Origin of the sequence: Brevundimonas goettingensis (assembly GCF_017487405.1) — a bacterium.
GTDB lineage: Bacteria > Pseudomonadota > Alphaproteobacteria > Caulobacterales > Caulobacteraceae > Brevundimonas > Brevundimonas goettingensis.
This window is the reverse complement of sequence record NZ_CP062222.1, coordinates 224,075-438,880: the sequence shown is the minus strand read 5'-3', so window position 1 is coordinate 438,880 and position 214,806 is coordinate 224,075. Positions and strand designations below refer to the sequence as shown.

The 214,806-nt window shown below is 68.1% G+C and carries 238 protein-coding genes and 2 tRNA genes (2 of these 240 only partly in view); 106 read left to right on the top strand and 134 right to left on the bottom strand.

What is annotated here, in order from left to right; all coding sequences use genetic code 11:
- Positions 1 to 604 carry the 5' portion of a LysR family transcriptional regulator gene (locus IFJ75_RS02290; protein ID WP_225896946.1) on the bottom strand. Its footprint begins 302 nt before the window's first position, so 604 of the gene's 906 nt are visible here — the first part of the coding sequence; its start codon is at positions 602 to 604; the stop codon falls past the left edge of the window.
- Between the two features lie 86 nt (positions 605 to 690).
- On the opposite strand from IFJ75_RS02290, the gene IFJ75_RS02285 reads away from it, so the two are divergent.
- The gene (locus tag IFJ75_RS02285; RefSeq protein WP_207870957.1) at positions 691 to 1,725 is read left to right on the top strand and encodes an aldo/keto reductase; all 1,035 of its coding nucleotides are present in this window, start codon (positions 691 to 693) and stop codon (positions 1,723 to 1,725) included.
- A gap of 12 nt (positions 1,726 to 1,737) precedes the next feature.
- Positions 1,738 to 2,901: an MFS transporter gene (locus tag IFJ75_RS02280; protein WP_207870956.1), complete on the top strand. Its 1,164-nt coding sequence runs from the start codon at positions 1,738 to 1,740 to the stop codon at positions 2,899 to 2,901.
- Here IFJ75_RS02280 and IFJ75_RS02275 read toward each other — a convergent pair.
- Positions 2,898 to 3,416, bottom strand: a complete 519-nt coding sequence (locus tag IFJ75_RS02275) for a TetR/AcrR family transcriptional regulator (RefSeq protein ID WP_207870955.1) — start codon at positions 3,414 to 3,416, stop codon at positions 2,898 to 2,900. The two genes, IFJ75_RS02280 and IFJ75_RS02275, sit on opposite strands and share 4 nt — an antisense overlap.
- 152 nt (positions 3,417 to 3,568) lie before the next feature.
- Here IFJ75_RS02275 and IFJ75_RS02270 point away from each other — a divergent pair, with 152 nt between their 5' ends.
- The 5 genes from IFJ75_RS02270 to rpmG all read left to right on the top strand — a co-directional run bounded on the left by IFJ75_RS02270 (position 3,569) and on the right by rpmG (position 5,976).
- Positions 3,569 to 4,222, top strand: a complete 654-nt coding sequence (locus IFJ75_RS02270) for a hypothetical protein (protein ID WP_207870954.1) — start codon at positions 3,569 to 3,571, stop codon at positions 4,220 to 4,222.
- Positions 4,219 to 4,575, top strand: a complete 357-nt coding sequence (locus IFJ75_RS02265; protein ID WP_207870953.1) for a VOC family protein — start codon at positions 4,219 to 4,221, stop codon at positions 4,573 to 4,575. The genes IFJ75_RS02270 and IFJ75_RS02265 overlap by 4 nt, the downstream gene beginning before the upstream one ends.
- Before the next feature lie 38 nt (positions 4,576 to 4,613).
- A complete protein-coding gene (locus tag IFJ75_RS02260; protein ID WP_225896945.1) occupies positions 4,614 to 5,318 on the top strand; it encodes an NUDIX hydrolase in 705 nt (234 codons plus the stop codon).
- 5 nt (positions 5,319 to 5,323) lie between these two features.
- Positions 5,324 to 5,725, top strand: coding sequence for a DUF5990 family protein (locus tag IFJ75_RS02255; RefSeq protein ID WP_207870952.1), 402 nt, complete (start codon positions 5,324 to 5,326; stop codon positions 5,723 to 5,725).
- An 83-nt stretch (positions 5,726 to 5,808) separates the two neighbouring features.
- Complete coding sequence (gene rpmG / locus IFJ75_RS02250) at positions 5,809 to 5,976, top strand: 50S ribosomal protein L33 (protein ID WP_207870951.1); 168 nt, start codon at positions 5,809 to 5,811, stop codon at positions 5,974 to 5,976.
- A 90-nt stretch (positions 5,977 to 6,066) separates the two neighbouring features.
- Here rpmG and IFJ75_RS02245 read toward each other — a convergent pair whose 3' ends face one another.
- Positions 6,067 to 7,431: a PleD family two-component system response regulator gene (locus tag IFJ75_RS02245; protein ID WP_207870950.1), complete on the bottom strand. Its 1,365-nt coding sequence runs from the start codon at positions 7,429 to 7,431 to the stop codon at positions 6,067 to 6,069.
- Positions 7,428 to 7,817, bottom strand: coding sequence for a response regulator (locus IFJ75_RS02240; RefSeq protein ID WP_207932429.1), 390 nt, complete (start codon positions 7,815 to 7,817; stop codon positions 7,428 to 7,430). The genes IFJ75_RS02245 and IFJ75_RS02240 overlap by 4 nt, the downstream gene beginning before the upstream one ends.
- Before the next feature lie 128 nt (positions 7,818 to 7,945).
- On the opposite strand from IFJ75_RS02240, the gene IFJ75_RS02235 reads away from it, so the two are divergent.
- Positions 7,946 to 9,208, top strand: coding sequence for a DNA polymerase IV (locus IFJ75_RS02235; RefSeq protein WP_207870949.1), 1,263 nt, complete (start codon positions 7,946 to 7,948; stop codon positions 9,206 to 9,208).
- Positions 9,209 to 9,340: 132 nt separating this feature from the next.
- Here IFJ75_RS02235 and IFJ75_RS02230 read toward each other — a convergent pair whose 3' ends face one another.
- Positions 9,341 to 10,177: a c-type cytochrome gene (locus tag IFJ75_RS02230; protein WP_207870948.1), complete on the bottom strand. Its 837-nt coding sequence runs from the start codon at positions 10,175 to 10,177 to the stop codon at positions 9,341 to 9,343.
- A 109-nt stretch (positions 10,178 to 10,286) separates the two neighbouring features.
- Between IFJ75_RS02230 and IFJ75_RS02225 the strand changes: the two genes are divergently transcribed.
- Positions 10,287 to 11,027, top strand: coding sequence for a polysaccharide deacetylase family protein (locus tag IFJ75_RS02225; RefSeq protein WP_207870947.1), 741 nt, complete (start codon positions 10,287 to 10,289; stop codon positions 11,025 to 11,027).
- 168 nt (positions 11,028 to 11,195) lie between these two features.
- Here the strand turns inward: IFJ75_RS02225 and IFJ75_RS02220 are convergent, their stop codons facing one another.
- Positions 11,196 to 12,128 carry a hypothetical protein gene (locus IFJ75_RS02220; protein ID WP_207870946.1) on the bottom strand — a complete coding sequence of 311 codons (933 nt, stop codon included), beginning with the start codon at positions 12,126 to 12,128 and terminating at the stop codon, positions 11,196 to 11,198.
- Between the two features lie 107 nt (positions 12,129 to 12,235).
- Between IFJ75_RS02220 and IFJ75_RS02215 the strand changes: the two genes are divergently transcribed.
- Together IFJ75_RS02215 and IFJ75_RS02210 are read left to right on the top strand one after the other, a co-directional pair.
- Positions 12,236 to 12,694: a RidA family protein gene (locus IFJ75_RS02215; RefSeq protein ID WP_207870945.1), complete on the top strand. Its 459-nt coding sequence runs from the start codon at positions 12,236 to 12,238 to the stop codon at positions 12,692 to 12,694.
- Positions 12,695 to 12,696: 2 nt separating this feature from the next.
- Positions 12,697 to 13,848, top strand: coding sequence for a GNAT family N-acetyltransferase (locus IFJ75_RS02210; RefSeq protein ID WP_207932428.1), 1,152 nt, complete (start codon positions 12,697 to 12,699; stop codon positions 13,846 to 13,848).
- Here IFJ75_RS02210 and IFJ75_RS02205 read toward each other — a convergent pair.
- The 5 genes from IFJ75_RS02205 to crcB are packed head-to-tail and all read right to left on the bottom strand — an operon-like array spanning position 13,845 to position 18,268.
- A complete protein-coding gene (locus IFJ75_RS02205) occupies positions 13,845 to 14,609 on the bottom strand; it encodes an ATP12 family chaperone protein (RefSeq protein ID WP_207870944.1) in 765 nt (254 codons plus the stop codon). The genes IFJ75_RS02210 and IFJ75_RS02205 overlap by 4 nt on opposite strands.
- Positions 14,606 to 15,319, bottom strand: coding sequence for an HAD-IA family hydrolase (locus tag IFJ75_RS02200; protein WP_207870943.1), 714 nt, complete (start codon positions 15,317 to 15,319; stop codon positions 14,606 to 14,608). The genes IFJ75_RS02205 and IFJ75_RS02200 overlap by 4 nt, the downstream gene beginning before the upstream one ends.
- The gene (locus IFJ75_RS02195) at positions 15,316 to 16,827 is read right to left on the bottom strand and encodes a 2OG-Fe(II) oxygenase family protein (RefSeq protein ID WP_207870942.1); all 1,512 of its coding nucleotides are present in this window, start codon (positions 16,825 to 16,827) and stop codon (positions 15,316 to 15,318) included. Before IFJ75_RS02195 ends, IFJ75_RS02200 begins: the two co-directional genes overlap by 4 nt.
- Positions 16,824 to 17,876, bottom strand: a complete 1,053-nt coding sequence (locus IFJ75_RS02190; protein WP_207870941.1) for an RluA family pseudouridine synthase — start codon at positions 17,874 to 17,876, stop codon at positions 16,824 to 16,826. The genes IFJ75_RS02195 and IFJ75_RS02190 overlap by 4 nt, the downstream gene beginning before the upstream one ends.
- Complete coding sequence (gene crcB / locus IFJ75_RS02185; protein WP_207870940.1) at positions 17,873 to 18,268, bottom strand: fluoride efflux transporter CrcB; 396 nt, start codon at positions 18,266 to 18,268, stop codon at positions 17,873 to 17,875. Before crcB ends, IFJ75_RS02190 begins: the two co-directional genes overlap by 4 nt.
- A gap of 207 nt (positions 18,269 to 18,475) precedes the next feature.
- On the opposite strand from crcB, the gene IFJ75_RS02180 reads away from it, so the two are divergent.
- Together IFJ75_RS02180 and IFJ75_RS02175 are read left to right on the top strand one after the other, a co-directional pair.
- Complete coding sequence (locus IFJ75_RS02180; RefSeq protein ID WP_207870939.1) at positions 18,476 to 19,726, top strand: hypothetical protein; 1,251 nt, start codon at positions 18,476 to 18,478, stop codon at positions 19,724 to 19,726.
- On the top strand, positions 19,727 to 19,933 hold the full coding sequence (locus tag IFJ75_RS02175; RefSeq protein ID WP_207870938.1) for a hypothetical protein: 207 nt from the start codon (positions 19,727 to 19,729) through the stop codon (positions 19,931 to 19,933).
- Positions 19,934 to 19,937: 4 nt separating this feature from the next.
- On the opposite strand, the gene IFJ75_RS02170 is transcribed toward IFJ75_RS02175, so the two are convergent.
- From IFJ75_RS02170 to IFJ75_RS02155, 4 genes are all read right to left on the bottom strand, one after another.
- On the bottom strand, positions 19,938 to 20,429 hold the full coding sequence (locus IFJ75_RS02170) for a CC0125/CC1285 family lipoprotein (RefSeq protein WP_207870937.1): 492 nt from the start codon (positions 20,427 to 20,429) through the stop codon (positions 19,938 to 19,940).
- A 58-nt stretch (positions 20,430 to 20,487) separates the two neighbouring features.
- The gene (locus tag IFJ75_RS02165) at positions 20,488 to 21,231 is read right to left on the bottom strand and encodes an RluA family pseudouridine synthase (RefSeq protein WP_207870936.1); all 744 of its coding nucleotides are present in this window, start codon (positions 21,229 to 21,231) and stop codon (positions 20,488 to 20,490) included.
- A gap of 231 nt (positions 21,232 to 21,462) precedes the next feature.
- Positions 21,463 to 21,897, bottom strand: a complete 435-nt coding sequence (locus IFJ75_RS02160; RefSeq protein WP_207870935.1) for a hypothetical protein — start codon at positions 21,895 to 21,897, stop codon at positions 21,463 to 21,465.
- 269 nt (positions 21,898 to 22,166) lie between these two features.
- Positions 22,167 to 22,544, bottom strand: coding sequence for a VOC family protein (locus IFJ75_RS02155; RefSeq protein ID WP_207870934.1), 378 nt, complete (start codon positions 22,542 to 22,544; stop codon positions 22,167 to 22,169).
- Between the two features lie 192 nt (positions 22,545 to 22,736).
- On the opposite strand from IFJ75_RS02155, the gene IFJ75_RS02150 reads away from it, so the two are divergent.
- The gene (locus IFJ75_RS02150) at positions 22,737 to 23,399 is read left to right on the top strand and encodes a hypothetical protein (protein WP_207870933.1); all 663 of its coding nucleotides are present in this window, start codon (positions 22,737 to 22,739) and stop codon (positions 23,397 to 23,399) included.
- A 401-nt stretch (positions 23,400 to 23,800) separates the two neighbouring features.
- Here the strand turns inward: IFJ75_RS02150 and IFJ75_RS02145 are convergent, their stop codons facing one another.
- The gene (locus IFJ75_RS02145) at positions 23,801 to 25,117 is read right to left on the bottom strand and encodes a replication-associated recombination protein A (protein ID WP_207870932.1); all 1,317 of its coding nucleotides are present in this window, start codon (positions 25,115 to 25,117) and stop codon (positions 23,801 to 23,803) included.
- Positions 25,118 to 25,187: 70 nt separating this feature from the next.
- Between IFJ75_RS02145 and IFJ75_RS02140 the strand changes: the two genes are divergently transcribed.
- Entirely contained in the window at positions 25,188 to 25,604 is a 417-nt protein-coding gene (locus IFJ75_RS02140) for a VOC family protein (protein ID WP_207870931.1), read from the top strand.
- 1 nt (position 25,605) lies between these two features.
- Here IFJ75_RS02140 and bla read toward each other — a convergent pair whose 3' ends face one another.
- From bla to IFJ75_RS02115, 6 genes are all read right to left on the bottom strand, one after another.
- Positions 25,606 to 26,370, bottom strand: coding sequence for a subclass B3 metallo-beta-lactamase (bla, locus tag IFJ75_RS02135; RefSeq protein ID WP_207870930.1), 765 nt, complete (start codon positions 26,368 to 26,370; stop codon positions 25,606 to 25,608).
- Between the two features lie 47 nt (positions 26,371 to 26,417).
- Positions 26,418 to 26,552: a hypothetical protein gene (locus tag IFJ75_RS19890; protein ID WP_263973009.1), complete on the bottom strand. Its 135-nt coding sequence runs from the start codon at positions 26,550 to 26,552 to the stop codon at positions 26,418 to 26,420.
- Entirely contained in the window at positions 26,549 to 27,922 is a 1,374-nt protein-coding gene (locus IFJ75_RS02130) for a trypsin-like peptidase domain-containing protein (protein WP_207870929.1), read from the bottom strand. The genes IFJ75_RS19890 and IFJ75_RS02130 overlap by 4 nt, the downstream gene beginning before the upstream one ends.
- Positions 27,923 to 28,009: 87 nt before the next feature.
- On the bottom strand, positions 28,010 to 29,236 hold the full coding sequence (locus IFJ75_RS02125; protein ID WP_207870928.1) for a TCR/Tet family MFS transporter: 1,227 nt from the start codon (positions 29,234 to 29,236) through the stop codon (positions 28,010 to 28,012).
- A 34-nt stretch (positions 29,237 to 29,270) separates the two neighbouring features.
- On the bottom strand, positions 29,271 to 30,158 hold the full coding sequence (locus IFJ75_RS02120; RefSeq protein ID WP_207870927.1) for a CPBP family intramembrane glutamic endopeptidase: 888 nt from the start codon (positions 30,156 to 30,158) through the stop codon (positions 29,271 to 29,273).
- A 62-nt stretch (positions 30,159 to 30,220) separates the two neighbouring features.
- Positions 30,221 to 31,435 (bottom strand): alkaline phosphatase family protein, encoded by a 1,215-nt coding sequence (locus IFJ75_RS02115; RefSeq protein WP_207870926.1) that lies wholly within the window; start codon positions 31,433 to 31,435, stop codon positions 30,221 to 30,223.
- Positions 31,436 to 31,541: 106 nt separating this feature from the next.
- Between IFJ75_RS02115 and IFJ75_RS02110 the strand changes: the two genes are divergently transcribed.
- Positions 31,542 to 32,450 (top strand): ABC transporter ATP-binding protein, encoded by a 909-nt coding sequence (locus IFJ75_RS02110; RefSeq protein ID WP_207870925.1) that lies wholly within the window; start codon positions 31,542 to 31,544, stop codon positions 32,448 to 32,450.
- 2 nt (positions 32,451 to 32,452) lie between these two features.
- Positions 32,453 to 33,319 (top strand): hypothetical protein, encoded by an 867-nt coding sequence (locus tag IFJ75_RS02105; RefSeq protein WP_207870924.1) that lies wholly within the window; start codon positions 32,453 to 32,455, stop codon positions 33,317 to 33,319.
- 3 nt (positions 33,320 to 33,322) lie between these two features.
- On the opposite strand, the gene IFJ75_RS02100 is transcribed toward IFJ75_RS02105, so the two are convergent.
- The 33 genes from IFJ75_RS02100 to IFJ75_RS01940 all read right to left on the bottom strand — a co-directional run bounded on the left by IFJ75_RS02100 (position 33,323) and on the right by IFJ75_RS01940 (position 55,817).
- Positions 33,323 to 34,249 (bottom strand): LysR substrate-binding domain-containing protein, encoded by a 927-nt coding sequence (locus tag IFJ75_RS02100; protein ID WP_207870923.1) that lies wholly within the window; start codon positions 34,247 to 34,249, stop codon positions 33,323 to 33,325.
- A 340-nt stretch (positions 34,250 to 34,589) separates the two neighbouring features.
- Positions 34,590 to 35,006 (bottom strand): 50S ribosomal protein L17, encoded by a 417-nt coding sequence (gene rplQ / locus IFJ75_RS02095; RefSeq protein WP_207870922.1) that lies wholly within the window; start codon positions 35,004 to 35,006, stop codon positions 34,590 to 34,592.
- Between the two features lie 107 nt (positions 35,007 to 35,113).
- Entirely contained in the window at positions 35,114 to 36,133 is a 1,020-nt protein-coding gene (locus IFJ75_RS02090) for a DNA-directed RNA polymerase subunit alpha (protein ID WP_207870921.1), read from the bottom strand.
- Positions 36,134 to 36,222: 89 nt separating this feature from the next.
- Positions 36,223 to 36,612, bottom strand: a complete 390-nt coding sequence (gene rpsK, locus IFJ75_RS02085) for a 30S ribosomal protein S11 (RefSeq protein ID WP_013268944.1) — start codon at positions 36,610 to 36,612, stop codon at positions 36,223 to 36,225.
- A 10-nt stretch (positions 36,613 to 36,622) separates the two neighbouring features.
- Positions 36,623 to 36,991 (bottom strand): 30S ribosomal protein S13, encoded by a 369-nt coding sequence (gene rpsM, locus IFJ75_RS02080; RefSeq protein ID WP_207870920.1) that lies wholly within the window; start codon positions 36,989 to 36,991, stop codon positions 36,623 to 36,625.
- Positions 36,992 to 37,118: 127 nt separating this feature from the next.
- Positions 37,119 to 39,596: a zinc-dependent metalloprotease gene (locus tag IFJ75_RS02075; protein WP_225896944.1), complete on the bottom strand. Its 2,478-nt coding sequence runs from the start codon at positions 39,594 to 39,596 to the stop codon at positions 37,119 to 37,121.
- 84 nt (positions 39,597 to 39,680) lie between these two features.
- Positions 39,681 to 40,412 (bottom strand): energy transducer TonB, encoded by a 732-nt coding sequence (locus tag IFJ75_RS02070; protein WP_207870919.1) that lies wholly within the window; start codon positions 40,410 to 40,412, stop codon positions 39,681 to 39,683.
- 81 nt (positions 40,413 to 40,493) lie between these two features.
- Positions 40,494 to 41,057, bottom strand: coding sequence for an adenylate kinase (locus IFJ75_RS02065; RefSeq protein WP_207870918.1), 564 nt, complete (start codon positions 41,055 to 41,057; stop codon positions 40,494 to 40,496).
- A 28-nt stretch (positions 41,058 to 41,085) separates the two neighbouring features.
- Positions 41,086 to 42,465: a preprotein translocase subunit SecY gene (gene secY, locus IFJ75_RS02060; RefSeq protein ID WP_207870917.1), complete on the bottom strand. Its 1,380-nt coding sequence runs from the start codon at positions 42,463 to 42,465 to the stop codon at positions 41,086 to 41,088.
- Between the two features lie 118 nt (positions 42,466 to 42,583).
- The gene (gene rplO / locus IFJ75_RS02055) at positions 42,584 to 43,177 is read right to left on the bottom strand and encodes a 50S ribosomal protein L15 (RefSeq protein ID WP_207870916.1); all 594 of its coding nucleotides are present in this window, start codon (positions 43,175 to 43,177) and stop codon (positions 42,584 to 42,586) included.
- Positions 43,178 to 43,342: 165 nt separating this feature from the next.
- Positions 43,343 to 43,531: a 50S ribosomal protein L30 gene (rpmD, locus tag IFJ75_RS02050; RefSeq protein ID WP_207870915.1), complete on the bottom strand. Its 189-nt coding sequence runs from the start codon at positions 43,529 to 43,531 to the stop codon at positions 43,343 to 43,345.
- Positions 43,532 to 43,534: 3 nt separating this feature from the next.
- Positions 43,535 to 44,158, bottom strand: a complete 624-nt coding sequence (gene rpsE / locus IFJ75_RS02045; RefSeq protein WP_207870914.1) for a 30S ribosomal protein S5 — start codon at positions 44,156 to 44,158, stop codon at positions 43,535 to 43,537.
- Between the two features lie 12 nt (positions 44,159 to 44,170).
- Positions 44,171 to 44,527 carry a 50S ribosomal protein L18 gene (rplR, locus tag IFJ75_RS02040; RefSeq protein ID WP_207870913.1) on the bottom strand — a complete coding sequence of 119 codons (357 nt, stop codon included), beginning with the start codon at positions 44,525 to 44,527 and terminating at the stop codon, positions 44,171 to 44,173.
- A 3-nt stretch (positions 44,528 to 44,530) separates the two neighbouring features.
- On the bottom strand, positions 44,531 to 45,064 hold the full coding sequence (rplF, locus tag IFJ75_RS02035) for a 50S ribosomal protein L6 (protein WP_207870912.1): 534 nt from the start codon (positions 45,062 to 45,064) through the stop codon (positions 44,531 to 44,533).
- Position 45,065: 1 nt separating this feature from the next.
- Positions 45,066 to 45,464: a 30S ribosomal protein S8 gene (gene rpsH, locus IFJ75_RS02030; protein WP_207870911.1), complete on the bottom strand. Its 399-nt coding sequence runs from the start codon at positions 45,462 to 45,464 to the stop codon at positions 45,066 to 45,068.
- 14 nt (positions 45,465 to 45,478) lie between these two features.
- Positions 45,479 to 45,784 carry a 30S ribosomal protein S14 gene (gene rpsN, locus IFJ75_RS02025; protein ID WP_183213197.1) on the bottom strand — a complete coding sequence of 102 codons (306 nt, stop codon included), beginning with the start codon at positions 45,782 to 45,784 and terminating at the stop codon, positions 45,479 to 45,481.
- A gap of 19 nt (positions 45,785 to 45,803) precedes the next feature.
- Entirely contained in the window at positions 45,804 to 46,364 is a 561-nt protein-coding gene (gene rplE, locus IFJ75_RS02020; RefSeq protein WP_207870910.1) for a 50S ribosomal protein L5, read from the bottom strand.
- Positions 46,364 to 46,672 carry a 50S ribosomal protein L24 gene (gene rplX, locus IFJ75_RS02015; RefSeq protein WP_207870909.1) on the bottom strand — a complete coding sequence of 103 codons (309 nt, stop codon included), beginning with the start codon at positions 46,670 to 46,672 and terminating at the stop codon, positions 46,364 to 46,366. Before rplX ends, rplE begins: the two co-directional genes overlap by 1 nt.
- A gap of 2 nt (positions 46,673 to 46,674) precedes the next feature.
- Positions 46,675 to 47,043 carry a 50S ribosomal protein L14 gene (gene rplN, locus IFJ75_RS02010; RefSeq protein ID WP_077354965.1) on the bottom strand — a complete coding sequence of 123 codons (369 nt, stop codon included), beginning with the start codon at positions 47,041 to 47,043 and terminating at the stop codon, positions 46,675 to 46,677.
- Positions 47,044 to 47,061: 18 nt separating this feature from the next.
- Entirely contained in the window at positions 47,062 to 47,313 is a 252-nt protein-coding gene (gene rpsQ / locus IFJ75_RS02005) for a 30S ribosomal protein S17 (protein WP_207870908.1), read from the bottom strand.
- 9 nt (positions 47,314 to 47,322) lie between these two features.
- The gene (gene rpmC / locus IFJ75_RS02000) at positions 47,323 to 47,520 is read right to left on the bottom strand and encodes a 50S ribosomal protein L29 (protein WP_207870907.1); all 198 of its coding nucleotides are present in this window, start codon (positions 47,518 to 47,520) and stop codon (positions 47,323 to 47,325) included.
- Positions 47,520 to 47,960, bottom strand: coding sequence for a 50S ribosomal protein L16 (gene rplP / locus IFJ75_RS01995; protein ID WP_207870906.1), 441 nt, complete (start codon positions 47,958 to 47,960; stop codon positions 47,520 to 47,522). The genes rpmC and rplP overlap by 1 nt, the downstream gene beginning before the upstream one ends.
- Positions 47,961 to 47,965: 5 nt before the next feature.
- Positions 47,966 to 48,715, bottom strand: coding sequence for a 30S ribosomal protein S3 (gene rpsC, locus IFJ75_RS01990; protein ID WP_207870905.1), 750 nt, complete (start codon positions 48,713 to 48,715; stop codon positions 47,966 to 47,968).
- Positions 48,715 to 49,095, bottom strand: coding sequence for a 50S ribosomal protein L22 (rplV, locus tag IFJ75_RS01985; RefSeq protein WP_207870904.1), 381 nt, complete (start codon positions 49,093 to 49,095; stop codon positions 48,715 to 48,717). The genes rpsC and rplV overlap by 1 nt, the downstream gene beginning before the upstream one ends.
- A 1-nt stretch (position 49,096) precedes the next feature.
- Positions 49,097 to 49,375, bottom strand: coding sequence for a 30S ribosomal protein S19 (gene rpsS / locus IFJ75_RS01980; protein WP_013268924.1), 279 nt, complete (start codon positions 49,373 to 49,375; stop codon positions 49,097 to 49,099).
- A 2-nt stretch (positions 49,376 to 49,377) separates the two neighbouring features.
- Positions 49,378 to 50,211, bottom strand: coding sequence for a 50S ribosomal protein L2 (gene rplB, locus IFJ75_RS01975; RefSeq protein WP_207870903.1), 834 nt, complete (start codon positions 50,209 to 50,211; stop codon positions 49,378 to 49,380).
- A 4-nt stretch (positions 50,212 to 50,215) separates the two neighbouring features.
- Complete coding sequence (locus tag IFJ75_RS01970) at positions 50,216 to 50,518, bottom strand: 50S ribosomal protein L23 (RefSeq protein WP_207870902.1); 303 nt, start codon at positions 50,516 to 50,518, stop codon at positions 50,216 to 50,218.
- Positions 50,518 to 51,186, bottom strand: coding sequence for a 50S ribosomal protein L4 (gene rplD, locus IFJ75_RS01965; protein WP_207870901.1), 669 nt, complete (start codon positions 51,184 to 51,186; stop codon positions 50,518 to 50,520). Before rplD ends, IFJ75_RS01970 begins: the two co-directional genes overlap by 1 nt.
- Complete coding sequence (gene rplC, locus IFJ75_RS01960; RefSeq protein WP_207870900.1) at positions 51,186 to 51,938, bottom strand: 50S ribosomal protein L3; 753 nt, start codon at positions 51,936 to 51,938, stop codon at positions 51,186 to 51,188. Before rplC ends, rplD begins: the two co-directional genes overlap by 1 nt.
- A 20-nt stretch (positions 51,939 to 51,958) precedes the next feature.
- The gene (rpsJ, locus tag IFJ75_RS01955) at positions 51,959 to 52,264 is read right to left on the bottom strand and encodes a 30S ribosomal protein S10 (RefSeq protein ID WP_003164367.1); all 306 of its coding nucleotides are present in this window, start codon (positions 52,262 to 52,264) and stop codon (positions 51,959 to 51,961) included.
- 437 nt (positions 52,265 to 52,701) lie between these two features.
- Positions 52,702 to 53,643 (bottom strand): GIN domain-containing protein, encoded by a 942-nt coding sequence (locus IFJ75_RS01950; RefSeq protein ID WP_207870899.1) that lies wholly within the window; start codon positions 53,641 to 53,643, stop codon positions 52,702 to 52,704.
- Positions 53,644 to 53,730: 87 nt separating this feature from the next.
- Positions 53,731 to 54,636 (bottom strand): cupin-like domain-containing protein, encoded by a 906-nt coding sequence (locus tag IFJ75_RS01945; protein WP_225896943.1) that lies wholly within the window; start codon positions 54,634 to 54,636, stop codon positions 53,731 to 53,733.
- Positions 54,637 to 54,644: 8 nt separating this feature from the next.
- On the bottom strand, positions 54,645 to 55,817 hold the full coding sequence (locus IFJ75_RS01940; protein ID WP_207870897.1) for a GNAT family N-acetyltransferase: 1,173 nt from the start codon (positions 55,815 to 55,817) through the stop codon (positions 54,645 to 54,647).
- A gap of 323 nt (positions 55,818 to 56,140) precedes the next feature.
- Here IFJ75_RS01940 and IFJ75_RS01935 point away from each other — a divergent pair, with 323 nt between their 5' ends.
- Positions 56,141 to 56,947, top strand: coding sequence for an SGNH/GDSL hydrolase family protein (locus tag IFJ75_RS01935; RefSeq protein WP_207870896.1), 807 nt, complete (start codon positions 56,141 to 56,143; stop codon positions 56,945 to 56,947).
- 55 nt (positions 56,948 to 57,002) lie between these two features.
- Positions 57,003 to 58,076, top strand: a complete 1,074-nt coding sequence (locus IFJ75_RS01930) for a L,D-transpeptidase family protein (RefSeq protein WP_207870895.1) — start codon at positions 57,003 to 57,005, stop codon at positions 58,074 to 58,076.
- Positions 58,077 to 58,080: 4 nt separating this feature from the next.
- Here the strand turns inward: IFJ75_RS01930 and IFJ75_RS01925 are convergent, their stop codons facing one another.
- The 4 genes from IFJ75_RS01925 to IFJ75_RS01910 all read right to left on the bottom strand — a co-directional run bounded on the left by IFJ75_RS01925 (position 58,081) and on the right by IFJ75_RS01910 (position 61,485).
- The gene (locus IFJ75_RS01925) at positions 58,081 to 59,712 is read right to left on the bottom strand and encodes a carboxylesterase/lipase family protein (protein WP_207870894.1); all 1,632 of its coding nucleotides are present in this window, start codon (positions 59,710 to 59,712) and stop codon (positions 58,081 to 58,083) included.
- A gap of 282 nt (positions 59,713 to 59,994) precedes the next feature.
- Complete coding sequence (tuf, locus tag IFJ75_RS01920) at positions 59,995 to 61,185, bottom strand: elongation factor Tu (RefSeq protein ID WP_207870893.1); 1,191 nt, start codon at positions 61,183 to 61,185, stop codon at positions 59,995 to 59,997.
- A 52-nt stretch (positions 61,186 to 61,237) separates the two neighbouring features.
- Positions 61,238 to 61,311: transfer RNA gene (locus tag IFJ75_RS01915), tRNA-Gly, on the bottom strand.
- 90 nt (positions 61,312 to 61,401) lie between these two features.
- Positions 61,402 to 61,485: transfer RNA gene (locus IFJ75_RS01910), tRNA-Tyr, on the bottom strand.
- 147 nt (positions 61,486 to 61,632) lie between these two features.
- Here IFJ75_RS01910 and rlmB point away from each other — a divergent pair.
- Positions 61,633 to 62,529, top strand: coding sequence for a 23S rRNA (guanosine(2251)-2'-O)-methyltransferase RlmB (rlmB, locus tag IFJ75_RS01905; protein WP_207870892.1), 897 nt, complete (start codon positions 61,633 to 61,635; stop codon positions 62,527 to 62,529).
- A gap of 123 nt (positions 62,530 to 62,652) precedes the next feature.
- Positions 62,653 to 63,453 (top strand): TerC family protein, encoded by an 801-nt coding sequence (locus IFJ75_RS01900; RefSeq protein ID WP_207870891.1) that lies wholly within the window; start codon positions 62,653 to 62,655, stop codon positions 63,451 to 63,453.
- Here IFJ75_RS01900 and metG read toward each other — a convergent pair.
- Positions 63,450 to 65,153, bottom strand: a complete 1,704-nt coding sequence (gene metG, locus IFJ75_RS01895; RefSeq protein WP_207870890.1) for a methionine--tRNA ligase — start codon at positions 65,151 to 65,153, stop codon at positions 63,450 to 63,452. The two genes, IFJ75_RS01900 and metG, sit on opposite strands and share 4 nt — an antisense overlap.
- Before the next feature lie 115 nt (positions 65,154 to 65,268).
- Here metG and IFJ75_RS01890 point away from each other — a divergent pair, with 115 nt between their 5' ends.
- On the top strand, positions 65,269 to 65,604 hold the full coding sequence (locus tag IFJ75_RS01890) for a VOC family protein (protein WP_207870889.1): 336 nt from the start codon (positions 65,269 to 65,271) through the stop codon (positions 65,602 to 65,604).
- Here the strand turns inward: IFJ75_RS01890 and IFJ75_RS01885 are convergent.
- Positions 65,601 to 66,947 (bottom strand): MATE family efflux transporter, encoded by a 1,347-nt coding sequence (locus IFJ75_RS01885; protein ID WP_225896940.1) that lies wholly within the window; start codon positions 66,945 to 66,947, stop codon positions 65,601 to 65,603. The genes IFJ75_RS01890 and IFJ75_RS01885 overlap by 4 nt on opposite strands.
- Before the next feature lie 76 nt (positions 66,948 to 67,023).
- Between IFJ75_RS01885 and IFJ75_RS01880 the strand changes: the two genes are divergently transcribed.
- Positions 67,024 to 67,635 (top strand): TIGR02466 family protein, encoded by a 612-nt coding sequence (locus tag IFJ75_RS01880; protein ID WP_207870888.1) that lies wholly within the window; start codon positions 67,024 to 67,026, stop codon positions 67,633 to 67,635.
- Positions 67,636 to 67,639: 4 nt separating this feature from the next.
- On the opposite strand, the gene IFJ75_RS01875 is transcribed toward IFJ75_RS01880, so the two are convergent.
- Positions 67,640 to 68,491: a hypothetical protein gene (locus IFJ75_RS01875; RefSeq protein ID WP_207870887.1), complete on the bottom strand. Its 852-nt coding sequence runs from the start codon at positions 68,489 to 68,491 to the stop codon at positions 67,640 to 67,642.
- A gap of 250 nt (positions 68,492 to 68,741) precedes the next feature.
- Here IFJ75_RS01875 and IFJ75_RS01870 point away from each other — a divergent pair, with 250 nt between their 5' ends.
- On the top strand, positions 68,742 to 69,266 hold the full coding sequence (locus tag IFJ75_RS01870; RefSeq protein WP_263973008.1) for a sigma-70 family RNA polymerase sigma factor: 525 nt from the start codon (positions 68,742 to 68,744) through the stop codon (positions 69,264 to 69,266).
- Positions 69,256 to 69,891, top strand: a complete 636-nt coding sequence (locus IFJ75_RS01865) for an NrsF family protein (protein ID WP_207870886.1) — start codon at positions 69,256 to 69,258, stop codon at positions 69,889 to 69,891. Before IFJ75_RS01870 ends, IFJ75_RS01865 begins: the two co-directional genes overlap by 11 nt.
- Positions 69,892 to 69,910: 19 nt before the next feature.
- Here IFJ75_RS01865 and IFJ75_RS01860 read toward each other — a convergent pair whose 3' ends face one another.
- The gene (locus tag IFJ75_RS01860) at positions 69,911 to 70,453 is read right to left on the bottom strand and encodes a TetR/AcrR family transcriptional regulator (protein ID WP_207870885.1); all 543 of its coding nucleotides are present in this window, start codon (positions 70,451 to 70,453) and stop codon (positions 69,911 to 69,913) included.
- A 199-nt stretch (positions 70,454 to 70,652) separates the two neighbouring features.
- Here IFJ75_RS01860 and IFJ75_RS01855 point away from each other — a divergent pair, with 199 nt between their 5' ends.
- The 5 genes from IFJ75_RS01855 to IFJ75_RS01835 all read left to right on the top strand — a co-directional run bounded on the left by IFJ75_RS01855 (position 70,653) and on the right by IFJ75_RS01835 (position 78,803).
- Complete coding sequence (locus IFJ75_RS01855) at positions 70,653 to 71,405, top strand: 3-oxoacyl-ACP reductase family protein (RefSeq protein WP_207870884.1); 753 nt, start codon at positions 70,653 to 70,655, stop codon at positions 71,403 to 71,405.
- A 127-nt stretch (positions 71,406 to 71,532) separates the two neighbouring features.
- Complete coding sequence (locus tag IFJ75_RS01850) at positions 71,533 to 73,293, top strand: cellulase family glycosylhydrolase (protein WP_207870883.1); 1,761 nt, start codon at positions 71,533 to 71,535, stop codon at positions 73,291 to 73,293.
- A gap of 120 nt (positions 73,294 to 73,413) precedes the next feature.
- Positions 73,414 to 75,081: an energy-dependent translational throttle protein EttA gene (ettA, locus tag IFJ75_RS01845; protein ID WP_207870882.1), complete on the top strand. Its 1,668-nt coding sequence runs from the start codon at positions 73,414 to 73,416 to the stop codon at positions 75,079 to 75,081.
- Between the two features lie 66 nt (positions 75,082 to 75,147).
- Positions 75,148 to 77,808 (top strand): DUF4214 domain-containing protein, encoded by a 2,661-nt coding sequence (locus IFJ75_RS01840; RefSeq protein ID WP_207870881.1) that lies wholly within the window; start codon positions 75,148 to 75,150, stop codon positions 77,806 to 77,808.
- A gap of 65 nt (positions 77,809 to 77,873) precedes the next feature.
- Positions 77,874 to 78,803 carry a 2-hydroxyacid dehydrogenase gene (locus IFJ75_RS01835; protein ID WP_207870880.1) on the top strand — a complete coding sequence of 310 codons (930 nt, stop codon included), beginning with the start codon at positions 77,874 to 77,876 and terminating at the stop codon, positions 78,801 to 78,803.
- A gap of 18 nt (positions 78,804 to 78,821) precedes the next feature.
- On the opposite strand, the gene IFJ75_RS19620 is transcribed toward IFJ75_RS01835, so the two are convergent.
- The gene (locus tag IFJ75_RS19620; RefSeq protein ID WP_225896939.1) at positions 78,822 to 79,310 is read right to left on the bottom strand and encodes an EF-hand domain-containing protein; all 489 of its coding nucleotides are present in this window, start codon (positions 79,308 to 79,310) and stop codon (positions 78,822 to 78,824) included.
- Positions 79,311 to 79,450: 140 nt separating this feature from the next.
- Between IFJ75_RS19620 and IFJ75_RS01825 the strand changes: the two genes are divergently transcribed.
- The 6 genes from IFJ75_RS01825 (at position 79,451) to metH (ending at position 87,371) form a co-directional block, all read left to right on the top strand.
- A complete protein-coding gene (locus tag IFJ75_RS01825) occupies positions 79,451 to 80,416 on the top strand; it encodes an ArsR/SmtB family transcription factor (RefSeq protein WP_207870879.1) in 966 nt (321 codons plus the stop codon).
- Position 80,417: 1 nt separating this feature from the next.
- Positions 80,418 to 81,401, top strand: coding sequence for a methylenetetrahydrofolate reductase [NAD(P)H] (gene metF, locus IFJ75_RS01820; RefSeq protein ID WP_207870878.1), 984 nt, complete (start codon positions 80,418 to 80,420; stop codon positions 81,399 to 81,401).
- Entirely contained in the window at positions 81,401 to 82,489 is a 1,089-nt protein-coding gene (locus IFJ75_RS01815; RefSeq protein WP_207870877.1) for a homocysteine S-methyltransferase family protein, read from the top strand. Before metF ends, IFJ75_RS01815 begins: the two co-directional genes overlap by 1 nt.
- 80 nt (positions 82,490 to 82,569) lie before the next feature.
- Positions 82,570 to 84,141: a flavin monoamine oxidase family protein gene (locus IFJ75_RS01810; RefSeq protein ID WP_318781051.1), complete on the top strand. Its 1,572-nt coding sequence runs from the start codon at positions 82,570 to 82,572 to the stop codon at positions 84,139 to 84,141.
- Positions 84,142 to 84,155: 14 nt separating this feature from the next.
- Complete coding sequence (locus IFJ75_RS01805; protein WP_207870876.1) at positions 84,156 to 84,692, top strand: RidA family protein; 537 nt, start codon at positions 84,156 to 84,158, stop codon at positions 84,690 to 84,692.
- 12 nt (positions 84,693 to 84,704) lie between these two features.
- On the top strand, positions 84,705 to 87,371 hold the full coding sequence (gene metH, locus IFJ75_RS01800; RefSeq protein ID WP_207870875.1) for a methionine synthase: 2,667 nt from the start codon (positions 84,705 to 84,707) through the stop codon (positions 87,369 to 87,371).
- 170 nt (positions 87,372 to 87,541) lie between these two features.
- On the opposite strand, the gene IFJ75_RS01795 is transcribed toward metH, so the two are convergent.
- Together IFJ75_RS01795 and IFJ75_RS01790 are read right to left on the bottom strand one after the other, a co-directional pair.
- Complete coding sequence (locus IFJ75_RS01795; protein ID WP_207870874.1) at positions 87,542 to 88,135, bottom strand: hypothetical protein; 594 nt, start codon at positions 88,133 to 88,135, stop codon at positions 87,542 to 87,544.
- A gap of 211 nt (positions 88,136 to 88,346) precedes the next feature.
- Positions 88,347 to 91,298 carry a TonB-dependent receptor plug domain-containing protein gene (locus IFJ75_RS01790; protein WP_207870873.1) on the bottom strand — a complete coding sequence of 984 codons (2,952 nt, stop codon included), beginning with the start codon at positions 91,296 to 91,298 and terminating at the stop codon, positions 88,347 to 88,349.
- Between the two features lie 329 nt (positions 91,299 to 91,627).
- Between IFJ75_RS01790 and IFJ75_RS01785 the strand changes: the two genes are divergently transcribed.
- A complete protein-coding gene (locus tag IFJ75_RS01785) occupies positions 91,628 to 92,134 on the top strand; it encodes a hypothetical protein (RefSeq protein ID WP_207870872.1) in 507 nt (168 codons plus the stop codon).
- Between the two features lie 9 nt (positions 92,135 to 92,143).
- Positions 92,144 to 92,548, top strand: a complete 405-nt coding sequence (locus tag IFJ75_RS01780; protein WP_207870871.1) for a TIGR01244 family sulfur transferase — start codon at positions 92,144 to 92,146, stop codon at positions 92,546 to 92,548.
- Between the two features lie 15 nt (positions 92,549 to 92,563).
- Here the strand turns inward: IFJ75_RS01780 and IFJ75_RS01775 are convergent, their stop codons facing one another.
- The gene (locus IFJ75_RS01775) at positions 92,564 to 92,710 is read right to left on the bottom strand and encodes a hypothetical protein (protein ID WP_207870870.1); all 147 of its coding nucleotides are present in this window, start codon (positions 92,708 to 92,710) and stop codon (positions 92,564 to 92,566) included.
- 143 nt (positions 92,711 to 92,853) lie between these two features.
- Here IFJ75_RS01775 and IFJ75_RS01770 point away from each other — a divergent pair, with 143 nt between their 5' ends.
- Complete coding sequence (locus IFJ75_RS01770; RefSeq protein ID WP_207870869.1) at positions 92,854 to 93,756, top strand: MBL fold metallo-hydrolase; 903 nt, start codon at positions 92,854 to 92,856, stop codon at positions 93,754 to 93,756.
- Here the strand turns inward: IFJ75_RS01770 and IFJ75_RS01765 are convergent.
- The 3 genes from IFJ75_RS01765 to IFJ75_RS01755 all read right to left on the bottom strand — a co-directional run bounded on the left by IFJ75_RS01765 (position 93,753) and on the right by IFJ75_RS01755 (position 96,347).
- Positions 93,753 to 94,466: a hypothetical protein gene (locus tag IFJ75_RS01765; protein WP_207870868.1), complete on the bottom strand. Its 714-nt coding sequence runs from the start codon at positions 94,464 to 94,466 to the stop codon at positions 93,753 to 93,755. The genes IFJ75_RS01770 and IFJ75_RS01765 overlap by 4 nt on opposite strands.
- A gap of 63 nt (positions 94,467 to 94,529) precedes the next feature.
- Positions 94,530 to 95,618: a chorismate synthase gene (aroC, locus tag IFJ75_RS01760; protein WP_207870867.1), complete on the bottom strand. Its 1,089-nt coding sequence runs from the start codon at positions 95,616 to 95,618 to the stop codon at positions 94,530 to 94,532.
- 9 nt (positions 95,619 to 95,627) lie between these two features.
- Positions 95,628 to 96,347, bottom strand: coding sequence for a DnaJ C-terminal domain-containing protein (locus IFJ75_RS01755; RefSeq protein ID WP_207870866.1), 720 nt, complete (start codon positions 96,345 to 96,347; stop codon positions 95,628 to 95,630).
- Positions 96,348 to 96,456: 109 nt separating this feature from the next.
- Between IFJ75_RS01755 and pdxH the strand changes: the two genes are divergently transcribed.
- Together pdxH and IFJ75_RS01745 are read left to right on the top strand one after the other, a co-directional pair.
- Entirely contained in the window at positions 96,457 to 97,131 is a 675-nt protein-coding gene (pdxH, locus tag IFJ75_RS01750) for a pyridoxamine 5'-phosphate oxidase (protein ID WP_207870865.1), read from the top strand.
- 167 nt (positions 97,132 to 97,298) lie between these two features.
- On the top strand, positions 97,299 to 98,156 hold the full coding sequence (locus IFJ75_RS01745) for a hypothetical protein (protein ID WP_207870864.1): 858 nt from the start codon (positions 97,299 to 97,301) through the stop codon (positions 98,154 to 98,156).
- A gap of 82 nt (positions 98,157 to 98,238) precedes the next feature.
- On the opposite strand, the gene IFJ75_RS01740 is transcribed toward IFJ75_RS01745, so the two are convergent.
- From IFJ75_RS01740 to IFJ75_RS01730, 3 genes are all read right to left on the bottom strand, one after another.
- Positions 98,239 to 98,784, bottom strand: a complete 546-nt coding sequence (locus tag IFJ75_RS01740) for a TetR/AcrR family transcriptional regulator (RefSeq protein WP_263973007.1) — start codon at positions 98,782 to 98,784, stop codon at positions 98,239 to 98,241.
- Between the two features lie 143 nt (positions 98,785 to 98,927).
- Positions 98,928 to 99,590, bottom strand: a complete 663-nt coding sequence (gene udk / locus IFJ75_RS01735; protein WP_207870862.1) for a uridine kinase — start codon at positions 99,588 to 99,590, stop codon at positions 98,928 to 98,930.
- Between the two features lie 58 nt (positions 99,591 to 99,648).
- Positions 99,649 to 100,038, bottom strand: coding sequence for a hypothetical protein (locus IFJ75_RS01730; RefSeq protein WP_207870861.1), 390 nt, complete (start codon positions 100,036 to 100,038; stop codon positions 99,649 to 99,651).
- 129 nt (positions 100,039 to 100,167) lie between these two features.
- Between IFJ75_RS01730 and IFJ75_RS01725 the strand changes: the two genes are divergently transcribed.
- The 6 genes from IFJ75_RS01725 to IFJ75_RS01700 all read left to right on the top strand — a co-directional run bounded on the left by IFJ75_RS01725 (position 100,168) and on the right by IFJ75_RS01700 (position 106,257).
- On the top strand, positions 100,168 to 101,805 hold the full coding sequence (locus tag IFJ75_RS01725) for a long-chain-fatty-acid--CoA ligase (protein ID WP_207870860.1): 1,638 nt from the start codon (positions 100,168 to 100,170) through the stop codon (positions 101,803 to 101,805).
- Positions 101,806 to 101,869: 64 nt separating this feature from the next.
- Positions 101,870 to 102,154: a hypothetical protein gene (locus tag IFJ75_RS01720; protein ID WP_207870859.1), complete on the top strand. Its 285-nt coding sequence runs from the start codon at positions 101,870 to 101,872 to the stop codon at positions 102,152 to 102,154.
- Between the two features lie 105 nt (positions 102,155 to 102,259).
- Positions 102,260 to 103,429, top strand: coding sequence for a YjgN family protein (locus IFJ75_RS01715; RefSeq protein WP_207870858.1), 1,170 nt, complete (start codon positions 102,260 to 102,262; stop codon positions 103,427 to 103,429).
- A 4-nt stretch (positions 103,430 to 103,433) separates the two neighbouring features.
- A complete protein-coding gene (locus IFJ75_RS01710) occupies positions 103,434 to 104,534 on the top strand; it encodes a M48 family metallopeptidase (RefSeq protein ID WP_207870857.1) in 1,101 nt (366 codons plus the stop codon).
- 49 nt (positions 104,535 to 104,583) lie between these two features.
- Positions 104,584 to 105,423: an alpha/beta fold hydrolase gene (locus tag IFJ75_RS01705; protein WP_207870856.1), complete on the top strand. Its 840-nt coding sequence runs from the start codon at positions 104,584 to 104,586 to the stop codon at positions 105,421 to 105,423.
- Between the two features lie 498 nt (positions 105,424 to 105,921).
- Entirely contained in the window at positions 105,922 to 106,257 is a 336-nt protein-coding gene (locus tag IFJ75_RS01700; protein ID WP_207870855.1) for a hypothetical protein, read from the top strand.
- An 11-nt stretch (positions 106,258 to 106,268) separates the two neighbouring features.
- On the opposite strand, the gene IFJ75_RS01695 is transcribed toward IFJ75_RS01700, so the two are convergent.
- A complete protein-coding gene (locus IFJ75_RS01695) occupies positions 106,269 to 106,994 on the bottom strand; it encodes a hypothetical protein (RefSeq protein WP_207870854.1) in 726 nt (241 codons plus the stop codon).
- Complete coding sequence (locus tag IFJ75_RS01690; protein WP_225897078.1) at positions 106,991 to 107,470, bottom strand: RNA polymerase sigma factor; 480 nt, start codon at positions 107,468 to 107,470, stop codon at positions 106,991 to 106,993. Before IFJ75_RS01690 ends, IFJ75_RS01695 begins: the two co-directional genes overlap by 4 nt.
- An 82-nt stretch (positions 107,471 to 107,552) precedes the next feature.
- Here IFJ75_RS01690 and IFJ75_RS01685 point away from each other — a divergent pair, with 82 nt between their 5' ends.
- Positions 107,553 to 108,944: a S8 family serine peptidase gene (locus IFJ75_RS01685; RefSeq protein WP_225896938.1), complete on the top strand. Its 1,392-nt coding sequence runs from the start codon at positions 107,553 to 107,555 to the stop codon at positions 108,942 to 108,944.
- Between the two features lie 103 nt (positions 108,945 to 109,047).
- Positions 109,048 to 109,713 (top strand): hypothetical protein, encoded by a 666-nt coding sequence (locus IFJ75_RS01680; RefSeq protein WP_207870852.1) that lies wholly within the window; start codon positions 109,048 to 109,050, stop codon positions 109,711 to 109,713.
- Positions 109,714 to 109,777: 64 nt separating this feature from the next.
- On the opposite strand, the gene IFJ75_RS01675 is transcribed toward IFJ75_RS01680, so the two are convergent.
- From IFJ75_RS01675 to queC, 3 genes are read right to left on the bottom strand one after another with little or no spacing between them, the layout of a single operon-like run.
- Positions 109,778 to 110,143 (bottom strand): 6-pyruvoyl trahydropterin synthase family protein, encoded by a 366-nt coding sequence (locus IFJ75_RS01675; protein WP_207870851.1) that lies wholly within the window; start codon positions 110,141 to 110,143, stop codon positions 109,778 to 109,780.
- A complete protein-coding gene (queE, locus tag IFJ75_RS01670; protein WP_207932421.1) occupies positions 110,144 to 110,779 on the bottom strand; it encodes a 7-carboxy-7-deazaguanine synthase in 636 nt (211 codons plus the stop codon).
- Entirely contained in the window at positions 110,776 to 111,492 is a 717-nt protein-coding gene (queC, locus tag IFJ75_RS01665) for a 7-cyano-7-deazaguanine synthase QueC (protein WP_207870850.1), read from the bottom strand. Before queC ends, queE begins: the two co-directional genes overlap by 4 nt.
- 235 nt (positions 111,493 to 111,727) lie before the next feature.
- On the opposite strand from queC, the gene IFJ75_RS01660 reads away from it, so the two are divergent.
- Positions 111,728 to 113,350 (top strand): response regulator, encoded by a 1,623-nt coding sequence (locus IFJ75_RS01660; RefSeq protein WP_207870849.1) that lies wholly within the window; start codon positions 111,728 to 111,730, stop codon positions 113,348 to 113,350.
- On the opposite strand, the gene IFJ75_RS01655 is transcribed toward IFJ75_RS01660, so the two are convergent.
- Positions 113,347 to 114,387: a ligase-associated DNA damage response exonuclease gene (locus tag IFJ75_RS01655; RefSeq protein ID WP_207870848.1), complete on the bottom strand. Its 1,041-nt coding sequence runs from the start codon at positions 114,385 to 114,387 to the stop codon at positions 113,347 to 113,349. The genes IFJ75_RS01660 and IFJ75_RS01655 overlap by 4 nt on opposite strands.
- A gap of 60 nt (positions 114,388 to 114,447) precedes the next feature.
- Between IFJ75_RS01655 and IFJ75_RS01650 the strand changes: the two genes are divergently transcribed.
- The 6 genes from IFJ75_RS01650 to IFJ75_RS01625 all read left to right on the top strand — a co-directional run bounded on the left by IFJ75_RS01650 (position 114,448) and on the right by IFJ75_RS01625 (position 117,450).
- Positions 114,448 to 114,939, top strand: a complete 492-nt coding sequence (locus tag IFJ75_RS01650; RefSeq protein WP_207870847.1) for a PaaI family thioesterase — start codon at positions 114,448 to 114,450, stop codon at positions 114,937 to 114,939.
- Positions 114,936 to 115,334 carry a PaaI family thioesterase gene (locus IFJ75_RS01645; protein ID WP_207870846.1) on the top strand — a complete coding sequence of 133 codons (399 nt, stop codon included), beginning with the start codon at positions 114,936 to 114,938 and terminating at the stop codon, positions 115,332 to 115,334. The genes IFJ75_RS01650 and IFJ75_RS01645 overlap by 4 nt, the downstream gene beginning before the upstream one ends.
- Before the next feature lie 63 nt (positions 115,335 to 115,397).
- The gene (locus tag IFJ75_RS01640; RefSeq protein WP_207870845.1) at positions 115,398 to 115,739 is read left to right on the top strand and encodes a hypothetical protein; all 342 of its coding nucleotides are present in this window, start codon (positions 115,398 to 115,400) and stop codon (positions 115,737 to 115,739) included.
- A gap of 92 nt (positions 115,740 to 115,831) precedes the next feature.
- Positions 115,832 to 116,200 carry a hypothetical protein gene (locus IFJ75_RS01635; RefSeq protein WP_207870844.1) on the top strand — a complete coding sequence of 123 codons (369 nt, stop codon included), beginning with the start codon at positions 115,832 to 115,834 and terminating at the stop codon, positions 116,198 to 116,200.
- 89 nt (positions 116,201 to 116,289) lie between these two features.
- On the top strand, positions 116,290 to 116,718 hold the full coding sequence (locus IFJ75_RS01630) for a hypothetical protein (protein WP_207870843.1): 429 nt from the start codon (positions 116,290 to 116,292) through the stop codon (positions 116,716 to 116,718).
- 87 nt (positions 116,719 to 116,805) lie between these two features.
- Complete coding sequence (locus tag IFJ75_RS01625; RefSeq protein WP_207870842.1) at positions 116,806 to 117,450, top strand: S24 family peptidase; 645 nt, start codon at positions 116,806 to 116,808, stop codon at positions 117,448 to 117,450.
- 153 nt (positions 117,451 to 117,603) lie between these two features.
- Here IFJ75_RS01625 and IFJ75_RS01620 read toward each other — a convergent pair whose 3' ends face one another.
- The 4 genes from IFJ75_RS01620 to IFJ75_RS01605 form a co-directional block, all read right to left on the bottom strand.
- A complete protein-coding gene (locus tag IFJ75_RS01620; RefSeq protein ID WP_207870841.1) occupies positions 117,604 to 118,068 on the bottom strand; it encodes an SH3 domain-containing protein in 465 nt (154 codons plus the stop codon).
- Positions 118,069 to 118,262: 194 nt separating this feature from the next.
- Positions 118,263 to 119,942: a lysine--tRNA ligase gene (locus IFJ75_RS01615; protein ID WP_207870840.1), complete on the bottom strand. Its 1,680-nt coding sequence runs from the start codon at positions 119,940 to 119,942 to the stop codon at positions 118,263 to 118,265.
- A 74-nt stretch (positions 119,943 to 120,016) separates the two neighbouring features.
- Positions 120,017 to 121,453, bottom strand: a complete 1,437-nt coding sequence (locus IFJ75_RS20065) for a response regulator (RefSeq protein ID WP_207870839.1) — start codon at positions 121,451 to 121,453, stop codon at positions 120,017 to 120,019.
- Between the two features lie 57 nt (positions 121,454 to 121,510).
- On the bottom strand, positions 121,511 to 121,978 hold the full coding sequence (locus tag IFJ75_RS01605) for a hypothetical protein (RefSeq protein ID WP_207870838.1): 468 nt from the start codon (positions 121,976 to 121,978) through the stop codon (positions 121,511 to 121,513).
- A 96-nt stretch (positions 121,979 to 122,074) separates the two neighbouring features.
- Between IFJ75_RS01605 and queA the strand changes: the two genes are divergently transcribed.
- A complete protein-coding gene (queA, locus tag IFJ75_RS01600; RefSeq protein WP_207870837.1) occupies positions 122,075 to 123,136 on the top strand; it encodes a tRNA preQ1(34) S-adenosylmethionine ribosyltransferase-isomerase QueA in 1,062 nt (353 codons plus the stop codon).
- Between the two features lie 190 nt (positions 123,137 to 123,326).
- On the opposite strand, the gene glyS is transcribed toward queA, so the two are convergent.
- The 6 genes from glyS to IFJ75_RS01570 all read right to left on the bottom strand — a co-directional run bounded on the left by glyS (position 123,327) and on the right by IFJ75_RS01570 (position 131,963).
- A complete protein-coding gene (glyS, locus tag IFJ75_RS01595; protein WP_207870836.1) occupies positions 123,327 to 125,516 on the bottom strand; it encodes a glycine--tRNA ligase subunit beta in 2,190 nt (729 codons plus the stop codon).
- Positions 125,516 to 126,409: a glycine--tRNA ligase subunit alpha gene (locus IFJ75_RS01590; RefSeq protein ID WP_207870835.1), complete on the bottom strand. Its 894-nt coding sequence runs from the start codon at positions 126,407 to 126,409 to the stop codon at positions 125,516 to 125,518. The genes glyS and IFJ75_RS01590 overlap by 1 nt, the downstream gene beginning before the upstream one ends.
- 78 nt (positions 126,410 to 126,487) lie before the next feature.
- A complete protein-coding gene (locus tag IFJ75_RS01585; RefSeq protein ID WP_207870834.1) occupies positions 126,488 to 127,261 on the bottom strand; it encodes a fasciclin domain-containing protein in 774 nt (257 codons plus the stop codon).
- Positions 127,262 to 127,388: 127 nt separating this feature from the next.
- Positions 127,389 to 128,264 carry a 4-(cytidine 5'-diphospho)-2-C-methyl-D-erythritol kinase gene (locus IFJ75_RS01580; protein WP_207870833.1) on the bottom strand — a complete coding sequence of 292 codons (876 nt, stop codon included), beginning with the start codon at positions 128,262 to 128,264 and terminating at the stop codon, positions 127,389 to 127,391.
- 1 nt (position 128,265) lies between these two features.
- On the bottom strand, positions 128,266 to 130,254 hold the full coding sequence (locus IFJ75_RS01575) for a tetratricopeptide repeat protein (RefSeq protein WP_207870832.1): 1,989 nt from the start codon (positions 130,252 to 130,254) through the stop codon (positions 128,266 to 128,268).
- Between the two features lie 56 nt (positions 130,255 to 130,310).
- The gene (locus tag IFJ75_RS01570) at positions 130,311 to 131,963 is read right to left on the bottom strand and encodes an electron transfer flavoprotein-ubiquinone oxidoreductase (RefSeq protein WP_225897076.1); all 1,653 of its coding nucleotides are present in this window, start codon (positions 131,961 to 131,963) and stop codon (positions 130,311 to 130,313) included.
- A gap of 207 nt (positions 131,964 to 132,170) precedes the next feature.
- Between IFJ75_RS01570 and IFJ75_RS01565 the strand changes: the two genes are divergently transcribed.
- Together IFJ75_RS01565 and IFJ75_RS01560 are read left to right on the top strand one after the other, a co-directional pair.
- Entirely contained in the window at positions 132,171 to 132,971 is an 801-nt protein-coding gene (locus tag IFJ75_RS01565; protein WP_207870831.1) for a uracil-DNA glycosylase, read from the top strand.
- Positions 132,972 to 133,122: 151 nt separating this feature from the next.
- Positions 133,123 to 134,862 carry a lytic transglycosylase domain-containing protein gene (locus IFJ75_RS01560; protein WP_207870830.1) on the top strand — a complete coding sequence of 580 codons (1,740 nt, stop codon included), beginning with the start codon at positions 133,123 to 133,125 and terminating at the stop codon, positions 134,860 to 134,862.
- A gap of 4 nt (positions 134,863 to 134,866) precedes the next feature.
- On the opposite strand, the gene IFJ75_RS19885 is transcribed toward IFJ75_RS01560, so the two are convergent.
- Positions 134,867 to 134,992 (bottom strand): hypothetical protein, encoded by a 126-nt coding sequence (locus IFJ75_RS19885; protein WP_263973006.1) that lies wholly within the window; start codon positions 134,990 to 134,992, stop codon positions 134,867 to 134,869.
- A 128-nt stretch (positions 134,993 to 135,120) separates the two neighbouring features.
- Positions 135,121 to 135,762 (bottom strand): glutathione S-transferase, encoded by a 642-nt coding sequence (locus IFJ75_RS01555; protein ID WP_207870829.1) that lies wholly within the window; start codon positions 135,760 to 135,762, stop codon positions 135,121 to 135,123.
- Positions 135,763 to 135,900: 138 nt separating this feature from the next.
- Between IFJ75_RS01555 and purB the strand changes: the two genes are divergently transcribed.
- The 4 genes from purB (at position 135,901) to IFJ75_RS01535 (ending at position 139,315) form a co-directional block, all read left to right on the top strand.
- A complete protein-coding gene (purB, locus tag IFJ75_RS01550) occupies positions 135,901 to 137,202 on the top strand; it encodes an adenylosuccinate lyase (RefSeq protein ID WP_207870828.1) in 1,302 nt (433 codons plus the stop codon).
- Between the two features lie 8 nt (positions 137,203 to 137,210).
- Positions 137,211 to 137,711: a DNA-deoxyinosine glycosylase gene (locus tag IFJ75_RS01545; RefSeq protein WP_207870827.1), complete on the top strand. Its 501-nt coding sequence runs from the start codon at positions 137,211 to 137,213 to the stop codon at positions 137,709 to 137,711.
- 15 nt (positions 137,712 to 137,726) lie between these two features.
- The gene (purU, locus tag IFJ75_RS01540; RefSeq protein WP_207870826.1) at positions 137,727 to 138,569 is read left to right on the top strand and encodes a formyltetrahydrofolate deformylase; all 843 of its coding nucleotides are present in this window, start codon (positions 137,727 to 137,729) and stop codon (positions 138,567 to 138,569) included.
- Between the two features lie 113 nt (positions 138,570 to 138,682).
- On the top strand, positions 138,683 to 139,315 hold the full coding sequence (locus IFJ75_RS01535) for a fasciclin domain-containing protein (protein ID WP_207870825.1): 633 nt from the start codon (positions 138,683 to 138,685) through the stop codon (positions 139,313 to 139,315).
- A 290-nt stretch (positions 139,316 to 139,605) separates the two neighbouring features.
- Here IFJ75_RS01535 and IFJ75_RS01530 read toward each other — a convergent pair whose 3' ends face one another.
- Positions 139,606 to 139,929: a DUF1476 domain-containing protein gene (locus tag IFJ75_RS01530; protein ID WP_207870824.1), complete on the bottom strand. Its 324-nt coding sequence runs from the start codon at positions 139,927 to 139,929 to the stop codon at positions 139,606 to 139,608.
- Between the two features lie 263 nt (positions 139,930 to 140,192).
- On the opposite strand from IFJ75_RS01530, the gene purC reads away from it, so the two are divergent.
- The 8 genes from purC to IFJ75_RS01490 all read left to right on the top strand — a co-directional run bounded on the left by purC (position 140,193) and on the right by IFJ75_RS01490 (position 146,763).
- A complete protein-coding gene (purC, locus tag IFJ75_RS01525; protein WP_207870823.1) occupies positions 140,193 to 140,951 on the top strand; it encodes a phosphoribosylaminoimidazolesuccinocarboxamide synthase in 759 nt (252 codons plus the stop codon).
- Positions 140,951 to 141,187 (top strand): phosphoribosylformylglycinamidine synthase subunit PurS, encoded by a 237-nt coding sequence (gene purS, locus IFJ75_RS01520; protein ID WP_207870822.1) that lies wholly within the window; start codon positions 140,951 to 140,953, stop codon positions 141,185 to 141,187. Before purC ends, purS begins: the two co-directional genes overlap by 1 nt.
- 189 nt (positions 141,188 to 141,376) lie before the next feature.
- Positions 141,377 to 142,696, top strand: a complete 1,320-nt coding sequence (locus IFJ75_RS01515) for a hypothetical protein (protein ID WP_207870821.1) — start codon at positions 141,377 to 141,379, stop codon at positions 142,694 to 142,696.
- Positions 142,697 to 142,769: 73 nt separating this feature from the next.
- Positions 142,770 to 143,249, top strand: a complete 480-nt coding sequence (locus tag IFJ75_RS01510; RefSeq protein WP_207870820.1) for a YbhB/YbcL family Raf kinase inhibitor-like protein — start codon at positions 142,770 to 142,772, stop codon at positions 143,247 to 143,249.
- An 85-nt stretch (positions 143,250 to 143,334) separates the two neighbouring features.
- On the top strand, positions 143,335 to 144,564 hold the full coding sequence (locus tag IFJ75_RS01505) for an MFS transporter (RefSeq protein ID WP_207870819.1): 1,230 nt from the start codon (positions 143,335 to 143,337) through the stop codon (positions 144,562 to 144,564).
- 33 nt (positions 144,565 to 144,597) lie between these two features.
- Complete coding sequence (purQ, locus tag IFJ75_RS01500) at positions 144,598 to 145,260, top strand: phosphoribosylformylglycinamidine synthase subunit PurQ (RefSeq protein ID WP_207870818.1); 663 nt, start codon at positions 144,598 to 144,600, stop codon at positions 145,258 to 145,260.
- A gap of 97 nt (positions 145,261 to 145,357) precedes the next feature.
- The gene (locus IFJ75_RS01495; RefSeq protein WP_207870817.1) at positions 145,358 to 146,068 is read left to right on the top strand and encodes a hypothetical protein; all 711 of its coding nucleotides are present in this window, start codon (positions 145,358 to 145,360) and stop codon (positions 146,066 to 146,068) included.
- Positions 146,069 to 146,079: 11 nt separating this feature from the next.
- Positions 146,080 to 146,763 (top strand): hypothetical protein, encoded by a 684-nt coding sequence (locus tag IFJ75_RS01490; protein WP_207870816.1) that lies wholly within the window; start codon positions 146,080 to 146,082, stop codon positions 146,761 to 146,763.
- 26 nt (positions 146,764 to 146,789) lie between these two features.
- Here the strand turns inward: IFJ75_RS01490 and IFJ75_RS01485 are convergent, their stop codons facing one another.
- Positions 146,790 to 147,002: a hypothetical protein gene (locus IFJ75_RS01485; RefSeq protein ID WP_207870815.1), complete on the bottom strand. Its 213-nt coding sequence runs from the start codon at positions 147,000 to 147,002 to the stop codon at positions 146,790 to 146,792.
- Between the two features lie 119 nt (positions 147,003 to 147,121).
- Here IFJ75_RS01485 and IFJ75_RS01480 point away from each other — a divergent pair, with 119 nt between their 5' ends.
- Positions 147,122 to 147,913, top strand: coding sequence for a hypothetical protein (locus IFJ75_RS01480; RefSeq protein WP_207870814.1), 792 nt, complete (start codon positions 147,122 to 147,124; stop codon positions 147,911 to 147,913).
- Here IFJ75_RS01480 and IFJ75_RS01475 read toward each other — a convergent pair.
- Positions 147,910 to 148,062 carry a hypothetical protein gene (locus tag IFJ75_RS01475; RefSeq protein WP_207870813.1) on the bottom strand — a complete coding sequence of 51 codons (153 nt, stop codon included), beginning with the start codon at positions 148,060 to 148,062 and terminating at the stop codon, positions 147,910 to 147,912. The two genes, IFJ75_RS01480 and IFJ75_RS01475, sit on opposite strands and share 4 nt — an antisense overlap.
- Positions 148,063 to 148,373: 311 nt before the next feature.
- On the opposite strand from IFJ75_RS01475, the gene purL reads away from it, so the two are divergent.
- The 5 genes from purL (at position 148,374) to IFJ75_RS01450 (ending at position 154,646) form a co-directional block, all read left to right on the top strand.
- Positions 148,374 to 150,593, top strand: a complete 2,220-nt coding sequence (gene purL / locus IFJ75_RS01470) for a phosphoribosylformylglycinamidine synthase subunit PurL (protein ID WP_207870812.1) — start codon at positions 148,374 to 148,376, stop codon at positions 150,591 to 150,593.
- Positions 150,594 to 150,601: 8 nt separating this feature from the next.
- Complete coding sequence (locus tag IFJ75_RS01465; RefSeq protein ID WP_207870811.1) at positions 150,602 to 151,084, top strand: hypothetical protein; 483 nt, start codon at positions 150,602 to 150,604, stop codon at positions 151,082 to 151,084.
- A gap of 42 nt (positions 151,085 to 151,126) precedes the next feature.
- Positions 151,127 to 152,530: a cytochrome P450 gene (locus tag IFJ75_RS01460; RefSeq protein ID WP_207870810.1), complete on the top strand. Its 1,404-nt coding sequence runs from the start codon at positions 151,127 to 151,129 to the stop codon at positions 152,528 to 152,530.
- Between the two features lie 71 nt (positions 152,531 to 152,601).
- Complete coding sequence (locus IFJ75_RS01455) at positions 152,602 to 154,167, top strand: alkaline phosphatase D family protein (RefSeq protein ID WP_207870809.1); 1,566 nt, start codon at positions 152,602 to 152,604, stop codon at positions 154,165 to 154,167.
- 125 nt (positions 154,168 to 154,292) lie between these two features.
- A complete protein-coding gene (locus tag IFJ75_RS01450; protein ID WP_207870808.1) occupies positions 154,293 to 154,646 on the top strand; it encodes a DUF1428 domain-containing protein in 354 nt (117 codons plus the stop codon).
- 4 nt (positions 154,647 to 154,650) lie between these two features.
- Here IFJ75_RS01450 and IFJ75_RS01445 read toward each other — a convergent pair whose 3' ends face one another.
- The 7 genes from IFJ75_RS01445 to IFJ75_RS01415 form a co-directional block, all read right to left on the bottom strand.
- Complete coding sequence (locus IFJ75_RS01445; RefSeq protein WP_207870807.1) at positions 154,651 to 154,962, bottom strand: BlaI/MecI/CopY family transcriptional regulator; 312 nt, start codon at positions 154,960 to 154,962, stop codon at positions 154,651 to 154,653.
- Positions 154,962 to 155,351 carry a MotA/TolQ/ExbB proton channel family protein gene (locus tag IFJ75_RS01440; RefSeq protein ID WP_207870806.1) on the bottom strand — a complete coding sequence of 130 codons (390 nt, stop codon included), beginning with the start codon at positions 155,349 to 155,351 and terminating at the stop codon, positions 154,962 to 154,964. Before IFJ75_RS01440 ends, IFJ75_RS01445 begins: the two co-directional genes overlap by 1 nt.
- Before the next feature lie 50 nt (positions 155,352 to 155,401).
- Positions 155,402 to 156,202, bottom strand: a complete 801-nt coding sequence (locus IFJ75_RS01435) for an SDR family NAD(P)-dependent oxidoreductase (RefSeq protein ID WP_207870805.1) — start codon at positions 156,200 to 156,202, stop codon at positions 155,402 to 155,404.
- A 69-nt stretch (positions 156,203 to 156,271) separates the two neighbouring features.
- On the bottom strand, positions 156,272 to 157,093 hold the full coding sequence (locus IFJ75_RS01430) for a TIGR00282 family metallophosphoesterase (RefSeq protein ID WP_207870804.1): 822 nt from the start codon (positions 157,091 to 157,093) through the stop codon (positions 156,272 to 156,274).
- A 3-nt stretch (positions 157,094 to 157,096) separates the two neighbouring features.
- Positions 157,097 to 157,621 (bottom strand): 5-formyltetrahydrofolate cyclo-ligase, encoded by a 525-nt coding sequence (locus IFJ75_RS01425; RefSeq protein ID WP_263973005.1) that lies wholly within the window; start codon positions 157,619 to 157,621, stop codon positions 157,097 to 157,099.
- Positions 157,622 to 157,932: 311 nt separating this feature from the next.
- Positions 157,933 to 158,253, bottom strand: coding sequence for a cell division protein ZapA (gene zapA, locus IFJ75_RS01420; RefSeq protein WP_207870803.1), 321 nt, complete (start codon positions 158,251 to 158,253; stop codon positions 157,933 to 157,935).
- Complete coding sequence (locus IFJ75_RS01415) at positions 158,253 to 158,534, bottom strand: hypothetical protein (protein WP_207870802.1); 282 nt, start codon at positions 158,532 to 158,534, stop codon at positions 158,253 to 158,255. Before IFJ75_RS01415 ends, zapA begins: the two co-directional genes overlap by 1 nt.
- A gap of 151 nt (positions 158,535 to 158,685) precedes the next feature.
- On the opposite strand from IFJ75_RS01415, the gene tkt reads away from it, so the two are divergent.
- From tkt to purT, 3 genes are read left to right on the top strand one after another with little or no spacing between them, the layout of a single operon-like run.
- Positions 158,686 to 160,635, top strand: coding sequence for a transketolase (gene tkt, locus IFJ75_RS01410; protein ID WP_404822090.1), 1,950 nt, complete (start codon positions 158,686 to 158,688; stop codon positions 160,633 to 160,635).
- Entirely contained in the window at positions 160,635 to 161,027 is a 393-nt protein-coding gene (locus IFJ75_RS01405) for a VOC family protein (RefSeq protein WP_207870800.1), read from the top strand. The genes tkt and IFJ75_RS01405 overlap by 1 nt, the downstream gene beginning before the upstream one ends.
- Before the next feature lie 4 nt (positions 161,028 to 161,031).
- The gene (gene purT, locus IFJ75_RS01400) at positions 161,032 to 162,228 is read left to right on the top strand and encodes a formate-dependent phosphoribosylglycinamide formyltransferase (protein WP_207870799.1); all 1,197 of its coding nucleotides are present in this window, start codon (positions 161,032 to 161,034) and stop codon (positions 162,226 to 162,228) included.
- Here the strand turns inward: purT and IFJ75_RS01395 are convergent.
- The 3 genes from IFJ75_RS01395 to IFJ75_RS01385 all read right to left on the bottom strand — a co-directional run bounded on the left by IFJ75_RS01395 (position 162,209) and on the right by IFJ75_RS01385 (position 165,598).
- Complete coding sequence (locus IFJ75_RS01395) at positions 162,209 to 163,495, bottom strand: S41 family peptidase (protein WP_207870798.1); 1,287 nt, start codon at positions 163,493 to 163,495, stop codon at positions 162,209 to 162,211. The two genes, purT and IFJ75_RS01395, sit on opposite strands and share 20 nt — an antisense overlap.
- Before the next feature lie 9 nt (positions 163,496 to 163,504).
- On the bottom strand, positions 163,505 to 164,815 hold the full coding sequence (locus IFJ75_RS01390; RefSeq protein ID WP_225896937.1) for a S41 family peptidase: 1,311 nt from the start codon (positions 164,813 to 164,815) through the stop codon (positions 163,505 to 163,507).
- A 96-nt stretch (positions 164,816 to 164,911) separates the two neighbouring features.
- Complete coding sequence (locus IFJ75_RS01385; RefSeq protein WP_207870797.1) at positions 164,912 to 165,598, bottom strand: EF-hand domain-containing protein; 687 nt, start codon at positions 165,596 to 165,598, stop codon at positions 164,912 to 164,914.
- Between the two features lie 130 nt (positions 165,599 to 165,728).
- On the opposite strand from IFJ75_RS01385, the gene IFJ75_RS01380 reads away from it, so the two are divergent.
- The 7 genes from IFJ75_RS01380 to fba all read left to right on the top strand — a co-directional run bounded on the left by IFJ75_RS01380 (position 165,729) and on the right by fba (position 173,259).
- On the top strand, positions 165,729 to 166,433 hold the full coding sequence (locus IFJ75_RS01380; protein ID WP_207870796.1) for a response regulator: 705 nt from the start codon (positions 165,729 to 165,731) through the stop codon (positions 166,431 to 166,433).
- On the top strand, positions 166,430 to 168,019 hold the full coding sequence (locus tag IFJ75_RS01375) for an ATP-binding protein (RefSeq protein WP_207870795.1): 1,590 nt from the start codon (positions 166,430 to 166,432) through the stop codon (positions 168,017 to 168,019). The genes IFJ75_RS01380 and IFJ75_RS01375 overlap by 4 nt, the downstream gene beginning before the upstream one ends.
- Entirely contained in the window at positions 168,019 to 169,371 is a 1,353-nt protein-coding gene (locus IFJ75_RS01370; RefSeq protein WP_207870794.1) for a S41 family peptidase, read from the top strand. The genes IFJ75_RS01375 and IFJ75_RS01370 overlap by 1 nt, the downstream gene beginning before the upstream one ends.
- 124 nt (positions 169,372 to 169,495) lie before the next feature.
- Complete coding sequence (gap, locus tag IFJ75_RS01365) at positions 169,496 to 170,503, top strand: type I glyceraldehyde-3-phosphate dehydrogenase (RefSeq protein WP_207870793.1); 1,008 nt, start codon at positions 169,496 to 169,498, stop codon at positions 170,501 to 170,503.
- Positions 170,503 to 170,865, top strand: coding sequence for a hypothetical protein (locus IFJ75_RS01360; protein WP_207870792.1), 363 nt, complete (start codon positions 170,503 to 170,505; stop codon positions 170,863 to 170,865). The genes gap and IFJ75_RS01360 overlap by 1 nt, the downstream gene beginning before the upstream one ends.
- Positions 170,862 to 172,058: a phosphoglycerate kinase gene (locus IFJ75_RS01355; RefSeq protein ID WP_207870791.1), complete on the top strand. Its 1,197-nt coding sequence runs from the start codon at positions 170,862 to 170,864 to the stop codon at positions 172,056 to 172,058. The genes IFJ75_RS01360 and IFJ75_RS01355 overlap by 4 nt, the downstream gene beginning before the upstream one ends.
- 115 nt (positions 172,059 to 172,173) lie before the next feature.
- Complete coding sequence (gene fba / locus IFJ75_RS01350) at positions 172,174 to 173,259, top strand: class II fructose-bisphosphate aldolase (protein WP_207870790.1); 1,086 nt, start codon at positions 172,174 to 172,176, stop codon at positions 173,257 to 173,259.
- A 7-nt stretch (positions 173,260 to 173,266) separates the two neighbouring features.
- Here fba and IFJ75_RS01345 read toward each other — a convergent pair whose 3' ends face one another.
- Positions 173,267 to 173,902 carry a DUF2799 domain-containing protein gene (locus IFJ75_RS01345; RefSeq protein ID WP_207870789.1) on the bottom strand — a complete coding sequence of 212 codons (636 nt, stop codon included), beginning with the start codon at positions 173,900 to 173,902 and terminating at the stop codon, positions 173,267 to 173,269.
- Positions 173,903 to 173,998: 96 nt separating this feature from the next.
- On the opposite strand from IFJ75_RS01345, the gene IFJ75_RS01340 reads away from it, so the two are divergent.
- Positions 173,999 to 174,991 (top strand): RluA family pseudouridine synthase, encoded by a 993-nt coding sequence (locus IFJ75_RS01340; protein WP_404822089.1) that lies wholly within the window; start codon positions 173,999 to 174,001, stop codon positions 174,989 to 174,991.
- Between the two features lie 226 nt (positions 174,992 to 175,217).
- Complete coding sequence (rpoH, locus tag IFJ75_RS01335; RefSeq protein ID WP_207870788.1) at positions 175,218 to 176,105, top strand: RNA polymerase sigma factor RpoH; 888 nt, start codon at positions 175,218 to 175,220, stop codon at positions 176,103 to 176,105.
- A 54-nt stretch (positions 176,106 to 176,159) separates the two neighbouring features.
- Here the strand turns inward: rpoH and IFJ75_RS01330 are convergent, their stop codons facing one another.
- The 16 genes from IFJ75_RS01330 to IFJ75_RS01255 form a co-directional block, all read right to left on the bottom strand.
- Positions 176,160 to 176,966 carry a response regulator gene (locus IFJ75_RS01330; RefSeq protein WP_207870787.1) on the bottom strand — a complete coding sequence of 269 codons (807 nt, stop codon included), beginning with the start codon at positions 176,964 to 176,966 and terminating at the stop codon, positions 176,160 to 176,162.
- Positions 176,967 to 177,042: 76 nt separating this feature from the next.
- Positions 177,043 to 178,338, bottom strand: a complete 1,296-nt coding sequence (locus IFJ75_RS01325; RefSeq protein ID WP_207870786.1) for an adenylosuccinate synthase — start codon at positions 178,336 to 178,338, stop codon at positions 177,043 to 177,045.
- Between the two features lie 85 nt (positions 178,339 to 178,423).
- Entirely contained in the window at positions 178,424 to 179,584 is a 1,161-nt protein-coding gene (locus IFJ75_RS01320) for a phosphoserine transaminase (protein WP_207870785.1), read from the bottom strand.
- A 2-nt stretch (positions 179,585 to 179,586) separates the two neighbouring features.
- Complete coding sequence (locus tag IFJ75_RS01315; protein WP_207870784.1) at positions 179,587 to 180,528, bottom strand: DnaJ C-terminal domain-containing protein; 942 nt, start codon at positions 180,526 to 180,528, stop codon at positions 179,587 to 179,589.
- A 98-nt stretch (positions 180,529 to 180,626) separates the two neighbouring features.
- Complete coding sequence (locus IFJ75_RS01310; RefSeq protein ID WP_207870783.1) at positions 180,627 to 184,352, bottom strand: baseplate multidomain protein megatron; 3,726 nt, start codon at positions 184,350 to 184,352, stop codon at positions 180,627 to 180,629.
- Positions 184,352 to 184,792 carry an NlpC/P60 family protein gene (locus tag IFJ75_RS01305; protein WP_207870782.1) on the bottom strand — a complete coding sequence of 147 codons (441 nt, stop codon included), beginning with the start codon at positions 184,790 to 184,792 and terminating at the stop codon, positions 184,352 to 184,354. Before IFJ75_RS01305 ends, IFJ75_RS01310 begins: the two co-directional genes overlap by 1 nt.
- Positions 184,789 to 185,442 carry a baseplate hub domain-containing protein gene (locus tag IFJ75_RS01300; RefSeq protein WP_207870781.1) on the bottom strand — a complete coding sequence of 218 codons (654 nt, stop codon included), beginning with the start codon at positions 185,440 to 185,442 and terminating at the stop codon, positions 184,789 to 184,791. Before IFJ75_RS01300 ends, IFJ75_RS01305 begins: the two co-directional genes overlap by 4 nt.
- A gap of 1 nt (position 185,443) precedes the next feature.
- Complete coding sequence (locus tag IFJ75_RS01295; RefSeq protein WP_207870780.1) at positions 185,444 to 186,061, bottom strand: DUF2460 domain-containing protein; 618 nt, start codon at positions 186,059 to 186,061, stop codon at positions 185,444 to 185,446.
- A 40-nt stretch (positions 186,062 to 186,101) separates the two neighbouring features.
- A complete protein-coding gene (locus IFJ75_RS01290; protein ID WP_207870779.1) occupies positions 186,102 to 186,632 on the bottom strand; it encodes a phage tail tape measure protein in 531 nt (176 codons plus the stop codon).
- Complete coding sequence (locus tag IFJ75_RS01285) at positions 186,625 to 186,795, bottom strand: phage tail assembly chaperone (protein WP_207870778.1); 171 nt, start codon at positions 186,793 to 186,795, stop codon at positions 186,625 to 186,627. Before IFJ75_RS01285 ends, IFJ75_RS01290 begins: the two co-directional genes overlap by 8 nt.
- A complete protein-coding gene (locus IFJ75_RS01280) occupies positions 186,792 to 187,100 on the bottom strand; it encodes a GTA-gp10 family protein (protein WP_207870777.1) in 309 nt (102 codons plus the stop codon). The genes IFJ75_RS01285 and IFJ75_RS01280 overlap by 4 nt, the downstream gene beginning before the upstream one ends.
- The gene (locus tag IFJ75_RS01275; protein ID WP_207870776.1) at positions 187,100 to 187,516 is read right to left on the bottom strand and encodes a phage major tail protein, TP901-1 family; all 417 of its coding nucleotides are present in this window, start codon (positions 187,514 to 187,516) and stop codon (positions 187,100 to 187,102) included. The genes IFJ75_RS01280 and IFJ75_RS01275 overlap by 1 nt, the downstream gene beginning before the upstream one ends.
- Positions 187,517 to 187,528: 12 nt before the next feature.
- Positions 187,529 to 187,936: a DUF3168 domain-containing protein gene (locus IFJ75_RS01270; RefSeq protein WP_207870775.1), complete on the bottom strand. Its 408-nt coding sequence runs from the start codon at positions 187,934 to 187,936 to the stop codon at positions 187,529 to 187,531.
- Positions 187,933 to 188,244: a phage head-tail adapter protein gene (locus IFJ75_RS01265; protein ID WP_225896936.1), complete on the bottom strand. Its 312-nt coding sequence runs from the start codon at positions 188,242 to 188,244 to the stop codon at positions 187,933 to 187,935. Before IFJ75_RS01265 ends, IFJ75_RS01270 begins: the two co-directional genes overlap by 4 nt.
- A complete protein-coding gene (locus tag IFJ75_RS01260) occupies positions 188,241 to 188,507 on the bottom strand; it encodes a head-tail connector protein (RefSeq protein WP_207870774.1) in 267 nt (88 codons plus the stop codon). Before IFJ75_RS01260 ends, IFJ75_RS01265 begins: the two co-directional genes overlap by 4 nt.
- A gap of 63 nt (positions 188,508 to 188,570) precedes the next feature.
- On the bottom strand, positions 188,571 to 189,827 hold the full coding sequence (locus IFJ75_RS01255) for a phage major capsid protein (protein ID WP_207870773.1): 1,257 nt from the start codon (positions 189,825 to 189,827) through the stop codon (positions 188,571 to 188,573).
- Between the two features lie 46 nt (positions 189,828 to 189,873).
- On the opposite strand from IFJ75_RS01255, the gene IFJ75_RS01250 reads away from it, so the two are divergent.
- From IFJ75_RS01250 to IFJ75_RS01235, 4 genes are all read left to right on the top strand, one after another.
- A complete protein-coding gene (locus tag IFJ75_RS01250) occupies positions 189,874 to 190,341 on the top strand; it encodes a hypothetical protein (protein ID WP_207870772.1) in 468 nt (155 codons plus the stop codon).
- A 5-nt stretch (positions 190,342 to 190,346) separates the two neighbouring features.
- The gene (locus tag IFJ75_RS01245) at positions 190,347 to 190,952 is read left to right on the top strand and encodes a hypothetical protein (RefSeq protein WP_207870771.1); all 606 of its coding nucleotides are present in this window, start codon (positions 190,347 to 190,349) and stop codon (positions 190,950 to 190,952) included.
- The gene (locus IFJ75_RS01240; RefSeq protein WP_207870770.1) at positions 190,949 to 191,107 is read left to right on the top strand and encodes a hypothetical protein; all 159 of its coding nucleotides are present in this window, start codon (positions 190,949 to 190,951) and stop codon (positions 191,105 to 191,107) included. Before IFJ75_RS01245 ends, IFJ75_RS01240 begins: the two co-directional genes overlap by 4 nt.
- Before the next feature lie 69 nt (positions 191,108 to 191,176).
- Positions 191,177 to 191,728 (top strand): hypothetical protein, encoded by a 552-nt coding sequence (locus IFJ75_RS01235; protein WP_207870769.1) that lies wholly within the window; start codon positions 191,177 to 191,179, stop codon positions 191,726 to 191,728.
- Here the strand turns inward: IFJ75_RS01235 and IFJ75_RS01230 are convergent.
- From IFJ75_RS01230 to IFJ75_RS01195, 9 genes are all read right to left on the bottom strand, one after another.
- The gene (locus IFJ75_RS01230) at positions 191,691 to 192,146 is read right to left on the bottom strand and encodes an HK97 family phage prohead protease (protein WP_207870768.1); all 456 of its coding nucleotides are present in this window, start codon (positions 192,144 to 192,146) and stop codon (positions 191,691 to 191,693) included. The two genes, IFJ75_RS01235 and IFJ75_RS01230, sit on opposite strands and share 38 nt — an antisense overlap.
- Positions 192,143 to 192,370 (bottom strand): hypothetical protein, encoded by a 228-nt coding sequence (locus tag IFJ75_RS01225; protein WP_207870767.1) that lies wholly within the window; start codon positions 192,368 to 192,370, stop codon positions 192,143 to 192,145. Before IFJ75_RS01225 ends, IFJ75_RS01230 begins: the two co-directional genes overlap by 4 nt.
- The gene (locus IFJ75_RS01220) at positions 192,370 to 193,542 is read right to left on the bottom strand and encodes a phage portal protein (protein ID WP_207870766.1); all 1,173 of its coding nucleotides are present in this window, start codon (positions 193,540 to 193,542) and stop codon (positions 192,370 to 192,372) included. Before IFJ75_RS01220 ends, IFJ75_RS01225 begins: the two co-directional genes overlap by 1 nt.
- A gap of 50 nt (positions 193,543 to 193,592) precedes the next feature.
- Entirely contained in the window at positions 193,593 to 193,859 is a 267-nt protein-coding gene (locus tag IFJ75_RS01215) for a hypothetical protein (protein ID WP_207870765.1), read from the bottom strand.
- Positions 193,856 to 194,881 (bottom strand): hypothetical protein, encoded by a 1,026-nt coding sequence (locus IFJ75_RS01210; protein WP_207870764.1) that lies wholly within the window; start codon positions 194,879 to 194,881, stop codon positions 193,856 to 193,858. The genes IFJ75_RS01215 and IFJ75_RS01210 overlap by 4 nt, the downstream gene beginning before the upstream one ends.
- Positions 194,881 to 195,168 carry a spike base protein, RCAP_Rcc01079 family gene (locus IFJ75_RS01205; RefSeq protein WP_207870763.1) on the bottom strand — a complete coding sequence of 96 codons (288 nt, stop codon included), beginning with the start codon at positions 195,166 to 195,168 and terminating at the stop codon, positions 194,881 to 194,883. Before IFJ75_RS01205 ends, IFJ75_RS01210 begins: the two co-directional genes overlap by 1 nt.
- Positions 195,169 to 195,209: 41 nt before the next feature.
- Positions 195,210 to 196,406 carry a DNA-packaging protein gene (locus tag IFJ75_RS01200; protein ID WP_225896935.1) on the bottom strand — a complete coding sequence of 399 codons (1,197 nt, stop codon included), beginning with the start codon at positions 196,404 to 196,406 and terminating at the stop codon, positions 195,210 to 195,212.
- Complete coding sequence (locus IFJ75_RS19610) at positions 196,342 to 196,716, bottom strand: hypothetical protein (protein WP_225896934.1); 375 nt, start codon at positions 196,714 to 196,716, stop codon at positions 196,342 to 196,344. Before IFJ75_RS19610 ends, IFJ75_RS01200 begins: the two co-directional genes overlap by 65 nt.
- A 129-nt stretch (positions 196,717 to 196,845) precedes the next feature.
- Positions 196,846 to 197,265: a YcgN family cysteine cluster protein gene (locus IFJ75_RS01195; RefSeq protein ID WP_207932415.1), complete on the bottom strand. Its 420-nt coding sequence runs from the start codon at positions 197,263 to 197,265 to the stop codon at positions 196,846 to 196,848.
- Between the two features lie 100 nt (positions 197,266 to 197,365).
- Here IFJ75_RS01195 and IFJ75_RS01190 point away from each other — a divergent pair, with 100 nt between their 5' ends.
- The 8 genes from IFJ75_RS01190 (at position 197,366) to IFJ75_RS01155 (ending at position 206,595) form a co-directional block, all read left to right on the top strand.
- Positions 197,366 to 199,183 (top strand): ABC-F family ATP-binding cassette domain-containing protein, encoded by a 1,818-nt coding sequence (locus IFJ75_RS01190; protein ID WP_207870761.1) that lies wholly within the window; start codon positions 197,366 to 197,368, stop codon positions 199,181 to 199,183.
- Between the two features lie 13 nt (positions 199,184 to 199,196).
- Positions 199,197 to 200,042: a hypothetical protein gene (locus IFJ75_RS01185; RefSeq protein WP_207870760.1), complete on the top strand. Its 846-nt coding sequence runs from the start codon at positions 199,197 to 199,199 to the stop codon at positions 200,040 to 200,042.
- Between the two features lie 34 nt (positions 200,043 to 200,076).
- Entirely contained in the window at positions 200,077 to 201,084 is a 1,008-nt protein-coding gene (locus tag IFJ75_RS01180; RefSeq protein ID WP_207870759.1) for an alpha/beta hydrolase fold domain-containing protein, read from the top strand.
- A gap of 672 nt (positions 201,085 to 201,756) precedes the next feature.
- The gene (locus tag IFJ75_RS01175; RefSeq protein WP_207870758.1) at positions 201,757 to 202,806 is read left to right on the top strand and encodes an ABC transporter substrate-binding protein; all 1,050 of its coding nucleotides are present in this window, start codon (positions 201,757 to 201,759) and stop codon (positions 202,804 to 202,806) included.
- The gene (locus IFJ75_RS01170) at positions 202,799 to 203,551 is read left to right on the top strand and encodes an ABC transporter ATP-binding protein (RefSeq protein ID WP_207870757.1); all 753 of its coding nucleotides are present in this window, start codon (positions 202,799 to 202,801) and stop codon (positions 203,549 to 203,551) included. The genes IFJ75_RS01175 and IFJ75_RS01170 overlap by 8 nt, the downstream gene beginning before the upstream one ends.
- Positions 203,548 to 204,315 (top strand): ABC transporter permease, encoded by a 768-nt coding sequence (locus tag IFJ75_RS01165; protein ID WP_207870756.1) that lies wholly within the window; start codon positions 203,548 to 203,550, stop codon positions 204,313 to 204,315. Before IFJ75_RS01170 ends, IFJ75_RS01165 begins: the two co-directional genes overlap by 4 nt.
- 64 nt (positions 204,316 to 204,379) lie before the next feature.
- A complete protein-coding gene (locus IFJ75_RS01160; RefSeq protein ID WP_207870755.1) occupies positions 204,380 to 205,471 on the top strand; it encodes a hypothetical protein in 1,092 nt (363 codons plus the stop codon).
- Positions 205,468 to 206,595, top strand: coding sequence for a DUF2336 domain-containing protein (locus IFJ75_RS01155; protein WP_207870754.1), 1,128 nt, complete (start codon positions 205,468 to 205,470; stop codon positions 206,593 to 206,595). Before IFJ75_RS01160 ends, IFJ75_RS01155 begins: the two co-directional genes overlap by 4 nt.
- Positions 206,596 to 206,658: 63 nt before the next feature.
- Here the strand turns inward: IFJ75_RS01155 and IFJ75_RS01150 are convergent, their stop codons facing one another.
- The 4 genes from IFJ75_RS01150 to IFJ75_RS01135 all read right to left on the bottom strand — a co-directional run bounded on the left by IFJ75_RS01150 (position 206,659) and on the right by IFJ75_RS01135 (position 210,368).
- Positions 206,659 to 207,087 (bottom strand): MucR family transcriptional regulator, encoded by a 429-nt coding sequence (locus IFJ75_RS01150; protein WP_207870753.1) that lies wholly within the window; start codon positions 207,085 to 207,087, stop codon positions 206,659 to 206,661.
- A 158-nt stretch (positions 207,088 to 207,245) separates the two neighbouring features.
- Positions 207,246 to 208,463, bottom strand: a complete 1,218-nt coding sequence (locus IFJ75_RS01145; RefSeq protein WP_207870752.1) for a DUF2336 domain-containing protein — start codon at positions 208,461 to 208,463, stop codon at positions 207,246 to 207,248.
- 62 nt (positions 208,464 to 208,525) lie between these two features.
- On the bottom strand, positions 208,526 to 209,500 hold the full coding sequence (cysK, locus tag IFJ75_RS01140) for a cysteine synthase A (protein ID WP_207870751.1): 975 nt from the start codon (positions 209,498 to 209,500) through the stop codon (positions 208,526 to 208,528).
- A gap of 106 nt (positions 209,501 to 209,606) precedes the next feature.
- Positions 209,607 to 210,368, bottom strand: coding sequence for a LytTR family DNA-binding domain-containing protein (locus IFJ75_RS01135; protein WP_207870750.1), 762 nt, complete (start codon positions 210,366 to 210,368; stop codon positions 209,607 to 209,609).
- A gap of 150 nt (positions 210,369 to 210,518) precedes the next feature.
- Between IFJ75_RS01135 and IFJ75_RS01130 the strand changes: the two genes are divergently transcribed.
- From IFJ75_RS01130 to IFJ75_RS01110, 5 genes are all read left to right on the top strand, one after another.
- Entirely contained in the window at positions 210,519 to 211,493 is a 975-nt protein-coding gene (locus tag IFJ75_RS01130; protein ID WP_225896932.1) for an alpha/beta hydrolase family protein, read from the top strand.
- Between the two features lie 87 nt (positions 211,494 to 211,580).
- Complete coding sequence (gene fliI / locus IFJ75_RS01125) at positions 211,581 to 212,921, top strand: flagellar protein export ATPase FliI (RefSeq protein ID WP_207870749.1); 1,341 nt, start codon at positions 211,581 to 211,583, stop codon at positions 212,919 to 212,921.
- A gap of 24 nt (positions 212,922 to 212,945) precedes the next feature.
- Positions 212,946 to 213,356, top strand: a complete 411-nt coding sequence (locus IFJ75_RS01120) for a flagellar export protein FliJ (protein WP_207870748.1) — start codon at positions 212,946 to 212,948, stop codon at positions 213,354 to 213,356.
- Positions 213,356 to 214,411 carry an endo-1,4-beta-xylanase gene (locus IFJ75_RS01115; RefSeq protein ID WP_207870747.1) on the top strand — a complete coding sequence of 352 codons (1,056 nt, stop codon included), beginning with the start codon at positions 213,356 to 213,358 and terminating at the stop codon, positions 214,409 to 214,411. The genes IFJ75_RS01120 and IFJ75_RS01115 overlap by 1 nt, the downstream gene beginning before the upstream one ends.
- Before the next feature lie 34 nt (positions 214,412 to 214,445).
- A protein-coding gene (locus tag IFJ75_RS01110; RefSeq protein WP_207870746.1) for an oxygenase MpaB family protein crosses the window boundary here: on the top strand, positions 214,446 to 214,806 show its start. It continues 551 nt past the right edge of the window; only the first 361 of its 912 coding nucleotides appear in the window; its start codon is at positions 214,446 to 214,448; its stop codon lies beyond the right edge, outside the window.

The following is a 214,806-nucleotide window of genomic DNA, read 5'->3' as shown; positions in this document are numbered from 1 at the left end:
GGAAGTTGAAGTTCAGGCAGTCGTGGGTCAGCAGGTCCTCCGGAACCTCCGGCTCGCCCCGCCGCGCCAGATAGTCCGGCGAGGCCACCACGACCCGGCCGGTCTCGCCCAGCTTGCGCGCCGTCAGGCCGCTGTCGGCCAGAGGACCGAAGCGGATGGCCACATCGGCCTGCCCCGCCGCCACATCGACCACGACATCGGTCAGGCCGATGTCTATCAGGATGTGCGGATGGCGGGCGGTGAACTCCCGGATCAGGGGCACGATGACCATCCGCCCGTGCGCCAGGCCCGCGCTGACCCTCAGCCGTCCCCTCGGCGCGCCCTGGTCGGATACCGATTGCTCGGCGTCCTCGATATCCGCCAGAATGCGCCGCGCCGCCGACAGATAGGATTGCCCCTCGGCCGACAGGGTCAGAAGCCGCGTGGTCCGGATCATCAGCCGCACGCCCAGACGGGCCTCGATCCGATCCACGGTCCGCCCGACCGCCGAGGGCGTCAGCCCCAGCCGTCGTCCTGCGGCCGACAGACTGCCGGCGTCGACCACCGCGGCGAAGACCTCCATCTCCCGCGCCCGATCCGTTCCGGACTGCACCTGTGCGTTCAAAGCAAATATCCTTGGCCTGAGACCCCACTAAACCTCGCTTGAGTCCACGTCCATCTGTGCCCGGACACATCATGGAGCGATCAGTCATGGAATATCGTCAACTCGGCGCCTCGGGCCTTCGCGTGCCCGTTCTCAGCTTCGGCACGGGGACGTTCGGCGGCTCCGGACCGCTGTTCGGCGCCTGGGGGACCAGCGACGTCGACGAGGCCCGCCGCCTGATCGACATCTGCCTGGAGGCGGGGGTCAATCTGTTCGACACCGCCGACGTCTATTCCGACGGCGCCTCCGAGCGGGTGCTCGGCGAGGCCATCAAGGGGCGCCGCGATCAGGTGCTGATCTCGACCAAGACCGGCCTGCCGACTGGCGACGGCCCCGGCGATTGGGGCGTCTCACGCAGCCGGCTCATCCGTTCGGTCGAGGACGCGCTGGAGCGCCTCCACACCGACCATATCGACCTGCTTCAGCTCCACGCCTTCGACGCCTCGACCCCGGCCGAGGAGCTGCTGGCCACGCTTGATACGCTCGTGAGCGCGGGCAAGGTCCGTTACACCGGCGTGTCCAACTATCCGGGCTGGGCCCTGATGAAGGCGCAAGCGGTCGCCGAGCGCGACGCCCGCCCCCGCTTCGTCGCCCATCAGGTCTATTATTCCCTGATCGGCCGGGCCTATGAGGCCGACCTGATGCCGCTGGCGGCGGATCAAAACATCGGCGCCTTGGTCTGGAGCCCGCTCGGCTGGGGCCGCCTGACCGGCAGGATCCGCCGCGACGCCCCCATCCCGGCGGGCAGCCGCCTGCACGACACCGCCGTCTTCGCCCCGCCCGTCGAGGACGAGCACCTGTACCGCGTCGTCGATGCGCTGGAGGCCGTCGCCGCCGAGACCGGCAAGACCGTGCCCCAGATCGCCCTGAACTGGCTGCTGCAACGCCCCACCGTCTCCTCGGTCATCATCGGCGCCCGCAACGAGGACCAGCTGCGCCAGAACCTCGGAGCCGTCGGCTGGACCCTGACGCCCGAACAGGTCGCCCTGCTCGACGCCGCCAGCGATGTCCTGCCCGCCTATCCCCACACCCCCTATCGCCAGCAGGCCGGCTTCGTCCGCCTCAACCCGCCGCTCGTCTGAGCCGAGACAACCATGAAACTGAACCTCCCCCTCCTCGCCCTCGCGGCCGGCGCCTTCGGCATCGGCGTCACCGAGTTCGCCCCCATGGGTCTGCTGCCCGTGATGGCGACGGATCTCGGCGTCTCCGTCCCCACGGCGGGCCTGCTGATCAGCGCCTATGCGCTCGGCGTCATGCTCGGCGCGCCCCTAATGACCCTGACCACCGGCCGGGTTCCCAGACGGACCCTGCTGATCGGGCTCGTCGGCATCTTCACCCTCGGCAATCTGCTGTCGGCGGTCTCGACCGACTATACGATGCTGCTGATCGCCCGGGTCGTGACCTCCCTGAACCACGGGGCCTTCTTCGGCGTCGGCTCGGTGGTGGCAGCGGGCCTCGTCGCCCCGAACCGAAGAGCGGGCGCGGTCGCGGCCATGTTCATGGGCCTGACCATCGCCAACGTCATCGGCGTGCCGCTGGCGACCTGGGCCGGAGACGTGCTCGGTTGGCGCGCCTCCTTCTGGGGCATCGCGGGCATCGGCGCCCTGGTCATGGCCGCCCTGCGCCTGACCCTGCCCGCCCTGCCGGCGCCCACCGGCGGCGACGTCGCGACAGAGCTGCGCGTTCTGACGCGGGGCCCGGTGCTCTCGGCCCTCGCCCTGACCGTGATCGGGTCCAGCGCCATGTTCACCGTCTTCACCTACATCGCCCCGATCCTGAAGGAGCAGACCCACGCCTCGCTCGGCTTCGTCACCGCCATGCTGGTGACCTACGGCCTCGGCCTGACACTCGGGAACTGGCTCGGCGGGCGGTTCGCGGACCGGTCGGTGGACCGCACCCTGATCGTCACCCTGGCCGCCCTCGCGATCCTGCTGGTCGCCTTCGCCGCCCTGATGCCCTTCGCAGGCCCCAGCGCGGTGGTGATCTTCCTGTGGGGCGTGGCCAGCTTCGCCCTCGTGCCGCCGCTGCAGGTCCGGGTCATGACCGCCGCCGCCGATGCGCCCAACCTGGCCTCGGCCGTCAACATCGGCGCCTTCAACCTCGGCAACGCCATCGGCGCGGCCCTGGGCGGGGCGGTGATCGCGGGCGGGCTCGGCCTTCCGGCCGTTGCCCTGGCCGGAGCCGTAGCCGCTGCGGCGGGTCTGGTCTTCGCCCTGTTCCTCGCCCGGCCGCGCAGGCCGATCGCGGCGGCCGCCTAGACCGTCCGCTTCGCCAGCTGCCGGGCCAGGTCGGGGACGGGGCAGGCAACCTCGCCGGTCATCCATTGCTTGAGCATGGCCAGCTGGCCCGCCGCCGCCCCGGCCGCGATCAGGGCGGCCGGCTCCTCCCGGCCCATCCCCTCAAGCCGCACCGCGATCATCGCCGCCAACTTGCGCTGCAGCTTGTCCAGCAAGCCCGAGGCGAACAGCATTCGCCCCAGCGACCTCTGCTCCCAAAGATGGGCCAGCATGGCCTGCAGCCGGTAGACGTCGCCGCGCCCGACGGCGGCGTCCGCCAGCGGGATGAACAGGGGGTCGATCACCGCGACCAGCACCTCGTCCTTGTTGCGGAAATGCTCATAGAAGGTCGAGCGCCCGACCCCGGCTTCGGCGATCACATCCGCCGTGCGGATCGCATCATAGCGGCGCGAGAACATTAGCCGGATGAAGGCCTCCGAGATCGCCGCCCGCGTGCGGCGTATGCGTCGGTCCGTCTCCTGCGTTTCATAGGTCATGGCCGCACGATAGGGCATCCGGCGACGCCTGTTCAGCCGTCCCGTTCCGGACAATCGGCGACAAAAGTCCGGAAGCGGACTCCGTCGCCGATCGTCCCTCGCCTCGCCCCCCGCGCCTCGCCACCCTCAAGCGACCCATTCAGGAGGGGCCGATGACGGACGAAATCAACGCAGTGGACAGGCAGGCCGAGGACCGCCTCGCGGGAGGGCTGATCCTGGGCGGGACACTCGCCGCGCTGTTCCTGATGCTGCACCACCCGACCTCCCTGCACGGGCCGGACGACGGCCATCTGATGCGCGACTGGAGCAATGGCCTCGTCCACGGCGGGATGATCGCCTGCATCCTGATCCTGATGGCCGGGGCCTCCGCCCTGCCACGTCGACTGGGCGAGCAGTATCTGTCGGTGCGGGCCGGAGCCATGGCCTTCAACGGCGGCATGATCGCCCTGATCGGTGCGGCCCTGGTCAACGGCTTCACCGTGCCCCGGATCATGGCCCACGCCGCCAATCCCGAGCTGGCCCGCCTTCAGGCCGCCCCCTTCGGCGCCCTCAATCAGGTGTTGGCCTTCTTCGGCATGGTGCTGATCGGCGCCGCCTGCGCCCTTTGGGCCGTACGCATGCTGCGTCAGCGGTCGATGACCCGGGTCGCGGGCGTCCTCGGGATCGGGGTCGCCGTCCTCTCCGGCTGGTGGCTGATGCACGGCCACGGGAACTTCAGCCTGCTTCCGGCTGTGATCGCCTTGACGATCTTTGCCGTCTGGTCGCTGATCGTCGGCGTCCAGCTGATCCGGGGCCAGATTCGATGACCGACACCCACCACATCGCCGCCATCGTCCCCGCCAGCGATCTGGACGCCAGCACCGCCTTCTATCGCCGGCTGGGGCTGGAGGTGACCAGCGATCACGGCCACTACCGGCTGCTGGACGACAGCAGGGGCTGGCGACTGCACCTGAACCGGGTCACCGGCTGGCCGGCGACGGTCGAGGACAATCCGCTGGGCCTCTACCTCTATGTCGAGGACGTCGACGCCGTCGCCGACCGGGTCCGCGACCTGATCATCGAGCCCGGCACGCCGCACCTGAAGCCCTGGGGGACGTATGAGTTCGCGGTCAGCGATCCCAACGGAACCCTGGTCCGCATCGGCCGCGCGGTTCGCTGACCCTGTTCACGCCTGCCTCCCAGCCCTATGACGACCGGGTGAGCGAGCCCGAACCCTTTGACGCCCGGCAGGACCTGAAGGACGCCCCGCGCGTCGGCGGGCGGATGCGGCCCAAGGATGCGGCGACCCTGATCCTGTTCCGCGACGGAGCCACAGGCCCCGAGGTGCTGATGGGCCGCCGCGCGCCCGGGCATGTCTTCATGGCCTCGAAATGGGTCTTCCCCGGCGGTCGGGTCGAGCGCGGCGACTTCACCGCCGCTTCCACCGGCGATCTGGCCGAGGCCGCCCGGCTGGAGGCCGAGGTTCCCGCCCGCCGCGCCCGGGCCCTCGCCCTGGCCGCCATCCGCGAGACCTTCGAGGAGACCGGGATGATGCTGGCCCGCCCAGCCCCGGCCGCCTCCGTTGCGGGCGGCTGGCGCGAGTTCCGGGCCGTGGGCGCCCTGCCCGACCTGTCCGTCCTGACCTATGTCGCCCGCGCCATCACACCGCCGGGGCGCCCCCGCCGCTTCGACGCCCGCTTCTTCATGGCCGAGGCCTCGGGCCTGCTGACGCCCGAGCCCACCGCCGGATCGGGCGAGCTGGACGAGATCGCCTGGATGCCGCTTTCCGAGGCCAGGACGCTGGAACTGCCCGCCATCACCCGCATGGTGCTGGGCGAAGCCGCCGAGCGCCGCGCCGACCCCGGCCGCATCCCGCCCTTCGTCCGCTTCGTGCGCGGATCCCACATCATCACCCGGGACTGAGCCTCATGACGGGAATCACCCTGCGCCTGACCATCGCCGATCCGGTTCCCGGCATGATCTACAGCCTGCAGGACCAGAAGTCGGTTCCGGTCGGCCCCGTCATGGCCACGGACGCGCCCCTGTCCTTTGACGTGCCGGTGAAGCTGTCCGACGACAACCGGCTGACCGGCCCCTTCGTCCGGCGCGAGGGGCCGGAGCGGCGTTTCGTCTATATCGCCATCGGCGGGCAGGCCGGCGGCCATACGACGGTCAGCCGTCGCGCCAAGATCGACGTTCATCAGCTGGGCGCCCTGCTGGACCAGGCGAGGGCCGGAAAGGTGCTTGCGGCGACCCTCCCCGGCCGCGACAAGGACGGTCTTCCAGCCTGCGCGACGGTCAAACCCATCGAACCGTGGCGGGCCGTCTGAATCTTCGTTGACTTCCGGGCGCGCCTGAGTATGTTCCGCGCCTCTTATTTTAAGCGGCTTTCGCCGTCGCAGAGGTAATTCCGATGGCCAAGCCAGCTTCTATCAAGATCCGCCTGAACTCGACCGCCGATACCGGCTTCTTCTACGTCACCAAGAAGAACGCCCGCACCATGACCGAGAAGATGGTCGTCAACAAATACGACCCGGTCGCGCGCAAGCACGTCCAGTTCAAGGAAGGCAAGATCAAGTAAGATCTGGCCAAACGCCTGAATTTGAAACGCCCGGTCAGTGATGACCGGGCGTTTTCGTTTGGGGGTGCGCCGCCTGATCAGGCCGCCTGATCACGCGGCTCTGGCGATGACCTGGTTGCGGCCCGAGGCCTTGGCCTCATAGACGCCTTCGTCGGCCCGCTTGAGCAGGGCTTCGGGCGTGTCGTCGCTGCCGAGCGAGGCCGAAACCCCGATCGAGACCGTGACGGTCAGATGTTCCTTGCCGCCCATGACCCGGAACGGGGCCAGGCCGATGTCGCGGCGGATGCGGTCGGCGATGCGGTGGGCGTCGGCGAGGCTGGTGTCGGGCATGACCACCACGAACTCCTCACCGCCCAGACGGCAGGGCAGGTCCACCGCGCGGACATTGGTCGCCAGCCGCACGGCGAACTCGGTCAGGACCTCGTCCCCGGCGTCATGGCCGAAGCCGTCGTTGACCGACTTGAAGTGGTCGATGTCCAGCACCAGCACCGCGACCGGATCGCCGCCGTGGTTGGCGCGCTGGACGAAGGCCTGCAGCTGGCCGGCCATGTAGCGGCGGTTGTGCAGACCGGTCAGGGCGTCGGTGACCGCCATCTCGAGGCTGTAGTCCAGCTTCTCGCGCAGGAAGTCGGTGTAGCGCTTGCGGCGGATCTGGGTCCGCGCCCGGGCCGCCAATTCTTCCGAATCGATCGGGCGGGACAGGATGTCGTTGACGCCCAGCTCCAGCGCCTTGACCAGACGCGGCCGTTCGGCGGCGTCGACGATGGCCAGAATGGGCAGGTGGCGTGTCGGTTCGGCCGACCGCACCTGGGCGATCAGGCGCAGGCCGTCGAAGCTGTCGGCGACCGTATTGACGATCATCAGGTCAATCAGCCCCTTGGAGGCGATCAGGGCCGCGCCCGCGTCGGTCTCGACCACCGGCCGGTGCTCGCGCGCCAGCTCCTCGACGATCTTGGCCGACTGGCGCTCGTTGTCGTCGACGATCAGGACCCGGCCGCCCGAGCCGCGCAGACGGCCCGCGCCGTCGGTGGAGACGCCCAGCCGGCGGCCGCTCTCCTCGCGCTCGCGCAGCTCGTCCATGATCAGTTTCAGCCGGACCAGCGACCGGACCCGGGCGAACAGCACCAGATCGTCCAGCGGCTTGGTCAGGAAGTCGTCGGCGCCCGCCTCCAGCCCCTTGATCCGGTCCTCGCGACCGTCCAGGGCGGTGACCAGAACCACCGGAATATGACGCGTCTCCGGATCGGCCTTCAGTCGCTTGCAGGTCTCGAACCCGTCCATGCCGGGCATCATGACGTCCAGCAGGATGATGTCCGGCTTCTCGGCCGAGGCCAGCTTCAGCGCCGTCAGACCGTCCTGACAGGTCAGGACGTCGTAGTATTCGAGCGTCAGCTTGGCCTCGAGCAGGCGGACGTTCGGCTCGACGTCGTCGACGACCAGTATGCGCGCGGTCATCGGTGCGTCACCGGCGCCGGCGCGCCCAGATGCTTCCGCACCGTCTCGAGGAAATGCATCACCGAGATGGGTTTGGAGATATAGGCCTCGCAGCCGCCCTGGCGGATTCGCTCCTCATCCCCCTTCATGGCGAAGGCGGTGACGGCGATGACGGGGATGTGGGCCAGCTCCTCGTCATCCTTCAGCCATTTGGTGACTTCGAGGCCCGAGATCTCGGGCAGCTGGATGTCCATCAGAATCAGATCGGGCATGTGCTGACGCGCCAGAGCCATCGCCTGCAGACCTTCGCGGGTCTGCAGGGTCTGATACCCCTGCGAGTCGAGCAGATCATGAAACAGCTTCATGTTCAGCTCGTTATCCTCGACGATGAGGACTTTCTTGGACATCATCACCTGGTCTGGTTCGCCTCCGATCGCACAGCTGCGCGGAGGCACGGATCGCCTTCTTCCCGTGCAATATGGGCGCCCGGGTCTTAAGTTGACGTGAAGCCGGAACCGGCCCGGAGAAATCAGCTTTGGCCATCACGGCGATCTGCCGCGACTGTCTGTGGAACGGAGCCGAGGCGCCGGGCGACGGGCGCTGCACGGACTGCGGTTCGCGGCGGATGGTCTGCGATCCCGAGCTCGACCAGCTGACCATCGCCCACCTCGATTGCGACGCCTTCTACGCCTCGGTGGAGAAGCGCGACCGGCCCGAACTCCGGGACAGGCCGGTCATCGTCGGCGGCGGGGTGCGGGGCGTGGTCTCGACCTGCTGCTATGTCGCGCGGATGTACGGCGTCCATTCGGCCATGCCGATGTTCAAGGCGTTGAAGGCCTGTCCCGACGCCACGGTCATCAAGCCCGACTTCTCGAAGTACGTCTTCGAATCGCAGCGCATCTTCGGCTTCGTCGGCGAGCTGACGCCGCTGGTCCAGACCCTGTCGCTGGACGAGGCCTGGATCGATCTGGCCGGCACCGAACGGCTGAACGGCGGTCCGCCGGCCCTGCAACTGATCCGGCTGATGAAGCGGATCGAAGACGAGACCGGCCTGACCGTCTCCATCGGCCTGGCCCCCAACCGCTTCCTGGCGAAGATGGCGTCCGAGATGGACAAGCCGCGCGGCTTCTCGGTCGTCTCGAAGCGTGACGCCCAGGCCATTCTCGCTCCCCGCCCCGTCACCGCCCTGCCCCATGTCGGGCCGGTGTTCGGCAAGACCCTGAGAAGCGACGGCTTCAACACCATCGGCGACCTGGCCGCCGCCGATGTGAAGGATCTGGCCAAACGCTATGGCGAGGCGGGCCTTCGGCTGCACGACCTCAGCCACGCCCGTGACAACCGGCCGGTGCGCCCCGACCACGACCGCAAGGGGATGAGCGCCGAGACCACCTTCAACACCGACCTGACCACCGCCGAGGCGCTGGAGGAGGAACTCTGGCCCCTGTGCGAGAAGCTGGCCTCCAAGGCCCGCCGCGATGGCGTCGCCAGCCGGGTCGTTGTGCTCAAGCTGCGCCGCACCGACTTCAAGATCATTACCCGCCGGATCACCGCGCCGGAGCCGATCCAGACCGCCCGCGCCCTGTTCGCCATCGGCCGCGACCTGCTCAAGCCCGAGCTCGGCCGTCCCTACCGCCTGATCGGCATCGGCATGGCGGATGTGGTCGATGCGGTGGAAGGGCCCACGGGCCTGTTCGCCTCCACCGAAACCCGCGCCCTCAAGACCGAGACCACCATCGACAAGCTGCGCGCCAGGTTCGGCAAGGACGCGGTGGTGGCGGGTCGGGCGTTGCGAAAGTAGCCCCTCACCGCTCATCCCGGCGAATGCCGGGATCCAGATCCAGACACCGTGTTCGCCGCAAGGCCGCCGACGATCCGAACTTCAGACACCGCATGTGAATCTGGATCCCGGCATTCGCCGGGATGAGCGGTGTTATTGTTTCTCCGCCCGCGCGGTCAGATAGGCATGCAAGGCCGCGATGTCCGCCTCGGTGAAGGCGCTGAAGTTGGCCTTCGAGACCTCGGACATCAGCCCCTTCTCCTTGCCGTCCATGGCGACGCCGGTGCGCAACAGCTTCGTGAAGCCGGGCAGGTCGTAGGACGCCGCGATCAGCAGGTCCGGCGCGCCCCCTTCCCGCCCCTTGAGGTCCGAGTTGTGGCACTCGCCGCAGACCGTCACGGCCAGATGGCGGCCACGCGCGAACTGCGGCCCCACCTCCACCGCAGGATGGGCTTTGGCGTCGGCGACCCAGGCCGGGGTCGACTTCGCCCGGCCCAGCAGGATGTTCAGCCGTCCGAGAGGTCCGAAGGTCTCGCGCGGCCGATCAGGTCCGGCGGGCGAATGAGTGCGCAGCCAGGCGATGACATCGGCGACCTCGGCGTCGGTCATCGTCGTCCAGGTCTCGGACGGCATGGCCCAAAGCTGGGTGCCGTCGGCGCGCACGCCCGACCGGATCGCCCGCGCCAGCTGGCTGTCAGTATAGTGGGGCACGACCCGCGTCAGGTTGGCCGTGTAGACTGAGCCCTGCCAGAAGTCGCCGCCCCACGGGCCGCCCTGCAGGTTCCGCTCATGACAGCCGTCGCAGCCCGATACGCGGCCAATATAGGCGCCCCGCGCCACCGCCCCGGGATCGCTGGCCGCCACGATGGTCGGCATGGGTGTTTCGGGTTTGGAGCGGATGATGATCTCGCTGCCGCCATAGATGACAGCGAAGGCCAGGACCATCAGTCCCACCAGGGCGACAAGCCCCCACCTGACAAACTTCAGCATCGGCCGCCCTCCTGACCGAACGATGATCACCGATATGCCGTCACTTGACCAGACCGACGGCTTTGCGCCGTTCAACGCCCCTTAACGGCGATGTGTCAGGGTCTCTTTCATGTCCGCCTTCATCGACAAGATGCGCCGCCGCGCCGGCCGTTACCTCGACGTCCGACCCGTGCGGATCGCGCCCGAACGCGGCGTCTTCAGCCTGTCGTTCGACGACATTCCGCGCACCGCCTGGACCGAGGCCGGGCCGATCCTGGCCGAGCACGGGATCACGGCCACCTACTATGTCTGCGGCGGCCTGTCGGATGGTTCAAACCTCGACCTGCCCCAGTTCTCGACCGATGACCTTCAGGCCCTGCACGCGGCCGGGCACGAGGTCGGCTGCCACACCTATGAGCATGTCTCGACCCTGACCCTGTCGCCGGCGGAGCTGGACGCCAGCTTCGCCCGCAACGCCGCCTGGGTCGCCGAGCGGCTGGACGGATACGTCATGCGCACCTTCGCCTATCCGTTCGGCGACGCGGCCCTGGCCTCCAAGGCCGTGGTCGACAGCCGCTTCCTGTGCGGACGCGGCGTGCGCGACGGCATCAATGCGGGCAAGGCCGACCGCGCCAACCTTCAGGCCATCGGTCTGGAGAGCCGCCGCATCCCCGGCTACGACCTCGAAGCGATGATGGCGAAGACGGCCGAGGACAAGGGCTGGATGATCGCCTACGGCCACGACGTCATGGATGCGCCCACCCCCTACGGCTGCACCCCCGACGACCTCGACCGCGTCATCCGCCTGGCCAAGGCCGCCGATCTGGAGATCCTGCCGGTCGCCGCGGCGTGGGAGCGGGTGGCGGCCTGACCTGATCACCCTCTCCCATAGGGAGAGGGCTTGAGCGCCCGAGAGCGCAGCGATCGGACTTCGCGCGAAAGGGTGAGGGGTTCAGTCGCTCACCGGTCAGGGCAGAACCCCTCACCCTCCCACTGACTTCGTCAGCGGGCCCCTCCCTCTCCCTCTGGGAGAGGGGTTCTACGCCGCTTCCTTCTCCGCCTCGACCATGCTGGCGGCGCGCTTGTCGGCCCAGGGGATCAACGTCGATTTCGGCCAGGCGACGAGCCAGGAGCGCGGCAGGTACTCACCCTTCTCGATCATCCCACGGCGGGTCGGCGACGTCGCGCCGGCGCGGTCGGAATGGATCTGGCCCGGCCCCTGATGGATGATGAAGGCGCCGCCTTTCAGCGGGTTGAGGCGCAGATAGGCCATGCGCGGGCTGATCATCTCCAGCGGCGGATCATAGAACCAGCTCGAGCCGATCATCCCGGCCAGCTCGGGCCGGCGCTTGCAGATGGCGGCGGCGGAGGCCCAGGCCTGATCCCAGCCGGACTCGGAGAAGTCATCGGTGTGGCGGCTCTCGGTGTGAACCTCCAGCCAGGGCTTCTTCCAGCCCTGCGCCTTCACATAGGCGATCAGCTGGCTCCAGCCGTAGCCGTCGCGGCCGTTGCGGACCACCTGACCCGGCCCCATCGGGGACGACAGGTCGATGGTCTGGGTCTTCGCGCCCGGCACGCTGAGCACCAGCGAGAAGCGCACGTCCTTGGCCCAGTGGTCGCGGTCGTAGTCGGCGCCCGTCTCGGCGGCTTCGGTCAGGAAGGCGGCCAGCTTGTCGAGCCAGAAGGGATAGAATTGCAGCACCTCGGGCGGCAGATCCGCCTCCTTGACCCGCCCCGGCAGCTCCAGCGCCCAGGTGGCGACCAGGGCGCGCCGCAGGGCGTCGGTCGCGCCTTCTCCAAGCGCCTCGTCGGCGGCGTGGGCCGGAAGGTCGAAATTCCAGTGGCTGGCCGAGGCCCGGGCCGAATAGACCGCCTCGACCGAAGCGATGTCGACCACCGCGCGCTCTTCGGCGCCGAGGCGGTCACGGATGGCCTTGAAGGCCGCGACTTGAGCAGGCGAGAGCGTTTCCATGAGCCCAGCATGGCACACGCCGGTTGGCGAACCTTTAAGCTCCCGCCGGGTTGGCGCAGGGCGGCCGGGCGCGCTAAACCCCGCGCAAAGCTGAAGGAGCATTCCGCATGACCGTCGCCGCCCGTATCGCCGAACTCGGCATCACCCTGCCCGAGCCCGCCAAGCCGGTCGCCAGCTATGTCTCCTTCGTCCAGTCGGGCAATCTGGTCCATATCTCGGGCCAGCTGTCCAACGACGCCTCGGGCGGGATCAAGGGCACCGTCGGCGTCGACGTGACCCCGGAACAGGCCGCCGCCGCCGCCCGTCTGTGCGCCATCAACCTGATCGCCCAGATCAAGGCCGCCGTGGACGGCGATCTGGAGCGCGTGGTGCGCATCGTGAAGCTGGGCGGCTTCGTCCAGGCCGGACCGGGCTTCTCCGCCATCCCCGCCGTCATCAACGGTTGCTCGGACCTGATGGTCGAGGTCTTCGGCGACGCCGGCAAACACGCCCGCTCGGCCGTCGGCGTCTACCAGCTGCCGCTGGGCTTCGCCGTTGAAGTCGACGCCATCGTGGAAGTCCGCTGAGCCTGACGTCGAACTGTACGATCCACGTCCATGACAGCCTCGCGGCCATCGGTCGCGAGGCCTGGGACGCCTGCGCCGGCCTGACCGGCGATCCCTTCATCAGCTACGACTTCCTGCATGCCTGCGAGGCCTCCGACAGCGCCGCGCCGCGTCAGGGCTGGGCGCCGCGTCACCTGAGCCTGAGGGACGACCACGACGACGTGCTGGGCGTCATGCCCCTCTATCTGAAGGGCAACAGCCAGGGCGAATACGTCTTCGACCACTCATGGGCCGACGCCTATGAGCGGGCCGGCGGGCGCTACTATCCCAAGCTGCTGGGCGCCGTGCCCTTCACCCCCGCGACCGGGCCGCGCTTCCTGCATGCGCCGGGCACGGACGCCGCGACCGTGCGGCAGGCCCTGCTCCAGGGGGCGCTCGGCCTGACCGGCCAGACCGGGGTCTCGTCCCTGCACGTCAACTTCCCGACCGAGGCCGAGTGGCTGGCGATGGGGGAGATGGGGCTGCTGCTGCGGCAGGACATGCAGTTCATCTGGCGCAACGACGGCTACCAGACCTTCGACGACTTCCTCGCCGCCCTGTCGTCCAACCGGCGCAAGACCATCCGCCGCGAGCGCCGCGACGCCCGCGAGGGCCTCGACATCCGCGTCCTGACCGGGGCGGAGATCACCGGGGCCCACTGGGACGCCTTCTTCGCCTTCTACATGGACACGGGATCGAGGAAGTGGGGCCGGCCCTATCTGACGCGGGAGTTCTTCGCCCTGATCGGCCAGACCATGGCCGACAAGATCGCGCTGGTGATGGCGTTCAGAGGCGACACGCCGATCGCTGGGGCGCTCAACTTCATCGGCCGCGACGCCCTGTACGGCCGTCAGTGGGGCACGCTGGAGGATGTGCCCTTCCTCCACTTCGAGCTCTGCTACTACGCCGCCATCCAGTTCGCCATCGCGCGCGGCCTGTCGCGGGTCGAGGCGGGGGCGCAAGGGGACCACAAGATCGCGCGCGGCTATCTGCCCTCCCCGGTCTATTCAGCCCACTACATCGCCGACAAGGCGCTCAGGGTCCCGGTGGCCAGGTATCTGGATCAGGAACGGCCGGGCATGGCGGCGGAGATCGAGGCGATGACGCGGGAGCTGTCGCCTTACAAGAGCAGCTAGCCCTCCAGCGCGCGGAACCACCGGTCCACCAGCACCGCCTCGGCGCGGCGCAGCGCCGTCCGTTCGGCGTTGTCGGCGTCGACGCCCCACTGGCGCTCCTGATAGTCCTCGTCGAGGCGGCTGAGGTCGAAGGCGGCCTCGCCGGTAAGGGCGCCGCGCATCACGGCCAGACCCAGCACCGCCGAGCCCAGCAGGGGCACGGCGGTCGCCAGCGCCGTCAGGGCGAAGTCGTCGGCTTCCAGCGCCAGTTCCCGCACCCGGGCGATCGACGCCGGGTCCTGTTCGCGGTGGATGATCCCCTCGGTCGGGGTAAGGACAACGCCCAGTTCCGACGCCGCCCAGTCGCGCCAGGGCCCCCAGACCCTTGTCTGTTCGGCCACCAGCCCGCTGGGATGTTCGGCGAGGTAGCAGAGGGCGTCGGAGCCGGCGTAAGCGGCGATCTCATCCGCGACCGGCTCGCGGGTCTGGCTGACCCGGTCGATGGCGGTGGCGGCGAGGCGCGTGGCGGGCATGGTCCCCGGCTCGATGAACTCGCCCTGGGCGGCCCATTCGTCGGCGACCAGTCGGGCTGCCGCTTCGGTCGGCAGGACGAAGACGGCATGGGCCGGGGTCTTGGGCGCGCGGCCGTCCAGCACCAGCTTCCAGCCGCCGCCTTCAGCGACGACGTCGGCCGTCTTCCAGAAGCGCTTCAGCCGCTCCTCGGACTCGCGGAAGCCCTTGCGGGCGGCGACCATGGGGTCCAGCGGCGGGATATGGCTCATCGGGTGGTCTCGAGACGTTCGGCGGCGAAGGCGGTCAGATGGGCGTAGAGGTCGGCGAAGTCCACGGCGACGTGGCGCACGCCCGCCGCCCGCTGCTCCTCGACGGTGTGGAAGCCCCAGCCGACGCCGACGGCGGCGATCCCGGCATTGGCGGCCATGGTCGCGTCGTGGGCTGTGTCGCCGATCATGATGGCGGTCGAGGGCGCGCCCTCGCAGGCGGCCATCGAAGCCAGCAGCATGGCCGGGTCGGGCTTGCCGGGGCCGTCCTCGGCGCAGTGCGTCGAGGCGAACAGCTCGGCCCAGCCCGGGCGGCCCATGTTGCGGGCCACGCCGCGCCGGTTCTGACCGGTGGCCATCGACAGCCGCCAGCCCTCGGCCTTCAGCCGGTGCAGCAGGTCCATGGCGCCGTCGTAGAGCGGCTCCTCGTGGCCCGCCTCGAACATTCGGCGGAAACTGGCCTGGAAGGCCGCGACGAAGTCGGCCAGCTCTGCGTCGGTCAGGGACGGCTCCAGCGCCTGCATGGCGTCGGGCAGGCTCAGACCCACGATCTGGCGCACCCGGTCATAGGCGGGGTCGGGCAGGCCGAGCGCGCGCGACGCCTCGGTCGCCGCCTCGAAGATGGAGGCGCGGCTGTCCACGAGGGTGCCGTCGACGTCGAAGATGGCCAAGGGCTGGAGAAGGGGGGGCTGGAGAGCGGGGTGTGGGGTCATGCGGGTACGACGTCAAAGGCGATGGTCAGTCGGGGCTCGGTCCCGCCGAACGGCACGGTGCCGTGCCACATCCACGAGGGGAACAGAACCAGCCGGCCCGGCTCGGGCTTCTCATAATGGTCGGGCGGCAGGGGCTGAACCCCTTCGAAGGCGGGTGCCCCGAAGGCCAGCCAGCCCTCGCGGCCCTCACCCTCGACCGCCGACGGCAGTGCGATATGGCAGGCCGAGGACAGCCAGCCCTTCGAATGGAAGTGGGGCGTATGGAAGCCGCCGGGCCGCAGCCGCACGGACCAGCAGCCGGCCAGCCGATAGTCGCCGGTGTTGCGGCTGCGCAGCGGATCGCTGCCCTGCCCCAGCCGGGCCATATGTCGGCGGATGGGGCCGTCGATGGCGGTAAAGAAGGCGCGGATGGCCGGATCGTCGCTGTGGCGCAGGTCCACGCTGGTCTGGGTCCCGTGCCTCAGGCTCTGGCCCACCGGATGTTCGGTCAGGGCGTGCAGCGGGGCCAGGGCCGAAGCCAGATCGGCCAGATAGGCCTCCAGCGTCGGCCAGCCGGGCGGGGTGTCGATGGTCTGGCCGGCGACCAGCTCCGCATAGTCGTCGGCGGTCAGGGCGCGGGGATCGCCGGCCAGCCGCCAGGCCGTGTGGCGGAAGGCGATGGCCTGCTGATCCGTCGGCCGCTGCTCCAGCAGAGGGTCGAGGATGGCCAGGGCTGCGGCAGGCTCGTTGCGGGCCAGATGGATCTCGACCAGCTGCTGGATCGCCGCCGGGTCGTTCGGCGTCTGGGCCAGGGCGGCGCGGGCGTGGGCCAGGGCCTGGTCGCGGTCGAAGCCGAGGGCGGCGTGGGCCGCGGAACGCTGGATCAGGGCCGAGGCGGCGACGGGCGAGGCGATCAGGTCCCGGTGGATGGCCCGAGGCGCGGCGCCGGCGAAGCGGTCCAGCTTCGCGCGGGCGGCATAGAGGTCGGGGCGGTTGGGCGCGCGGTCGATGGCGGCGTTCAGCGAGGCCCGCGCCCGCCCGGCGTCGCCGGTCCGCATCCAGATCAGCTGGGACTGGTCGATCAGGGCGTCGAGATAGTCGGGCCGCCGCTTCAGCGTCTCGGCGAAGGCGGCCTCGGCCTCGTCATGGCGGTCCTGCCCCTGCAGGGCGCGGGCGAGGACCAGCCAGGTCTCGGGCGCATCGCCACCCAAAGCGAAGGCGCGGCGGGCGGCGGCCTCGGCCTCCGCGGCGCGACCCATGTCGCCCAGCCGGGCCGCGACATTGTGCTGATGGGCGGCGACGCCGGGTTCGGCCTCGGCCTGGGCGATGCGGATGGCCAGGGCCTCCTCGTGACGCTCGGCGGCGACCAGCAGCTGGGCCAGCATGTTGCGATGAGCAGGGACCTGATCGGCGGGGGCGGCCTGCAGCAGGGCGATGGCCGCCGGCACGTCGCCCGCCACCGCGAGGTCGCGCGCACGCGCGGCGCGGTCCGGTGCTGACAGGCCTCCCCCGATCTGGGCGTCGCTCATCGGATGCGCTTCACCCCTTCGAACGGGTCGTAGTCGCCCTCGCTCTCCTCGAAGCCGAAATGCTGGAAGCCGGCGCGCAGCTCGGGGCTGATCGGCGCCTCGACGATCAGCTTGCCGCCGGACGGATGGTCCAGCTCGATGCGGCGGGCGTGGAGCTGCAGCTTCAGCGGTCCCGACAGTTCGTTGGAGCGCTCGTCGCCGTACTTCGGATCGCCCAGGATCGGATGGCCGATGCCCTTCATATGGGCGCGCAGCTGGTGGGTCCGGCCGGTGAAGGGGCGCAGGGCCATCCACGAGGCGCGCTGACCCGCGTGGCTGATCAGGGCGAAGGCCGTCTCGGCCGGCTCGGCGCCGTTCTCCTTGCGGTCGGCCGGGCGCATGATCTCGAAGTCGTTGATGCCCGACTTCTTGAGCGGCATGTCGATCTGGCCCGCCGAGGGCTTGGGCATGCCCAGGACGATAGCCCAGTAGGTCTTTTTGGCCTGCCGCCGGGCGAAGGCGCCGGCCAGACGCTTGGCCGCCTCCGGTCCCTTGCCGAGCAGCAGGACGCCCGAGGTGTCGCGGTCCAGACGGTGGACCAGACGCGGCCGGTCCATCCCCTCGCCCCAGGCCGACAGCAGCCGGTCGACGTGGCGCGTGGTCTTGGTGCCGCCCTGCACCGCGAGGCCGTGCGGCTTGTTCAGGGCGATGACGAGGTCGTCCTCATAGATGACCAAGGACTTCGCGAAGGCGATGTCGGCGGGCGTCAGCGGCATATGCTCCCCAGGCGCGCGGACGATGGGCTCGGGGATCGGGGGCACGCGCACGGCGGCGCCGGCGGTCAGGCGGCCTTCGGGCTTGATGCGGGCGCCGTCGACGCGGATCTGCCCCCCGCGGGCCATCTTCTGCACCTGGATGTTGGACAGATGGGGCCAGCGCCGGCGGAACCAGCGGTCCAGCCGGATGCCGTCCTCGGCCTCGGCGACATAGTGGATCTGGGCCTCGCCGGTGCCGACGGGGCCTTTGGGTGCGGGCGCGGCGGAGGCGTCGTCGCTGGGGTCGTAGGTCATGCGGCGGCTCCGAAGGCGCGACGGGCGATCATCAGGCCCAGGAAGACGGCGGCGATGGCGCAGACCACCGACACGGCGACATAGGCGGCGGCGAGACCGAGCTGGCGGCGCTCGATCAGCAGGGCCGTCTCCAGCGAGAAGGCCGAGAAGGTGGTGAAGCCGCCTAGCACGCCCACGGCGGCGAAGACGCGCACGCTCTCTTGGCTCGCCCCGCCGCGCGCGGCCAGCCAGCCGACGACAAGGCCCATGACGAGGCCGCCGACGAGATTGACGGTCAGTGTGCCGTAAGGCCAGGCCGCGCCGGGGAAGAGTCGTCCCGCGGCCAGTCCGACGCCGTAGCGCGCCACGGAGCCGAGCGCTCCGCCGATGGCGACGAGAAGGAAGCGTGTCATGATGCGGGGCTTATACCCTGACCGGCCCGCTTGCGAAGGGCCGATGGCCGCGAAGCCTCTGTCTGTCTGAACGAAACGTCACTTGCTAACCGTACCGGTTAACGGTGATAGCTGGGCGGCGGGCAGTTCGCGCCGCGAGAGAACGTCGTCCAACGAGGCCGCGATCTCTGCCACGATGTCAGGCTGACTGAGGGGACCGGATTGGCCATGTCGAACGACCACCCGCAAGGACCGAACGGCCCAGGAACGGGCGGCGATCCCTATCCGCCGTCGCCGTTCGAGCTGGAGCCTGTGACGGCCCATCCGCCGGTGAACGAGCCGACGCGCGTGGCGGACCCCCAGGGCTATATCCAGCCGACGGACGCGCCGCCTCCGGGCGCCGCGGTGAACCCGGATCGCCCCGTGCCCCAGGCCACGCCCGACCATCCGAGCACCCTGCGCGCCGCCGACGGCATCATGCGCCCGATCCAGGACGCGGAGGTCTTCTCCAGCGACCCGGCGACGATCATGGCGGTGTCGTCCCACATCAACGCCTACTTCAACCAGCCGCTGGACATCTTCCCCTTCTGGGAGACGGAGGGGAAGCCGGACCGGTTCCACGTCCTGTTCGCCCGCCAGATCGAGGAGCGGTTCCCGGTCGACGAGGACCTGCGCTCGCACATCCACGCCTATGGCCGCCGCGTCTTCCGGGCCCTGTGCGTCCACGTCGGCACCAAGCGGCTGTGCCAGCTGCTGGCCCTGATCGGCTTCGCCCTGCTGGCGACGCTGGGCCCGACCTGGTTCAGCCAGTGGACGGGCTCGCTGATCTCCGGCGCGGCCATCGCCGCGGGCGCCATGCTGGTCGCCGTCGGCCTCTGGTTCGGCGTCCAGCAGGTGCTGTTCATCCAGTACCGGTTCCGGCTCGAGAACGACTCCTACGAGCTGTCGCGCGAGATCGTGCAGCGGACGCGGGAGCTGCAGAATTTGTTCACCTCCGCCCGCGCCATGGCCGACCAGGCCGAGACCCAGTACCAGATGGACGGCAAGGGCTGGGGGCGTCGGTCCCACTATCTGACGCGTCTGACCATGTGGCTGGCCGCGCGAATGGAGTACCTCGAGAAGTACGTCCAGATGGAGCTGTGGCGGGTGCGGCGCGAGCGCTACTGGATGCGCTGGTTCGCCCGGTTCGTGACGCCGCTGGTCTTCATCCTGTGGCTCGCCGTCTTCCTGTTCGAGCCCGCGCCCGTCGAGGCCGGCTGGTTCCGGGGCCTGCAGGTCCTGGCCATCCTGCTGGGCGGCGCGGTCAGCACCCTGTCCTACTTCCTGTGGGCCACGCCGACGGCGGCGATCCAGGGCAAGCTGGGCGTCGAGGGCTGGGTCCGCTACGCCTCGCTGGACGTCGACGACGCCGTCGCCGATCAGGTCCGCCGCGACAAGGAACGGCTGGTCGAGTACCGGGCGCTGACGCGGGGGCGGTAGGTGTACGTTGTCAGTCAGATCACCGCCGCAATCGGGCTCGTCCTGCTGCTGACGGCCGGTGCGACCTTCGTCGTCATGAGCGTACGCAGCGCCCGCCGCTTCCCGGCCCAGCCCGTCCTGCAAGTGCGAGGGGCATGGGTCATGTTTGCGTGTCTGGTCGCCGGCTCGCTCCTGATGTCCGCGTCGAACTGGCTGAAGCCCGGTTGACGCCTCAGCCCGGGCGCAGCGAGCGCTGGATCTCGCGGGCGTCATAGGCCTCCGGGCGGTCGGGGCGCTGGCCCCGGCCGAGGCGGACCTCCAGCGTGGTCGAGGTCGGGGACGGACCGCTGAAGTTCAGGCCGACGCCGACACTGCTCCCGGACGTGCGCCAACCGCCGTAGTTGGACGAGCCGAAGCCGACGCCGACCGTGGGTCGAACGCCGCCCGCGCTGTCGGGGCGGCCGTCGATGTAGCGCTGGGTCACCTCGAACCAGTCATAGCCCTGATCGGTGGTCAGCTGGGCGGCGCGCAGCAGGGCGCGGTCGGCGACCGGGCCGGGGGCGCCGACGCCGTTGTAGGTGACGCGGTAGCGGTCGCTCTCGATCCGCTGTTCCGCGAAGCCCTGCCCGCCCGGGCCGCGCTGGGGGCCGTAGGGGGCGAGGCTGGCGCAGGCCGCGAGGGCCGCGGTCGAGGCCACGAGGGCGATGGTGATCAGGCGCTTCATGAGCGGGTCTCCCTTTGAAGGGAGAGCGTCACCGCAACCGGATCGTTCCCGCAAGCCCTTAGGAAGGCAGGCCTTTGGCGACACCCATTGCCTCGGCGAGGGCGCGGAAGTCCTCGGGCGGCGGGGCCGAGATCGTCATGCGGCCGCCCTCGGGGTGGGGGAAGTCCAGCGAGACGGCATGGAGCATCAGGCGCGGCGCGGCCCGGCCCGCCGCCGTCAGGGCCCCGCCGTACTTGACGTCGCCGATCAGGGGCCGGCCGATGGAGGCCATATGGACCCGCAGCTGGTGCATGCGGCCGGTGAAGGGCTCCAGTTCCACCAAGGCGCCGTCCTCGGACGAGGCCAGGGTGCGGTAGCGGCTCTGGGAGGCCTGGGCGCCGGGGGTCTCGAGGTCGGCGACCTTCATCCAGCTCTCGCGCCCGACCTCGACCCGCAGCAGGGGCGTCTCGATGCGGCCGGACGGCGGCTGGGGCGGCTCGGAGACCAGGGCCAGATAGGTCTTGGTCAGCTTGCGGGCCTGGATGGCCTTGCCGAGGAAGCCGGCGGCCGGCTTGGTCTTCGCCGACAGGATGACGCCGGAGGTGTCGCGGTCCAGCCGGTGGACCAGCTCGGGCCGCTTGCCGTTCGACCGGGCGAAGGCCCAGAGCAGGTCGTCCAGGGTGTGGGCGTGCTTCACCCCGCCCTGGCTGGTCAGGCCGCCGGGCTTGTTGATGGCGATGACATGGGCGTCCTCATGGATGACCCAGGACCGCACGGCGGCGGTCTCCTCAGGCGTCAGGACGGGGGGCGGGCGGGTTCTCACCCCCGGTCCCTAGCCGATGACGAGGGCGGCGTCAGCCCGTGACGGGGCCGACGCCGATCTAAAAGGAATATATATTCCTTGATATCGGGCACTTAGGGCCGGAAGTTCAGACGCCGTGACTGATGAACCCTGACCTCGCCTGCACTCGGAAAAACAGAGTGCAAAAGTGCAAAGCCTTTTCTTTCAGACACTTGGCCCAAGAAATTTTGCACTCTCAGGGTGCGATGGATTTCAGCGCAGGACACCCTTCTTCGCCATGGTCCAGGCGTACCAGAGGAAGAAGAGGCAGCCGGCGAAGATGACGCCGTGCATGATCTCCATCCCGTGGGCGGCCGTCTTGTCCGGCGAAATGAAGTAGCCGTAGACGAGGCTCATCAGGAAGCCGAGCAGCGACACGGCGAAGGCGTGGACGGCGAAGCGGCTGCGGAACAGCAGCAGCCCCGTGCCGATCAGCGCGCCCCAGGTGCCGGCGAACCAGACGACATACATCCAGGCCGGATAGGCGTGCATGGCCGCGATCTGGGCCTCGGTCATCCTGTTCATGCGGTACCAGGCGTCGCCCTGGATCATGCTCATGGCGAAGTCGGTCGCCCCGAAGCCGTTCCAGAACAGGCCCAGCACGCCCACAAGCCACAGATGCCACGGTGTTTTTCTGGCTTCAGCCATTGTCTTCCTCCCCAGGATTTGCGGCCAGCCTGACAGCAAGCGGGGATGGCGACAATGAACAGCGATCACTCAGGGGTGCGATCTTTCGTCATCCTCCGGCGCTCCGCAGGAGCGACCGGGGGACCCGGCGGCGCCGAAGGCGATCTGTTCAACCGCGAGGTCGGAAGGTGGGTGTGCGTGACAGGTTCGCGCTCCCGCGCGCCGCTGGGTCCCCCGGTCTGCGCGGCTGCGCCGCTTGCCGCAGGATGACGAAAGAAAGGAAGAGAGAGCTAGACCTTCCACGGCGGATCGAGGCGGTTGTCGCCCGCGACATAGAGGCAGAGCCGATGGCCGTCGGGGTCGCGCAGCCAGGCCTCGCGCCACAGCCAGCTCTGGTCGACGGGACCGCTGTCGAAGGCGACGCCCGCCGCCTGAAGCGCCCCGAAGCGGGCGTCGAGGTCGGGACATTCGAAATAGATCCCGGGCCCGTTCGGCGTGACCGCCTCGGCCCGATGGATGGAGAAGGTCGCCCTGCCCTCATCGTCTTCGGGACAGGCGAACCGCGCATAGTGGTCGGCGGAGACGATCAAGGTCAGGCCGAGCCGCTGGTAGAAGGCGCGGCTGCGCGGGATATCCGCGACCTCGACGGTGACGTGGTTGAGGTTCATTTCCGGGTTCTACGCGGATGATGGCGGAAAGCTGACTGTCTGAGCGTCAGCTAAGGGTGGGAAGCGGATGTTGGCCGCGCCAATGAGCAACCTTATCGCACCCTCTAGCCCCTTCTTCTCAAGATTCGGGTAACATTGTTCTTGACTAACTTTCCGTTGTCATAGCTCTCTTGAACGACCTTGGAGGGTGCGATGAATCGACTCGTGATTGTGGCTGCTGTCGTTGCAACAGGCGTACTCAGCGCATGCGACACCATCCCCAAATACGGAAGCCGAAGTCTGATCTCACTTGCCGATCAGCAACACCAAACCATTGGCTCGCTTTTCGTTTGGTCGAACGACGTCAACGCCGGGATGATCACGAGGAACGGCGAAGTCTGCATGCAGAGGGCCATGACGACGCGGACATCGAGTTTTGGGGGAAGTGCATCCGCGCCATCGTCGCTTATCGACCTTTCGAAAGCCGCTCGTACCGCGGCCGACAAGGGAGACGAGGCAGCAGCCATTCAACTCGCGGCAGCCTATCGAGAAGCTGCCGCATCGCTTTCGACGACTACAGAGCGAACGGCATTTCTCGATATAGGCATGTTCTATATATGCCAGCTTGAGGCCAACGGTGCGATAAGCCAGTCTCAAGCCGCGTTGCTCACTCAACAGCTCATCCGCGATACAGCAACCATGGTTCCAGTGACGGGAAGCCTAGTGGCATCGACAAGCCCTACTCTGCCATCCATCACAGCATCGGGTGGGACGGTTCGTGACGAGGAGCCGAGCCCGAAGCCCACAGGCACTGCAGCAACGGGCATCGTCACATCACCACCACCGCCACCGCCACCGCCACCGCCAGTGGATTAAACCAGCGCTGAAGCGTGTAGCGAGACATAGCGGCGTCCTCATTGACCAAGGATGGGGCGCCCATACAAATTGCCTAAATGTCCGCAATGGGTCGAGACCCGACAATCGCACCTTTCCGGATAGCGGACGCTCCGCATGACCGTCAGGGATGAAAGGCGGACCTTCCCTTCTGTCTCCTCCCCGGTCGCCGCTGGGGACGCCGTCGAGGTGGCTCCGAAACTCTTCGGCGAGGAGACGGAGCAGGCGAGGAAGCGGTGAAGGTAAGGGAATTCTGCGGTCGATGCGGTGTCGCCCCCTCCGTCACGGCGCTGAAGGAGCGCCGCGCCACCTCCCCATCGGCTCCGCCGACAGGGAGGAGACCGTCTCAATGTCCGTAACGCTCGAGCCCGGCGGGATCAACTTCACTCCCCCCGCCCCTCCGCCTGTATCCGCGCCCGCATCGCGGCCCAGCGCTCCAGTCTCGCCTTGATCTTCTCTTCGTGCCCCTCGCCTTTCGGCTTGTAAAAGGTGCGGCGTTCCATCTCGTCGGGGAAGAAGTTGGCGCCGGAGAAACCTTCCTCGGTGTCGGGGTCGTACTGGTAGCCCTTGCCGTAGCCGAGTTGCTTCATGAGCTTGGTCGGGGCGTTGCGGATGTGGGCGGGGGGCATGAGGGAGCCGGTCTCGGCGGCGGCGCGCTTGGCCGCCTTGAAGGCCTCATAGACGCCGACCGACTTGGGCGCGGTCGAGAGGTGGACCACCGCCTGGGCGAGAGCCAGTTCACCCTCGGGGCTGCCGAGAAAGTCGTAGGTGTCCTTGGCGGCATTGGCGACCATGATGGACAGGGGGTCGGCCTCGCCGATGTCCTCGACCGCCATGCGGACGATACGGCGGGCCAGATAGAGGGGGTCCTCGCCGCCGTTCAGCATCCGCGCCAGCCAGTAGAGGGCGGCGTCGGGGTCGGAGCCGCGCACCGACTTATGCAGGGCGGAGATGAGGTTGTAGTGCTCCTCGCGGCTCTTGTCGTAGGCCGGGGCGCGGCGCTGGAGGATGGCGGCCAGACCCTGGACGTCGAGGGGAGTCTCTTCCGGCAGGGCGAACAGCACCTCGGTCATGGTCAGGAGGTAGCGGCCGTCGCCGTCGGCCAGGGCCAGGAGGGCGTGGCGCGCCTCGGGCGTCAGGGGCAGGGCCTTGTCCTCATGCGCCTCGGCCCGGACCAGAAGCTGGTCGAGGGCGGCGTCGTCCAGCCGCTTGAGCACATAGACCTGGGAGCGGGACAGCAGGGCTCCGTTCAGCTCGAACGAGGGGTTCTCGGTCGTGGCGCCGACGAGGGTGACGACCCCCTCCTCCACGAAGGGCAGGAAGCCGTCCTGCTGGGCGCGGTTGAAACGGTGGATCTCGTCGACGAACAGAAGCGTCGACTGGCCGGCGAGGCGACGCATCTTCGCCTGTTCGAACGCCTTCTTCAGGTCGGCGACGCCGGAGAAGACGGCCGAGATCTGCTGGAACTCGTACCCCGCCGCCTTCGCCAGCAGGCGGGCGATGGTGGTCTTGCCGGTGCCGGGCGGCCCCCAGAGGATCATGGAGCCCAAACGGCCCGCCTCGATCATCCGGCGGATAGGCCCGCCCTCGCCCAGCAGATGGTCCTGACCCACGACCTCATCGAGGGTGCGGGGGCGCAGGCGGTCGGCGAGGGGCGCATCAGGCGGCAGGACGCCGGAGGCTTCGAACAGGTCGGACATGGCGCCTATGTAGGCGTTTCGACTGTCGTTTTCACGCGTTAGAGTGGGGACAAGCCACCGGAGACTTCCCATGGACCAGACCAAGGCGCCGCCCCCGCTCACGGGGGTCACCCCCTATCTGAGCATCGCCTCGCGCGGCGGGATGGCGGCGGTGGACTTCTATGCCCGCGCCTTCGGGGCGGTGGAGGTCCGGCGGATGGTGGCCGAGGACGGCGAGCGGCTGGTTCACTCCCACCTGCAGATCAACGGCGGCAGCGTGATGCTGTCGGACGAGTTTCCGGAGATGGGCGGAGAGGTCGATGTGGTCCCGGCCTCGGTGACCATCCACCTGCAGGTCGATGACGCCGACGAATGGTGGAACCGGGCGGTGGTCGCGGGGGCCGTGCCGATCTTCCCGCTGTCGGACCAGTTCTGGGGCGATCGCTATGGGCAGGTGAAGGACCCGTTCGGCCATACCTGGTCGATCGGATCGCCGATCAAGGCTTAGGTCAGCGGGCGGCCGTTTCGGTCGCCAGACGCTGGTCGAGAATGCCGCGCGCCCGCGCGCCATAGGTCTTGCAGGCATTGGGGTCGATGAAGGGGTTAGGCGTCGCGTTCGCCACCCGGCCCGCCAGCTTTTCGATACCCCCAGAATTGTTGGGATGGGCCGAGATCAGGATGTCGCAGTCCAGCCCCTCGACCCTCGCGATCGAGGCGCGCAGGGCCTGCGTCGCCTCGGGATGGCCAGCATAGGTGAAGGGCGTGGCAGCGACGGCGTTGAGGCTCGAGGCGAAGACGACGCTGTGGCAGACGCCGGCCTCGCACGACGACCAGGTCCAGCTGGCGCTGCCGGGCGTGTGGCCAGGCGTATGGACGGCGGTGACGGTCACGTCGCCGAGGGTCAGGGTCTGGCCGTCGCCGAGAGGGCGCGCGGTCGGGATGGCGGGGAAGGCCTCGATATGGGCCGCCTGCGGGTCGGCTTCCAGCACCTTGCCGGCGCGCAGGGCCTCGGCGCCCGCCGGGGCGGCAATCACCGTCGCGCCGCTGTCGCGGGCCAGGGCGGCGATCCCGCCCGAATGGTCAAAATGGGCCTCGGTGTTCAGGATGTAGCGGACATCCTGGATGCGGAAGCCGAGGCGGGCGATATTGGCCTCGATGTCGCCGACGGCCTGGGGCACGGCGCCGTCGATCAGGATCAGGCCCTGCCCCGTGTCGATCAGGGCAATACTGAGCCCCTGCGTGCCGACGAAATACGTATTGCCGAAGATCTTCACCGGGGTCTGGGGGACCAGCCAGTCGGGGTTGGCCTTCAGGGGCCGGGTCAGGGGATCGTCGGCAGGTGCGGGGGCCGGTACGGGGCGGCGGCGGATTGGGCCGCGGCCGGTTCGGCTCCGCTGCAGCCGATCGTGGCGAGGGCGGCGGCGAGCGTCAGGACGCCGGAGGCGAGACGGCTCAACGGATCACGCCGGTGATGCGCTGGCCGTTGCGTTCGATGGTCAGCTGGGTGGGGCCAGTGATGGCCTGGACGTCGGCGACGGAGTTGATGGCGTCGCCGTTGACGGCGCGCAGGAAGTCGCCGCGCCGGATCCCGCGATTGCGAACGCCTTCGCCATAGCCGGTGACGATGACGCCCTTGAGGAAGGGATCGCCGCCGAGACTGTCGGCGAGGGCCGGGGTCAGGGCCGCGACCTTCAGCCCGGCCAGCGGGCCTCGGGCGATCAGCGTGCCCTGATCGGCGCCGGCCTCGCCCGGGAGGGCCGAGACACGGGCGTTGACCGTCATCGGGCGGCCGTCGCGCAGCAGGCCGACGGAGACGGTGTCGTTGGGATTGTGGGTGCCGACGCGGAAGTTCAGCCCGCCCTGGTCGTTGACCTCCTGACCGGCGACGGAGGTGATCACATCGCCCTCCTGGATGCCGGCGCGGTCGCCGGGGCCGGACGACCAGACCTGGGTGACGACGAGGCCCACGGGCCGGTCCATGCCGAGACTGCGGGCGATGTCGGCCGAGACGCCCTCGCCCTTCACCCCCAGCCAGGGGCGGACGACGCTGGTGGCGCCGCCGACGGCGCTGGCGATGACCCGCTTCACCATTGAGGCCGGGATGGCGAAGCCGACGCCGGACGAGGAGCCCGAGCGCGAGAAGATGGCGGTGTTGATGCCGATCACCTCTCCGTCCATGTCGACCAGAGGCCCGCCGGAGTTGCCCGGATTGATGGCCGCGTCGGTCTGGATGAAGGAGCCGGAATCCGAGATGCCGGTCTCGGTGCGGTTCAGGGCCGAAATGATGCCGTTGGTCACCGTCTGGCCGACGCCGAAGGGGTTGCCGATGGCCAGGACCAGATCGCCGACCTGCTGTTCCTCGCGGTCGTCGATGGGAAGCGTCGGCAGCTGTTCGGTGACGCCCTCGAGCTGGAGCACCGCAACGTCGGCGCGCTCGTCGGCGAGGAGGACGTGGGCGGGGTATTCGCGGCGGTCGTTGAGGACAACGCGGATCTGTTGCGCCCCCTCGATGACGTGGTTGTTGGTGACCACGATGCCGTCGGCGCGGACGATGACGCCGGAGCCGGCCGACTCAGCCATGCGCTGGGCCGGCATGCCGCGGAACATCTGGAAGAAGGGATCGACCTGCTGGACCGAGCGGGCCGAGATATTGACCACCGCCGGGGCGGCGCGGCGCACCACGGGGGCGAAGCCGGCCTTCATCGACAGGGCGTCGGCGGGCACGGCGCGGGCGTTGGGCTCGGCGAAGACCCCATCCTGGGCCTGAACGGCGCCGGCGACGCCGAGGGACAGGACGGCGGCGAGGGCGAGAGAGGAAGATTTCATCAAGGCTTTCCGGGCAGGCGTCATCTGCGGCATTTCTCTCCGCCTTTTCGGCGGGATGATGGCGGTCAAGGTTCGACCCCTCAAGCGTCAGACCTCGGCGGTCTGTTCCGCGCGTTCGGCCTTGCGGGCCACGATCCAGCCGATGATCGCCGCCGCCAGCAGCACCGCCCCGCCGATGTAGAAGGCCGCGCCCGGCAGGGAGACGACCGTCATCGAATAGACCCAGCCGAAGAAGATCGGCGAGACGACGCCGGCGATGGAGCCGACGCTGGAGTTGGCGCCCTGGAGCTGCCCCTGTTCGCTCTCGGACACGCGGGCGGTCATCAGGGCCTGAAGCGTCGGCATGGCCAGGCCCCACAGGGCGTTGGGCAGCATGGCGGCGACGAACAGCCAGCCGGTCGGCGCCCAGCCCATGAGGGCGAGGCCGACGGCGCCCGCGGTCAGGCCGAAGATGAGGGCGGCGCGGTCGCCGATCTTCTTCACGATCCAGCCGGTCAGCAGACCCTGGACCAGCATGTCCATCGCGCCCACCAGGGCCAGCAGGAAGCCGACCTCGCGCGGACCCCAGCCGTAGCGGTAGGCGGCGTAGAGCACGAACACGGCCGAGAAGACGTGGTGGGCGAAGTAGAGCAGGAAGTTGACGATCGACAGGCCCGAAAGCTCCGGATGGCGCAGCAGCAGGACCATGGCCCCGACCGGGTTGGCGCGACGCCAGCTGAACTTCATCCGCTTCTCGGGCGCGAGGCTCTCGGGCAGGACGATCAGGCCATAGAGGAAGGCGACGCCCGACATGCAGGCGGCGGCCCAGAAGGGCACACGCGGTCCGAACTCGCCGAGGAAGCCGCCCAGAACGGGGCCGAGCACGAAGCCGCCGGAGAAGGCCGCCCCGACCAGACCATAGGCGCGGGCGCGTTTCTCGGGCGGTGTGACATCGGCCATATAGGCGAAGATGGTGGTGAAGCTGGACGAGGTGACGCCGGCGATCATCCGCCCGAGCGCCAGCCACCAGAGGTTCGGCGCCACGGCCATCAGCACATAGTCGCAGGCCAGGCCGATGCAGCTGAGCAGGATGACCGGGCGGCGGCCGTACTGGTCCGAGATGGAGCCGATCACCGGCGAGGCCAGGAACTGCATCCCGGCCCACAGGGCGACGAAGATCCCGTTGATGATCCCGGCCTGGGCGTTGGAGCCGACGAACTGCTCGATCAGGGTCGGCAGGACCGGAATGATGATCCCCATGGCCACCACGTCGAGGACGGCGGTCACGAAGATGAAGCCGATGGCGGCCTGATGGGAGCGGGCGAAGAGTGTCATTGCGCCCGGGGTTTAGCCGGGGATCGTAACGCCGTCACGTCAGCTTGCTGAACCGGCCCGCCTTCCACGCCATCCAGAGCACGCCCGCCCCCACCAAAGCTCCGACGAACAGGGCCGGGAGCGAGGCCTCGGGGCCGAAAGCGCCGCCGGTCAGGTATTCGGCAACGCCCGGACGGGCTGTGCTGCGGGCGATGGAGGGGCCGAAGTCCGTGCCCGAAACGGCGGCTCCGAACAGATAGCCCTGGGTGAAGTTCCAGGCCGCGTGGACGCCGACGGAGACCCACAGTCGTCCGGTCAGGGCGTAGAAGGCCGCCAGCATGATCCCCGCCTCGACCGCGATGCAGACGGCCGCGAACATCGAGGCGTTGGGATTGCCGAGATGGCCGCCGCCGAACAGGACCGCCGAGGCGGCGAAGGCGATCCACGGCCCGAAGGCGCGCCAGACCAGACGCAGGATGACGGCGCGCAGCAGCAGCTCTTCCAGCACGCCCGACTCGATCGCGCTGCCAACGGACTTCCATGCCGGGGCCGGGCCGGTGACGACGATGTCGTAGAAGCCGAAGACCGACATGATCCCCATGACCGCGGCGAACATCAGGGCGCCGATCACCAACCCGCAGAACAGGCCCGGCAGCGCCGCCTTGAGCGCCAGTTCGGCCGGCGCCCTCGCCTCTCCAAACCAGACCAGTCCGGTGTAGACGCCGAGCGCGATGACCGCGCAGACCAGATTGGAGGCGACGTCGATCGGCCCGCTGTCGGGCAGGAAATGGTCTAGCGTCGAATAGGGCACGCCGAACGACAGGACGCAGAGGAAGCCGACCAGCACCATCCAGCCGAGCGCGCGCAGCCAGCGCAGCATGCCCGGATGCAGGACGCGGCGATCCCCCAGCGCGACCGGCGCGCCCCAGCTTTCGAATGCCATGATCGTAGTCCCCCGTTACAGATCGCCATCAGAGACGGCGGCGTTCGCGAAGGCAAGTTACGCTATTGCAATGCCTTACCGCTGTCGGCCAGGCGGCCGTCGCCGGGCGGGACCGGGATGCCCAGCAGCCGGCCCAGCAGGGGCTGGACATCGACACTGTCGAGGTTTCGGAGCGTGCGGCCGTGGGCGACCCCCGGGCCGTGGGCGATGAACAGAGCGGCCATCTCGGGCGCCTGGTTGTCATAGCCGTGGGCGCCGCCGGCCCGGCGCAGGGGCCGGGCGCGGGTCGCGAACACCCAGCCGACCTCGGCCGAGCAGACAATGGGCGGGACGCGCGGGTTAGAGCCCAGAACGAAGCGGGCCGGGATGTCGGCCTTCCTCCAGCATTCGAGATGCGGATGACGCCCTACCAAGGCGGCCTCCGCCTCGGCTTCGCGGCCTTCGACCGGCTGCAGATAGGGAACGGCGCTGCCGTAGAGGACGGTGACCGCCGCCGGGTCGATGAAGTCGTCGAGATAGACCACCCGGTCCGGCGAGGTCGCGGCCATGCCGTGGTCGGCGACGACGACCAGCACGGTGTTGTCGTAGAGCCCCCTCGCCTTCAGCCCCTCGATCAGCCGGGCGATGGAGGCGTCGACGCTCGCGGCGGCCGTCATGGTCTCGGGCGCGTCCGGGCCGTTGTCGTGACCGGCCGTGTCGACCAGGTCAAAATAGAGGGTCCCGAGGTCGGGCCGGGGCGTGTCGTCCAGCCAGGCCAGCAGCTGATCGACGCGCTGGTCGCCGGTCACCTCCTTGTCGAAGGGGCGGTAGTAGTGCGGACGCAGGCCGTGGTTCTCGCTCTCGGAGCCCGGCCAGAACATGGTGGCGGCGGTCAGACCCGCCTTCTGCGCCGAGATCCAGATCGGCTCGGCCTGATCCCACCAGCCCTCTTCGGTGCGGGCCATGGTGAACCTGCCCATTCCCGGGTCGATGAAGCTGTTGCCGACGATGCCGTGGTGGTCGGGGTGCAGGCCGGTGACCAGGGTGTAGTGGTTGGGGAAGGTCAGGCTGGGGAAGGACGGACGCATCGGGCCGGTGGCGCCGTCGGCGGCCAGGGCGCTGAGGGTCGGGGTCGCACCGCGGGTCAGATAGTCGTACCGGAAGCCGTCGATGGAGATCAGGATCACCAGAGGCCGGGGCGTTTCCGCGCGTCCGGCGTCGACCGGCGAGATCGAGGCGCAGCCGGCCAGGACGAGGGTGACGGTGACCGAAAGGGCGGCGATCAGGCGGGCTAACATCGAGCGAATCCTGCTGGCGTATCGTGGCGTCTACATTGCCTAAGCTTAATGCGCGACAGGGTCACGACGGCTTGCCGGACAGTGTTCTACAGGCCAAGGTTGAGCCATGACCTCGGTGATCGAAACCCGCTCCCTGACCAAGACCTATGGCACGGTCCGCGCCCTCGACGGGCTGTCGCTGGAGATCCCCAGGGGCGGGGTCTATGGCGTGCTGGGCCCGAACGGGGCCGGCAAATCGACCCTGTTCCGCATCCTTCTGGGCCTGATCCGGCCGACGGAAGGCCAGGCCATCGTCATGGGCGGGCCCATTGGCGATGTGAAGGCCTCGCGCCGCATGGGCTCGATGATCGAGACGCCGCGCTTCCCCCCCTTCATGACCGCGCGTCAGGTGCTGGTCTGGCTGTCGACGGCCCACGGGCTCAAGGCCGACAGCAACCGGGTGGATACCTGGCTGGACCGCGTCGGCCTGACCGGCGCCGCCGACCGCAAGGTGCGCGGCTTCTCGGTCGGGATGCTGCAGCGGCTGGGCGTGGCCATCGCCCTGATCACCGAACCCGAACTGATCATTCTGGATGAACCGACCAGCGGCATGGATCCGCCCGGGATCCAGGAGATGCGCGCCCTGATCCGGTCGCTGTCGGACCACGAAGGCATCACCGTGGTCCTGGCCAGCCACCAGCTGCTGGAGGTCCAGCGCGTCTGTGACCGGGTGGCCATCATGAACAAGGGCAGGCTGGTGCGCGAAGGCTCGGTCAGCGAGCTGACGACGAGCGGCGAGCGGCTGCGCCTGTCGGTCAAGCCGTCCGAAAAAGTGCTTCAGGTGCTGGGCGCCAAGGGCTCCAAGGAGGGCGACGCCGTTATCGCCGCCATCCCGCGCGCCGAGGGTCCGGCCCTGCTCAAGGCCCTGATTGAACAGGGCGTGGAGATCGACGAGGCCCGCTGGGTCGGCGCCGATCTGGAAAGCGTCTTCATGACCGAAACCGGCTCCGTCCAGATCCCCGAGGCGATCCAATGAGCATGTTGGCCGACTCCGTCTTCTCGGAAGCCTATCGCTTCACCCGCAACCGCATGACGGTGTTCTGGAGCGTGCTGTTCGTCCCGCTCCTGTTCATTGTGGGGGGCGTCGCCTACCACATCATCACCAAGGGCAAGGCCGCGGAGATGGCCTCCAAGCTCAATCTCCCGGCGACCATGGGCCATGAACCCGTCAATCTGGGCGAGGCCCTGACGATGGGCGCCGGAATGGGCGCCAACGGGGCGATTCTGGTCTTCATGCTGATCGGGGCCGCCACCCTCTATGCCGGCGACTATCGCTGGGAAACCTGGCGACTGATCAGCGCCCGCAACAGCCGCACCAACCTGGTCCTCGGCAAGGTGGCGGTGCTCAAGCTGCTGGCCCTGGCCGCCATGCTGGCCTTCCTGATCGCCTGTATCGTGTTCAGCCTGGCCCAGGCCGTGGTGTTCGAGCGGCCGCTGGGCTTCACCTTCGACGGCGGCGACGCCGGACGGTTCGTGCTGCTGTGGCTGCTGTCCTGGGTGCGGATCGTCCAGTACGCCATGCTGGCCCTGCTGACGGCCACCGTCACCCGCTCCCTGCTGGCCGCCCTGTTCGTGCCCTTCGTGGTCGGCTTCGCCCAGTCCCTGCTGGGCGGTCCCGGCTTGGCCCTTCTTGGCTGGTCGCCCCAGGACTGGGTGGCGCAGCTGCTGCTGCCCGGCCTGGCCTTCGAGACCATCAAGGCGGCCATCGAGCCTCAAGGCCCCGGAGCCGGCGTAGCGCCCGACGGCCTGCTGCTGAAAGCCTTCATCAGCCTGGCCCTCTGGACCCTCGCCCCCCTGATCGGCGCCATCGCCTGGTTCCAGCGGCAGGATCTGTCGAAGGAGTAGGGATCAGTCCGCAGCCGGGCCCCGGTGCGAGGGCGGCGGCGGGCTGGCCGCCCCCTCCGCCGCCAGCCAGTCGCGGAAGGCGTCGACAGCCACGTCCTTGCGGCCTGCCGGGCGAAGGAAGACGAACTGCGAAGGTCGCTCCGCGAAGCCGAAGGGCGCGACCAGCCGGCCGGCCATGACGTCCGGGGTGACGAAGGCCCAGGGGGCGATAGCGACGCCCATGCCCGAGGCGGCGGCCTCGATCATCGAATGATTGTGGGCGAACTCCCGCGTGAGGGTCGCGGGCGGCAGGGCGACGCCGGTCAGCTCGCTCCACACCCGCCAGCTTTCCGGGAAGGTGGTGGCATACAGGCGCGGCAGGCGGGCGAAGGCCTCGGGCGACAGCCGCTCGATGCCCGGGGCGCCGACCGGGCCCTGATACTGGATCAGGAAGGGGGTGGCCTCGGCCCGGCCCGCGGTCTGGCCGAGGTTGAGGATGCGGACGGCGCCGTCGAAGCGGTCGCGGGCGAAGTCGACGGCCGCCCAGCTCTCCGACAGCTTCACCCGGATGTCGGGATGCGCCTCGAGGAAGGTTGGCAGGCGCGGGATCAGCCATTTCAAGGCGAAGGTGCCGAGGCAGGAGATCTCGATCTCGCGATGGCTTCCGGCCCGGGCCGTATCCACCGCGTCGTCGATGGCGGCGAAGGCGGGCGACAGGCTGCGGGCCAGGGCCTCGCCGGCCGGGGTCAGGACCAGGCGATGACGCGGGCCGGAGACGAGGGTGACGCCGAGACTGTCCTGAAGCGTCCTCACCTGCCGGCTGACGGCGCCGTGGGTGACGCAGAGTTCGGCGGCGGCCGGGGTCATGCCGCCATGCCGCGCGAAGGCCTCGAAGGCGCGCAGGGCGTTGAGCGGCGGTGGGGCCCGGCGCGTGAAGGATGGGCGTGACATGTGATCTCAGCTCACAGGAATGAGCCGGTTTAATCGATTTTCGGCCCGGCGCAATTCGGGTTGAAGCTGATCGATGCCCCTCTTCGACAGAAACACCCCGCCCCTTCGCAGAACCCTTTGGGACAAGATTCTCTACGGTCTGTGCGCCATCCTGATCTGGGCCGCCGCCCTGGGACAGATCCTCACAGCGTGAAGCGCTCAAGCAGTGAGCCATGCCGCCCCAACCCGGCGCTCAAGCAGCGAGCGCCCGCGGCGTGAGCGTTAGCGCACTTCCAAAAAGCAAAAGGGCGGCCCGATCGCTCGGGCCGCCCTTTCGGCAGATCAGCCGTGAGGCTGGATCCTATTCCTCGTCGCCTTCGACGGCGTAGACCGGACCGGAGTCCAGGCCCTTGGCGTCGACGTCGCGGTCGACGAACTCGATGACGGCCATCGGGGCGTTGTCGCCGTGGCGGAAGCCGGCCTTCATGATGCGGATATAGCCGCCGTTACGTTCGGCGTAGCGCGGGCCGATCGTTTCGAACAGCTTGCCGACCTGGGTCACGTCGCGGACGTGGCTGATGGCCTGACGGCGAGCGTGCAGGTCGCCCTTCTTGCCGAGCGTGACCAGCTTCTCGACGAAGGGGCGGAGCTCCTTGGCCTTCGGCAGGGTGGTCGTGATCTGCTCGTGCTTGATCAGCGAGGCAGCCATGTTGGCGAACATCGCGGTCCGGTGGGCGCTCGTACGGCCGAGCTTGCGGTGGGCGGCGCCGTGGCGCATCGGGGTCTCTCCTACTCCGGCGACGGTATCCCTACTGAGGACCGGCCGCCGTATCATTCATAACCGCCCCGTCAGTCCCGTACTCGGGATTGGGCGGAGGGTTAAAACTAGATCTGGTCGTCGAACTTCTTGGCCAGGTCTTCGATGTTTTCCGGGGGCCAGTTCGGCACGTCCATGCCGAGCGACAGACCCATGGAGGTGAGCACTTCCTTGATCTCGTTCAGCGACTTGCGGCCGAAGTTCGGGGTGCGAAGCATTTCGCCCTCGGTCTTCTGGATCAGGTCGCCGATGTAGACGATGTTGTCGTTCTTCAGGCAGTTGGCCGAACGGACCGACAGTTCCAGCTCGTCCACCTTCTTGAGGAGGGCCGGGTTGAAGGGCAGGTCGGGCTTGCCGTCCGTGGCCTCAACAGCCTTCTTCGGCTCGTCGAAGGTGATGAAGATCTGCAGCTGGTCTTGCAGGATGCGCGAGGCGTAGGCCACCGCGTCAACCGGCGAGACGGCGCCGTTGGTTTCGACTTCCAGCACCAGCTTGTCATAGTCCAGCGACTGGCCCTGACGGGTCGGCTCGACGCGATAGGCGACGCGCTTGACCGGCGAGTAGAGGGCGTCGACGGCGATCAGGCCGATCGGGGCGTCTTCCGGACGGTTGAACTCCGAAGCGACATAGCCCTTGCCGTTCTGGACGGTCAGTTCCATGCGGATCGAAGCGCCGTCATCCAGGGTGCAGATGACGTGGTTCGGGTTTAGCACCTCGATGTCCGCGGGGACGTCGATCTGGCCGGCGGTGACGACGCCCGGACCGGTGGCCTTCAGCGTCATGCGCTTCGGACCCTCGGCGTGCATGCGCAGCGCCAGTTGCTTGATGTTCAGAACGATGTCGACCACGTCCTCGCGCACGCCTTCCAGCGACGAGAATTCGTGAACGACGCCGTCGATCTGGATGGCGGTGACAGCGGCGCCTTGCAGCGACGACAGCAGGACGCGACGCAGCGCGTTGCCGAGGGTCACGCCGAAACCGCGCTCGAGGGGCTCGGCGACCAGGCGCGCCTTGCGCTGGGCGTCGGAGCCGAGTTCGATCTGCGGCTTCTCGGGACGGATCAGCTCTTGCCAGTTACGTTCGATCATAGGTGTCCCTAACGAATGTCGCCGGTTCCTCTCACCTCGTCAGGGAGGCGGAACCGGCGGAGAATGGGGTCGGCGGCGGAAGTGTTCGCTTAGACGCGGCGGCGCTTGGGCGGACGGCAACCGTTGTGCGGCATCGGGGTGACGTCGCGGATGGTGGTGATGGTCAGGCCCACCGACTGCAGGGCGCGGAGCGCGGACTCACGGCCGGAACCCGGACCCGAGACGTTGACTTCCAGCGTCTTGACGCCGTGTTCCTGGGCCTTCTTGCCCGCGTCTTCAGCAGCCATCTGGGCGGCGTAGGGGGTCGACTTACGCGAACCCTTGAAGCCCATGTGACCCGCCGACGACCACGAGATCGCGTTGCCTTGGGCATCGGTGATCGTGATCATGGTGTTGTTGAACGAAGCATTCACGTGGGCGACGCCCGAGGTGATGTTCTTGCGCTCGCGCTTCTTTACGCGACCCGGTTCCTTGGCCATCTGTCAGCTCTTACTTCTTCTTGCCGGCGATCGGCTTGGCGGGACCCTTGCGGGTGCGGGCGTTGGTGTGGGTGCGCTGGCCGCGGACCGGCAGGCCCTTGCGGTGACGCAGGCCGCGGTAGCAGGCCAGGTCCATCAGACGCTTGATGTTCATCGAGGTCTCGCGACGCAGGTCGCCCTCGACGGTGTAGTCGCGGTCGATGGTCTCACGGATCTGCAGGACTTCGGCGTCCGTCAGCTGGTTCACGCGACGAGCGGGCTCGAGGCCCACCTTGGCGGTGATGTCCTTGGCGGCGGCCGGGCCGATGCCGTGAATATACTGCAGCGCGATTTCCACGCGCTTGTTGGTCGGAATATTGACGCCAGCGATACGGGCCACGAAGCTCTCCAGATACGCGTGATCGGACGCAACAAACGCTCCGGTCAACAGACCAGGAGCGTGGCGCCCTTCGCGGGAAGCGCGCCTTATACAGGTGATTCAGTTCGGGTCAACACCGGGAAGACGTTTACGCATCGTTATCATGCCAACCCTCCTCCGCGCCGATCGGAGATCCGGGCGGGGTCGCGGGCGCGTGATGCTTGTCTTCCAGCAGCTGGTCCAGCCGGTCGCGGTCGCCGATCAGGGCGCCGAGCCAGCGGTCGTGGGCGCGCTGGACCGGATCGGCGGCGCGTGAGGCCTTCAGCTTCACGGCCAGAGCCTGCAACCGATCGTCGATGACGGCCGCCGAGGTGCTGGACAGGTCGTCACCCTTGAGCAGGCCGGCCAGGGTCAGGACGGTCTGGGCCTGGACCCGGCGCGCGGGCTCGGCCAGACGGCCCTCGGCGGGAGCGAAGGCGGCGGCGGTGATCACGTCGACGGTCTCACCGAGACCCAGGGCGGCCGGATCGCGGCGGCCGGCGTCGGCGATGCGATTGACCCGCTGGGGCGCGAACAGGGCGTCGAGGGTGACGTCGGCGGCGACGTCGGCGGCCACGCCCGGATCGAAGGCCCGGCCGTTCAGCCCCTTGAACACCTCGATGTCGTTCTGGGGATCGCCGTCTCCGGACTGCTGGGCGGCCAGCAGGGCCAGCAGCGGCTCGGGCAGATCCAGCTCGGCGGGGTTGAGGGTGCGGGTCAGGGCCGCGAGCGCTGCGCGCTGGACGTCGGCCGGGACGGCGGTCGCCGCCTCCTGCCCGCCGCCCGAGACCGGATAGGAGTAGTCGATGCCGCCCACCAGCTTGGAGACCGCGTCCACCTGGTACCGATGATAGAGGTAGATGGGGACCAGACGGCGACGCAGGTCGTTGACGGCGGCGCCGGCCGGCAGGTTGCGCAGGCCGAAGCGGTCGAGCGCGATGCGGCGGATCTTCAGGATGTGGTCGAGCTCGGCGACCGGGTCCTCGCCATTGTCCCACAGGCTGCCCCAGGGCTGGGCGTCGCCGCCCACGCGGGCGTCGGCGTCATTGGCGAAGCGCAGACGGGCCCTGCCCTCCTCCGCCTTCTTCGCCAGCGCGGCCTTGTCGGCGTCGGAATAGAGCCAGTCGATGGCGAAGTCGTCCCAGGCCCCCATGCCCACGGCGTAGGCGTCGGAGAAGTCGAGCTGGTCGTCGGCGGTGACGCCGATCTTCGGCACCGGATAGTCCATGACCGAGGCGCGGCCCTGGGTGCTCGCCGCGAAATTGTGCTGCAGGCCGATGGCGTGGCCGACCTCGTGCGCGGCCAGCTGGCGGATGCGGGCGAGCGCAATGCGCTGCGGATCGTTGACCGAGCCGTCGCCGGTGTGGTCGGCGCCGACCAGGCCTTCGAAGATCAGCATGTCCTGACGTATGCGCAGCGAGCCGAGCAGGACCGAGCCCTTGACGATCTCGCCCGTGCGCGGATCGACGACGCTCTGGCCGTAGGACCAGCTGCGGGTGGCGCGATTGACCCAGTTGACGACATTGTAGCGGGCGTCCAGCGGATCGGCGCCCTCGGGCATCACCTCGACCTTGAAGGCGTCGATATAGCCGGCGGCGTCGAAGGCCTGGGCCCACCAGCCGGCGCCCTCGACCAGGGCCGAGCGGATCGGCTCGGGCGCGGCGCGGTCGACATAGAAGACAATCGGCTTGACCACGGTGGAGCGGGCCGCGGTCGGGTCGGTCTTCACCAGCCTGAAGCGGCTGGCGAGGCGATGGACCATGGCCTCGTTGAGCGGCGCCGAATAGTCGGTGACATTGGTGGCGAAGGCGCCGGTGCGCGGATCGAACTCGCGCGGCTGATACTGGTCGTCCGGAAGCTTGATGAAGCTGTGGTGGACGGTGAAGGTGGCCAGGCGCGGCTCGGGCGCGATCTGGGACAGCTCCCGGCCCGGACTGTCGACGCCGAAGGTGAGGCGGGCTTCCATCTCCAGATTGTCGGGGAAGGACTTCGTCGCGGCCGGATCGACCATGGTCAGGTCGCTCATGGGCTTGAGCGAGCCCTGGCCCGCGGCCTTCAGCGTCTCGACGATGCCCATGGCGTCGCGGGTCAGGAAGGCGGACAGGTCGACCAGCACCGAGCCGTCGGGGCCGGTCGCGACAACGTCCCCGGCCCAGACGGTGGAGCCGACGAAGGCGTCGCGGGCGGCGGCCTGTTCCTCGGGCGAGCCGTGGGGCGCCTCGTATTTGGGGTTCTCGAACTCGGCGACGATCTTCTTGCCGATGCGGCGGAAGGACAGGATGTTGGTGGCGCCGATCTGGGCGCGGTCGAGGCCCGTCACCGCCGAGCCGACGCCGGTGCGCAGGGCCGTGTGGTGGATGACGCGCGCCATCACGCCGTTGGCGCCGGGGGCCGGCAGCTGGACCAGCACCTTGCCACCGTCCTGATCGACGAAGACGCGCAGCAGGCCTTCCTGACGCGTCAGGCCCTCGGTGGCTTCGGCGAAGGTCTTGGGCGCGGGGTCTGCGGCGAAGGCGGGCGCGGCCGCACCGGAAAGGGCCAACACCAGGGCGATCGCCGTCGCCGTCCGCTTCATGCCCATACCCATGCTCGCCCCCTGTTACGCTGCGGTGCGATAAGGCGGTGATTGGCGGGCGGGTGTCAACGCGGCGAAGCTTCGTCCGCCGACGGATCAGGGGAATCTGATGGTGACCACCACGGTTTGCCCCTCGACCGGTACGCCGTTCTCGGTCGGCGGCAGGAACCGAAATGCGGAAGTCAGCGGCAGCGCCGCCTCGGCGAAGCCCTGCCCCGGCGGCGTCTCGCTGACGACCCGGCATTGGTCGAGCGTCTGATCCAGCCGGATCCGGCAACGGACCCCGACCTCCCCTCGTCCCCGCGTACCGCGCGGCCGGGCCCGCCCGATGTCGCGCAGCGCAGGGCCGCGAATGATGCGCGGCGCCATCCGGTCGCCGACGCCGGGACCGGCGCCCGAACCAATCCCAGTGCCGGAGCCGGTCCCCTGCCCGCCCAGACCGAGACCGGGCGTCGGGCCTGCCGTGGGAGCGACGCCGACGATGAGATCGGGTTTGGGCGCCTGCTGGATCGGCGCCGGCGGCGGATCGGGCAGAGGCTTCTCGGGCGGCTTCGGTGTCACATGGACCCGCGACGGGGCGGCGGGCGCGCCCCCGCCCTCGACGGGCGCGGTCTTCTCCGGCGGGGGTTCGGGCGGGCGGACCGGCGGGACCAGCTCGACGAGGATCGGCGGCAGGCCGGGGCCGACCTGTTCGCCCGGGACCGTCTCCAGCCCGACGAGGGCGAACAGGCCGAGGTGCAGGACCACGACGCCGGACGCCACGAGCAGGTTGCGGCTCTTCTTCGGCGAGAGATGCGGGCGTGGGAGATGCGGGTGGGGCGGCGTCACGGCGGCGGAGTCATCCTGCGGGATCCAGAAGGACCCTAACGCATGACGCCGATGAACGTCGCCTGACGGCGATGCGTCAAGCTAGGCGTCGAGCGCCGCGTCGATGGCCGTGGCGACGGTCTCGATGGAGCCCATGCCGTCAACTTCGGTCAACAGGCCCTTGTCGCCATAGTAGGGCAGCAGCGGCGCGGTGTTGCGGTTGTAGGCCTCGAGCCGGACCTTGAAGCTTTCCGGATTGTCGTCCGGGCGGCCCTGGTCGGCGTAGCGTTTGGCGACCCGCTCCAGCAGGGCGGCGTCGTCGACCTTGAGGCGGACGACGTGGTCGATCCGCTTGCCCAGCTTGGCCAGCATGGCGTCGAGCGCCTCGGCCTGGGCCACGGTGCGCGGGAAGCCGTCGAAGATGGCGCCGCCGGCGTCCTCGGCCTCTTTCAGGCGCGCCTCGATCAGGGCGATGACGATCTCATCCGAGACCAGATCGCCGCGCGACATGATCGCCTGGCACTCAAGACCCAGGTCCGAGCCCGAGGCGATCGCCTCGCGCAGCATATCGCCGGTCGAGAGCTGGACCATGCCGCGGCCTTCGACCAGGCGTTTGGCTTGCGTGCCCTTGCCGGCGGCCGGCGGTCCGAACAGGATCAGGTTCAAAGCCGCCCTCCCAAGCGATCACGTATTATTAGCGGCGTACGGGAGTCGGTGCGCCCCGTCCACCCCGACCCCGCAGCTTGGCCTTCTTGATCAGGCCTTCGTACTGGTGGGCCAGCAGCTGGGACTGGATCTGCGCGACCGTGTCCATCGTCACCGAGACCACGATCAGGATCGAGGTGCCGCCGAAGAGCAGGCTGGGGCCCATGGAGGCGGCGATCGCCTCGGGGATCAGACAGACGGCGGTGATGTAGGCCGCGCCGATGACCGTCAGACGGGTCAGGACATAGTCCAGATATTCCGCTGTCCGCTTGCCCGGACGGATGCCCGGCAGGAAGCCGCCGTACTTGCGCAGGTTCTCGGCCGTGTCCTCGGGGTTGAAGGTGATCGAGGTGTAGAAGAAGCAGAAGAAGATGATCAGGGCGGCGTAGAGCGCCATGAACAGCGGCTGGCCGTGGGTCAGCTGGGCGGTCACCATGGGCAGCCAGCTCAGCCAGTTCGGCAGGTCGGCGTTGACCAGCATGGTCGCGGCCGTCGACGGCAGCATCAGCAGGGACGAGGCGAAGATCGGCGGGATGACCCCGGCGGTGTTCACCTTTAGCGGCAGGAACGAGCGTTCGCCGCCCGACATCCGGTTGCCTTCCTGGCGCTTCGGATACTGGATCAGAAGGCGGCGCTGGGCGCGCTCCATGAAGACGATGAAGACGACGGTGGCCATGGCCAGGAAGCCGATCGCCAGCAGGGCGAAGGCCGAAAGCTGACCCTGCTGGGCCAGGCCCAACAGGCGCGCCACGGTGCCGGGCAGGACCGCCACGATACCGGCGAAGATGATCAGCGAAATGCCGTTGCCGATGCCGCGCGTGGTCACTTGCTCACCGAGCCACATCAGGAACATGGTGCCGCCGGTCAGGCAGGTCACGGTCGAGATGATGAAGAAGATGCCGGGCTGGTCGATCAGACCGGCCTGGGCGTTCAGGCCCGCCGCGATGCCCAGCGACTGGGCCAGGGCGAGGAAAACCGTCAGGTAACGGGTGTACTGGTTCAGGGTCTTGCGGCCGCTTTCGCCGCCTTCCTTGCGCAGTTTTTCCCACGGCGGATACACCGTCCCCATCAGCTGGACGATGATCGACGCCGAGATATAGGGCGTGACGTTCAGGGCGAAGACGGCCATCCGTTCAACGGCGCCGCCCGAGAACATGTTGAACATGTCCAGGATGCCGCGCTTGCCGTCCGGGTTCTGGAAGAACTGCAGGAAGGCCTCGGAGTTGATCCCCGGGATCGGCACATAGGTGCCGATGCGGTAGACCAGAAGCGCCAGAAGCGTGAAGAGCAGCCGCTTGTGCAGGTCGGTCGCTTTCGCGAACGAGCCCATGTTCATATTGGCTGCGAGTTGTTCGGCGGCCGAAGCCATATGTCGTCACCCCGACTGATCAGAAAGCGGCTCAACGGATCCGACAGAATCCAGGGCCACAGTCCAGATAGGCGAAGGGCGGCCTCTTAGCGAGACCGCCCCCCAAGCTTTTCCTGGATTAGGCCTTGGCCGCGGTGCGAGCGGCGCGGGCCGAGATCTTGTTGGCGTCGCCACGCGGCGTCTTGGGAGCCGGAGCCTTGCCCTTGGCGGCGTTGCGCTTCTCGACGGCGGCGGCGGCCTTGGCTTCAGCGGCGATGCGCTCCTGCACGACCGAACCGCCGGCGGCTTCGATGGCCTTGATCGCGCCGGCCGAGGCCGACCAGACGACTAGGTTCAGCTTGGCCTTGATTTCGCCGGTGCCCAGGATGCGGACGCCGTCCTTGACGCGGCGGATGACGCCGGCGGCGACCAGGGCGTCGCCCTTGATCTCACCCGAGACGTCCAGCTTGCCGGCGTCGATGGCGTCTTGCAGGCGCCACAGGTTCACTTCGGCCAGCTTCAGAGCGTTGGCGTTGTTGAAGCCGCGCTTCGGCATACGCATGTACAGCGGCATCTGGCCGCCTTCGAAGCCGCCGATGGCGACGCCCGAACGCGACTTCTGACCCTTGACGCCGCGACCGGCGGTCTTGCCCTTGCCCGAGCCCGGGCCACGGCCGACGCGCATGCGCTTCTTGTGGGCGCCCAGATTGTCGCGGATTTCGTTCAGTTTCATGTGCCTGATCCTTTCGGGTTCTAGCGCCCGGATCTGATCCGGACTCGGCTGTGTTTTAGTGAGGAGTGCTAGTGAGCAAAAAGTGAGCGAACAGCAAGCCCCAAGGCTCACTACTCGCTCACTTGCACTTTTCACCGATACGGACGCCGCAGCGTCCTTACGGGCTTATTTCTCGACGATCTCGGTCAGGTGGGCGACCTTGGCGATCATCCCGCGAACCGAGGGGGTGTCTTCCAGCGTGGACTCGCGGCCCATGCGGTTCAGACCCAGGCCCACCAGGGTGGCGCGCTGGTCGTTCTTGCGGCGGATCGGCGAGCCGATCTGCTTGACGGTGACGGTTTTCTTCTCGGCCACGACTTAGGACTCCACGGCTTCGGCGGTCTCGGCGGGAGCCGAGGCGCCGTCGTTGCGGCGGCCCATCAGGTCAGCGACCTTCTTACCACGCTTCGAAGCGATCTGACGCGGCGACGACTGGACCTTGAGGGCCTCGAAGGTCGCACGGATCATGTTGTAGGGGTTCGACGAACCGCTCGACTTGGCCACGACGTCATGGACGCCGAGGGTTTCGAGGACGGCGCGCATCGGACCACCCGCGATGACGCCGGTCCCGGGAGGGGCAGCGCGCATCATGATCTTGCCGGCGCCCCAACGGCCTTGACCGTCGTGGTGCAGGGTGCGGTTCTCGCGAAGCGGAACGCGGATCATGGTCTTCTTGGCTTCTTCGGTCGCCTTGCGGATGGCTTCCGGCACTTCGCGCGCCTTGCCGTGACCGAAGCCGACGCGGCCCTTGCCATCGCCGACCACCATCAGGGCCGCGAACGAGAACCGGCGACCGCCTTTAACGGTAGCGGCGACGCGGTTGATATGGACCAGCTTCTCGACGATGTCCGAGTCCGGACCGTCGACGACGGGAGCGTTGCGGTTGTTGTCGCGACGATTGCGGTCGTTGCCGCCGCCGCCACGTTGGGGTTGTTGCGCCATCTGTCGCGTCCCTTAGAAGTTCAGGCCGGCTTCACGCGCGGCATCAGCCAGCGCCTTCACCCGTCCGTGATAGATGTAACCGCCGCGGTCGAAGACGACGTCGGTGACGCCCTTTTCGATGGCGCGTTCAGCGACCAGCTTGCCGATCTTGGCGGCAGCCTCGACGTTCGAGCCGCTGGCGCCCTTGCCGCCTTCCAGCGACGAGGCAGCGACCACGGTGACGCCGTTGGCGTCGTCGATGATCTGGGCCGAGATGTTCTTGTCCGAGCGGTAGACCGACAGGCGCAGGCGACCGTTGGCCACGGCCTTGAGGCGGCGACGGTTGCGTTCGGTGCGGCGCTTGGCTTGTTGTTGCAGAGAAAGAGCCATGACTTACTTCTTCTTGCCTTCCTTGCGACGGACCTTTTCGCCGGCGTAGCGGACGCCCTTGCCCTTGTAGGGCTCCGGCGGACGCAGCTTGCGAATGTTGGCCGCGAGCTCGCCGACGACTTGCTTGTCGGCGCCCTGGATGCTGATTTCGGTCTGCTTGGGCACCACGAAGGTCACGCCTTCGGGGGCCACGATGTCGACTTCGTGCGAGAAGCCGAGCTGCAGCGACAGGTCCTTGCCCTTCAGGGCGGCGCGGTAACCGACGCCGACCAGTTCGAGCTTGCGTTCGAAGCCGTCAGTGACGCCAACGACCATGTTGTCGACCAGGGTGCGCGACAGACCCCACATCGCGCGAGCGCGCTGGGTGTCCACCTTGAGGCCGAGCGAGAGGCCGGCTTCATCCTGGGTGACTTCGATCTCGTCGGCGACGGTCCAGGAGCGTTCGCCCTTGGGACCCTTGACGGTGACGGACTGGCCGTTGAGCGTGACAGTCACGCCCTTCGGCACGGAGATGAGACGTTTTCCGATACGGGACATCTTAGTAGACCCTGCAGAGGACTTCGCCGCCGACGTTGGCGTCGCGAGCGGCGGCGTCGGACATGACGCCCTTCGAAGTCGAAAGGATCGAGATGCCCAGGCCGTTCTTGACCGGCTTCAGATCACCGATGGCCGAGTAAACGCGGCGGCCCGGCTTGGACACGCGAGCGATGTCGGCGATGACCGGCTGGCCGTCGAAGTACTTGAGCTCGATCTCGAACTGCGGGAATTCGCCCGGGTTTTGCACCAGGGAATAGCCGCGGATGTAGCCTTCGTCCTGCAGCACGTCGAGGACGCGCTGACGCAGACGGGAGGCCGGGGTGAGAACCTTGGACCGCTTGCGCATGTGCGCGTTGCGGATGCGAGTGATCATGTCACTCAGGGGATCGTTGATCATCATGTCTGTCGCTCCCCTTACCAGCTGGACTTGGTCAGACCCGGGATCTGACCCAGGTTGCCGAGTTCACGCAGGGCGATACGGCTCATCTTGAGCTTGCGATAGAAGGCCCGCGGACGGCCCGTCACTTCGCAGCGGTTGCGGATACGGACGGCGGCCGAGTTACGCGGCAGCTCGGCCAGCTTCAGGCGCGCTTCGAAGCGCTCTTCCAGAGGCAGGCTCTCGTCGTTGGCGGTCGCCTTGAGGGCGGCCCGCTTCGCGGCATACTTCGCAACCAGGGCCTTGACGGCTTCGTTGCGGTTTACGGCGCTTTTCTTTGCCATTGTGCTTTTCCCTTCCCGCTCAGTTCTTCACGAACGGGAACTTGAACTCGGTCAGAAGCGCGCGCGCTTCGTCGTCAGTCCTGGCCGTGGTGCAGACGATGATGTCCATGCCCCACATCTGGTCGATCTGGTCGTAGTTGATTTCCGGGAACACGATGTGCTCCTTCAGGCCCATGGCGTAGTTGCCGCGACCGTCGAACGACGTCGGCTTCAGGCCACGGAAGTCCTTCACGCGCGGCAGGGCGATCGTGATCAGACGGTCCAGGAACTCATACATCTGGTCGCCGCGGAGGGTGACCTTGCCGCCGATGACCATGCCTTCGCGCAGCTTGAAGCCGGCGATGGAGTTACGGGCCTTGGTGGCGACGGCCTTCTGACCGGCGATCTGCGTCAGATCCTTGAGGGCCGCATTGGCCTTCTTGGAGTCGGCGACGGCTTCGCCGATGCCCATGTTCAGGACGATCTTGTCCAGCTTGGGCATCTGCATCGGGTTGGTGTAACCGAACTTCTCGGTCATCACGCCCTTGATGCGCTCAAGATACTCGGTCTTGAGGCGCGGAGTGTACTTGGTGTCGGCCATCAGATGACGTCTCCCGTGGTCTTGGCGAAGCGAACCTTCTTGTCGCCTTCCACGCGGAAGCCGACGCGGGTCGCCTTGCCGTTGGCGTCGGCGATCGCGACGTTCGACAGGTGAAGCGAGGCTTCCTTGTTCTTGATACCGCCCTGGGGGTCACCCTGGGTCGGACGGGTGTGGCGCTGCACCATGTTGATGCCGGTCACGAGGACGCGGTTCTCGGTGGGCAGGACCTTGGCGACGGAGCCGGTGCGGCCCTTGTCCTTGCCGGTCAGGACGACGACGCGGTCGCCCTTCTTGATCTTGGCGGCCATGGTTACAGGACCTCCGGGGCCAGCGAGATGATCTTCATGTGGTTCTTGGCGCGCAGTTCGCGGGGAACCGGGCCAAAGATCCGCGTGCCGACCGGCTCGTTTTGCTTGTTGACGATGACGGCGGCGGACTTGTCGAAGCGAATGACGGAACCGTCCTTGCGCTGGATGTCCTTGGCGGTGCGAACGACGATGGCGCGAACGACCTCGCCCTTCTTCACGCGACCGCGCGGGATCGCTTCCTTGACGGAAGCGACGATGGTGTCTCCGACCGAGGCGTAGCGACGCTTGGCGCCGCCGAGCACCTTGATGCACATGACCCGGCGGGCGCCCGAATTGTCGGCCACTTCCAGGTTAGTTTGCATCTGGATCATAGTGTCAGATCCTTCTGATTACGAGGCCGAGGCCGAGGTGTCCTTGGACAGGACTTCCCAGCGCTTCAGCTTGGACTTGGGGGCGCACTCGACGATGCGGGCGACGTCGCCCTCTTTGAAAGCATTCGCTTCGTCGTGGGCGTGGTACTTCTTGGACAGGCGCACGATCTTTTTCATGACCGGGTGCAGCAGCGTGCGTTGGACGACGACGACGACGGTCTTGTCGCCCTTGTCGGACACGACCACGCCTTCGAGAATTCGCTTGGGCATAGTGTTTCCTTACGAGGCCGCACGCTTCTCGCGCAGAAGCGTCGAGATGCGAGCGATGTCTTTGCGGACTTCACCAACGCGGTGAGTCTTTTCCATTTGGCCGGTGGCCGCCTGGAAGCGCAGGTTGAATTGTTCCTTCTTGAGGGACAGCAGCTGGTCGCCCAGCTGGTCCGTCGTCTGGGAACGGAGATCAGCGATCTTGGTCATCAGGCGGCGTGCTCCACGTGAGCGATACCGGCGTCCAGGCGGGTGACCACCTTGGTGCGGACCGGCAGCTTGGCGGCGCCCAGACGCAGCGCTTCACGCGCCACATCGTCGGCAACGCCGTCGATTTCGAACAGGATCCGGCCCGGGTGGCAGCGCGCCGCCCAGTGGTCCACGGCGCCCTTGCCTTTACCCATACGGACTTCGGCGGGCTTGCCCGTGACGGGCAGGTCGGGGAAGACGCGGATCCAGACGCGGCCCTGACGCTTCATCTGGCGGGTGATCGCGCGGCGGGCCGCTTCGATCTGACGCGCAGTGATGCGTTCCGGCTCCAGCGTCTTCAGGCCGTAGGACCCGAAGTTCAGCGAGAAGCCACCCTTGGCGGCGCCGTGGATACGGCCCTTGAAGGCCTTCCGGTACTTGGTTTTCTTAGGCTGCAGCATTTTCCTTAGCCCTCACGACCACGACGGGGACCACGGTCACCGCGGGGACCACCGCGTTCGCGGCCTTCGTTCGACGACGGGCCCGCGGCTTCGGCGGCCCAGCGCTTGTCCTGGGCCATCGGGTCGTGCTCGAGCACCTCACCCTTGAAGACCCAGACCTTCACACCGATGATGCCGTAGGTCGTCTTGGCTTCGATGAAGCCATAGTCGATGTCGGCGCGCAGGGTGTGAAGCGGCACGCGACCTTCGCGGTACCATTCCATACGGGCGATTTCAGCGCCGCCGAGGCGGCCCGAGACGTTGATGCGGACGCCCTTGGCGCCGAGGCGCATGGCGGACTGCATCGAACGCTTCATCGCGCGGCGGAACGCGATACGGCGTTCCAGCTGCTGGGCGATGTTCTCGGCGATCAGCTGGGCGTCGACTTCCGGCTTGCGGACTTCGACGATGTTCAGGTGAACTTCGCCTTCGGTGCGAGCCGAGATGTCCTTGCGGAGCTTCTCGATGTCAGCGCCCTTCTTGCCGATCACGACACCCGGGCGGGCGGCGTAGATCGTCACGCGGCACTTCTTGTGCGGACGCTCGATGATGATGCGCGAGACGCCGGCGGCGTTCAGGCGTTCCTTAAGCCACGTACGGAGCTTCAGGTCCTGGTGCAGCAGGCGGGCGTAGTTGACGCCGTCGGCGAACCAGCGGCTGTCCCAGGTGCGGTTCACGCCGAGGCGGAAACCGATCGGATTGATTTTCTGACCCATCAGGCGGCCTCACCGGCTTCGCGGACCACGATCGTGATTTCCGCGAAAGGTTTCAGGATGCGCGAGGAGCGACCACGAGCGCGGCTCGCGAAACGCTTCATCACCAGGTTCTTGCCCACGAAGGCCTCGGCGACGACCAGGTTGTCGATGTCGAGGTTGTGGTTGTTCTCGGCGTTGGAGACGGCCGAATACAGGACCTTGCGAACGTCGTCGGAGATGCGCTTGCGGCTGAACTCGAGTTCGTTCAGCGCCTTTTGCACCGGCAGGCCACGGATGGACTGCGCGACGAGGTTGAGCTTCTGCGGGCTGATGCGGACGTTCGTCAGCTTGGCCCGGGCCTCCGTATTGCCGACGCGGCGGGGATTGTTGGTCTTGGGCATGTTACTTCCGCTTCGCCTTCTTGTCCGCGGCGTGGCCGGGGAACGAACGGGTGGGCGAGAACTCGCCCAGCTTCATGCCGACCATGTCCTCGTTCACGTGCACGGGAACGTGCTTGTGACCGTTGTGGACGCCAAAAGTAAGGCCCACGAACTGCGGCAGGATGGTGGAGCGACGCGACCAGGTCTTGATCACGTCCTTGCGGCCCGACGTCGAAACGGCGTCGGCCTTCTTGAGCAGATACCCGTCGACAAACGGGCCTTTCCAGGAGGAGCGAGCCATCTTTAGCGAGCCTTCTTAACGTGGCGGGTACGGATGATGTACTTGTCCGTCGCCTTGTTCTTGCGGGTACGGGTGCCCTTGGTGTCCTTGCCCCACGGGGTAACCGGGGTACGACCACCGGAGGTCCGGCCTTCACCACCACCGTGCGGGTGGTCGATCGGGTTCATGGCGACGCCGCGAACGTGCGGACGCCAGCCCATGTGACGAACGCGACCGGCCTTGCCGAGGTTCTGGTTCATGTGATCGGCGTTCGAAACGGCGCCGACCGTGGCCATGCAGCCGTCCAGGACCATGCGCAGCTCGCCCGAGCCGAGACGGATCTGGGCGTAGCCCTGATCGCGGCCGACCAGCTGGGCGTAGGCGCCGGCCGAACGGGCCAGCTGGGCGCCCTTGCCCGGCTTCATCTCGACGCAGTGGATGATCGTACCCACCGGGATCGAGCGCAGCGGCATGGCGTTGCCAGGCTTCACGTCGGTCTTTTCGCCGGCCACGATCACGTCGCCCGCCTTCAGGCGTTGCGGCGCGATGATGTAGGCCTTTTCGCCGTCCTCATAGGTGATGAGGGCGATGAACGCGGTGCGGTTCGGATCGTATTCCAGGCGTTCGACCGTGGCGGTCATGAACTTGCGACGCTTGAAGTCGATCTTGCGGTACAGGCGCTTGGCGCCGCCGCCGCGGAAGCGGACGGCGATGCGACCGCCCTGACCACGTCCGCCCGACTTGGTCAGGCCTTCGGTCAGCGACTTCTCGGGACGGCCCTTGTGGAGCTCCGAGCGGTCGATCAGCACCAGGGCGCGACGGCCCGGCGAAGTCGGATTGTAAGTCTTCAAGGCCATCTGATCAGAGCCCCGTGGTGACGTCGATCGACTGGCCTTCGGCCAGGGTCACGATCGCTTTTTTGATGTCGACGCGACGACCGAGGATACCCCGGAAGCGCTTGGTCTTGCCTTTGGTCACCATGGTGTTGACCTTGAGGACGTTGACCTTGAACAGGCTTTCAACGGCGGCGGCGATTTCGTCCTTGGTGGACGTGCCGGCGACGCGGAAGACGACCTTGTTCTGCTCGGACAGGATCGTGGCCTTCTCAGTGATGATCGGCGACAGGATCGTGTCGTAGTGTTTGGCGGTGGGAGCGGCGGCCATTACGCGGCTTCCTTCTCGGCTTGCTCGCGACGCGAGGGCTTGTAGTCGGCGTAGGAGGCCTCGATGGCTTCCACAGCGGCCTTCGACAGAACCAGCTTGTCGGCCCGCAGGATGTCATAAACGTTCAGGCCGGCGTTCGGCAGGACGTGAATGTGCGGGATGTTGCGCGACGCCAGGGCGAAGTTGGTGTCAACTTCCGGACCGGCGATGATGAGCGTCCTGGTCCAGCCCAGCTTGGCGAAGGTTTCGCGCAGAGCCGAGGTCTTGGCGTCCTTGACGGTCAGGGCGTCGACCACGACCAGGTCGCCGGCCTTGGCCTTCGACGAGAGCGCGTGACGCAGGGCCAGGGCGCGGACCTTCTTGGGAAGGTCAAAGCCGTGATCGCGAACGATCGGGCCGAAAGCGCGCGAACCACCGACGAACTGCGGCGCACGGCGCGAACCGTGACGAGCGCCGCCGGTGCCCTTTTGCTTGTACATCTTCTTGCCGGTGCGAGAATTCTCGTTCCGGGTCTGAACCTTGTGCGTACCGGCGCGGCGCTTGGCCAGCTGCCAGTTGACGTAGCGGGCGAGCAGGTCGCCGCGGATGTCGGAGATGCCGAAAACGACATCCGACAGTTCCACGTCACCAGCGGCCTTGCCGTCGAGTTTGATGACAGAGAGTTTCATTACGCTTCACCGCCTTCGGTCGTTTCGACGGCCGGGGCTTCTTCAGCCGGCGTTTCAGCCGGAGCAGCAGCCACGGCGCCGTTCTTCTTGAACGAACCGGGGAAGGGCAGGTCGGCGAACGGCTTCTTGTGCGCGTCGCGAACCTTGACCCACGAACCTTCGTGACCCGGGACAGCGCCCTTGATCAGGATCAGGCCGCGCTCAGCGTCCACGCGGACGACGGTCAGGTTCTGGGTGGTGACGATCTCGGTCCCGTAGTGACCGGCCATCTTCTTGCCCTTGAAGGTCTTGCCCGGGTCCTGACGGTTACCCGTCGAACCGTGCGAGCGGTGCGACAGCGACACGCCGTGCGTGGCGCGCAGACCGCCGAAGTTCCAGCGCTTCATGGCGCCGGCGAAACCCTTACCGATGGTCTCGCCCTGGATGTCGACCTTCTGGCCGGCCACGAAGTGGTCCGCCGACAGGGTCGCGCCGACTTCGATCAGCGCGTCTTCCGACACGCGGAACTCGCTGACGACATGCTTCGGCTCGACTTCCGCTTTCGCGAAGGTCGTGCGTTGAGCCTTGTTGGTGTTCTTTGCCTTCTTGGCGCCGGCGCCCAGCTGCAGGGCGACGTAGCCGTCCCGCTCCTGAGTGCGTTGGCCGACGACCTGACAGTCGTCGAGCTGGAGCACAGTGACCGGAACGTGCGCGCCGTCTTCGGCGAACACGCGGGTCATGCCCAGCTTCTTGGCGATCACGCCCGTACGCATCGGATCCCGCCTCTTTCTAATTAAATCTTGATCTCGACGTCCACACCGGCGGACAGGTCGAGCTTCATGAGCGCGTCCACGGTCTGCGGGGTGGGGTCGACGATGTCGAGCACGCGCTTGTGCGTGCGGATTTCAAACTGCTCGCGCGACTTCTTGTCGACGTGCGGCGAGCGGTTCACGGTGAATTTTTCGATCAGGGTCGGCAGCGGGATGGGACCACGAACGGTCGCCCCGGTGCGCTTGGCCGTGTTCACGATTTCGCGCGTCGAAAAATCGAGGACGCGGTGATCGAAGGCCTTGAGCCTGATGCGGATGCTTTGATCCATATCGGTCTTATTTCCCAAGCAGGCGAACCTGCGTCCCTGTGAACCATTTCAAAGACCGGAGGCCTTCAGGCGAAAAACGCCTTCAGAGTACGCACGTCCGCAAAAACGATCGGCCCACGCGGACGCCCGCGAAGGCCGTTGAATTCCTAAGTCGCTACAAAGAACGGGTACTCAGGTCGTCCCTGCGAACCGCGTCTGCAGATTGCTCTGCACAGCCGGTCCAACAAGAGTTGGCGCTTATGACGTTCGATTCCGTTTTCGTCAAGCGCCGATCAGCCCTCAAACCGAGTCACGGCGGGCTTTTCCGAGTCTTCGCCTCACGGCGTTCCAGCGGACTGGAACGTGGCCATGGCCCAGACATGCGAAAGGCCCGCCGGGCGTCGGCGGGCCTTCCTTCAGTCAGACGGTGTGAGCCGGCCGGCCGATCGCTTCAGGGCTTACTGGCCGATACGGACCCGGCCGCCGCCCATGATCGACTGGGAGACCGAGCCGGTCACCCGGCCGACCCGGACGTCGCCGCCGCCGACCAAGCTGGCGTCGAGGCTGGCGACCGCGCCCGTGACCGTGATATTGCCGGAGCCGGCGATGGAGGCGTCCAACGGACCGGTGTCGCCCTGAATGATGATGTCGCCCGAGCCGCCGATCGCAGCATCGACCGCATTGGGGCGCCCGCCGCCGACGCGGATGTCACCCGAGCCGCCGATCGAGGCGTCGACCTTGCCGGTCGCCTGGGTGACAATGACCGTGCCCGAACCTCCGATAGAGGCGTCCAGGTCGCCGGTGGCGCCGGCGGTGATCCGACCCGAGCCGCCGATCAAGACCTCAAGGCTGGCCGAAGTCCCGGCGCGGATGCTGCCCGATCCGCCGACCGACAGTTCCATATGCCCAGTCGTGTTAGCCACGGTCCAGTCGCCGCAGCCGCCGCTGTCCAGTTCGACGCGGTTCGCGCCGCGGCCCACCGAGCCGAACACGGCCGAGTCCTGGGTCGAAACGTCGACGTTGCGCGGGGTGCGGACCACGATCAGCGGCGCGGCCGACAGGTCGACGCGGCCGTGGTTGCGGACCTCGACCGAAGCGCCCTCGCCCGGCTGGCGCGCCGTCGCCGGGCCGCTGCGGCAGTTGCGGATGGGGTTGCGGCCCAGCTCGCCGTTGATGCGGACTTCATTGCCGACGCGGGTCACGGTCGGGCGCGGCAGGTTGGCCGAGCCGCCTTCGATCTCCACGGCGACGTCGGCGCGGTCCTCGACGATGACCACCATGCGGGCGGCGGCGTAACGGACCTTCACCTCGGGATTGTCCCTGGCCGAGGCCGGGGCGGCGACGGCGGTGACGCCGAGTACGGCGATGGAGGCGGCGGTGGCGACGACTGCGAAATTCATGACGGGTTTCCTCTCCGGCGATGACCGGAAAATGCCGCCGTCCTTCCCGCAAGTCATTTTAACTCGACGTCATGACCTCGATTTAATCTAGGCCCTCAACGCCCCCGCCCCGTCGGCGGCGCCGACCTGGGGTTCGAAGTCGCGTTCGAAGCTGTCGAGTTTGCTCTTCAGCCCGCCGACCTTCTTGAGCGCCAGAGAGGCGGCCCAGCGCGCGGCCAGTTCGGGCGTCGACATGCCCTCGGTGAAGCGCGGCGAACCGCCCCGGCTGCGCATGACGGCGTTGGTATAGAGAGCGCCGTTGCGGAACCGCGACGGCCAGGTCTGAAAGTCCATCGACAGGCTGACGCAGAACCGGTCCAGATTCTCGACACGGTGCGGGGCATAGAGGGGCCAGGTCAGGGCCTCGCCGGGCTCCAGATCCATGACTTGGGCGTCGGCCTCGAAGGCGCGGACATAGGGCAGTTCCTCGGTCGTCTGGCGCGCGACGATCTGCTCCATATTGCGCTCGGGCAGATGGGCCTCGTCGCCCGGATAGACGAAGATCCGCTTGCGGCCGCGCAGGTGGAACAGCACCACCCCGGCCGGATCGAAATGATAGGGCACCCGCGCCACCGGCGAGGAGATGATCAGCTGGCCCGCGTTGCGGACGGCCTTCAGTCCCGGATAGGCCGCCTCGATCTTCCTGAACTCGCCCATGGCCGCGTTCCAGAGGTCGGGGCAGCCGTTCTGGGCGTCGCGCAGATTGACCCACAGACGTCCCGCCTGGATGGCCTCCAGCAGCTTGTCCCCCGACAGCTTGCCGCGCGCGCCGGTGCGCAATGAAACCTGCCCCTCGGCGTCGTAGTCGTACAGGTTGATGTCGAACAGATCGGCCGGATAGCGGTCCAGCACCCGGGCCAGGGCCTCGTCGGTCGCGAAGCCGCGCTCCACGAGATCGTGCGGATGTTTCTTCGCCTCGGTGATCGGGCCGGGATAGCGGGTGCGTTTCGTCACTTGATCTCTCATCCGCTGACCGCCGGATCGGCCAGACGCTGGGCCGCGCGGGCCTTGCCCTTGCTCAGGGCCACTTGGGCCGCCTCGACCGCCCCCTTGAGCCGGTCCATCGACGTGGTCTCGCAGGCCTCGATCGCCGCCCAGCGCCGACGCACGCTCGTGCGCAGCCGATCGCCGCGCCGCTTGCCGGCCGCGTTCAGGAGGCCGACGGCGGCATTGCTGATGCCCGAGCTCAGGCCGGGACGCATGACCACGGCCTCGCGCACCGTCTGCACGGCATTGCAGAAATACTTCTTGTAGCCCTCGCCGCCGAAGCCGAAGTCGAAGACCCGGTAGCCGACCTCCGAGGCCAGCCGCATGGTGTCCATGCTGAGCAGGATGCCCGGCGAACAGCGCGCCAGCGACGGCTCATAGACCGGGAACCAGAAATGGTAGCGCCCGCCGGCGTGCAGCGAATACTCCACCGCCACCAGCTTGCCGCCCGCATACATGGCCGCCATTGAGGCGCCGAAGTCGTCCTCGCCTTCCGTCTTGAGGAGGGCGTGCAGCAGCTCGGCCGTCCAGCCGCAGTCGAAGATGTCGTGGCGGCCGGTGCGCTTGTACTGTTCCCTCTTCAGGGCGATCAGCTGGTCCAGCAGGGCCGGGTCGCGCAGATTGCGCTGGACCGTGATCGGTCCCTGCTCGGCCTCGAGGCTGCGGCGGGCGCGTTCCTTGTCCTTGAAATACTTTCCCCAGGTCGTGCGGCGCTCGGCGTACCAGACGTCGAAGCCGTCTTCGGGCATGGAGACCATCAGGGTCTGGCGCTCTTCGGTGGCCTCGGCCTCTCCTACCCAGGCACTGACGCGCAGGCGCGGGGCGTCCAGCAGGCGGGCGACGGTCTCCAGATCCGGCCCCTGGCCGGGGAAGGCGACGACGCCGTGATAGTCATTCATGGGCGCGCCCAGAGGCTGGATCGTGCCGCCACGCGTCTGGTGCGGGAAGAAGCCGACGGTTTTCCCATCCTGCTTGAACACGGCGACGGCCGCGTCAGGGCTGATCGCCCCGGCGACGCGGGTGAACTCAGGACGGAAATAGGGACTGGCCAGGGCCGGGTCGGCGGCCAGCATGGCGCGCCACAAAGTCTCGTCGGCCGGGGGCAGCGCCTCCGGCCTGATGATCTCGACCTCAAGGGTTCCGGTCATGCGGCTCTCCGAATTCAGCCGACACCCTTAACGGACCGCCGTTTCGGGACGGTTTAGCGGGATGGTGAACGATATCTTTCGCCGCTCGGGTCCGGAGCCGAACCTTTGCCCCGAGCGTTGCCGCAGACGGCCAGACCGTGGATAATCAGGAAGACTGCGATGACCTCCCCTAACCGTCCCAAAGACAAAGCCGTCGAGAACGAAAACCTGCGCCCCGGGCCCGAGGGCGAAGCCCCGCGTCCGGCGACAGAACCGCGCGGTTCCGAAGGCTCGAGCAATTCCGGCGAAACCGCCACCGACCCCGCAACCGGAGAAGAGAACGGGTGAGACTGAAGACTATCCTGCTGACCGCCGCCGCCGGGATCGGCCTCGGCCTGATCCTGACCGGCGCCGCGCGGGCCCAAACGCAGCGGGCGACTGAACCGGTCATTCCGACCCCGGCCCAGACGCCGCCGCAAGGGGCGCCGGCCTGCCCGGTCAGCAGCGACAGCCTGGTTCTGGCCGGCGACGGCCTGAGACGGTCGAAGGCGGCGGTGGCCCAGAACCGGCTCAACATCCTGGCCATCGGCTCGTCCAGCATCGAGGGCGTGGGCGCCAGCCGGGCCGACCTGGGCTTCGTCCCCCTGCTCCAGACCGATCTGCGGGCGCGGATGCCCGAGGTGGCGGTCAATGTCTGGAACCGCGGCATCGGTGGGGAGACGGCGCATGAGACCGTCAACCGGCTGCAGGCCGAGATCGAGCGCTTCCAGCCGGACCTGGTCATCTGGCAGATCGGGACCAACGACATCCTGCGCGCCCGGCCGTGGAACGACCTCGCCGCCGACCTGCAACGCGGCGAGGCGATCCTGTCGGCCGCCGGGGTCGACGTCCTGCTGGTCGATCCGCAGCGCCTGCCCGAGAACGGCGTCAATTTCCGGGGCAAGAATGTCGAGCTGGGCGAGGCCGCCCGGATGATCGCCCTCGAAGGCAACCGCGTCGGCTATGCCGTCCAGCGCCGCTTCGACGCCATGCAGGGCTGGGGCCGGCTCAGCCGGGGCGGCATCGGGCCGGACGACCTGCATATGAATGACGAAGGCTACGCCTGCTGGGCCGCCATAACCGCCGAAGGTCTGGCCGCCGCCCTGGGGTAGGGAACTCTCAGGCGCCTGAAGCCTTCATCAAGCCTTGCCGTATAAAGAGTGCTCCATGCGTCTGCGTCACCTGCTCCTGATCTCCGCCGCCCTGCCCCTCGCCGTCGGATCGCTGGCGGCCTGCGGATCGCCTGATCGCCAGAACAGCCGCGCCGAGGCCCCGGGAACGCCGGCCGCGACGCCGGGCCTGAGCCGCGCCGACATCGAAGGCGCCCTCCCCGCCCCCGAGGCCGTGCCGGACACCGCCGTATCTGGCCAAGCCGTGGAGGCGCCGGATCCCGCCGCCGACACACCGCCCGACGCCGGCCTCATCCGGCTGCAGATCCTGCTGGACCGCACCCCCTTCTCGCCCGGCCAGATCGACGGCCTGCGCGGCTCGAACACGCGCCAGGCGATCGAGGCCTGGCGCAAGGCCAACGGTCAGGAGGACGAGACCTTCACCGAGGCCGACATGGTTCAGGCCCTGGCCAGCACCGACTCCGCTCCGGTCATGGCCGACTATGTGCTGAGCGCCGAAGACGTCGCCGGACCGTTCAGCCCGCCCCCGACCGACGACCTGTCGCTGCAGGCCGAGCTGGGCGCCAACTATTCGACCGCGCGCGAGAAGATCGCCGAGCGCTTCCACATCTCCGAAGCCCTGCTTCAGGCCCTGAACCCCGGCGTCGACTTCAAGACAGCGGGGGTGAAGATCATCGTCCCGGGCGTGAGCCAAGCCGCCCTGCCCGAAGTCGCCCGCATCGAGGTGTCCAAGGCCGAGAAGGCCATCCGCGCCTATGACGCCTCGGGCAAGCTGATCGCCTACTACCCAGCCACCATCGGCAGCGGCGACAACCCCAGTCCCTCGGGCGAGGTGAAGGTCAACGGCGTCGCCCGCACGCCGGACTACACCTACGACCCGGCCAAGCTGAACTTCGGCAGGGGACCCAAGGTCACCGTGCCCGCCGGTCCGAACAATCCCGTCGGCGCGGTCTGGATCGATCTGGACCGGCCCAGCTACGGCATTCACGGCACGCCCGATCCGACCACGATCGGCAAGACCGCCAGCCACGGCTGCGTGCGCCTGACCAACTGGGACGCGCTGGAACTGGCCGAGGCGGTCAAGCCGGGCGTGATGGTCCACTTCCGCTAGAGCGCTAGCGGGCCATCCGCAGGACGACGGCGCCGAAGTCGGAGCCGTCCCACATGGCGCACTGGTGGCGGACGAAGAAGTCGTCGTCCGCCCGGTCGCCGGCCGGATCGAAGGCCTTCAGCGGCGTGCCCCGTTCATTGACGCGCGGCCAGTTCGCCTCGAACGCCGGGTCATGGCCGAAGCCTGCCCAGGCGTCGCGCATCCGCCGCGCCAGGGCCGCCTGCTCCGGCGTGAATTTCGAAGGGCTGGCGAAGGCCCAGGGCCGGCCGAAGACATAGGTCATCTCCGAGGCGTGATAGGCGCCCATGTCGTAGGGCAGCAGGAACCGGGGCACGACGATGGGCGGCGCCGGATCGGCGAACTCATAGCCGTGTGTCGGCACATGGCGGGCCAGCACCCGGCGCAGGGCGTCGGACGGACAGGCGAACCTCTGATCGGTGAAGCTGCGGGCCATGGTCAGGCCGGGCCCCTCTTCGCCGACCGGATAGTGGGCCAGGACGCGCGCGCCCTCGTCGCCGTACATCCAGCGGGTCTCGTCGTTGTAGCGGTCCATATCCTTGACCTCGACCGCAAACAGCCGGCCCTCGTCGGCATTGGTCCCCACGATCACCGGAGTGCGGATGAAGTCGCCCGAGGCGAAGGCCTGCGCCGGGCTGACGGGCACCAGGGCGTCGCCGAAGACCGGTCCCCAGGAGCCCGGGCCGTTCAAGCCGCTGCGCACCGACCGGGTCTTCGCGATGGCGCCGTTCGGCAGGCCGCGCAAACAGGCGACGGCGTCCGCGCCGCTGCACCCCAGCAGTTCCGCGAAGGCGGGTCCGGCCTGGGCCGCCGTCGTCGCGTCGTTCAGGGATGAGGGCTCCAGACACGGCCCGCTCTGCAGTATGACCCGGCTCCACAGGCCCTGCGACGACGGGGACGACATCAGATAGCAGGCGCTCCAGGCGCCCGAGCTTTCCCCGAACAGGGTGACGTCGCCGGGGTCGCCGCCGAAGGCCGCGATATTGGCGTGCACCCAGCGCAGGGCCGCCTGCTGGTCCATCAGGCCCCAGTTGCCGCCCACGCCTTCGCCCTCGGTCGCGAAACCGGGATGGGCCAGCCAGCCCAGGGCGCCGAGGCGGAAGTTCAGGGTGACCACCACCCGGTCCTGCTCGACCGCCAGCAGGCTCGGGTCATAGTTGGCCCCCGCCCCGATGGTGAAGGCGCCGCCGTGCAGATAGACCATCACCGGCCGCGGCCGGGCAGGCTCTCCGGCGGGAGCATAGATATTGAGATAGAGGCAGTCCTCGCCGCCGAAGACGACGCCGCCTCCCCCGCCGAGAACGGCGCGGCGGCCCAGCGCCTGGGTGCAGTCCGGGCCGATGCGAGAGGCGTCACGCACGCCCTGCCAGGCCTCGACCGGCCTCGGCGCCCGCCAGCGCAGATCGCCGACCGGCGGCGCCGCATAGGGCACGCCGAGGAAGGCCCGCACCCCGGCGCCATCGATGCCTCTGAGATCGCCCGCCGGAGTGTTCATCACCGGCCGGCTCAGATCTGAAGCGAACCGCACCCGATCCACCGCCCCGGGATGCAGGGCGCAACCGGCCAAGAGGAGGGCGCCGATCAGGACGGAGAAGACGGCGCGGGCGTGGTGAATCATCCGGCTCCCAACGCGCCGCCAATGGTGAAGGTTGCCAACTTAACCCTCTCCCGTGGGGAGAGGGCTTGAGCCTCCGGGAGCGAAGCGATCGGCAAGGCGAAAGGGTGAGGGGCTGCGGCCTGACCGGTGAGGGCATAACCCTCACCCTGCCCCCGCTGCGCGGCGGGCCCCTCCCTCTCCCTCCGGGAGAGGGGTCAAAAGCAAAACGGCCGCCGGGTCGCCCCGACGGCCGTCTCGTTAGTCATTCATCGTCGCGCTCAAGCAGAGCGCATCGTCGCCGACTTAGGCGATGATCTTGGCGACGACGCCGGCGCCGACGGTGCGGCCGCCTTCACGGATGGCGAAGCGGAGCTTCTCTTCCATGGCGATCGGGGTGATCAGTTCGACGTTCAGCTCGGCGTTGTCGCCGGGCATGATCATTTCGACGCCTTCCTTCAGGTGAACGATGCCGGTCACATCCGTGGTGCGGAAGTAGAACTGCGGGCGGTAGTTCGTGAAGAACGGCGTGTGACGGCCGCCTTCTTCCTTGGTCAGGATGTAGGCTTCGGCCAGGAACTTGGTGTGCGGGGTGATCGAACCCGGCTTGCACAGAACCTGACCGCGCTCGACGTCTTCACGCTTGGTGCCGCGCAGCAGAACGCCGACGTTGTCGCCCGCTTGACCTTGGTCCAGCAGCTTGCGGAACATTTCGACGCCCGTGCAGGTCGTCTTCTGGACCGGACGGATGCCGACGATCTCGACTTCTTCACCGACCTTGACGATGCCGCGCTCGACGCGGCCGGTCACGACCGTACCGCGGCCCGAGATCGAGAACACGTCTTCGACCGGCATCAGGAAGGGCAGGTCGACCGGGCGTTCCGGTTGCGGGATGTAGGCGTCGACGGTTTCCATCAGGGCCAGAACGCGCTGTTCGCCGATTTCCGGGTTCACGCCGTCGGTCGCGGCCTTGGCCGAACCCATGGTGATCGGAATGTCGTCGCCCGGGAACTGGTAGGACGACAGCAGCTCGCGCACTTCCATCTCGACCAGCTCGAGCAGCTCGGCGTCGTCGACCAGGTCGACCTTGTTCATGAAGACCACCAGGGCCGGCACGCCGACCTGACGGGCCAGCAGGATGTGCTCGCGGGTCTGCGGCATCGGGCCGTCAGCGGCCGAAACCACCAGGATCGCGCCGTCCATCTGCGCGGCGCCCGTGATCATGTTCTTCACATAGTCGGCGTGGCCGGGGCAGTCGACGTGGGCGTAGTGACGGTTGGCCGTCTCATACTCAACGTGCGCGGTGTTGATCGTAATGCCGCGGGCCTTTTCTTCCGGCGCGGCGTCGATGTCGGCGTAGTTCATCGCCTTGGCGCCGCCGGCCTTCGCCAGCGTCATCGTGATCGCCGCCGTCAGCGTCGTCTTGCCGTGGTCAACGTGACCGATCGTGCCGATGTTGCAGTGCGGCTTGGTGCGTTCGAACTTTTCCTTGGCCATGGCCAAACTCCTGATGGCCCGGGTTGAGGGGCGCTGTGTGCATTCAAAAACCTGGAGCGGGTAGACGGGATCGAACCGACATCCTCAGCTTGGAAGGCTGCTGCACTACCATTGTGCTATACCCGCGCGAAGACCGCCTCGGACCTCCCCTTGCGGGACAGGAGCCTCGACGACCGGTCCGTTCCGTCGTCCTGATCCGTCCGTTTCGAAAGCGCGTGGTGGGGGAAGAAGGACTCGAACCTTCGAAGCTTACGCAGGGGATTTACAGTCCCCCCCCTTTGCCGCTCGGGACATTCCCCCAACGCGCCTTTCGAACCGACCAAACCGTCTCGCCGTTCCTCTTTCGAGGGGCGGCTCAACAAAAGCCTTCGATGTTCCGGCACGCCTGAGATAGAGGGAGCGCCAGACCCGAAAGCCCTAGGGCTCCAAATCGGAGGGCGTCTTATAGTGTCGAGAAATCCAGAACGCAACGACCGGAAAGCAGGCAAAAAACCTGTTTTTGGAAACCGGCCTCAAACCGCCCCTGACGGGTCGAAAAAGGGCGGCTGGAACCCCAATCCGCCGACGAAAAGCTTTGCAGATTCAACGCCTCGGGGGCCGAAGGGCGCCAAGTCGGATCCGGACGCCTTCGTCTGGGGACGGCACCCTGTACTCGCCGCTTTGGCGAATCCGGCGCGAAAAGGCATGGGTCGATTGCTGGCCACCGAGGACCGCGCGGCCGAACTCGAACGCGGTAATCTGAATCACGGCCACAAGATCGAGGTCATGGACGTGCAGGCCCTGGACCGGATGCTGCCGGCCGGCGCGGTGCATCAGGGACTGGTGTTCAAGGTCTCGCCGCTGGAGGGGGTGGCGCTGGACGACTTCGCCGATCCGGCCGAGGGCATCATCGTCATGCTGGACCAGCTGACCGATCCCCAGAACGTCGGCGCCATCTTCCGCTCGGCCTTGGCCTTCGGCGCGCGCGGCATCATCGTGCAGGATCGCCACTCCCCGGCCCTCGCCGGCGCCCTTGCGAAAGCCTCCGTCGGCGCGACCGAGAAACTGCCCTGCGCCCGCGTCACCAACCTCAGCCGGGCGCTGGAGCGTCTGGCCGACCTGGGCTGGCGGGCCGTCGGCCTCGACGGAGATTCGGAAGAGACTCTGGAGACGGCCCTCGACGACCGTCCGACCGTCCTGGTCATGGGCTCCGAAGGCGACGGCATCCGCCGCCTGGTCGCCGAACACTGCGACGTCCTGGCGAAGATCCCCATGCCGGGCGGCTTCGAGAGCCTGAACGTCTCCAACGCCGCGGCCGTGGCGCTGTATGTGGCGACGCAGAAGCAGGCGGACAAAGGCAAGTGAAAAGTGCTGGTGAGCAAGGGGTGAGCACGCATCCCTCCTTGGTCACCTCTCGCTCACTAACACTCTTCACCTGAACGCCGACGCCACTTGGCGCTGCGCCACGGCCCCGCTAGAGAGCCGTTCATGGAATCCCTCTTCACGCCCCATCTGATCAGCCAGCTCGCCGCACTCGGCCAGGTGCTTATGATCGACCTCGTCCTGGCCGGCGACAACGCTGTCGCCGTGGGTCTCGCCGCCGCCTCACTGCCGCAGGAGCAGCGCCGCAAGGCCATTCTGGTCGGTCTGGGCTTTGCGGTCGTGCTGCGGATCCTGTTCGCCCTGATCACCGTCCAGCTGATGGCCATCGTCGGTCTGCTGCTGGCGGGCGGCTTCCTGCTGCTCTGGGTGTGCTGGAAGATGTGGCGCGAGCTGCGCGAACAGGCGACCCACGATCAGGCCGAGGCCCAGAGGGAGCTGGAACTGGCCGCCTCGATCGAGCACGGTCAAGGCCCGAGCCCGGAAGAACTCGGCATCAAGCGCAAGACCTTCGGCGCCGCCCTGGTCCAGATTCTGATCGCCGACGTGACCATGTCGCTGGACAATGTCCTGGCCGTCGCCGGCGCCGCGCACGAGCATCCCTGGATCCTGGCGGGCGGCCTGCTGATCTCCATCGCCCTGATGGGTCTGGCCGCGACCTATATCGCCCGGCTGCTGAACCGCTTCCGCTGGATCGGCTATGTCGGCCTGTTCATCGTCCTGTTCGTCGCGGGCCGGATGATCTGGGACGGCGGCCGTTCGGTCATCGTCCGCACCGGCCATATGGACGAGTTCAACGCATCGGCCCCCGCCTTCCTCGACATCGGTCACGAAGAGGCGGCGGAATATCTGCGCGGGACGAAGGACGCCAAGGCGGCCCACACCGGCGGAGACGTGGCGAAGGTCTAGGCCTCCGCCCCGCCGAAGCGTTCGGACCATTCGGCGACCTGAACGTCCTCGATCTTCCTGAACAGGACCTCGGCGGCCTGAACGGTCTGGCCAAGCGGCAGAGCCGTGGTCCAGTCCTCGCCCGGCGCGGGCCACGTCAGGTCGGTGGCCCCGACTGACGCCGCGATCTTCACCGCCGAGAAAGGCATGACCGGCGCTGCGATACGAGCGAACAGGGCCACCAGGTTCAGACCCATGCGGACGCCTACCGCGGCCTGCGCCGGATCGGTCTTGAACGCGGTCCAGGGCGCCGCGACCTGCAGATACTCATTGCCCAGCACCCAGACGGCGCGCAGGGCCTGACAGGCCTTGCGGAACTCCATGGCCTCGAAGGCGGCGGTGGTCTCGGCGATGCCGGCGTTGACGTCCTCGATCAGCTTCGCCTCGACCGGGCCGGCCTCGCCGCCCTCGGGCACAACACCGCCGAACTTCGACTCGGTGAATTTGACGATGCGGTTGACGAAATTGCCCAGCACATCGGCCAGGTCCTTGTTGGTCGTCGACTGGAACTGCTCCCAGGTGAAGGCCGCGTCCGAGCCCTCGGGGCCATAGGCGGTCAGGTGCCAGCGCCAGTAGTCGGCGGGCAGCAGCTCCAGCGCCTGATCCATGAAGACGCCGCGCTTCTGGGACGTGGAGAACTTGCCGCCGTACCAGTTCAGCCAGTTGAAGGCCTTCAGGGTGTCGACCGTCTTCCACGGCTCGCCCGAGCCGATGATGGTCGCGGGGAAGCTGACAGTGTGGAAGGCGACGTTGTCCTTGCCCATGAACTGGACGTAGCGAACGTCTTCCGCGCCGGCATCGAGACGCCACCAGTCGCGCCAGGTCGTGCCGTGCTTCTCGGCCCATTCCTGGGTGGCGCCGATGTATTCGATGGGGGCGTCGAACCAGACGTAGAAGACCTTGTCCTCCATCCCCGGGCGGGGGAAGCCGTCCTTGACCACCGGAATGCCCCAGGCCAGGTCGCGGGTGATGCCGCGGTCGATCAGGCCTTCGTCGAGGTGTTTGTAGGCGATGGACTTGGCCAGGGTCTGCCAGTCGCCCTTGCTCTCGATCCAGTCGCGGATCGGCTGTTCCAGCTTCGTCTGCAACAGATAGAGGTGGCGGGTGTCGCGAACCTCGAGGTTCCTTGAGCCCGAAACCGAGGAATAGGGATCGATCAGATCAGTCGGGTCCAGCAGGCGGCCGCAGTTGTCGCACTGGTCCCCGCGCGCCTTGGGATAGGCGCAGTGCGGGCAGGTCCCCTCGACATAGCGGTCGGGCAGGAAGCGGGCGTCGTCGATCGAATAGATCATCCGGTCGACACGCTCTTCAATCAGGCCGTTCGCCTCCAGTTGCGCAGCAAAATGCTGGGTCAGGCGATGGTTCGGCGGATTGGAGGAGCGGCCGAAATGGTCGTAGCTCAGGCCGAAGGCCTCGCCCGCCGCCTTCTGGATCTGGTGCTGTTCGTCGCAATAGGTGCGCACGTCCTGACCGGCGGCGGCGGCGGCCAGCTCGGCCGGGGTGCCGTGTTCGTCGGTGGCGCAGATATAGAGGACGTCATGCCCCTGCCCGCGCTTGAACCGCGCCCAGACGTCGGCCGGCAACATGGAGCCCGCCAGATTCCCCAGGTGCTTGATGCCGTTGATGTACGGCAGGGCCGAGGTGATCAGGATGCGGGCCATGGGAATCCGGTCGTATGGGGAAGGCGTGGGATATAGAGTGGGCGGGCGCGTCCGTCACCTCCATGCGCCCCGGAGATCCCCCCTGGCCGTCATTCCTGTCGTCAAATGCGAGCGGATGTCCCGTTCGGTCCTGTTCTACACCTGGATTCTGGACTTCAAGCTCGCGCACATCTTTCCCGGCCCGACGGATCCCGCCTACGCCATCCTGACGCGCGACGGCGACGAACTGCACCTGTCCAGCCAGGCCGACGACGGGATCGCGGGCCAGTCGATCCTGGTGCTGACGAAGGACGTCGACGCCGACTTCGCGGCGATGAAGGAGCGCGGCTTCGTCCCGCCCGACCGCGAGGAATCGCCCCTGCATCAGGGACCGATCGACCAGACCTGGGGCACGCGGGAGTTCGCCGTCGATGACCCGGACGGCAATACGGTCTGTTTCGTACAGCGTTAGGCGCTCAGCCGCCTCGCCACGCGCACGAACCGGCCCGTCAGCAGGGCCGAGGATACCAGGCTGGCGATGATCACCGCCCAGACCAGGCCGTTGACGCCGAGCTGGTGGGCCAGGATCCAGCCGACCGGCATCATCACCAGGGTGTAGGCGCCGAAATGCATGATGGTCGGCCACCAGACGTCGCCCGCGGCGCGGTTGGCCGAGGCCGAGACCACCTGAATGCCGTCCGCCACGAAGAACAGGGTCGCCAGAACGAGCGCGGGGGTCACGACCGCCAGCAACAGGGGATCGCGGTTGTAGGCGCTGGCCACCACCGGGGCGAAGAGCCACAGGCCGATGGCCACCACCACCGTCAGCACGGTGACCACCCCGATCCCGACCAGACCGGCCCTCAGGACGCCACGTCCGTCGCGCGCGCCATAGGCCCGGCCGACCAGCACCGCCGTCGCCGCCGACAGCCCCATGGGGACCATGAAGACGATGGCCGAGACATTGAGCACGATGGCCCAGGCCGAGGTCTCGATCGCGCCCAGCTGGCCGGCGATGAAGGTCATGGCGGCGAAGGCTCCGACCTCGATGAAATAGCTGGAACCGGCTCCGTAGCCGACCTTGCGCTGCTCGCGCTCGGCCAGGGGATCGCGCGAGGGCTTGAGGAAGACGCCCAGCTCCCGCGCCTCTGGCAGGCGCACGATATAGACGATCAGGAAGACGGCCAGCGAGGTCCGCGCCGCGAAGGTCGCCCAGGCCGAGGCCGCCGCCCCGTGGATGCCGAGGCCGAGAATGTCGGGCACCAGCAGCAGGTTGAGCGCCAGATTGATCCCGTTGGCCACCCACATGGCCCACATCCCGGCCTTGGGCTTGTGCAGGGCCTCAAGGAAGAACTGGGCCGCGACGCTGACCAGATAACCGGGCATGGACAGAGCGAAGATGCGCAGGGCCGGGCTCGCGCCCTCGCCCAGACCGTCGGCCAGACCCGCGTGCTTCAGCCCCAGCGGACCGAGCAACAAGAGGACCAGCATGGCCGCCACGCCCAGCTGCAGCGAATAGGAGATACCGCGCCGCAGGACGGCGCCGACCTCGGCCCGCCGTCCCTCGCCGAGGAAGCGGGCGGTCATGACCTGCACCCCCATCATCAGGCCGACCGCAGTGGTCACGACGATGCTCATGGGGGCGAGGGCCAGGGAGCTGAACGCCAGCTCCCGCGCCGAATAGTTGCCGACCACGATCACATCGGTCAGGCCCATGGTCATGATGCCCAGACGCGCCAGGATCACCGGCCAGGCGAGGCGCAGCAGGTCTTTGGTCGCGGTTCTGGAGGTCGGGCTCAACATGGGACGCGGCACGGACCACGGACGGGCGCCGGGGTCAACACAGGGGATGCTTATGGATGGATAAGCCACGACGGGCTAAGGAGCGCGAATGACCCTTCGCCCCCTCTTCGTCACCCAGGTCTATGAGGCCACCCTCGCCACCACGCCGGGGTTCGAGGATTTCAACGCCGATCTGTCGGACGCCTGTCGCATGCTGGCCGACGAGGACGGCGCCGGCCGCGCCTGGAGCAAGGCGCACGCCTATCGCGGGTATACCTCCTACGGCTCTCTCAACGACCTGCCGAACCGGATGCCCGAGTTCGCCGAGCTGAAGAAACACCTCGACCGCCACGCCCTCGCCTATGCGAAGGCCTTGAATTTCAATCTCGCCCGCAAGCCGCGCCTGGACAATCTGTGGGTCAACATCCTCAAGCCCGGCGGCGGTCATACCGGCCATATCCACCCCCATGCCTTCTTGTCGGGCACCGTCTATGTCGAGGTCCCGGACGGCGCCTCGGCGCTCAAGCTCGAGGACCCGCGCCTGCCGATGATGATGGCCCGGCCGGGCGTGGTCGCCGATGCGCCCGAGGCCGAGAAGCCCTTCGTCTATCTGGCCCCTTCGGCGGGCACGGTGCTGATGTGGGAAAGCTGGCTGCGCCACGAGGTGCCGACCAATCAGGCGAAGTCCGAGCGGATCTCGATCAGCTTCAACTATGCCTAGAAGTTTACGGCATGAGGTATTTCGTGATGTAATTAACGCCGACGCCGACGGCGATCGCCAAAACTATACCGACCCAGAAAATGCTGTGCATAGTTCTCCTTTGAGAAATAACACTAAGCATTCCTCCGAAATAAAAAATCTTCGATTTGAAAATCGATTCTATTGATTTTCTACTTATGCTCGTAAGAATCAAAGCCACTACAGTTGGAAGAACCATCCAAAACGGAAGTGAATCGTGGCTCCTGACCGAATTCCACCTCGCGTACACAACCAGAGAGTCATCTATTGTATCTTTTGCAGCAGCTAATTCTGATTTTAGCCTCAGAATTTCTTCATTAGAAACTGATGGGGCATTTGCAATTCCGGATATTACGACAATTGTCGCAAGCATACTTAGAATCACAGAACCCATAAGAAACGGGCGAACTTTTGAGAAAATTACAGCGTAATTTGGCCGAGATACTCCAGATATAAATTCTTCTAGATCGACTTTTAAGCTGCGAACCCAGTCCAAGTTCGGACCAGACACGCTGAATGTTATCGATTTGTCTAGATCCTCATCTATACCCGGGTCAGAAAAACATATCGAAGAAGAATATCTGTCATCTCCAATTCCACGTTCTTTGGATATCGTTATAGCAATAACTTCTTTCCTTCCAACATTAGGAAGAGACAAGAGAGATTCTATATCCGGTATCGATTGTATCGATTCATCCTTTAGACGAACTCGAAAACTAACCTTTCCATTGTCTGGACCAAGCTTAGCGAAATGGGAATCGATTCTAGCGCACAATCCAGAAATGCTGGCCGCATCCAACTGGAATCCGTGACTGAACGCGCGGTGCGCTTCTTCCATATGATAGAGGTCCCCAACCTTAGCGAAATGTCTTCGCACAACCCTAGCAGTTTGAGAAGCGACCAAAACTCGTGGAAGATCTACGCCTCTACAGATACTTGTGGCATTCGCTGGCCAGTTCTGAACGAAATTGGCCCCATCGAACTGACCGCTAGTGGGCCAAAGCCCGCGATCTGATGTAACCTTCGCCGCGCACCGGACGAAGACGCCTTTGACCGTGACGGATCGTGAAGCCCATCTGAAAAGCCTGATGCTCCGCGGTCTCGACGGCGACGCGGCGGCCTGGCGCGTGCTGCTCACCGACCTGGGCGCGCATCTGCGCCCCTATTTCCGGACCCGCCTGTTCGACGGCGGCGCCGACGCCGAGGACCTTGTGCAGGAAACCCTGATCGCCATCCACGCCAAGCGCGCGACCTGGGACCCATTCCAGTCGTTCAGCGGCTGGGCCTGGGCGATCGCCCACCACAAGCTGGTCGACCATCTGCGCCGACGCGGCCGCCGGCCCACCCATCCGCTCGAAGAGGCCTCGGCCCTGTTCGCCGATCACACGGTCGAGGACGGGGCGACCAAGGCGGACCTGGGCCGCTGCCTCGCCCTGCTGCCCGCCCGCCAGCGCAAGCTGATCGAGGATGTGCGGCTGAAGGGCCTGTCGGTCGCCGAGGCCGCCGAACGCCACGGCTATTCCCTGACGGCGGCAAAGGTCTCGATCCACCGCAGTCTCAAGTCGCTCAACGCCCGTTTTGCGCCTGCCGGGGAGGCCGTCGATGAAGACTGACGACCTGATCCAGGCCCTCGCCGCCGACCTGCCGCCCGCGCGCCGTCTGGACCGACGGCTGCTGCTGTCCCTGATCCCCGCCGCGATCGTGGTGCTGGTCACCGTCGGCCTGTGGCTCGGTTATCGCGACGACCTGATGGCGGCCATGCGCGGCCCGGTCTTCTGGGCCAAGGCGGCCTACACCACCCTCATGGCGGGCGCCGGCTTCTGGCTGCTGGATCGGCTGGGTCGGCCGGGCGCCAGTCCGAAGGGGCCGCTGATCCTGCTGGCCGCCGTTCTGACCCTGGCGGTGGGCCTCGGCCTCTATGAGCTGTTCACCCTGCCGATGCCTGAACGGATGCCGGCCATGATGGGCGACAGCGCCCATGTCTGCGCGCCGAACATCGCCCTGCTCAGCCTCGTGGCGGCGCCCTTCGTCTTCTGGGCCGCCCGCGCCTTCGCCCCGACCCGGCCCATGCTGGCGGGCGCCGCGGCGGGGCTGCTGACCGGCGGTCTGGCAACGACCCTTTACGGCCTCCATTGCCCCGAGCACGCGGCGGCCTTCGTAGGCCTCTGGTACACGCTGGGAATGGCGATGGCCGTGGCGGCCGGAGCCGTGATCGGGAAGTTCGCCTTCCGCTGGTAGAACCGGCCGCCGGTGATCCTCAGGAGGTGAGCGGCCCCCAGGCCTTCATCGCCGAACTGACCACCGAATCCAGCTCCTCACGCCCCGCCCCGCCCTTGGCGCTGAGGCTCAGTCCCTTGTGGACGGCGGCGTAGAATTGCGCGACCGCCCGGGCGTCGGTGGTCGGCGACAGTTCGCCCTCGGCCATGCCCTTGCGGATCCGCGCAGCCAGGGTCTCGGTGGTGCTGGCCCGGATCTCGCACAGGCTGGCGGCGAGTTCGGGCGACATTTCTCCACTCTCGGCGGCGGTCTGGATGACCATGCAGCCGCTGGGGAAGTCGCCGTCGGTGAAGACGCGGGCGGCATTGCGCAGCACGCCCTCGACGCTTTCGCGCGCCGTCGGCGCCTCCATCACGCCCCAGAAGCCGCCGCTGAAGCTCGAGACATAGTGGTCGATCGCCTCGCGATAGAGACCCTCCTTGGAGCCGAAGGCGGCGTAGAGGCTGGGCGAGGCGATGCCCATTGCGGCGGTCAGATCGCTCATCGAGGCGCCTGCATAGCCCTTCTCCCAGAACACGCGCATCGCCTGCTCCAGGGCCTGGGTGCGATCGAAACTGCGGGGGCGGCCCCGGCTTGGAGCGGGGGCGCCATCAACGGATAGCGACATTCGGACCTCTTTTTGTGCTGACCGATAAATAATCCCTTGCGCGCGTCAGGCAAGCTCCCCAGCTAGTTCTGTGCCGATCGATACAGAATTGGCCGAACGCAACAGGATCATCGCAATGAGCACTCCCTCTCTCCCTCTTTCTGGCAAACGCGCCCTCGTCACCGGCGGCGCGCGCGGCATTGGTGCGGCCATCGCCCGCCAACTGGCCGCCGACGGCGCCGACGTCGCCGTCACCTATGAGAAGTCCGCCGAAAAGGCCGAGGCCCTCGCCGCCGAAATCCGCAGCCAGGGCCGCAAGGCCGTCGCCATCCAGGCCGACGCCGGCTCCGTCGAAGGGCCGAAGAAGGCCGTGACCGAAGCGGTCGCCGGCCTCGGCGGCCTCGACATCGTCGTCAACAACGCCGGGATCGCCGGCGGCGCGATGTTCGCCGACCAGTCGGTCGAGGAGATCGAAGCCCTGCTCAACGTCAATGTCCGCGGCGTCTTCCTGACCAGCCAGGCGGCCCTGCCGCACCTGGGCGAAGGCGGCCGGATCATCTCGATCTCCAGCGTCCTGGCCCACCGCGTGCCCTTCCCCGGCGTGACCGTCTATTCGGCGACCAAGTCGGCGCTGGAAGCCTTCACCCTGGGCCTGTCGCGCGAAGTCGGCGCGCGGGGGATCACCGTCAACATGGTCAAGCCCGGCGCCACGGACACCGACATGAATCCGGCGGACGGCCCCAACGCCCCGACCATGCTGGCCGGCATCTCGCTGGGCCGCTACGGCCAGCCGTCGGACATCGCGTCGGCGGTCGCCTTCCTGGCCGGTCCGGGCGCAAACTACATCACCGGGACCAGCATCCTGGTCGACGGCGGCATCGGCGCCTGATCGACGCTTGAAACACGGGACCGGCGGCCATTCGTCGCCGGTCCCGCTCTTTGGCCCCTGGGCCTCTGGTCAAGCGACGCCTGAAATGTGATCGTTCTCAACGGAAACGTCCCGTGGAAGAACATCAATGGTCGCCACACGCCTGATCGCCCTCTGCGGCGCCCTTTCGCTTGCCGTCGCGGCCTCGCCGACGGCCGCCCAGATCGCCTCCCCCGAACCCGGCTTCCTGCATGCGCGCGGGACCGAAATCGTCGATGGTCAGGGCCGGCCGATCCTCTTGCGCGGCATGGGTCTGGGCGGCTGGGTCCTGCAGGAGGGCTATATGCTGCAACTGCCCGAACTGGGTCAGCAGCACGTCATCCGCGCCCGCATCGCCGCCCTGATCGGCGAGGAGAAGACCGAGGCCTTCTACGCCGCCTGGCGCGCCAACTACGTCACCAAGTCCGACATCGACGCCATGGGCCGCTGGGGCTTCAACTCGGTGCGCGTGCCGCTTCACTACGACCAGCTGACCCTGCCCGCCGACCGCGAGCCGACACCGGACGTCGACACCTGGAACGAAGCCGGGTTCCAGCAGATCGACGACCTGATCGGCTGGGTGAAGGCCAACGGCATGGTCCTGATCCTCGACCTGCACGCCGCACCGGGCGGTCAGGGGACCGACCTCGCCATCTCCGACCGCGATCCCTCGAAGCCCTCGCTGTGGGAAAGTCCCGAGAACCGCAGGAAGACCGTCGCCCTGTGGCGCAAACTGGCCGAACGCTATGCCGACGAGCCCGCCGTCGGCGCCTATGACATCCTCAACGAGCCGAACTGGGACTTCGAAAAGCCGGGTGGCGGGCACGGCTGCGAGGAGACGACCAACGCCCCGCTGCGCTCCCTGATGATGGAGATCACCGCCGCCATCCGCGAGGTCGACCGCCGCCACCTGATCGTCATCGAGGGCAATTGCTGGGGCAACAACTATCGCGGCGTCCTGCCCGTCTGGGACGACAACATGGCGCTCAGCTTCCACAAATACTGGAACGCCAACGACGTGGCCTCGATCGCCGACATCGTGCGGCTGCGGGATGAAAATCAGGTCCCGATCTGGCTGGGCGAGTCAGGCGAGAACTCCAACACCTGGTTCCGCGACGCCATCCGTCTGGTCGAGGACCAGAACATCGGCTGGGCCTTCTGGCCGCTGAAGAAGATCGGGTTCAACCAGCCGCTGGAGGTGGTTCCCAACCCCGGCTGGCCGGCGCTTGTCGCCTGGCTGACCGGCAAGGGTCCTGCCCCGACGCCCGCCGAGGCCGAGGCGACCCTGATGCGGATGGCCGAACACGACATCCGCTTCGAGAACAACACCGTCCACCCCGACGTCATCGACGCCATGCTGCGCCAGCCGCATTCGGACGCGACGATGCCGTTCGCCGACCATCGCATCGGGTCAGGCCCCGTGGTTATCCCAGCCGCCGACTACGACCTCGGCCGCGCCGGCCACGCCTGGTCCGACACCCGCGACGCCAGCTATGAGAGCCCCGGCCAGCGGATCTGGTGGAACACCGGCCGGACGTACCGGAACGACGGCGTTGATATCGGCCGCGAGGGGGACGGGTCGCCCTTTGTCACTGACTTCGTCACCGGCGAATGGCTGCGCTACACGGTGACGGCCGACGCGGCGGGGGAGCGGGCCGTGGCGGTGTCCGTTCGTTCAGCCAGCCCTGCGCGATTGTCCCTGAGCCTGAACGGCGCCGCGCCGGTCGAGATCGCGGTTCCCGCCGACTCCGACTGGCGCGAGGTCGCGACGCCTCCCCTGCCGTTCGTCGCGGGGAGCAACCGTTTGATCCTGAAGGTTGAGGATTGTTCCGACTGCGAGGTGCGAAGCCTGACGGCGGCGGCGGACTGAGGTCGCACCGCCCTCAAAACGCCCCCTGTTCCGGCTACGTCATTTGCCACCCGGCGCGGGGATCGCTACATCCCGCCCCTATTCCCATTTCCGACGAACCCGAAGGGCGCACCGCTCCCCATGGCGCAGCAATATATTTTCCAGATGCAGGGTCTGACCAAGACCTTTCCTGGCGGCAAAAAAATCTTCGAAAACATTTGGTTGAGCTTCTACAACGACGCCAAGATCGGCGTCGTCGGGGTCAACGGCTCGGGTAAGTCCACCCTTCTGAAGATCATGGCCGGTCTGGACAGCGAGTTCACCGGCGAGGCCAAGGCCGCCGACGGCGTCAAGCGCGGCTATCTGGAGCAGGAGCCCCACCTCGACGACGCCCTGACGGTGCGTGAGAACGTCGAGGCCTGGTGCGAAGAGAAGCAGTGGGTCAACCGCTTCAACGCCATCGCCATGGAAATGGCCGAGGAGTACTCCGACGAACTCATGGAGGAGATGACCGCCCTCCAGGAGAAGATCGACGCCGGCGACGTCTGGGACATCGACAGCCGCATCGAAATGGCCATGGACGCCCTGCGCTGCCCGCCCGACGACTGGATGACCACCAACCTGTCCGGCGGTGAAAAGCGTCGCGTGGCCCTGGCCCGCCTGCTCCTGTCCAAGCCCGACATGCTGCTGCTCGACGAACCGACCAACCACCTCGACGCCGAGAGCGTCGCCTGGCTGCAGCACCACCTGGAAGCCTTCCCGGGCTGCGTCATCCTGGTGACCCACGACCGTTACTTCCTCGACCTCGTTACCAAATGGACGCTCGAGCTCGATCGCGGCAAGGGCATCCCCTACGAAGGCAACTACTCCGGCTGGCTGGAGCAGAAGCAGAAGCGCGTCGTTCAGGAGCAGTCGGAATCCGAAGCCCGCCAGCGCGCCCTCACCCGCGAACTGGAATGGGTCCGCTCGGGCGCCAAGGCCCGTCAGGCCAAGTCCAAGGCCCGTCTGGCCGCCTATGAGAAGATGGTCTCTGAGCAGGAGAACTCGCGTCAGGCCCAGACCCACGCCGTCATCCAGATCCCGCCCGGCCCGCGCCTCGGCAACGTCGTTCTGGAGGTCGAGGGTCTGCAGAAGTCCTATGGCGACAAGGTCCTGTTCGACAACCTGACCTTCAAGCTGCCGCCCAACGGCATCGTCGGCGTCATCGGCCCCAACGGCGCCGGCAAGTCGACCATGTTCAAGCTGATCACCGGCCAGGAAACCCCGGACGGCGGTACGGTCAAGGTCGGCGAAACGGTCAAGCTGGCCTATGTCGACCAGTCGCGCGACGCGCTCGATCCCAACAAGACCATCTGGGAAGAAGTGTCGGGCGGCACCGACGTGATGCTGGTCGGCAAGCGCGAGATCAACACCCGCGCCTATGTCGGCTCGTTCAACTTCAAGGGCGGCGACCAGCAGAAGAAGGTCGGCCAGCTGTCCGGCGGTGAGCGCAACCGCGTCCACCTGGCCAAGACCCTGGCCACCGGCGGCAACCTGATCCTGCTCGACGAACCGACCAACGACCTGGACATCGAAACGCTTCAGAACCTCGAAGAGGCGCTGGAAGAGTTCGCCGGCTGCGCCGTGGTCATCTCCCACGACCGCTGGTTCCTGGACCGTCTGGCCACCCACATCCTGGCCTTCGAAGGCGACAGCCACGTCGAATGGTTCGAAGGAAACTTCGAGGCCTACGAAGAAGACAAGAAGCGCCGCCTGGGAGCCGACAGCCTGATCCCCCACCGGATCAAGTTCCAGAAGTTCGGGCGGTAATCAGGCGTGACAACCTGACCGTCGGCATTTACAGCTCAGGTTGTAACAGTCGACGGGGGCTTTGGCGTGACGATCACTCTCAACTCGAATTTCGTCATCGAGCGCGACGAGGTCTACACAACCACCTCCGGCCCGGCATTCTACGCCAACGCGTTGAATGCGATCGAGTTCGTCAACTACGGCGTCATTCGGGCATCCGGTCCCGGCGCCGTCGGTTTCGCCTCCTATGTCTCCAGCGGACTGGTGCACAACGTCGGCGTGATCGAGGTCAATAGCACGGACACCGCCTACGGGTTTTCGTCGCCGCAATGGTGCGCGGCGATACGGAATTCGGGACAGGTCACGGTGACCGGGTCCAGCGCCTACGGCCTCTATTCATGGTCGCCAAGCCAGGTGTTCGACAACTCGGGCAAGCTGACCGTGACGGGGACCAACACCGCCACCGGCGTGTACGTGGTGAACGGCGGAAAGCTGAGCAACACGGGGTCCATCACCGTGTCCGGCGGAACCTCGGCCACCGGCGTCTACATCGATCGGTTCGAAGGCGGTGTTTTCGAAAACAAGGGCACTATAATCGCCACCGCGACCGGCCAGAGCTTCGGTCTGGTCGTGTCCGGGCTGGCCCAGGCCGTCACCGGCCCCAACATCATAAACCGTGGCGTCATCACGGCCGACATCGCCGTATACGGCCGGGACGGCGGCTATTCGCCGTCACAGCCGACCATCGAGAACGTCGCCAACTACGGCGTTCTGAACGGAGACATCATTCTCGGGGCCGGAGCCGACGTCCTGAGAAATTACAACGTCATCAACGGCGATGTGGACATGGGATCGGGCGCCGATACCGTGGATCTGACCGGCGGATGGGTGAACGGAATCTTCGACCTCGGCGAGGACGACGACACGGCCCTAGGATCGGCGGGAGACGACGTTTTCTACGGCTATCTGGGACGCGACACCATTCGCGGCGCCGGCGGAAACGACTATATCGACGGCGAGCAGGGCAACGACACCCTCTTCGGCGGGGCCGGAAATGACCGCCTCTACGGGGGTTCCGGATCCGACACGATCTCCGGGGACGAAGGCGACGACATAATCGACGGTGGCACCGGCGATGACGTCATCGACGGTGGAACGGGGACGGACACCATCGTCTATTCGGGAGTCTCGACCGCCTTCACGATTACGACGTCCAATGGCGTGACGACCATCACCGGAAGCGCGACCGGAACGGACACGCTCACGAACGTCGAGCGGGTACAGTTCTCCGACCGCATCCTCGACATCACCCCGCGCACGACGCTCAACGGCACTACCGGCGCGGACGTCCTGGCGGGGACTTCGGGGGCGGATATCATCAACGGTCTGGCGGGCAACGACGTCCTGACGGGCGGTGCGGGTTCGGATCAGATCAACGGCGGCGACGGGATCGACACGGCGGCGTATGCGGGCATCCGTCGTCAGTACGGGACGGCGAACAGTTCGACGGTGGTGGGCGGGCCGGAGGGCGGTGCGGATACGCTGACCTCGATCGAGAACGCGCGCTTCGTGGACGGGACGCTGACGTTCGACGTGGACAGCGCCTCGGCCCAGGTCATGCGGCTGTACGATGCGGCCCTGGGCCGGCACTATGACGAGGCGGGGCTGGAGGGCCAGGCGGCCTGGATCGCCAACGGGACCATCACCCTGCGCACCCTGGCCGACGCCTTCGTCCATTCGGCCGAGTTCCTCGACCGCTTCGGCGCCCTGGACAACCGCACCTTCATCGAACAGCTGTACCGCTTCTCCCTGGGCCGCGACGGTGAGCCGGAGGGGGTCAACGGCTGGACCGCCAGCCTCAACGCCGGGATGAGCCGCGGCGACGTCGTCATCGGCTTCTCCGAGAGCGCCGAACATCGGGGCCTCACGCAGGCGGTGCTCAACCAGGGTCTGTGGGTCGCCGACCAGCAGGCCCTGATCATCGCCCGGCTGTATGACGCCACCTTCGACCGGCTGCCGGATTCGGCCGGGCTGATCGGCTGGACGGCCTCGCTCAAGGGCGGCATGGCCCTGTCCCAGATCGCCTCCGGCTTTGCCGATTCCCCCGAGTTCCAGGCCCGCTACGGCGGCCTGTCCAACTGGGACTTCGTGGCCCAGCTGTTCCGCTTCTGCCTGAACCGCGAGGGCGACCCGGCCGGGATCCAGAACTGGGTCAACAACATCGACGCGGGCCTCAGGACCCGCGCCCAGGTCCTGCTGGAGTTCTCCGAGAGCCAGGAGCACGTCAACCTGACCACGCCCAACATGCTGGCCGGCATCCAGACCTTCGATTACCACTCCAGCCCGGCCGAGGTGGTCGGCGACGCCGCCGCCAAGGCGGCCGCCGAGCCTCTGGTCCTGCCGACCCTCACCTCTGAGGACGGGCCCGGCGACGCCCTGGTGCTGCCGGCCATGGCCAGTGAAGACGCCGCGATCAAGGACGTGGCCCTGACCCTGCCCGCCCTGATCCACGACGACGCCTTCGTCCTGCCGGCCGAGGTCGCGCTGGCGCCGCTGGTCCTGCCCGCCGACGACGGAACCGACGGGACCGGAGACGAGGCATCCGCAGCCCTGACCCACACGCCCCTGACCGGCGCCACCCCCGAAGCCGGTCACGACACCGCCCTCACCCTCTCCGACGACCCCGAATGGGCCGCACACCACATCCCCGCACGCCTCAACGACACCGGACACTGGACACTGCACTAGACGCACGCGACGGAGCGGCAAATCGAGCGTAGAGCATTCCGCGACATCTGCTTTTCGGAGCTCTCATGACCACGCGTCCCGCCGTCCTGATCATGCAGCGCCATCTGGGCCAGCTGACGCCGTTTCTGGAGGGAAGCTACGACGTCTATCGCTTCTGGGAGGGGCCGCCCGCGGAGGTGGAGGCGCGGATCGGGGCGATCGTGGTGGCGGGCGAGTTCGAGCTCGACAAGGCTCTGATCGAACGACTGCCGAACCTGAAACTGGTCGCCTGTTTCACCTCGGGCTACGACCGGATCGATGTGGAGTGGTGCCGGGCGCGCGGCCTGCCGGTGACCCATGCGCCCGGCGTCAATCACGAGGATGTCGCCGATCACGCCATCGGCCTGATCCTGGCGGCGCGACGCAAGATCGTCGAGGGCGACCGCCATCTGCGCGCCGGGGAATGGACGCCCGAGACGCGCATCCTCACCCCCTCGCTGAAGGGTCAGAAGGTCGGGATCGTCGGCCTGGGCCTGATCGGTCAGGCGGTGGCCCGGCGCGCCGAGGTCATGCGAATGGCGGTACGCTGGTGGGGGCCCAGGGATCGCCCCGCCCACTGGCCCCGGGCCGCCTCCGTGCTGGAGCTGGCGAAGGCCAGCGACATCCTGGTCGTCGCCTGCCGCGTGGACGACAGCAATGTCGGTCTGATCTCGAAGGAGGTCATCGAGGCGCTCGGCCCGTCAGGCTTGCTGGTCAATGTCTCGCGCGGCCAGGTGCTGGACGAGGCGGCGGTGATCTCGGCCCTCAGGTCCGGCGCCTTGGGTCAGGCGGCGCTCGACGTCTTCACCCACGAGCCGGCCGATCCGGCCGACTGGGCGGACGTACCCAATACCGTGCTCACGCCCCACACCGCCGGGGCCACGACCGAGGCGGTGCAGGGCATGTTGATGCTGATGGTTCAGAACCTGGCGGCGGTCTTCAACGGCGAACCGCTGAAGACCCCGATCCAGAACTGATCCTTATTCGCCCCGGGCCTACTCGCCCTGCGGCATCTGCATGCCGCCGCCGTCCGAGGGCGGCATCATGCCGCCGCCGGGACCGCCGGGGCCGCCCTGGCCGCCGCCCGGACGCATCATGCCACGCATGGCCTGCAGCTCTTCCGGGGTGACCGTGCCGTCATGGTTGGCGTCCAGACGGGCGAACATCGCCGCCGTCATCGCGTGATATTCGTCCAGGGTCACCGTGCCGTCGTGGTTGGCGTCGGCGCGCTCCATGCCGCGGCCGGCGCTCATCATGCTGCCGGGGGTCGGAGGCGGGGTCAGTTCGGCGCCGGTCAGGGAGCCGTCGTGGTTGGCGTCCAGCGAATGGAAGCGGGTGTCGGACCGTTCCTGCATCTGGGCCAGGGTGAAGGGGCCCATCTGGGCCATGCCGCCCATCGGACCGCCCCCGGGACCCTGCTGGGCGGAGGCGGCGAAGGGAGCAGCGGCCAGGACGGCAGCAGCAGCAAGAGCGAGGCGGATCATGGAAAAATCTCCTGAGGACTTCCTTTGAACGAGGCCTCCGCGGCCTTCCGTCGCGGGAATTCGATCAATATCCCCGATCCCGCCCGTCGCCGCGCGTTTCTTCCTTGCAAAATCATATAAGGATATCTTTATATAAGCCCATGAGCCTCTCCGCCGACCAGACCATCGATGCCCTGCGCGCCGCCGGCGAGCCCACGCGGTTACGGGTGCTGTCGCTGCTGACCGGCGAGGAACTGTCGGTGATGGAGCTGTCGCGGGTGCTGCAGCAGAGCCAGCCCCGCGTCTCGCGCCACCTCAAGCTGATGGCCGACGCCGGGCTGATCGAACGTTTTCCGGACGGCGCCCGGGTCTTTTATCGCATTTCCTCGGACCCGCTGGCGCGGCGGCTGGTCGAGACGGTGCTGGACCTGCTGGACGATTCCGAAGGCGAGGCCGACCATCGCCGGCTGGATGAGGTCCGCGACGAACGCGCCGCCGCCGCCGCCGCCTATTTCGAACAGGTCGCCCCCCAGTGGGACCGCATCCGCTCGCTCTATGTCGCCGAGACGGCCGTCGAAAGCGCGGTCGAGGCCGCCGCCGGCCCCGGTCCGTTCGAGCGGGTCGTCGATCTGGGCACCGGCTCGGGCCGGATGCTGACCCTGCTGGGCAAGAAGGCGAAGATGTCGGTCGGGCTGGATCTCAGCCACAACATGCTCAACATCGCCCGGTCGAACGTCGCCCGCGCGGGCGTGGAGAAGGTCGAACTCAGGCACGGCGACATCTTCGCCACCCGTCTGCCCTCGGCCAGCGCCGATCTGGTGATCGTGCACCAGGTGCTTCACTACCTCGCCGACCCTCACGCCGCCGTGGTCGAGGCCGCGCGGCTGGTCGCGCCCGGCGGCCGGATCCTGATCGTGGACTTCGCCCCGCACGAGATGGAAAGCCTGCGCGAGGAGCATCAGCACCGCCGCCTGGGCTTCGCCGACGAAGAGGTCGCCGGCTGGCTGACCGACTGCGGCCTGACCACCCTGCCGACCGTGGCCCTGCCGCCCGACGCGGACGGTCTGACCGTCACCATCTGGACCGGCGTCCGCGCCGCCTCCTCCGATTCCCGAAAGGCCGCCTGATATGGCCCCCGCTTCCCAAGGCCTCCAATCTCAAGGGTTGGCCGCCGCCCGCGCCCTGCTGCTCTCGCCGCTGGGCCCCGTCGCCCGTGCGGGCGACAACGCCAATCCGGTGCGGGTCTCGTTCGAGTTCTTTCCGCCCAAGACCGACAAGGCCGAACAGACCCTTTGGGAGGCCGTGCGCCGGCTGGAGCCGCTCAACCCGGCGTTCGTCTCGGTGACCTACGGCGCCGGCGGCTCGACGCGTGAGCGCACCCACCGCACGGTCCAGCGCATGCTGGCAGAGACGAGCCTGCGTCCCGCCGCCCACCTGACCTGCGTCGAGGCTTCACGCGCCGAGGTCGATGAGGTGATCGAGAGCTACAAGGCTATCGGCGTCGACCATATCGTCGCCCTGCGCGGCGACCCGCCCCATCCTGAGTCAGGGGGCGCAACTGGCATCGGCGGCGTCTATACGCCCCGCGCCGATGGATACGCCAACGCCACCGAACTGGCCCAGGCCATCGGCCGCGTCGGCGGCTTCGACATCTCGGTCGGCGCCTATCCGGAGAAGCATCCGGAAAGCCCGTCGATCGACCACGACATCGACGTCATCAAGGCCAAGATCGACGCGGGCGCGACCCGGCTGATCAGCCAGTTCTTCTTCGACATCGACGCCTTCCTGCGCTTCCGCGACCGCATCCGCGCGGCGGGGATCACCGCACCCCTGCTGCCCGGGATCATGCCGGTATCGAACTTCGCCGGCCTGCAGCGGATGAGCGCGTCGTGCGGCGCCTCGGTGCCGCAATGGCTGGCCAACCACTTCGAGGGCCTGGACGACGATCCCGAGACCCGCAAGCTGCTGGCCGCCTCGGTCGCCGCCGAGACCTGCGCCCGGCTGCAGGAGGAGGGCTTCCAGGACTTCCACTTCTACACCCTGAACCGCGCCGACCTGGTCTATGCGATCTGCCGCGTTCTGGGCGTCCGCGAACAAAAGGTCGCCGCCTAATGGCTCTCACCCGCTCTGAACGTATCGCCGCCCTGCACAAGGCCGCGAAGGAACGCATCCTGGTCCTCGACGGCTCGTGGGGTGTGATGATCCAGCGCCGCGGCCTGGAAGAGCACGACTTCCGCGGCGACCGCTTCGTCACAGCCAACGGCTATGACGAGAAGGAGCAGATGAAGGGCAACAACGACATTCTGTGCGTCACCCGCCCGGACATCATCGCCGATCTGCACGACCAGTATTTCGCCGCCGGCGCCGACATCTCCGAGACCAACACCTTCTCCGGCACCGTCATCGCCCAGGACGATTACAAGCTGGACGAACAGGCGGTCTGGGACATCAACCTCGAAGGCGCGAAACTGGCCCGCGCCGCCGCCGATCGCTGGACCGAGAAAGAGCCGCACAAGCCGCGCTTCGCCGCCGGCTCCATCGGCCCGCTGAACAAGATGCTGTCCATGTCGTCGGACGTGAACGACCCCGGCGCGCGTCTGGTCACCTTCGACCAGGTCTATGAGGCCTATCGTCATCAGGTGAAGGCGCTCAACGAGGGCGGCGTCGACCTCTATCTGATCGAGACCATCACCGACACGCTGAACTGCAAGGCGGCGATCAAGGCCATCAAGGACCTTGAGGACGAGGGTATGGACGCCCTGCCGATCTGGATCTCGGGCACCATCACCGACCGCTCGGGCCGCACCCTTTCGGGTCAGACGGCCGAGGCCTTCTGGAACTCGGTGCGCCACGCCAAGCCCTTCGCCATCGGGTTCAACTGCGCCCTCGGGGCCGACCTGATGCGGCCCTTCATCGCCGAACTGAGCCGCGTCGCCGACACCCTGGTCGCCGCCTATCCCAACGCCGGCCTGCCCAACGCCATGGGCCAGTACGACGAGGAGCCGCACGAGACCGCCCATTTCATCGAGGAGTGGGCCGAGGCCGGTCTGGTCAACATCGTCGGCGGTTGCTGCGGCACCACCCCCGACCACATCGCCCACGTCGCACAAGGCGTGTCGAACCTGCCGCCGCGCCCGATTCCCGAGCGCCCGGTCGCCATGCGGCTTTCGGGTCTCGAACCGTTCGAAATGGCAGGATGACCGTCCGCGCCCGTCCTTTTCTATGGTCTCGCTTCCTGAAGCGTGTTGCTCTTCTCGCATCTGCGAGAGGGGACTGAATCATGAGCGGGACGAGGCGGGCGTTTCTGACACGGTTGGCGGCGGTGGCCGGGACCGGCGGCATGTATATGGCCATGCGGGCCATGGGTCTGGTCGACGACGGCGTCGCCCATGCCGAGACCCCATCCCTGCGCCCCGGCTCGGGCAATGGATCGAGCGTGGTTATTCTCGGCGCGGGTCTGGCCGGGCTTAGTGCAGCCTGGGAGCTGAAGAAGGCCGGATACGCCGTCACCGTGCTGGAGGCCCGCGACCGGGTCGGGGGGCGCAACTGGACCGTCCGGCGCGGTTCGAAGATCGCCCACACCGACAAGCCGGAACAGACCTGCACCTTCGAGGACGGCCAGTATTTCAACGCCGGTCCCGCCCGCATCCCCAGCCACCATCAGGCCACCCTCGGCTACTGCCAGGAGCTGGGCGTCGAGATGGAGGTGCTGGTCAACCACTCTGACTCCGCCCTGATCCAGGCCGACGGCTTCAACGGCGGTAAGCCGATGCAGATGCGTCAGGCCATCCACAATGTGCGGGGTCACGTGGCCTCACTGCTGGCCAAGGGGGTCAGGAACGGTGGCGTCGACACCGCCCTGACCGCCGAGGATCAGGCGAGGCTGGTCGAGAATCTGATCGGCTGGGGCGGGCTGGATGCCGACCTTGCCTTCCGCCACAGCGAGTCTTCCGGCCTGCTGGTCGAGCCGGGCGCCGGAGACGTCGTCGGCAAGCCGCGCGACGCCATGGTGCTGGCCTCCCTGCTGCATCCGATGGCCTGGGGCGCGCCGACCTTCCACGACATCATCGACATGCAGGCGACCATGCTCCAGCCGGTCGGGGGCATGGACCGCATCCCTATGGCCTTCGCCGGGAAACTGGGCCGCGCCATTACCCTGAACGCCCAGGTCACCGGCCTGAAGCGCAAGGGCGCGGGCGTTGAGGTCGCGTGGATGGACCGGGCGGGCGCGACGCATGCGACGACCGCCGACCACTGTATCTGCACCATCCCCTTCCCGGTTCTGGCCGGGATCGAGAACGACTTCTCGTCAAACCGTCAGGCGGTGATCAAGAACGCGGTCTATGGCGACTCGACCAAGATCGCCTTCCAGTCGCCGCGCTTCTGGGAGGCCCGTGACCAGATCTACGGCGGGCTCAGCTTCACCGACCGCGACACCCTGATGACCTGGTATCCGTCGGGCCGGTTCCTGCATCCGACGGGCGTCCTTGTCGCCGGCTACAGCTTCGCCGGGCCCGCGACCCGGCTGGGCTCCCTGCCGCTGGCTGAAGGTCAGGCCTATGCGCGCGAGACGGTGGAGCGGCTGCACCCCGGCCAGTCGGGCAAGCTGACCGACGGCGTCACCGTCCACTGGGGCAAGGTCCCGTTCAACCTCGGCATCGCCGGCGAAGTGGCCCAGGAAGACCCCGCAGGCTATACGCTGATGAACGATCCCGACGGCCCGTATCTGTTCGCGGGCGAACACCTCAGCCACGTCGGCGCCTGGCAGCAGGGCGCCATCGTCTCGGGCTGGCGCGCCGTCAACGCCATCGCCGCCCGCCGCGCCAGCCAGTCTTTGGCCCAACCCGCCTGAAGGAGACCGTGACCATGTTCAAGATCGCTTTCGCCGCCGCCTTTATGGGCGCCGCCCTCGTCGCCGCGCCCGCCTTCGCCCAGACCCCTTCGGCGCCGGCGCCCGCCTCCTCGATCGAACGCACCTACCCCTCCCCCACCGCCTTCATCGCCTCGACGGTGACGGTGCCCGCCGGGACCGAGCTGATCTTCCTCTCGGGCCAGCTGCCGGACGTCGCCGACACGACCGCCCCCGCCGGAACGGTCGCCGCCTATGGCGACACCGAGACCCAGGCCGCCTCGACCTTCGCCAAGATCGAACGGCTGCTGGCCACGCGCGGCCTGACCATGGGCGACGTGGTCTCCATGACCGTCTATCTGATGGCCGCGCCCGGCTCGGACCGCATGGACTTCACCGGGATGATGAAGGCCTACGGCAAATATTTCGGCACGCCCGAACAACCCAACCGCCCCTCGCGCTCGACGGTGCAGGTCGCGGGCCTCGCCGGCCCCGGCTTCCTGGTCGAGATCGAGGTCACGGCCGCCCGCACCCCCGCGGCGCGCGCCCACTAAGGATACCCCGCCTTGCGTCCTGCCTACCTCAACATCGGCGAACGAACCAACGTCACCGGTTCGGCCAAATTCCGTAAGCTGATCGTCGAGGGGAACTACACCGCCGCGCTCGATGTCGCGCGTCAGCAGGTCGAGGCCGGCGCCGCCGTCATCGACATCAACATGGACGAGGGCCTGCTGGATTCGAAGCAGGCGATGATCACCTTCCTCAACCTGATCGCGGCCGAGCCCGACATCGCCCGCGTGCCGGTGATGATCGACAGCTCGAAGTGGGAAGTGATCGAGGCGGGGCTGAAGTGCGTCCAGGGCAAGCCCATCGTCAACTCCATCTCCATGAAGGAGGGGGAGGACAAGTTCCGCGAACAGGCCGTGGCCTGCCTGCGCTACGGCGCCGCCGTCGTGGTCATGGCCTTCGACGAGGTCGGTCAGGCCGACACGGCCGCGCGCAAGATCGAGATCTGCACCCGCGCTTATCGCATCCTGGTGGACGAGGTCGGCTTCCCGCCCGAGGACATCATCTTCGACCCCAATATCTTCGCCGTGGCAACGGGGATCGAGGAGCACGACAACTATGCCGTCGACTTCATCGAGGCGACGAAGGTCATCAAGGCGACCCTGCCCTACGCCCGGGTCTCAGGCGGGGTGTCGAACGTCTCGTTCAGCTTCCGCGGCAATGAGCCGGTGCGCCGGGCGATCCACTCGGTCTTTCTGTACCACGCCATCGCCGCCGGCATGGACATGGGCATCGTCAACGCGGGCGACCTGCCGGTCTATTCCGACATCGACCCGGTGCTGCGCGAGGCGGTCGAGGACGTCATCCTCAACCGCCCCCAGCGGACCAATGTCACCAACACCGAACGGCTGGTCGACATCGCCCCGGGCTTCAAGGGCGACAAGACCGAGGCCAGGGTCGTCAATCTTGAATGGCGCAACGCCCCGGTCGGCAAGCGTATCGAACACGCCCTGGTCAACGGCATTACCGAGTTCATCGACGCCGACACCGAAGAGGCGCGCCTGTCGTTCGACCGGCCCCTGCACGTCATCGAAGGTCCGCTGATGGACGGGATGAATGTGGTCGGCGACCTGTTCGGCTCGGGCAAGATGTTCCTGCCCCAGGTGGTCAAGTCGGCGCGGGTGATGAAGCAGGCGGTGGCCTGGCTCGAGCCCTTCATGGAGGCCGAAAAGGAGGGGCAGCCGCGCTCCTCGAACGGCAAGATCCTGATGGCCACCGTCAAGGGCGACGTCCACGACATCGGCAAGAACATTGTCGGCGTCGTTCTCCAGTGCAACAACTACGAGGTCATCGACCTCGGCGTCATGGTCCCGGCCGACCGCATCCTCGACGCCGCGAAAGAGCATGGCGTCGACATCATCGGCCTGTCGGGCCTGATCACCCCGTCGCTGGACGAGATGGTCTTCGTGGCGCGCGAGATGGAGCGCCGCGGCTTCGACATCCCCCTGCTGATCGGCGGCGCCACGACCAGCCGCACCCATACGGCGGTCAAGATCGAGCCCGGCTATCACAAGGGTTCGACCACCTATGTCATCGACGCCTCGCGCGCCGTGGGCGTGGTCTCGGGTCTGCTGTCCAGGACCGAGCGCGAGAAGAACGAGGCCGCCACGCGCGACGAATACGTCCGCATCCGCGAGCAGTACGCCCGGGGCCAGGAGGTCAAGGCGCGCGCTTCCCTGCCCGAGGCGCGCAAGAACCGCTTTACCGTCGATCCGGCCGACGCCATGCCCGGCAAGCCCTCCTTCATCGGCGTTCGCGCCTACGAAAGCTGGGACCTGCAGGACCTGGCCGACCACATCGACTGGACGCCCTTCTTCGCCAGCTGGGAACTGATCGGCCGCTATCCGTTGATCCTCGAGGACGAGGTGGTCGGTCAGGCCGCCAAGGACCTGTTCGCCGACGCCCAGACCATGCTGAAGCGGATCGTCGACGAGAAATGGTTCACGGCCAAGGGCGTGGTCGGCTTCTGGCCCGCCCAGGCCGTCGGTGACGACGTCGCCGTCTTCGCCGACGAAAGCCGCTCGGAAGAGATCGCCCGCTTCCACACCCTGCGTCAGCAGATCAAGAAGTCGAACGGCAAGCCCAACCTGGCCCTGTCGGACTTCGTGGCGGAACAGGGCGAGGACTATATCGGCGCCTTCGCCGTCACCGCCGGCCACGGCGAGCTGGAGAAGGCCAAGGCGTTCAAGGACGCCGGCGACGACTATTCGTCGATCATGGCCGCAGCCCTCGCTGACCGTCTGGCGGAGGCCTTCGCCGAACGGCTGCACAAGGAAGTCCGCACGCAGCTCTGGGGCTATGCGGCTGAGGAAGCGACCAGCGTCGACGACCTGATCGCCGAACAGTATCAGGGCATCCGCCCGGCCCCAGGCTATCCGGCCCAGCCCGACCATACGGAAAAGGCCACCCTGTTCCGCCTGCTCGACGCAGGGAACAACGCCGGCATGGCCCTGACCGAGAGCTTCGCCATGACGCCACCGGCTTCGGTCTCGGGCCTCTATTTCGGCCACCCCGGCAGCCACTATTTCGGCGTCGGCAAGATCGATCGCGACCAGATCGAGGACTACGCCCGCCGCAAGGGCTGGGACGTCGAGACCGCCGAACGCTGGCTGGCCCCGATCCTCAACTATGAGCCCGGCCAGGCGGCCCGAGGCGCGGCGGCGTGATGCAAAAAACCCTCTCCCATAGGGAGAGGGCTTGAGCCTCGGAGAGCGGAGCGATCCGAAAGGCGAAAGGGTGAGGGGTTGTCCCTTAACGGTGAGCGAAAGAACCCCTCACCCTCCCACTCACTAACGTTCGCGGGCCCCTCCCTCTCCCTATGGGAGAGGGGCGTGAACTACTGCGCCTGATCTTCCCCCACCGACTCCAGGCCGACGTCCTTGAGTGTCGCCGGCGGGGTCGTGATGTTCTCGCGAATGCGGCGGGCGGCGTGTTCGCAGCGGCCGGGCAGGCCGAAGAACAGGCCAAAGGCCTGGCTGCGCGCCGCCTCGTCGGTCTGGGCCAGGACGGCGGTCCAGCGACCGCTTGCCTCGGCCGCGGCGGCGTCGGCGGCGGCGCGGGTCGCGGCCGACTCGCGCGGGCGAGCGGCGGCCAGGGCGCCGCGGAAGTCCGCCGCCTCCAGCTTGCCAAGCCGGATGATCTCCAGATCCTCGGGATTGCGGTCGGTCAGGGTCTCGCCCAGCTTCACATGGCCGCTAACCAGGGCGTCGCACCAGGCGACCAGCGGATAGTCGCGATCCGGCGCGCCGCGCGGCATGGGGTTGGAATAGGCCAGGGCCTCGCGCATGCGCAGCTGGGCCGGGGTCTCGGCGACGGCGGCGTCCGACGCCGTGGCGATCGGTCCGTCCTGATCGTGCGGCGCCGGGTTCGTCAGGACTGGAGCCGTCTGGGTCTGGAACAGCAGGGCGGCGGCGGCGAGGAGGCTCAGCATGAAGAATCCGAAGTCGTTGAAACGGCTCGCCGGTGCGGAACTCTCCCGACGGCGCGCACCGTAACGCTTGTCGCCCGGGAATGGTTTTTCCGGGGCGAAGAAAAACACGGCTCGAAGAAAATCCATCCAAAGAAAAAGGCGGGGGATCCGAAGATCCCCCGCCCGTTTCCGTATCGAAAGTTCGCCGGTCCCGAAGGATCGGCAGGTTTGCTTAGAAGCTCGCCGAAACGCTGACGAACATGAAGCGACCCAGGGTGTCGTAGATTTGCCCGTAGGTGTTGCCGTTCTTCGAGGTGTCGCCCGAGTAGGTGAGCGGCGGATCGCGGTCGAAGACGTTGTTCACGCCGACGCGGCCCGAGACCGTGTCCGTGATCTGCCAGTCGGCCGAGAGGTCGAAGTAGTTCTGCTCTTCCAGCTCGTGGTCCAGGCGCGTCGGCGAGGTGCCGAGGCTCGATCCGTATTCGACCGAGCTGTAGTAGCGCCAGGTGCCGGCGACCGAGACGTTCCAGGGCGTGTTCCAGCCCAGGCGGACGCGGTGGCGCCATTCGGGGTTCGGCACGCCGCAAGGCACGCCGTAGTAGCCGACGCACTCGACCACCGAAGACGACTGGCCCAGACCGTCGTCCGATTCCAGCTTCTCGACCCAGGTGCCGACCAGGGCCAGGCTGAGCGAGCCGTAGGACGGAGCGCCCCAGTCGGCCAGATCGACGCCGTAGCTGGCGTTCAGGTCGACGCCCGAGGTCTTGACGCCACCGATGTTGATGTTGGTGGCTTCGACGTAGCCCGAGCCGATCCACAGCGAGCCGTTGGCCGGGTTGCGGTGGATGAGGGCGCAGGCCGAGGCCAGGTTGTCGTTGTAGCAGCTGTCCAGGGTGGTGGTCGGGTCCAGCGCGCTGACGGCATTGTCGAGCGTGATGTCGAAGTAGTCGACCGACGCGTTGAAGCCCGGCAGGAAGCTCGGCGTGAACACGACACCGGCGGTGAAGGTGTCGGCTTCTTCCGGCGTCAGGTTCGGGTTGCCGCCGAACAGGGCGTTGTACTGGTCAGCGGCGTTGTTCAGGCCGGCAGACTTGTAGTTGGCGGCCGGAACGCCCGTCGCCGTACACTGGGCCAGGGTGGCCGTGCCGGTCGAGGAGCAGGGATCGCCACCCAGACCAACGAGGCCGATCGACTGGGCCGAGAACAGTTCGACGACGTTCGGCGCGCGAACGGCGTGCGAGAAGCTGGCCCGCAGACGGACGTCCTGGGTCGGGGCGTAGTCGGCGCCGAACTTGTAGGTGTCGGTCGACAGGTTCGAATATTCCGAGTGACGGAAGGCCGCGTCGATCGAGGCCGAATAGGCCCAGGGCTGATCGTCGGCCAGAGGCACCTGGATTTCGCCGAACACGTCGGTGACGTCAGCGTCGCCGGCGATGTTCTGCGGAGCCGAACCCTGACCCGCGCCGTCACCCGAGGTGAAGGTGATGTCGAAGGTGTTTTCCAGGTAGTCGCGACGGTATTCGGCGCCGAACGCCACCTTCACGCCGCTGGCGGCCCAGGGCGACTGGATGTTGTAGACGCCGAGGTCGCCGGTGACGGCGGCCGTGACGACCTGCTGCGTGGTCGTGCCGGTGTTGACCAGCGGAACCTGCAGATAGTCCAGGGCGGCCTGGGTGACGCCGCCGGCCGAGAAGACGTTGTAGGGGACGCAGTTCGGGTCCGTGCCGTTGACGACCGAACGGCAGGTGGCGACGCCACCGACGCTGACGACGTCCAGGGCGTTGTTCAGACGACGGATCGAGAACTCGTTCAGATAGGTGCGCGCCAGGCGAACCTTCGAGAACTGGGCCGCGATGTCGTAGTTCCAGCCATCGGTGATCAGGCCGCGGAGACCGACGACGGCGCGGTAGGATTCGAACGTCAGCGAGTCCTGACGGCCGCCGCCTTCGACGTTACGACGCCCGACGTAGTAGGGCTTGGTGTTGTCGGCCGCGATGTCGGCCGCCGAGCACTCGATGGCAGCCTTCTGCTGTGCGGACATCAGCGGGTTGCCGCAGTTCAGGGTCGAGGTGTTGAAGAAGTCGCCCGACGGAGCGATCTGGGCCACCGACTGATAGTCGTTGAACATCAGCTGGGTGAAGGCCTCAGCGTGCTCGTTGATCTCATAGTGACCGAACGCGCCCAGGGTGTAGCGTTCGTCCGGGCGCTGGTAGTAGTTGGCCGGACCGAAGTTGTAGGCGCCGTTGGCCGTGCTGAACGGGACGAAGGTGTTGCCCGAGACGGTGTAGTTGTGGCCGAGGAAGTCGTTGAACTGGCCGGTCGCCGAGGTGCCCGAACCACCGCAGGTGTAGGTCGACGGGGCGGTGGCGGCGGGAACGGCGATCGTACAGGCCGAATAGTCGCGGTCGCGCTGCAGGATCGGGTTGTTCGAGCGGTAACCGGCATAGGCCAGGATGTTGCCCTTGCCGTCCGGCGAGCTGACGCCCATCGAGATGGTGATGTCGCGGCTTTCGCCGTCCGACACGTCGTCTTCCGGCAGCTTGAACTCGGCGGGGTTGGTCAGGCCACGACGCTCGATTTCGGCGCGGACGTTGCCGATGCCGTCATAGTCGTTGTGGTGCTGGTACATGCCGTACTGGGCATTGATCTGGATGCCTTCCAGATCCTTCTTCATGATGAAGTTCACGACGCCGGCGATGGCGTCCGAACCGTAGACGGCCGAGGCGCCGCCCGTCAGGACTTCAACACGATCGACCAGCTGGCCGGGGATCTGGTTCAGGTCGGCGGCGGTGTCGGCCGGCGAGCCGTAGCCCATGCGGCGACCGTCGATCAGGACCAGGGTGCGGTCCGAACCCAGGTTACGCAGCGAAACCGTCGCCGTGCCGGACGCGCCGTTCGAAACGGTCGAGTTCTGCGAGGTGAAGGCTTGCGGCAGTTGGGTGACCAGGTCTTCGACCCGGGTCACGCCGGCGACCTTGATGTCCTCCGAGGTCACCTGGGTGACGGGGCTGGTGGTCACGAGGTTGGCTTGCGGAATGCGCGAGCCCGTCACGACGACTTCGGCGACTTCATCGGATTGCGGGTCGGCGCTTTGCGCGAAGGCAGGCGCCGCGAAGGCCGCCAGGGCCGCCCCGGTGATGATGGTCGTGGCCAGAAGGCGTTGACGCGTTTGTTGGGTTCTCAAGGATCGTTCTCCTGAATGTGGCCCCGCTCCTTCCAGAAAGCTGGGCCCGACCTCTGTTTTGGTTTTCGCTGACCCCGGACCGGATTTCCGGATCGCTAACGAAGGTTAGGCGCCTTGTTCCGTGTTGCGCCACAGCAATTACACACGTGTAACAAACTCGCCCCGGGACTGTCGTATTCGAGACACGTTCTCTTCGGAGGCGACTATGACCCAACGAGCGACCGGTCTAAGGTCGTCCGAGACGAAAAATTTCCTGAATCCAACTGGAACCGGTGATCTCTACCATGCGTTTGCGCCCCCGATCCCTCCAGGGAACCTCCGCCCTATTCTTGGCCGTCACCTGTTTCGCCGCATTCGCGGACGCAGCATCAGCGCAACAGGCCGCGCCTGCAGAGCGCCCCGAAGTCCTGTCCCGGCTGGTCGCCTGCCGCGCCGTGACGGCCCCGGAAGCCCGTCTGGCCTGCTATGACGCCGCCGCCGGCGCCCTCGACACCGCCCAGCAGCAGGGCGAGGTCGTGGTTGTCGACCGGGCCCAGGTCACCGCCGCGCGGCGCCAGCTGTTCGGCTTCGAACTGCCCACCATCACCCTGTTCGAGCAGGGTCCGGCCCCGGAACGGATCGACTCGGTCGAGACAACTTTGACCCGCGCCGTCATGGCCGGGGAAAACAAATGGGTATTTGTACTGTCCGACGGCAGCACCTGGCGGCAGATCGACAGCGAGCGCGTGACCTTCCAGAACGAGGCCGGACAGGCGGTCCGGGTGCGTCGCGCCAGCCTGGGCAGCTATCTGCTGACGGTCGGGCGCAGCCGCGCCGTGCGTGTTCGCCGGCAATAGGAGCGACGCATGTCGAACTTTCGCCAGCTGGTTCCGGGCGTCCTGGTCTCCGGTCAGGTCCTGCCGGACGATCTGACCGAAGCAGTCGCACTGGGCGTGCGCCGCGTCGTCAACAATCGACCCGACCATGAAGAGCCTGGCCAGCCGGTCTCGGCCGAGATCGAGGCGGCGGCCCGCGCCGCCGGGCTGGACTATGTCCACGCTCCTGCCCGCGGCCTGCCGGATGCCGGCGTGGTTGAGGCGGTCGCCGCGGCGCTGGAGGACGGCGCGCCTGTGCTGTTGTTCTGCAAGTCCGGTATGCGGTCGACCGCCGCCTGGGCCCTGGCCTCGAGCCGCTCGGGCGCCCTGTCGCGCGACCAGATCCTGAACGCCGCCGCCGCCGCCGGCTACAACCTCGGCGGCCTGCCCCTCTGATCTGGCGGGTCGGGCCTAGCGGATCAGTGCGGCGCGCGCCGCATAGGGCGCCGGTTCGGGCGTGCAGGAGGCGGTGATCAGTTGCGCCGCCATGAGACACAGAATCGCGGCCGCGACAGGCTGGAGCCGATTTGAGACATTAAGGGCGATGGCTTTGGCCATGACGCAGCTCCAGGAGAGGATTTACGTCTTGTTAAGGCAAGGGCCGGGCCAGCCTTGTCGCCGGCTCCGGATTCTCGACACCAATGGTCCCGTTCCGGCTAGATCAACCGCCCCAACCCCGCGCGCTGATGGAAAATCGCCCGATGATTCCTTTCGTTCGTGACATCGATGTCGTCCATGGCCGCCGCGATCAGGTCTCGCCGCTGACACAGAGGGTCATCGCCGACAACCCGGGCCCCTTCACCTTCACCGGCACCGGAACCTATATCGTCGGGCGCCCTGAGCCCGGGTCCGCCGTCGCCGTGATCGATCCCGGCCCGCCAGACGACGCCCATCTGAAGGCCCTGCTGGCGGCGGTCGACGGCCGGCGCGTCAGCCATGTGCTGGTCACCCACACTCACCGCGATCTCTCCCCTCGCCCGTCCCTTCGCCGAAGCGACCGGAGCGGTCATCCTGGCCGCCCGCCCGCCCGCCCACACCATCCACGCCTCCGCCCCCTTGAAGAGGACGAGGACGACGACTTCGCGCCCGATGTGATTCTGACCGGCGGCGAGGTGATCCCGGGCGACGGCTGGACGATCGAGGCCCTGGCCACCCCGGGTCACGCTTCCAACCACATGGCCTTTGTCCTGCGGGAAGAGAACGCCCTGTTCAGCGGCGACCATGTCATGGGCTGGTCCACCACCGTCGTCGCCCCGCCGGACGGGGACATGGCCGACTATATGGCCAGCCTCGACGCCGTCATCGCCCGCGACTTCGCCGTCATCTGGCCCACCCACGGCGCGCCCATCACGGACCCCGCCCCCTTCCTGATCGCCTATCGCGCCCACCGTCAGGCGCGCGAGGACCAGGTGCTGGAGCGGCTGGCCGCCGGGGATCGCGCCATCGCCGACATGGTCCCCGTGCTCTACGCAGCCGTCGACAAGCGACTGTGGCCCGCCGCCAGTCTGTCGGTTCTCGCCCATCTGACCAAGCTGGCGCGCGACGGCCGGGTCACGGCCGAACCGGCGGCCGGTCTGGACGCGATCTGGAGCCTGAGAACCTAGGCCGTCATCCCGGCGAGGATCTGGCGCGCCAGGCGACAGGCCTTGCCCTGGTCGTGGTCGGGATCGCGGGCGGTGACGCGCACATCGGTCCGGCCCGGCCGGATGCGGACCACGGCGTCATAAGTGCGGTTGTACCAGAAGGTGATCAGGGTTCCGGAGCCGCCGCCGACCCCCGCTGCCGGGATGTCGAAGCCCGCCTTGTCCAGACCATAGGCGGCGACGCTCGGGGCCACCTGGGTGGGCAGGAAGCTGACCTCGCAGCCTCCGGCGTCCGCGAGGGCCGGAACGGGCGCGGCGTGATCGCGCGCACGGGCGGCGATAACCCGCTCGGGATAGTAGGGAGAATCGGCGGCGTTGGTCGAAACGTCGCCACCGCCCCGGGCGTCGCGGGCCAGGGCGTAGTGCCAGCCGAAGGCGCCGATCGTCAGCAGCGAGATCACGACCGCCGCCAGCCCCAGCGACCCGGCATAGCGCCGCTCGGCCAGTGCGGCGAAGGCCGCGTAAAGGGCTCCGAACACACCGATCACGGCCAGCACGGGCACGACCTTCAGGGTGAGAACGTCCAGCGCGAAACTGATGGACCAGACATTGAACTTGAAGCCCAGCAGGGCGGCAAAGGCCGTCAGCGGCGCCAGGGCTGCGATCAGCACGCCGAGCCGGGCACGGCGAAACATGCGGGTGCGGCGATCATGCTGGGGCGAAGCGCTCATGGGGTCAGCCTAGCCAAGCTCACCCGCCCCGGCCACCCCCTACCCGCCGGGGTTGATCGGCGCTCACCGACCCGCCTGGGCCCGGTGCCTGAGCATGGCGTCGGCCAGGACGCAGGCGGCCATGGCCTCGACCACCGGCACGCCGCGCAGGGCGACGCAGGGATCGTGCCGCCCCTTGGTCCTGAGATCGACCTCCTCGCCGTCGCGGTTGACCGTCTGGCGCAGGGTCAGGATTGAGGAGGTCGGCTTGAACGCCACCTTCAGGGTCAGCGGCTGCCCCGTGGAAATCCCGCCCAGGATGCCGCCCGCACGGTTGGACAGGAAGACGGGGTCGCCGTCCTCGCCCATCCGCATTTCGTCCGCATTGGCCTCCCCGGTCAGTTCGGCCGCGCCGAAGCCCGCGCCGATCTCGACACCCTTGACCGCATTGATCGACATCATGGCCGCGGCCAGTTCAGCGTCCAGCTTGGCATAGAGGGGCGCGCCCCAGCCGGCCGGCACGCCCGTGACCTCCAGCGCCACCACCGCGCCGATCGAGGACCCGGCCTTGCGGACGCCGTCCAGATAGGCCTCCCATTCGGGCACGACCGCTTCCGAGGCGGCGAACAGGGGGTTCTGATAGACGGCGTCGAAATCGACGGCCTCGTCGGCGATCCGGTGCGGGCCCAACTGGACCACGCCGGCGCGGATCCTGATCCCCTCGCCCAGCACCTTCCTCGCCACCCCGCCCGCCGCGACCCGGCTGGCGGTCTCGCGCGCCGAGGACCGGCCGCCGCCGCGATAGTCGCGCACGCCGTATTTGGCCTGATAGGTCACATCGGCATGGCCGGGGCGATAGGCGCGGGCGATCTCGCCATAGTCCTTGGACCGCTGGTCCTCGTTCTGGATCTCGATGGCGATCGGGGTCCCCGTCGTGACCGGCCCGTTTCCGTCGTCGAAGACGCCCGACAGGATGCGCGCGGTATCGCTCTCGTTCCTCTGGGTCACGAACCGGCTGCCGCCGGGCTTCCTCAGATCCAGCCAGGGCTGCAGATCGGCCTCGGTCAGGGCGATCAGGGGCGGACAGCCGTCCACCACGCAGCCGATCGCCGGCCCATGGCTCTCGCCCCAGGTCGTCACGCGAAACAGATGGCCGAAGGTGTTGTGGGACATGGCCCCCGCTTAAGCCGCCAGACGCTCCGGCGTCCAGACCCGCGTGAACCGGGCCAGCAGATGTTCGGCGGCCGAGGGCGCGTCCTCGGACGGCTGAAGCGTCACGAACAGATGGCCCGCCGGCCGGCTTCCCCGCGCCGGCAGACCCATGTCGCGCAGCCGGATGCGCACCGGGACCGTCAGCCCGGGCGTGACCCAGGCGCCCCGCGTGCCGGCGTATGTGTCGATCTCGACCCGGCCGCCGTCCTCGATCAGGCGCGGCGCCACGGCCCAGCTCATGTGCAGGTCATCGCCCAGCACCGTCAGCCCGTCGGACGGGCGGATCAGGATCGGCAGATAGAGGTCGGCGCCGTCGGCGGCCGCCCCGCGCAGCCTCAGATGATCGCCGGTCCGCATGCCGGGGGCGACGGTGATCTTCAGCCGCTTCTGGCCCAGCCGCACCGTGGTCTGGCCGCCCAGCACCGCCTGCACCGGATTGATCCCCACCACCGGCAGGGCCTCGGGCGAGGCCTTCGGGGCCTCCAGCGGGGTCAGGGCCCCGCCCTCCTCCAGGATCAGGCGCCAGGCGGCGATCACGCGGCGGAAGCGGTCGTCGTCGCCGCCGGGAAGGTCGGGTCGTGCAGCCTTGACCGCCGTCCGGAACGCCCGCCTCACGGCGTCTCCGTCCGTCGGGCCGTGCAGGCCGAGAATGGCATAGGCCTGGGTCAGGGTCTGGCTGGGCGCGCGCATCCGCAAGCCTTGTCGCCAACATGGTCAAGAGCGGGTTAACCTCGTTCTCGGGCGGGCGTCTTGATCCAGAACAATGCGTTTTGCATCACAAGCCGCTATATCCCGGCCCATGACGAACGCCGCCATCCCCGCCAGCCCCGACCGCGAGACCTATGCGCGGGACTATGCCGCCGCCCTCGCCGCCAACGGCGACGAGACCATCTTCGACCGGGCCGAGCCCATCGGCCTGTTCCTGGAGTGGCTGGCGGATGCGAAGGCGACCGAGCCCAACGACCCCAACGCCATGGCCCTGTCGACGGTCGACGCGTCGGGCGCGCCGGACAGCCGGATGGTCCTGCTCAAGGACATCGACGACCGGGGCTTCACCTTCTTCTCCAACGCCGAGAGCGACAAGGGCGTCGAGCTGGCGGCCCACCCCGTCGCGGCCTTGCTGTTCCACTGGAAGTCCCTGCGCCGTCAGGTGCGGGTGCGCGGCCGGGTCGAGCCGGTGAGCGTCGAGGAAGCGGACGCCTATTTCGCCACCCGAGCAAGGGAGAGCCGCATCGGCGCCTGGGCCTCGGACCAGTCCCGCCCCCTGGCCGACCGCGAGACCCTGGAAGCCGCCGTCGCCCGCGAGACCGCCCGCTTCGACGGCCAGGACGTCCCCCGCCCCGCCCGCTGGACCGGCTGGCGCGTCATTCCCGAGGCGGTGGAGTTCTGGCGCGACCGCCCCTTCCGCCTGCACGACCGGCTGAGGTTCGACCGCGCCGATGGCGAATGGCGGCGCGAGCGGCTGTATCCCTAGACGGCCGGCGAGGTTCAGCGGCGCTCGACGGAAATTCCGAACGCCCTCCAGGGACCGGAAGCGGCGGAGATTTCCTCTCCCGCCGCCTGAGGCTCGGCATTCTTGATATTGCCCGATCTTTCGCGCTTAAACGCTCGGAGTCAGATACCCAGGCGGCAGGACGCTGAATGACCACGACGGCGCCCCGTATCGCAATAATCGTCAGCGGCCAGACCCGGTGTATCGATCGAACGCTGCACCTGTTCCGGGGCTGGACCGAGACAGCGGATCTTTTCGTCGTGACGAACCGCGCTGAAGACGCCGCCCAGAAGGAACTCCTGGGCCTCGCAAAGGCCTGGCGGTTTATCGAGGACGACAGCGCGCTGGCCGAGGAAGAGGCTGCGCTTCTGACACACCCCGAAGGCGGCAAGGCGGCCCAGTGGCTGAAGCTGGCTGAGGCGTGGCGTCTTCTGGAAGCCTACGAAGCCGAGCACGACATCCGCTACGACGCTGTCTACAAGCTGCGCACCGACCTGCACTACGTACCGGACGCCCGACTTGATCATGTCCGGCATCTCGCGTCTCCGGATGAGATTTTCATGGAGAGCGATCTCGTTTTCGGCGGCTCGCGAAAAGCGTTTGCCCACGCCGCGGCCTTTCATAGCCGCGTCAGCTACTATTGGGGCGACCACCTCGCATTCAAGCCGATCCCGATTGCCCCGATGCTGGCGTCACACCCGAATGCGGGGCGCTTTCACTGGTTCAACTACCCCAAGACCATGTTCCCCGATCTGATCCGGTGGGACGACGAACATTCGTTCCGTGCCGAACTCACGGCACGGGCGGACGAGCTGGAAGCCTATAATCGTGATCCCGGCAGCGTGCTCGACTGCTTCAATGGCCGCGGCGAACTGTTCCGCGAACTTGTGTTCCCGAGCGAGCCTGCCTTCGCGCATCACCTCCTGGTCAGCGGCCTGTCCTGTCAGAGGATTTTGCCGGGGCTGCTTGAGCCGGCGTGTCTGATGGAAGACCGACGTCAGGTCTGACGGGCCGCGCAGGACAGACCATTGCCGGCGCAGGCCCGCACGAGGTCAAACGCCGGCCTCTGTTCAGCCGCAAGAGACGCCCCTACTTCGCCCCATACCGCGCCAGGAAGGTCTCCACCGCGTCCGAGACGATCTGTTCGATGGAGCGCGCGGCCTGGACCTCGTCGCCGGTGACCAGGGGCATGAAGAAGATGGGGTGTTCGATCATCCCCATCAGCTGGCCCGCCGCCCAGGACGGTTTGTCGATCACCAGCTCGCCCGAGGCCTTCAGCTCCATCAGGGCGGTCATCAGGGGACGGCCGAAGTCGCTGCGGCCGCGGTCGAAGAACTTCATCGCCGTATCGCGGAAGCGCGGCCGCTCGGCCATCACCAGACGGAAGACCGACCGCACGAAGGGGTCGCCCATGAAGCCGGCATAAGCGGTCATGAACTGCGTCAGCCGCTCGCGCGCCGGGCCGCCGACAGCGCCCACATGGGACATCTGCCGCTCGAAATCGTCGGCGGCGTCCACGATCACCGCCGCGAACAGATCCTCCTTGGAGGGGAAATAGGCATAGAGGGTGGCGGTGGAGACCCCGGCCTCGCGCGCGATCGGCTCGATCCGCGTGGCCGCGTATCCGGCGCTCATGAACGGTTTGCGCGCGCTGCGGAGAATGGCCGCCTTTCGGGGGTCTTCAGGGGAGGACGGCGGGGGCGTTTGGCTCTCGGGGGGCATTTGACCGACTGCTGTTATTCTCAGCCTGTCGCGAAACGGCGAAGCTCGCAAGCAAATTAGCGAGCCCGTTCAGCCCTTTCGACCAGAGGGGCCAGAAGCGGGTGCGCCAGAACCGGCGCCGCCAGCCGCACCACGGCCTGGGGATCTTCCAATCGGACCGCCGCCGTAGCATCGGCGACAATGAAGTCTGCGTGGGTTTTGGAGGGCTCGGTCAGCCGCTCGTGGCCGGGGCGCACGGTCAGCAGATACTGGTGAATGACCGACTCGGCCGTGCGACCGCGCTCGGCCTGGTCGCGCAGCAGCCGGCGGATGAAGCGGATGTCGGACGGGGTGTCGACGAAGACCCGGATGTCGAACAGTTCGGTCATCCCGGGAGTGCACAGAACGTGGGTGCCCTCGACCACGATCACCTCGGCGGCGGGGATCGGTTCGCCCTCCGGCTCACGCCCGTGGTGGATGAAGGAATAGACCGGCGCCGTGATCGGCTTGCCCGCCTTCAGCCGCGTCAGGTCCTCGGCCATCAGCTCATGATCGCGCGCCGCCACATCATCGAAGTCGAAGGTTGCGGCGTCGAAGTCCGGCAGGCTGGCCGCATCGCGGTAGTAGGAATCTTCGCGCACCAGCACCGCCGCCCCTTCGGGCAGGGACGAGACGATCGCCTCGGCGAGCGTGCTTTTGCCGGAGCCGGAGCCCCCCGTGATTGCGATCAGGATAGTCATGGCGGCCTTCTAGGGCCTGAGGCCCCCACCCGCTAGTAGGGCCCGCTAGTAGGGCCCGCTAGTAGGGCCAGGCGTTGCCGAAGGTGAACACCGACACGGTCATGCCGGTCACGAGCAGGATGAACAGGGCCAATTTGTTCATGAGAAGCCCGCGGACCTGCCGCTCGCGCGCCCTCACGATCGCATGAATTGATACGCCGATCGAAAGAAGAACCAGAACGGCGGGCCCGGCGATCGTCGCCGCCGGCCCTGCGCCCACCAATTCGCCGACAATCGCGAAGGGAACACCACACATCAGCCAGGCCCAGACGCTGATTATGCCGATCCAGGCGCCCACTGGAGAGGCGGCCAGGGCAATGAAAACTCCACCGCCGAACAGACCCCACCAGGGGAAGGGCCAACCGATCGGTTCCGGGCCGCTGAAAGAGGAGGGCTTCGCGCTGTCCATCCCAACATCTTGATGCAGGCAGGGTTTCCAGTTCGTGGAGTGACGTTGGGTCACGTTTGCTTATCAGCGTTCACCTGAGTAGCTTGCCCGCAAGCGCCGCGATCAGCCGGTGCAATTCGAGGAAGTGCGATGCTGGGTTTGATGCAGGACTGGCCCCTGACGGTCGACAAGATTCTGGACCATGCGAAGAACTGGCATGGCCACAGGGAGGTCGTGACCCGCTCGGTCGAGGGCCCCATCGTCCGCACCACCTATGCCGACATCCACGCCCGGGCGAAGCGGGTGTCGAACGCCCTGCTAGGCTGGGGGGTCAAGCCCGGCGACCGGATCGCCACCCTGGCCTGGAACACCGGCAAGCACATCGAGGCCTGGTACGGCATCATGGGCATCGGCGCGGTCTGCCACACCCTGAACCCGCGCCTGTTCCCGGAACAGCTGATCTACATCATCAACCACGCCGAAGACCGGATGATCTTCGTCGACCTGACCTTCGTGCCCCTGCTCGAGGCCATCCTGCCGCATTGCCCCAAGGTCGAGCGGGTCATCGTCATGACCGATGAATGGACCATGCCCGCGACCGCCCTGCCGCGCGCCGAATGCTATGAGGCCATCCTGTCGGAAGCCTCGACCGAGGTGACCTGGGGTGACTTCCCCGAGAACACCGCCTGCGGCCTCTGCTACACCTCGGGTACGACCGGGAACCCCAAGGGCGTCCTCTATTCGCACAGGTCCAACTTCATCCATACCCTGCTGGGCTTGCAGTCGACCGTCTTGGGCGCGACCCCGTCCGAGGTCATCCTGCCGGTCGTGCCGATGTTCCACGCCAATGCCTGGGGCATCGCCTTCGGCGGCCCCGCGGCCGGGTCGAAGCTGGTCATGCCGGGCGCCAAGATGGACGGCGCATCCATCTATGAGCTGATCGTCAGCGAGGGCGTGACCTTCTCGGCCGCCGTGCCGACCGTCTGGCAGGGGCTGCTGGCCCACCTGCGCGAGAACAAGCTGCAGATTCCGACCGTCAAACGCGTCCTGATCGGCGGCTCGGCCGTGCCCGAGAGCCTGATCCGCGCCTTCCACGACGAGTTCGGCATCGAGGTGCTGCAGGGCTGGGGCATGACCGAGACATCGCCCATCGGCACCCTGTCCAACATGACGCCCGAGACCCTGGCCCTGCCCTACGACGAGCAGATGAAATACCGGATCAAACAGGGCACCCCGCCCCTTGGCGTCGAGCTCAAGCTCAAGAACTACGCCGGTCAGGACATGCCCCACGACGGGCACACCTACGGCCGTCTGATGATCAAGGGTCCGACCATCGCCGGCGCCTATTTCCGGTCTGACGAGAGCATCCTGGACGCCGAGGGCTTCTTCGACACCGGCGACGTCTCGACCATCGACGAGATGGGCTTCATGCAGATCACCGACCGCGCCAAGGACGTCATCAAGTCGGGCGGCGAGTGGATCTCCTCGATCGACATCGAGAACATCTCGGTCGGTCATCCCAAGGTCGAACTGGCCGCCGTCATCGGCGCGGCTCACCCGAAGTGGGACGAGCGCCCGGTCCTGGTCCTCAAGCTCAAGCCTGGCCAGACCCAGGACAAGCAGGAGCACCTCGACTTCTTGGTCGGCAAGATCGCCAAATGGTGGATGCCTGACGATGTCGTCTTCGTCGACGACATCCCCCTGGGCGCCACCGGCAAGGTCGACAAGAAGCTGATCCGCGAGCGGCTCAAGGACTACCGCCTGCCCACGGCGACGGAACCGGCTTAAGGCCGGCCGGTCAGCTTCCGTTCACCCTTTCAGGGTTAACGTCATGGCTTCGGGAGACCCAGTCATGATCATCGCCTCTACGCGCGCGCCCAAACTCGCCCTCACGCTGGCCGTGGTTCTGGGAACCGCCGCCCTGCTTCAGGGCTGCCTCGTCGGGGCGGTCGCCGGGGCGGGCGTCGCCGTGGTCGGCGGCACGGCCAAGGTCGTCGGCGGGGTCGCCGGCGCCGGCATCGACGCGGTCACCACCTCGGACGAAGAGACCAAGGCCAAACGTGAACGCGAACAGCGCGACTGGGAGCGCGAGCAACGCCGCTGCGAACAGCGCCAGCGTCAGGGCAAGCGCTGCTAGGACAAGCGCCGTCAGGTTGTTTTTCCCCTCCCGGCTGAACAGGCCTGCGGTTGCGCCCTTCGCCCGCGATGGTCTAGCGTTCGGATAACAAGGGGGAACATTCAAATGACCGACACGCCGTCCGGGCTGCCGCCCGAGGAGTCCGCCGGCCTGCCGCCGATCGCGGTCGAGGACACCATCGGGAGCCCGCCGTCCGGCGGTCAGACCCTGAAGTTCGACACCACCCTTCGGCCGTCCTCTTTCCTGGGCCTCAGCCTGAAGAACGGCCTGCTCAACCTGATCACCCTCACTCTCTGGCGCTTCTGGGGCAAGACCGAGGTGCGCCGTCGCGTCTGGCAGGGCATCCGTCTGAACGGCGACGCCTTCGAATACACCGGCCGGGGCGTCGAGCTGTTCATCGGCTTCCTGCTGGCCCTGCTGGTGCTCGGCCTGCCCTTCCTGCTCATCATATTCGCCGTCCAGTTCGCGGGCCCGATGTACGCGGGCCTGATCATCCTGCCCCTTTATCTGTTCATCTTCTGGCTTTCGGGCTTTGGCGTCTTCACCGCCTATCGCTACATGGCCAGCCGCACGACATGGCGCGGCATCCGGTTCGAGCTCGGCGGCTCGGCGACCGGCTTCGGCTTCAAATACCTCGGCATCATGTTCCTGAACGGCATCACCCTGGGCTGGTACGCCCCCGCGGGCGAACGCCAGCTGGCCGAGAGCCTTTGGAGCGCGCTCAGCTTCGGCAATCGCCGCTTCCGCTTCTATGCGGCCAAGTCCGAGCGTGAGGGCGTCTACGGCGCCTTCGCCCTGGGCTGGTTCGGGACCATCGTCCCCTATTTCCTGTTCATCATCATCGCCGTCGTGATCGCCGTGGCGACCGGGGCGGGCGCTTCCACGGCCTCCAACACCCCTCCCATGCCGCAGATGGCCATGATGGGGATCATCTACGCCGTGATGCTGTGCCTGGCGCCGCTGATCCTGCTGATCTGGGCCCCCTATCAGGCCGCCATTCTGCGCTCGATCACCGCCGGCGTCGGCGTCGACGGGGCCAGCTTCAAGCTGAACGTCAAGGCCATCGCCCTGTGGTGGCTGATCGTGACCAACCTCTTCTTCCTTCTGATCACCCTCGGCTTCCTGATGCCCTGGGTTCAGGCTCGGACCGCCCGCTTCCTGGTCGAGCGGCTGACCTCGACAGGCGAGGCTAGGGTCGACGAGGCCCTGCAGACCGGTCGCGGCCCCGGCTCGGGCGAGGGTCTGGCGGACGCCTTCGGCTTCTCGCTGATCTGAGCCGATGCAAGGCCGGTTTCTGGACGGAAGGAGCGCCCGGCCCCTACCGGCGCAGGTCGAGGTGGACGGGGCGACCGTCCGCATCGTCGCCGACGGCCGGTCCTACGCCTGGTCGGTCAAGGGGCTGAACCTCGTCTTGGAGGGCGACGAGGCGCGGCTGTCGCACAGGTCCAACCGCGACGCCCGGCTGATCCTGCCCGAGGCCGAATGGGTGCGGATCGGGGGCGACCATATCGAGGCCATCGCCCGCCATCGGCGGCGGGTCGAGACCGGGCTGGTGGTCGGGCTGACGGCCTTCGCGGCCGTCACGGTCGGCTTCGTCTTCTTCGGCGTCCCGGCCCTGTCAGGCCCCCTGGCCCGGGCGACCCCGCCCTCGTTCGAGGTCGGCATGGGCCGCAATTTCGACGCCCAGCTTGGCGCCGCCTTCAAGCGCTGCGAGGGCCGCGAAGGTCAGCGGGCGCTGCACGATCTGGGCAAGCGGATCGCGGCCGGGACCGACACCTCTTTCGACATCCGGGTGCGCGCCGTCCACGCCCCGATGCTGAACGCCTTCGCCCTGCCCGGCGGGCCCATCCTGGTCACCGACGACCTGATCCGCGACGCCAAATCGCCCGACGAACTGTCAGCCGTTATCGCCCACGAGGTCTCTCACGTCGAGAAGCGCCACGTCATGCAGGCCGTGTGGCGCAGCCTCGGCATTGGCCTTTTGCTCGACGCCGTGGTCGGCGGAGGCTCTGGGGCGGGCCAGCAGGCGGTCCTGCTCGCCGGTCAGGCCACCGACCTGCGCTACGGCCGCGAGGCCGAGAGCGAGGCCGACGCCCGCGGCCAGCAGTTGCTGCAGAAAGAGGGGCTGTCGTCAAAGGGCATGGCCAGCTTCTTCGCCCGCCTCGGCAAGGGCGACGGCGAAGGCGACCTGGCGACCGTGGCCGAGTTCACGGCCACCCACCCCAACGCCGCCCGCCGCGCCCGCGCCGCGAAGGCCGCCGAAAAGCCGGGCGCCGTCGCGCTGACCCCCGCCGAGTGGACTGCCGTCAAGGCGACCTGTGGGGCCGACGAGGAGAAGCTGATCCCCGTCATCCGCCGGAAGTTCGGCTTGGGGCGATGAGCCTGATCAAACGATAGACAGCGCGACACCGGAAGGTCAGGCTGGCCCCATGACCCCCATCCTCCTCATCCCCGGCCTCGCCTGCACCGCCGAGCTGTTCGGTCCCCAGATCCCGGCGCTGTGGCCGCTCGGGCCGGTGACCGTCGCGACCTCGACCGAGGGCGACAGCATGGCGGCCATCGCGGCGTCCATCCTGCGCGACGCCCCGCCCCGCTTCGCCCTCGGCGGCCTGTCGATGGGCGGCTATCTGGCGCTCGAGATCATGCGGCAGGCGCCGCAGCGGGTGCTCAGGCTCGCCCTGATGGACACCGCCGCCCGGCCGGACACGGCTGAGCAGTCGGCCCTGCGTCGCACCCTGATCGAACGCTCCGACGACGGCGACCTCGAAGGCGTGATCCGCCAGATCGCGCCCAATCTGCTGCACCCCGACCACCGCGATAACTCCGTGCTGATCGAGACCCAGGTTCGCATGGGTCTGGCCGTCGGCGCGGAGGCCTTCAAACGCCAGCAGACGGCCATCATCAACCGCATCGACAGCCGCCCCTACCTCTCGGCCATCGCCGTCCCGACGCTGGTTCTGGTCGGCGACCGCGACGCCCTGACACCGCCCGACCGCTCCCAGGAAATGGCCGCCGCCATCCCCGGCGCGAAACTGGTCGTCGTCCCCAACTGCGGCCATGCGTCGAGCCTCGAACAGCCCGAGGCGGTCAACGCGGCGCTGCTGGGTGGGTGGCGGGCTGAACCCCGCCCCGCTCCTCCCCCACTCACCGCCCCTCCCCATTCACCGCCGCCCCCTACCGCTCATCCCGGCGAATGCCGGGATCCAGATTCACATCGGCTGTCTGGAGTTTCGTGCGGAAAGCACTCTTGCGGCAGGCACAGCGTCTGAATCTGGATCCCGGCATTCGCCGGGATGAGCGGTGTAAGGGTTACGGGCATCCGAATCCTGGAGCCCGCGCAATTCGCCCAACCAATCCCAACGATTTCGCGGCCTTGCGGAAATCTCACCGTCCCGAACCCGCCCTACCTCAAACCCAGCCTATAATTCTCCCGTTCCGTCGCAGGGAGGCGCAGAGGCCTTGCGACCGTCTGGCGGCGGAATGCGGAGAAGCGGGAGAACCGGAGCAATCCGGGGTAGGGGCCAGGGGGATACTGAGCCCGGTCCGGGGAGCCTGTCGCAAGCAGGCCCCGCCCGTCGCGGACGCTGCGGTAAGGCGATAAAACCGCCACCTGACGCAAGTTCGCGGAAACTCTTCGCGCGGGGCCAAAAAGCGGCGTCGAAACGGTAATTCCATTTTCCTCCCGGGCGTCGCCCGGCGGTCCCGCTCGCCTCCCAACTCGCCCGATCCGGTGCGAGATCGCACACCCACGCCCAGAGGAGAGCCCCATGCCCGCCGATCGCAAAGGTCGCCCCCGCCGGGTCCGCTACAACCCCGCGGACGACCCTTACTTCGACTGCCCGTGGGACGACGAATTCCTTCAGGCCTGCGCCCGCTTCGAGGTCATGAAGGCCTTCAAGAACGCCTGTCACAAGATGGTCTGGGCCACAGCTCGCGCCCGGGGCGTGCATATGTGCGGCGAGGCCGAGTTCGCCGAGGCCGAAGCCATGGTCATCGCTTCGGGCCATCCCAAGCCTCCCGCCGACTGGTTCCTGTGGAACCCGATCTTCGACACCGACCGGCCCAATCCTTTCGGGAGTCGCAAGCTCGGTCCCAACGAATGAACCGGCGGACTCTACTTCCAGCCCGCCGCCCGCGCCTTCGCTTCTTCCTCGCCCGCGACCGTCTCCCCGGCCAGGGTCGCATCGACGGCGGCGAGGACCACGGCGGGCGTGTCCGACGAGGCCGTGCGGACCTCGGTCGAGCCTGCCTCGAACGGCGCCAGGGCCTGCACCGCCCAATGGCCGTCGCGGCGGCAGGCCAGGCCCGCAACACCGGCCTCGCCGGCCTGGAAGGTGCGGCACCAGCGGCCCTCGGCGTCGCGGAAGGTCAGGCCGATGGCCCGGCCCTGGCCGTCGGCGCCGTCGGCCGCCAGCCTCTGGTCCAGCACACGGACCAGACCGGCGTCGGCGATCACCCCGCCCGGCTGGACGGCGAAGCCCTCGGGCGTCGGCCGCATTCCCAGCCAGCCGAGGGCCAGCCCGCCGACGAAACAGGCCGTCGCCAGCCCGCCCCAGATCGGGGCCGACTGGGGCGCGAACGCCGCCTTCAGCCGCTCGGTCCATCCGGACGACGCCTTCGCCTTCGCGCCGCCTCCGATCATCCGCATCAGATCGGCGTCGCGCGGATCGGGGGCGATGGGAAAGGCCTCACGCGCCGTCGTCCGGTCGCTCCGGAACGCCGCCAGCCGTGCAGCCAGAGCCGGATCGGCCGCCGCCGCCGCATCGACCTCGGCGGCCCGCTCGGGCGACAGCTCGCCGTCGGCGCGGCGCATCAGGGTCTCGTCGTCAAACTGCGTCATGCGCTCACTCCCTGTTCGGTCAGCGTCTGGATCAGGGTCTGGCGTCCGCGCACCAGACGGCTGGTCAGGGTCCCCTCGGGCACGTCCAGCACCCGCGCGGCCTCGGCATAGGAAAGCCCGTCGATGAGCACCAGGGCCACCGCCAGCCTCTGTTCCTCGGGCAGGGCCAGGATCGCGCCGCGCGCCGCCAGGGCGTCGAGCCGCAGGCCCTCCCCGGCCATGGCGGCGTCCGGCACGGCGGCGGTGAAGTCGTCCTCGGGCGACACCACCTTGCCCCAGCGGGTGCGGGAGCGGCCCTGATCGATGAAGATCCGTCTCATGATGGTGAAGGTCCAGCTGTCCAGCCGCGTGCCCTCGCGAAAGCCCGAACGCTTCGACAGCGCCCGCTCGATCGTCTCCTGCACCAGGTCCTGGGCGTCGGCGTCCGAGCCGACGAGGGCGCGCGCGAAGCGTCGCAGTCGCGGCAACAGCTCCACGAGCCCGGTCTGAAAGGCGTCCAAAGGCGTTCCTCGGTCATGTGGGATGAAACGACCGGGCTCCGACGTTTCATCCCGCAGGATGCTTATTCCGTCATTGCCGCCGCCGCGCCAATGGCTTTCACTCAACGGGCACGGAGCCACGACCATTTCCCGCACGCTGAAAACCCTGACGATTCTGCTCACGACCCTGGCCCTGGCGGCGCCCGCCCCGAACCTGGCCATAGCCCAGGTCGGCTTGCCGGGCGGAGGCGTGAGCGGCGGGCTCGGCCAGATTCCCTCAACCCTTCGCGACACGGTCGGCGATGCGACCAGCCGCGTCGACGCCCTGACCGGCCGGCTACAGGACGGCGCGGAGGATGCGCTGCGCGCCCCGTCGCGTCTGACCGCCCTGATCCGCCGCTCGCGCGGGGCGCTGGAGGCCGATCCGCAGGGCTGGCCCGTCGTCAGCGGCGAACTGGTCGCCGTCGGCATGACCGCCGAAGCCCGGCGCGCGGCCCTCGGCGAGGGCTTCACCGTGGTCCGTGAAGAACGGCTTGAGGCGCTGGACCTGACCACCGTCGTCCTCGCCCCGCCGCGTGGCCAGTCGCTCAGCCGCGCCCTGCAGCGGCTGCAACGGCTCGACCCGACCGGCGACTACGCCTTCAACCATGTACACCAGCCGGCGGGCGTGCTCGAACCTGCGCTGCCCCCAGCCGCTCCTTCGATCCCGCCGCCACAAGCCTCAAGCTCGGTCCGCCTCGGCCTGATCGACACAGGCGTCGAGGCCACGCACCCGGCCCTCGTCGGTTCCCGCCTGATCCAGCGCGGCTTCGCCGGGCCGCCGCGCATGGGAGCCCACGGCCTCGCCGTCGCCTCCCTGATGGTCGGCCGCACCGCCGACTTCAGCGGCGCCGCTCCCGGCGCGGCCCTCTTCGTCGCCGACGTCTATGGCGGCAGCCCCGCGGGCGGCTCCTCCACGGATCTGGCCGAGGCCCTGTCGTGGATGGTCGAAAGCCGGGTGCAGGTGGTCAACATCAGCCTCGTCGGCCCGAGGAACGCCCTCGTCCAGGCGGCGGTGCGGCAGGCCGAGGCGCGCGGCCTGACCCTGGTCGCCGCCGTCGGCAATGACGGCCCGGCTGCACCGCCCCTCTATCCGGCCGCCTATGACGGCGTGGTCGGGGTCGCCCCGGTCGATCGCCGCGACCGCATCCTGCCCGAGGCCGGACGGGGGTCGCAGGTCGACCTGTCGGCGCCGGGCTCCGACATGGCGGCGGCGGGTGTCGCCGGAAGCTGGGTCACGGTGCGCGGCGCCTCGTTCGCCTCTCCCCTCGTCGCCGGCCTGCTGGCGGGCGAGAGCCTGTCCTCCCTCGAACGCTCGGCCCGCGATCTGGGCCAGCGCGGTCCCGATCCCGTCTATGGCCAAGGGCTCGTCGGCGAGACCCTGCGCACCGCTCCCGACGCCGTCGGCGCCCGCCAGCGACTGGCCAACTAGGCGATCCGGAAAAAAGTTGAGGGGCCGGGATGAAACCCGAATGGCCCGTCGTTGGACCCTGTGAGGACGGATCAACCGCCCGCGAAATCGCAAGGAGACACCAATGCGCAAGTCCATGATGCTGATCACCGCCGCCGCCTTCACCCTGACCCTGGCGGGCGGCGCACAGGCCCAGATCCTGGGCGGCGGCGGCGGCCTGGGTGGTGGCCTCGGCGGCCAGATCGGCGGCGGCCTCGGCGGGGTCGGGGGCAATCTGACCGGTTCGGGCATGCTGAACGGCACGGTCAACGGCTCGGGCGTCACCGGCGCCGTGGACCAGACCATGACCCGCGCCGAACGCGCCGCGGCCCGCGCTGAAGCCCGCGCCGCCCAGGCCCGCGCCCGGGCCGAGCGCACCGCCAATGCGGCCCGCGACCGCGCCGCCTCCACCGCCGCCAGCGGCGTCTCGACCGCTCAAGGCGCCGCCGGTTCGGCGGCCTCGACCGCCCAAGGCCTCGGCTCGTCGGCCAGCGGTTCGGCCTCCGGCGCCCTGAGCGGCGCGGCCAACGCCGCCTCCGGCTCGGGCGTGTCCGCCTCGGGCTCGGGTTCGGGCAATGGCGCGGGTTCGGTGACCACCCCGCGCGGCCGTCAGATCGACGCCGGCGGCTCGGGCTCGGGCTCGGCCAACGGCTCGGCCTCGGCCGACCGCAACGGCGCCTCGGTCAGCCTCGGCGCCAGTGCGAGCGCCAACGGCTCAAGCCAGCGCCCGCAATCCACGACCCCGAACTAGGGGTCGCCAGATACGAAGAAGGCCGCCGGTTCGCCCGGCGGCCTTTGCGTATCAGAGCGCCCGTTCAGAGGGTCAGGGTGCACCGCTCATGGATCGTCGGCCGCGCCACGGTGATGCGCGACAGGCCCGGCCAGTCGGGCTTCAGCCGGTTGGCGAACCACAGGCACAGATGCTCCAGCGTCGGCAGCTCCAGCCCGGGCTTGTCGTTCAGCAGGCCGTGATCCAGCTCCTCCGCCGCCGCCTTCAGGGCGCGATCCAGGGCGCCGAGGTCCGCGACCCAGCCGTGACCGTCCAGCGTCGTTCCCTTCACGGTCGCCTCGACCTGGAACGAATGGCCATGCATCCGGCGATAGATGCTGCCCTCGGGCTCGTTGGGGAAGTGGTGCGCGGCGTCGAACGTCGCGGCCTTGGTGATTTCAAACTCGGTCATTCAACGCACGCCAATGTATTTGTGGGTCTGGACGCTGAGCCTCCACTGCGGGTGCGTCAGGCAGTATTCGATGGCCGCCTCGGTGTTGGCGGCCTGGTCCGGTCCGTCCATCGGCTGCAGCCAGAAACGCTCGAAATCGAGCCCCTCGAACCGGTCCGGCTGGGCCAGCGCCTGCGGATAGACCAGCTTCAGCTCGGCGCCGGAGGTCTGGACCACGGCCGCGTCGGCCTTGGGGCTGACGCAGATCCAGTCGATGCCCTCGGGCGCGGCGACCGTGCCGTTGGTCTCGACCGCGATGTCGAAACCGCGCGCCTTGAGCGCCGCGATCAGGGGAGCGTCCAGCTGCAGCAGGGGCTCGCCGCCGGTACAGACCACCAGCCGCGGATCGCCCTCGCGGCCGCGCCAGAACGAGGCCACGTGATCGGCCAGGGCCTCGGCGTCAACGAATTTGCCGCCGCCGTCGCCGTCCACCCCGACGAAGTCCGTGTCGCAGAACGAACAGACGGCCGTGGCCCGGTCGCGCTCCAGCCCGTTCCACAGATTGCAGCCGGCGAAACGCAGGAAGACGGCGGGCCGCCCCGCCTGTCCGCCCTCACCCTGCACCGTCAGGAAGGCCTCCTTGACCGCATAGGTCATTCGGCGGCCCATTCGGCGTATCCGGCGGCGCGCAGTTCGCAGGCCGGGCAGGTTCCGCAGCCGAAGCCCCAGACGTGCCGATGCGACCGGTCGCCGAGGTAGCAGGTGTGGCTCTCCTCGACGATCAGCTCGACCAGCCGTTGGCCGCCCAGCCGTTGCGCCAGGGCCCAGGTCTGGGCCTTGGTCAGGGCCATAAGCGGGGTGTCGATCGGCACAGGCTTGTCGAGGCCCAGCGTCAGGGCGCTGGACATGGCGTCGATGGTGGCGCGGCGGCAGTCGGGATAGCCCGAGAAGTCGGTCTCGCACATGCCGCCGACCAGCACCTCCAGCCCCCGCCGGTCGGCGAGCGCCGCGGCGCAGGTCAGGAAGACCAGGTTGCGGCCGGGCACGAAGGTGTTGGGCAAACCCCGCGCGCCGATCTCGATGGCGCGGTCCGTGGTCATGGCCGTCTCGCCGATGGCGCCGAAGCCGGTCAGGTCGACGATGTGGTCGGGGCCCAGCCGGTCGGCCAATTCGGGCAGGACCCTGGCCATGCCGTCGCGGACCCGTTGGCGGGCCTGCATCTCGACCGAATGGCGCTGGCCGTAGTCGAAGCCGACGGTCTCGACGCGCTCATACCGCTCCAGCGCCCAGGCCAAGCAGGTGGCGCTGTCCTGCCCGCCCGAGAACAGGACGAGGGCGGACGAAGAGGGAGAATTCTGGAAATCGCTCATGACAAATCTGCGGTCGGCCGGTCGGCCGCGCGCATTCGGGTCGCTTTCAGGATGAAACTTCGGCTCTCGCCATACACCAAATGGGGTCCCGGCGCAAAAAGCGCCAGTTCACGCCACGACTGACCCATTGGCCGAACAGGCAATTTTCTCAATCTGAGAAAATCCCTCCCCGCTTAACCCTTCTGAAAATGGTTTTCAGCCATTGTCCACAGCGTAGAACGGAGTCCCGGCCAGTATGCCGACCATCGAAGTCCTCACGGAACGAGCCGAACCCATCGCGCCCGATGTGCTGGCGAGCGAGGTTTTCGCGCGCTTTCACCGTGAGCCGGACACCCTCGTCATTCCCGTCGTCGACGACGGCCGCCCGGTCGGCCTGGTCGAACGCAACGCCTTCCTGATCAAGATCGCCGGCCCCTTCGGCCATGCCCTCTACTCCGGCCGCCCCGTGACCTATGTCATGGATTCCGAGCCCGCCGTGGTCGAGGCCGGCGTCGCCATCGACGCCTTCTGCGACATCATGCTCAAGGGCGGGCCCGGCGCCCTGATGCGCGGTTTCATCGTCACCCGCGACGGCCGCTATCGCGGGGTGGGCACCGCCGTCTCCCTGCTTCAGGCCATCAACGACCAGCAGCGCCGCCAGAACGCCGAACTGGCCGACCAGCAGCGCGCCCTGACCGACTCCAAGGCCCAGGCCCTGGCCTCGGCCCGCGCCAAGAGCCAGTTCCTGGCCATCATGAGCCACGAGCTGCGCACCCCGATGAACGGCGTCCTCGCCGTCGCCGAACTGCTGCGTCGCCAGCCACTCAACGACCAGGCCCACGCCCATGTCCAGACGATCGTCGACTCGTCCGAGACCCTGATCCGCATCCTGCAGGACGCGCTGGACCTGTCGCGCGCCGAGGCCGGCGAGCTGGAGCTGTCGCCGGTCGCCACCCCGCTGCGCGCCCTGATGGACGACGTCGAGCAGCTGTGGGCGCCGCGCGCCTCGCAGGACGGCGTGACCCTGATGGTCGGCTACGAAGGCGACACCGAACTGGCCGCCGAGATCGATCCGATACGGATCAAGCAGGTGTTCAACAACCTGATCGGCAACGCCCTGAAATTCGCCCGCAACGGCATGGTCGAGGCCCGCCTCAAGGCCTGGGTCGACGGCTCGGAAATCCGCATGGAGGCCCGCGTCCGCGACGACGGCCCCGGCGTCGACGCCGGGCGCGTGGACGCCATCTTCGAACCCTTCGTGCACGGCTCAGGCCCCGACGGCGCGGGCCTCGGCCTGTCGATCTGCCGCCAGATCGTCGAGCGCATGGAAGGCCGGATCTGGGCCGAGAACAACGCCGGTCGCGGCGCCACCTTCGCCTTCGACTTCGCCGCCCCGCGCACCGTCGCCCAGGCCGACGCCCAGTCCAATGTCCAGGCCCTGGCCGAGCTGGAGCTCCAGGCCAATCCGCACATCCTGATCGTCGATGACAACGCCACCAACCGCGTCGTGGCCCAGGCGCTATGCGAGATGTTCGGCTGCAGCTCCGAGACCGCCGAAGACGGCCTCGAGGCCCTTGAAGCCGTCCAGGCCCGTCCGTTCGACCTGATCCTGATGGACATCAAGATGCCGCGCATGGACGGGGTCCAGGCGACCCAGGCCATCCGCGCCCTGACCGGCCCCGAGAGCCAGATCCCGATCGTGGCCCTGACCGCCAACGCCGACCCGGACGACGCCAAGGCCTATCTGGCCATCGGCATGGCCGCCGTCGTCGAGAAGCCGATCAAGCCCGAGCGCCTGCGCATGGCCATGAACGCCGCCCTCTCCGGCGAGACCCTGGCTCCGGCCGAGGCCGCGCCCAAACGAGTTCGCGCCGCTTAACGGACCGGGTCAGGTTCCGCGACCGGCGCCTCCTCGTCCTCCTCGTCATAGCCGACCAGTCTGAGCGCTCGCGCCGTCTGGCCGTTCAGCTCGCACCAGCGCAACAACCCCTCCTCGCGGCCGTGGGTGATCCAGATTTCCTCGGGCTTCAACTCGGTGAAGGTCGTGGTCAGTTCGGTCCAGTCGGCGTGGTCCGAGATGACCAGAGGCAGCTCCACCCCCCTTTGCCGCGCCCGCGCCTTCACGCCCATCCAGCCCGAGGCGAAGGCGGTCACCGGATCGGCGAAACGCCGGGCCCAGCGGTCCTGAATGGCCGACGGCGGGGCGATGGCCACCTCCCCGCCCAGCGAGTCCTTCGGCAGGCCGGTCGCCGGCAGGATCGGCCCAAGATCGACGCCTTCGCGCTGATAGAGGGCGTTCAGCCGCTCCAGTGCGCCGTGGACATAGATGGGTCGCTCCCAGCCCGCCTCGCGCAGCAGCCGGATCACCCGCTGGGCCTTGCCGAGCGCATAGGCGCCGACCAGATGGGCGCGGTCGGGAAACTGGCCCAGCGACTGGACCAGTCGGCCGACCTCCTCACTGTCCGGAGGGTGGGTGAAGACCGGCAGGCCGAAGGTCGCCTCGGAAATGAAGACGTGACAGGGCACAGGCTCGAACCCGGCGCAGGTCGGATCGCGTCGGCGCTTGTAGTCGCCCGAGGCGACCATGGTGATCCCCTTCCAACTGACCACCGCCTGGGCCGAGCCGAGGACATGGCCCGCGGGGACCAGCCGGATATCGACGCCGTTGATCGCCGTCGTCTGGCCGTAGGGCGCGGCCTGACGTGCGACGGTGAAGTCCTCGCCATAGCGCTCGGCCATGATGGCCAGGGTCTGGGGCGTGGCCAGGACCGCGCCGTGGCCCGCCCGCGCGTGGTCCGAATGGCCGTGGGTGATCACCGCCCGCTCCACCGGCCGGACCGGGTCGATATAGAAATCGCCGGGCGGGCAATAGAGCCCCGCGGGCGTCGGCTTCAGCAGGTCCTCGAAACGGATCATGGGCTTTAAGGTCGGCATCCGGGGCTTGCGCGCAAGGCCGCGCCCGATAAGGACGGATGGATGAGCGATACGTTCCTGACAGAGATTCTGCCTCAGTTGGCCGGCGGCGCCGCCCACACCCAGGCGCTGGGCTTCAGGCTGGAAAGCGTCGAGGGTCAGATCGTGAGGCTGCGCACGCCATGGCGCGAGGATCTGGTCGGAGATCCCGACACGGGCGTGCTGGCCGGCGGGCTGGTCACCACCATGCTGGACCATGTCGGCGGCCTGGCGACCTGGGTGGCCCTGGGCGGTTTCCAGAACATCGCGACCCTGGATCTGCGCGTCGACTATATGCGGGCGGCGCGGCCGAAGACCGACCTGATCGCCGAGGCCCACTGCTTCAAGGTGACGCGCAACATCGCCTTCGTCCGCGCCTGGGCCTTCGAGGCCGGAGCGGATGACGGCCCCGGCGATCCGGTCGCCGCCGCTCAGTCCGCCTATGTGATCACGGAAAACGCCTCGCACCGGACCGGCGCCAATCTGAAGCCGCGCACGGAGGGAGCGGCCCGATGAGCGAACTGCTGCAACGCCTGCCCTACGCCCGCTTCCTCGGCCTTGAGGGCCGGGTCGAGGAGGAGGTCCTGACCGTGGTCATGCCCTTCGCCGACAAGCTGATCGGCAACCCCCTGCTGCCGGCCCTGCACGGCGGCTCTACCGCGGCCCTGCTGGAGATGACCGCCATCGCCCAGGTGGCCCTGGCTTATCCGCGCCTTCGTCTGCCCCGGCCGATCAACGTCACCGTCTCCTATCTGCGCTCGGGCCGGCCGGTGGACGTGCTGGCGCGGGCCCATATCTCTCGCGCCGGCCGCCGCGTCGCCCACGTGCTGGCCGAGGCCTGGCAGGAGGACGAAAGCCAGCCGATCGCCACCCTGGTCGCCAACTTCCTGCTGGACGACAGCAACGAGTAATTGCGGTCCCGAGCCACCCATGATTGTCTCACGGGGTGACGCTGGGTCATCCGGGGGGCGGATATGGTTTCAAAGGCTTTCGGCCGCGACGCAGCGGCCCGTATTTCAGCCGGCCTCAAGGTGACCGGGAGCCTGCACGCCGCCGAGGCCGCAGTCGAGGTGGCCCTCGTCGAAGCCCAGGCCCTGACGGCGCTCGCCCCCGCCGGCGGCGGCCAGGCCGCTCCGGCCAAGGCGGTGAACCGTGCCCGCCTCCATCTGGCGCGGGCGCACCAGACCCTCGCCGACGTCGCCCGCCGCATCGGACTGGACGAAACCGCCGTCGGCCCGCTGGACAAGCCCGAAGACACCCCCCTGATCGGCGGCGGACCGAGACGCCGCAAGCCCGCCTCCCGCTCCCTCGCCTAACGGCGACGCTCCCGCTTAGGGTAAACAAATCCCTACCGGACTCTCCTGAAACGTGTTAAGGATATTTTTACCTGTTGCTTAGGAGGGGTACTATGGATCGTTCTGAAGTTGTCGCCAGCGTCGCCGGCGAACTGCATGCTACTGAAAACGCTATCGATACCGCGATCACCCAGGCCACGACCCTGGTTCAGTCGATGATCGGCGCCCGCGCCGCCCTGTCGCTGTCCGCGGTCACGGCTTCCGGCTCGCAAGCCAAGGCGATGGAAACCATCGCGGCTCTGAGCACCGCGCGTGAGGCCATCGTGGCCTGCCACGCCGAAATGCAAAAAGATCACCGCAAGCTCGGCTGGGGCATTTATGCCGTCGGCCCGCTGAACAAGCCCGACGATTGGGAAACCCCGATCGGCGGCGGCGAGAAGCCCACCGGCGTCGGCATCACCACGCGCCTGCGCGCTGTCTGAATTCGACGTAATGTAGGCTTCCGGTCATTCCGGATTGGCCAGACTCGTTACATTATCGCCCTCGCGTCATTCGGCGCGGGGGCGTTTTGATGTTTGATACCCTGTGGTCACAGATCGGCGCGGTCTTTGTGGTCGCGATCTGTCTGTTCGCATTCTGGAAGGGCGACGAGCCAGAACGCCTCGCCGCCGGCGCCTATGTGCTCGGCTGGTTCGCCTCCCTGCTCGCCCAGGGCGACGGCAAGGTGTTCCAGGTGCAGTGGGGCGTCTTCGCCATCGATGTGGTGATGCTGGTCGTGCTGGCCGCCCTGGTGTGGAAGTCCCGGCGCGTCTGGCCGGTCTGGGCCGCCGCCTGCCAACTGCTGGTCGTGACCAGCCATGTCCTGTCGATCGTGGACGTGCGCCCGTCGTCCGCCGCCTTCCTGACCGTGGTCAATCTGGCGGGATATGGCGTGCTGATCGCCCTGGCCGTCGGCACCTTCTGGGCCTGGCAGGAACGCCGCGCCGCCGGACTGGAATAGGGCTCCAGCTCCAACCGAAGCCGACCGCACTGGCCTAGGCATTTATTCCTGTGTATTGTGGCGACTCATACGCCGGAAGCCCGTGTCATGCCCCTGTCCCACGCCAAGCTCTGGAAGGCCGTCGACAATCTGGCGCGGCGCGAGGGCCTGTCGCCCTCAGGCCTGGCCAAACGCGCAGGACTGGACGCCACCAGCTTCAATCCGTCGAAACGCTTCGGGCCGTCCTCGGGACCGGCGGATCCGCCTCGGCCGCGCTGGCCCTCGACCGAGAGCCTGATGCGGATACTGGAGGCGACGCGGATCTCGCTGGGCGAGTTCGCCGCTCTCGCTGATGACGACGCCCCGCCGGCGACCATCCCCCTGCTGGGCCTGGCCCAGGCGGGCGCCGACGGCTTCTTCGACGACGCCGGCCTGCCGACGGGCGAGGGCTGGGACCAGACGGAACTGCCGCGCCTGAAAGACGGGCTGTTCAGCCTCAGGATCACCGGGGATTCCATGATCCCCCTCTATCGCGAGGGCGACCGGGTCATCGTCGATCCCACCGCGACGGACGTGCGCAAGGGCGACCGGGTCGTGGTTCGCACCCTGGGCGGAGAGACGGTGGCCAAGGAGCTTCTGGCCGTGACGGCGCGCGGCGTCACCCTGGGCTCGATCAACCCCGCCTACCCGCCCCGCGTTCTGCCCCGCCGCGAGGTGGTCTGGATGGCGCGGATCCTCTGGGTCAGCCAGTAGGTCGCGCGCTCAAGCAGCGAGCGACCGTGTCGCGAGCGGTAGCGCCCAATAGCAAAGACGCTCAAGCGGCGAACCGCCGCGCGGTGAGCGTTAGCGCCCAAAGAAAAAGCCGCCTCTCGCGAGGCGGCCTTCCCTGTCTGGCTCACGCCGACCTTAGTTGGTCGTGACGTAGTGGGCGTTCACCCAGCCGCCGCCGGCGATCTGGACCCATTCGCCCGAGGAGCCGATGGCGCTGAAGCGCTGACCAGCGGCCAGGGTGCCGCGCGTGCCGTAGTTGGTGCCCGGACCCGAGCGGATGCGCAGGTTCGAGGTGGCGCGGTACTGGCCCTGGGCCGAGGCCGCGCGGGCGCGCTGCTGGTTACAGCCGATGTAGGACCCGGCCGCTGCGCCGGCGCCGGCGCCGACGATGGTGCCGGCCGTGCGCTCGTTACGGGCGAGGTTGGAACCCACCACGCCGCCGAGCACGCCGCCGATCAGGGCGCCGGCCGTCTGACGTCCGCCAGGGGCGTCACAGTTGGTGATGCCGTTGGCCTGGGCGGAAGCCGCCATCGGGGCGGCGGTGACCAGCGACGCCATCGCGGCGGCCGTAGCGAGGGTGATCTTGAATGTCTTCGACATGGCTCTCTCCATTTCATCGAGGTTGGTCGATGGCAGGGAGAATGCCCGACGCCACATGAAGGCTCCCGGAGCGCTGCCGTTATTTTCCGTTCATGTACGGAAGGGGACATTTAGAGCGCACTTGCGGTGGGCCTATCGCTCGGCTCGCGGAGCCTCGCTGCTGAGCGCCATGTCCGGCGGGTCGCCGGCGGGGGCTAACCCGCCAGCTTGCCGTTCACGCCGTCCTCGATCAGCTGGACCGTCTGCGGCAGGCCGTAGATGGCGGCGAACGAGCCGAAGCGCGGCCCCTGCGAGGCGCCGAGCAGAACCTCGTACAGGGCGCCGAACCAGGCGCGCAGCGGTTCGAAGGCGTGGTCCTTGCCCACCGCATAGACCTCGTTCTGGATCAGCTCGCCGTCGGTGGTGTCGGCCGGCAACGCTTTCAGGCGCGCGCCGAGGTCCAGCAGGGCCGCCTTCTCCTTCTCGTCCGGCAGACGATAGGACTTCGAGGGCTTCACGAAGTCGACGTAGTAGTTGAGCGCCCGGTCCATCAACTGGTCCAGCACCGGCTCATTCTCCGGCGTCGCCTCGGGCAGATACTTCGCGAAATAGGCCCACAGCTGCGCCTTCGACGAGGCGTTGGCCACGCCGACGAGGTTGAGCAACAGCGCGAAGGACACCGGCGAGACGGCCGAAGGCGGCGATCCGGCGTGGATCGACCAGACGGCGTTGTCGATCTGCTTGGCCGGCTCCTGGGTCTTGTAGGCCTCGATGAAGGCCAGATAGTCGTCGATGGCGCGGGGGATGACGTTGAAGTGCAGGCTCTTGGCCGACTTCGGCGACTGGAACATGTACCAGCTCAGGCTCTCCGGTGTGCCGTAGCGCAGCCACTCGTCCATCGTCAGGCCGTTGCCCTTGGACTTGGAGATCTTCTTGCCCTCGATGTCGAGGAAGAGCTCGTAGTTGAAGCCCTCCGGCGGCGTGCCGCCGAGGGCGCGGCAGACCTTGGAGCTCTCACGCACGCTCTCGATCAGGTCCTTGCCCGACATCTCATAGTCGACGTCCAGGGCCGTCCAGCGCATGGCCCAGTCGGGCTTCCACTGCAGCTTCACATGGCCGCCGGTGACCGGGACCTCGGTGCGGTTGCCGGGCTCGCCGGCCGGGTCCTCGAAGGTGATCGTGCCCTTCTCGACGTCGCGCGCCAGGGTCGGGACCTGAAGCACATGGCCGGTGATCGGGCTGACGGGCAGGAAGGGCGAATAGGTGGCCCGGCGCTCCTCGCCCAGGGTCGGCAGCATGATCGCCATCACGGCGTCGAACCGCTCCAGCAGGGTCAGCAGGGTCGCGTCGAACCGGCCCGACCGATAGGTCTCGGTCGAGGACATGAACTCATAGTCGAAGCCGAAACCGTCGAGGAAGGCGCGCAAACGGGCGTTGTTGTGGGCGCCGAAGCTGTCGTGGGTGCCGAACGGATCGCGCACCCGGGTCAGCGACAGGTGCAGGTCCTCGCGCAGCATCTCGGGATTGGGCACGCCCTCGGGCACCTTCCTGAGGCCGTCCATGTCGTCGGAGAAGGCGATCAGACGCGTCGGCCAATGATCGCCGGTCAGGGCGCGGAAGGCGTTGCGGACCATCGTCGTGCGCGCCACCTCGCCGAAGGTGCCCATGTGCGGCAGGCCGGAAGGGCCGTAGCCCGTCTCCAGGATCACCGGCCGCTGCAGGGCCTCGAAGGTCGCCAGCGCCTCGTCCGCCTTGCCGGCGTCGATCAGCAGCTTCGCCGCATCGCGCTCGGCGTCCGACAGCCGCTTCTTGAGCACATGGGCCAGAAGATTGCGGGCTTGTTCGAAGGGCCAGGACTTGGCCTCACGGGCGAGGGTTTCGAGGTTCTGAAGCATGGGTGGGGCTTTGACGCCTTGAGGCCCGTGGGTCAACGGCTGCGTGCGTCCCTGCGCCCTTCACCGTGTGGTCGTCAGGCGGCCGCCTGCGCGGCCTCACGCCACGCTTCGCGCCAGGGCGTGGAGGCCCAGTCGAACAGTTTGGTGAACAGCTCGGGCGCCTTCACCGGCTTGCCGATGCAGTCGTTCATCCCGACCTCGGCATAGACGGCCAGTTGCTCGTCCAGGGTGTTGGCGGTCAGGGCGATGATCGGCACGGCCGAGACCTCGGCGTCCAGCAGCCGGATGCGGCGGGCGGCCTCGACCCCGTCCATCACGGGCATCTGGATGTCCATCAGGATCACGTCCCAGTCCCCGCGCGTCGCCGCGGCCACCCCTTGCGCGCCGTCATCGACCGTCTCGCAGACGATCCCCTGCAGGGCCAGGAGCGCCGAGACCAGGGCACGGTTGCTGTCGTTGTCGTCGACATAGAGGACGCGCATGGCCCGGCCCCCGTCCTCATCGGCGGCGGGTGCGGCGTCGGCGGGAAGACCGGCCTGTCCGGCGACTGGCTCCGTGCCGCCGGTCCAGTCCTCGTGCTGGGACAGGGCGATCATCTGCTCCACGACGGTGGAGAGCCGCTCGCCCGCCGCATGGATACGGCTGGCGTGGTCCTGCTGGGCGGGCGCCAGCCCGGCTTCGGACAGCAGGGCCGAGAAGCCGAGCACCGCGTTCAGGGGGGTGCGCAGCTCATGCGACATCTCGGTGAGGAAGCGCTGCCGGGCCTCGGCCATGGCGGCCTTCTGCTCGGCGGCGGCGCGGGCGGCCTCGGCCTCGACCCGGTCGGTCACGTCGCGCTCGTTGAGCAGGACGCTGATGGCGCCGGTGACGGGGTCCTGCAGCGGGCGGCAGTCGATATGGTGCCAGCGCGAACCGGCCCCGGTCTGCATCTGGAACAGGGCGCCGGTGGCCTGACCCTCCATGGCGCGGATCAGGATGGCCTCGCCGTCTTCCGAGCTGACGAAGCGCGCAACGAAACCCGCGTCCAGACCATAGGCCGCGAAGGCGGCAGGGTTGGCGAACAACGACTTCCCCTGGCCGTCGAACAGGCCGACGGGACCGGAGGAGTGGCGCAGGGCCTCGACTGCGCGGCGTTCCTCGGCCTCGACCTCGACGGCGGCGGCTTCGAACAGGAGCACCTCACGGCTGTCGGCGAGGGCCACGGTCGAGATCACCGCCTGCACCGTCACCGGGCTGCCGTTGGGATAGAAGGTCCAGTGCTCCTCGACCTCGCGCCCCTCGGCGGTGGCCGTGCGCAGGCGATCGGTTCGCGCCCGGACCGCCGGGGAAAGCTTCGAGAAGTCCCGGGCCAGCAGTTCGTCCAGATCGACCGCTCCCCAAAGGGCCAGGGCGGCGACATTGGCGTAGACGCCCCGGCAGCTGACCGGATCGAACAGCCACACCGGCCGCCGCAAACGGTCCCAGGCGTCGAGACGCCCGCCGTCTGCGAGATGTGGAAGCTCCGAACTCATCCCGGCAGTGTGCCGTAAACGGCTGAAGCAACACTTAAAACCGCGACCGGTCCCGGGTCAGCGCCGCCTCATGGTCAGCCCGACCACCGCGGCCCCGGCGGCGACGATAAGGGCGTCCTCGATCAGGCCGCTCTTCGTCTGGCCGATGCGGGCCATGGCCTTCTTGCGGCCGGCGAGACCGAGATAGGCGAGCGGGACGGCGGTGCCGACAGCGAGGGCGGCGCCGGTCTTTTCGCGGCCTTTCGGGGCCAGCGCTGCGCCGGCGATGCCCGCGCTCATCACCCGGGCCAGCAGGCCGAGGAAGACGGTGCGGTCGGGCGCCGACTTCATCTTGTCGCCGAACAGCTCGCCCACACCCATGGCGAGGGCCCCGAATTTGAACAGGGGATGGTCGAGCAGGACCAGCTTGCCGGGGGTGCGCTCGCCCGCGAGACGGGCGGTGGCGAGGGCGGCCATCGGGGTCATGGACCGGGCGCTGGCGACGGCGCCGATGAGGACGGAGGGAAGCAGGGAGGAGGTTTTCATCCGGCTCGAACGCCCCGGATCGGCGGGAGTTCAGTGGCTGCGGACTTGACCCGCTCCCTCCCCCGTGGCCTTTGCGCCCTCCTTGGACGAGAGCCTATGAAGACCGCCGATTTCGATTTCGACCTGCCCGAGGACCGCATCGCCCTGAGGCCCGCAGAGCCACGGGATTCCGCGCGGCTTCTGGTCGTGAAGGACGGGGTGCTGGAGGACCGGGTCATCCGGGACCTGCCGGGCTTCCTGCGGCCCGGCGACGCCCTTGTGTTCAACGATACGCGGGTGATCCCGGCGCGGCTGTCGGGCGTGCGGGAGCGGCCCGATCCCGTGACGGCGGGCGAGATCCTGACCGTCGAGGTCGAGGCGACCCTGCATCACCGCGATGCGCCCGACGTCTGGTCGGCCTTCATGAAGCCGGGCAAGCGGATCAAGGCGGGGGACCGGATCCGGTTTCAGACGCTGGAGGCCACGGTCGCCGACAAGGGCGAGGACGGGTTGATCACCCTGAAGTTCGACCTGGCCGGGCCGGCGCTGGACGATGCGATCCGCGCCGTCGGAGTCATGCCCCTGCCGCCCTATATCGCGGCCAAACGGCCCGAAGACGATCGCGACCTCACCGATTATCAGACGGTTTTCGCTGAACACGACGGCTCGGTGGCGGCGCCGACGGCGGGGCTGCATTTCACGCCGGAGCTGCTGGAGGCGATCCGGGCGAAAGGCGTCACCACCCACGCGGTGACCCTGCATGTGGGGGCCGGCACCTTCCTGCCGGTCAAGGCCGACGACACGGCCGATCACAGGATGCATTCCGAGTGGGGCGAGGTCTCGGCCGGGACCGCCGCCGCCCTCAACGCGGTCCATGCCAACGGCGGGCGGATCGTCTGCGTCGGCACGACCTCGCTGCGGCTGCTGGAGTCGGCGACCACCGTCGAGGGCGAGGTCCAACCTTTCCACGGCGACACGGCCATCTTCATCACCCCTGGCTACCGGTTCCGGGCGGTCGATGTGCTGATGACGAACTTCCACCTGCCGAAGTCGACCCTGTTCATGCTGGTCTCGGCCTTCGCCGGACTGGAGACCATGCGCGCGGCCTATGAGCACGCGGTGAAGGACGGGTACCGGTTCTATTCCTACGGGGACGGGTCGCTGCTGTTCAAAGCCTGAGCTCTCTCCACGATCTCCCCCTCTCCCGGCGGGAGAGGGCTTGAGCGCCTGAGAGCGCCAGCGATCAGACTTGCGCGAAAGGGTGAGGGGTTCCCGGCCAACCGGTGAGCGCCAGCCCCTCACCCTTTCGGCTGGCGCATCGCTACGCTCTGCGAGCCTCAAGCCCTCTCCCTATGGGAGAGGGTGAGGATCAGCCCGCGATCAGGCCGAAGTCGGCGACGCGGCCCATGACGTCGCGGACCTGGCCCAGCAGTTTCAGGCGGTTGTCGCGTTCGGCGGGGACGTCGGAGTTGACCAGGACGTCGGTGAAGAAGGCGTCGACCGGGGCGCGCAGGGCGGCAAGGGCCGTCATGGCGGCGGCGAAGTCCTCGGTTTCCAGCGCCGTGTCGACGGCGGTCGCGGCGGCGGCGGTGGCGAAGGCCAGCTTCGTTTCGGCCTCGGGCTGGTTGGGCAGGCCGGTCTCGACCATGCCCGTCGGCACCGGCCCCTTCTTCTCCTCAGCCTTGAGGATGTTGGAGGCGCGTTTGAAGCCGGCCAGCAGGTTGGCGCCGTCGTCGGTGGCGAGGAAGGCGGCGAGCGCCTCGACGCGGCGGACGATGCGGACGAGGTCGTCATCGCCGAGCGCGAAGACGGCGTCGACGAGGTCGTGACGTTGGCCTTGGTCGCGGAGGAGGACTTTCAGGCGGTCGGCGAAGAAGGCGACCAAGGCGCCAGCAACGACCAGGGCACGCATGAGCTCATTGTCAGTGACATAAACTCGGCCCTTCATTTTGGCAGCATGCCGGGCCTGAACGAGTTCGTCCGATTCCACTCCCAATGCCTCGGCCGCGTTGAGCGCAGCCATTTGTCCGGCAAGCATTTCAGATTTCTGATCATCGAAAATGTCGGTCGCGGCGGGCACGATGAGATCGGCCAGCGAGGTGCGCACCCCATTATCCAGTACCAGCCGGATCACGCCCAGCGCCGCACGACGCAAGGCATACGGATCCTTGGAACCCGTGGGCTTTTCGTCGATGGCGAAGAAGCCGACGAGGGTGTCGAGCTTGTCGGCGAGGGCGACGGCGACGGTGACCGGGGCGGTCGGGACGGTGTCGGCCGGGCCCTGCGGCTTGTAGTGGTCGCGGACGGCGTCGGCGACGGCGTCGGGCTCGCCGGCGGCGCGGGCGTAATAGCCGCCCATGACGCCTTGCAGTTCGGGGAACTCGCCGACCATGCCAGATGCCAGGTCGGCCTTGGCGAGGCGGGCGGCGCGTTCGGCCTGATCGGCGTCGGCGCCGACCAGAGGCGCGATTTCACGCGCGAGGGCGGCGATGCGATCGACGCGTTCGGCCAGGGTGCCGAGCTTGGCGTGGAAGGTGACGCCGGACAGTTTCTGAGACCAGGCGTCGAAGCCGGTCTTCAGATCCTCGTCCCAGAAGAAGCGGGCGTCGTTCAGGCGGGCCGAAAGCACGCGGCTGTTGCCGGCGGCAAGGGCCGCGCCGCCGTCGGAGGCCTCGACATTGGCGACGACGACGAAGTTGGGGGCGAGGCCATGCTGGGCCGGATCGCGGACGGCGAAATACTTCTGGTGCACCTTCATCGACAGCCGGACCACCTCGGGCGGCAGGCTGAGGAACTGGGGATCCATGTCGCCGAGGATGGGGGTCGGCCATTCGGCCAGCCCCGCGACCTCGTCCAGCAGGCCGTCGTCATCGACGAGGGCGAGGCCCTTGGCGGCGGTCACGGCTTTCGCGGCGTCGAGGATCTTCAGCTTGCGGTCGGTGACGTCGAGCAGGACGTAGTCAGCCTCCAGCTTGCGGCGATAGTCGGCGAAGTCGTTGACGGCGATAGGCTGACCCTTGCCGAGGAAACGATGGCCCTCGGTGATCGCATCGCTCTGGATTCCGTCGATGTCGAAGGGCACGACCTTGCCGTCGAACAGGCAGAGGATGCGCTTCAGCGGGCGGATCCAGCGCAGGGTTCCGGAACCCCAGCGCATCGACTTGGGCCAGGGGAAGGCGCGGACGACGGCGTCGACCGTCTCCGGGATGATCTCGGCGGTGGCGCGGCCTTTCTGCTCGATGACGGCGAAGAAGACGCCGTCGCGCTCGGTCAGCTGGTCCTTGGTCAGGCCGGTCTTGCGCAGGAAGCCTTCCAGCGCCTGTTCCGGGGCATTGGCGCGCGGACCCTTCAGCTCCTCCGAGCGGTCGGGCGTCGCCGAGGGCAGGCCGTCGATGACCAGGGTCAGGCGGCGCGGGCCGGCGAAGACGTTGAGCGCGTCCCAGCTCAGGCCCGCGGCCTTGAGCTTTTCGGAGACCATGCGCTCGAGATCGCGCGCGGCGCCCTGCTGCATGCGGGCGGGGATTTCTTCGGAGAAGAGTTCGAGGAGGAGCTGGGGCATCAGGCGGTTTTCCGCTCTTGTTCGACGTAGGCGAGGGCGCAGGCTTTACACAGGTCGCGGATGCGGCCGATGTAGCTCTGGCGTTCGGCGACGGCGATGGCGCCGCGGGCGTCCATCAGGTTGAAGAGGTGCGAGGCCTTCAGGACCTGGTCATAGGCGGGCAGGACCAGAGGCTGGCCTTGCGGGCCGGTCATGGCCAGCAGGCGGGTCGACTCGCGCTCCATGTCCTCGAAGCGGCGCTTCAGGCCCTCGACGTCATAGCCGTGGAAGTTGGCTTCGGACTGCTGGCGCTCGTTCTCGAGGAAGACCTCGCCATAGGTCAGACCGTCGTTGTTGAACTTCAGGTCATAGACGTTGTCGACGCCCTGAACGTACATGGCCAGACGCTCGAGGCCGTAGGTCAGTTCGCCCGAGACCACGTCGACCTCGATGCCGCCGACGCCCTGGAAATAGGTGAACTGGGTCACCTCCATGCCGTCGCACCAGACCTCCCAGCCCAGACCCCAGGCGCCGACGGTGGGGTTTTCCCAGTCGTCCTCGACGAAGCGGATGTCGTGCAGCTTCGGATCGATGCCGATGGCGGCGAGGGAGCCGAGGTAGAGCTCCTGAAGATTGTCCGGGTTCGGCTTCAGAACGACCTGGAATTGGTAATAGTGCTGCAGCCGGTTGGGGTTCTCGCCATAGCGGCCGTCGCCGGGGCGGCGGCTGGGCTGGACGTAGGCGGCCTTCCACGGCTTGGTCCCCAGCGCGCGCAGGACGGTCGCCGGGTGAAGCGTCCCCGCCCCCACCTCGATGTCATAGGGCTGCAAGAGGGCACAGCCCTGTTCGCCCCAGTAGCGCTGGAGGGTCAGGATGAGATCCTGAAAGGACAGGGGTTCAGCTTGGCTGGGCAATGTCGGTCTTCGCGGGAGGCAAACGAAAGGCGGCGGACCCTAGAGCCCGCCGCCTTCAAACTCAACCTGACGCGGTGATTAGGCCTGCGGCGTCGGGGCCGGAGCCGGCTCGGTCATCGTCGGGCTCTTGTCCTCGTCGGGCGTCGGGGCGATCGGGGGCGTGGGAGAAGGAGCCGAGGTGGCGACCGGATCGGTCATGGTCGGCTGGGCGACCGGCGCCGTCGCGGGGGCCTCGGCGGCGGGGGCCTCGGTGGTCATGGGGGCGGCCGGGGCCTCGTCCGCATCGCCCGAGGCGACCTGGGAGGTCGCCGGATTGAGCACCTTGTCGATGGCGAAGACTGCCCCGTTGGAGGCGGCGATATCGGCCGTGGTGACGGTGGCGTCGTCGACCTTGATGGCGTCGCCGGTGCCGTCCAGCTGGACCTGGGTGCGGGCCGCGGTCTCGACCCCGCCGCGCGTGCCCTTGATCTGGCTCGAGTTCACGTCGGCGACGATGACATGGTAGAGCAGCAGCTGACGCAATTCATTGATGTTAGCCGGGTCCATCAGCCGGGCGCGCTCCGCCTCGGGCAGGCTGGCGAAGGCCGCGTCGGTCGGGGCGAAGATCGAGATCGCCGGCTGGGCCTTCAGCGTGTCGGTCAGCTGCGCCTGATCGAGGGCGGCCAGCAGGGTCGTGAACTGGCCGTTGGCCTTCAGCTCATCGATTACGGTGTCGGAGGCGGCCGGGGTCGCGACGGCCGGCGCCGGGGCTTCCGCGGGCGCGGTTTGCGGGGCGGCCATATCCTGGGCGAAGGCGGGGGCGGCGAACAGGGCGATGGCGGCGGTTGCGGTCAGAAGGCGGGCGCGATGCATGACGGTTTCCTTTGACTCCGGAGGCGCCGCGCGAGGGATCGCGACGCCTTGACTCAATATGTCGGTTGCAAGGGAAAGACGGTTAGCGCGACCCGAGTTCCATCCGGACGCTGATATTGGCCGGTCTTCAGAGACCGGCAGCGCCGAGGACGGCGCCACGAACCCACCAGCCGGGATGGGCGGCCGTCAGGGCGGCGGCGGCGCGGGCGGCGTCTTCACCCGAGGCGAACAGGCCGAAAACGGTGGCGCCGGAGCCCGACATCCGGGTCAGGCCGACGCCCGACTGGGCCGCGACGGCGTCAAGGGCGGGCTGGATGGCCGGGGTCAGGACGAGGGCCGCAAGCTCCAGATCGTTGCGCTGTCCGGCCAGCCAGTCGATGACGGCGGCGGGGCTCCATTCGGCGGGCGGGGCGGGGCGGTCGGTCGCGCCGGCCGGACCCGCGTCGAAGGCGCGATAGACGGCGCCGGTCGAGGACGGCACGCCCGGATTGACCAGAACGGCGTGCAGCGGCGGCAGGTCAGCGGCGTCGGTGAGGACATTTCCCCTGCCCTCGGCCCAGGCGGAACGGGCGCGCAGGCACATCGGACCGTCGGCCCCGACGACGCCCGCGACGGCCTCCAACGCCGCATCGTCCAGATCGAGGCCGAGCAGGGCTCTAGCCAGCTTGAGCGCCGCTCCCGCATCGGAGGAGCCCCCGCCCAGGCCGGCGGCGATGGGCAGCTGTTTGTCGAGGGACACCTTCAGGGCCGGCTCGCCGATGCCCGCCGCCTCGCCCAGGGCCCGCAACGCCCTGAGGATCAGGTTGTCGGGCTCGGCCGCCAGGCCCGCGCCGAAGGGGCCTTCGACCGTTAGGGAAAGACGGTCGGCGCGCTCGACCGTGACCCGGTCGCCGATGTCGGCGAAGGCGACCAGGCTGGCGAGCGGATGGTAGCCGTCGGCCTGGACCGGGCCGACATGCAGGAAAAGGTTGATCTTGGCGGGCGCGAGCCCGGTCAGCGACACCCTAGGGCTCGGCGCCGACCGAGGCGGGAACGGTCACGGCGACGGGCGGCGCCACAGGAGTCTGGGGCGGCAGGCCCTCGGCCAGCTTCTTCTCGACCTCGGCGCGGCGCTCGGCGTCGGGGTTCAGGGTGAGGACGCGGTTCCACTGGAAGCCCGCCTCGCGCTTGCGGCCCACCTGCCAGTAGGCGTCGCCGAGATGGTCGTTGATCTCGGCGTTGGCCGGCTCCTTGTCGACCGCCTCCTCGAGCGTGGTGACGGCGGTGTCGTACTGGCCCTGACGGAACTGGGCCCAGCCGAGGGAGTCCTGGATATTGCCGTCGTTGGGCTCGGCCGCATGGGCGCGGGCGATCAGGGCGGCGCCCTCGGCGACCCTGGTGCCGTTATCGACCCAGAGGTAGCCCAGATAGTTGAGGAAGGCCGGCTCATTGGGCTGGTCGGCGACTGCGGCGGACAGTTCGGCCTCGGCCTCGGCGATCTTGCCGGAGGCTTCATAGGCGGCGCCGCGCACGAAGTGGACGGCGGCCGGCTGGTCCGGGGTGTTGAGCAGCGGACCGTTGAGGATTTCCAGCGCCTCGTCGTTGCGCTTGAGCTCCAGCAGTTGGGTGGCCAGGGCATAGGCGATGTCCTGGGAGTCGGGCGCGGCGGCGAAGGCCTTGCGAAACTCGGCCAGGGCCTCGTCCTTGCGGTCGTCGCGGCCGAGACTGGCGCCGATCTGCAGCCGGGCGGCGGCATAAACGGCCGCGTTGCGCGGCCCGATCACGGCCATGGCGTCACGGGCGGCGGCTTCCAGCTTGGCGCTGACGAGTGCGCCGCCGAGCAGAAGGCGGATGTCGTCGCTGGGCGCGACCTCCAGCGCCATGCGCAGATAGACGGCGGCGAACTCATTGGCGCGGTTGTCGGCGGCCAGGGAGGCGGCCAGGGTCAGACCCTGGGCCACGCCGTCGCTATAGGTCGGGGCGGCGGGCGCACGGCTGCGTCGAGCAGAAACCCGCTCCTTGGCGGCTTGGAGCAGCAGGCTGTCGGGATTGGCCGTCAGGGCGGCGTCATAGACGGCGGCGGCCTCGGCCTTGCGGCCACGGCGCTCCAGGAAGGCGCCGTATCCCTGATGGAAGGGCGGCTGGGCGGCCGGGTTGGCGGCGAGCAGCTTGTACTCGGCCTCGGCCTCGTCATAGCGGCGATGCAGCTCCAGCAACTGGGCGCGCTGGAAGCGCAGCACCTGGCTGAAGGTGTCGTTGGCGGTCTGGGGCGGGCCGATCAGGGCGAAGTCCCAGTCCCCGGCGGCTGCGGCGATCCAGCGCTGGGTCATCAGGCCCGCGGCGGCGTGAGGCATCTGGATCGGTCCGGCCTTGAACACCGCCGTGGCGTCGCGCGCCTTGCCGTGGGCGTAGAGGTCGATGGCGCGGACCAGACGCCCGGCCTCCGAGAGCACGGCCGGCACGCCCTCGCCCGACGGGGCCATCCGGGCGGCGGCGGAGAGGTCCCCGGCCAGGAGGGCGGCGGTGAAGGCCTGTTGCCGGACGGTGGGCTGTTCCGGGGTCAGGGACTGGACCTCGGCCAGATAGCGGGCGCCGAGCGCGGCCTCGCCGTCGCCGACGGCGGAGCGCCCGACCAGGTTGCGGCCGCCGAGATAGAGGCCATAGGCGGTGTGGCCCTCGCGATCGACCGGGGCGGGCGCCCAGACCGTGGGGATCGGGATGATGGCAGGAGCCGCGGGCGGCGGCAGGGGCGCCTCGTCGGAGGCGGGTTCGCCGTCTTCAGGCTCGGCGTCTTCCGGTTCAGCAGCGGGCTCGCCTTGAGCGGGCGCAACCACGGCGGGCGGCAGGCGGGCCGGATCCGACTGGCCGGGCTGGGCGGGAACCAGGATCGGGGCGCGTTGGCCGGCCGCCGGGTCCGAGACCGGCGGCGCCTCCTGGGCCAAAGCGAAGCCGGGCACGGCGGCCGCAAGACCCAGGGTGGTGAAGGACAGCAGCGTGAGGCGGAGGGACGTCATGGCAGGAACCCTCGCCACTTTGTCCCTCCCCTGCAAGAGGGGGTTTCCCTCAAGCCCTACATATTCGGATAGTTGGGGCCGCCGCCGCCTTCGGGCGTGGTCCAGACGATGTTCTGCGACGGATCCTTGATGTCGCAGGTTTTGCAGTGGACGCAGTTCTGGGCGTTGATGACGAAGCGCGGATCGGCCTTCGCCGCCTCGTCGCCATAGACGACTTCGTACACGCCCGCCGGGCAGTAGAGACGCGCCGGCTCGCCGTATTTCGGCAGGTTGACCCGGATCGGGATCGACGGATCGATCAGCTTCAGGTGGGCCGGCTGTTCCTCGGCGTGGTTGGTGTTGGAGATGAACACCGACGACAGCTTGTCGAACGACAGCTTGCCGTCCGGCTTGGGATAGACGCGCGGCTTGTGCTTCGAAGCCGGCTCGGTCGAGGCCGCGTCCGTCTTCTTGTGCTTCAGGGTCCAGGGCGTGGTCAGGCCGGTCAGGGCGAAGAGCCACATCTCCATGACGCCGAGCGCGCCGCCGAGCGTGGTGCCGAACTTCGTGAGGTAGGGCTTGGCGTTCCGGACGCCCTTGAGCTCCTTGAAGACCCAGCTCTTCTCATAGGCCGTCTGGTATTCGACCAGTTCGTCGCCTTCGCGTCCGGCCATGACGGCGTCATAGGCGGCGTCGGCGGCCAGCATGCCGGTCTTCATGGCGTTATGGCTGCCCTTGATCCGGGGCACGTTCACGAAGCCGGCCGAGCAGCCGATCAGGACGCCGCCGGGGAACGACAGCTTCGGCACCGACTGGAAGCCGCCCTCGGTGATGGCGCGGGCGCCGTAGGAGATGCGCGTGCCGCCTTCGAGGTGTTGGGCGACCGAGGGGTGGTGCTTGAACCGCTGGAACTCGTCGAACGGCGACAGGAAAGGGTCCTTGTAGTTCAGGTGAACCACGTAACCGAGGGCGATGTAGTTGTCGCCGAAGTGGTAGAGGAAGCTGCCGCCGCCCGTGAACTCGTCCAGCGGCCAGCCGGTCGAGTGCTGGACCAGACCCGGCTGGTGCTTGTCGGCCGGGACCTGCCACAGTTCCTTGAGGCCGATGCCGAATTTCTGCGGGCTGGAATTCTTGGCCAGCTGATGGCGGGCGATGATGGTCTTGGCCAGCGAGCCGCGCACCCCCTCGGCGATGAAGACGTATTTGCCGTGCAGCTCGATGCCCGGCTGGAAATCGCCGGTCGGCTGGCCGTGCTTGTCGATGCCGAACACGCCGGCGACGACGCCCTTCACGCGACCGGTGGGTTCGTCCCAGACGACATGGCTGGCGGCCATGCCGGGATAGACCTCGACGCCCATCGCCTCGGCCTGTTCGCCCAGCCAGCGGGTCACATTGCCGAGCGAGGCGATGTAGCAGCCGTCGTTATGCATCATCGGCGGCAGCAGCGGCATGGGGATGGACACCTCGCCCATCGGACCAAGAACCAGGAACTTGTCCTTGGTGACCGGGGTCTCGAGCGGGGCGCCGCGTTCCTTCCAGTCCGGGAAGAGTTCGTTCAGGGCCTTGGGGTCGATGACGGCGCCGGACAGGATGTGACCACCGACCTCGGCCGCCTTTTCCAGAACAGCGACATTGATCTCCTTGCCCTCGGCCTCGGCGCGCTGCTTCAGGCGGATGGCGGCGGACAGGCCGGCGGGACCGCCGCCGACGATGACGACGTCATATTCCATGACCTCGCGCTCGACGCCCTGAAGGGCTTCGAGCGGGGGCAGGTTGTCGAGAATGGCTTCCTGCGCCTTGCTTGTGGCGCCGCCCTCGATCGCTTCCTCGGCCATGGTGTCGTGAATCCCGGTTGTCGGTGTGGTCATTATTGGTTCTTGGTTGCTTATCAGAACGTGACGTTGCGGCGGTCAAGGCTTATCCCTGTGCCTACAGTCATGAACGCCTCTCCCCCGGATATCGCCGCAACCGAAAGTCTGCTCGCCTTCTGGCGCGATGCGGGGGTCGACGCCTGCTATGAGGACGCCGCCGTCGACCGGACCTATGTGCCGGCGCCGGCGCTGAAGGCGGTGGCCAAGGCGACGGCCTCGGTCGTCGTCCAGAACGATCCCCACGACGCGATTTCCGAAGCGCGACGGCTGGCGGCGGGGGCGGAGACGCTGGAGGCGCTCGCGGTGGCGGTGTCGATCTGCGAGGCCTGCGACCTTCGCGGCATGGGCGCGCGCCAGTCGGTGTTCGGGCGCGGCGCGACCGACGCCCCGATCCTGATCATCGGCGAAGGCCCGGGCGCGGACGAGGATGCGCAGGGCCTGCCCTTCGTCGGCAAGGCAGGCCAACTGCTGGACAAGATGCTCGACGCTGCGGGCCTGACCGGCAAGGTCTTCATCACAAACACCGTCTTCTGGCGGCCGCCCGGCAACCGCACGCCGACGCCGCAGGAACAGGCCGTCTGTGCCCCCTTCGTGGAGCGGGCCTTCGCCATCCTGAAACCGAAGGCGGTGCTGCTGCTCGGCGCGGCCTCGGCCAAGGCGGTGCTGCAGACAGACGAGGGCATTCTGAAGATGCGCGGCCAGTGGCGCGAGTGGCGGCTGCACGAAGGCGACGTCTCCGCCCCCGCCCTACCGACCCTGCACCCGGCCTTCCTGCTGCGTCAGCCCCAGGCCAAGAAGCAGGCCTGGGCCGACATTCTGTCGCTCGCGGCTCGGCTGGAAGACCTCGAATCGGGTTCGCCCAACTGACGCCTCGAACCAAGGCCATACGCCTGGTGACAGTCATGTGATTGAGACTGGCCCGTTTTTCGGGCATGGTTACGGATTGACGACCGATCGCAGACACACGCGCCGATCCTGATCGAGACGGGAGACGCGTTGCACGAGGGGGCCGCCGCCTATGTACGCTTATCGCCGGGCGCTTCTCGCGCCGATGCTCATCCTGACGCTCAGCGGCCTCGCTTCGGGGATCGCGATGGCCAAGGAAGCGCCCTCCGCCGAGTCCGCCGCGGATTCCGCCGAGGGCGTTGCCTACGAAGGTGGGGCCTACGAGGCCGCCAGTGAAGGCGGGCCGACTGCACTCAGCTCCGCCGACCGCCTCAGCTACACCACCGCCTTCGACGCCCTGCGCCGCGGGGACCTCGACCTCGCCAGGGCCGCGGCGCGCGAGGCGCGCGATCACGTCCTGCTGGGCCAGGTCGAGTTCGAACGGTTGTTCCACCCCGACCATGTCGCCACCTATGAGGAACTGTCGGCCTGGCTGGATGACTATTCCGACCTGCCGTGCGCGCCGCGCGCCTATGCCCTGGCCCTGAAGCGCCGTCCGGACGGCGCGGCCGAGCCGAAACGCCCGGCGGGCGTCAGCGGCCGCACCTGGTCCAGCGTGGTCGAGGCCGGCGGCGGCTCGACCGAGGACGACCCCGCCAAGGCCGCCCGCGTCGCCTACAACCACGACGACTTGTCGACCGCCTATTCGCTGGGAACCCAGATCGGCGACTGGTGGACTTCGGGCCTGGCCGCGTATCGGCTGGGTCAGTTCAACGATTCCATGCAGGCCTTCGAGCGCGTCGCCGCCGACCCGACCGAGGATCCCTGGGTCCGCGCCGGGGCCGGGGTCTGGGCCGCCAAGGCCGCCGCCCAGTCGGGCCGTCAGGACCGGATCACCGGCTTCCTGAACCTGGCCGCGCAGTGGCCCGCGACCTTCTATGGCCAGGTGGCGCTGCGTCAGCTGGGCCGCGACGTCGCCCTGGAGGGTCTGGGCCCGCGCCCCTATCAGCCCGCGGGGGTCCAGCGCGTCGCCTATCAACCCGCCCGGGCCGGCCATGAGGTCAATCCGCGCGACCTGAACGCCTTCATCCAGTCCGACGACCGCGCCCGCCGCACCGTGGCCTATCTGGAGGTCGGCCGCCGCTCCGACGCCCAGGACGAGCTGCGCGCCGGCCTCCGCACAGCTGTCGGCGACACCGCCCGCCGCATGTGGACCAGCCTGGCCGACGCCCTGGGTCCGCGTATGGGCGGCTCCGGCCCCGACGTGACCCGCGTCGACGCGATGCGCTATGCGACCCCGGTTCTGGCGCCCGAGGGCGGTTTCACCATCGAACCGGCGCTGGTCTACGCCCTGGCCCGCAAGGAGACCGACTTCAACGCCGACGCCCGATCGGCGGCAGGCGCATACGGGATGATGCAGGTGATGCCCGGCACCGCCGCCGAAATGACCGGCGACCGCACCTTCGTTTCGAAGCCGCAGCAGCTGTTTGACCCGGCTGTCAACATGCGGCTGGGGCAGGTCTATGTGAACCAGATGCTGTCGCGGCCCGAGTTCCAGGGCGACATCCTGCGCGCCGTGGCCTCGTACAACGCCGGGCCCGGCCCGATGCTGGCGGCGCTGCGCAAGCTGGGCCCCAATCCGGACCCGCTGCTGCTGATCGAGACGATCGACGTGCCCCAGGCTCGCGACTATGTCGAAAAGGTCGTGGCGGCCTATTGGGTCTATCAGCGCATGTTCGGCAAGCCGCTGAACACCCTGGACGCGGTGGCCTCGGGCGCCGGTCTGGTGTCGATCGGTCTGGACTATGTGCCGCCCGCGCCGAGCGCGCCGGTGGAGATGGCCTCGGCCCCCGCCCCTTCAGGCGGCCTCTGACGCTCTAGAAGATGCTGGCGACCAGCGAGGCGCACAGGCAGCAGCCGACCAGAAGCGCGAGCGCGACACTGCCCAGCGTCGGCTGACGCGGCGTGACGACGGCGGGGCGCGGCTCGACCGGAGCGGTCATGGTCTGAAGTCCTGTGTCGGGGCAGGCCCCGGATATGTGCAAGATAACGGCGTCGTCTTAAGCCCGGGTCAGCGGGCGTGCTTAACGAACGCTGACCCTTGAAGGCCCCAAATGAGGCGAGGTTCCGGCTAAGCCAGAGCTTCCCATTCGAGAAAATCGGGCTGTTGCAATAAGGCCGCGACATATGTGGCCGCGACGCCATCCTCGTCGCCGTACTGGGCCAAATCGATCTGGTAGTGGCGAATCCGGGTGGCGATCGGGGTAAAGAAGGCGTCGGGCACCGACCATTCGCCGAACAGATAGTCCCCACCGGCGCCGAAGCGCTCGCGCATCCCGCGGAACAGGGTCACCAGACGGCGGATGTCGGCGGCGACGGCGTCGTTCTGCGGCGTCGGCGAGCGCTCGGGACCGACCATCGGATGGTTCGGGTTCATGGTGCAGTGGGTGCGCAGGGCGCCGAAGCCGCCGTGCATCTCGCAGGCCGCCGAGCGGGCCAGCCAGCGGGCCTTGGCCTCGGCCGGCCAGAGCTTCGCCTCAGGGAAGCGTTCGGCGCACAAGACCGAGATGGCCATCGAGTCCCAGATGGTCTCGCCATCCACCTTGAGCACGGGCACGAGGCCTGTCGGGGAAACCGACAGCATCTCGGCGTGGCCCTCGGGGGTGTTGAAGTCCAGCTCGCGCACGGTGAACTCGGCGCCGCAGCGCTTGAGCACCAGCCAGGGGCGCAGCGACCAGGTCGAGAACCGGCGCGGTCCGATGATCAGTTCCATTTGGCCCTCTCCCTGTCTTTGGTGGCGGTCTCTTGCGCCGACTCGGGCCCGCGCGCCACAGCCGCTCACGCAAGTTTACGCAGCTCAGACACAAGCGCCGCTTGACTCAGAAGGGGGTTACACCGACACCCCGCGCCCATGATCACGCGCTATTCCCGCCCCGAAGCCGTCGCCATCTGGTCCTCCGAGACCAAGTACAAGATCTGGTTCGAGATCGAGGCCCATGCCGCCACCAAGATGGCCGAGCTGGGCGTGATCCCGACCGAGGCCGCCGAGGCCATCTGGGCCAAGGGCAAGGACGCCGCCTGGGACTCGGACCGGATCGACGAGATCGAGCGCACGACCAAGCACGACGTCATCGCCTTCCTGACCCACGTTTCCGAGACGGTCGGCGAGGAAGCCCGCTTCCTGCACCAGGGCATGACCTCCTCGGACGTGCTGGACACCTGTTTCGCGGTGCAGCTGGCGCGGTCCTCGGACCTGCTGATCGCCGGGGTGGACCGGGTGCTGGCCGCGCTGGAGGCCCGCGCCAAGGAACACAAATACACCCCGACCGTCGGCCGTTCGCACGGCATCCACGCCGAGCCGGTGACCTTCGGCCTGAAGCTGGCCGGCTATCACGCCGAGTTCCAGCGGGCGAAGCGCCGTCTGGTCGTGGCGAAGGAAGAGATCGCCACCTGCGCCATCTCCGGCGCCGTGGGCACCTTCGCCAACGTCGATCCGCAGGTCGAACAATATGTCGCCGACCAGATGGGCCTGCAGGTCGAGCCGGTCTCGACCCAGGTCATCCCGCGCGACCGTCACGCCGCCTTCTTCGCGGCCCTCGGCGTCGTCGCCTCCTCGATCGAGCGTCTGGCCATCGAGATCCGCCATCTGCAGCGCACCGAGGTGCTGGAGGCCGAGGAGTTCTTCGACAAGGGGCAGAAAGGCTCGTCGGCCATGCCGCACAAGCGCAACCCGATCCTGACCGAGAACCTGACGGGTCTGGCCCGTCTGGTACGCTCGGCCGTGACCCCCGCGATGGAAAACGTCGCCCTGTGGCACGAGCGGGACATCAGCCATTCGTCGGTCGAGCGCGGCATCGGCCCGGACGCGACCATCCACCTCGACTTCGCCCTGAACCGTCTGGCCGGGGTGATGGAACGTCTGCTGGTCTATCCGGAGAACATGCAGAAGAACCTCGATCGCCTGGGCGGTCTGGTCCACTCGCAGCGCGTCCTGCTGGCCCTGACCCAGCTGGGTCAGTCGCGCGAGGACTCCTACGCGGCCGTCCAGCGCAACGCCATGAAGGTGTGGCGCGGCGAGGGCAACTTCCTCGACTTCCTGAAGGAAGACCCGGAGGTCATCGTTCCCGACGCCGAACTCGAGGCCCTGTTCGATCTGGGCTATCACACCAAGCATGTGGACACGGTGTTCCAGCGGGTGTTCGGCGCGAGCTGAAGCCTGACATGACGATCAAGCGGCATTTCGCCCCGGTCGTCGATGAGAACACCCGGCTGCTGGTGCTCGGCAGTCTGCCCGGCGACGCCTCGCTGAAGGCGGCGCAGTATTACGCCCATCCGCAGAACGGCTTCTGGCGGCTGATCGGCGTCGTGATAGGGCGCGAGTTGCACGCCCTGCCCTATGCCAACCGGCTGGAGGCGCTGAGGGCGGCGGGCGTCGGTCTGTGGGACGTCATCGCCTCGGCGGAACGGCCCGGCAGTCTCGACGCCGCCATTCGCTCGCCCGAGGCCGCCGACCTGCGCGGCCTGATCGCCGGTCTGCCCCGAATACGGGCGGTCGCGTTCAACGGGGCAACGGCGGCCAAGGGCGGACGGCGGGTGCTTGGAGGAATCGAGGGCCTGACCCTGATCGACCTGCCCTCCTCCAGCCCGGCCCACACAAGACCGCTATCGGAGAAGGCGGAAAGCTGGGCCATACTGAAGGGCTTCCTCCCTGAAGACGCCTGAAAGTCCGCCTCTCCGATGATCCTGGCCCTCTCCTGCCCCGACCGGCACGGCATCGTCGCCGCCGTTTCGGCCTTTCTGTTCCAGCGTGACTGCAACATCTCCGACGCCCAGCAATTCGGGGACGCCGCGACCGAGACCTTCTTCATGCGGGTGGTGTTCGAGCCCGTTGAAGGCGACGCGCCCGAGGCGATCCGCGCCGCCTTCGCGGAGGTGGGCGACCGGTTCGGGATGGACTGGACCCTGCGCGGGACGGAGCCGCGCAAGGTGATGATCCTGACCTCGAAATTCGATCACTGTCTGGCGGACCTGCTCTATCGCTGGCGCATCGATGAGCTGCCGATGGATGTGACCGCGATCGTGTCCAACCATCCGCGGAACCAGATCGGCCATGTCGATCTGGGCGCCCTGCCCTTCCACCACCTGCCGGTCCAGGCCTCGGAGAAGGCGGCGCAGGAGGCCATGCTGCTCAAGCTGATCGCCGAGACGGGGACGGAGCTGGTGGTTCTGGCGCGCTATATGCAGATCCTGTCCGACGATCTGGCGGGCCAGCTGGCCGGGCGGTGCATCAACATCCACCACTCCTTCCTGCCGGGCTTCAAGGGCGCAAAGCCCTATCATCAGGCCCATGCGCGTGGGGTGAAGGTGATCGGCGCCACCGCCCACTATGTCACCGCTGACCTCGACGAAGGTCCGATCATCGACCAGGACGTGGAGCGCATCAGCCACCGCGACACCCCCGAAGACCTGATCCGCAAGGGCCGCGATATCGAGCGTCGGGTTCTGGCGCGCGCCGTCCGCTATCACCTCGAGGACCGGGTTCTGATGCACCACGGCAAGACGGTGGTGTTCGGGGACTGACGATGGTCCCGGCCGGCTCATGCTGGGCCGTATGCATCCTTTCCCGCGCTGGGCAGTACCTCCTTCATAGCCGCCGCCGATCCAGAACCAGGGCGGCCTCAGGAGAAAACCCCATGTCCGCCACCCGCGTTACGTCCCGCTTCGTTGGCCTCACCGCCGTCTCGATCGCCGCCCTGCTGGCGGTCGCCGCCTGCAGCAAGAAGGAAGAGGCCGCACCGCCCCCGGCCGAGCCTATGGCTCCGGCGACGGCGCCCGCGACCACCGATCCGATGGTCGGCGGCGCGCCGATGAGCCCGAACGCCACCATCGTCGCCAACGCCTCCAAGGCCGCGAACCTGACAACCCTGGTCAACGCGGTTCAGACCGCGGGCCTCGCCGACACCCTGAGCGCGACCGGCCCCTTCACCGTTTTCGCCCCCGACAACGCCGCCTTCGAGAAGATTCCGGCCGCGACCCGCGAGGGGCTTATGGCGCCGGCCGGCAAGGCCGCCCTGACCAAGATCCTGACCTATCATGTGGTGCCCGGTCGGCTGACGGCGGCCGATCTGGCGGCCCAGGCCCAGGCCAACGGCGGCAAGGTCGAGCTGACCACGGTCGAGGGCGAGACCCTGACGGCCAACGTCAATCCCGACGGCTCGGTCACCCTGACCGACGCCAAGGGCGGAACCTCGCGGGTCACCCAGGCCGATGTCATGCAGTCGAACGGCGTGGTCCACGTCATCGACACCGTGGTCATGCCGAAGTAATTTTTCCGGTGAACCGTTTTCGCCCCCGCGCATTTTAAGGGGGCGCAAGACGCAAGATTTCGGGTGAGGCTTCCCCCAGCCCCCGAAACGAAGGGCCGCACTTTCCCCCGAGTGCGGCCCTTTTCGCATCCTCACCACACAGTGGGGAGGTGGCTCGGCGCAAAGCGACGAGACGGAGGGGCCGCCTCACACGGACGCGATGTCATTGCTTTGCCAGCGGCGGAGTGCGGCTTCAGCCCCTCCACCGCTTCGCGGTCCCCCTCCCCACTGCGCGGGGAGGATCGCCCGGACTATTCGCCGGCGCGGATCTGGTCGCGGGCGACGGAGGCGAGTTCGTCCATCTTGGAACGGATTTCGCCTTCGGAGACCGTCAGGCCCGAGCCCTTGAAGTCGCCGGCGACCTTGCGGAAGACGTCTTCGTCGCCCGGCTGTTCGAAGTCGGCGCGCACGACGGCCTTGGCGTAGTCCTCGGCCGAGTCGGGCGACAGGCCCATCTTCTCGGCGGCCCACAGACCCAGCAGCTTGTTGCGGCGGGCCATGGCCTTGAATTCCTGCTCTTGATCGAGCGCGAACTTGGACTCGAAGCCCTTTTCCCGATCATCGAAGGTCGTCATCAGCCGTCATTCGCTCCGCACGCGGGCCAATCCGGGGGCCGCAGACGCGTCTATAGCCGCCCCGCCGCCCAACGCAACCGGGATCGCTCCGGACAAGGTCTGATCGGCCTGTCGTTTGTATCGCGGGCCCCGTTCCGCTAAAGGGGGGCGGAACAGATTTCCCCGCCCAGCCTGATTCCCGAACGCGTCGCCCGGAGCCCGTCCCCGGTCGCGCGATTTCCGTTTCCGGCGAAGCCCTTACCTTTTCCCGCCCGGGACCGACGATGAACACCAAGCGCAAGAAGCTCTACGAGGGCAAGGCCAAGATCCTGTACGAAGGACCCGAGCCCGGCACCCTGATCCAGTATTTCAAGGACGACGCCACCGCCTTCAACGGCGAGAAGAAGGCCCAGCTCGAGGGCAAGGGCGTGATCAACAACCGTATCAGCGAGTTCGTGATGAGCCGCCTGAACGGGATCGGCGTCACCAACCACTTCATCAAGCGCCTGAACCTGCGCGAGCAGCTGATCCGCGAAGTCGAGATCATCCCGCTGGAAGTCGTGTGCCGCAACATTGTCGCCGGCTCGCTGGCGACGCGCCTCGGCCAGGAAGAGGGCACCCCCCTGCCCCGCTCGATCATCGAATTCTACTACAAGAAGGACGAGCTGAACGACCCGATGGTGACCGAAGAGCACATCACGGCGTTCAACTGGGCCTCGACCCAGGAGATCGACGACATCCTGGCCACCACGGTGCGCGTGAACGACTATCTGTCTGGCATGTTCGGCGCGGTCGGCATCCAGCTGGTGGACTTCAAGATCGAGTTCGGCCGGATCTGGGAAAACGACTTCGCTCGCGTCATCCTGGCTGATGAAATCAGCCCGGACAGCTGCCGTCTGTGGGACATGGCGACCGGCGAGAAGCTGGACAAGGACCGGTTCCGCCGGGACCTGGGCAATGTCATCGAGAGCTATGCGGAGGTGGCCCGCCGCCTCGGCATCATGAAGGACATGCCTACCGTGATTCAGGGGGGACTGCACTGATGGCCAAGGTCAAGGTTCACGTCTTCCTGAAGCCGGGCGTGCTGGACGTTCAGGGCAAGGCCGTCGAAGGCGCCCTGCAGGGTCTGGGCTGGGCCGGCGTCGCCAATGCGCGCGTCGGCAAGCTGATCGAGTTCGACCTCGACGGCGCCGAGGACCCGGCCGCAGAAGCGAAGAAGATGTGCGAGACGCTGCTCGCCAATACGGTCATCGAATCCTACCGGATCGAGGCCGCCTGAGGCCCTGAAAGCCGCGCCGTTCCGGCAAGCGATGCGCCGAGCCCACAGGGGCGGCCTAACGGTAAAGCTTTGCCGTGAGTCCTGTGGCCTAATGCCGTTCTCTCGGATAAGGTTAACGCCTGCGTTTTCCTTACCGGTCGCGTGAGCCCGAAAAGCGGTTCCGTGCCCCTCTGATACGGCGGTTCTGCGATGATCTGGCTGCGCCATGAGTTGTGGGAATATACCGACGGACTGGGCTATCGCCTGGCCAGCCGGAACGCTACCGACGACACGGGCGCGCCCCTGCGCGGCGGCACGCTGAAGCAAATCTTCTATGCGCCCAGCCCGGCGGCGGCGAAGGCCCAGTACTGGGCGCTGCGCCAGCTGGGGCCGATCATTCCTTCGCGCTTCGAATCCGACGCCCCCTTCACCCTGGCCCAACTTCAGGCCCAGCTGGCCCAGTATCCGGACGACGCCACCCTGCACGGCCAGCCGGCCCTTCATCCGGTCGAAGAGACGGCGACGGCCCCCGAAGTCGCCGCAGACAGCGGCGAAGCGGCGGAGCACGGCCCTCTGGAAAGCCTGGAGCCCTGGCCGGTAGTCGCCCATTCGGAACCCACGCCGGATGGCGAGGCGCCCGAGGCGGAAGCCCTTGGTGAGGGCGGCACGGTCGCCGCAGACGCGCCCGAAGAGGCTGCCGACGAAAAGGAACCGGTGTCCAACGTCGTGCCGATCCGCAGGCCGACGCCGCAGGACATCCGTGTCGTTTCGAACACGAACGCCGAACCGCAAATCGAGCGTCAGCCGGTCGCAGCGCCGGGCGCCCTGGGTCTGGCCCTGGCCGAACTGGGTCCGGCGGCGGCGGCGTCCGGCGCCCTCGCGCTGGCCCTGGCCGAGCTTGAACCCACCCCGAACAGCATGCCCGACGACGGCCATCCGACGACGGGGCAGGCGCCCCTGTCGCTGGTGGCGTCCCAGTCCACTTCGACATCCGAGGAGCCGCCTGTGTCAGAGACGCTTGTCGCCGAAGAGCCCGTCGCCGCCCCGCAAGCCGCCGAGGCCGAGATCTCCACGCCCCACGCTGAGACCGTCGAGGCCGTGAGCACGGAACCGACCACCGCAGAGCCTCTGATCGCCGATCACGCCGTCGCCCAGCCCGCCGTCGTCGAGCCGCTGGTCGTTGAACCTGTCGCGGCAGAGGCGGAGGTCGCCGAGCCCCTGGCCCCCGAACCGATCGCCGCCGAAAAGGCGGTGGAGCCCGATCCCCTCGGTCCGATCACGGTGGTGGCGGGCCCCGCGACGGTCGCGGCCCGCGGCAAGCGCCGCAAGACGGGCTTCTTCACCGGCCTGTTCCGGGTGCTGATGCTGCTGCTCATTCTGGGCGGCGTGATCCTCGGCGTCGGCCTGGCGACCGGGACGTTCGACGGACCGACCCTGCTGGCCCAGGCCCAGGCCCTGCCGGAGCAGGCGCGCGCCCTGCCGGACCAGATCCGCAATCTTTCCATCGTGAAGACGCTTCTGCCCGGCTGAGGCCCCTGATAGGACGAGCCGTCCGAACCCTTCCGCATCGTGAGGCGTTCACGGCTGGATCACAGGAGCGCCCATGACCTTTACCCTGACCTCCACCGACATCACCGACGGCGGGGTCCTGCCGGACGCTCAGGTCGCGGCCAAGGGCAATACCTCGCCGCAGCTGAGCTGGTCCGGCGCGCCCGAGGGCACGAAGAGCTACGCCATCACCGTCTATGATCCAGACGCGCCCACGGGTTCGGGCTTCTGGCACTGGACGGTGGCCAATATCCCGGCGGATGTGACGGAGCTGCCGACCGCAGCCGGCTCTGCGGGCGGTGACCTTCCGAAAGGGGCCGTTCAGGGCAGAACGGATTACGGAAAGGCGGGCTTCGGAGGCGCCGCTCCGCCTCAGGGGCATGGACCGCACCGCTATATCTTTACGGTCTTCGCCGTGGACGCAGACCGTCTGGAAGTGACAGCGGACGACTCGGGGGCCGTCTTCGGCTTCAACCTGCATTTCCACACCCTGGCCAAGGCCACGATTACCGCGACCTACGAAAACAAGGTGTGATCGGTATCGGCCCGGGTTGCGGTTGATCCCGCGGTCCGCCGCCCTATTTTGCAGTGCAGCAATTCTCTCTGCCTGCAGGATAATCATGGCCACGGACATCACGCCGGAGCTCAACGCCGCGCATTCTACCGCTGTTGAGCCGCAGGCCATCAACGCGAAGGCTGTGGCTCTGGTGCTGACCGCGCTCGGCATGGGCGGGTTCGCGATCGGCGTGACCGAGTTCTCGGCGATGAGCGTCCTGCCGGACTTCGCCGGCGATCTGGGAGTCGACGCCCCCACCGCCGGCCACGCCATCAGCGCCTATGCCCTCGGCGTCGTCGTCGGGGCGCCGCTGCTGGCCGTTCTGGGCGCGCGGATTGCGCGGTGGAAGCTGCTGATCGGCTTCATGGCCCTGTTCGCCGTCGGCAATGCCCTGAGCGCCCTTTCGCCGACGTTCGGCTGGATGCTGGCCTTCCGCTTCCTGAGCGGCCTGCCGCACGGGGCCTATTTCGGGGTGGCGGCCCTGGTCGCGGCCTCCGTCGTGCCTCTGGCGTATCGGACGCGCGCCGTCTCGACGATTCTGCTGGGCCTGACCATCGCCACTGTGATCGGGGTGCCGGTGGCCACGGGCGTCAGCCACGCCTTCGGCTGGCGCTGGACCTTCGCCGCCGTCTCGGTGCTGGCGGTGATCACCATGAGCCTGGTCGCCCTGTTCGCGCCGCGCGATCCGCCCCACCCCGATGCTAGCCCCCTGCGGGAACTCGGCGCCCTGAAGCGGCGGCAGGTCTGGCTGACCCTGGGCATCGGCGCCATCGGCTTCGGCGGGATGTTCTGCGTCTATGCCTATCTGGCCTCGACCCTGACGGCGGTGACCGGCGTCGGCGCCAACATGATCCCGTGGGTCTTCGCCGTCTTCGGCGGCGGCATGCTGGCGGGCAATCTGATCGGCGGCTGGACCTCGGACCGGTTCGGCATGAAGGCGGGCGCCGGGATGCTGATCTGGAGCGTCTTCTCCCTGATCCTCTATTTCTTCGCCGCCCCGCATCTGTGGGCCGTGCTGATCGTCATCGTCCTGATCGGCGCCGGCATGGGGCTGGGATCTCTGCTGCAGACCCGGCTGATGGACGTCGCGGGCGACGCCCAGACCCTGGCCGCGGCGCTCAACCACTCGGCCTTCAACACCGCCAATGCGCTGGGGCCGTTCCTCGGCGGCCTGGCCATCGCGGCCGGTTTCGGCTGGGCCTCGACAGGTCTGGTCGGGTCCGCCCTGGCCTTAGGCGGCCTGATCGTCTGGGCCTGGGCGATGTGGGACGCAAAACGCACTTCCGCCGCCTGACACCCGTCTGGAATCCTGCTAGAGGCCCCGCCCATGAGCGCCGCCGTCATCGTCTTCCCCGGATCCAACTGCGACCGGGACTGTAAAGTCGCCATCGAACGCTCCACCGGAGAGCGGGTGGAAATGGTCTGGCATGGCGAGACCAGCCTTCCCGACGACCTGGACCTGATCGTCCTGCCGGGTGGATTCTCCTACGGCGACTATCTGCGCTGCGGGGCCATGGCGGCCCATGCCCCGATCATGCAGGCGGTCAAGAAAGCCGCCGACGACGGTGTCGCTGTGGTCGGCATCTGCAACGGCTTCCAGATCCTGTGCGAGGCCGGGATGCTGCCGGGAGCCCTGCTCCGCAACGCCGGGCTGAAATACGTCTGCAAGCCCATCGCGCTGGAAGTCACCAACGGCCAGACCCGTTTCACCGCCGGCTATCAGGGCCAGCGCGAGGTGGTCATGACCCAGGGCAATGGCGACGGAAACTATTTCGCCGACGCAGAGACCCTGGTCCGGCTCGAGGGCGAGGGCCAGGTGGTCTTCCGCTACGTCGACAATCCCAACGGCTCGGTGGCCAATATCGCAGGCATCCAGAACGCGCGCGGCAATGTGCTGGGCATGATGCCCCACCCCGACCGGGCCTTCGAGGCCGAGCTGGGCTCGGCCGACGGCGCGACCCTGTTCCGCAGCGTGATGGCTGCGGCGTAACGCCGCACATATTTCCGCCGCATTCGCGCTCGCCGCGCGATTGACACCGCCACAACCCTCAAGGCATGCCTAGGGCAAAGCTTGGGGGGAGTATCCAGTGTTCAAGAAAGTTCTCATGGCCGCCGTCGCGGCCATGTCCGTCGCCGCCTGCGCGTCGCCCTATGTCGCCACGCCCTACGACCGGGCGGCGATGCCGGTCCGCACCATCACCGTCATGGACGATGCGGCCGAAGACAACGCCATTGCCTATGAGGTCGCCTCCATCGGCCGGAATTTCGGCCTGATCGGAGCCCTCGTCGATGCGGGCATCCAGGCCGAGCGCCAGTCCGCCGTGAACAAGGCGTTGGACAGCGTCAGCTTTGACGGCGAGACCGTTTTCGAGCACCGCCTCGCCTCGCGCCTGACGTCGGAAGGCTATCAGGTTGCGGTGCGCGAGAACGCCCCTCGCGACAAGCGCGCCTTTGTCGTGACCTATCCGTCCGCGGACGGCACGGCCGACGCCTATCTGGATATCGTCGTGGCGCATCACGGCTATCTGTCGGCCGGCGCCTTCCAGCCCTTCCGCCCCTCTGCCGCCGCCCAGGTCCGACTGGTCAGCGCCTCGGATCCGACCAAGATCCTGATGGACAACCGGATCGTCTACAACGGCATGACCACCGCCGACGCCGGGGTCATCACCCTGACCCCCAACCCGTCCTATGAGTTCAAGAACCGCGAAGAGCTTCTGGCCGATCCGGCGAAGATGGCGGCCGGGATCGAGGACGCCCTGAACCAGATCGCCGACACCGCCGCACAGCTGCTGCGCTAGGGGCCATCGCCATGCGTTTCGCCTTCAGCCTCGCGGCCATCTTCGCCGCGACGGCGGCGGCCGGGTGCGCGACCATGCCCCCGCCGCCTCCGGCGACCCTCGCTTTCGGAGGAGCGAACTGCGCCGCTACGCCTGATCTGACGCAGGCCCTGAGCCTGACGCCGGACAAGGAGCGGTCCCTCTGGACGGTCACCACCCAGGTCGGGTCGGCGACGCCCTGCGTCCGCCGGGACGGGCGCGAGAGCTCCTATCTCGTCTATGCCATCCCTGAGGATGCGGGAGACAAGACCCTGACCGTGGGCGGCTATCTGGAGCCGCTTCGGATCTTTTCGCCCCGCGTCGAGGTCCTCGACGGGCACGGCGAGACGTCGCGAAGCTTCCGGCCGGACGAGTTCATGTATCGGGGACCGAACTATTCCGTCCTGTTCCGGCCGCGCCCCGGGGAGCGGTATGTGCTGGTCACGACAGAGGACGCCCGCGTCGGTCAGAAATACGATTCGATCGTCATCGGCGTCACCACGACCAGCACCGGCGCGGTTGCAGGGTCCGCTCTCGCGGCGGGACTCGTGGGCGGCGGCACGGTTTCGAGCGGCACCGACGTGGGACTGTCGCGCACCTTCTCCTACGAGGGCGCCGCGCAGGTCATCGTCCACGACAACGATACGAAGGAAGAGGCCGCCGCGCCCGCGTCCTGAGCGTGGGGTCTCAGCCTGTCCCGACGTCAGGCATCGCTGGTCCGCGACAGTTGCTCTTCGTCATCGGCCTGGCCTTCGTTGCCCGGCTCATCGTCTTCATCCTCGTCAGGGGTGACCACGCCGCCCGGGTCGCGCTGGGCGGCCAGTTCGCGCGCGCCGACGCCCAGACCCTGTTCGATGGCCAGGTTGGCCTCGACGTCGTCGGTTTCGAAATGGGGTTTGTCTTCCGGATCGGCCATAACGGGCCTCCTTCTCTGAAACGATGATGCAGGCTGAACCGACCGGCGACCAGTGCGGTTCCAGTGAACCTTCGCCGCGCTGAGGCGTAAGGGCGGGCTGAACCGTTATAGGAGCCCCGATGTCCATCGTCCGCCCTACCGCCGCCCAGAAGACCCGCCGCTGGATCGTGCTGGGGACCGCGGTCTTCGCCGTGGTCGTCGCCCAGGCGCAGATGGGGCTGGGCTGGGGCCAGAGCGCGGCCGCCTTCGCCGCCGACAGCGACGCGACCCTGAAGGTCGCCGGCTGGGCCTTCGCCATCTGGGGCCTGATCTATGTGGGGCTGCTGGTCTATGCCGTGCGCCAGGCCCTGCCCCAGACGGGCGAGAGCGATCTGATCCACGATTTCGGCTGGCCTTCGGTCCTGGCCTTCGCGGGGATCGGGCTCTGGATCGTGGCGGCGGCGCTGGACTGGGAGGTCGCGACGATCGTGCTGATCTTCGGATCGCTGATCGTGCTGTTGATCCCGCTGTTGACCCACGCGCGTCAGATCCGGAGCCTGAAGCTGTCCGACCGGGATCGCTGGATGACGATCTGGCCGCTGAGCCTGCTGGCCGGGTGGCTGAGCATCGCCGCCCCGGTCAATCTGATCACGGTGGCGACCGGCAACGGCGACCTGCCCTCGGCCCTGTCGCCGACCCTGTGGGCCGGACTGGCGGTGGCGGTCGTGGCCCTGGGCGCCGTGGCGGTGACCTGGCGCATCCGGACCGTCGCCTTCGGTCTGCCGGTCTCATGGGGTCTGGCCGGGGTGTTCGCGGCTGAGCAGTCGCGCAATAGCGCCCTCGCCTTCACCGCCCTGATCGCCGCCGTCGCGGTTCTGGTCGTCGACGTGGTGATCGTTCTGGCTCAACGCCGCAGGGTGGAGCGGGACTAGATCCCGTCGCCGTCGACATCCTCTGCATCATCGGCGGCCTGTTTTCCCGCCCGTTCGGCGATGGCGGAGGCGCCGGCGTCGTCGGCCGCGATCTCGGGGGCGTCGGCGTCTTCGGGCGTGGCGGCGGGGTCGATGGGCTGATCCGTCATAAGGGTTGCTCCGGTGTGCGGGGTTTCAATCGCTCGCGCGCCCGGACGTTCCGGAACGCCGTCATCTCGCCTACGTCAGCGACCCAACGCCCTGATCGTGAAGGCTTTCACATCCCGGCGCGGCCATTCGACTGAACATCCTTGCCCGCCGGGCTATAATGGCCCCCGCGACCGGTCTCTGACATCGACAGGACTGGAAGCGGTCACATCGGACTCTTCGGACTCTATTTTCGAGTCCGCATCCCGCCAAAACGCGCCCGACGCCGCCCGCCGGGCTGACTCCGGCGTCGAACATCGCTAGAAGCCCCGCCATGAGCGCCCCCCAGAAAACCATCGCCGAACTCGCCGCCGAATACGGTTTGAGCCCCGCTGAATACCAGGTTGTCCTGGACCGCCTGGGCCGCGAGCCCAACCAGCTGGAATTGGGCGTGTTTTCGGTGATGTGGTCCGAGCATTGCTCGTACAAGTCGTCGAAGATCCATCTCGGCAAATTCCCGACCAAGGGACCGCGCGTTATCTGCGGGCCGGGCGAGAACGCCGGCGTCATCGACATCGACGACGGCGACGCCTGCATCTTCAAGATGGAAAGCCACAACCACCCGTCCTTCATCGAGCCCTACCAGGGCGCGGCGACCGGCGTGGGCGGCATCATGCGCGACGTCTTCACCATGGGCGCGCGTCCGGTCGCCCTGCTGAACGCCCTGCGTTTCGGCGACGTCGGCCATGAGAAGACGAAGCGCCTCGTGAAGGGCGTGGTCTCCGGCATCGGCGGCTACGGCAACTGCGTCGGCGTGCCGACGGTGGCGGGCGAGACCAATTTCCACGCCGGCTACAACGGCAACATCCTGGTCAACGCCATGTGCGTGGGTCTGGCGAAGTCGGACGCCATCTTCTACTCGGCCGCGCCGGGCGCGGGCATGTCGGTGGTCTATTTCGGCTCCAAGACCGGCCGCGACGGCATCCATGGCGCGACCATGGCCTCGGCCGAGTTCGACGAGGATTCCGACGAGAAGCGCCCCACGGTGCAGGTCGGCGATCCCTTCGCCGAGAAGCTGCTGATCGAGGCGACGCTGGAACTGATGGCCTCGGGCGCGGTCGCCGCCATCCAGGACATGGGCGCGGCGGGCCTGACCTCGTCCTCGGTCGAGATGGCCGGCAAGGGCGGCGTCGGCATCGAGCTGGACATGGACAATGTCCCCCAGCGCGAAGAAGGCATGTCGGCCTATGAGATGATGCTGTCGGAAAGCCAGGAGCGGATGCTGGCCGTACTGAAACCCGGCCGCGAGGAAGACGGCTACCGGATCTTCAAGAAGTGGGGTCTGGACGCCGCCGTCATCGGGCGCACCACCGACACCGGCCGCCTGATCCTGAACCACCACGGCGAGGTCGTCTGCGACGTGCCGCTGGCCCCGCTGTTCGACGACGCCCCCCTGTACGACCGTCCGTGGGTCCAGCCCGAGCTGCAGGGTCGCCTGACCGCCGCCGACGTCGCCGCGCCGGAAAGCTGGGAAGACGCGGTGCTCAAGGTCGTCGCCTGTCCCGACATGGCGTCCAAGCGCTGGATCTGGGAACAGTACGACCGCCACGTCATGGCCGACACGCTTCAGGACTCGGCGACCGGCGCCGACGCCGGCGTGGTGCGGGTGCACGGCACCGACAAGGGTCTGGCCGTCACCTCGGACTGCACGCCGCGCTACGTCCAGAACGACCCCTATGAGGGCGGCAAACAGTGCGTCGCCGAGGCCTGGCGCAACCTGACCGCCGTCGGCTCCCTGCCCATCGCCATCACCGACAACCTCAATTTCGGCAACCCGCAGCGGCCCGAGATCATGGGCCAGATCGTGCGCGCCATCGACGGCATGGCCGAGGCCTGCCGCGAGCTGGACTTCCCGGTCGTGAGCGGCAACGTCAGCCTCTACAACGAGACCAACGGCGCCGCGATCCCGCCGACCCCGACCGTGGGCGGCGTGGGCCTGCTCAAGAACTATGACGTGGTCACCGGCTTCTCAGGCGTGGCGGAGGGCGACGCACTGGTCCTCATCGGCGCCACGAACGGCGAACTCGGCGCCTCCATCTATCTGCGCGAGGTTCTGGGCCGCGAGGACGGCGCCCCGCCGCCGGTCGACCTGAAGCTGGAGAAGAAGACGGGCGATTTCGTGCGCGGCCTGATCGAGGCGGGCTTCGTCACCGTGGTCCACGACCTGTCGGACGGCGGTCTGATCGGCGCCGCAGCCGACCTCGCTCTCGCCTCGAACACCGGCATTGCACTCGGCATTCAGGGCGACGGCGCTGATCACGGCTTCTACTTCGGCGAGGATCAGGCCCGTTATCTGGTCGCGATGACTCGCGAACAGCTCGACGAATTCGACGCAAAGGCCAATGCAGCGGGCCTCGACTATCTGGTGGTCGGCGAAGCTCGCGGCGAAGCCTTCTCCGCCAACGGGAGCGATGGCCCGCTGTTCAGCATCCCCATGACCCACCTGCGCGAAATCCACGAAGGCTGGATGCCGGGCTGGATCGAAGCCGCCTGAGACCCGCCGTGTGCCGGTTGATCCTCCCTGCCCTGCTGCTGGTCCTCGGACTGGCCGCCTGCGACGGCGAGGACCCGGTGGACAGCGTCGTGCGCGACGTCTCGACGGCCAATCACGCGGCGGCCGCGGTGGCTGAGGCCGAAGCGGCCGCGAAGGCTGAGGCGACGCCCGCTCCGGTGATTGCTCCAGCAGCAGCCGAATGCGACGTCGAGGTCAGCTTCGGGAGCTATGGCGCGGGTCCGGACGCCGCGGTGAAAGACAGCATCCTGAAGCTGGTCAGCGCCGATCCCGGGGTGACCGCCTCGCAGATGAAGCCCTGGGGGCGCGAAGGCGAAACCACCCTGTGCCTCACCGCCCGGGACGAGGCCGCCGCCAATCGCCTGTACGGAACGCTCGCGGCCCAGCTGCCCTCGACCAGCACCCGCGCGCCGACGACCGTGCGTCACCGCGACGGACGCAGCCGGGCCACCACATATCCCGCCGGCCAATAAGTCGCCTTTCGCCTGTCACGATCCGGGCGTAGCGTCTCGGTCATGGCCGATGGATCCCAGACCTTCCGCCCGTGGACGCCGCCCCGGCCGACGAAGCCGTTGGGCCTGGTCCCGTTTCTGTGGATCAGCTGGCGCAATCCCCTGCTGATGTGGTCGGACAAGCATTTCCAGGAACCGCAACTGCACGGACGCGGCGCCCTGGGAGAGGTTCTGGTCGTCAGCCATCCCGAGGGGGTGCGCCACGTCCTGACCGAGAACGCCGCCAACTATGAGAAGGGCGCCCTGCAGCGCCGGGTGCTGGGACCGATGCTGGCCGACGGCCTGCTGCTGACCGAGGGTGAGGTCTGGCGCCGGGCGCGGCGCATCCTCGCGCCCCTGTTCACCCCGGCGAGGACGCTGAAGATGGCGGCGCGGATGGACGAGGTCTGTCGCGCCCGGGTCGAGGCCCTGCATCTGGAGCACGGGGCGCGGGTGCTGAACATCGATTCCGAGATGTCGGGCCTGACCTTCGATATCCTGTCGGCGACCCTGTTCTCCGACGAGCTGGACGGGGACGCAAAGGGGTTCGAGGCGGCGCTGAACACCTATCTGGCGGTGGGCGCGCGGATCGATCCGCTGGACGTGTTCAACGCGCCGAGCTGGATCCCGCGACTGGGCAAGACCGCCAGCTATCGCTCGGCCCGCTATTTCGAACAGAGGGTCGGGGCGCTGGTAACGCGGCGTCGGGCGCGGATCGAGGCGGGAGAGACGGCGCCCGACGATCTGCTGACCGCCCTGCTCACCGCACGCGACGAGGCGGAAGACGGGAACGGACTCGACGACCGGGAAGTCGCGGCCAACATCCTGACCTTCATCCTGGCCGGGCATGAGACGACGGCGCGGACCCTGGGCTGGGCCCTGCATCTGATCTCGCGAAGTCCGGCCGTCGCGGAGACGCTGAAGGCCGAGGCCGACGCCTTCGACATCGCCGATCCGAAATGGGCCGATGGCCTGCCGTGGACGCGGGCGGTGATCGAGGAGGCGATGCGGCTGTTCCCGCCCGCCCCGACCCTGGCGCGCCGGTCGATGGGGCCTGATGTGGTCGGCGGTGAGGCCATCGGGCCGGGCTGCGCGGTGCTGATCTCCCCGTGGATCCTGCATCGGCACGAACTGCTGTGGGACGAGCCGGACGCCTTCCGGCCCGAGCGCTTCCTGCCCGAGAACCGCAAGTCCGTCGACCGCTATGCCTATATCCCGTTCAGCGCCGGGCCTCGGGTCTGCATCGGCGCGGCGTTCGCCATGCAGGAGGCGATGATCGCCCTGACGACCCTGCTGAAGGCCGCCGAGGTCGAGGCGATCAGCACGGTCGAGCCCCATCCGACGCATCAGGTGACCCTGCGCAGCCGCCTGCCCATACACCTGCGATTGCGAGCCCGCCGGCCTTCAACAGGCGCTGCGGCGGCCTGACGCAGAGCTGAAGCGCCACTGTCGCAATCCGGGCGTAGGGGCGAACACCTCACCTGACCGGAGCCCGTCCCATGACCCGTTTCGACCTGTCCCGCCGGGGACTTCTGACCGCGTTCGGCGGCGGCCTGGCCCTTACGCAGACCGGCCCGGCCCTGGCCCAGGCGGCGTTCGACGTGAACCCCTTCCGGCTGGGCGTTACGGCCGGCGATCCCCAGCCCGACGGCTTCGTGATCTGGACGCGGCTGGCGCCCGATCCCCTCGCCTACGGCTCGGGCATGCCCAACCAGCCGATGGCGGTGCAGTGGGAGGTGGCGGCCGATCGCGGCTTCCGCACCGTGGTCCGTTCGGGCGAGGCCATCGCACGCCCGGAGCTGGGCCATTCGGTCCACGTCGAGGTCGAGGGGCTGGAGCCCGCCCGCGCCTATTTCTACCGCTTCACTGTCGGGACCGAGCGCAGCAGCGTCGGTCGCGCCAAGACCACGCCCGTCGCTGGCGCCGCCATGGACCGGGCGAAGTTCGGCATCGTCGGCTGTCAGGCCTATGAGAGCGGCTTCTACACCGCCCACCGCAAGATCGCGGCCGAGGATCTGGATTTCATCTTCTGCTACGGCGACTACATCTACGAAGGCCGGGGCAATCCGACCTATCAGAACGCCGCCGGCCCGATGGAGAACCCGCGCGTGCATCTGGGCGGCGAGATCTACAGCCTGGACGACTACCGGCGGCGCTATTCGCAGTACACGATGGACACGGACCTGCAGGCCTCGCGCGCCGCGGCGGCCTGGTTCGCCGTCTATGACGACCATGAGGTCGACAACAACTGGGTGGGCGAGATCGATCAGGACGGCACCCCGTCCGAGATCTTCCTCCTGCGCCGGGCCGCCGCCATGCAAGCCTTCTATGAGTTCATGCCGATGCGGAAGTCGGCCTTCCCGCGCGGATCGTCGATGCAGCTGTATCGCCGGACCCAGTACGGCAATCTGATGGACCTGAGCTTCCTCGACACGCGCCAGTACCGCTCGGACCAGCCGTGCGACGACAGGTTCGGCGCCAACTGTTCGGCCATCGACTCCCCGGAGGCGCAGGTGCTCGGACAGGCTCAGGAGGCCTGGCTGCTCAATACGCTCGACCGCTCGACCGCGACCTGGAAGGTGATGGCGCAGCAGGTGATGATGATGGATCTGAACCGGACCTCGGGCGAGGGCTGGAGCGTCAATCCGGACAGCTGGGCCGGCTATTCCACGCCGCGCCGTCGGCTGTTGAAGCATATGCAGGACCGTCGGGTGTCCAACGCCGTGGTCCTGACCGGCGACGAGCATCAGAATTTCGCGGGCAACCTGTTCCTCGACGGCCGCCACCCAGAGGGCGATCCGATCGCCAGCGAGTTCGTCGGCACCTCGATCAGCTCGGGCGGCGACGGCGTCGACCAGAAGCCGGAGTGGGCCGCCTTCATGGCCGCCAATCCGCAGCTGAAATTCCTGAACAGCCAGCGCGGCTATGTCGTCTGTGATGTGACCCCGGAGCGCTGGCAGACCGAGTTCAAGGTGCTGGACCAGATCCACGACCGCAACGGCGTTCTGACCACCCGGGCCAAATACGCCATCGAGGCGGGCAAGCCGGGGCTGGTCGAAGCTTGATCGGGGCCTGATCCGCGACCCTTCGTCACCTGATGGGAACCTGTTCGGACACCCGCTCTTGAGCCGGTGTTCGCCAAACTCGCTTAGTCGAGTTGATCAGGCCAATTGGTCAGGGAGAGACGCGCATGGACTATGTCGATGGCTTCATCATCGCGGTGAAGAAGGACCGGATCGAGGACTACAAGCGGATCGCCGAGGAAAGCGCCCAGATCTTCAAGGAGCTGGGCGCCCTGAGCGTGGTCGAGTGCGTGGCGGACGACGTCCCCTACGGCAAACTGACCTCCTTCCCCCGCGCGGTGATGGCGGAGGAGGACGAGATCGTCGTCTTCTCCTGGATCACCTATCCGTCGCGCGAGGTCCGTGACGAGGCCAACACGCGGATGATGGAAAACGAGAAGATGGCCGCCGCGATGAACGAGATGCCGGTGGACGGCAAGCGCATGATCTTCGGCGGATTCAAACAGATCGTCTCGGCCTGAGAGTTCATCCTTCCGACAGATCACGGATCAGGGCGGCACGGTCGCCGGCGAACAGGCGGTCGGCCAAGGCCTGGACCTCACCGTCGACATAGGTTCGGCGGTCGATACGGGCATGGTAGCGCTGGCGGCCGTCCTCGCGCACCGACTGGACAGCGCCCTTGTGCATCAGCCGGTTGAGCAGGGTCTTGATGGTGGCGTCGCCCCAGGGCTGGACCGACTTCACCTCGTCGATCAGGGAGGCGAAGGACAGCGGCCCCTTGCGCCAGAGGGCCGCCAGAACCTCGCTCTCGGCCTCGGTGACGGGGATGCGGGCCATCAGGCCTTGAGCACCAGACGATCGACCCGGGCCTCGACGATCCAGTGGCAGACCACCGCCACCACCCCGACGATCAGGCCCAGCACCAGCAGGAAGGCGGCCTCAGCCAGGCCGGGCGCGAGGACATTGAGCGGCTGGGGCCCCTGGTTCGACACGCCGATGAAGATCATCAGCAGATTGTAGGCGCCGCCGAGCAGTCCCAGCAGCGGCGCGCCGAGGCGCAGCGCGGACAGGAAGGTCGAGCCGCCGTTCAGGTGCGGGCCGGACATCACCTTGCGCACCGTGACCAACACGGCGGCGATCAGGGCGACGACGAGGGCGAGCACGATGACCTTCACAGGCACGGAGGCATCGAAGAAGACGGTGAGCGGAGTGATGGAGCGAGACATCGGACCCTCTTTAAGATTACGTTCGTAATCTTTGTGGATTACAGTCGTAGTCAAGTCAAGCACCCCGACATCAGTCGATGGATCAGCCGGCCGTCCAGCCGCCGTCGACCATGACCGAACTGCCCGTCATCAGGCTGGAGGCGTCGGAGGCGAGGAGCAGGAGGGGGCCGGTGAGTTCCCTCCATCTGGCCCAGACGGCCGAACTTGATCCGGCTGAGGACGAAGTCGCGCGTGCCGGGCGTATCGAGGATCGGCCGGGTGAGGGCGGTCTCGATGAAGGTGGGGCAGAGGGTGTTCACACGAACGCCGTGGGGGGCCAGATCGATGGCCATGCAGCGGGTCAGGCCTTCCAGTCCCCATTTCGAGGCGCTGTAGAGGGAGCGGCCCGCGCCGCCGACGTGGCCCATCTGGGACGAGACATTGATGATCGAGCCGGAGCGACCGGCCTCGACCAGACCCTTGGCCACCGCCTTGCCGACGAACAGGGCGGCCTTGAGATTGAGGTCGAGGACGGCGTCGTAATCCTCTTCGGTCACCTCGAGGATCGAGCGTATTCGGTTGGCGCCGGCGTTGTTGAGCAGGATGTCGAAGGGACCGCGCGTGGCTATCTCGCGCTCCACGGCGGCGATGTCGTTGACGTCGAGGGTGAAGCCGTCGGCCTGGAACCCGGACTCGCGGATCTCGGCGACGCGCGCCTCCACATCCGAGGCGGTGCGGGCGCACAGGGTCACATGGGCGCCGGCCTGGGCGAAAATCGCCGCTCCGGCTGCGCCGATGCCGCGCCCTCCCCCGGTGACGAGGGCGCGCTTGCCGGACAGGCTGAAGTTCGGAAAGGCGGGGGTCAGAGGCATGGCGGTCTCCTGAAGGCCGGGCCAACCTTGGAGAGAAGTCGCTCCCGATCAAGACCGGGAACGCAGCCTTCAGACCACAGGGATCGCCTGGCTGAGGCGGCCGCCCACGCGGATGGGCTCGACCCGGGTGGCCAGACCCGTGCGGTCGTCAGTCTCGACGAAGACGCCGCAGATGGTCGCCGGGCCGTGGGCCGGGGAATAGCGGCCCTGGGAGATGCGGGTGGTGAAGCGCCGCAGCGGCTCTTCCTTCTCATTGCCGATGACGCTGTCGTAGTCGCAGCAACCGCCGGCGTCGGTCTGATAGGCGGTGCCCGCCGGCAGGATCTGGCAGTCGGCGGTCGGGACATGGGTGTGGGTGCCCACGACCAGTGAGGCGCGGCCGTCGCAGAAATGGCCCATGGCCATCTTCTCGGAGGTGGCCTCGGCATGCATGTCGACGATGACCGCGTCGGCGACGGCGCCGAGCGGGGCGGCGTTCAGCTCTCGGTCCACGGCGCTGAACGGGTCGTCCATCGGGTCCATGTGGATCCGGCCCAGGACATTCATCACCAGAACCGTGCGGCCCGAATGGGTCTCGAACAGATTGGCGCCGGCGCCCGGCGCGTCCATCAGCCGGGGGTAGTTGGCCGGGCGGATCAGGCGCGGCTCGCGCACGATATAGGTCAGGGCCTCGCGCTGGTCCCAGCTGTGGTTGCCCAGCGTCAGGCAGTCGGCGCCGGCCATGAACAGTTCGCGCGCGGTGTTCTCGGTGATGCCGAAGCCGCCGGCCGCATTCTCGGCGTTGACCACCACGAAGTCGAGCTTCAGGTCGCGCTTGAGGCCAGGAAGATGATCGCTGATGCCGTCGCGACCGGACTTGCCGATCACGTCGCCGAAGAAGGCAAGACGCATGGGTTAGGAGACCTTTCGCGCCGGGGTATAGCCCACCTCGGTCAGAACGCCATGCAGACCTTGGTCGTGCCTGTCCATCGGCACGCGGTCGAGGCGCTGTCCGGCATAGGCGAAGCCGATCCGCACGGCCTCTGGCAGGACCGCGAAGGTGCGGTCGTAGAAGCCGCCCCCCTGCCCCAACCGCCCGCCGAAATCATCGAAGGCCAGCAGCGGCGCCAGGATGAGGTCGGGGACGACCGTCGCGGCCAGCGGCAGGGGCGACGGACAGCCGGCGGCGTCCAGCTCCAGCGGCTCGCCCGGCGACCAGAGGCGGAAGATCATCGTCGCGTCGCGCTCCAGCACCACCGGCAGGCAGAGCGTTCGGCCCGCGGCGGCCAGAGCCTGGGCCAAGGCGTCGGTGTCCAGTTCCGATCCCATGGCGCGGTAGAGAGCGACGGTTTCGCCGCGAGGCAAGGCCGCGGAGCAATCGGCGGCGCGTTGGGCGGCCAGCGGATCAGCCTCAGCCAGTCGTTTGCGAAGAGCGCGCATCGAAGCGCGGAGAGCGGGCTTGTCGGAAATCATCGCAACCGCGCTCAAGCAGCGAGCGACCGCGTCGCGAGCGGTAGCGCCCAGAAGAGGGAATGTTGGCGGCGCCGGAATAGCCGTGAAGGACGGTTTGAATCCTCTCGAGCCTGGGTAGCCAGGTGGGTTCCATATACCCGGGTCCACGGACCCAGACAGGGACAGATCCCTTCGAGTGAATTAAGGCCGCGAGGATATGTTGCCTTCGACGTGAGACCCAGCAGGACCCGCCGTCGATCAAGATAGGCCCTGAACGGCGCCGTCACAAGGCAAGAGACTCAGATCGTCTGGACCAGTTTTTCGAGACGGGCGGCGACGGCATTGAGGGCCTCCGCGACGCCGTCGGACGCGACGCCGGGCGCCGGGGCCGCGACCGGAGCGCCGTGCTGGAGCGTCAGCCGGGCCTCGTGCAGCTCGTCCGCCAGCAAGAGGGCCGCCATCAGGAACAGGCGCAGGTCGCCGACATGGCCGACGTCGCCCGCGACCGAACGCACATGGCCGTCGAACTGTTTGGCCAGGATGCGGACGCGTTCTTCCTGACCGTCGGCGCAACCGACGGCATAAGGGCGTCCATTGATGTCGACAGTGACCGTGGCCATCAGTCCTCCGGCTCCTGATTCACGGACAGCAGGCCGCGCAGCTGGTCAGCAGCGCGGGCCAGGGCGGCGGACGCGTCGCGACCGGCGGCTTCCAGCGCGGCGATTCGGGCCTGATCCGCAGGATTCGGCGCAGGACTCCCGACCGCCGGAATGGCGAAAAGATCGTCGTCGGCGATCGCCGGCGCCGAGGCGGGCCTCGCCTTTAGCTCCAGCACCTTGCGTTCCAGTGCGGCCAGAGCCCGGTCGACCCGTTCCCTGGCGGCGGTCGTGGCGTCGGCCATCAGTCGCATCCTCCAGATTTCTTATAGAACCCGTGGACGGCTCGGGGTAAAGCGGCGCACCCAATTTTACCGCCCTCCGATCAAACGCCCCATCTACGAAAGGTCGCCCCCCATGACCGACCCCGCCACTGTGAAACCCACCCAGAAGCAGATGGCCAACGCCATTCGGGTCCTGGCCATGGACGGCGTCGAAAAGGCGAAGAGCGGTCACCCGGGCATGCCCATGGGCATGGCCGATGTGGCGACGGTGCTGTTTTCTAAATTCCTGAAGTTCGACGCGAGCCGCCCCGACTGGGCCGACCGCGACCGCTTCATCCTGTCGGCGGGCCACGGCTCGATGCTGATCTACGCCCTGCTACACCTGACCGGCTACAAGGCCGCGACCAGGCAGGAGCTGTCCAACTTCCGCCAGTGGGGTTCCAAGACCGCGGGTCACCCGGAGTACGGCCACATGCCGGGCGTCGAGGTCACGACCGGTCCGCTGGGTCAGGGTCTGGCCACTTCGGTCGGCTTCGCCATGGCCGAGCGTCATCTGGCGGCCAAATACGGTGAGGATCTGGTCGACCACCGCACCTGGGTGGTCGCCGGCGACGGCTGTTTGATGGAAGGCGTGTCGCAGGAGGCCATCGCCCTGGCCGGCCGCTACAAGCTGAACAAGCTGACCGTCCTGTGGGACGACAACGAGATCACCATCGACGGCAAGGTCTCGCTGTCGGACACCACCGACCAGAAGGCCCGCTTCAAGGCCGCCGGCTGGGCGGTCAAGGCCGTTGACGGCCATGATGTCGACGCCATCAAGGCCGCGCTGAAGTGGGCGACGAAGCAGGACAAGCCGACGCTGCTGGCCTGCAAGACCAGGATCGGCAAGGGCGCCGCCACCATGGAAGGCAGCCACAAGACCCACGGCGCCGCCTTGGGCGCCGCCGAGGTCGCCGCCACCCGCCTGGGCCTCGGCTGGGACCACGACCCGTTCGAATTGCCCGAGAACATCCAGAAGGCCTGGCTGAAGGTCGGCCGTCAGGGCGCCAAGCACCGCAAGGCCTGGGAAGCCCGTCTGGTCGCCTCGAAACAGGCTGCAGACTTCACCCGCGCCATGAAGGGCGACCTGCCGGAAACGGCCTTCGCCAAGCTGGACGCGAAGATCGCCGAACTGATCGAGACCAGGCCGGCCCAGGCGACGCGCCAGTCGTCGGGCGCCGCGCTCGACGAAGTGTTCGCCGCCATCCCGGAGCTGATCGGCGGCTCGGCCGATCTGACCGGATCGAACAACACCTTCGTCAAGGACACCCCGATCTTCGACGCCCCGACCTATGAAGGGCGCTACGTGAACTGGGGCATCCGCGAGTTCGGCATGGCCGCGGCGCTGAACGGTCTGGCCCTGCACGGCGGGATCATTCCCTACGGCGGCACCTTCATGGTGTTCTCGGACTACAGCCGCCCGGCGATCCGTCTGGGCGCCCTGATGGGTGTCCGCGCCATCCACGTCCTGACGCACGACTCGATCGGCCTGGGCGAGGACGGCCCGACGCACCAGCCGGTCGAGCACCTGGCGGCCCTGCGCGCCATCCCGAACCTCTACGTCTTCCGCCCGGCCGATACGGTCGAGGCCATGGAGGCGTGGAAGATCGCGTTGGAAGCCCGGACCACGCCGTCGGCCATGTGCCTGTCGCGCCAGAAGACCCAGGCAGTCCGCACCGTCGCCTCGGCCGAGAACCTGACGGCCAAGGGCGCCTATGAGATCAAGGCGGCCAACGGCGAAGCCAGGGTCACCCTGTTCGGCACCGGCACGGAACTGGCCCTGGCGCTGAAGGCCGCCGAGACGCTGGAAGCGGAGGGCACACCGACCCGCGTGGTCTCCGTTCCCTGTTTCGAGCTGTTCGAGAAACAGGACGCCGCCTATCAGGCCTCGGTCCTCGGCCGCGGCACGGTTCGCGTGGCCGTCGAGGCCGCGATCCAGCAGGGCTGGGAACGCTTCATCGGTGAAGACGGCGGCTTCGTCGGCATGTCGTCCTTCGGCGCCTCGGCCCCGGCGGAAGTGCTGTACGAAAAGTTCGGCATCACCTCGGACGCCGTCGTGGCCGCGGTCAAGGCGCGGCTGTAATGAGCCGCATTGGCGCGGTCAGCCTGCTGGTCCGCGACTATGACGAGGCCATCGCCTTCTATGTCGGCAAGCTGGGCTTCGAGCTTAGCGAGAACACCGAGATGGGCGGCGGCAAGCGCTGGGTCCGGGTGACGCCAAAGGGTGGGGACGCCTCCCTGCTGTTGGCCAAGGCGACCACTGAGGCCCAGATCGCCGCCGTCGGCAAACAGGCGGGCGACCGGGTCTGGCTGTTTCTCGAGACCGACGACTTCGCGCGGGACCATGCCGCGTGGACCGCGGCGGGCGTGACCTTCCGTGAGGCGCCGCGTCACGAACCCTATGGCGTGGTGGCGGTCTTCGAAGACCTGTACGGCAACGCCTGGGACCTTATCGAACCGGCCAAAGGAGCCTGACCTGATGAGACTCGGCACCCCGCTGTCGGACACCGCGATCCGCGTCATGCTTCTCGGCTCGGGCGAGCTCGGCAAGGAGGTGGCCATCGAGCTGCAGCGGCTGGGCGCCGAGGTAATCGCGGTCGATCGCTATCCCAACGCACCCGCCATGCAAGTGGCGCACCGCAGCCACGTCATCCCCATGACGGATCCGCAGGTGCTGAACGGCGTCATCATGGCCGAGGCGCCGCACATCATCGTGCCCGAAATCGAGGCCATCGCCACCGACGTCCTGGCCCATATCGAGGCGGCTGGAATGGCGACGGTGGTCCCGACTGCGCGCGCCGTGCAGCTGACCATGAACCGCGAAGGCATTCGCAGGCTGGCGGCCGAGGAGCTGGGCCTGCCGACCAGCCCCTTCGCCTTCGCCGGCTCGGCCGAGGAACTGGGGGCGGGCGCGGCGACCGTGGGTTATCCCTGCTTCGTCAAGCCGGTGATGTCCTCCTCCGGCAAGGGCCAGTCCTTCGTCGAGAACCCCGACGAGATCGCCGACGCCTGGGCCTACGCCCAGTCCGCGGGCCGGGTGGATACGGCCCGGGTCATCGTCGAGGGGCGTATCGATTTCGACTTCGAAATCACCCTGCTGACCGTGCGCTCGCTGGGCGCCGACGGTCAGGTCCGCACCGACTTCTGCGCCCCGATCGGCCATCGCCAAGTCAAGGGCGACTATGTCGAGAGCTGGCAGCCGCAGGCGATGAGCGAGGCCGCCCTGGCTGCGTCTCAGGACATTGCGGCCAAGGTGACCGGGGCGCTCGGCGGTCTCGGCGTCTTCGGCGTCGAGCTGTTCGTGAAGGGGGATCAGGTCTGGTTTTCGGAGGTGTCGCCGCGCCCGCACGACACGGGACTGGTGACCCTGGCCACCCAGACCCAGTCCGAGTTCGCCCTGCATGCGCGGGCCATTCTGGGCCTGCCGGTCGACGTCAGCCAGCGCGAGATCGGCGCCAGTGCGGTGATCTATGGCGGGATGGAAGCGGTGGGAATCGCCTTCGAGGGCGTCGCTGACGCCCTTTCGATGCCGACCGCCGACCTGCGTCTGTTCGGCAAGCCCGAGGCTTTCGAGCGGCGGCGCATGGGGGTGGCGACGGCGCGCGGCGCCACGACCGACGAGGCCCGCGAACGGGCCCGCGAAGCCGCCGGCAAGGTCAGGCCGGTTCGGGGATAGATTCAGGCTCGGAGACTTCGGCGACGCCGCGTCTGCTCCCGAGGATGGCGATCACCGCGGCCTCGAGCGTCGGGTCCCTGCCCTGTCTGAGCTCGTCCAGCGTCGGCGCCGTGACCACGTCCGGCGTCACGCCCTCATGCTCCAGCGTGACCCCGGCGGCGGTGCGGAAACTGCGCACCCCGATGCTGAGCATGCCGCCGTCCGGCAGGTCGAAATGGCGTGAGGCGACCACTGCCCCGGCCGACTTCGAACCGACCACCGGGCCGCGTTTGCTTTCCTGAACGGCGGCGGCGAACAGTTCGGCGGCGCTGGCTGTGCGGCCTGAGATCATCACCGCCATCGGACCGGTCCAGGGCGTGCGCCAACGGCCGGTCTTGCGCTCCCCGCCGAAGATCGGTCCGCCTTCGATGATTCCGTAGGCGGTCGGCTCGGTGAAGAAGGGCGACAGGATGCGCCGCAGCTCCCAGGCGTCGCCGCCGCCATTGCCGCGAAGGTCGATGATGATGCCGGGCGGCGGATCGGCCTGGGCGGCGGCCAGCTGGGCCTGAACCCACTCACGGCTGGGACCGTCGAAGGTGTTGAAGGTGATCACCAGAACGCCCTCAGGCGTGAGCTCGACATATCCCACCTCGCGCGGCAAAGGCGCGGCGGCGAAGGTGGCGTAATGCGGCTGATCCTGTGCATCGGCGAAGCCCCACCGATGCTCGCCCTCCAGATAGGCGCCGGTGATGACAAAGGGTTCGCCGTCGACGGTGTCGACGCGCCAGCCAGGCTGCAGCCCCGCCTTCGCCGCCGGGCCGTCGGGCCGAACGCGATCCACCACATAGCCGCCGCCCGCCCCGGCCAGGGAGAAGCCGAACTCCAGTCCCTCGCCCAGACGGCGCTGGCGGGTCAGACGGTTGGCGTAGGGCCTGATGGCGTTGGTGTGTTTGTCGCCCAGCTCGGCCAGCACGCCGTTCAGGGCGCGATAGAAGTCCGTCTCATCCGCACTGGCCACGACCTCGGCGCGCTTTTCCGTCGCCTGTGCGAGCCACTGCGCGCCGCTTTCCGTGCGCTGATAGTGCTGCTCCGACACCGCCTTGACGACGAGATCATAGACCCTGGTGTTGAGCGCCAGACGCTCGGGCGAGGCGTCGGCGACGGCGGCGACCTCGGGCACGCGCCGCTCGTTGGCGCCGGGCAGGGTCGCGCAGGCGCCGAGCAGGATCAGGGCCAGGCCGAGGGGCGCAGCCAGTCGCTTTGAAAGGTTGGAAAGCCGCCCGTGCATGGGCTCAGGCTAGAACGGTGAAGCCTGCACAGACAAGGCCTGCGCCGCCCCGCCGCCGGCCGTGACGTCACGCCGTCGCAAGGTGGCGACCGCAGCGTCGAGCGCGGGATCGGGCGCGGCGGCGGAGGCGGGCTCATCCGCGTCGGCGACGGCGACGTCCGGGGCGACGCCGCGCTTCTCCAGCCGGATCCCGCCGCGGGTGACGAAGTCCGAACGGCTGAGCGTCAGGCGACCGCCGTCGGGCAGACGCGTATCCTGTGAAATGAGAACGGCGCCGGCGGTCTTCTCGCCGACGATGACGGCGCGGCCGGCTTCCTGCAGGGCGGCGGGGGTCAGTTCGGCGGCGCTGCGACTGGAGCGATCAACCAGCACGGCAAGGGCGTTGGGAGCCGGGACCTCGAGGGCTCCGCAGCCGGACTGCACCCTCAGCGTCGAGGCGCGGCCGGTGCGCGAGGTGCGGGTGGCCCAGACCTGACGGTCCGGCAGGAAGCAGGACAGGACCGCATCCGCCTCCATCAGCAGACCGCCCGGATTGGCGCGCAGGTCCAGGACGACGTCAGTGTCGGCGGGCAGGTCTGCGAGCTGATCGCCCATCCAGTCGCCGAGGCCGGGCTCGAAACCCTCGACCCGCAGCACCAGAACGCCGGGACGGGACCGGTCGGCGACGAAGGCCGGCAGGGCGTCCATCTCGCGCGGGACCACCGTCACATCGTGCAGGGCGCCGGCGCCGTCGATGAACCGCAGGGCGATGGCCTGACCGTCGACGACGTCGAGGTCGGGGCTCCAGGCATTGTCGTCGGGGCGCAGCCGCCAACCCACGCGAACGCCTGCCTCCTCGGCGGGGGAGCCGGAACGGACGCGCTCGATCCGATAGACGCCGTCGCTCTCGGGATAGAGGGTCACCCCCATGATCGGATGACGCTCGCGCAGCAGGTCCTGACGCCGCACGGCGGCCGGAGGCGCGACGCCCGCGTGATCGTCATTGAGCAGGTCCAGCATCCGGTCGAGCACGCGATAGAGAGCGCCGTCGCTGGTCGCCGCCAGAGCCTGGGGCCGATAGGTCGCGCGCACCGCCCGCCAGTCCAGACCATGGATCGAGGGGTCGTAGTAGTCGCGCTGAACCTCGGTCCAGACCTGATCGAAGACCCGCTGATTCATGCGCGTCCGGTCGCGGTCGGGCGACGATGCGGGCGCGGGGACCGAAGCGGGGGATGCGGTAGGGATCGGGGCCTCGCCCGCCTGCACCGGGCCGACCGTCAGCAGGCTGACCATCGCCACCGCCGGAATCAGCCGCCGATACACGGTTTTGCTGGACAGCATCCGGGCATGAAAAGGGGTGGCGGAGATCATCCCCGCCACCCTATGCCGCGAATGCGGCGGTTCTCAAGCGCGATGCCGAACTTGTCAGCCCACGACCTAGTCGGGCGAGTTGGTCACCCTGCGGGTGATGACGTGGACGCCGCCCTCGCTCTTCTCGCCGCTTTCCAGATACCCGGAGTGATCGGCGTCCATGCGCTGGAAGGCTTCGCGCAGGGGCGCCAGGAACTCTTCCTCGCTGACCTTGCCGTCGTGGTCCTTGTCCAGATCGCCGGGACCTTCGCCGCCGGGACCGCCGATGCGGTCGATCTGGATAGGGGCGCCCGGAGGCGGCGGGGGCAGGTCGCCGTCGGCGCCGTCGCGACGCATCACGAAGACCCGGCTCTCTCCACCCGGGCTGCCCATCTGGCCGCTGAACAGAGCGCCGTGCGGACCGCCGTCTCCGACGTGGACACGCACCGGTCCACGGCCGAGACCACCGCCAGCACCCGGACCGCCGAGCACCACCATGGCCGCCGCACGGCCGTCGGCGAACTCTTCGGTGGAGATCTTGCCGTCGCGGTTCTTGTCGAGGAAGTCGAAGGCCTGGGTCTGGGGCGCGGTGAACTCGTCACGGGTGACGAAGCCATCGCCGTTCTTGTCGAGCGCGGGGCCGCGCGGACCGGGACCGTCCCCGCCCAGGGTGAAGACGCGAACTTCCTGATGGGCCCCTTCGGCAGGAACCGGCGGGGTTTGGGCGGCGTCAGGACCGGCAATGACGCCGGCGAGGATCATGGCGATAAGCATTCGTTGTGTCTCCGTTCTGGACGCCGTCATCGACCACGTTCGGCTTGCATGGATATTTCAGAACCGCATGGATTTGTTTCATCGCTGCAATGATGCGATGCATCAGCATCGGCATAAGGCGGCCATGCTCATGGAAATCCCCTCCCGTATTCTCGTCGTCGACGACGACCCCGGCATCCGCGAAGTGCTCTGCGACTACCTCGGTCAGCACGGCTATGAAGCCAGCGGCGCCGCCTCTGCCACCGAGATGGACCGCGCCCTCGCCGCCGCCTCCATCGATCTGATCGTGCTGGATCTGATGATGCCCGGTGAAGACGGCCTGTCGGTCGTGCGCCGGCTCAGCGGCAACGGTCCGCCCATCGTCATGCTCAGCGCCATGGGCGAGGACACCGACCGGATCGTCGGCCTTGAGCTGGGGGCCGACGACTATCTGGCCAAGCCCTGCAATCCGCGCGAACTGCTGGCCCGCGTCCGCGCCGTGCTGCGCCGTCCACGCGACGAGGAAGCCCCGACAGGCGGCCCGGCCCTGACCTTCGCGGGCTGGCGTCTGGACCTGATGCGGCGCGAGCTGACCCGGCCGGACGGGATGCTGGTGAGCCTGTCGGGCGGCGAGTTCGCCCTGCTGAACGCCTTCGCCGAGCGGCCTGGCCGCATCCTGACGCGCGATCAGCTCCTGGAGGCGGCGCGCGGCGCCGACGCCGACGTGTTCGATCGCGCCATGGACGTCCAGATCAGCCGACTGCGCAAGAAGCTGGATGACGGTTCGGGTCTGGAGATGATCCAGACCGTACGCGGCGAGGGCTATCGCTTTGACGTCAAGGTGACCCGCCGGTGAAACGGCCGTCATCGCTGCCTGTGCTGGTGTCGGTCGGGGCGCTGGCCGCCCTGGCCGTCGTCATGTCCCAGGCCGTGGCCTTCGCCGTCATCATCCTGGCGCCGGAGCCCGCGCCGGCCGGATACAGCCTCGCCTCAGCGGCGGAGGCCCTTCAGGGTCTACCCGCGAAGACAACGGACGGCCGCAAGCTGGTGCGCCGGATCGGCGACCGGCCGATCGCGGTCGACACCGACAACGACCGGCGCCCGAACGACCCGCTGGTGACCTTCGTCGCCGCCGGACTGGCGCAGCGGCTGAAGACCCCGGTCGAGAACGTGCGCGTCCGCATCGAGCATCGCGGGCCGCCGTTCGGCATGGGCCGTCGTCGGCCGGGTCAAGGCCCCTTCCCGGGTCCAGGTCCCGGCCCCGGACCGAATGGCCGCCCCGCCTTCGCGGGCAGTCAGACCAGCTTCGTCTTCGTACGACCGGACGGGCCGCCTCCGCAGCCGGGCTCCGCGCCCGACCGTCCGCCCTTGCCAGAGGGCCGCGCCGGACAGGACGGCGCGACGACGGCGGAGGTCTCGACCCATGTCACCATCCGTCGCCAAGGTTCGGGCGCGGTGGAGACCACCCGTCAGTTCAACATCATCGCCGACCGGCTCAACTTCGATCCCTTCTCCGCTTCGGTGAAGCTGCCGGACGGCAAATGGGCGACGGTCGAGCCGCCGCGTAGCCTGATCTCGCCCTGGCAGATGCGGCTGTTGATCTCGCTGCTGATCTCGATGGCGATCCTGGCGCCGATCGTCTGGTTGCTGGCGCGGCGGTTGACACGACCGATCCGGGTCTTCGCCGAAGCCGCCGAACGCCTGGGGGCCGATCCGGACGCGGAGCCGCTGAAGCCCACCGGCCCGACCGAGGTGCGCACCGCCATCGCCGCCTTCAATGACATGCAGGCCTCTCTGCGCGACCACATGCGCAAGCGGACCCAGACCATCGCCGCCATCGCCCACGACCTGCGCACACCCCTGACGCGGATCCGGTTTCGGGTCGAACTGGCGCCGCCGAAGCTGCGCGACCGCATGGTCGCCGATGTGGAGGAGATGGACGCCCTGATCGGCCAGGCCATGGCCTTCGTGCGCGGCGAGACCCAGGCCGAACGGCGCGAACCGCTGGATCTGGACGCCCTGGCCCGCGACTGCGCCGGCGGCTTCTCGGAGACCGGCGCTGCGGTGACCTTCGACGGCGGTCGCGCCCTGCCGGTCGAGGGCGATCCGGCGGCGCTGCGCCGAGCGATCGCCAATCTGATCGAGAATGGGGTGAAGTTCGCCGACGCGGCGCGGGTTCGCACCTTCCTGCTGGACGATCAGGCCGTGATCTCGGTCGAGGACGACGGCCCGGGCCTGCCGGAGGAAGAGCTGGAGATGGTGTTCGAGCCCTTCGCGCGCGGCGAGCGGTCGCGCAATCGCGAGACCGGCGGAGCGGGCCTGGGCCTGTCGGTCGCGCGTCAGGCGGCGCGGAGCGCCGGCGGCGACGTCAACCTGATCAATCGACCGGAAGGCGGACTGACCGCCCTGATGGTCCTGCCTCTGAAGACGGAGACGATCTGATGCGCGCCTTCACGACTGTCCTGCTTCTGCTGGCCGCCTCTCCGGTTCCCGCCCTGGCCCAGACGCCGGCGCCGGGACCCGCTGCGGGCTCGGCGCCCGCTCCTGCAGTAACCGCCCGCTCGCCGCGCGAGACGGTCCAGGCGGTGGCGACCCGAATCCGCGATCTCTACTTCGATCCCCGTCGCGCCGACGAGATCGCCAAGGGCTTGGAGGACGCCGCCGCGGCCGGCGAGTTCGACGCCCAGACCGATCCCCGCGATCTGGCGACGGCCCTGACCGTGCGGCTGCGTCCCCTCGACGGCCATTTCAACGTCGTCTTCGATCCCCGGCTCGGCGATGGCCCCCCGATGCGCGGTCCCGGTCCGCAAGCCGGACCTCGGCCCGGACCACGCCCGGCGAACCCGGCCGAGGCGCGCGGCCACTACGGTTTCCGGGGCGTCCAGATCCTGCCGGGCAACATCGGCTATATCGACCTGCGCCAGTTTTCCGAGATCGACTTCAACGATCCGAAGGATCCGGCCCGGGCGGCGGCGGATGCGGCGCTGAGCTTCGTCGGCGGTACGGATGCGGTGATCTTCGACCTGCGCGACAACGGCGGCGGCGCGCCGTCGATGGTCGGCTATCTGACCAGCGCCTTCACCCCGGCCAACGCCCCGATCTACAACATCTTCCATAGCCGCGAGGGGACCGAGAGCGAGGCTCCCGAGGTCTATCACGCGGATCCGCGCCTGACCGTGCCGGTCTATATTCTGACCAGCGCCCGCACAGGCTCGGCGGGCGAGGCCTTCCCCTATACCCTGCAGGCGGCGCGGCGCGCGGTCATCGTCGGCGAGGCCAGCGGCGGCGCGGCCAACCCGGGCGGCATGGTCCCGGCTGGCGGCGGCTTCGCCGTCTTCGTGTCCATGGGCTCCCCCGTCAATCCGATCACCGGCGGCAATTGGGAGGGCGCGGGCGTCAAACCGGACGTCGCAGTGTCATGGGACAAGGCGCTGGACACCGCCCAGACCCTGGCGCTGGAGAAGATCATCGCCGCCGACGGCGGCCGCACCGACGCGGTCTGGGCGCTGGAGGCGCTGCGATCGCAGGACCTGCCGGCCGAAGTGGCGGGAAATCTGGGGGACTATACCGGGACCTATGGCGACCGGACCATCTCTGTCGAAGGTGGGCGACTGAAGGTGGTGGCGGGACGTCGGCCGCCGGTCACGCTCGCGCCCCTCGGCGATGACCTGTTCACCATCGTGGGCGATCCCGGACGGCGCTACCAGTTCCTGCGCGGCGACGACGGCAAGGTCATGGGCTTGGAGGCCGTCGGCGTCGGTGGCGCGCCCCAAAGAATCCGCCGCACCGCCTGACATCGGTGTCAGGTCGTCAAGCGTCACAGTTGATCACTCGATGTTACGCCCGCGGGGTTGATCCGCGCGCGCGCGGGCCCCATTGAAGCGCCAACGATAAACCACCCCATTCAGGAGCCCGCCCATGACCCTTCGCGTCGCCATCAACGGCTTCGGCCGCATCGGCCGCCTCGTCCTCCGCTCGATCGTCGAGCATGGCCGTACGGATATCGAGGTCGTGGCGATCAACGACCTGGGCCCGGTGGAGACCAACGCCCACCTGTTCCGCTATGACTCGGTGCACGGCCGCTTCCCCGGCACGGTCACGACCGGTGAAGACTGGATCGACGTCGGAACGGGCAAGATCAAGGTCACGGCCGAGCGCGACCCGGCCAAGCTCCCGCACGCCGAACTGAACGTCGACATCGCCTTCGAGTGCACGGGCATCTTCACCTCCAAGGAAAAGGCCTCGGCCCACCTGACCGCCGGCGCCAAGCGCGTGCTGGTCTCGGCCCCCGCCGACGGCGCCGACAAGACCATCGTCTACAAGGTCAACCACGAAACCCTGACCGCCGACGACATCATCGTCTCCAACGGCTCGTGCACCACCAACGCCCTCGCCCCGGTCGCCAAGGTCCTGCACGACCTGTTCGGCATCGAGCGCGGCTATATGACCACCATCCACTCCTACACCGGCGACCAGCCGACGCTGGATACGATGCACAAGGACCTGTACCGCGCCCGCGCCGCGGCCCTGTCGATGATCCCGACCTCGACCGGCGCTGCCAAGGCCCTGGGCCTGGTCCTGCCGGAACTGAAGGGCAAGCTGGACGGCTCCTCGATCCGCGTCCCGACCCCGAACGTCTCGGTTGTCGATCTTAAGGTGGTCGCCTCGCGCGACGTCACCGTCGAGGAAATCAACGCCGCTCTGCAGGCCGCCGCAGATGGTCCGATGAAGGGCGTTCTGGCCACGACCGTCGAGCCGCTGGTCTCGCACGACCTGAACCACATCGCCGCCTCCTCGACCGCCGCCCTGCCCCAGACCCAGGTCGTCGACGGCAAGCTGGCCCGCGTCCTGACCTGGTACGACAATGAGTGGGGCTTCGCCTCGCGCATGGCCGACACCGCCCTGGTGATGGCCAAGTTCCTTTGATGACGACGCGGCGCCCTTGGATCCTCTGGGGCGCCGCATTGTTGTTGGCTTTGCTCGGGGTCCTCGCGGGGGCGTCATTCAGTCTTGCGGCGAAAGCGATCTGGATGGCGGCGCAGCCCCGCACCCTGATCTTCGGGTGGACCGCAGTTGCCGCCTTCGGCCTTGCCAGCCTCGTCTGGTTGGCCGCTGTCATTTGGCTGTTTGGCCGCTTGCGCGGTCCCGGCCGCTGGATATTCGCCATGGCCGCGGCAGTTCTCGCCATCTGCCCCGTGGTCATTATGAAACTTGAGAAGCCCGGACTGGCGGAAACGATCACGTTGACGCCCGCCGAAGCCCAGACATGGAAGACCGCCCGCCCATGACCTTCCGCACCCTTGACGACGCCGGCGCCCTCGCGGGCAAGACCGCCTTGGTTCGCGTGGACTTCAATGTGCCGATGGAGGGGGGCAAGGTCACCGACGACACCCGCCTGCGCGTCGCCCTGCCCACGATCAACAAGCTGCGGGAGGCCGGCGCCAAGGTCGCGCTGCTGGCCCACTTCGACCGCCCCAAGGGTCAGGTCGTGCCCTCGATGAGCCTGAAGCCGATCGCCGGACCGCTGGCCGAACTGCTGGGCGCGCCGGTTCACTTCGCCGAGGACTGCGTCGGCGGCCCGGCCCATGCGGCCATCGACGGCCTGGACGCCGGCGGCGTGGTCCTGCTAGAGAACGTCCGCTTCCACGCGGCGGAAGAGGCCAATGATCCGGAGTTCGCGACCAGCCTCGCCGAACTGGCCGACCTCTATGTCAACGACGCCTTCTCGGCCGCCCACCGCGCCCACGCCTCGACCGAGGGCGTCGCCCACCACCTGCCCGCCTATGCCGGCGAATCGATGCGGCGCGAGCTGGAAGCGCTGGATGCGGCGCTCGGCACTCCGCAGAAGCCGGTGATCGGGATCGTGGGGGGATCGAAGGTCTCGACCAAGCTCGATCTGCTCAAGAACCTGGTCGGCAAGCTCGACAAGCTAGCCATCGGCGGCGGCATGGCCAACACCTTCCTGTTCGCACAGGGCGTGGATATCGGCGGCTCGCTGGCCGAAAAGGACATGGCCGACACGGCCCGCGAGATCATGGCCAACGCCGAAAAGGCCGGCTGCGAGCTGCTGCTGCCCGTCGATGTCGTGGTCGCGACCGAGGTCAGGCCGGGCGCCGAGGCCCGCACCGTCAAGGCCGGCGAGGCCCTGTCCGCCGACGACAAGATCCTGGACGCCGGTCCCGAAACGGTGGCGAAGCTGAACGCCGCCATCGACGGCTCGAAGACCCTGATCTGGAACGGGCCGCTGGGCGTGTTCGAGGTCCCGCCCTTCGACGCCGCCACCGTCGCGGCCGCCAAACACGTCGCGGACAAGACCAGGGCTGGCGCCCTGATCGCCGTCGCGGGCGGCGGGGACACGGTCGCTGCCGTGAATCACGCGGGCGTGGCCGACGACCTGACCTTCGTCTCCACCGCCGGCGGCGCCTTCCTGGAATGGATGGAGGGCAAGCCCCTGCCCGGCGTAGAGGCGCTGCGGGCCTGAGGACGCGGCCCGACAGACTGACGCAGCGTAATGCCTGTTACATGACGTGACTTTGTTGCGCTGCGGCGCTAGTCTCCCGACAAAATAAAACAGACTGACATCAGGGGACTACACAATGGCGCGCATCACGCTGCGGCAATTGCTCGACCACGCGGCCGAGAACGACTACGGACTGCCGGCCTATAATATCAACAACATGGAGCAGGGTCTGGCGATCATGGAGGCGGCCCATGAGGTCAACGCCCCGGTCATCATCCAGGCCTCGCGCGGCGCCCGCAGCTATGCCAACGACATCGTCCTGGCCAAGCTGATCGACGCCCTGGCCGAACTCTATCCGAACATCCCGGTCTGTATGCACCAGGACCACGGCAACGGCGCGGCGACCTGCGCCACCGCTATCCAGTACGGCTTCACCTCGGTGATGATGGACGGTTCGCTGGAAGAAGACGCCAAGACCCCGGCCAGCTACGAGTACAACGTCGACGTCACCCGCCGCGTCACCGAGATGGCCCACAGCTGCGGCGTCTCGGTCGAGGGCGAGCTGGGGGTTCTGGGTTCGCTGGAAACCGGCATGGGCGAGGCCGAGGACGGCCACGGCTTCGAAGGCAAGCTGGACCACTCGCAACTGCTGACCGACCCGGACCAGGCCGTCGACTTCGTCGCCGCCACCAAGGTCGACGCCCTGGCCATCGCCATGGGCACTTCGCACGGCGCCTACAAGTTCACGCGCAAGCCGGACGGCGACGTCCTGGCGATGAATGTGATCGAGGAAATCCACCGCCGCCTGCCCAACACCCACCTGGTGATGCACGGCTCTTCGTCGGTTCCGCAGGACCTGCAGGACATCATCAACGCCTATGGCGGCCAGATGCCCCAGACCTGGGGCGTGCCGGTCGAGGAAATCCTGCGCGGCATCAAGCACGGCGTGCGCAAGGTCAACATCGACACCGACAACCGCATGGCCATCACCGGCGCCATCCGGAAGGTTCTGGTCGAGAAGCCGGGCGAGTTCGATCCGCGCGCCTATCTGAAGCCCGCCAAGGAAGCCATGAGGAAGCTCTGCAAGGAGCGCTACCAGCAGTTCGGCTGCGAGGGCATGGCGGACAAGATCACGCCGATGTCGACCGCCCAGATGGCCAAGCGCTACGCCTCCGGAGCCCTGGATCCGTCGTTCCGCGGCGCGGCCGTCAAGGCAGCCTGACGAAACCTCAGACCGGGTAGCGGCCGCTCAGCAGGAACCGCACCCGGTCTTCCTCCCGCCGCGCCTCGTCCAGTGCATTGCTGGCGTCGCGCGCGGCGCGGCGGGCGTCGCGGATTTCGCCACGCACCTCCTCGATCCGATCCCGGATGCGCTGCCGCTCCTCGTCGGACAGCCCTTCCTGCCGCAGCTCGCGCTGCTTGGCGTCCAGCTTTTCTTCTCGATCCGACACCCGGGCCGCTGCGCTGCTCAAGGCGCTGTGGGCCGATTCCACCGCGGCCTCGGCGACGTGGAGCCTCTGTCCGTCCTCATAGGCCGGCAGGAAGGCCGCCTCCTCCTCAGGCCGGCAGACGCCGTAGTAGGTGTTGCCCGCCCGCCCTTCGGACCACCCTCGCTCAAGGGTGCAATAGGACCGCAGGCCGTCCTCGCGCGCCGAGCTGTAGGCGACCGGATCGACCGCCACTTGGAATTTGGCGCAGGCGTCGATGTGACTGCTCAGCCGGGTCATTGGATATCCCGCCATTCCGTCGGCATGCCCCTTCTCGCCCCAGGCGCCGGCGCGGCATTCGTCCTCACTCATGGTCGCGCAGCTGCCCAGCAGCATGGCGCCCGCGACCAGGCCGCCTGCGATCAGAAGCCGCTTCATTGAATGACCCTCCCCTTCCAAGCTTCACTATTGGGCGAGGTTATGTCTGCGGCAAGCGCATCGTCGTGCTAGGAAGGCGCCGTGTCCGCCCCTGACCTGATCGACGAGGACGATCCCCTTCCGAGCGAAATTCTGGAGGCGCGCATCGACGCGTCCGGAATGCGGCTGGACAAGGCGCTGGCCCAGGCCTTCCCGACCCTGTCACGCGCCCGTCTGCAGGCGCTTCTAGCCGAAGGCGCCGTCAGCCGCGAAGGCCAGATCCTGACCAGTGGCTCGGCCAAGGCTCAGCCCGGCCTCCATGTCGTCTGCCTGCCGCCCGTCGCCCCGGCCCTTCCCCAGCCAGAGGCCATTCCCCTGATGGTCCTCTATGAGGACGCAGACCTGATCGTCATCGACAAGCCCGCCGGCATGGCCGCCCATCCTGCGCCGGGCTGTGAAACCGGCACCCTGGTCAACGCCCTTCTGGCCCACTGTGGCGACAGCCTGTCAGGCATCGGCGGCGTCGCCCGGCCCGGCATCGTCCATCGCCTCGACAAGGACACATCGGGCGTCATGGTCGCCGCCAAGACCGACCGGGCCCATGCCGGGCTGTCCGCCCTTTTCGCGACCCACGACATCGAGCGGACCTATATCGCCCTGACGCGGGGCGCGCCCTCGCCGGCGTCCGGACGCATCCAGACCCAGATCGGCCGGTCGTCCTCGGACCGCAAGAAGATGGCGGTGCTGCGTTCCGGCGGGCGCGAGGCCATCACCGACTATGTTGTCCAGAACGCCTTCGCCGTTCCCGCCAAGGCCGGGGCCGCTCCGCTCGCGGCCCGCGTCGCCTGCACCCTGCACACCGGCCGCACCCATCAAATCCGTGTGCATCTGGCCTCGAAGGGCGCTCCGATCCTCGGCGACGCCGTTTACGGCTCCGGTAGCCCCGCGCTCTCCGTGAAGGCCGCCGTCGCCGAGGCGGGTTTGACCCGTCAGGCCCTCCACGCCGCGGTTCTGGGTTTCGTTCATCCGGTGACCGGCGAGAACCTGCGTTTCGAGACCGCTCCGCCCCCGGACATGGCGGCCCTCGAGGCCCTCCTCGCCGCGCTGTGATACGATCGCACAGTCAGTCTTGATTAAGAACTTACTGGTCGCTATATGGTCCTTCGACCGGTGCGAGTGGCGCCAGGAACACGGTCACGCTTCTGTGTGACGATCCGCCCCTACAATGTGCGGAAACCCGTAGCTACTTGATTGGTTGAGGGGTGAGGGCCCGGCGCACATTCGGTGGCCGGAACCGGAGAGCCCGCTCGTTGATACGGGTCGGAGGGACCAGACTATGGCTGCATTGAAATCGATCGCGGTGATGTCGCCTGAACAGGGACTGTCGCGCTATCTCACGGAAATCCGCAAGTTTCCGATGCTGACCAAGGACGAAGAGTTCATGCTGGCCAAGCGCTGGTCTGAACACCAGGACGCCGAGAGCGCCCACCGCTTGGTCACCTCGCACCTTCGCCTCGTGGCCAAGATCGCCATGGGCTATCGCGGATACGGCCTGCCGATCGGTGAAGTGATTTCCGAAGGCAACGTCGGCCTGATGCAGGCCGTCAAGAAATTCGATCCGGACAAGGGCTTCCGCCTGGCCACCTACGCCATGTGGTGGATCCGCGCCTCGATCCAGGAATACATCCTGCGCAGCTGGTCGCTCGTGAAGATGGGCACCACCGCCGCTCAGAAGAAGCTGTTCTTCAACCTGCGCAAGGCCAAGAGCCAGATCTCGGCCTTCGAGGAGGGCGACCTGCATCCTGAGCACCTCTCCGCCATCGCCACCAAGCTGGGCGTGACCGAGGAAGAGGTCACCAACATGAACCGCCGCCTCGGCGGCGACGCCTCGCTGAACGCGCCGCTGCGCGTCGATGGCGAAAGCGAATGGCAGGACTGGCTCGCCGACGATACGGCCGTGTCTCAGGAAACCGCCCTCGCCGACAATGAAGAGAAGTCGCTGCGCATGGGACTGCTTCAGGAAGCCATGGGCGAGTTGACGGATCGCGAGAAGCACATCCTCACCGAGCGCCGCCTCAAGGACGATCCGGTGACCCTGGAAGAGCTCGCCAGCCAGTATGGCGTCAGCCGCGAACGCGTGCGCCAGATCGAGGTTCGCGCCTTCGAGAAGCTGCAGAAGGCCATGCGCGCCGCTGCCGAAGAGCGGAACCTCGTCGACGCCTGATCGCCGATAGCGCCTAAAAAGAAAGCCCGGCTCCGCGAGCCGGGCTTTTTTGATTCAGGACGCCCGGGCCAGCTGTTCCGGTTGGTGTAGGGCCAGAAGCCCGCCGATCGGCTGAGCCAGCGCCGCCTTCGAAGGCAGGCCTGCCGCCAACAGGGCTTCCAGACCCGCAGCAGCGATCGCCAGCTTCGCATCTGCCGTCTTGATGGCCAGCGCCTTCAGGGTTTCCGCCTGCTGGCGCGCGGCCCGCACGGCTTGGGTCGGGTCGCTGTCGTATTGGGCCAGGGCGGCGGCGAGAATCCGCATAGCCTGGTCCTTGACGGCCACGGCGGCAGCGGCGGCGGAGGCGGGCTTGTCCTGTTTGCGTTTCTGCGGCCCGGCGTATTCGCCGGAGTTGAAGCGGCGACGGTCGGGCCCGACGTAGGCGACGCCTTCGATCCAGTCGCGCGGCTTCAGGGCCACGTTCTCGACACGGCGGAACAGGTCCGACGCGGTAAAGGGCTTGCGCAGAAACTCGTGCACGCCGCAGTCGCGAGCGCCCTTGATGGAGTTCGCCGTGGCTTCCGCCGTCACCATGATCACCGGCGAGCGGCGGCTGGCAAGGTTCGACCGGCGCAGCTTGCGCGTGAAGCCCTCGCCGTCCAGACGCGGTCCCGCCCGCTCAGTGAAAATCAGACCCGGCTCGATCTCGCGGATCGAATCCATGGCACGCAGCTCGTCGGTCTCATGCACCACCTCGCGGGAGCCCAAGCTCTTCATGAGGTCGAGCAGCAGCCGCGCCGCCGCCGGATTCGGATCGACAACCACCACCCGCTGAATGGTCGGCGCGATACGGGCAAGGGTTTTGGCGTCGGCAGCAAACAAGGGGACACTCCGCGATGGAGCGTTATCCCTACCGGCTTCCGGTTAAGACCGCGTTGAACGGTCGAGCTTTTTCGCCCTATCCGAGGAAGGGATCACGGACCAGGATGGTGTCGTCCCGTTCGGGGCTGGTGGACAGGATCGCGACGGGTGCGCCGATCAGCTCCTCGATCCGCCGCACGTATTTGATCGCATTGGCGTTCAGGTCCTTGAAGCTACGGGCCGAAACCGTGCTTTCGGACCAGCCTTCCAACTCTTCGAACACAGGCTCGGCGGCGGCCTGCGCCTTCAGGCTGGACGGCAGATAGTCCAGAACCTGCCCGTCGATCTTGTAGCCCACGCAGATTTTCAGCGTCTTGAGCCCGTCCAGAACGTCCAGCTTGGTCAGGGCGATGCCGTCGATGCCGTTGATGGCCACCGACTGGCGCACCAGCACGGCGTCGAACCAGCCGCAGCGGCGGGCTCGACCCGTATTGACCCCGACTTCGCGCCCCACGGTCGCCAGGTGCTCGCCGACCTCATCGAACAGTTCGCAGGCGAAGGGCCCTTCGCCGACGCGGGTCGTATAGGCCTTCACGATGCCCAGCACATAGCCGGGCCCCTTGGGACCGATGCCGGACCCCGCCGCCGCTTGGCCCGCCACGGTGTTGGAGCTGGTGACATAGGGATAGGTGCCGTGATCGACGTCCAGGAAGGCGCCCTGGGCGCCTTCGAACAGGACGCGCTTGCCGGCGCGCTGGGCCTGATCCAGCACGCGCCAGGCCGGCTGGGCGTAAGGCAGGATCTTCGGCGCGATCTCCAGCAATTGGGCCAGCAGCGCATCCGGATCGATGGGCTCAAGCCCCAGTCCGGCGCGCAGCGGATCATGATGCGAGCGCAGGCGGTCGATCTTGACCTTCAGGTCTTCGGCATTGGCCAGGTCGCAGACCCGGATCGCCCGACGGCCGACCTTGTCTTCATAGGCCGGGCCGATGCCGCGACCCGTGGTGCCGATCTTGGCGCCCGGCGCGCTCGCCGCGGCCTCACGCGCCACGTCCAGCGCCGGATGGATGGGCAGGATCAGGCAGGCGTTGTCCGCGATGGTCAGGATACCGGGATTGATGGAAATCCCTTGCGCCTCGATCTTCTCGATCTCTCCGACCAGATGCCAGGGATCGACGACCACGCCGTTGCCGATGATCGAGGGTTTGCCCTGCACCACGCCCGAGGGGAGCAGCGCCAGCTTGTAGACCTTTCCATCCACGACCAGCGTATGGCCGGCGTTGTGACCGCCCTGGAACCGCACGACCATATCGGCCCGGTTCGACAGCCAGTCGACGATCTTGCCCTTGCCCTCGTCACCCCACTGGGCGCCGACCACCGCAACATTCGCCAAAACCGTCTCTCCGCACCAATGCCTGTAATGGGCGGGCGCAGCCTATAGCGGGGGAATCGCCGAATGTCGTCCCGGTTGGGACGTTTTATCTGGCCTGAAGCTCGCCAACCGCCGTTTCGAACGCCCATTCCAGCCAGGGCGCGGCTGCGATCACGTCCGCCGTCTCGACTGTACAGCCGCACCAGAGACGCAGTCCGGGGGGCGCGTTGCGATGCGGCTCCATGTCGAACACCGCCTCCTCGCCTTCCAGTAAGGCCTTGAATCGCACCACGAAAGCCTTCTGCGCCTTGTCGTCCAGGGCCGCGACCCGGGCGTCGGTGAACTTCAGACAGACCGAGGTGGTCGAACGGATTTCCGGCCGCTCGGGCAGGAAGGCGATCCAATCCGTTTTCTCGACCCAGGCTTCCAGCGCCGCATAGTTGGCGTCGGTCCGGCGGATCAGCTCCGTGAGCCCTCCCGCGCCCTCGGCCCACTCCAGGGCGTCGATCCAGTCCTCGATGGTCAGGATGGAGAAGGTGTTGATCGCCACACCGTCGGCCAGCGCCCGGTCAAAGCCCTTGCCGTCATTGATCCTGAGCAGCTTGGGGATCGGTCGGGTCGGCTTGAAGCCGTCCAGCCGAGCCACCGCACGCTGCGACAGCACCATCACCCCGATGCCCGCCTCGCCGCCCAGCGCCTTCTGGAACGAGAAGGTCACGACATCGAGTTTGTCCCATGGCAGCGGCATGGCGAAGGCGGCCGAGGTGGCGTCGCAGATGGCCATTCCCTCGCGATCGTCCGCGATCCAGTTGCCGTCCGGCACGCGCACGCCGGAAGTCGTGCCGTTCCACGGGAAGACGACATCCCTGGACCAATCGACCTTCGACAGATCCGGCAGCTCGCCCCAGGGCGCTGTCAGGGCCTCGGGTTCCAACCCCAGATGGGTCTTCACATCCGCCAGCCACGTCAGGCCGAAATTCTCATAGGCGACGACCTGCACCGGCCGCTCACCCAGCATGCCCCACAGCGCCGCCTCGACCGCGCCCGTGTCCGAACCCGGGGTGTAAAGCATCAGATGGCTCTCCGGGACCTCCAGCACGGCGCGGGTCAGCCGTAGGCCTTGAGCGAACCGCTCGACCACCTCGGGCGCGCGAATGCCGCGTCCCAGCAGGCTGGCAGGAAGGGCGCCCAGACTATATCCCGGTCGTTTCGCGGTCGGCCCAGACCCGAACCAGGGGCGGGCAGGCTTGGCGGCAGGCTTGGTCATGGTCAGTCCCGGAACGGCCGAACGGGCCCCTCGTCGCGGCGCTTCTGAGCCAGTTTGGTCAGGGCCTCGTCCTCGCCTTCCGGCAGGGCGATCATCAGCTTGGCCAGCAGATCGCCACGCTTCCCGTTGGCGAAGGCGCCTCGTCCTTTGAGGCGGAGCACCTTGCCCGAGGTCGAGCCCTTGGGAATGGTCATGCTGACCGTGCCTTCCGGAGTCCTGACGGGAATTTTGCCGCCCAGAACCGCGTCGTACAGCGACACCGGCTGGTCCATGGTCAGATCGGCGCCATCGACCTTGAACACGGAATGCGCAGAAATCTTCAGCTCGATCAGGGCGTCGCCCGCCGGGCCCCCGCGTCCCGGGGCGCCCTGCCCCTTCAACCGAATTGTCTGGCCGTCTCCGGCGCCTTTGGGAATGGCGACGTCGAGCGTGCGGCCGTCCGAGAATTGGATCCGCCGGGTCGCGCCCGTGATCGAGTCCTCCAGGCTGATATCCAGCGTGGCGCGCACATCCGAGCCCTTGCCGTTGAACGGCGACCGTCCCCCGGCTCTCGCCCCGCCGCCGCCACCGCCGAAGCGGCCGAACAGTTCTTCCAGATCGATGTCGTCGAAGCTGGCCCGCCCGCCCGGGCCGCCGGCGCCTGAGAAACCGCCAAAGCCGGAGAACCCGCCAGAGCCGCCGCCGCCGCCACGCCCGCCGCCGAAGCCGGCGTACTGTTCGCGGCCGTCCGCGTCGATCTGCCCTTGGTCGAATTTGGCGCGCTTCTCGGCATCGCCCAGCAGGTCGAAGGCGGCGGTGATCCGTTTGAACCGCTCCTCGGCCGCCTTGTCCCCCGGGTTCTTGTCGGGGTGCAGTTCCTTGGCCAGCTTGCGGAAAGCCTTCTTGATCTCGTCCGCGCTCGCGCCCCTGGAAACGCCAAGTTCCTTATAGGGATCGCCCGCCACGTCTGCACCGCTCCACCGAAATCAGCCCGACACACAACGCGCCGCGCCCGAAAGGGAAAGCCGTCAGTTAAGGCATGGACGCGCCAAAGCAATGGGTTTCAGACCGGAAGGGCCGCAACCGCTTCAACACCCCATCCGAAAACCTCTCCGGCCTGGGCGACGGCGATCCGAACATCCGGCCCGGGACCACCCGGAAAGTCCGCACCGACGGCGATCGTCTCATAGATCGTCGAGGCGTCGCTCGTCTCCCAACGCCGGATGACGACATCTCCGTCCAGCACCCTGACCCTGAACCGCATCGGATCGGCGCCGAGGTCCCGGTCCCAGACATCTCCGTTCAGCCTGGAGCGCGCGATCCAGCCGATGTCGAAACCCGTCGCGCCAGGGGTCACCCTCAAATGCGCCGGGCTCCACGGCCGATGGAAGAGCCCTCGCAGGGTCATCGCCCGCTCCGACACGCCGGAGCCGCCCGGCGCCCCGCCCGCGGGTCCGGCCCGCCAGATCAAAGGCAGCCCGACCTCGGTCAGCGAGAGGGAGGCCCGCCCCACGGCGTCATCCAGAAACACGACCAGCCTCCCGGCTTCGGATCCGGCCGCCATCTCCGCGTCCGTTCCCTGCTGCGCCCGCAACAGGCCCGTCAGTTTCCAGACGCCTTGGCCGACCAGTTCAGCGGACCGGAACTGCGCAATCTCCCATCCGTCACCGGCCTCAACCGCGACCGCATTGGCGCCGCCTAGGACCGGCGTCTCGCCCAGGCTGGCCGGCGCTCCCCCCTCGACCCGAACGAAGATCGCATTGGTCTCGTCCCAACGCCCTACGACCCCGGGCGCCAGCGGCTCGATCAGGACCCCCACCCGCGTCGGCAAGCTCGCCTCACCCCGCGCCGTCAGGCCCTCCGGTCCGGGCCCCGCGACCACCTGCATCGGCCGCCACGGATCGGCCGCGACCGCCAGCAACGGCCTCGGATCGCCCTCCCCGCCCGGCAACGGCGGCAGGTCCAGTATCGCGAGCATCGGTGCTCCAAACGCCTCGGGAGCGTCAGCGATCCGCCATGACTCGATCGCATCCGGCGTCTCAACCCTCGGTGGACGGCCCAGGGTCATCGACGGGTTTTCATCCAGGGTGACGCTCTCGACCCGCCAGTCGCCCTCCTCGCCTTCCAGCCGAACCACATCGCCCGCTTCAAGCCCCAGAATTTCCAGCGGCCCCGGCGCCAGGATCAACTTTTCCGCCTGTTCGCCGTTCAGGGCCTGTCGCGCCATCCGGGCCGCCAGACCGGCGCCGCAGACCGCGGGCAAGATCAGATCGACGACGCCGCCGGCCCCGCCCTCGTCGCTTCGGACCGTCACCGAGCCGGTCTGATAGTCCGCGCTCTCGTCAATGAACCTCACGCGCGAGATTGAGGGCGCCGCCTCCATCTCTCTTATGCGGATCATCGCCGTTCCCTCATCCGACAGGGCCAGGGCGTCGAGGTTAACGGCGGTCGCCGGCGCCGCCCGCCCGACCAGGACGACCTTGCCGTCACGCTCCGCCGCCGTCATCGCGAATGCGGTCAGCAGCGGCTCCAACGCGTCACGGGTCCGCATTGGCCTGTCGATCACATAGCCTTGGGTCGAGTCCCCCACCGGCGCGATGGAAAAGTCGACATCCTCCAGCCCGCCCCGCCGCAGGATCGCGGCCAGGGTATCTGCGCCCCCGCCGCTCACCCGCCCGTTCAGCCAGTGACCGGTCCGCCAGGCTCCGGCGTCGGCCCAGTCCTCCGCCCGTGCCGGAAACGCCGGATAAGGCCGCGCGTCCCAGCACCAGGCATCGGCGCCGTCCAGCATTGGCCCGCCATAGACCGGCGACACCGGATTGTCGGCTGGACGCCCGAAATGTTCCAGCACCGCCTCCAGCGCGCGGCGCTGCATCCCGTCGTCGCGCGCGCCGCTCGAAAACGGCGGAAGGGCGCTTTCCGCGCTCTTGGGATCCAGAAACAGGTTCGGCGCATTGCCGCCGCGATCGACAGCCGCGCAGCCGAACTCTGTCAGTCGGATGGGTTTCATACCCGCGACCCAGGCCGTGGCCGTCGCCGACCGCACACCACCGATCCGATCGTAGTGCGCATGCGACCACCAGCCGACCAGGTCCTTCGGTCGAAACACCCAGTCTTCGCCATACCCGCTGTCGACGATGGGGGTGCGAACCTGATCCGCCCGGTCCCCTGCGTCGGCATAGAACCAGTCGAAACCCTCTCCGCCCGCGACCTGCGCCGCCAGATAATCGGGATCGTCCGGTCCCTTCCAGGTGTCCGCGTCCACGCCGCCGTTCCCCGCCCGCCAGTCGCCGAGCGGCGGATACCAGTCGATGCCGACGTGGCTGATCGCCGCGTCAGCCCACAGCGGATCGAGGTGAAACACCACATCGCCGGACGGCGGACGAAACCCGAAATACTCCGACCAGTCCGCAGCATAGGACAGCTCGGCGTCCGATCCCATGATGGCGCGGCATTCTCCCGCCAGCGCCCGGTACTGCGCCACCGCCGGATGCCCGCCCGCCGCATCGCGGGTCCAGGTCACCCCGCGCATTTCCGAACCGATCAGCAGACCGTCGGCGTCGGTCTCGGCGGCCAACCCCGCATAGTGCAGCGCGAGGCGCCTCAGCCCCCAGTCGGTCGCGCCGCCGAACAGGGCCGCGATCTCCGCCGTCGCTCCCGCCCCGTCGGCGCCCTTGATCCGCCCGCGCCACGGATGGGCCGCCTGCCGCGCGCCACCATAGGGATCGGGCAGATCATTGTCCGCCGGGATATCCATGAAGACGAATGGATACAGTGTCGCCTTCCAGCCTCGCGCCTTCACCGCCGCCACCGCCTGCCGTACGCTCTCGTCCGACGGCGTGCCGCCATAAGCCGGGTGCCCGTCGATCTGCGACACCAGATGCGCCTCGCTCCGGTCCAGACCCGCCACTGACCAGACCTGCGGCTCGGTCGACTTGCCGCGCCGTTCGACACCGGGCCGCACCGCGCAATGCCCCGCCCTCAAATCATTCCCGAACCAGCCGATCACCAGGCTGACCCGCTTCAGGTTCGGGCACTGCGCCTGCAGCTGGTCCAGCGACACCTCGAGATCCGGCCGCCCCTCCCCGTTGTGCCCATTCTCGGCCCGCGTCCTTGTCAGGCCCTCGCGCCTGAGCACGGTCTCGGTCGCCAGGATGAACTCCCCCGCCCCGGGGATGAGGCAAACTCCCTCAAGTCTCTCTTCCAGACCGTCGCCTTGCGGCCGTCGGAACACTTCGAAGGCCAGCTGCGGCGGCCGGTTGCCGAACGGGCCCAGCGGCAGGTCCTCGAACACCGCATAGGCCGTGCCGCGATAGGCTGGGGCGGCGCCCTCCACCGCCTCGATCAGCGGATCCGGGGTCTGGTCCTCCGTCCCGCGATGCACCCGCATGGTCACGCCCGACAGATTCAGCGGCTGCCCGTCCGCCCACACCCGACCGACGCCATCGATGGGCCCCTCGCAGATCGCGACGGCAAAACTCAGCGAATAGTCGTAATCGACCGTCCGGGGTCCGCCCTTGCCGCCGCGGCTTTCATTGCGGCGCTCAAGGAACCGCGCCGCCCAGATCACCTGCCCGGTCACCCGCGCACGGCCGAAGACACAGGCCATCGGCGCGCCTTCCGCCGAGGATTGCACCTTCAGGGTTTCCAGACGCGGCCCGCGCTGCCGCGCCGGCTCCAACGAGGCGACCAGACTTCTGTCTATCGCTCCGCCCAAGGCCCCGCCGACGATGCGGCCGAAGCCGCCGCCGATCGCGCCGCCCAGCCCGCCCAGAACCACCTGCGCCATCAGTGATCTCCTTCATCCGGCCATCGGAAGGCCGCGGCCAGCCGCCTATGCCACCACGGCCCCATCCAGCTCTCCACCACCGACCGGCCCCAGTAGGCGTGGATGATCCGCGGCTCGGGCGGACCATCCATGCTCAGGATGGCGCAGTGCTTGATCGGCGCGCCCAGGCTCATCCGGAACAGCAGCACGTCCCCTGGGCGCGCGGCCGCGACCTCGATCTCGACCAGCCACCGCCGAGCCGCCGTCAACAGCGTCTCCTCGCCCCCGACCTCGGCCCAGTCCGGTGAATATGCGGGCACATTCTCAGGCTCCGCCCCCAGGACCTCGCGCCAGACACCCCGAACCAACCCCAGGCAATCCGCCCCTTCGCCCTTCACACTGGCCTGATGCCGATAGGGCGTGCCCAGCCAGCCTCGCGCCGCAGCCACGGCCCGGTTCATCGACGACTGGCTCCGTCGTGCGGCCCGCCCTCGGCGGGATAGGCCGTCAGGAAGTCGTCGCCGGGAATGTCGGCGAAGCCCTGGAAATTGATCCCGTTGGCGAAGGTCCCGACGCAGGTCGTCCAACGCCTGTCACAGCCCAGCCCCGGAAACGCCTCGCGGTCCACGCCGCATCGGCCGTCGCCTAGGACCGCATCACAGTCCCGGCCATAGGTTCGTCCGACCACCCGCTCCAGCGCCGCCAGCGGCCCCTGCAGATCGGCCAGGAAACGGTCCCCTTCGCGGCGCATCTTTGCGACCGTCCCGACCGAAAGCCGCACCTTGAGGTCCGGCCGGGCCCAGTCGACCTTCCACGTCTCGACCCGCGCGCCGTCGTACCGGCCCGCCGTGATGTCCGCCTCGGTCAGGGTCTCGCTGTCCAGGGCTCCGCCGACCACAAGGCTCCCCGCCGCCAGCCCGACCTCGCCCTCCGCCGCGCCCGCTGTCCATCCGCTCGCGGCCTTGCAGATCACGCCGCCCAGCGTCAGGTCGCGATCGTGGTCGGTGAAGCCCAGCATCCCGCCGTCCACGGTCGTCAGCACCCAGGCATGGCAAAGCGTCGCCGCCCCGCTCTCGATGCGGGCGGCCAATTCCTCGGGAATGTCGCGCATCTCAGACTCGCACCTCGATCAGGGGCATGGCGACCATGCGTCCGGCGTCGAAGCTTTCCAGCGTCACCTCGATCCGATCGGCGTCGAACCGCACCGGCGTGTCGAACTGGAACCCCGCGCGGATTGCGACGCCGCTCGCCGGGGCCGTGCCGAAGGTCACCACCCCCGTGGCTGTATCGACGCTCCAGGCGCTCGCCGCCGGCTCCACCCCGTTCACCGCCACCCGCACCGAGCCCGCAACCGGCTTGCGGATGTCTCGCGCCTGATCGCCATAGGCCTTGATCAGCGGAAACGTCCTGCGGACCCCGTCTCCGACACCGATCGCCTGATCCGTCGCCGCCACCATCGCCCCCGGACCGCACGACTTGAAGTCGGCGAAGTCCCGGAAGCGGAACCCGTACAGCTGTCCCCATCGCGCCTCGAAGAAGGCGGTCAGGGCCGCCATGTCGTCCAGCGACCTCAGGTTCGACCCGATCAGATACCGCCTTCGTCCTTGCGCCCACGGCGTGGATCGCCGCTCGTAGCCGGACGCCAGGGTAACGATCTCGGTCCGTCGCTCCACGCCGCCGGTCGAGCCGAAGGCCAGGCGCGCGGGAAGGCTCACCTCGTGAAAGGCCATCGCCAGCTCCTCCATATATCGATTGCGATCCCCTCAGGGATCAGAGGCGCCGGCCGCCCAGCGCCACGGCGCGGGCCAGCATCTGGGCGATCTGGGCCTCGGACCGGATGAGCTTTTCGGCCCCGCCGTCGATCTTCAGATTGACCGTCATCGCCGGGCTACCCGCCCCTTCGATCACACCGGCGCCCGAGGGCCGGAACACCTCCGGTCCGCGCTCGCCGACCAGATAGGCGCCGCCGCCCAGCACCGCGCCGCCGTCCGCCCGCGCGCCGGCGAACAGCCCGCCGACAGCCTGGGCGATCGCCGCGCCCAGACCGCCTGAGCCGCCCGCTCCGGCGCCCGCATTGACCGCGCCCAGAACCGCCCGCGCCAGCTCGGCCAGGCTCACCTCGCCATCCGCCGCCGCCCGGGCCAGCGATCGGGTCAGGCTGTCGCCCGCTCGCCCGAAGGCGTCCTCGATCGAAGCCGCCGCCCGCTCCGCCGGTTCCTTGAGCGCTTCCAGAGCCGCCGCCGCCTCGGCCGCCTTGATCGGCACAGCATCCAGGCCGTCCGGCCGAAATCCGTCAGTCATCAGGCCACCTCTCCGCCAGGCTCTCGAACCCCGTCCGTCCCATGGCCGGCCCGCCGACGGGCTCGGTCAGCATCCGCCATTCCTTCAGCGACAGCCGCCAGAAGGCCTCGGGCGGCGCGCCCATCCGCGCCGCCTCGACCATCATCTCCCGCCACGGGATCATCGCTCGCCGTCGGGCAGGGCCGCGGCGAAGGCCTTCGCAACCGCCTCGGCCGCCGCGTGCGGATCGACCGCCGCCCCGGCCAGCCCCTTCGCCAGATCCGTCTCGCCGCCGCCGCGCAGCAGGGCCGCCAGCACCGCCAGGAGGTCCGCCGCCGACAGCCGCCGCATCCGCTCGGCCAGGTCGCCGAAACCGGTCACCCCCAAAGCCGTCTCAATCTCCGCCAGTGCGCCCAGCGTCAGACACAGGGTCCGCTCCGCTCCCGCCAGCCAGGCCGCCGCCTCGCCCCTCGCGCCATTCGCCCCCATCAGAGGGCCGTGAAGCCGAGTTCGCCCGCGCTCGCCAGGCTCAGGGCGAAACTGGCCTCGCCCTCATGCTCGCCGGCGTATTCCAGGGCCGAAACCAGGAACGGCCCTTCCAGCGTGCCGAAGTCCGGCACGATCAGCCGCCAGCGCCGCGCCGTCTGGGCGAAGAAGGCCTCGCGGATCGCCGCGTCCGACGCCGCGTCCCGGAACACGCCCTGCCCCGACACCGCCGCCGAGCGCACGCCCGCGCCTGCCAGCAGCTCGCGCCACCGCCCGGCGCTGTCGCCATCGGTCGTGTCCACCGTCTTCGCGTTCAGGGAGATGGTCCGCGCCCTCAGGCCCGCCACCGTGGTGAAGACCTCCGGACTGCCGCCGTCGCCGATCTTGAGCAGGATATCCTTGCCGCGCTGCGCCGCCATTCTCGTTCTCCCTCAGATGTCTTCGGTAATCGCGGGCACGCGCATCACCCCATAGGTCCGGCGCAGATCGCCGCTGCGGAACACGTCGCTGAAGGTCACGCGCAGACTGACCGTCCGCACCCCGTCCCCCGTCAGCGCCGCCTCGTGCAGCCGCGCCCGCACGGCCGCGCAGATCGCCTTGGCCTCCTCGCTGCCGCCGAAGCGCGACACGCAATTCAGGCTCAGCACATGTTCGGTCCCACAGCCCTCGGCCGCGACCAACCGGCTCTCGCTCCGGCCGATCAGCAGATGCGGCCAGGCAGGGCTCGCCGGCGGCTCGTCCCAGATCCGCGCCGGATCGCCCAACAGGGCCTTCACCGTCGCATCCGAGGCCAGCCTGGCGATCAGCATCTTCTGCAGGGCGCTCTCATGATCGCTCATCGTCCGCGCTCCAGCGTCAGTTCGACCCGGCCCGGTCGCCCGCCCACGCCCTGTTGACCGGTCACCGCCCAGTCGCCGCCGCCGAAGCGCAGCACCCGCCCCTCGACCAGCCGCGGATCGGTCCGGGTCTCGACCGTCATCGCGTCGACAATGCGGGTCGCGCCCCCATCGGATTTCTCGCGCCGTCGTGTCGTAAAGGTTTTCAGCCAGACCATGCCCAGCGGCTCATAGCTCCGGGTCCGTCCGCCGTAGGGGGTCTCGCCCTCCACCGGCTGCAGCAGCTCGGCCAGCACCCGCAAGCCGCTCAAAGCCGCACCACCCGGTACGGCGCCAGCCAGGCCTCGACCGGGGCGATCGCCATCTCGGTCTCGCCCCGCTCATAGGCCCGCAGGGCCAGCATCAGGATCGCCAGCCTCAGCGGCGCCGGCGAACTGGACAGCAGGCTCATGCCCACATCGCCCTCCACCCGCGCCTGGGCCGCGTCGATCAGGGTCTGGATCAGGCCGTCCTCGGCGCCGTGTCCGACGCGCAGGAACAGCTTCGCCTCCGTGAGGCTCACGGGCGCCGCCATGGAAATCTCCGAATGTCTGGAAAGATGACGGCGGCGGGCGGTCGCCCGCCGCCTCAGCCATGATCAGCTCACGGCGAACTTCATCACCTTGATGGCGTCGAAATTCTGCACCCCGCCGCCGACGCGCTTGGTCGTGTAGAACAGCACATAGGGCTTGGCCGAATAGGGGTCTCTCAACACCCGCACCCCGGCCCGATCGACGATCAGATAGCCGCGCTGGAAGTCACCGAACGCGACCGACAGGCTGTTGGCGGCGATGTCCGGCATGGTCTCGATCTCGGTAACCGGATAGCCGAGCAGGCTCGCCGTCTCCCCCGCCCGGGGCGCCGGCGACCAGATGTAGTTGCCGTCCGAGTCCTTGAACTTGCGCACGGCCGAGACCGTCTTGCGGTTCATCACGAACCGCCCGTTCGGCCGGTACTGGGCCTTGGGCGCATAGATCAGGTCGATCAGCTTGTCGGCCGGACTGCTGCTGGAAAAGGCCCCCGCCGCGCCCGAGGCGATATAGCCGATCTGGCCCCAGGTCTGGCTGGCGTCGGCGACCGTCGTATAGCTGAGGAAGCCCTTGGGCTTGTTGGTCCCGTCGCCGATCACGAAGGCCGTGGTCTCCTGGGCGGCGAAGGCGTCCTCGACCTCGGCGGCCAGCCACTCGTCCAGATTGATCAGGGCGTCGTCCAGCAGGGCCTGGGTCGCGGCCGGCGAGGCGTAGAGATCGGCCGCCGGGAAATCGAGCAGGGCCAGGGTCGCCGGATCCGTCTCGGGCCGCGCGGCGGTCTCCGCCACCCAGCCCGCGACCACGCCCGCCGTCGAGACCGGCTTGCGATACAGGCCGTTGGCGACCGTCTTGACCGTGGCGATCTCGCGCATCGGAGAGCCCGCCATCAGACGTCGCTCGATGGCCCGCTCCGTCTCCGCCGGCACGACATAGCCGGCCGAGTTCGACGCCGTCGACAGCCCGGCCTTCAACTCCAGCCCATGCGACTGGCCGGCGCGCAGATAGCCGTCCCAGGCGGCCTTCTCCTCCCCGTGAAACGGCGAGGGAGACCGCGAACCGCCGGAGGGGCTCTCGACGCCCCCCAGCTCCGGCCGTCGCGCCTCGCTCAGCACGCGGTCCAGCCGCGCCTGGGCGCCGGCGATGGCCTGGTCGATCCGCGCCACCTTCTCTTCCAGCAGCGTGTCGGCCGACGCCTTGCGCTCGATCTCCTCGAGCCGCGCGTCATTGGCGCCTTTGAACGCCTCGAACGCCGCCATCATCTCATGCATGGCGGCGCGCGCCCCCGACTCGTGCGCATAGGCCGGGGCCTGTTTGGTCTCTTTCATGATATCTCCGGTTGAAAAACCGCCGTAACGCGGTCAGGATCGGGGCGTGGAAAACGCCGCCCGAAATGGAATGAATCGCTGGCTGGGGTCAGACCCTTGGCCAAAGGTGTTCGCGGCATTCACCGTCGCGGCCTTCATCGGCGCCTATACGGTGTTCGATATTCGCCCGTGGGGGCCATGGTGTGCGGGCGCTCTGGTGCTGGCCTGGGCGATCTTCGTGATCGCCTACAGCAACCGGCAAGCCCGTCTGGAGGGCAGCCTCAGCGCGGGCATGAGTTTTCGCGAAAAGTTCGCTCGCCGACCGGTCGCCGTCATCCTCCAGATCATCCTGGCGCTGGCCTGGCTCTTCGTGGGAGGAATGCTGCTGTGGCTGAACCACATCGATGCCCCCCAAGCGCACATTGATGTCGCGACCGCTGCCTTCTGGACCCTGATGCTGGCCGGCTCGATCATCGAAATCGCGGTGGAGTCGATCTATCACCACTTCGAACGTCGGCGACTTCGGGTCGGCTGATACCTTTGCCCTTCACGCCCCTCGAACAGGCCGTCATCCAGGCCCTCGGCTGGGACCTGCGCGACATCGCCCCCGACCTCGCAGGCCAGTTCGAAGAGAGCCTCCCCGGCGCCCGCCGCAACACCGGCGCGGGCCTCTACACCGAAATGATCGTCGATCCGCATCGGCCGCCGCCGAAACGTACCCCCAGCGGATCCTTCGGCACCGTCCACGCCATGGTCGGCGATCTGCCCGGCTCCATGGCCTTCAAGGCCCGGCTTCGCGAGGGCGTGCTCATGGGACTGGAGGGCGACGCCTTCGACATGGACACCTCGGCCATCGACTTTCGCACGACGCCCTTCGACCGCGTCTTCACCGTCGACGACCAGGGCCGCTCCATCGCCTTCGATCCGGCCATCCTGCGCAACCCAGCCCCCTGCTGGACCTTCAGGCGTGGAACGATCCGGAAAAAGACACAGCGCTCGAAGCCCCGCCCCGTCTCGTCAATGTCGGCGCCTTGCAGCGGGTCCAGGACGCTGTCACCCCTCGCACCCCGGAAAGCCGCCGGGCGACCGGTTTGGCTCCCCAGGACGTCAATCTCTACATCGGCCTCATGTTCGGGCTGGGCATGATCCTCGCGATCCCCGTCATTCTCCTTCGGATGCCGTTCGGCGTGATGGTGATCATTCTGATCGCCTCAGGCCGCATGCTCGCCAACCCCAAGACCCTGGAAGCCGCGCGACGCGCTCTGGACAAACTCAAACAACTCCAGGCCCGGGAGCCCTGAGCCGAACGCGGTTCATTGACTCGTCCCGACCCGCATGGTCCGGTCGCTACGGGAAACGAGGGGCAAGTCATGACATCGAAATTCACCGTGGCGACAGCCACGCTCCTTCTGGCCGCCTGCGCCGGAACCGCCTCGGCCGAAACGATCTGCCGCGCGGCGACCCACAGCCGCTTCGGCGAGACCCGCGCCTATTTCCAGAACGTCCTCGGCGCCTGCCGCCCCGACGGCTATTGCTCGGCCGTGGTCGCCCTGCCCGACCGCACCGGCCAGGGCGTCTATGCCCAGCAACTGCGTATCGCCCTCGCCCGACCGGGCGAGCCGTACCAGGTCGAGTTCGTCGCCGTCACTCCGATGTCTGCGGGCGACGGCCAGCCCATGTCGGTCACTCTGGGCCGCCAGACCACGGACCTGTCCACTCTCGCCAGACCGACGTCCAGCATCAATGAGTTCCGCGTCTCGGACCATGACGCCGTCGACAAACTGGTCGCAGGCTTTCGCCAGGCCCGCTCCGCCCGCTGGACCTACCAGTCCGAAACCGGCCCGGCTTCGGCGACCTTCTCCCTCTCCGGCATGACCGCCGCCCTCACCTGGATCGACTGCATGGGCCGCCGGCGACACTGAACCTCGCCCCCGGCAGCATCGGGAACGTCACCAGCGACACCTCCCACAGCTCCACCCGCGTCAGCACCCTCAGCCGCCCCTCGCGCCGGGCCTTGGCCGCGCGAAACCCGATCGACAGCCCGTCCAGCGCCCCGGCCCTGCTCAGGGCGCGTGCGAAGCGCGCCTCGGCGGACCAGTCCTCGATCCGGCCGCGCACCCACAGGCCGCGCTCGTCCTCGACCATCTCTTCCCAGACCCCGACCACGGCCCGCGCCTCGTGCTGGTGCAGCATCCGCACCCCGGCGGCGCCCGTCTTCGCCAGACTGTCCGCGAAGGCGCCCTTCGCCACGACATCGCCGTTCAGATCCGCGACACCCCAAAGCGAGGCATAGCCCTCGATCCGCAGGCCGGCGTCGGCCGCCGCAACCGCATCGCTCATCGCCGCTCCTCCAGTCGCCGCTCGATCCGATCCACGGCGGTGCGCGTCGCCAGACCCTGCTCCTCCAGCCGCGCCAGCCGCTCGGCGACCAGCCTTTGCTCCCCGACGCGGTCCTCCAAAGTCGATATCCGCGCCGCTGCACTCCCGGCCCAGACCAGCCCCCCGATGGTCTGCATGACCAGGGCGACGATCAGGGCGACCGGAACCTTTCTGATCTCCTCCATCAGCCCGCGACCCCCGCCAGACGTCGACGCTCCTCATCGGTCAGGAAGCTCGCCGCCTCCAGCCGCGCCCACAGGGCGTCCCGCTCGCCCTGCAGGGCGGGTACGGCGTCCAGGTCGGCCTCGATCCGCACGTCTCCGAACTTCGGCGCCAGCCAGCCCGTCAGCGCCCCGGCCGTCTTGCGCACCAGCGGGATCACCGTCCCGCGCCAGAAGGCGGCATTGGCTTCGCGATAGTTGGCGTAGGTCGCATCGCCCGGGATACCCAGCAGCTGCGGCGGCACGCCGAAGGCCAGGGCGATCTCCCGGGCCGCCGCGTGCTTGCCGGCGATGAAGTCCATGTCGGACGGCGACAGGCTCATCGGCTTCCAGTCCAGCCCGCCTTCCAGCAGCAGAGGCCGCCCGGCGTTGGCCATGCCCGAATAGTTGTCGCCCAACTCGGTCCTCAGCGCCGCGAACTGATCCGCCGTCAGCCGCTCCCCATCCTTGCCGCCATAGACCAGAGCCCCCGACGGCCGCGCCGAATTGTCCAGAAGCGCCTTGTTCCAGGCCCCCGAGGAATTGTGCACGTCGATGGCGAAGGCCGCGGCCTCCAGCGGCGACAAGCCGTAATAGTCGTCTGTCGGGTGGAACAGCTTCAGCTGCATCACCGGCATCCACCCGTCGGCCTCGCGGCGAATGCGGGTCGACCGGCCGTCCACCGAGTACTCCCAGGCCTCGGGCCAGCCGCCGCGCCCGGGCACAACCGCCATCCGGTCCGGCCTCAGGCCCCACAGCTCTTGTGGCCCACGCTCGCCTGACGTCTCGCCGACCGCCTCGACATAGGCGTTCCCCGCCGTCTGCAGCGCACCGTACACCCCCTCCAGCCACTCCGCCCCGGACTGCTCCGGATTGGGTTTGGCCAGCAGACGCGCCAGCGGATGGTCGTCCGCCCGCTCACCCTCTACGAACACCCGCAACGGGGTCGAGGCGGCGGCCTCTGCAATCATCCGTACGCAACGATAGACGACCGGATTCTTGCCGAACCCTTCGCTGGCCAAGTCGGCATAGTTGCGTGGCGTCCATCTCGGCCGCCCGGCGCCGGTCAGGGCGATCAGCGGCCCAGCCCGGCTGTCCTTGATCTCGGGCGCGCCTTCACGCTCCCGGCGGCGGTCACGCCATCGAAGCCAGGTCATGTCCGTCTTCCCCGTTTGTGTCTGAATTCCGAAATCCGGGCCGGAGCCCGTCAACCGTCCTCGCCGGCCGCCCACAGGATCGCGCCCTGGGCTTCATCGGCGAACCACAGCGCCACCGTGAAAGCGGGTGACAGCGGATCGTCGCCGGCCCAGACCCGGCGCAGCCGTCCCGGCATGACCACGAACGGCTCCAGATCCGCGCGCGCGGCCAGGCCTTCGGGCGTAGTGTTCACGTGCCACCCGTCCAGCAAGACCGGTTCCCCCCCTTCGACAAGAGGCGGGTCGAACAGGGGTCCGATGATGTCGATCTCGATCATTGGGTCACCGTCTGAAGCTGGGCGTCGCTCATCTCGCCGGGAATGATCCGCGCCCGCGCCAGATGGCCGTTCAGGGCGCTTGAACTCGGAAGGCCGGCCAGGGAGACGCGGTTCAACGTCGGCATGGTCATCGCTCCCGACGGCCCCACCATGACGGTCCCGTTTCTGGCGGTCGTCACCGCGCCGGCCTGGGATACCCGCAGTGCCTGTTTGGTAAGGGACGACAGGGGGTTTCCGCCCGCTCCATCGGAGTTCAGCAAGACAGAACCGCCGGAGACGACGGTGTTCTGAGCCTGGCCTCCGGACACTACGGCGCGGAGCTGCACCCGATTGCTGAGCGATCCGTCGTCGAGGCCCAGAATGCCGATGCTTCCAACGCCGCTAGGGAGAATGGTGGACGTGAAGTCCGCCACGAGAACGGCAGGAGTGGTCGCAAGCGCGGCCGCTCCCGTTATGAAGGCGGTGTCCGCTCCCCGTGTGGCGGAGGCGCCGGTCGTGATGATGGGGCTGGTGGCGAAACCGCCCAGCTCGACCTGCGCGTACAAAGGCGCGCCGGACACCGTGAAGGTCACTGTACCCGCCGTTGCGATGACCAGTGACCGGGATGTTCCGTTGGCGCTCGACGCCGTCACCCCGAAGCCGGTTCCCACGGCGGTGCCCGCGGTAGAGGTCACCGCCCCGGTCGAACCCCAGGCCGTCTGCTGCCAGGTGCCGGCCGACAGGGTGATCGTCTGGGTGACCGGCGCGGCGCTGTTCAGGAACAGATTGGTGCGGGCTTCCTCGACCAGCAGGCCACGGTCCGTGATCCGGGGTGCGCCGGTGGCGAAACTGGTGACGCCCCCCGCGACGGTCAGCGCCGTCCCCGCCCCGGTGCGGCTGAAGCTGGCGCCCGGCAAGGCTGCGAAACTCGAATAGTCGGCGCCGTCCAGGCGATAGACGCCCGCGACGAAATCCAGCGCCAGACCCGCCGCACCCGGCCGCATCAGCGCCAGCGTCGGGATGGTCAGATCCTGCCCGATCATCAGTCCGCCAGGGCCACGATGAAGGTCGCTGTCGTGCCGGTCGCCAGCACCCGCCGGGTCTGGACGGCGACATAGCCGATCGGATGGGACTTCAGGGTGATGATCTCGGCGTCGTCGGCGCCGACCGGGATCAGGCGCAGATCCCCCGCCCCGCCGACGTACAGGGCCTTGGCGTAGATGTTCAGGTCGGCGCCGTCGTTGGGCGTCACGGCCTCGGCGCGGCGCGCGGGCGCGCCCGGCGCCGGCGCATGGGATCGATACGCGTCCTTGGAAGGGGTCGCGGGCATGGTCGTCTCCTGTCGGTGAAAATCCTGTCGAACAGGCCCGCCTACAGCCGGCGTATGCGGGGCCCCTCGCCCCGGTCCTGCATCAAATGGCTGATCGCCCAGACCAGGGCGTCGGCGCGATCGGGGCTAGCTCCAGCGCTCCCGGAGCCCAGAGCCATCATCTCGTCTTCCAGGGCCTCCAAGGCCCCGCAGTGGGTCACCCGCCCCTTCTCATAGAGCAGGGCCACGGGCTCGGCCCGCGCGGTCTTGGACGTCCGCGCGAACACCGGGGTGACGACGGCCTTGCACCCGGCGAAGGCCAGCATCTGACCCACCATCTCCCCGCCCTGGTTGGTCTCGACGATCACCCGGTCGGCGCCGAATGTCCGGGCCGCCGCGGTCGCCGCCTCCGCCCACGCCAGCGGCGAGGCCTGTTTCACGCTCAGGTCGGCCAGGACATAGGCCCGGTCGTCCAGCCGCCCCGCGACCACGATCCCGCAGGCGTCGCCATGAGAGGTGGCGGGCGGATCCACCCCGACCACCACCCTGTCGAACCGTTCCGGCGCCGCGCCCCTGCAAGCGTTCAACATCTCCAGCGACCACAGGCCGCCGGCATCATCCAGCACCCGTCCCTCGATCTCCTGCGCCTCCAGCCGGGTCTGGCCGTAGCGGCCGCGCAGGCCGCCCAGAAACCCGGACGACAGATTGACCGCATTGGCCGCCGTCCCCGCCCGCGTCACCTCGGTCTCCGCCTCGGCGATCAGGGCCTTCAGCGCCTTCGATGGCTTGGGCGTCGTCGTCACCATCAGCCGGGGATCGTCGCCCAGCCTCAGACCCAGCCTCAGCATCGCCAGCACCTCGCCCGGGTTCCTCCAGGCGCAGAATTCATCGGCCCAGGCCCCATGGAACTGGGGCCCACGCAAACTCTCAGGATCCTCCGCCGAAAAGGCGAAGGCCCGCGCCCCGCTCGGCCAGGTCAGCAACCGCCGACTCGAATGATAGGTCGGTCGGTCGCCCGGCGCCGCCACGGCCCTCAGACCCGACGGCCCCTCGATCATCACCTCGCGCACGTCGTGCAGGGTCGGCCCGACCAAAGCCAGCCTCGCCCCCTTCACCGCCCGGGCGTTCAGCCACTCGGCCCCGGCCCGGGTCTTGCCCGCCCCGCGACCGCCCAGAAACAGCCAGGTCGTCCAGTCAGTCTCCGGCGGCGTCTGCGCCGGTCCCCGCCATCCGTTCCAGTCGCGCTCGATCCGGCCCAAATCTTCCGCACTCGGGACATCGCTCCACGCCTTCCAGCTCCAGCGTGGCTGCGAGAGCATCCAGGCGGGCCAGGAACTGGTCGCGAAGACGCTGCTCGCCTTTGGCGTCGAGTCCTTCATTCCGGCTCCCGTTGTCGTCGCCCGGCACCGTGTCGATCAGCGTCTGGAGGGCCTTGGCGGCGCTCGTCACCGCCCGGGCCGTGCGCTCCATCTCGTCGGGCGGGCCCTGCATCGCCTCGACCATGCGCCGCTGCAGGTCGCGCCTCAGGGCCTCGACGTCCGTCCCCGCCGCGTCCCCTTTTCCGTCCATGCCCAAACTATAGCGCACCAGCGCCCTCAGGCTGGCCGATTGGCTCGAGAAAAACGCAAACCCAGGCCCGCATTGGGATTGGACTCGTCAGTTATGCGAGTTCGCCGGATCGGACGCTGGTTTCGCCGCCTAGACGCCGCGTTCGACGTCCCAGTCGGGCGCGGCCAGCGCCACGGCGTCATCCGGATCGGCCAGGTCCAGTTCCGAGATCGTCTGTCCTCGCACCGACACTCCGGCCTCATGCACGCTCTCCGGATCGCCCGAGACCAGCGGATGCCAGTTCGCCAGCCCCCGCCCCTCATTGATCCGGCGATAGCCGCAGGACTTCGGCATCCACTGCAACGCCTCGATGTTCCAGGGCGTCAGCTTGATGCAGTCCGGCACATGTTCCTTGCGGTTCGCATAGTCGGTGCACGCGCATTTCTCGCTGTCGAACAGCTTGCAATGCACCTTGGTCGCGAAGACCTCGCCGGAATCCTCGTCCTCGAAACGGATCAGACAGCACAGTCCGCACCCGTCGCACAGGCTCTCCCACTCCTCGCGGGTCATCTGCTCCAGACGCTTGGTCTGCCAGAAGGGCTTGGTTGCCGGGTCGGTACGCTCTACATCCACGCCCTCCCCATAGACCTACCTGCTCCCGAAAGCACCCATGGCCGCTCGCCCGCCCCTCGTCGCCCTCAAGGACGTCCGTCTCCAGGACGGCCAGCGCCCCCTGTTCGACGGCGTCGATCTCGCCATAGAGCCGCGCACCCGCTCCTGCCTCGTCGGCCGCAACGGCGCCGGCAAATCGACCCTGATGAAGGTCGTCATGGGCCTGATCGAGCCTGACAGCGGCACCCGCTCGATCCAGGGCGCGGTCAAATTCGCCTATGTGCCGCAGGAGCCGCTGATCGCCGGCGACACCCTGCTGGACTACGCCACCTCGAATGACGCCGAGCACTGGACCGCGGAATCCTGGCTTGAGACCTTCGGCATGGATCCGCACAAGTCCACCAAGGGCCTGTCAGGCGGCGAGATCCGCCGCGCCGCCCTCGCCAAGGCCTTCGCCGAGGAGCCCGATCTGCTCCTGCTGGACGAGCCGACCAACCACATGGACATCCTCGCGATCGAGCTTCTCGAAAAGGAAATCATCGCCGCCCGCTGCGCCGCCCTGATCGTCTCCCACGACCGCGCCTTCCTGAACCGGGTCACCCAGTCCTGCCACTGGCTGGACAACCGTCAGGTCCGCACCCTGAACAAGGGCTTCGACGCCTTCGACGAATGGGCCAACAAGGTTCAGGAAGAGGAGACCATCGCCTTCCAGAAGCTGACCAAGACCATCGAGCGCGAGACCGCGACCTTCTACAGCTCCATCACCGCCCGCCGCAGCCGCAACGAAGGCCGCGCCCGGTCTCTGGAGGCCCTGCGCGCCGAACGCGCCGAACAGGCCCGTGATCGGCCGCGCGAGATGCAGCTCGGCGTCGATTCAGGCGGCACGTCCGGCAAGCTGGTCGCCGACCTCAAGGGCGTCACCAAATCCTTCGGGGACCGCACGGTCATCAAACCCTTCACCAGCCGCATCATTCGCGGCGATCGCCTTGCCATCGTCGGCCCGAACGGCGCCGGCAAGACCACCCTGGTCAAGATCATGCTCGGCGAGTTGGAGCCCACCTCCGGCACGGTCAAACTCGGCGCCAGCCTCGAGACCGTCTACCTCGACCAGTCGCGTGAGGGACTGAAGTCCGACATGACCCTGTGGGACGCCCTGACGCCCGGCGGCGGCGATTCCATCATCGTGCGCGGGGTGTCCAAACACGTCGCCGCCTACGCCAAGGACTTCCTGTTCACCGAGGCCCAGCTGCGCCAGCCGATCTCGACCCTGTCGGGCGGCGAACGCAACCGCCTGCTGCTGGCCCTGGCCCTCGCCAAGCCCGCCAATATGCTGGTCCTCGACGAACCGACCAACGACCTCGACATGGACACGCTCGACAAGCTCGAGGACCTGCTTGAGCAGTACGACGGCACCCTGATCCTGGTCAGCCACGACCGCGACTTCGTCGACCGTCTAGCCACCTCGACCATCGGCATGAACGGCCGCGGCGATATCGTCGAAACCCCCGGCGGCTGGACCGATTTCATCGGCCAGAACCCGGACTTCCTGAAGCAGATCGCGGAGGGCCGGACCGGGTCGCCCGCTGCGCCTGCCCCGACGCCCGCGCCGGCCCCGGCGAAGGCGGCTCCCGTCGCCAAGGGCAAGATGTCCTTCAAGGACACCCACCGTCTCAAGGAACTGGACGCCCTGATCCACGAACTGCCCGAAACCATCAAGGCCCATCAGGCCCGGCTCGACGACGTCAACTTCTACTCCCGCGACCCCGCCGGCTTCGCCTCGACCATGAAGGCGCTGGAAGCGGCGCAGGAGAAGCTTGCCTCCGCCGAGGAAGAATGGCTGGATCTGGAAGCCAAGCGGGAATCCCTCGCCGGCTAACGGAAGGATGGTCATGACGCCCGCTGTGATCATGGCCGTTGCCGGCCTTCAGGTCTCTCCCGCCACGGCGTCCGATCTGCCTTCGATGGCGGTCGATGCGGTCTTCTCCGTCTGCGTCCCGGTCATCGAGAATACCCTGTCGCCCGCCGATCCCGAGGCGTTCGACCCGCAACCGGCCGAAGAGATAGAACGCCAGCGCAACAGCTTCGGACCTGATGACAGGCAGGCCTTCCGCTACGCCTCGCCGACGCGCTACGTCGGCATCGCTCTCCAGCCGGCCTTCACCGTGTGCGCCACGAGCGTGTTCACCGATGCACGCGCGGTGCATGCGGCGGTGCGCGCGCGCCTCGATGCGGACGGCTGGAAACCGATATCCGACGCGCCCGATGACGGCTTCAGCCATTGGTGGGAACGCCCGGGCTCCAGCCTCGTGATATCGCTCCACTATTCGGACACGGAGGCGGACAACACCGGCTTCGAAGCCCAGGTCATGGATCGAAACAAGGGCAGCGGCGCCGCGGCTCTGGCCGCCTTCGCCTACCAGCGCCGGTCCTTCGCCGAAGCCCTTGTTTCAGCGGCCACCGAGGTCTGTCCTCTGAGCCTGGCCAATGCCGAGCCGACGCCTGCGCAACAGGCGTTTCTCGAACAGTCGACAACCTGGAACGAAGCCTACCTCGTCCATTCCCGCGAGGGAGAGGTCTATGTCCAGAACGGTGAGGACGTCTGCCTCGTGACCGCCCAGGGGCCGGAGATCGCCGAGGCTGAAACCGCTTTACGCCAGGGAGTCGCCGCCACGTCCCTGAAAGCCGACATTGTCCGACTGCCTACGGGCTTGAGGGCGCTGATCCGCGTCCGCTAGGGCGATTCCCTGCGAAGCGGCATAGAAGTCCCCCATGTCCCTGACGCTTCACACCATGACGCTGACTCCCGCCCAGACACGGTCCGCGCGCCGGGCCAATCGGGTGATGGCGGCGGCCCCGCGCCTCAAGCCTGACGGGTGGCGGCTCCAACTCGGCCAGCGCCTGAACCCCCTCGCCGATCGCGCGGTCGGTCGTCTCGGCGCCCTGACCCTCAAACGGCGCGGCGTCGCCGTCTCCAGCCTCGTCATTGACGCCGCCGCCCATTCCATCCCTCTGCGGCTGCTTCAGCCAGCGACCACTCCGCGCGGCCTTCTGATCGACTTCCACGGCGGTGGCTGGGTGCTCGGCAGCGCGGCGCTCAACGACGGCCTGACCCGTCATTTCGCCGAAGCCGGCCTCGCCGTCACCTCGGTGGACTATCGGTTGCTGGACGAGGCGCGCGGCGTCTGGATGCCGGATGCGGTCGAGGACTGCGTCGCCGCCCTGCGCTGGGCGCTCGGCGAAGGCCGCGACCGCCTCGGGGTCGATCACGTCTTCCTCATGGGCGAGTCGGCCGGCGCTCATCTCGCCGCGCTCGCGCTTCTGAAACTGCGCGACGAAGGCCAGGTCCCGCTCCCCGCCTGCATCTTTGTCCAGGGCGTGTTCGACCTGTCAGGGACGCCTTCCGCCAGGACCGCCGGTCCCGAGACCCTTCTATTCGACGGTCCAAACCTGCCGCGCGACCTCGGTCGGCTGACCCCCGGTCTGGACGAGGCCGGACGTCGGGCCCCGGACCTGTCGCCGCTGCACGCCGACCTGTCCGGCCTGCCGCCCGCCCTCTTCGTGACGGGCGAGCTCGACCCCTTTCGCGACGACAGTCTTCTGATGGCCGAGGCCTGGGCTCGTCATTCGCCCGTCGATTTGCTCGACGTTTCGACCGCCCCGCACGGCTTTCAGCATTTCGGCGCGCCCACCGCGGCCCTCGCCCAAGCCTTCATGCGGCGCTGGATCGACGAAACCGCCGCGCTTGAACCCGTTTCTGTGGAAAATTCAGAATGCTGATATCTATGGTGAATTTTAATCCGCCCACAGATATACACAGCCTTGTCCACCACTAAGGCTAAGCCTTTGCACAGACGGAGAATTTCGGACGCTTGCCGTCTAACGGATTTGGCGCGAACGTCAACAGGCCGAGGGACACGGCGGCGCGGAAATCCGGTGAGAGCCGGGGTTTCAAGCGGGTCGATCCGGCTCTCTGACCAGACGGTCTTCCACTGGCGCCCTCGGGCGACGAAGCGAGACGGGACGGCAGGATCCAGGCTCTGAAGGGCGGAACCGCTTCGGCGGCGAGGCCCGGCAAGGGAACCGGATCGGGATCGATGAACGACGGCGGGGACGCAATCCTCGACGGACCGGCATCGGACAGGAGCCGCCAGGATACAGCGGACCATCTCCGGGGCTTGCCTCGCGGATGCTGAAGCCAGGGCCCTGAACCTCATTGGCCAAGTCCAACCCGGACTTGGCGAGGGGACGAGAGTGTCGGTTCGCCGGTGCGCTCGTCCCCTCGCTCAATTCTGGCTCTATCCTTGTGTCGCTATCGCTCGCGACGCGGTCGCTCGCTGCTTGAGCGACGAAAGCCACTCCCACTGTCGTGGTCGAGGAGCGACACACCGCCTCTGAACTCCCACCTTCGTTCGCCTTTCCTTCGCCGCCGCCGCGCACTAGCTTGCGCCCATGTCGCGGGACCAGAATCGCCCTCTCATCGCCAGCCGGCGTCTCGTCCTCGGGGGCGGGGCGATGGCGGCCGTGGCCACGACCATGACAGGCCTCGCCTCCTGCTTCCGCTCCGAAGCGCCGGTCGACGATCAGGGCCGGGTTCGCATCCGCTTCGCCACCGACTGGCGCGCCCAGGCCGAGCATGGCGGCTTCTACCAGGCCCTGGCGACCGGCCTCTACGAGAAGCGCAATCTCAACGTCCAGATCGTCCAAGGCGGTCCCGGCGTGAACGTGCCCCAGCTCTTGGCCTCGGGCGCGGTGGAGCTGGGCATGGGCTCCAACTCCTTCATTCCCTTCAACCTGGTCGCCGAGGATGCGCCGGTGAAAGCCGTCGCCGCCTTCTTCCAGAAGGACCCGCAGGTCCTGATCGCCCACCCCGATCCGGCGCTCAAGACCATCGCCGATCTGAAGGACCGCCCCTTCCTGCTGGCCGACGCCTCGATCAGCGCCTTCTGGGTCTGGCTGAAAGCGAAGTACGGCTTCACTGACGATCAGGTCCGCAAATACACCTTCAACCCTGCCCCCTTCCTCGCCGATGAGCAGGCGGTGCAGCAGGGCTATCTGACGTCCGAGCCCTATACGATTGAGACCGTCGGGGGCTTCAAGCCCAAGGTCTTCCTCCTGGCCGACGAGGGCTATCCCTCCTACGCCGCCATGGTCCTTTCCCCGAACGGTTTCGCGCGCGACAACGCTGCGGCCCTGCGCAGCTTCATCGCCGCTTCGGCCGAGGGCTGGCGCGACTATGTGAACGGCGACCCGAAACAGGCCAACGCCCTGATCAAGCGCGACAATCCGGACATGACCGACGCCGTTCTGGCCCAGGCCCGCGACGCCCTGAACGCCAACGCCATCGTCGAGGGCGGCGACGCGGCCCTCTATGGCCTCGGCGCCATGACCAATGAGCGCTGGCAGGCCTTCTTTGACACCACCTCGGGCGCCGGCGTCTATCCTCAGAATCTGAACTGGCGCAACGCCTTCACGGACAGCTACCTGCCCGGCCGTGGCTGACGGACTGGCCGCCAGCCTTTCAGGCGTCACGGTCGCCTGGCCGGACCGAGCCCCCATTGGCCCCGTCGACCTGACCGTCACTGCCGGCGAGATCGTCGCCCTCGTGGGCGCGTCCGGAGCCGGCAAGTCCACCATCCTCCGGCTGCTCGCCGATCTCGAACGGCCTCACGACGGCGCCGTCGTCCGCCAGATCATCCCCGGCGGGACCGGCTTCGTCTTCCAGAGCCCGACCCTGATGCCTTGGGCGGACGCGGTCGCCAATGTCGCCCTGCCCTTGGAACTGACCGGCGTCGCCCGCGCCCAGGCCTATGCCCGCGCCGCCGAAGCCCTTGCCGCCGTCGGTCTCGGCGACCGCCTGACGGCCCGGCCGTTCCAGCTGTCGGGCGGCATGGCCATGCGCGTCTCCCTCGCCCGCGCCCTGGTCACCCGCCCCGACCTCCTGCTGCTCGACGAGCCCTTCGCCGCCCTGGACTCGATCACCCGGCGCGGCCTGGTCGAAGACCTGCATCGCCTCTGGTCCAACACCCGCCCCGCCATCGTCTTCGTCACCCACGACGTCGAGGAGGCCGTGTATCTCGCCCAACGCGTCGTCGTTCTGGAAGCCGCCACCGGCCGCCCCGGCGCCGCCATCCCTACGCCCGGCCCCATCCCTCGCCCGCCGCACTGGCGCGCAGATCCGAGCTACCGCCAGACGGTCGAGGCCGTCGCCGAAGCCCTCGCCGCCGCCATGGTCCCGGCGGCATGAGACGCGCGACCGATCTCATCGCCCCGCTGCTTCTGATCGCCCTGCTGCTGGCGGTGTGGGAGGTTGCGTGCCGCCTCCTCGACGTCCCGTCCTACTTCCTGCCGCCGCCCAGCGCGGTGGCTCTTGCATTGGTCGAGCGCGCCCCCGTCCTCGCCGGCTCTGCGCTGCAGACCTTCTGGATGGCGCTTCAGGCCCTCGCCGTCGCCGTCGTCCTCGGCGGTGGTCTGGCCATCGCCGTGTCGCTGAACGACGCCGCCGAGCGCGCCGTCCGCCCCCTGGCCATCGCCGTTCAGGTGACCCCGATCGTCGCCATCGCCCCTCTGGTGGTCATCTGGGCCGGGCTCGACAATGCCGAGGCTGCGGTCGTCGCCCTCGCCGCCGCGGTCGCCTTTTTCCCGGTCTTTTCCGGTGTTCTGACGGGTTTGAAGTCCGCTGATCCGGATCTTGAGCGGATGTTCGACCTCTATGGCGCCGGCCGCATCCAGCGCCTTCTTCGGCTGCGCCTTCCCTCGGCCCTGCCCTTCGCCCTGGAGGGTCTGCGCGTCGCATCCGGACAGGCCATCATCGGCGCCGTGATCGCCGAATTCGTCTCCGGATCCGGGCGCGCCCAGGGCCTGGCCTGGCGCCTGCTCGAGGCCGGCAATCGCCTGCGCACCGCCGAGCTTCTGGCCGCCCTCGTCTGGCTCGCGGCGCTCGGTCTGCTGCTCAATCTCGTGGTCGCCGTCACCGCGCGGGAAATCCTGAAACGGCGTTCCGGCCGTTAGCCCCGGGTTAATGCGCCTTCGGATACCTTGATCGGACGTTCCGTGCGAACGCGGGGAGTCCGATTTGCGCAACCGTTCCAACGCCCTGCCTGTGCTCGAGCTGAAGACGCTCGCGCCGGTGCTCGCCGTCGGCGCATGCCTTTTCGCCGCCTCCCCCACGCTCGCCCAGCAAGCGCGCCCCGGCGAAGTCATGGGCCTGCGCTATCTCACCTGGGCCGGCAAGCCCGACGCCCCGACCCCAAACGCTACCGACGGCCTGCGCCGTTCGAACGCCGCCGGCCCGCCCACGCCGCTCGCGGCGAACGCCCCCCGCTATCCCGGCATCCAGAGCGCCTCGGCCCGCCCCTCGCGCTACGGCGTCGGCTCCGGTGCCGGCCTCACCCCCGCCTCGGCCTGGACTGGCTCCAGCCGCGCCCCCGCCCCCGCGCCCGTCCCGCTCGCCGCCCCGCAGGAGGCCCCTCGCGGACCGATCCCCGTCTATTCCGCGCCCCAGCAGGCTCAGGTCGACCCGGCCGAACAGGCCCGCGCCCAGGCCGCCTATCAGGCTGAGATTCAGGCCCAGTACCAAGCCTGGTACCAATCCGCGGCCCAGGCCCAGTACGAGGCCCAGGTCCGCGCCATGCCGCAGCCTCAGCAGCAGGCGGTGCACGTGCAGGCTCCCGCCGCCGATCAGGCCCAGACGGCCCCGCAATTCCAGCAGCGCGCCGACGCCGGTCCGGCCCCCGCGTCTGTCTCCGCACACGGCTATGACCCCATGGCCCCGCGCCGCGATGCGCCCATCTTCCGCATGCAGCAGCCCCAGGCCCCGGCCCAGAGCGAGGCCCAGCCTCAGCAGGCCGCGGCGGTCCCCGCCGCCTCCACCCAGGCCAACGCCCAGGGCGAGATTCAGTCGCCGGTCCTGACCCAGCCGGTCGCCGGCCGGACCACGGGCGGTCAGGCCTACGCCGGCGCCGAGCCGCCGCGTGAAGGCGTCCGCTACTATTCGGTCCAGCGCGCCGTGGGCCGCCAGCCGGACCCGATCGCCATCCCCGAGTCCGTCTACCTCGACAACGCTCCTATCGACCTCGCCGAGCCGCCCGCCGCACCCGTGCGCACCCGCACCGTCAACGGCCAGGCCCAGGTCGTCGTGCCCAATCAGGATCCCAATCTGCCATGAGCGACGTCATCGCCCCCTCTTCCGCGGCCGATGAAATCGCCCTGACCGGCTCGCGGCTTCCCGCGCTCATCGCCCTGGCCCAGGAACCGTCGAGCGACAGCCGGCGCGCGCTATTGCGCGAACTGACCGACCATTTCTTCGGCTCGACCCTGCGCACAGCCAAGGAAGACGAACTCTACGGGTCGGTCCTGTCCGACCTGTCGGCCGACATGGAGACCGCGGTCCGCAAGGAGCTGTCGGAACGTTTCTCGGTCCGCGCCGATGCGCCGCGCGGCCTCATCCGCCGCCTGTCCAATGACGAGGCCGACGTCGCTGACGCCGTGCTGCGCGCCTCGACCGTCCTGACCGAGGCCGACCTGCTGGGCGTGGTCCGCGTCCACGGCCAGGAACATCTGCGCGCTGTCTCCAGCCGCCCGGAAGTGCCCGAGGCCGTCTCCGAGGTCATCGTCGAGCGCGGCGATGACGAGACCCTCGGCACCCTGCTGCGCAACGACGGCGCCCGCCTGTCGCGCACCGCGTCCGAAACCGCGGTCGAACGCGCCAAGATCAATCCGGCCCTGCACGCCGCGACCGTCGAACGCAGCGCCCTGCCCGCCGACCTGCTCAACGAGATGTATTTCGTCGTCGAGGCCCGACTGCGCCAGCATATCCTCGAAACCAACGCCTCCATGGATCCGGTCCTGCTGGAGGCGGCCCTCGCCGCCGGCCGCGCCCGCGTGGCGACCGAGGACGGCGTCTTCCCGGCCGACTATGCCGAGAGCCTTGCCTATGTTCAGGAACTGGCCGCCGCCAACCAGCTGTCGCCCCAGATGCTGGCCCGCTTCCTGCGCTCCGGCTCGCGCACGCCTTTCCTGATCTCCCTGGCCCAGCTCGCCGACGTCGACTTCCATACCGCACGCCAGATCATCGAGCGCCGGGAACTGGACGCCCTGGCCGTCATCTGCCGCGCCGCCGATCTGGACCGCGCCCTGTTCCTTACCTTCGCCGTGGTCATTCTCAACGACGACGGCGAAGCCATGGCCAAGGCCCACGGCTATGCCCGCCTCTATGCGGACCTGACCCGCGAACAGGCCAGCCGCACCCTGCGCTTCTGGCGCATGCGCCGCGGCGTCCAGGCGGCCTGATCCAGAAACGAAAACGCCCGCCTCCTTTCGGAAGCGGGCGCTTCGATCAGAAACTCTGACGGACTACTTCTTGCCGCGTGTCGCGCGGGCCGGCTTACGGCCGCCCTGGCCCAGACCCATCTGCTTGGCCAGGTCCGAACGCGCCTTGGCGTAGTTGGGCGCAACCATCGGATAGTCCTTGGGCAGATTCCACTTGGACCGGTATTCTTCCGGGCTCATGTCGTACTTGGTGCGCAGATGACGCTTCAGCGACTTGAACTTGCGGCCGTCTTCCAGACAGATCAGGAAGTCCGGGCTGATGGACTTGCGAACCGGAACCGCAGGTTCCTTGGGCTCGGGCTCGACCTCGACCACGCCGGTCGAGACGGTCGAAAGCGCGGCATGGATGTTGGCGATCAGCGCGGGCAGGTCATTGGCCGCCACACTGTTGTTGCCGACATAGGCCGACACGATGTCAGCGGTCATTTCCAGAAGTTCGGTCTTGTCGTCCATTGGCGTTTCCACTTGCTAATCCCCACTGACGACTGACGTCGCCACACAAATTGCGATTCCGCCAATACTGACGTTCGCCGGCGAAAGCAATGGATGCCGCATCTATGGGGAGGGCGCGGGGTTTTCCAGTGTTGCGGCCCAGAAACGGCCAGTTCACACTATCGGCCGAAGTTCTCCGCCAACGCCATCATCGCGGCGCGCTCGGGCGCTGAATATTCATCGAGGGTTTCATTCTCCCCCTCGCGGATCGCTTTCAGCAGTGCGGGCGTCAGGGCCGAGGACAGCGACCAGTTCCAGTAACGCAAAACCGTCTGTGCCCGGTCGACAGCCAGCATCTCGAAGGTAATGCAGACGCGTTCCCACGCCGGATCGATCGCGCCTTCGACCGTCGTCTCCGGCCGCCGCATCGAGCGCCACAGGTTGAGCAGGTCGATCCGGGACAGGCCCGTCGCCTTGCACAAAATGGCCAGAGGCTCGCCGCCGACGTCACCCAGGATCTTGGCGCCGGTCAGGGGTTTGATCCCGGCCAGATAGGCGATTTCGGAGGCGACCTCACGGGTCAGCCCGTTCTGCCCGGCGACGGCGACCGCCTGCTCCAGGCTGTCATAGGGCGACTTGGCGATGGCGGCGCGGTTGCGCTGGCGGCGCTCGATGAACTGCAGGGCCTTGCGCGACACCGGGTCCGCCCAGCCCTCCTCTGCGGCCATGGCGAAGACGTCCTCGACCACCTCCTGCATGACCTCGCGCGACACGGCGAAGCGCTGGAGGATGGTCTTGCGATCCTCCGCTCCGCACCACCAGAACATCACATAGGCCCCAGACGGCCGCAGCTCCGGGCGGCGCAGCAGGTGGGCGCACAGGCCGGGGTTCTGGCGGCTCAGGCTGACGATGCTCTCCACCGCGCTCTGCGACAGCCGCGCGGTGGTGTTGCGCAGCAGGCCCTCGATCACCGCCGCCTCCTCGAACCCGACCAGGGTTTCGGCGATCACTTCGGAGATGCCACGACGGCTGGCGATCAGGAAGCGGTGCTCCGGCCCGGCGTCGCGGGCGCAGGCCACCAGATCCGCGTCGGTCAGCGAGGCGCACTGTTCGATCAGCAGGCCGGCGATGGCCGGGTCGTCGCGCAGCAGCATCCGCGCCAGGCTGTTGGGCAGTTCCGACAGTGGCGCCAGCCGTTCGGCGACGCGCCTACGCTCGCGCGGCTCGGCCAGCCTCAGCATGTCGACCAGCAGGTCGCCGGTCACCGCGCGCTCGAAGGCATTGATCCGGCTGGCGGGCAAAGACACGACGTCGGCCAGCCGCTTGAGCAGGGCGTGACGCGCCCTGACCGCCGGCTGCGGCGCTTCGCCCTCAGGAATGACCGCAGGATCGGACATGGTCGGAGGACTCTAGGCCGCGCCGGTTAACCGCTGGTGACGCCCCGATCAGGAGCGCCGGATCAGAGACCTTCGAACAGGGCCGTCGACAGATAGCGTTCGGCGAAGCTGGGGATGATCGCCACGATGGTCTTGCCCGCGTTCTCTTCCTTCGCAGCGAGGCGGAAGGCTGCGGTCAGGGCGGCGCCGGAGCTGATGCCGACCGGCACCCCTTCGAGACGGGCGACCTTGCGGGCCATGTCGAAGCTGTCCTCGTTGGAGACCTGTTCGACGTCGTCGATCACCGAGCGGTCGACGATGGCGGGAATGAAGCCGGCGCCGATGCCCTGGATCTTGTGCGGCCCCGGCTCGCCGCCCGACAGGACCGGAGAGGCGGTGGGTTCGACGGCGACGAGCTTCACCGACGGCTTCTTGGCCTTCAGGGCCTGGCCGACGCCGGTGATGGTGCCGCCCGTGCCGACACCGGCGATGACGATATCGACGGCGCCTGCGGTGTCGTTCCAGATTTCCTCGGCGGTCGTCACACGGTGGATGGCGGGGTTGGCCTGGTTTTCGAACTGCGACGGGCTGACCGAATTCGGGGTCGAGGCCAGCAGTTCCTGCGACCGGGCGATCGCGCCCTTCATCCCCTTCTCGGCGGGGGTCAGCTCCAGCTGGGCGCCCAGCAGGGCCAGCATCTTGCGGCGCTCGATCGACATGCTCTCCGGCATGACCAGGATCAGCTTGTAACCCTTGGCGGCGGCGACGAAGGCCAGGGCGATGCCGGTATTGCCGCTGGTCGGTTCGATCAGGACGGTGTCGGCGTTGATCTGGCCGGCCGCTTCCAGGGCCTCGACCATGGAGACGCCGATGCGGTCCTTGACCGAGGCGATCGGATTGAAGAACTCCAGCTTGGCCAGGACCGTCGCCTTGGCGCCGTACTCCGCCGACAGGCGCGGCAGACGCACCAGGGGGGTGTCGCCGATGGTGTCGATGATCGAGTCGTAGATCTTGCCCCGGCCTTTGGTGGCGTGGCGGCTGGCGTCATATGCGGGCATTGGGCGTCTCCGTCGTGCAAGGTCGTCTTCAGATAGGCCGCATACGCCGATCGCAAAGCGCAGCTAAGCGATTTCTGATCGCCGCCATGCGAGATTTCGTGTGGCGTCAGTCGCGATCAGGCAACCAGCCCGCCGCCTTCAGCCGCGCCACATGGGCGCGCGACACCGGCGCCTCCAGACCCGCCTTCAGCTTCAGGCGCAGGTTGCGGCCGTCCTCGACCACCCCCTCGACCGCCCGGCGCGCCACCCACCAGGAGCGGTGCACCTGCATGCCCTCCAGATCGCCGACCTCGGCCATGGCCTTGCCGAGCGGCATCAACACCAGGGTCGAACCCTCGGCGGTATGCAGCCGCACATAGTGGTCCTCCATCTGCAAACAGATCACGTCGCGGCCCAGCCGGCCCGGCAGGCGTCGCAGGATGACCGGCTCGCCCTTGTCTTCAAGCGCAGCCGGGGCCGCCATCCGCATGCGCAACACCGCATAGAGGCCGACATAGATCAGACCGATCAGGACCGACTGACCGTACCACTCGACCCAACCCACGGCGTGACGGATGCCGGGCCAGAAACCCATGGCGATCAGTCGGCTGACGACCGTCAGCGGCAGACTGCCCACGCCGACCAGCACCGGCAGCCAGAGCCACAACGGAAGCCGTACCCGACGGGCGTGTGGCCAGAGCCACCGGATGGCGGCGCCGAAGACCGCCCCGCTCATCACGAAGACCAGGGTCCAGTAGAGGATCCGTACCGGCAGGACGTCGTTGAAGAAACTCCCGAACGGCCCGACCACCCCCAGCACCACGCCGGTCGCCGCACAGGCGGCCAGATCCACGGCCCAGGCCCGCGGCGTATTCAATCCCTCAGGCATCGGTCGCGTCATCCCGCCTCTTATAGCCGCGCTCTGTGCCGGCGAAACCATTCGCCGAACCGCGCACCCGTTCGCCCATTGGCGAAACGCCGCTGGCGGCCCGCCAAAGGACGCCGGAACAGGGGGCGACCCCCAACCCCGGAACCGACCATGCCGCAACCCGTTCCCTCGCCCCGCACGCGCCTCGCCTGCCTCGCCGGCTTCCTCCTGTTCGCCGTCATCCTTCTGGCCGTGATCGCGGGCCTGCCCCTGTCGGCCCACGCCCAGGCCGAGCGACTTGCCCCCGACCAGGCCTTCGCCTTTCCCGGTGGTCCCGACGGCCCCATCGAGGCGGGAGTCTGGCTGCCCGCCCCGCCCGCCGACGGCGCGCCCTCGCCTCTGATCGTCATCTCCCACGGCAACGGCGGCTGGTATCGTGGTCATCCCGACACGGCCCGCGCCCTCGCCGACGCCGGTTTCGTCGTCGCCGCCCTCACCCATCCGGGCGATAATTTCCGCGACCAGAGCCGCTCGACCCAGCTGACCATGCGCGCGCCCCAGCTCAGCCGGCTGATCGACTATATGACCCGCGACTGGTCGGGGCCGGTCGCTATCGATCCGACCCGCATCGGAGCCTTCGGCTTCTCGGCGGGCGGTTTCACCGTGACTTCGGCCATCGGCGGAGTGTCCGACGCCCTCGCCATCCGGGATCACTGCACCGCCCATCCGGACTTCTTCGCCTGCCGCCTGCTGGCCATGCAGGGGATCGATGCCTCGACCTGGCGGCCCGAGGCGCGCGACGACCGGATCAGGGCCGCCGTCATCGCCGCCCCGGCGCTCGGCTTCTCCTTTACCGACGCCAGCCTCGCGTCGGTCCATATCCCGGTTCAGCTATGGCAGGCCGCCGGCGATGAAATCCTGCCCGCCCCGTTCAACGTCGAACCGATCCGGGACCGTCTGGGCGCCCGGCCCGAATACCATCGCGTGGAAGACGCCATGCACTACGACTTCCTGACGCCCTGCAGCGCGGGCATGGCGGCCGAACTGCCCGACCTGTGCCGCTCCGCCCCCGGCTTCGACCGCGCCGCCTTCCACCACGACCTGAACGCCCAGGTGGTCCGCTTCTTCGAGGAGACCCTGAAATAGGTTATAGCCCCCAGCGGATCGGCCCCGACTTCACCCCTCGTTAACCATGATCCCGCAAATGGTTAACGCCAGTCTCCGGGTGTGAATTTGCGCAATCTCGTCGCCGCCGTCGAAGCCATCGACCCGCTGGTCGTGACCGGAAAGGTCGCCGGTGTTAGCGGCCTGCTGATCGAGGCGCGGGGCGGTCTGTCGCGTCTGGCCGTCGGGGCCCGGGCCGAGATCGTGCGACGCGGCGCCACCGCCCTGCCCGCCGAGGTCGTGGGCTTCCGTGACTCCAAGGCGCTTCTTATGCCCTTCGGTCCGGTCGAGGGCGTGGCCCCCGGCGCTGACATCCGCATCATCGGTGAACAGGCCTCGGTCAGGCCGACCACGGCCTGGCTCGGCCGCATCATCGACGCCTTCGGAAACCCCATCGACGGCAAGGGTCTCCTGCCTCAAGGGCCCGCCCCCTATCCCCTGCGCGCCTCGCCGCCGCCGGCCCATTCGCGCGGCCGGGTGGGCGAGCGTTTGGATCTTGGCGTCCGCTCCATGGACGTCTTCACCACCACCTGCCGGGGCCAGCGTCTGGGCATCTTCGCCGGTTCGGGCGTCGGCAAGTCGGTGCTCCTGTCCATGCTGGCCAAACAGGCCACCTGCGACGTGGTCGTCGTCGGTCTGATCGGCGAACGGGGCCGGGAAGTCCGCGAATTCATTGAAGAAACCTTGGGCGAAGAAGGCCTGCGCCGCGCCGTCGTCGTGGTCGCCACCTCCGACGAGCCGGCCCTGAAGCGGCGCCAGTCGGCCTATATGACCCTGGCCATCGCCGAATATTTCCGGGATCAGGATCTGGAGGTCCTGTGCCTGATGGACTCGGTCACCCGCTTCGCCATGGCCCAGCGCGAGATCGGTCTGGCCGCCGGCGAGCCCCCGACCACCAAGGGCTATACGCCGACCGTCTTCACCGAACTGCCCAAGCTGCTCGAGCGCGCCGGCCCCGGGCCGATCCGTCCCGACGGCACGACGGCGGGGCCGATCACCGCCCTGTTCACCGTCCTCGTCGACGGCGGCGACCATGACGAACCCATCGCCGACGCCGTTCGCGGTATTCTGGACGGCCACATCGTCATGGACCGCAAGATCGCCGAGCGCGGCCGCTTCCCGGCCATCGACGTGCTGAAATCCGTCAGCCGGACCCTGCCCGGCTGCCAGACCCCGCCCGAGCGCGAGTTGAACCGCCGCGCCCGCCAGTGTCTGTCGGCCTATTCCTCGATGGAGGAGCTGATCAAGATCGGCGCCTACCGCGCAGGGGCCGATCCCATCACGGACAGGGCAATCGCCCTGAACCCCGCGCTCGAGGCTTTTCTGGGCCAGGACAAGGACGACGCCACGCGTCTTACCGATTCCTTTACCCGCCTGGAGGCAATCCTGAACCAGGGGATGGTGCAGTAACCTGCGCCTATCGGAGAACCTCTTATGACCGCCTGGGCCCATTCGCTGATCCGTATCTCGAACTACGAGGTCGAGACCCTGCAGAAGCGTCTCGCCGAGATTACGGCGCGCAAGGCTTCCGCCGAGATGCGTCTGGCCGTGCTGGACGCCGAGGTCGAGGTAGAGCGCGAACGCGCCCGTGCGGACGCCAACGCCAATATGCTGCTCGGCGCCTATCTGAACGGCTGGAAGGCCCGCAAAGGTTTGGCCGAGGCCGATCTCACCACTCTCGAGGGCGAGGAAGCCGGCGCCCGCGACGCCCTGACCGACGCGTTCGGCGAGCTCAAGAAGTTCGAACACGTCGCCGAAATGACCCGACTGAACGCCATCATCGCCGCCGGCAAGCGCGAGACCGCCGCCTTCGACGAAATGGGCCTGCGCCGCCGCGTGAGCTGATGCTGGACCGGCGCGCCCTCCTCGCGCTGCCGCTCGCCCTCGTCGCCTGCAAACGCGCGGCCTCGGCGGAACCGTCCGTTCCCCCCGCGCGCCCTCTGAAGTCGCTGGCCCCCTTCCCCATGGGCGTCTGCGCCAAGAGCCCCCAGTTCGACGACCCGGCCTGGGTCCAGTTGGTCACCACCCACTTCTCCCAGCTCACGCCCGAGTGGGAGATGAAGATGGAATACATTCTCGCCGACAGCCCGGATCGCTTCCGCTTCGACGGGCCGGACACCATCGCCGCCTTCGCGCGCCACTACGGCCTGCGCCTGCACGGCCATACGCTGATCTGGTACGCGCAAGGCGAACAGGCCTTCGCCGGCCTCGACCGCGCCCGCTTCATCGCCGCCTTCGACCGCTACATCGCCATCGTCGCCGGACGCTATCGCGGCCAGGTGGTCAGCTGGGACGTCGTCAATGAGCCGGTGACCGACGAGGGCTCTGAACTGCGCGACTGCCACTGGAGCCGGATGCTGGGTCTGGACGGATACATGATCCGCGCCTTTCACAAGGCGCGCGCCGCCGATCCGAACGCCGTCCTCTTCCTAAACGACTACAATCTGGAAAACACGCCCCGGAAGGGCGCGACCTTCCTCAAGCTGGCCGAGCGGCTGATGAAGGCGGGCGCGCCCATCGGCGGCATCGGCAGCCAGTCCCACCTCGATATCCGCATTCCTCCCGGCCAGATCCGCACCTTCTTCCGCGACGCCGCCTCGCTCGGCCTGCCGATCCATGTCTCCGAACTGGACGCCTCGCTCCGCAGCGGCGAACGCGTCGACCTGCGCAGTCGCAGCCAGCGCATCGAACAACAGACCGCCCGCGTCGGCGAACTGGCCGAAGCCTTCATGGCCGTGCCCGAACGCCAGCGCTTCGCCTTCTCCGTCTGGGGCGCCCGCGACACCGACAGCTTCCTGCGTCAGGGCGAGCGCGACGACGGCCAGAACCAGCCCGTGCTGTTCGACGCCGCCGGCAAGCCCGCCCCGTTGTATGCGGCGGTAACCGGGGCCTTCGCCTGACGGAACCGGGCTCAGCCCCGCGCCTTCCCCTTCCATGACCGCCATCACCCTGCCCGAAGCGCTGCAGCGCCGCGTCGAGGCCGCTGCCGGGGGCTTTCTGCGCGCGGACGGCCTGCCCGTGATCGACTTCTCGGAGCCGAAGGGCGAGCCGGCGCTAATCGGGGCGGACTCGGTGTCCTGGCGGATCTTCAAGAACCCCATCGCCCTGTTCATCGGCGGGGTGGCGGCGGTGATCCTCGAACTGGCCGAGCCGCGCGTGCGGGCGGGTGTCTGGGATCACACCTCCTTCCGCACCGATCCGGCCCCGCGTCTGAAACGGACCGGGCTGGCGGCCATGGTCACCGTATATGCGGCCCAGTCACAGGCCGAGGCCATGATCGCGGGCGTCAATCGCC

What these genes read in the sequence shown, in the direction of transcription:
- IFJ75_RS02285 (WP_207870957.1), top strand. Translation starts at nt 691, where the DNA reads ATGGAATATCGTCAACTCGGCGCCTCGGGCCTTCGCGTGCCCGTTCTC.
- IFJ75_RS02280 (WP_207870956.1), top strand. Translation starts at nt 1,738, where the DNA reads ATGAAACTGAACCTCCCCCTCCTCGCCCTCGCGGCCGGCGCCTTCGGC.
- IFJ75_RS02275 (WP_207870955.1), bottom strand. Translation starts at nt 3,416, where the DNA reads ATGACCTATGAAACGCAGGAGACGGACCGACGCATACGCCGCACGCGG.
- IFJ75_RS02270 (WP_207870954.1), top strand. Translation starts at nt 3,569, where the DNA reads ATGACGGACGAAATCAACGCAGTGGACAGGCAGGCCGAGGACCGCCTC.
- IFJ75_RS02265 (WP_207870953.1), top strand. Translation starts at nt 4,219, where the DNA reads ATGACCGACACCCACCACATCGCCGCCATCGTCCCCGCCAGCGATCTG.
- IFJ75_RS02255 (WP_207870952.1), top strand. Translation starts at nt 5,324, where the DNA reads ATGACGGGAATCACCCTGCGCCTGACCATCGCCGATCCGGTTCCCGGC.
- rpmG (WP_207870951.1), top strand. Translation starts at nt 5,809, where the DNA reads ATGGCCAAGCCAGCTTCTATCAAGATCCGCCTGAACTCGACCGCCGAT.
- IFJ75_RS02245 (WP_207870950.1), bottom strand. Translation starts at nt 7,431, where the DNA reads ATGACCGCGCGCATACTGGTCGTCGACGACGTCGAGCCGAACGTCCGC.
- IFJ75_RS02240 (WP_207932429.1), bottom strand. Translation starts at nt 7,817, where the DNA reads ATGTCCAAGAAAGTCCTCATCGTCGAGGATAACGAGCTGAACATGAAG.
- IFJ75_RS02230 (WP_207870948.1), bottom strand. Translation starts at nt 10,177, where the DNA reads ATGCTGAAGTTTGTCAGGTGGGGGCTTGTCGCCCTGGTGGGACTGATG.
- IFJ75_RS02225 (WP_207870947.1), top strand. Translation starts at nt 10,287, where the DNA reads ATGTCCGCCTTCATCGACAAGATGCGCCGCCGCGCCGGCCGTTACCTC.
- IFJ75_RS02220 (WP_207870946.1), bottom strand. Translation starts at nt 12,128, where the DNA reads ATGGAAACGCTCTCGCCTGCTCAAGTCGCGGCCTTCAAGGCCATCCGT.
- IFJ75_RS02215 (WP_207870945.1), top strand. Translation starts at nt 12,236, where the DNA reads ATGACCGTCGCCGCCCGTATCGCCGAACTCGGCATCACCCTGCCCGAG.
- IFJ75_RS02205 (WP_207870944.1), bottom strand. Translation starts at nt 14,609, where the DNA reads ATGAGCCATATCCCGCCGCTGGACCCCATGGTCGCCGCCCGCAAGGGC.
- IFJ75_RS02200 (WP_207870943.1), bottom strand. Translation starts at nt 15,319, where the DNA reads ATGACCCCACACCCCGCTCTCCAGCCCCCCCTTCTCCAGCCCTTGGCC.
- IFJ75_RS02195 (WP_207870942.1), bottom strand. Translation starts at nt 16,827, where the DNA reads ATGAGCGACGCCCAGATCGGGGGAGGCCTGTCAGCACCGGACCGCGCC.
- IFJ75_RS02190 (WP_207870941.1), bottom strand. Translation starts at nt 17,876, where the DNA reads ATGACCTACGACCCCAGCGACGACGCCTCCGCCGCGCCCGCACCCAAA.
- crcB (WP_207870940.1), bottom strand. Translation starts at nt 18,268, where the DNA reads ATGACACGCTTCCTTCTCGTCGCCATCGGCGGAGCGCTCGGCTCCGTG.
- IFJ75_RS02180 (WP_207870939.1), top strand. Translation starts at nt 18,476, where the DNA reads ATGTCGAACGACCACCCGCAAGGACCGAACGGCCCAGGAACGGGCGGC.
- IFJ75_RS02170 (WP_207870937.1), bottom strand. Translation starts at nt 20,429, where the DNA reads ATGAAGCGCCTGATCACCATCGCCCTCGTGGCCTCGACCGCGGCCCTC.
- IFJ75_RS02160 (WP_207870935.1), bottom strand. Translation starts at nt 21,897, where the DNA reads ATGGCTGAAGCCAGAAAAACACCGTGGCATCTGTGGCTTGTGGGCGTG.
- IFJ75_RS02155 (WP_207870934.1), bottom strand. Translation starts at nt 22,544, where the DNA reads ATGAACCTCAACCACGTCACCGTCGAGGTCGCGGATATCCCGCGCAGC.
- IFJ75_RS02150 (WP_207870933.1), top strand. Translation starts at nt 22,737, where the DNA reads ATGAATCGACTCGTGATTGTGGCTGCTGTCGTTGCAACAGGCGTACTC.
- IFJ75_RS02145 (WP_207870932.1), bottom strand. Translation starts at nt 25,117, where the DNA reads ATGTCCGACCTGTTCGAAGCCTCCGGCGTCCTGCCGCCTGATGCGCCC.
- IFJ75_RS02140 (WP_207870931.1), top strand. Translation starts at nt 25,188, where the DNA reads ATGGACCAGACCAAGGCGCCGCCCCCGCTCACGGGGGTCACCCCCTAT.
- IFJ75_RS02130 (WP_207870929.1), bottom strand. Translation starts at nt 27,922, where the DNA reads ATGAAATCTTCCTCTCTCGCCCTCGCCGCCGTCCTGTCCCTCGGCGTC.
- IFJ75_RS02125 (WP_207870928.1), bottom strand. Translation starts at nt 29,236, where the DNA reads ATGACACTCTTCGCCCGCTCCCATCAGGCCGCCATCGGCTTCATCTTC.
- IFJ75_RS02120 (WP_207870927.1), bottom strand. Translation starts at nt 30,158, where the DNA reads ATGGCATTCGAAAGCTGGGGCGCGCCGGTCGCGCTGGGGGATCGCCGC.
- IFJ75_RS02115 (WP_207870926.1), bottom strand. Translation starts at nt 31,435, where the DNA reads ATGTTAGCCCGCCTGATCGCCGCCCTTTCGGTCACCGTCACCCTCGTC.
- IFJ75_RS02110 (WP_207870925.1), top strand. Translation starts at nt 31,542, where the DNA reads ATGACCTCGGTGATCGAAACCCGCTCCCTGACCAAGACCTATGGCACG.
- IFJ75_RS02105 (WP_207870924.1), top strand. Translation starts at nt 32,453, where the DNA reads ATGTTGGCCGACTCCGTCTTCTCGGAAGCCTATCGCTTCACCCGCAAC.
- IFJ75_RS02100 (WP_207870923.1), bottom strand. Translation starts at nt 34,249, where the DNA reads ATGTCACGCCCATCCTTCACGCGCCGGGCCCCACCGCCGCTCAACGCC.
- rplQ (WP_207870922.1), bottom strand. Translation starts at nt 35,006, where the DNA reads ATGCGCCACGGCGCCGCCCACCGCAAGCTCGGCCGTACGAGCGCCCAC.
- IFJ75_RS02090 (WP_207870921.1), bottom strand. Translation starts at nt 36,133, where the DNA reads ATGATCGAACGTAACTGGCAAGAGCTGATCCGTCCCGAGAAGCCGCAG.
- rpsK (WP_013268944.1), bottom strand. Translation starts at nt 36,612, where the DNA reads ATGGCCAAGGAACCGGGTCGCGTAAAGAAGCGCGAGCGCAAGAACATC.
- IFJ75_RS02075 (WP_225896944.1), bottom strand. Translation starts at nt 39,596, where the DNA reads ATGGGTATGGGCATGAAGCGGACGGCGACGGCGATCGCCCTGGTGTTG.
- secY (WP_207870917.1), bottom strand. Translation starts at nt 42,465, where the DNA reads ATGGCTTCGGCCGCCGAACAACTCGCAGCCAATATGAACATGGGCTCG.
- rplO (WP_207870916.1), bottom strand. Translation starts at nt 43,177, where the DNA reads ATGAAACTGAACGAAATCCGCGACAATCTGGGCGCCCACAAGAAGCGC.
- rpsE (WP_207870914.1), bottom strand. Translation starts at nt 44,158, where the DNA reads ATGGCGCAACAACCCCAACGTGGCGGCGGCGGCAACGACCGCAATCGT.
- rplR (WP_207870913.1), bottom strand. Translation starts at nt 44,527, where the DNA reads ATGGCTCTTTCTCTGCAACAACAAGCCAAGCGCCGCACCGAACGCAAC.
- rplF (WP_207870912.1), bottom strand. Translation starts at nt 45,064, where the DNA reads ATGTCCCGTATCGGAAAACGTCTCATCTCCGTGCCGAAGGGCGTGACT.
- rpsH (WP_207870911.1), bottom strand. Translation starts at nt 45,464, where the DNA reads ATGATGATCAACGATCCCCTGAGTGACATGATCACTCGCATCCGCAAC.
- rpsN (WP_183213197.1), bottom strand. Translation starts at nt 45,784, where the DNA reads ATGGCAAAGAAAAGCGCCGTAAACCGCAACGAAGCCGTCAAGGCCCTG.
- rplE (WP_207870910.1), bottom strand. Translation starts at nt 46,364, where the DNA reads ATGGCCGACACCAAGTACACTCCGCGCCTCAAGACCGAGTATCTTGAG.
- rplX (WP_207870909.1), bottom strand. Translation starts at nt 46,672, where the DNA reads ATGGCCGCCAAGATCAAGAAGGGCGACCGCGTCGTCGTCCTGACCGGC.
- rplN (WP_077354965.1), bottom strand. Translation starts at nt 47,043, where the DNA reads ATGATCCAGATGCAAACTAACCTGGAAGTGGCCGACAATTCGGGCGCC.
- rpsQ (WP_207870908.1), bottom strand. Translation starts at nt 47,313, where the DNA reads ATGCCCAAGCGAATTCTCGAAGGCGTGGTCGTGTCCGACAAGGGCGAC.
- rpmC (WP_207870907.1), bottom strand. Translation starts at nt 47,520, where the DNA reads ATGACCAAGATCGCTGATCTCCGTTCCCAGACGACGGACCAGCTGGGC.
- rplP (WP_207870906.1), bottom strand. Translation starts at nt 47,960, where the DNA reads ATGCTGCAGCCTAAGAAAACCAAGTACCGGAAGGCCTTCAAGGGCCGT.
- rpsC (WP_207870905.1), bottom strand. Translation starts at nt 48,715, where the DNA reads ATGGGTCAGAAAATCAATCCGATCGGTTTCCGCCTCGGCGTGAACCGC.
- rplV (WP_207870904.1), bottom strand. Translation starts at nt 49,095, where the DNA reads ATGCCCAAGACCAACAATCCCCGCCGCGTCGGCAATACGGAGGCCCGG.
- rpsS (WP_013268924.1), bottom strand. Translation starts at nt 49,375, where the DNA reads ATGGCTCGCTCCTCCTGGAAAGGCCCGTTTGTCGACGGGTATCTGCTC.
- rplB (WP_207870903.1), bottom strand. Translation starts at nt 50,211, where the DNA reads ATGGCCTTGAAGACTTACAATCCGACTTCGCCGGGCCGTCGCGCCCTG.
- IFJ75_RS01970 (WP_207870902.1), bottom strand. Translation starts at nt 50,518, where the DNA reads ATGGCCGCCGCTCCCACCGCCAAACACTACGACACGATCCTGTCGCCG.
- rplD (WP_207870901.1), bottom strand. Translation starts at nt 51,186, where the DNA reads ATGAAACTCTCTGTCATCAAACTCGACGGCAAGGCCGCTGGTGACGTG.
- rplC (WP_207870900.1), bottom strand. Translation starts at nt 51,938, where the DNA reads ATGCGTACGGGCGTGATCGCCAAGAAGCTGGGCATGACCCGCGTGTTC.
- rpsJ (WP_003164367.1), bottom strand. Translation starts at nt 52,264, where the DNA reads ATGGATCAAAGCATCCGCATCAGGCTCAAGGCCTTCGATCACCGCGTC.
- IFJ75_RS01950 (WP_207870899.1), bottom strand. Translation starts at nt 53,643, where the DNA reads ATGAATTTCGCAGTCGTCGCCACCGCCGCCTCCATCGCCGTACTCGGC.
- IFJ75_RS01940 (WP_207870897.1), bottom strand. Translation starts at nt 55,817, where the DNA reads ATGACCGGAACCCTTGAGGTCGAGATCATCAGGCCGGAGGCGCTGCCC.
- IFJ75_RS01930 (WP_207870895.1), top strand. Translation starts at nt 57,003, where the DNA reads ATGCGTCTGCGTCACCTGCTCCTGATCTCCGCCGCCCTGCCCCTCGCC.
- IFJ75_RS01925 (WP_207870894.1), bottom strand. Translation starts at nt 59,712, where the DNA reads ATGATTCACCACGCCCGCGCCGTCTTCTCCGTCCTGATCGGCGCCCTC.
- tuf (WP_207870893.1), bottom strand. Translation starts at nt 61,185, where the DNA reads ATGGCCAAGGAAAAGTTCGAACGCACCAAGCCGCACTGCAACATCGGC.
- IFJ75_RS01900 (WP_207870891.1), top strand. Translation starts at nt 62,653, where the DNA reads ATGGAATCCCTCTTCACGCCCCATCTGATCAGCCAGCTCGCCGCACTC.
- metG (WP_207870890.1), bottom strand. Translation starts at nt 65,153, where the DNA reads ATGGCCCGCATCCTGATCACCTCGGCCCTGCCGTACATCAACGGCATC.
- IFJ75_RS01890 (WP_207870889.1), top strand. Translation starts at nt 65,269, where the DNA reads ATGTCCCGTTCGGTCCTGTTCTACACCTGGATTCTGGACTTCAAGCTC.
- IFJ75_RS01880 (WP_207870888.1), top strand. Translation starts at nt 67,024, where the DNA reads ATGACCCTTCGCCCCCTCTTCGTCACCCAGGTCTATGAGGCCACCCTC.
- IFJ75_RS01875 (WP_207870887.1), bottom strand. Translation starts at nt 68,491, where the DNA reads ATGGAAGAAGCGCACCGCGCGTTCAGTCACGGATTCCAGTTGGATGCG.
- IFJ75_RS01870 (WP_263973008.1), top strand. Translation starts at nt 68,742, where the DNA reads ATGCTCCGCGGTCTCGACGGCGACGCGGCGGCCTGGCGCGTGCTGCTC.
- IFJ75_RS01865 (WP_207870886.1), top strand. Translation starts at nt 69,256, where the DNA reads ATGAAGACTGACGACCTGATCCAGGCCCTCGCCGCCGACCTGCCGCCC.
- IFJ75_RS01860 (WP_207870885.1), bottom strand. Translation starts at nt 70,453, where the DNA reads ATGCGCGTGTTCTGGGAGAAGGGCTATGCAGGCGCCTCGATGAGCGAT.
- IFJ75_RS01855 (WP_207870884.1), top strand. Translation starts at nt 70,653, where the DNA reads ATGAGCACTCCCTCTCTCCCTCTTTCTGGCAAACGCGCCCTCGTCACC.
- IFJ75_RS01850 (WP_207870883.1), top strand. Translation starts at nt 71,533, where the DNA reads ATGGTCGCCACACGCCTGATCGCCCTCTGCGGCGCCCTTTCGCTTGCC.
- ettA (WP_207870882.1), top strand. Translation starts at nt 73,414, where the DNA reads ATGGCGCAGCAATATATTTTCCAGATGCAGGGTCTGACCAAGACCTTT.
- IFJ75_RS01835 (WP_207870880.1), top strand. Translation starts at nt 77,874, where the DNA reads ATGACCACGCGTCCCGCCGTCCTGATCATGCAGCGCCATCTGGGCCAG.
- IFJ75_RS19620 (WP_225896939.1), bottom strand. Translation starts at nt 79,310, where the DNA reads ATGATCCGCCTCGCTCTTGCTGCTGCTGCCGTCCTGGCCGCTGCTCCC.
- IFJ75_RS01825 (WP_207870879.1), top strand. Translation starts at nt 79,451, where the DNA reads ATGAGCCTCTCCGCCGACCAGACCATCGATGCCCTGCGCGCCGCCGGC.
- metF (WP_207870878.1), top strand. Translation starts at nt 80,418, where the DNA reads ATGGCCCCCGCTTCCCAAGGCCTCCAATCTCAAGGGTTGGCCGCCGCC.
- IFJ75_RS01815 (WP_207870877.1), top strand. Translation starts at nt 81,401, where the DNA reads ATGGCTCTCACCCGCTCTGAACGTATCGCCGCCCTGCACAAGGCCGCG.
- IFJ75_RS01810 (WP_318781051.1), top strand. Translation starts at nt 82,570, where the DNA reads ATGAGCGGGACGAGGCGGGCGTTTCTGACACGGTTGGCGGCGGTGGCC.
- IFJ75_RS01805 (WP_207870876.1), top strand. Translation starts at nt 84,156, where the DNA reads ATGTTCAAGATCGCTTTCGCCGCCGCCTTTATGGGCGCCGCCCTCGTC.
- IFJ75_RS01795 (WP_207870874.1), bottom strand. Translation starts at nt 88,135, where the DNA reads ATGCTGAGCCTCCTCGCCGCCGCCGCCCTGCTGTTCCAGACCCAGACG.
- IFJ75_RS01780 (WP_207870871.1), top strand. Translation starts at nt 92,144, where the DNA reads ATGTCGAACTTTCGCCAGCTGGTTCCGGGCGTCCTGGTCTCCGGTCAG.
- IFJ75_RS01775 (WP_207870870.1), bottom strand. Translation starts at nt 92,710, where the DNA reads ATGGCCAAAGCCATCGCCCTTAATGTCTCAAATCGGCTCCAGCCTGTC.
- IFJ75_RS01770 (WP_207870869.1), top strand. Translation starts at nt 92,854, where the DNA reads ATGATTCCTTTCGTTCGTGACATCGATGTCGTCCATGGCCGCCGCGAT.
- IFJ75_RS01765 (WP_207870868.1), bottom strand. Translation starts at nt 94,466, where the DNA reads ATGAGCGCTTCGCCCCAGCATGATCGCCGCACCCGCATGTTTCGCCGT.
- aroC (WP_207870867.1), bottom strand. Translation starts at nt 95,618, where the DNA reads ATGTCCCACAACACCTTCGGCCATCTGTTTCGCGTGACGACCTGGGGC.
- IFJ75_RS01755 (WP_207870866.1), bottom strand. Translation starts at nt 96,347, where the DNA reads ATGCGCGCGCCCAGCCAGACCCTGACCCAGGCCTATGCCATTCTCGGC.
- pdxH (WP_207870865.1), top strand. Translation starts at nt 96,457, where the DNA reads ATGACGAACGCCGCCATCCCCGCCAGCCCCGACCGCGAGACCTATGCG.
- IFJ75_RS01745 (WP_207870864.1), top strand. Translation starts at nt 97,299, where the DNA reads ATGACCACGACGGCGCCCCGTATCGCAATAATCGTCAGCGGCCAGACC.
- IFJ75_RS01740 (WP_263973007.1), bottom strand. Translation starts at nt 98,784, where the DNA reads ATGAGCGCCGGATACGCGGCCACGCGGATCGAGCCGATCGCGCGCGAG.
- udk (WP_207870862.1), bottom strand. Translation starts at nt 99,590, where the DNA reads ATGACTATCCTGATCGCAATCACGGGGGGCTCCGGCTCCGGCAAAAGC.
- IFJ75_RS01730 (WP_207870861.1), bottom strand. Translation starts at nt 100,038, where the DNA reads ATGGACAGCGCGAAGCCCTCCTCTTTCAGCGGCCCGGAACCGATCGGT.
- IFJ75_RS01725 (WP_207870860.1), top strand. Translation starts at nt 100,168, where the DNA reads ATGCTGGGTTTGATGCAGGACTGGCCCCTGACGGTCGACAAGATTCTG.
- IFJ75_RS01720 (WP_207870859.1), top strand. Translation starts at nt 101,870, where the DNA reads ATGATCATCGCCTCTACGCGCGCGCCCAAACTCGCCCTCACGCTGGCC.
- IFJ75_RS01715 (WP_207870858.1), top strand. Translation starts at nt 102,260, where the DNA reads ATGACCGACACGCCGTCCGGGCTGCCGCCCGAGGAGTCCGCCGGCCTG.
- IFJ75_RS01710 (WP_207870857.1), top strand. Translation starts at nt 103,434, where the DNA reads ATGCAAGGCCGGTTTCTGGACGGAAGGAGCGCCCGGCCCCTACCGGCG.
- IFJ75_RS01705 (WP_207870856.1), top strand. Translation starts at nt 104,584, where the DNA reads ATGACCCCCATCCTCCTCATCCCCGGCCTCGCCTGCACCGCCGAGCTG.
- IFJ75_RS01700 (WP_207870855.1), top strand. Translation starts at nt 105,922, where the DNA reads ATGCCCGCCGATCGCAAAGGTCGCCCCCGCCGGGTCCGCTACAACCCC.
- IFJ75_RS01695 (WP_207870854.1), bottom strand. Translation starts at nt 106,994, where the DNA reads ATGACGCAGTTTGACGACGAGACCCTGATGCGCCGCGCCGACGGCGAG.
- IFJ75_RS01685 (WP_225896938.1), top strand. Translation starts at nt 107,553, where the DNA reads ATGCTTATTCCGTCATTGCCGCCGCCGCGCCAATGGCTTTCACTCAAC.
- IFJ75_RS01680 (WP_207870852.1), top strand. Translation starts at nt 109,048, where the DNA reads ATGCGCAAGTCCATGATGCTGATCACCGCCGCCGCCTTCACCCTGACC.
- IFJ75_RS01675 (WP_207870851.1), bottom strand. Translation starts at nt 110,143, where the DNA reads ATGACCGAGTTTGAAATCACCAAGGCCGCGACGTTCGACGCCGCGCAC.
- queE (WP_207932421.1), bottom strand. Translation starts at nt 110,779, where the DNA reads ATGACCTATGCGGTCAAGGAGGCCTTCCTGACGGTGCAGGGTGAGGGC.
- queC (WP_207870850.1), bottom strand. Translation starts at nt 111,492, where the DNA reads ATGAGCGATTTCCAGAATTCTCCCTCTTCGTCCGCCCTCGTCCTGTTC.
- IFJ75_RS01660 (WP_207870849.1), top strand. Translation starts at nt 111,728, where the DNA reads ATGCCGACCATCGAAGTCCTCACGGAACGAGCCGAACCCATCGCGCCC.
- IFJ75_RS01655 (WP_207870848.1), bottom strand. Translation starts at nt 114,387, where the DNA reads ATGATCCGTTTCGAGGACCTGCTGAAGCCGACGCCCGCGGGGCTCTAT.
- IFJ75_RS01650 (WP_207870847.1), top strand. Translation starts at nt 114,448, where the DNA reads ATGAGCGATACGTTCCTGACAGAGATTCTGCCTCAGTTGGCCGGCGGC.
- IFJ75_RS01645 (WP_207870846.1), top strand. Translation starts at nt 114,936, where the DNA reads ATGAGCGAACTGCTGCAACGCCTGCCCTACGCCCGCTTCCTCGGCCTT.
- IFJ75_RS01640 (WP_207870845.1), top strand. Translation starts at nt 115,398, where the DNA reads ATGGTTTCAAAGGCTTTCGGCCGCGACGCAGCGGCCCGTATTTCAGCC.
- IFJ75_RS01635 (WP_207870844.1), top strand. Translation starts at nt 115,832, where the DNA reads ATGGATCGTTCTGAAGTTGTCGCCAGCGTCGCCGGCGAACTGCATGCT.
- IFJ75_RS01630 (WP_207870843.1), top strand. Translation starts at nt 116,290, where the DNA reads ATGTTTGATACCCTGTGGTCACAGATCGGCGCGGTCTTTGTGGTCGCG.
- IFJ75_RS01625 (WP_207870842.1), top strand. Translation starts at nt 116,806, where the DNA reads ATGCCCCTGTCCCACGCCAAGCTCTGGAAGGCCGTCGACAATCTGGCG.
- IFJ75_RS01620 (WP_207870841.1), bottom strand. Translation starts at nt 118,068, where the DNA reads ATGTCGAAGACATTCAAGATCACCCTCGCTACGGCCGCCGCGATGGCG.
- IFJ75_RS01615 (WP_207870840.1), bottom strand. Translation starts at nt 119,942, where the DNA reads ATGCTTCAGAACCTCGAAACCCTCGCCCGTGAGGCCAAGTCCTGGCCC.
- IFJ75_RS20065 (WP_207870839.1), bottom strand. Translation starts at nt 121,453, where the DNA reads ATGAGTTCGGAGCTTCCACATCTCGCAGACGGCGGGCGTCTCGACGCC.
- IFJ75_RS01605 (WP_207870838.1), bottom strand. Translation starts at nt 121,978, where the DNA reads ATGAAAACCTCCTCCCTGCTTCCCTCCGTCCTCATCGGCGCCGTCGCC.
- queA (WP_207870837.1), top strand. Translation starts at nt 122,075, where the DNA reads ATGAAGACCGCCGATTTCGATTTCGACCTGCCCGAGGACCGCATCGCC.
- glyS (WP_207870836.1), bottom strand. Translation starts at nt 125,516, where the DNA reads ATGCCCCAGCTCCTCCTCGAACTCTTCTCCGAAGAAATCCCCGCCCGC.
- IFJ75_RS01585 (WP_207870834.1), bottom strand. Translation starts at nt 127,261, where the DNA reads ATGCATCGCGCCCGCCTTCTGACCGCAACCGCCGCCATCGCCCTGTTC.
- IFJ75_RS01575 (WP_207870832.1), bottom strand. Translation starts at nt 130,254, where the DNA reads ATGACGTCCCTCCGCCTCACGCTGCTGTCCTTCACCACCCTGGGTCTT.
- IFJ75_RS01570 (WP_225897076.1), bottom strand. Translation starts at nt 131,963, where the DNA reads ATGGAATATGACGTCGTCATCGTCGGCGGCGGTCCCGCCGGCCTGTCC.
- IFJ75_RS01565 (WP_207870831.1), top strand. Translation starts at nt 132,171, where the DNA reads ATGAACGCCTCTCCCCCGGATATCGCCGCAACCGAAAGTCTGCTCGCC.
- IFJ75_RS01560 (WP_207870830.1), top strand. Translation starts at nt 133,123, where the DNA reads ATGTACGCTTATCGCCGGGCGCTTCTCGCGCCGATGCTCATCCTGACG.
- IFJ75_RS19885 (WP_263973006.1), bottom strand. Translation starts at nt 134,992, where the DNA reads ATGACCGCTCCGGTCGAGCCGCGCCCCGCCGTCGTCACGCCGCGTCAG.
- IFJ75_RS01555 (WP_207870829.1), bottom strand. Translation starts at nt 135,762, where the DNA reads ATGGAACTGATCATCGGACCGCGCCGGTTCTCGACCTGGTCGCTGCGC.
- purB (WP_207870828.1), top strand. Translation starts at nt 135,901, where the DNA reads ATGATCACGCGCTATTCCCGCCCCGAAGCCGTCGCCATCTGGTCCTCC.
- IFJ75_RS01545 (WP_207870827.1), top strand. Translation starts at nt 137,211, where the DNA reads ATGACGATCAAGCGGCATTTCGCCCCGGTCGTCGATGAGAACACCCGG.
- purU (WP_207870826.1), top strand. Translation starts at nt 137,727, where the DNA reads ATGATCCTGGCCCTCTCCTGCCCCGACCGGCACGGCATCGTCGCCGCC.
- IFJ75_RS01535 (WP_207870825.1), top strand. Translation starts at nt 138,683, where the DNA reads ATGTCCGCCACCCGCGTTACGTCCCGCTTCGTTGGCCTCACCGCCGTC.
- IFJ75_RS01530 (WP_207870824.1), bottom strand. Translation starts at nt 139,929, where the DNA reads ATGACGACCTTCGATGATCGGGAAAAGGGCTTCGAGTCCAAGTTCGCG.
- purC (WP_207870823.1), top strand. Translation starts at nt 140,193, where the DNA reads ATGAACACCAAGCGCAAGAAGCTCTACGAGGGCAAGGCCAAGATCCTG.
- purS (WP_207870822.1), top strand. Translation starts at nt 140,951, where the DNA reads ATGGCCAAGGTCAAGGTTCACGTCTTCCTGAAGCCGGGCGTGCTGGAC.
- IFJ75_RS01515 (WP_207870821.1), top strand. Translation starts at nt 141,377, where the DNA reads ATGATCTGGCTGCGCCATGAGTTGTGGGAATATACCGACGGACTGGGC.
- IFJ75_RS01510 (WP_207870820.1), top strand. Translation starts at nt 142,770, where the DNA reads ATGACCTTTACCCTGACCTCCACCGACATCACCGACGGCGGGGTCCTG.
- IFJ75_RS01505 (WP_207870819.1), top strand. Translation starts at nt 143,335, where the DNA reads ATGGCCACGGACATCACGCCGGAGCTCAACGCCGCGCATTCTACCGCT.
- purQ (WP_207870818.1), top strand. Translation starts at nt 144,598, where the DNA reads ATGAGCGCCGCCGTCATCGTCTTCCCCGGATCCAACTGCGACCGGGAC.
- IFJ75_RS01490 (WP_207870816.1), top strand. Translation starts at nt 146,080, where the DNA reads ATGCGTTTCGCCTTCAGCCTCGCGGCCATCTTCGCCGCGACGGCGGCG.
- IFJ75_RS01485 (WP_207870815.1), bottom strand. Translation starts at nt 147,002, where the DNA reads ATGGCCGATCCGGAAGACAAACCCCATTTCGAAACCGACGACGTCGAG.
- IFJ75_RS01480 (WP_207870814.1), top strand. Translation starts at nt 147,122, where the DNA reads ATGTCCATCGTCCGCCCTACCGCCGCCCAGAAGACCCGCCGCTGGATC.
- IFJ75_RS01475 (WP_207870813.1), bottom strand. Translation starts at nt 148,062, where the DNA reads ATGACGGATCAGCCCATCGACCCCGCCGCCACGCCCGAAGACGCCGAC.
- purL (WP_207870812.1), top strand. Translation starts at nt 148,374, where the DNA reads ATGAGCGCCCCCCAGAAAACCATCGCCGAACTCGCCGCCGAATACGGT.
- IFJ75_RS01460 (WP_207870810.1), top strand. Translation starts at nt 151,127, where the DNA reads ATGGCCGATGGATCCCAGACCTTCCGCCCGTGGACGCCGCCCCGGCCG.
- IFJ75_RS01455 (WP_207870809.1), top strand. Translation starts at nt 152,602, where the DNA reads ATGACCCGTTTCGACCTGTCCCGCCGGGGACTTCTGACCGCGTTCGGC.
- IFJ75_RS01450 (WP_207870808.1), top strand. Translation starts at nt 154,293, where the DNA reads ATGGACTATGTCGATGGCTTCATCATCGCGGTGAAGAAGGACCGGATC.
- IFJ75_RS01445 (WP_207870807.1), bottom strand. Translation starts at nt 154,962, where the DNA reads ATGGCCCGCATCCCCGTCACCGAGGCCGAGAGCGAGGTTCTGGCGGCC.
- IFJ75_RS01440 (WP_207870806.1), bottom strand. Translation starts at nt 155,351, where the DNA reads ATGTCTCGCTCCATCACTCCGCTCACCGTCTTCTTCGATGCCTCCGTG.
- IFJ75_RS01435 (WP_207870805.1), bottom strand. Translation starts at nt 156,202, where the DNA reads ATGCCTCTGACCCCCGCCTTTCCGAACTTCAGCCTGTCCGGCAAGCGC.
- IFJ75_RS01430 (WP_207870804.1), bottom strand. Translation starts at nt 157,093, where the DNA reads ATGCGTCTTGCCTTCTTCGGCGACGTGATCGGCAAGTCCGGTCGCGAC.
- IFJ75_RS01425 (WP_263973005.1), bottom strand. Translation starts at nt 157,621, where the DNA reads ATGCGCGCTCTTCGCAAACGACTGGCTGAGGCTGATCCGCTGGCCGCC.
- zapA (WP_207870803.1), bottom strand. Translation starts at nt 158,253, where the DNA reads ATGGCCACGGTCACTGTCGACATCAATGGACGCCCTTATGCCGTCGGT.
- IFJ75_RS01415 (WP_207870802.1), bottom strand. Translation starts at nt 158,534, where the DNA reads ATGGCCGACGCCACGACCGCCGCCAGGGAACGGGTCGACCGGGCTCTG.
- tkt (WP_404822090.1), top strand. Translation starts at nt 158,686, where the DNA reads ATGGCCAACGCCATTCGGGTCCTGGCCATGGACGGCGTCGAAAAGGCG.
- IFJ75_RS01405 (WP_207870800.1), top strand. Translation starts at nt 160,635, where the DNA reads ATGAGCCGCATTGGCGCGGTCAGCCTGCTGGTCCGCGACTATGACGAG.
- purT (WP_207870799.1), top strand. Translation starts at nt 161,032, where the DNA reads ATGAGACTCGGCACCCCGCTGTCGGACACCGCGATCCGCGTCATGCTT.
- IFJ75_RS01395 (WP_207870798.1), bottom strand. Translation starts at nt 163,495, where the DNA reads ATGCACGGGCGGCTTTCCAACCTTTCAAAGCGACTGGCTGCGCCCCTC.
- IFJ75_RS01390 (WP_225896937.1), bottom strand. Translation starts at nt 164,815, where the DNA reads ATGCTGTCCAGCAAAACCGTGTATCGGCGGCTGATTCCGGCGGTGGCG.
- IFJ75_RS01385 (WP_207870797.1), bottom strand. Translation starts at nt 165,598, where the DNA reads ATGCTTATCGCCATGATCCTCGCCGGCGTCATTGCCGGTCCTGACGCC.
- IFJ75_RS01380 (WP_207870796.1), top strand. Translation starts at nt 165,729, where the DNA reads ATGGAAATCCCCTCCCGTATTCTCGTCGTCGACGACGACCCCGGCATC.
- IFJ75_RS01370 (WP_207870794.1), top strand. Translation starts at nt 168,019, where the DNA reads ATGCGCGCCTTCACGACTGTCCTGCTTCTGCTGGCCGCCTCTCCGGTT.
- gap (WP_207870793.1), top strand. Translation starts at nt 169,496, where the DNA reads ATGACCCTTCGCGTCGCCATCAACGGCTTCGGCCGCATCGGCCGCCTC.
- IFJ75_RS01360 (WP_207870792.1), top strand. Translation starts at nt 170,503, where the DNA reads ATGACGACGCGGCGCCCTTGGATCCTCTGGGGCGCCGCATTGTTGTTG.
- IFJ75_RS01355 (WP_207870791.1), top strand. Translation starts at nt 170,862, where the DNA reads ATGACCTTCCGCACCCTTGACGACGCCGGCGCCCTCGCGGGCAAGACC.
- fba (WP_207870790.1), top strand. Translation starts at nt 172,174, where the DNA reads ATGGCGCGCATCACGCTGCGGCAATTGCTCGACCACGCGGCCGAGAAC.
- IFJ75_RS01345 (WP_207870789.1), bottom strand. Translation starts at nt 173,902, where the DNA reads ATGAAGCGGCTTCTGATCGCAGGCGGCCTGGTCGCGGGCGCCATGCTG.
- rpoH (WP_207870788.1), top strand. Translation starts at nt 175,218, where the DNA reads ATGGCTGCATTGAAATCGATCGCGGTGATGTCGCCTGAACAGGGACTG.
- IFJ75_RS01320 (WP_207870785.1), bottom strand. Translation starts at nt 179,584, where the DNA reads ATGACCAAGCCTGCCGCCAAGCCTGCCCGCCCCTGGTTCGGGTCTGGG.
- IFJ75_RS01310 (WP_207870783.1), bottom strand. Translation starts at nt 184,352, where the DNA reads ATGGCGCAGGTGGTTCTGGGCGGGCTGGGCGGCGCGATCGGCGGCGGC.
- IFJ75_RS01305 (WP_207870782.1), bottom strand. Translation starts at nt 184,792, where the DNA reads ATGAACCGGGCCGTGGCTGCGGCGCGAGGCTGGCTGGGCACGCCCTAT.
- IFJ75_RS01300 (WP_207870781.1), bottom strand. Translation starts at nt 185,442, where the DNA reads ATGCGCGACATTCCCGAGGAATTGGCCGCCCGCATCGAGAGCGGGGCG.
- IFJ75_RS01295 (WP_207870780.1), bottom strand. Translation starts at nt 186,061, where the DNA reads ATGGCCTTTCACGAGGTGAGCCTTCCCGCGCGCCTGGCCTTCGGCTCG.
- IFJ75_RS01290 (WP_207870779.1), bottom strand. Translation starts at nt 186,632, where the DNA reads ATGACTGACGGATTTCGGCCGGACGGCCTGGATGCTGTGCCGATCAAG.
- IFJ75_RS01285 (WP_207870778.1), bottom strand. Translation starts at nt 186,795, where the DNA reads ATGATCCCGTGGCGGGAGATGATGGTCGAGGCGGCGCGGATGGGCGCG.
- IFJ75_RS01280 (WP_207870777.1), bottom strand. Translation starts at nt 187,100, where the DNA reads ATGGGGGCGAATGGCGCGAGGGGCGAGGCGGCGGCCTGGCTGGCGGGA.
- IFJ75_RS01275 (WP_207870776.1), bottom strand. Translation starts at nt 187,516, where the DNA reads ATGGCGGCGCAGCGCGGCAAGGATATCCTGCTCAAGATCGGCGACGGC.
- IFJ75_RS01270 (WP_207870775.1), bottom strand. Translation starts at nt 187,936, where the DNA reads ATGAGCGATCATGAGAGCGCCCTGCAGAAGATGCTGATCGCCAGGCTG.
- IFJ75_RS01260 (WP_207870774.1), bottom strand. Translation starts at nt 188,507, where the DNA reads ATGGCGGCGCCCGTGAGCCTCACGGAGGCGAAGCTGTTCCTGCGCGTC.
- IFJ75_RS01255 (WP_207870773.1), bottom strand. Translation starts at nt 189,827, where the DNA reads ATGAAAGAGACCAAACAGGCCCCGGCCTATGCGCACGAGTCGGGGGCG.
- IFJ75_RS01240 (WP_207870770.1), top strand. Translation starts at nt 190,949, where the DNA reads ATGATCCTCGCGATCCCCGTCATTCTCCTTCGGATGCCGTTCGGCGTG.
- IFJ75_RS01235 (WP_207870769.1), top strand. Translation starts at nt 191,177, where the DNA reads ATGACATCGAAATTCACCGTGGCGACAGCCACGCTCCTTCTGGCCGCC.
- IFJ75_RS01230 (WP_207870768.1), bottom strand. Translation starts at nt 192,146, where the DNA reads ATGAGCGATGCGGTTGCGGCGGCCGACGCCGGCCTGCGGATCGAGGGC.
- IFJ75_RS01225 (WP_207870767.1), bottom strand. Translation starts at nt 192,370, where the DNA reads ATGGAGGAGATCAGAAAGGTTCCGGTCGCCCTGATCGTCGCCCTGGTC.
- IFJ75_RS01220 (WP_207870766.1), bottom strand. Translation starts at nt 193,542, where the DNA reads ATGACCTGGCTTCGATGGCGTGACCGCCGCCGGGAGCGTGAAGGCGCG.
- IFJ75_RS01215 (WP_207870765.1), bottom strand. Translation starts at nt 193,859, where the DNA reads ATGATCGAGATCGACATCATCGGACCCCTGTTCGACCCGCCTCTTGTC.
- IFJ75_RS01210 (WP_207870764.1), bottom strand. Translation starts at nt 194,881, where the DNA reads ATGATCGGGCAGGATCTGACCATCCCGACGCTGGCGCTGATGCGGCCG.
- IFJ75_RS01205 (WP_207870763.1), bottom strand. Translation starts at nt 195,168, where the DNA reads ATGCCCGCGACCCCTTCCAAGGACGCGTATCGATCCCATGCGCCGGCG.
- IFJ75_RS19610 (WP_225896934.1), bottom strand. Translation starts at nt 196,716, where the DNA reads ATGGACGGAAAAGGGGACGCGGCGGGGACGGACGTCGAGGCCCTGAGG.
- IFJ75_RS01195 (WP_207932415.1), bottom strand. Translation starts at nt 197,265, where the DNA reads ATGACCCGCGAGGAGTGGGAGAGCCTGTGCGACGGGTGCGGACTGTGC.
- IFJ75_RS01190 (WP_207870761.1), top strand. Translation starts at nt 197,366, where the DNA reads ATGGCCGCTCGCCCGCCCCTCGTCGCCCTCAAGGACGTCCGTCTCCAG.
- IFJ75_RS01185 (WP_207870760.1), top strand. Translation starts at nt 199,197, where the DNA reads ATGACGCCCGCTGTGATCATGGCCGTTGCCGGCCTTCAGGTCTCTCCC.
- IFJ75_RS01180 (WP_207870759.1), top strand. Translation starts at nt 200,077, where the DNA reads ATGTCCCTGACGCTTCACACCATGACGCTGACTCCCGCCCAGACACGG.
- IFJ75_RS01175 (WP_207870758.1), top strand. Translation starts at nt 201,757, where the DNA reads ATGTCGCGGGACCAGAATCGCCCTCTCATCGCCAGCCGGCGTCTCGTC.
- IFJ75_RS01165 (WP_207870756.1), top strand. Translation starts at nt 203,548, where the DNA reads ATGAGACGCGCGACCGATCTCATCGCCCCGCTGCTTCTGATCGCCCTG.
- IFJ75_RS01155 (WP_207870754.1), top strand. Translation starts at nt 205,468, where the DNA reads ATGAGCGACGTCATCGCCCCCTCTTCCGCGGCCGATGAAATCGCCCTG.
- IFJ75_RS01150 (WP_207870753.1), bottom strand. Translation starts at nt 207,087, where the DNA reads ATGGACGACAAGACCGAACTTCTGGAAATGACCGCTGACATCGTGTCG.
- IFJ75_RS01145 (WP_207870752.1), bottom strand. Translation starts at nt 208,463, where the DNA reads ATGTCCGATCCTGCGGTCATTCCTGAGGGCGAAGCGCCGCAGCCGGCG.
- cysK (WP_207870751.1), bottom strand. Translation starts at nt 209,500, where the DNA reads ATGCCCGCATATGACGCCAGCCGCCACGCCACCAAAGGCCGGGGCAAG.
- IFJ75_RS01135 (WP_207870750.1), bottom strand. Translation starts at nt 210,368, where the DNA reads ATGCCTGAGGGATTGAATACGCCGCGGGCCTGGGCCGTGGATCTGGCC.
- IFJ75_RS01130 (WP_225896932.1), top strand. Translation starts at nt 210,519, where the DNA reads ATGCCGCAACCCGTTCCCTCGCCCCGCACGCGCCTCGCCTGCCTCGCC.
- IFJ75_RS01120 (WP_207870748.1), top strand. Translation starts at nt 212,946, where the DNA reads ATGACCGCCTGGGCCCATTCGCTGATCCGTATCTCGAACTACGAGGTC.
- IFJ75_RS01115 (WP_207870747.1), top strand. Translation starts at nt 213,356, where the DNA reads ATGCTGGACCGGCGCGCCCTCCTCGCGCTGCCGCTCGCCCTCGTCGCC.